The organism is Spirosoma utsteinense, assembly GCF_014282275.1.
Taxonomy (GTDB): Bacteria; Bacteroidota; Bacteroidia; order Cytophagales; family Spirosomataceae; genus Spirosoma; species Spirosoma utsteinense.
Genome location: NZ_VFIA01000001.1, coordinates 1 through 230686, shown reverse-complemented (window position 1 = coordinate 230686; position 230686 = coordinate 1). Strand labels below are relative to the sequence as shown.

Here is a 230686-nt window from a genome sequence, read left to right as displayed (position 1 = left end):
TCTACTTCTTCTGGAATGCGTTGCTAACTCGCTATCCAGCAACGCGTCCTATTGGCAACTCATTTTCAGACCTTAGCACAAATAAAAGTTGCCTTTCGCTTCACTATGACCAGAAGTCACTCTGAAACGAAAGGCAATTATTAGGTAAGGCCAGGCCCAATCGGTGGATGGCAACTAGTCCAGCGCATACACATCCCGATAGATGCGTAGCTTCCCGGATGCGTCGACGTCGGCCGTGTTATAGGCGATAAACACCGGAACAGGCTTGGGGATAGCCAGCGTTTTAGGTTTCTGATCGATCAGGCAGCGATCCATAAAACCGGCATCGAACGTTTGCTTGCCCAGTACGAGATTAGCCAGTTCAACAGGTTTCTGTACCCGAACACATCCGTGACTCCGCCAGCGGTCGGTGGTTAGGGTGAACAGATCACGGCTGTTGGTATCGTGCAGGTAGATTGCCAGTGGGTTTTCCAATTCAAACTTGATCAAACCAAGCGAGTTCTCACAACCTGAGGCCTGCCGTACACGGTAAGGGAAGTTTGTAGCTGACAGGTTCTCCCAATCGATTTCTTCGGGGTCTACCTCTTTATCTTTCTCGTCCAGTATCTGGAGGTTCTGGTTGTAGATATAGGAAAGGTCACGTTTCATTCGGGGAAGCATTTCCTCCAGTGCAATTCCCCGTGGTACGTTCCAGTACGGATAGGCTACAATTCCCTTGATATAGGTGGTCATACAGGGCGTACGCTTGTCGGCTTTCCCGGCAATAACCTGCATCGGTAGCAACCGTTTGCCATCCCGGTCAAATACATTCAGTTCGCCAGCCGGTATGTTGACCAGAACAAATTTATCTGCTTCAAACCGATTCGTGTATCGGTAGAAATTGAGCGTCTGCCGGATCAGTCGCAGTGTATCGGCAACGGCCGGACTAGCGTTAGCCCGGTTGCGCAGCCGGTTATAATGGCCAACCAGCTGGTTGTAGGGCCCAAAAGTAGCGGTTTGCTGAAGCTGTACGGGCGAGAAGGCACTAGCTGCCTGTTTGCCCCAGGTGGAATCGATCGTTTCTTTAAGGCCGCTGTACGCTACCCGGGATGGCTTCTTACCGTACCGGATTTCGACTAACAAGCGCGAAAGCTTATCGGATATAACTGCTTTAGAATCGGTTGTGATTGTAGCAAAACGGGTGGTGTCTATCCCGACAGAATCGGCATACCGGCATACCTGGTGTAGTGTAAGTTGTTCCTGTCTTGTTCCCTCTTCGGCCTGTTCCTGTTCACGGGCAGGCGGAAGGGTATCTTTGGCGAAAAAAGTACGACCAACAAAAAAGACAAGCAGTAATCCAGCCACTACGGCCACGCCAATCCACACATTCCGGTTATTCATGTTCATTCGTTAAGTAAATACTATTCTATAACACCGACTGGGATAAATTAATTTGATCACCGGGTGTCAGCATCTAACAACAAAGGCATTTCGTTAGGAAATGCCTTTGTTGTTAGATGCTGACTAACTGTATGACGGTTTGTCGATATCGACTTTCCCATCCTGGTTTCGATTGGGATGGGTTGTCGCTTCATCTTCCACCTCATCGTCTGAAGGTGACGTATCCAGCCCACTTAAAGGCGTGTCCTCGGGCGAGTCGTTACCGGGAAGCCGGGTTGCTTTATCGGAGCGGTCACCCAATCCTGCGGGTGAGATAGCCTGCTTGGCACGTAAGATATCCTCTTTGTCCTGATCCTGATTTTCCATAGCGTTTTCTGCGTTGAGGTTTGTGGTTTGTTTATACCCTGTTCTGGATTAACTGTAGGTCATATGGATTGTTTACGGGTATTACTCCTTCCTGTTAGTTCCAGTTCTGATAGCAGACTCAGCTACTGCTTATGCAAAAAGCCGGATACGGTCCGGCTTTTTGCATCAATTCGTTATTTGTCAACGGTTTACTTTCCGCCAGCCGGCATCAGTACCGAGTCCACTGAATGGACAACCCCATTTGTAGCTTCTATATCTGCCTGATTGATGGTAGCACTATTACCGGCCCCATCTACTATAGTTACGGTCTCACCTTCCTTATTCACGGTCAATGTACCGCCTGTCAACGTCTTGAGTTTCTGACCATCCTGTAAATCAGCGGCTTTGAGTTTACCCTTTACAACGTGGTATGCCAGCACTTTGACCAGCTTAGACTTGGCAGCGGGTTTCATCAACTCATCGAATGTGCCGGTGGGAAGTTTATCGAATGCATCGTTTGTTGGCGCAAATACGGTATATGGTCCTTTTCCGCTAGCCTGATCCGTTAAACCCGAGACACGCAGAGCCCGAAATAACATCGTATGACTGGCCGACTTTGCGGCACTGATAGTCAGGTCTTTGCCGGTTACCCCCCCTGGTTTCATGGTATTTTGGGGTGCGGTAGTAGTTGACCCGCCGGTAGCCTGAGCCGTAGCATTCTGATCCTGGGCCAGTACTGTTACCTGAGTTCCAGCTAGAAGGGCAATAGAAAGCGCCCATCCGAAACGTGTTTGTTTGGTCATGTTGGGTATAGTTTTAGCGAATAACGTGAGACCCGCTCGCTGAGCTGGCGTAGGGCAATATACCCCACTTTGTTGACTAAACGGTAGGTATAGGGGAGTACATTGTGTAGGGGGTGAAAAAAATGAGCGAAAGGCCAAATACAAAAATCGTATTTGGCCTTTCGCTCATTTTTTTCACCCCCTACCGGTTCCTCTTAAAAAGAGATAATTCCTTTGGCAATCAAATATGGAATCAGTAACCAGAGGAGACCTTTGATCAGAAAGAAGAAGAAGCCTAACCAGCCTACGCGTTTAAGCCATAATTTAAAGCGCTCGTTCATATACCAAAAATAACAGGTCCAACAACCTATCCCTCTTCAGGGAGAATGATGTGAAGGAGTTACGTCTGTCTTTACCTTATACTTTCTCGAAAACCAGCCGGAAGTGATCCATAGTCTCCCGCTCGAAACAAACCCGGTTTGGACTTACCCGGAATACCGGAATCATTTCCTGGAATGCCTTATTCGTCAACAGCCGGGGAAGCAGCGACGCATATAACGCATATTTTTTCAGACTGAACGCCCGAAACCGTTTGCGCCACTGGCCAATGGTTTCAATATAATCCAGACGACCGCTACTTTGAGATACTAGCTTGAAATAAGGCTGAGCGTTCCGAATAACCTGCTCGGCCCCATACGGTAACCAAGAGCCCGGAAACTGGGCAATCATCAGCGCCAACGCATAGGAATCCGAGTTCTTGTCAGCGTGTAAACTTATATCCTTGTAATCGATCATGTTTTTACCAAACACCATCGTTTGCATATAGAACCGGCCACCAGAAGGTAGTAGCTCGGCGAGATTCCTGAAAAAGGTAGCATAGACAGCATCCTGCTGACCAGCCTGCCATTGCTCGATAGAACAGAAATGCTCCAGACCACCGATGCAGGTTACCGCATCAAAGATACCATAATCGGCGGGTGTGATCTGACGGCAGTCCTTTACCTCCACCGTTAGTCCATTCTGCACGCAGGCAGCTGCCTGAGCGGAAGACAGCGTTACCCCACGGCCCTGAGCCCCCTTACCTTTTATATAGGTAAGGAATGGCCCCCAGCCACATCCCATGTCCAGCACTTTCGTACCGTTCCCAATCCGCAGACTGTTGACAATAAACTGGTGTTTTTGCCGCTGTGCCTCTTCGAGCGTCAGCGAAAAATCGCCATTATACATAGCTCCACTATAATCGCCGGTTTCGCCTATGCTTAAACGAAACACTTTGTCGATAGTAGAGTAGGTAAACTCTAAATCTTGCTGGGAGGCCATAGAAAAGGGTGGTTTATGAGACGCTTACCGGCTCATCCACCAAATCGGTATAGGCTAGCTGACGGGAGACAGCAGGCTTTGTTCGACCCATGATCTTCAGGATCTTGTAATGTGATTTGAGAGCCGTTGCGAAGGTAGGGTTTTCCAGGTAAGGTAAGTTAAATTCATGAGCCGTTTGTTCGACAATGGCGGCAATAGCAGGATAATGAATATGACAGACCTTCGGAAACAGGTGGTGTTCGATCTGGCGGTTAAGGCCACCACAGAAAAAGGAGGCTAGCCAACTGCGGGGAGAGAAATTAGCGGTCGTCCGCACCTGGTGAATAGCCCAGGCCTCTTCGATGGTGTTTTGCTCTGTTGGCACGGGGAAATCGGTTCCTTCAACAACGTGCGCCAACTGAAAAACAAGACCCAGTACCAAGCCTTCAACAAAGTGCATGATAAAAAAACCAAGTGCCAACTGCCATAAGGTTATGTCCAGCACTAAATAGGGTAAAACCAGAAACAACCCGTAATAGGCCAGTTTAGTAACAAAGAGCGTAACATACTCTTTCATGGGGTGGCCCGAATTCTGGGTCTGGCCGATCTTGTTCTTAAATATTTTGACATAATCTTTTCGCAGTACCCACGATAGCGAAGCCAACCCATACAATGGAAATGCATACCATTGCTGATAGCGCTGCCAGGGCCGCAGGGCTTCATCCTGGTCGAGACGAATCAGACCGGGAGCCACCTCGATATCTTCGTCGTGACCGGGTATGTTGGTGTATGTATGGTGAACTACGTTATGGGTAATTTTCCAGACATAGGGACTGGCACCCAACAGGTAAAAGCTGTTACTGAATAATTCATTGACCCAGCTGCGACGTGAGAGCGCCCCGTGCATCGCATCGTGTGACACGTTGAAACCGATGAACGCAGCAAACATACCCAGTAGCATGGCCATACCGAGCATTGCCCATAAACTAAACTGATTGGATAAGATCAAGCCGTAAAGAACCGCGTAGCCCGTCATAAAGAAGACGACTTTGCCCCACATGGCCCCATTAGCGTTGGGGGAAAGGTTATTATCTTTAAAATAAGCATCTACGCGCTTACGGGTAGTACTAAAAAACAAGGAGCGACTGGTATTCGTAAATTTCAATGTAGTCTGCATAGGTAATCCATTTGTTAAACATGTGCCCGGTTTCTTAATAAATAAGATTCGAGCGGGCTAATTTCCGATCCAGGAGGAGAATTCACGCTTTGATTAGGAGCGAGTACCCGGGATGAAGTGGGTAAATCTGTAACGGATTAAAAATTGATTAGTTCGAGGTACTCGTAGCCAACCAGTCAATAAATACCCACAATGATAACGGTTTGTAAAGGCCATTCGTCTTTTTTTAATTGATTTAGTTGTGTTAACTTATTGCTAAAAACTGGTTTTTCAGTAAAAAAAGCAACCACTATGCCCAATTTATGTGTTTAGTTATTTTGGTAAAGCATAGCACAAAATTGAAACAAAGTCATGAACATTACGAAACACAAAGTAGCGGCTATCCACTATACCCTGCGCGACAGTAGCGGGACTGTGCTCGACTCCAGCGAAGGACAGGATCCCCTTTATTACCTGCACGGTGAAAACAACCTGATTCCGGGCATGGAAGAAGGACTGGAAGGTCATACGGTTGGTGATAAATTACACCTGGACATTACGCCCGAGAAAGGATATGGCTTGCGTGATCCACAACTGATTGAGGAGGTACCACGTCGGTCGTTCGGTAGCCAGACAATTGATATTGGCATGCAGTTCGAAGCAAACGATGGCCAGATTATCACCGTTACCGATGTCAAGCCAGATACAATTACGGTAGACGGTAATCATCCACTGGCCGATCAGCACCTGCATTTTGATATTGAAGTGCTCGAAGTTCGTGACGCTACGGCCGACGAACTAGCCCATGGTCATGTTCACGGACCCGGTGGGGCTCATTAATTAGTTGATGAGTTTATGAGTTGGTCGATAACTTACGCCTGATCGACCAACTCATAAACTCATCGGTTACTGCTTATCTTTGTGCCTGTAATATGGCACAGATTGGTACAGATATTCACCTTGCGAAGACTTACCTGGAAGCAGGCAATGTAGTAGGCATCCCTACCGAAACCGTTTATGGGCTAGCGGCCAATGCCCTGAACCCCGACGCTGTTTTAACCATCTTCAAGGTTAAGAACCGGCCCTCTTTCGACCCACTTATTGTTCATACTGACTCGATCCTAAAAGTTGAGCAATTCGTGTCGGCCATTCCTGATGCGGCCCGGATACTTGCCGAAACGTGCTGGCCCGGCCCGTTAACGCTACTCCTGCCCAAACGGGATCTGATCCCCGACCTGGTTACGTCAGGTTTATCAACGGTTGCCGTCCGTATTCCGAATCATCCATTAACGCTGGCCCTGCTTCGGTCACTGCCCTATCCGCTGGCGGCTCCAAGCGCCAATCCCTTCGGCTACATAAGCCCGACCACCGCTCAGCATGTTGCGGATCAACTGGGCGACCAAATACCGTATATACTGGATGGCGGACCGGCCCTGGTTGGTCTCGAATCGACCATTATTGGTTTTGAGAACCCTATTCCCACGATATACCGGCTTGGTGGTATGGATCCTGCACAGATCGAACGGCTTATAGGGCCGGTTGACATACGGACTCACTCGACTTCCAACCCGCAGGCACCTGGCATGCTTAGCAGTCACTATGCCCCGCGAAAACCGCTGCGTTTACTGCGACCCGGCTTTAGCCCGCCACCCGGCGAACGAACGGGTACGCTGGCCTTTCGCCAATCATTTGGGGGCATCACAGAACACCACCAGCGTGTACTCTCCCCCACCGGGGACCTCGCAGAGGCTGCTAAAAATCTGTTTGCTTACTTGCGGGCCCTCGATACCCTCGACGTTAACGTGATTTATGCTGAATTGCTACCTAGTGAGGGGCTTGGCCAGGCCATGAACGACCGGCTCCGACGGGCTAGCGTCCCTGATGGATCAGCGATTAATGACTCACAGTAGCTGGCTGCGTCCCTGCAAGCCGCCCGTGTGGACGGCCATTATATTGGCACCAGCAGGAAAGAAGCCCTGACGGGCAAGGTCATAAATACCATAAAGCATCTTACCTGTGTAAACCTGCTCGATGAGAATACCCGTTTTTTGCTCGAAGGCCCGAATAAACCCGAGTAGTACCGGACTGACTTTAGCGTAACCGCCAAAGTGGTACTCCGTCCTGATCTGGCAGTTGACCCGTTGCGGTAATTGAAAATCAGGCGCTTTCAGAACCAGAAATCCAAGTACCCTGGTGTCGGATGGGGCCGATGCAGCTAAGCCCATAACGGTACCGCCTGTTCCTACTGCACAGCTTACATAATCAGGGGTATACCCCATCTGGCTGATGATCTCTGGCATAATTTCGGCGGTACCGCGTATGGCCAGTGCATTTGTTCCCCCTTCGGGTACCACATAGCAAGGACCAAACAGACCGGTCAACTGGTCTAAAAATGCGGGTTCTTCCTTTCGCCGGTAGCTGGCCCGGTCAACGAAGTGCAGCTGCATCCCCTGCTGCTGGCAGAACTGCAATGTCGAATTCAAAGGAGCGCTGGCCAGTTCTTCTCCCCGAACTATACCAATGGTTCTGAAACCAAACACCCGGCCAGCGGCCGCCGTCGCATACAGGTGATTGGAATAAGCCCCGCCGAAGGTCATGATCGTTGCCTGTCCCTGCTCGCCAGCCGCCAGTAGGTTGTACTTCAGTTTACGCCATTTATTACCCGAAACCAGGGGGTGCAGCAGGTCATCGCGTTTCATGTATACCCGAATCGAAACCGGTTCAGGGAAGGGGTCGGAAAGAAACTGTACCGGCGAACTGGCCGCAAACTGGGCTAATTGCTGCGTTATGTCAGGCATGTCGTATCTTCGTGGCTGGATTGACGGCTTAAATCTGCGTTAATCGAAGCAATCTGTGACAGACCAGCGAGACGAAATTTTAGAAGAGGACGACGAATTATACGAACACCACCGTATTGTGGTTGATAAGGGGCAAAGCCCGCTGCGGGTCGATCGGTTTTTGATGGACCGGTTGCAGAACGCTACGCGGACCAAAATTCAGGCGGGTATTGATTCCGAATCAGTACAGGTAAACGATAAACCTACCAAAGCCAGTTATAAAATCAGGCCGCTGGATGTCATTTCGGTATCCCTGCCACACCCACCCCGCGATACGGATATCAAGCCGGAGAATATTCCACTCGATATCGTTTTCGAAGATGCCGACCTGCTGGTTATCAACAAACCGCCCGGCATGGTTGTCCACCCTGCACATGGCAACTGGGACGGGACATTGCTCAATGCACTGGTTTACCATTTCCAGAACTTGCCAACAGGCCGTAACGGGGAAGCACGGCCGGGACTGGTTCACCGGATCGACAAAGACACGTCGGGATTGATGGTCATTGCCAAAACCGAGTTTGCCATGACCCATCTGGCCCGTCAGTTTTTCGACCATAGCATCGAGCGGACCTATAACGCGCTGATATGGGGCGTTCCCGAACCCGCAGATGGCACCATAACCGGATACATTGGCCGTGCACTGAAAGACCGGAAAGTGCAGGCTATCTACGACGACGAAACAAAAGGCAAATGGGCCGTCACCCATTACAAAACGTTGAAACCCCTGCGCTATGTATCGCTGGTGCAGTGTAACCTGGAAACGGGTCGAACACACCAGATTCGGGCTCATTTCAAGCACATTGGCCACCCCCTGTTCAACGATGCTATGTATGGCGGTGATCGCGTCGTGCGCGGTATGCCGAACGGCACCTACAAAACCTTTGTCGAGAATGCGTTCAAACTCATTCCCCGGCAGGCATTGCACGCCAAATCACTGGGGTTCGTTCATCCACGCTCCCGCGAATGGCTCCAGTTCGAACTGCCTTTACCCGACGATTTTCAGGCCGCCCTGACAAAATGGGAACGTTTGATTGCAACAAGTGATAATAGAGAGCAGTAAATCAAGGGTATTTGCTCCATTTGCATCTATACTTTTAAGTCCCGCGTAAACCCTCACTCATAACCTCTCACTAACGAATGATTTCTATCCGCCCCGGCACCCGCGACGATATCCCGCAGGCATTTGCCCTGGTAAGTGAACTAGCTGTCTACGAAAAAGCTGCCGATCAGGTTTCCAATACCGCCGATCAGATGGCTGAAGAGGGCTTTGGCCCGAACCCATTATTTGGTATGCTCGTTGCCGAGGACTCCGACAACGCGAAAATCGTAGGTATGGCCTTGTATTACTTTCGCTATTCGACCTGGAAAGGCAAGCGGCTTTATCTGGAAGATATTATTGTTACTGAGGCTTTTCGGGGCTATGGTATTGGCAAACTGCTCCTGGACGCCACCATCGACATGGCTCGTGAAACAGGTTGTACAGGAATGATGTGGCAGGTATTGGACTGGAATGAACCAGCCATCGGGTTTTATCAGCAGTTTGGTACTCGCTTCGACAACGGCTGGACAAACTGTCACTTAGATTTCTGAGAAAATCTGGCGGAGGGTAAGCGGGCAGAAAAGGAAGACAGCGGACTGCTCCTTTTCTGCCCGCTTACCCTCCGCCTTTGTTACCCTTTTCTCTATCTTTGCGCTTCCTGGAATTGTAATCAAGCATGACGTATCGTCAACGTAAGGCCATCCGTATAACGGGATGGGTATTTTTGAGCCTCTTCATTATCGTGGGCGTTGGTGGGGGAATTGCGTATTCAAAGCGCGAGAACCTACTCAAAACAGCTCTCGACCGGGCTGTTCGCAAAGCGAAACGAGACTATAACCTTGACGTACACATTGGGTCAGCGGGGTTTACGGGCCTTAACTCAGTAGCATTTACAGACGTTTCGGTGGTACCACAGGACCGCGACAGTCTGGCCCGTATCGACCGGGTGGAAGTAGGCGTTCGGTTCTGGCCGCTGCTAACCGGTACCATTGCGCTGTCGGGCATGACGTTGGAGAATGGCTTCATTCAGGTGGTTAAACGCGACTCTCTAACAAACATCGACTTCCTGATTCGCCGTAAACAGCGCGATTCAACCGCCCTGAACGACCAGCCCGCCGAAACAACCCGGCGTGCCAACCTCTCCAGAGTGGCCCAAAACCTGATCGAAAATATCCTGTCTAAAATTCCCGATGATCTGAATATCCGTAATCTGGAATTTAAAGGAATTGACAATGAGGAAAGCATAAGCCTGCTTACTCAAACGGCTTATATAAAAGACGAAGTCGTTACCTCAACGCTAAAGCTTAACGGGAATGAAGCTACCTGGCACATTACCGGGACAGCCGACCCGGCCGACCGTGAGTACAACCTGGCGTTCTACGCCGATGGCCAGAATGGTCGCCCCAAACCACTGGAGCTAACTTATATCCAGAAAAAATTCAACCTGAAACTTCAGGCCGACACACTCCGGGCCGAACTTCATGATGTTGATCGGTCGGGCGGTGAGTTCAGACTCGAAGGGGCCGGGTCAGTACGGAATCTTCGTATCAACCACCCGGCCATTGCGCGCACCGATGTGCTGGTTCAACGGGCGTCGCTGGACGCAAACGTCTTTGTGGGTGAAAATTATCTGGGCGTCGACAGTACCTCGGTCCTGCGGCTGGGCGAAATCACGGCCCGGCCCTTCATCAAATACACGCTGTCAACGCCAAACTTACCTGAGCCGGAGAAACCTGCGGCTGGTAAGGTGTATGAAGTGCAGCTCCATACCGACCTCCTCGATGCTCAGGCACTCTTTAACTCTTTTCCTCAAGGGTTATTCGAATCCCTGGAAGGGATGCAGGTGGCTGGAAAACTAAAATATGACCTGGCTTTCCAGCTTGACACCGCCCTTCCTGATTCTGTCAAATTCAACTCCGGCCTAACCCAGGACAACTTCCGGATCGTGAAGATGGGCCATACTGATTTTGCCGCCATCAACAAACCATTCGTTTATACGCCCTACGAAAAAGGAAAACCCGTCCGAGCCATTGAGGTCGGCCCAAAAAATCCCGACTTTACGCCCCTCAACCAAATTTCGCCTGACCTTCGGAACGCCCTGCTGACATCTGAAGACTATAATTTCTTTACGCACAACGGTTTCAACGAAAAGGCATTTCGGGTATCGATAGCGACGAACTTCAAGGAGAAATCATTCAAGCGTGGAGCCAGCACCGTTTCGATGCAGTTGGTTAAAAACGCCTTTTTGAACCGGAATAAAACTATTTCGCGCAAGATCGAGGAAATACTCATTGTCTGGCTGATCGAGAACGAACGCATCATTCCCAAGGACCGGATGTATGAGGTGTATCTTAACATCATCGAATGGGGCCGCAACATCTACGGAATCGGCGAAGCAGCCCGTTACTACTTCGGCAAGCGTCCGGCCGATCTTAACCTTGGCGAAAGTATATTTCTGGCGTTCGTTGTACCAAGGCCCAAAGCAGCCTTGAACTGGTTTGTGCCCGACGGAACGCTTCAGGTACGTAATGTACGCGGGTATTTCCGGCTTATCGGCCGGATTATGGCTCGGCGGGGTCTGACAACGCCCGATTCTGGTGCCTACGGATTTTATGACGTTCGGCTGCGGGAGGGACTACGCAGACAAGTAGCGCCCGTCGACACCCTGTTTCAGACCGATAGTCTGATCGTTGACCCGCTGGATGGCGATCTGGATGAAGGGGAAACAGGCGATGGACTTGGCAACTTCTTCCGGCGGCTTTTAAAGGGAAATAAAACCGACGAAAACCGACCTGAAGGTACGCAGCCATCGGTCAACACGACACGTCCCGATGCGATCCCCGGCGAATCAGCCCCGGCCGATACCGTTAAAACCCGGAAACAACTTCGCCAGGAACGACGCGACCGTAAACGCCGGGAACGCGAAGCACAGGATCAGCAGACAGGAGACCCTAACTAAGATTGAGCTGATTACCCTTTAGCACCCGTAATGGTTAATGCCCTGCCCAGGTACCGGTCATTCGTGAGTTGATCGAGCAGGAACGTGGCTACATCAGCGCGACTGATGCGGGGCATGGAAAACGCCGGTAACTTCACATGTTCCGCTACCCGGTACTGGCCTGTGGCCGCATCATCCGTCAGTCGGGTTGGCCGGGCAACGATCCAATCCAGCCCGCTTTCCCGAACAGCTTGCTCCTGCACTTCTTTTTCAGCAATAGGACCGCTCAAAAACGTTTTCAGAAATAGTTTGCTGAACAGCGGTGCGTCAACATAACTTGTTCCTACCCCGAAGGACGACACCACGAGCAGTCGGCGGATGTCCAGCTGCTGCATAACGGCAATCAGGTTTTTGGTCCCATCGGCTACCGATCTGTCTGGCTGCCCCGGCTTCCCGCCAAGTGAGCAAATGACAACATCCTGGCGACGAACGGCGGGCAACAGTGTTTCTGGTTTCAACACGTCACCCTCAAGCACGGTAAGATTGTCATGCTGAATGGTGAGTTTGCCCGGATCACGCACAAGAGCAGTGACGTAATGACCACGATTGAGCGCCTGCGAGACAGCCTGTCGGCCGGTACCGCCTGTAGCTCCAATTACCAATAACTGCATACGAAAAATGGCTGATTTAGTTACAGCTATAACTAAAAATCAGCCATCTGGTTCGACAGAGCTGGTTACTACGGCTCAAGTAGGTCTGGTCTTCGGGTTCTTGTCCGCTCCAGAGCCTGTTCATAGCGCCACTCGTCGATCTTCGCTTCGTGTCCCGACAGTAGAATGGCTGGAACCGAATTACCCTCAAATTCGGCGGGACGGGTATACACCGGCGGGGCCAGCAGGTTATCCTGAAAGGAGTCGGTCAATGCCGATGTCTCGTCATTGAGCACCCCAGGCAGCAACCGGATAATCGCGTCGGACAGGACGCAGGCCGCCAGTTCTCCCCCACTCAGTACATAATCGCCGATGCTTATTTCTTTGGTGATGAACAGCGTCCGTACACGCTCATCGACACCTTTGTAGTGTCCACAAAGGATGATCAGGTTTTGCTTTAGCGACAGCGTATTCGTCGTTTGCTGGTTGAGCCGCTCGCCATCGGGCGTCATATAAATAACTTCGTCATAGGCCCGGTCGGCCTGCAACGCACGAATACAGCGGGCGATGGGTTCGATCTGCATGACCATACCTGCTCCGCCACCAAACGCATAGTCATCTACCCGCCGGTGTTTATCGGCGGTGTAGTCGCGCAGGTCATGCACAACTACCTCCACATAGCCACCCTGCTGGGCCCGTTGCAAAATCGAATGGGCAAAGAAACTATCCAGCAGGCGGGGCAGGCAGGTGATAATATCAATCCTCATCGGTGTTGTCTTCGTCATCGGCTACGTCACCGTTCGCCACATCGGGCTTACTCTCATCGGCCATGTAGATGTCCAGTAATCCGTCAGGCAGGGCTACATTCAATTTTTGATTGGCCCGATCAACGGTCCGTACAATGTCGCTGTTGATCGGAATCAGCACTTCCTTGCCTTGGTAGTCCATAGCAATCAAATCCTGAGCGTTCATCGCATAAACACCCCGAACTGTACCCAGTTCGCCGGCTTCGGCATCGATCACCTGGTACCCTACAATTTCGTGAAAGTAGAACCGGGTTTCGTCCGTGATGGGTTCAAGTTCATCCAGGGGCAGGTAAGCCGCGCAGTTGATGAGCCGTTCGGCCTGTTCGATGGTATCGATATCTTCAAAGGCTACGATGGCGCGGCTCCCCTTGACGATGGCGATGGACTCAATGAAATACGGAATCAACTCCCCTTTCACTTCCAGCAGCACCGATTCCAGGTCAGCGTACTCTTTTGGATCGTCGACGTCCAGATAGAGTACCAGCTCACCACTGACGGCATGCGTTTTGGTGATATGGCCTAATTGGTAACAATCGTCTTTAGTCATGGTATTGTCGGATCACCGACTGTCGGCCTCAGCCGGGTTAATAGTAATAAAAAGAGCCTGTCCAGATACGAACAGGCTCTTCTATAACAATGTAAGAAGGAAAATTATTCCGCAGCCTTCGTTTCATCGGTATCCGCAGCGGCCGGAGCTACTTCTTCAGCAGCTGGTGCTGCTTCTGCAACAGGCTCTTCAGCTACTGGCGCAGCCTCTGCTTCAGCAACAGGAGCTGCTTCAGCTACAGGCGCAGTTTCTTCAACAGGCGCGGCTTCTGCAACAGGAGCTACTTCTTCAACGGCTGGTGTCTCTGCAACGGGAGCTGCTTCTGCCACCGGCGCAGCTTCTTCAACGGCTGGTGCTTCAGCAACGGGAGCCACTTCTTCAACCACAGGGGCTGCTGCTACTGGCTCTTCAGCTACTTCAACGACAGGCTCTTCTACCTTGTTTTTCTTAACAATGGCTTCTGCCCGAGCGTCATTCACTTTCTTCTCCGCTTCCAGACGAACGGCACGAGCCTGCTCTTTAGTCTGCGTTTTGGTATCGGCAGCGCTGTCTTTACGATTTTGCTTGTCGTCCTTCCAGGTCGTGTATTTCTCATCGGCCTGATCCTGTGTGATAGCGCCCTTGTTAACGCCTACCTGCAGGTGTTTGCGGTACATGATGCCTTCGTGCGATAATACCGAACGCGCGGTATCTGTCGGCGTAGCACCAACCATAAGCCAGTAAACGGCCCGTTCCGACTTTAATACGACCGTCGAAGGGTCGGTGTTGGGGTTGTATGAACCGATCTTTTCAATAAACCGGCCATCGCGGGGCGAAGTTGATTCTGCCACTACGATGTCATACATCGCCATTTTTTTGCGTCCACGACGCGCTAAACGAATTTTAACAGCCATTTGTGCTTGTTTGGTTTTGATGGGAGACGAACTCCCTCGTAAAACGTGGCCGCAAAGGTAGGAAAAATTATTGAGGTTAGCCGCTCAAAGTTTATCATTTATAAGCCGGCTCCCTTTTTCACTCTTCTATGCTTCTCGTATAGAAACCTGTAAGGGTTTATGGCGTCTAAATAAGATGGCTGGTTTCTGTTGTCTATTCCGGGTTGACCGGAACAGGGCCAATGCTCAAACAAAGAATAACTAGCTGATAACTAGCTAGTTATTCACGAGTATTAGTTTCCATCGTAACGCTTATTTGCTTTAGTATCTTTTTGACTTAATCGTACTTGTATGAAGCTGTTTAATCTATTATTTTCATTTTTTCTGATTGCCACTTCTGTTTTAGCCCAGTCTCCTACGCCTGCGCTATTGCCTTATCCACAGTCTGTTGTCTTAAGGTCAGGCTTTTTTCGGTTAACCAACACGTTCAGCATCGGCGTAGTGAGTCCCACGCCGGACACACTGTTGCTCGGAGCAGCCAATCGGATGCAACAACGGCTAAACCAACGTACGTCCCTTTATTTTAACCAGGAACAGGTATTGGCTGGAAAATCTTCCGGTACCGAATCGCTGGTGATTACAGTAGCAAAATCAACGCTACCCGAAATTAAAACGGTGGAATCCTATACACTAACCGTTGGCGATAAAGCGATATTGCTGAATGCACCAACTACGCTGGGTGCTCTGCACGGTCTGGAAACCTTGCTTCAACTTGTTCAGGCAGACACCAGCGGATTTTATCTGCCTCAGGTACAAATTATCGATGCCCCCCGTTTTGTATGGCGTGGTTTCATGATGGATGTAGCCCGCCACTTTATTTCTATCGACGCCCTGAAACGAACAATCGATGCGATGTCGGCGGTCAAAATGAACGTACTCCACCTTCACCTGTCCGATGATGAAGGATTCCGGGTTGAGTCCCTGATTTTCCCCAGGCTGCATAAGGCTGGCTCCAACGGCCAGTATTATACCCAGCCCCAGATTCATGAACTCGTAGCCTATGCCCACGACCGGGGTATCATCATAGTACCGGAGTTCGATCTGCCGGGACATAGCCGAAGCTGGTTTGCCGGGTATCCTGAACTGGCGAGTGCTCCCGGGCCTTATAAGCCTGGCCCGCGTTTCGATATTGACCGTAGCAAGCCAGTTAACATGATGGCGATGATGCAACTGATAAATACGGCAGCTACGCCAACCATCGATCCGACCAAAGAACAGACATATCAGTTTCTGGATAAACTACTGGCCGAGATGGTATCCCTGTTCCCGGCTCCTTATTTACATATAGGAGCGGACGAAAACAATGGGGTAGCCTGGAAACAGAACCCCACCATCGAGGCTTTTATGGTGCAAAACAACCTGAAAGACACCCACGCCCTTCAGAATTATTTCATTCGGCGGATTTATGCACTGGCTAAAAAATACAATCGAACGATGCTGGCCTGGGAGGAAGCCTTTGGGCCGGAGTTACCACCCGATGTTGGCGTACAAATCTGGAAACCAGCCCTGGCAGGACCCGTAGTATCAGCGCAGACAATTACTGACAAAGGCAACCCGGTCATTATATCACGTGGCTTTTACCTGGATTATTTTCTACCCGCTCATGTGCATTACTCCAACGACGCGATTCCGTCGGCAACCTTACCGGCCCTTTGGGGTGGCGAAGCAGCCCTCTGGAGTGAACTGGTCGATGAAACAACCGTCGATGGCCGCGCATGGCCAAGGGCCGCTGCCATTGCTGAACGATTCTGGTCGCCCGCATCGTTCACCGATGTCGATGATTTGTATCGTCGCCTGTTTGTGATCAGTAACCAGCTCGAAGGCAACGGCCTCAATCATCGCCTGAACAGTGACCGGCTGCTGCGGCAACTTGCCAACGGACAGGCAATCGACAGGCTGAAAGCCGTTTCCGACGTACTGACACCCGTAAAAGGCTACAAACGGCTTATGGTCCAAATGGGCAAGCCGGTTGGCGCTACCTATCAACGGTCACCGTTTAACCAGTTAGCCGACCTGCTTAATCCCGACTCCGAAGCTGCTTACGAATTCCGGCAACTGGTAAAAAGCTATCTTCAACAAAAAAATGGGGATACAGAAATCAGGTTGCGTCAGCAGTTACGTATCTGGCAGCAAGCACCAAGTGCCATTCGTCCGCTACTCACGCAGGCACCTGCCCTTAAACCACTAGTAACGCACGCTATACGCTTATCAAGTGCCGCTCAGGCGTTACTACTCGTCCTGGACAACCCAACGGAAGCCAATAAAGCGAGTGCTCTAGATACTATAAAAAAGGCCCGAACGGCATCCGACGAGGTAGAAATCGCCATTGCGGATGAACTGGAAGCCGTCGTTAGTGGCACGTTGAAAGCCCGACCGGTAAGCTATTCAATGTTTTAGCTACTCAATTAATAAAAAACCCATACAACCCAAGCCTATAAGCCGGGTTCTGTCCTCCAGCTTGCGCCGAATGGCTTATCATTTATCTGGGATGCCGGTCACCCGACACCTCATTCGACCTACCCGCGTCGGTGTTGGCCCTTGCGGGCCGCTGGCGACGAGCAGCCGCGCGTCCGACGCTTATTTGGTCTTTCAGCCCCTAAGGTTTATCTGGCCCCGTCGGTCACCCGACGGGCGGTGGGCTCTTACCCCACCATTTCACCCTTACCCATTTTTCAATGAGTGAATGGTAAAATGGGAGAATGATAGAAAGAGTAAACAGGAGTCCTGCACCTTATTCATTCATTGACACCTTTACTCATTCACCCATTGAAAGTGGGCGGTATATTTTCTGTGACACTGGCTGTCGAACGGCCGTCACCAGCCGTCCGCCTTCCCGTTAGGAAGTAGGGTGCCCTATGCTGCCCGGACTTTCCTCGCCCCGCCAGGGCGGAACGCGATAAGCTGGCCTGAGTTGTTTGGGAAATACAAAGGTACGCCGTTTGATCGGGTTTTCGACCAAACGGCGTGAATCGAGATCCTGATGGCCATGTTACAACGGGTTTATAACCCTTCCACTTTTACATCGATGCGGCCCCGTGCATTGACTACGGCGAGGAGAGCGGTGGGTGTCAGGTAGACCTGGTCGGGGCGAATTTCATCGATACGACCATTCATGGTCACTCCCTTAACGACCTGGTTGTTTTTGAGCCGCTCCTGGATCAGCTTCTGCATATCGGTAATGTATGAACCAACGGGAAATGTCAGCTGCTTTTCAAGCGTTCGGGCAAACGTACCCTGCAATAACCAGCTCGCCGACCGCTGAAGCACGTTCCGTGTATCAAGATCGTATGTAAGGTCTTTGAGCGAAATTGTTTGTGACTGAGCATCGTAATAGGGTCGGCCACGCAGGTAGATATCACCCGTAATAGTACCCTTCAGGCCCGCTTTAATAATCAGGGTTTCGTTCTGGCCGTACAAGTCTATGCTCATGACCGTGACATTATAGCGATCATCACTAAACTTGAAATTCTTGCCAACCAGCTCTTCAGCTGCCAGTTTAGCGGCTTCAGGGTAGCTAACTTCACTCAGCAAACCAATCTGAAAGTCGTCTTTCACCCGGGTAACGACAGTCAGGTCGGGTAACGAAATGACGGGGATGACCGCCGGTTTTGCGCCGGTCGTAGTCAGGGTAAAGCCTTCGATACCGATGGTAGCCCGGACGGTTCGTCCCTCAAATCGTAACGGTGTGATAAGTATTCGTTTGGGTACTACCTGTAAGTAGGTCCGGTATTGCTCGGAGAGCAAATAGGGGTCGCGCAAGGTATTCCATACCTTAAGCACAGGCGTCCGAAGATCTACGTTCCGCCGGATCTGCTGATCCAGCGTTTTCGTAATGGTCCCCAGGTTCTTGTCGATCATCCGGCTGACCAGGTTCGTAATGGGAACATTGAAACCGACAACACTGACCGTTGGGCGTCGCACCCAACCGTATCCATCGGCCTGTGTCTGGGTATTTACCGACCAATCCTGATCAAGGTCGAATTTTGTTTTGAACCGCAGATCAATGTCGAACTCCGTCTCTTTGTACTGGGTAAAGCCCAACACCGACACGCCCGCTTTTGCCCATATCCGTAAGGGAACTGTAAAATGGAACAGGCTGTCTTCCGCGTTTACGATGATTGTGCCCCGTTTCCAGACTTTAGTCATGAACTGGTCCTTGTTATTATCGTCCAGACTATTGTCTTCGTAGATCAGCCCCGTCACCTGCGCATTGATCTGCCGTTCGATATCGGCCATAGCAATTGAAACAGGAATGTGAACAGTCGATAAAAAACGGTCATTTCTAACTTCCATCCGGGTAGTGTTGTAGGCTTCTTTGGGCGCTTTAGGACTCAGGCGACTCGATTTGGTGGGCTGGCAACTGGTAAAAAATACGCCTATGCACAGGAACAGGCAGCAAAGAGCAGGCGGCAAAAAACGGGTCATGGTGTGAAGCCTAATAGATTACGGTGGTTAAAACCCTGCCAGTGCGGTCCGGCGTTCCGGTCGTAGACCCTGGTAATGGTTGAAGTTAAAACCCTGCCAGTGGTCGTAGACCCTGGTAGTGGTTGAAGTTAAACCTACACAAAACTCAACCACTACCAGGGTCTACGACCACTGGCAGGGTTTACTTACTTGATCGTAACCTTCGTGGCACCGTAACCAAACTTCTGTTTCTGGGCGTCCTCAAAAAATTTAACGTTGGAATGCTGGCCCAGCCGGCGGTGTAACTCGCTCCGTAGGGCACCGCTTCCAAGGCCATGGATAAAGGTGATATCGCTCATTCCACTGGCGATGGCGTTTTCCAGGTTCTTTTCAAAGATATGCAGTTGCAGCGTCAGCAGATCGGACGGCGTACGGTTACCCGTGCCGTTAGGCAGCAGTGCCTCGATATGCAGATCAACTACCGACGTTGGCCGCTCAATCGAAACGTCGCCCGGATCGGATTTGGATTTCAGCATTTCGGCCTTCAGCTCATCAGGCCGTATCGTTACGGGTTTAGGGCGATTACTGGCTGGTGCCTGGGGTGCTGCTTCGCTTGTTTCGGCATCCAGCTGGGTCAGAAAACCAGGTTGGCCCAGGACGGGAACAGTTGCTTTCTTGTTGAAAAATGTAGCCGCCCGACCTTTGAACCGTTTGATCAGCGGAGGCCGCAACGACGATTTTCCGGCCCGGAACCAGAGTCCCTGTACCACAAACGTTGGCCATTCTTCAAATTTGGCATGTTCATAGTGGTCGTTCATCTTCTGCTGCGATTTTGGCTTGAGCACACCACTCCCGATCCCCCGGAACTGCGCGCCACCTCCAGGAGCCGCCGACTCCTCCCCCAATACGTACGGAAAGTCCCAGTCGGTATTATTGATCAGGTGCAGCGTATACTCCCGATCATTGACCGCCACAAAAGCCAGGTAGATACCCTGATTCGACAGGATCGTCGGTGCCGTGGCAGCAACCGTTTTTTGTGGGGCAAAAGTGCTGGTCTTCAATAGCCGCTCGGCCTCCAGGGGTGAAACCGCCACCAGTTCGGAACGCATGACCGGAATCCGAAAGCCATCTTCAATCTCTATTTCAATCATGTCGCCGGGCAGGAAACGCGAGATGACTCCCTGTTCTTTCGCCCGCAACAGCCGGACTTTATCACCAATATTCATAAGCAGTCAATAAATTAATCAGATCATCGGATGGGTCTGCTAAAGGAAACCCAATAGAGGCCGTCAATTGTTCAAAAGTACAATGGATTGAACAGAGCCACACCGTAAACGTGTACTTGATACGCATCAATGTTTCTGTACTGCCAGTCAATGGCCCGATCAGCGGTATCGACCGGACCAGCCAAAATCGTTAAATTTGTCTGACACTTACGCGCTATCCAATGCCTGCCCCCGTAAACGAAAAACTTGACTTGGCCACCAATTTTGTCCTGCATACCAACCGGCATATTTTCCTGACGGGCAAGGCCGGCACCGGAAAAACCACGTTTCTGCATCAGATTAAGCAGTCGAATGCAAAACGGCTGGCGGTAGTAGCGCCAACGGGTGTGGCTGCCATCAACGCCGGGGGCGTCACGATACACTCCCTGTTTCAGCTGCCCTTCGGACCCATAATACCCGGATCGACCCAGAAAGACGCACGTCGATTCAGCCGCGAAAAAATAAATCTGCTCCGCACCCTCGACCTCCTTGTCATCGACGAAATCAGTATGGTTCGCGCCGACGTGCTTGATGGGATCGACGATGTGCTGCGCCGGTACCGAAGCAGCACACAGCCCTTTGGCGGGGTGCAGCTGCTGCTCATCGGCGATATGCAGCAGTTGCCGCCGGTAATTCGGGAAGACGACTGGGCCGTGCTCAGCCCCTATTACGACACGGGCTATTTTTTCGGTAGCCGCGCGCTGGGCCAGACGCCGTATGTATCCATCGAACTGACGCACATCTACCGGCAATCCGACAAACAATTTATCGATTTGCTGAACGGCGTACGGGAGAAGACCATCACGCGGGAGCAGTTTACGCAACTCAACCAACGGTATATTCCCGATTTTACGCCCGGTGATGAGGAAGGCTATATCACGCTGTCGACGCATAATAACACCGCTCAGCAAATCAACAGCCAGAAGCTTCAATCGCTGAAAGCTAAGCTCCATACGTTTACGTCCACCACCGAAGGGGAGTTTCCCGAGCATATGTATCCTACAGAGGCTAAACTGGAGCTGAAAGTAGGGTCGCAGGTGATGTTTATCAAAAACGACATTTCCCGCGACAAGCTGTATTACAATGGCAAGATTGGCCGGATTACGGCCATTGACGATGACGTGATCCACGTAAAGAGCGCGTCTGACGGGCAGATGATCTACGCTACCCCCGTTGACTGGGAGAACATCCGGTATACGATCGATACCGACACCAAAGAAATCAAAAGTGACGTTATCGGTCGATTCACGCAGTACCCGCTGAGACTGGCCTGGGCCATTACGATCCATAAAAGCCAGGGCCTTACCTTCGAAAAAGCCATTATCGATGCCTCCGCGGCTTTTGCGCATGGTCAGGTATATGTGGCACTCAGCCGCTGCAAAACCCTCGGCGGGCTGGTTCTTCGAACTCCTATTCCATCGAGCAGCATCAAAACGGAGCGTACCCTGGAGGATTTCCACGAACAGGTTCAGCAGCAGACGCCCACCCAACAGCACCTGCACGACTCCAAGCGCACCAATCAGGAAATGCTGTTGCAGGAACTGTTCTCATTCGAAGAAGCGAGTTCAATGGCCTACCGTTGCCGCCGGGTTGCCAACGAACATGCCGGTAGTTTGCCGGAAGAACTAATGCCGCTACTGACCCAGCTTACCGACATGCTGCAAACCAAAGCCCGCGATGTGTCACGCCGGTTTGTGCACCAGCTTCCCGGCTATTTTTCTGCCGATGCGTTGCCCGAAGCCAACGAGCCGTTACAGGATCGAATCCGTAAAGCGGGACTCTATTTTCAGTCTTTACTGACCGACGAGCTTTTGCCTCTGCTACAGCGTTGCCCCACAGACTCCGACAACAAACAGGTACGGGATTCGCTGCTCGAAGCGCTGGATGAACTGGAGAAACAGCTGTTCAGTAAATCCCGCTGTTTTGCCGGTCTTGACACCGGGTTCGATGCGCTGCTGTATCTACAGACCCGCAACCTGGCTGAACTCGATTTCCGGCCGGAGCGCCGGAAGAACGAGGTGGCCGCGCCGGGCAGCGACGCCCGAGGCAATGGGTTATATGGTGCCCTGATGAAATGGCGGAACGATACGGCCGGTGAGCACGGCGCATCGGCCTACATGGTTCTACCCCAGAAAACAATTGTCGAACTGGCGCGTATCCGTCCAACCAACAAGGCCGAACTACTGGCGATCAAGGGATTTGGCAAGACGAAAGTGAAACAGATTGGCGACGAGGTACTGCGAATCATTCAGGAATATACAGGAGGGCCATCCGGCAAAGCGGATACATCGGCGGGTACGCTGGCTATCCCGAAAGTCAAAAAGGAGAAAGACCCCAAAGGTTTCTCCCCAGTGGTTACACTCGCTTTCTTTCGGTCGGGCAAGTCTATCTCCGAAATCGCTGAAGAACGAAGCCTGGCCATTTCGACGGTCGAGGCCCATCTGGCACAGGCCGTCAGCTCCGGCGAACTCACCATCGATGCGCTGCTGCCCCCGGCCAAAATTTCAGCCATTCGCTCCTACCTGGTTGAGAATAAGTCTCAGACGCTGGGAGAGGCCAAAAACGCGTTGGGTAACGATGTGACGTATAGCGAAATTCGGTTTGTCTACAACGCCATGCGGGCAGAGGAAGTATAGCAGCCAGACAGGCGCTCGCCTAATACCCGCCGTAGAATTTCCGCAATCCCCATTCCGCCGTTACCAGTATCAGGACGACGAAAAACAGCCAGCGCCAGTTGATGATTTCGTTCATTTCTTCGGTACTCGTCAGCCGGGAGGGATGCGGTCGTGCCGCTATCGTGCGAACCAGCTCATTGACACCAGCAGCGGTATAAAACTGACCACCCGTCTGCTGAGCTAACTGCCGGAGAAGACCGTGATCGGCGGTGGTATTCAGAGCTTCGAGCTGGAGATCCCGTACTACAAACTGACCGGCCGATTGCTCCGTCTTTCCATTAACCGCAACACTGGCCCGAAACCGGTAGGCTCCCTGAGGCAGCCGGCTAATCTCGAACCGGCTGTTGCTGGCCGTTGGTGTGTAAGTATACGAGCGTGTTATGCCTTTTTCGTCGCTGATTTCCAGCCGAACGGGTTTATCATACAGCCGCTCATAGATATCATTGTAGAGTTCTGTTACGAAAATGACTTTCTCTCCTGCTACGAACTCATCGCGGATCGGGTAAACGCGGAGCTTCCGACGGTCTTCTTTCACCGAAATCAGTTGAATGACTTTCTGCATCAACTCATCGACGACCTCCTGTTTATCGGTCAGGGCATATTCTTCCAGTCGCCACGCCCACAGACCTTCGCCCGCCAGCACAGCGGTTTTACGTGGGGCCGTCACATTGATAGCCAGCAGTGGCTTGGTGGTGCGTACGCTGCCAACCTGTTGCCATAATACAACCTCACTGCCCGGCTGTAATCGAAAATCGCCGTAGGGAACGGCCATAGGAGGCAGTTTGCTTAACAGTTCCAGCCGGGCCGGGTCGAGATTGAGCTGTTTGAAATTAGGGTTAAAAACCCCGGTCACTTTATCGCTCTGATTCGCCTGAGCACTAACCTGCATGACAGGATTCGAGGTGTTGAACGGCCCCAGCGCCGACTGATTACCCAGTACAAACAGGACGGGGGTATTTTTGGTCAGGTATTTCCGAAGCAGCTCGCTTCCAAATCCATTGTTGTCGGGAATCTGGTGGAGAATAAGGAGATCGTAGGTTTTGTCGGCGGGAGGATTAGGGTCGGCAGAACCGGTTATGATCCGCACATCGACTTCGTAATTCTGATTTTTCTCCAGCAAATTCCGGATGGCCTTCACGTCGGGGTGGGGCGTCAGGGCCAGCAATAGTACTTTTTCTTTACCGTCGATCACATCCAGGTAAACATCCTGCCGGTTGTTACGGGTACTGAATTCGCCGGCTTGCGGCAACACCTCCACCACATAATGCTGAACCCCCTTCTGCGTTGCCGTGGCTTGAAACGTCAATTGGTTGAAGCTATCATTGCTCGTGAAGTTGACCGACTGCCGGCCCAGTTCCCGCCCGTTCTGTCGGAGTACGACCGTAGCACTCCGTCCCTGAAACCCGTTGCTGACCACTTCGGCCTGAACGGGAAACTGATTGCCCAGGTAAGCAATCCGGTTAGCCACGATACCTTTCAGTTGAATATCGCGTTTCGGAATGGTATCACCCAGGCCTACTGTCTGCACGGCAAACGGGTATTTGCCAAAAGTAGGTGAAACCCCCTGATTGAAAATCCCGTCCGATACCAGGATGACATCAGTCAGGTTGCGGCCTTCGTAGTCAGATCGAATACCCGACAGCAGCCCCGACAGGTCGGTTGTTCGTCCGGTAAATGAAATCTGTGTTAGATCCGGTGCCTGCGCTCCGTCGGCGGGTAACGTGTCGCCAAACGTACGGATCGACACATCCAGTCCTTTTTCGGTCAGTTGCTGACGAATGGCCTGCAATCCCGACAGCGCCTGGTTGAGCGCCGGACGCCCGGCGGCTGCTACCGACTCGGAGTTGTCGATGGCAAGTACAACTTTAGGCTTCTCGGTTAGCGTCTGGAGGCTGCGGATGAGCGGATTAAGCAGCAGAAAGCATAGCAGGCTCACGAGTACAAACCGCAGGGCAGCCAGCCCGTAGGTTGTCCGTTTATCAAATCCACCAACGGCAGTACCACTACCTACCAACTGCGGAAGCGGTTGATACATAGCAAATGCATAGACCGCTCCAACGAGCAAACATACCAGAATCCACCAGGGGGAGGATTGAAAGACAACGTCAGAACGCATGGATAAAGTCGAAAGTCGTAAAAGTCGAAAGAGTAAGTCGTATGAGTCGTAATTAGCTGACGCATAGTCGTTACGACTCATACGACTTACTCTTTCGACTTTATTAGGTTAGCATTCCTCCATCCACCTGCAACACCTGACCGGTGATGTAGCGGGAGAGGTCAGACGCCAGGAAGACAGCGCAGTCGGCAACCTCTTCGGGCTGGCCACCGCGTTTCAGCGGGATCTGCTGTTTCCATTCCTCGACGGCTTTTTCATTGATTTCACCGGTCATTTCGGTCTCGATGAAGCCCGGTGCGATCGCATTGGACCGAATATTACGCGAGCCCAGTTCGAGCGCTACCGACTTCGTAAACCCAATTATACCTGCTTTTGAGGCCGCGTAGTTGGCCTGCCCGGCATTACCACGGATGCCTACTACCGATGTCAGGTTGATGATTGAACCTGACTTAGCCTTCATCATTGGTTTGATAACCGCCTTTGTCAGGTTAAAGACCGACTTTAGATTAACGGTAATCACGGTATCCCATTGTTCTTCGGTCATTCGCATGAGCAGACCGTCTTTGGTAATGCCTGCGTTGTTGACCAACACGTCGATTCTTCCAAAATCGGCAACAACCTGACCTATGAGTTCCTCAGCCGCTTTGTAGTCCGACGCATCCGACCGGTAGCCTTTCACCTGCCCGCCAAATGCCCGAAGCTCCTCTTCCAGTGCCTGTCCTTTTTCAACACTCGACAGATAGGTGAAGGCCAGCGATGCGCCTTCCTGTACAAATTTTTGTGCCATTGCCCGGCCAATTCCGCGCGATGCGCCGGTGATCAGTACTACTTTTCCTTTCAGTAAATCCATTCGTCAATTTCCGTGAATCATAAAAGCGGGATGCGCTATAAAGGGTTATCTGTTGTTCCCGTACTCATCATCCGTTCTCTATGATCCATTTACATAAAGTTTGGCCAAAAATAGCCATTTAGGCGCAAACGACAAGGTCAGTCAGGCCGCGTAAGTACATAACGAACAGTGAAGTTTCCCCGTAACCCAGCCAACAGATTGACGTTCCATGATTGGGCATTTGTGTCCGCTTCGTTAAACGGCGTGTAGGCAACCGACGCGCTGCCCAGCGATGTTTCTATAAGGAAGCGCTTTCCTGCCATGTAGGCAAGTCCCATGCCAAACGTTGCGCTTGCTGTATAGGTTGTATTCGTGTTTACCCCAGACTTTAATAGGGTATAAGACGCTCCAACGCGGGTATAGGGTGTTAATCGGGTCGATGTCCAGTAGTGCTGAAAATAGGGGGCAATCCCCACCGACCAGTAATTGCTCGTATACGTGGGTAAATTCTGGTTAAAGCTTTCTCCCGACCCGAAAAACAACGGTACACTAACCCCAAGGAGGTTGTTCTTGCCAATAAAATACCCGACCGACGGCGAAAGGGTGTAACTACTCGTTGTTTGATTGCGCTGCGTGTTGCTCTCATACTCCGAGGAGGAGCGCTCGACGGAAAAACCCCCTTCGATTACCCAGTTACCGCGGTTCGTCTGCTCGTTGTCGCGTGGCTGCTCAGCATCCGATTTCCGATCCGAGCCTGTCCAGTATACGAGGCCGGTGTTTACACTGGCCACTGAAAACGGTAATGAGCGTGTTGCTGCCGATAGCTGGAGAGCCAGCCGTTTTGTCACGAAATAATTCACACCCGCTTCCAGATACGGACCGATCGTTACACCATTGACCCACTGGTTCGTTGGGACATCCTGTGGATTCGTACTAATAGGCTCACCGTTGTTCAGCCGTTCGCTATTGACCTGCGCTGATAATCCAACACCAGCAAAAACCTGAACCGGTGCAAACTGCCAGTACCGACGCACAAACGGCACGAATTCGACCGCTACCTGATTAATGCTCGTAGTTCGGACAGGCTGCCCGTTATACAGTCCATTCTGTATTTTCTGACTGGTGGCTGTACCAGATACTGATGCCCCTACCAGCCAGTTATCGGCAACAAATCGTCCGGCTGTTAAATCGATTGAAGGCTGCCAGTAATCCAGACGGGAAATTGATTGCTGATAGGCTGCCTTATTGTAATTAACCGAGAAACCTCCACTAATGAGGCCGTTTCCTTTTTGCGTCTGCGCCCCGGCAACACCTACCAGCAGCAACCCGGCCAGCGTACATAGCGGTATTTTCATTTTTATTTTATGTTACATTGTGTGGAGCAAAGTAGGGCATTTAGTCATCTGTTCATAAAACGGTCAGTATAAATTTTGTTAAAACTCGTCTCCTGCCAAAGCTAACTACCGGATGCAGTTGCTTAACTTTCCGCCTGATCACCACCCGACCGATTTTCTGCCCATGATACGCTCTATTCTTCTGTTCGGTAGCTGGCTGTTAACGACCAATCTGTTTGCTCAGAAAATTCTTTCACATAACGATTACGCCCAATCTCGCCCGTTCACTGCGGCCTACGAACAGCGAGCCGATTATATTGAAGCCGATGTATGGGTACAGAATGGTAAACTCGTTGTAACACACGATAAACCGGAGGTCCTCGCTCCTACGCTGGATTCGCTCTACCTGACTCCCATAGCTGCTCTGTTCAGCCAATATACCGACAAGGTGAGCCCGGTCAGGGATTATACCTTTAGTCTGGTCATCGACGTGAAGGATGTAGCTTCAGACGTGTTGCCGAAACTGATTACAGCTTTACAGGAGCGTCTACCGTGTTTTAACCGGTCGGCAAATGCCAAAGCCGTCCAGATTATAATCAGTGGCAACCGCCCCAAAATCGACACCTTTCTGGACTACCCGCTGCTTATTCAGTTCGATGGTCGTCCGAGCGAGGTGTATGACGAAGAGACCCTCAAACGCGTCGCCCTCATCAGCGACAATTTCCAGTCCTACTCCCGGTGGGACGGCAACGGCGACCTGCCCGATGCTGACCGCGATAAACTCAAACGGGTTATAAAACGGGCTCATAGCGATAATAAACCCTTCCGTTTCTGGGGTACCCCGGATACTCCCAATGCCTGGAAACAGCTCAGGAAATTAGGTATCGACATTATCAGTACGGACAAAGTGGCGGAGGCAGTGCAGGCCATACGGTAGTGTATGAACTGGCTTACGAGTAAACCACACAGCTATAGGGCTTTTGGAGTTATCGACGCTTGTTGAACACCCTTACCCCTTTTTCTGTCAGATGGACATTCCACAACTTAAAAAAGCCCCGCTCGTTTATGATGTTGCCATCGTCGGCTCAGGGGCCGGTGGCGGTATGGCCGCTTATATGTTGGCTAAAGCCGGGGCTAAAGTCGTCTTGCTCGAAGCGGGCGGCTACTACGACCCGGCTGATCCAAAGTACATCACTCAGCTGAAATGGCCCTGGGAGTCGCCCCGGCGCGGAGCCAGTACGGCAGCCCGGTCCGGTGGAGATTTCGATGCTGCGTGGGGTGGCTGGGACATTGAAGGTGAACCCTATTCGGCTAAAGACGGTACCGAGTTCGGCTGGTTCAGATCCAGAATGCTGGGTGGTCGAACGAACCACTGGGGACGTATCTCCATGCGTTTCGGCCCCGACGATTTTCGTCGTCGTTCCCTGTCAGGCGTTGGTGACGACTGGCCTATCGGCTACGACGACATGAAGCCTTTCTATGACCGGGTAGACAAATTGATTGGGGTCTTTGGCTCTGTCGAAAATTTCCCGAACGAACCCGATGGTATTTTCCTGCCTCCCCCCAAACCCCGCCTGCATGAGTTGATGATCCGGAAGGGTGCCCGCAGTATTGGCATTCCGGTCATTCCGTCGCGCCTGAGTATTTTAACAAAGCCCATCAATAAAGACCGGGGTTCCTGTTTCTATTGCCACCAGTGTAACCGGGGCTGTCAGGCTTATGCCGACTTCTCAGCGTCGTCCGTGCTATGTATTCCAGCCGTTAAAACCGGGAACGTGACCCTTATTAATGGAGCTATGGTTCGGGAGGTATTAACAGACCCTCAAACCGGACTGGCTACGGGGGTGAGCTATGTCAATAACCAAACCCTGGAAGAAGTAACCGTTCGGGCAAAAGCTGTTATGCTGGGTGCCAGTACCTGCGAGTCGGCCCGGATTCTGCTCAACTCCAAATCATCCCGCTTTCCCAATGGACTGGCCAACAGCAGTGGCGTAGTTGGTAAGTACCTGAATGATTCTACGGGTGCCAGCCGTTCGGGCTTTATTCCGGCCCTGATGGATCGCAAACGATATAATGAAGATGGCGTTGGCGGCATGCACGTGTTTACTCCCTGGTGGCTCGATAACAAAAAGCTGGACTTCCCAAGGGGCTACCACATCGAGTACGGAGGTGGCATGGGCATGCCGGGCTACGGGTTCGGCAGTGGCGTTGAAGCAATGCACAGTCTCATTCCCGGCCGCGATGGCAAGATGAAGCCAGGCGGTGGATACGGTGCCGGACTCAAAGACGACTTCCGCCGTTTTTACGGCGCTTATATCAGCATGTCGGGTCGGGGCGAACCTGTGCCGCTGGAAAGCAATTACTGCGAGATCGACCCCAATGCCGTTGACAAGTACGGTATACCCGTGCTGCGCTTCCATTATAAGTGGTCCGATTACGAAGTGAAACAAGCCAAACACATGCAGGATACCTTCGAAGAAATTATCCATGCAATGGGTGGTATTGCCCTTGGCCCTAAACCCGGCCCTACTACGGCTCATGGGTACGGACTGGCCGCGCCGGGCCGTATTATCCACGAGGTAGGAACGGTTCGTATGGGTAATGATCCTCAAACGTCAGCGCTGAACAAGTACCAGCAAGCCCACGACGTAAAAAATCTATTCGTCGTAGATGCCGCACCGTTTGTTTCGCAGGGCGACAAAAACGTCACCTGGACCATCCTGGCTGCTTCCATGCGTACGTCTGAATACCTGATCGATCAGGTTAAGAGCAAAAGTATCTAGCGCTTATAGGTACCTGTAAAGCAAGAAAGGCCGAACGTTTCCGTCCGGCCTTTCTTATTTATCATCTGGGTGGCAGTTGCCTGTAACCCTGTAATTGCTTATTCAGCTACTGTTTCGGGCTTTTTGACGGTGATCGTCAGTAGTTCACCTTCGCCACTGTAGTCGGCCTGGATCACATCGCCTTCCTTCAGCTCCCCTTTCAGAATTTCTTCCGCAACGGGGTCTTCAAGATAACGCTGGATGGCGCGGCTCAATGGACGGGCACCGTACTGAGGATCATATCCTTTTTCGGCCAGGAAGTCTTTCGCCTTCTCCGTCAGTTCGACATGATAGCCCAGGTTGGTCACACGGCCCAGCAGTTTGCCCAGCATCAGGTCAATGATTTTGTGGATGTCTTCACGCAACAGCGAGTTAAACACAATCACATCGTCGAGACGGTTAAGGAATTCCGGCGAGAACGCTTTCCGCAGTGCACTTTGAATAGTGCTCTTCATCAAGTCATCCTGGTTCTCCGTTTTCTTGGTGGCAAAACCAATACCAGCACCGAAATCTTTAAGGTCACGCACCCCAATGTTCGACGTCATGATGATGATCGTGTTCCGGAAATCGACCCGGCGACCCAATCCGTCAGTCAGAATACCATCGTCAAGCACCTGCAACAGGATGTTGAATACATCCGGGTGGGCTTTCTCGATTTCGTCAAGCAGGACAACACTGTACGGCTTGCGACGTATTTTCTCAGTCAACTGACCACCTTCTTCGTAACCAACATAGCCCGGAGGAGCGCCAACTAAACGGCTAACGCTGAATTTCTCCATGTACTCCGACATATCGATCCGAACCAGTGCGTCATCTTTATCGAAGAGGTATGTAGCCAGTACTTTTGCCAGCTCCGTTTTACCAACACCCGTTGGCCCGAGGAAGATGAAAGAACCAATTGGTTTCTTGGGATCTTTCAGACCGACGCGCGTCCGTTGAATGGCTTTCACCAGTTTCTCAATAGCCGTCGCCTGTCCTATTACTTTCCCCTTCAGCTCCTCGCCCATGTTGACGAGTTTCTTGCCTTCGTCATTCGATACGCTGGTGACCGGAATACCCGTCATCATTGCTACGACTTCGGCTACACTTTCTTCGTTAACCGTGTAACGACGCTTCTTGGTATCCTCTTCCCAAGCCTGCTTGGCCCGATCGAGCTGGTCGATCAAACGCTTCTCCTTATCGCGGAGTTGAGCAGCCTCTTCGTACTTCTGACTCTTGACAACCTGATTTTTCTCCTTCTTGATATTCTCTATTTGCTCTTCGAGCTTCAGGATATCTTCGGGCACCGTGATGTTCGATATGTGAACCCGGGCACCCACTTCATCCATCACATCGATAGCTTTGTCAGGCAGGAACCGGTCCGAAATATACCGTTCCGACAACTTCACAGCGGCTTCGATAGCCTCCTGCGTGTAATTGACGTGGTGGTGTTCTTCGTACTTGTCTTTGATATTGTTCAGGATTTCGATCGTCTCATCGATAGACGTGGCGTCAACCATGACCATCTGGAAACGACGGGCCAGCGCGCCATCTTTCTCGATGTACTGACGGTACTCATCCAGCGTGGTAGCACCGATACATTGAATGTCACCCCGTGCCAGCGCTGGTTTGAACATGTTCGAGGCATCGAGCGAACCTGAGGCACCGCCTGCTCCAACAATCGTGTGCAGCTCATCGATGAACAGGATCACCTCCGGTGATTTCTCCAGTTCGTTCATGACCGCCTTCATTCGCTCTTCAAACTGGCCCCGGTATTTGGTACCAGCTACGAGAGAGGCAAGGTCCAGCGTAACGACGCGTTTGCCGAACAACACCCGCGATACTTTCTTCTGAACGATCCGCAACGCCAGTCCTTCGGCAATGGCCGTTTTACCAACGCCCGGCTCACCAATAAGAATTGGGTTGTTTTTCTTCCGGCGGCTCAGAATCTGGGCCACCCGTTCGATCTCTTTCTCCCGACCCACGATGGGATCGAGTTTGCCGATTTCGGCAAATTTGGTTAGATCCCGACCGAAATTGTCGAGTACCGGTGTCCTTGACTTTTCAGACCCTTTGGTATCCTTTCCAGCACCAGCGCTGCCGCTGCCACCGAACATACCCCGGTCATTATCGTCATCGTCGGTCTCGCTCGCCATCGTCGGGCGACTTCCCGTTGATTGATATTCCAGCATCTCCTTAATGACTTCGTAGTTGACATTAAATTTGTTTAGAATCTGCGTGGCGACATTGTCTTCATCGCGCAGAATCGACAGCAGCAGGTGCTCGGTCCCGATAAGCGGGCTTTTGAATATCTTGGCTTCCAGATACGTGATCTTGAGCGTTTTTTCCGACTGACGGGTCAGCGGAATATTCGCCAGGTTTTTCACATTATTGGTAGCCGTTCCTTTCGTGGCCTGTTCAATAGTGACCCGGAGTTCATCAAGTGATATACCGAGTTTTTTTAACAGCCCGACCGCTACACCCTCGCCCTCACGGATCATGCCGAGCAGCAGGTGCTCCGTTCCGATGTAGTCGTGGCCTAAGCGCAAGGCTTCTTCCCGGCTCAGCGAGATAACTTCCTTAACGCGGTTTGAGAATTTTGCTTCCATTCGCTTTGGGTCTCCTTAGGTAAGCGTAATACTGGTTTAACGCAGCGTTAACGTGATTTGTTCACTCTATGCCAGGGTTGATTTTACGGCCCTCAACTAAGTGCTAACTGGCCAAACCCAAGCTTGAACTAGTAACGACCTGTTGGTTTAAAACTTGTTTCGCAGCCGGTCCCTGGCAGAACAACAAATCGATTATACTTAGATTCGGTACAAAATCGGGGCCAAAGTTCTGTTGGTAAGATACCGCCTGATGGAATACATACGATTCCGGACCGTTTCGCGGATTCACCATCGACCGGGCGTCAAATCGACCGGCATCCGGGCTTTTCTCATACCATTCTGTCAGGTCAACGGGCGTCTTCACCCCTACCAGTCTCAGACAAATTGTCAGCAGTTCATAGTTCAAATCGAACAGATACGACCAGGTCTTCCCATAAACCGGTTCAAACTCGGGTGCGTAGTGTTCGTAAAACGGCGCCTTACGGTAAGCTGCCTGTAAGCACCGCCAGTGATGCTGTTGCCAGGGCTGCCCGGTATCGATCCTGAGATCGCGAATGGGACGGTGGTGCGTTCCCTGTATGACCGGTACCGTTAACACGTCTACTTTATTTGCCGTCAGGACATAGCACCTATTTCTGTAACTTTGCTTCTGGTAATGCTCGTTTGCTTCAAGCCACACCCGCTCAAACTGCATGAACCCCGACATATAATCCAGACAGGGCAAGTAATGCAGGTCGATTAACAATTCGGCCGGGTAAGGCTTTAGTTGGTACTTTTCCAATAATAACAATCGTATCTGTTCACAAGTAAGGTAAAAAATCAATACCTCCTACAGATTTTATAAATTTTTAATTTCAGGTATCCATCGGGTAAAACAATCGTTTTATTCCACGATACGCCCCACTTGCCGAATGATCTTTTTTCGTTTGTTGTCCCGATTACCACTTGGTGTGCTCTACCTCTTTTCCGATTTCTTGTACTATTTGTTGCTGTACGGTATCCGGTATCGCCGGAAAGTGGTACTGGAGAACATGAAATTATCGTTTCCCGAAAAGTCAGACGCTGAAATACAGGCAGTTGCCCGGGGGTTTTACCGCAACCTGACCGACCTCATCGTTGAAACGATAAAAATGCCCGCACTTTCGCCCGATGAGTTACGCCGGCGGGTCCGGTTCACCAATGCCGAGTTGGTACAGAGCCGGCTGCGGGCTGGTCAGACAGTTATCGGTATGGCTTCTCACCAGGGCAACTGGGAATGGATACCGTCGGCATCGGTACTCAATAGCATGCCTGTCGACAGTGTCTATAAGCCCCTGAACAATGCGTTCTTCGAAGAGATGATGCGAACGGTACGGTCAAGCTTCGGCGCAGTACCCACCTCGATGAGAAATTTGCCCCGCCAGTTGGTCGCCCGAAAAGATGTACCCCGCATCATTGCACTGGTGGCCGATCAAATGCCCGATGTGCCCGAACACGCTTACTGGACTACCTTTCTGCACCGCAATACCCCCTTTACGCCTGGTACCGAACGACTGGCCCGCAGTCGGAAATTCGCCGTGTTCTACCTACAATTGGTTCGGTTACGGCGGGGTTATTATGAAGCAACGTTTACACTGATCGCTGAGCCACCCTACGAGGCTGTGCCACCCGGCGCTATTCTGGAGCGATACCGCGACCTACTGGAAGAAACCATTCGAAATCACCCATCCGACTGGCTCTGGTCACACAGGCGCTGGAAACACTGGCGGGAGAAGTATAGTAAAGTGATTACGAAGTTATCGTAATTGCAGTAGCCCTGCCAGTGGTCTGAAAGACCCTGGTAGTGGCTGAGAACAAAGCAGGATTAGCCGAGCCACTACCAGGGTCTTTCAGACCAGGAAGATCATCTTTTTGTTAGTGCCGGCCAACTTGCCGCCGAGCCACTACCAGGGTCTTTCAGACCACTGGCAGGGCTGTATACTTTCACTGGCGAACAATCTTCACCGTCCTGTGCGCTGCACCATCATTAACCTGTAGCAAATAAATACCAGGCGAACGTCCTAGTGAAATATAACGGCGCAACGCCGTTCCGGTCGTTTCAACGGTTTGTTCACTGATCGGCTCACCCCGGCTATTACTAACCCGTACCTGTAGCGACTTCCCGGTGGCACCCAGCACATTGATCTCAACCTGCTCATCCCGGGCCGGGTTGCCAAGTACCATTACCTGCAAGCCACGGTGTATCTCTTCGGTTGCCAGACGGGCATTGGGTAAGCACGGCAGGGGGCGAATCCATTCCAGCGTCACCTCCGAGCCCGGTTCGCCTGTATAACGGGCCCGCAGCGTGAATGGCTTCACATCACCCGCAGTCCGAAGGTCATTGTTGAACTGATGGGTGGGGTTAACAGACCAGTCGGTGATACCCGGTACCGAATAGTATTCGACCGTTTTACCTGCCTTGACGCCTGTTACCTGAAAAGAAAATTGGCCGCTGGCGCAATCGTAGGTCGGAGCAAGCAAAGCGAGCGTTCCGGTAACAGGGGGTGTGGGAGCGCCCTCTCCTCTACAGAAAGCAGCAAAATCGAAGGTGTAGCTAACGGTTACTCCGCTCTGCGTTGCCGAGATCACAATCGGTTTGGGGTCGCCCCGCAACTCGGCTTCTACCATACCCGATGCTTCTGTTGGGGCATTCCGCTGTACACCGATGGCCGTATACGTTATAGGCGTGCCGTCACCCTCTACGGTGCGAAACGTAATGGCCCCCGTTGAGCAGTCATACAAGGGAGCGATCAGGGCCAGCGGCTGCGTACTGCCGGTTGGCGAAACAAGGAGTGTAAACATGACCTGCGCCGATAGCCCCCCAGCGTCCACTGCGGTAATCGTTATCGGAAACGTACCCGCCTGGGTAGGTATGCCCTCGATCCGTCGGTTTACCGCGTCGAAAGTCAGTCCAGTGGGCAGACCCGTTGCCGAATAAGTGAGTGGATCGTTATCAGGGTCGGAGAAGGTATTACCTGGAAGCTGAAACGCGAAGTACGTATCCCGCTGAGCCAATTGAGTTCCGATGGGATTATCGAGTATCGGTGGCTGGTTACCGTTACTACCCTCACAGTAGGCCCGGAAATTGAACGCATAGGTCGTAGCCTCGAATCCGTGCTGACGTGCCTGCAAATACACCGTTGTCGAATTTTTATCGGCCCTCACCGGCGCATCTATAAACTGCACCGGCTGTAAGGTCCAGTCGGTAATTCCCACACTCCGGTATTCGACTGGCGAACCATCGCCCCCGGTAGTCTGAAACGTAAGCTGCCCCGTTGCACAGGTATACATGGGCTGTACCAGCGCCAGCGGCTGAATAGTGGCCTGAATGGCCCGGTCAGCCTGGATGAACCCATAGCCGGTCCGGTAGTCGAACCCGCTATCGAAATCCGGGGTAAGCGGATCGTCCATATCCATCGCCGTTGTTTTCAGAGCCGTTGCTATACTACTCGGTGCCAATCCGTTAGTAGCCTTTTGCTGCATAAGAGCCGCTACCGCTGCAGCATGCGGGGCGGCCGCCGATGTGCCGAAGAAGTTGGGGAAACCATCTGACTCGGCATCCTGACCGGGGTAAAAAAAGGTCGTATTACCACCGTCGACAGACGTGATATCCGGTTTTTGACGGGTAATACCTACGGCCCCATTGATGCGCTCACCGGTCGTGGTGAACAGTGTGGGTGTGCCGCCTGCCGACGAAAAGTCTTCGACAATGGCCGTCTCCAGATTCCCGTTGAACGCTTTTGTATAGAAGTACGGAGCCGCAGCAACGCTGATGGCGCGGGACGCGTTGGCGTGCCCGTATGAGGTCGAGCTTTTTGTATCGTACTCAATAGCAATGTTCTGGCTTCCGAAGTTGATCCATTTGACCAGACCCGGGTCCGGACCGGCAAACTTAACAATAACAATATCGACGGAAATAGGCCCATTGGAGGAGTTACTCAGGCTGATGATCTCAAAGGGATCGCCAAGCATGTTATCACCAAACGAGCCGTTGATCAGCGCGCCCTCCGTTGAGTATACAAGCACATCCAGGTCTGACCGGGCACCGACCCCACTGGCTGAGAAGAACGAATCGTCCCACTGAAAGGCCAGACGAATAGTTCCACCAGCGGGCAGGGTTATACGCTGCCGGATATCGCCACCCCCGAAGTCATGGGCCTGACCATAGTTAGGAATGTTTATACCTGAGTCTTTGAATCCAGCCTGATACGATGACCGGGCCTGGTTACCGGCGGCCGAGAAGAAAGTGGCATTGTGCATTGTTACCACTTCGTCGGCTGCCTGCGCCACAATTCCATCCTGAAAAAATGGCTCAGCAAAGTAGATAATGTCGTCTACAATGATGTTGCAGCCAGCCGCTGCCAGGTCTCTGATCGCTTTGGCAAAAACGGCTTGTCCACCCTGAGCTGTATGAAAGGCAATCGCGGCACCAGGGGCCACGTCATGGACCAGCTCAGCCATGGCACGGCCTTCATCGGAGGCATCGGGCTGTAGGTAATCCAGGAGCACCTCAACCCCCGATGGCAAATCGCCCGATCTTACGCCCGCAGCTGCTCCACCAAGTTTATCGTATGAATCGGAGATAATACCAATTTTAGAACCGACGCCCGTTACGCCATATGTCTGACGGGCCACATCGGCCCGCATTGCCTTATCACCCTGTGACGTTACCGACCCGGCATTGTGTTGCGGCTGGTAGGCAGGCCGCGCAAACTTCAGGCCGGGCACCTCTTTTAACTCGTCGATCTTGTCAATGGGTAAGTAACCCGATACCATTCGCTTGACAGATACACCGTTCAGTAAGCCCAGCCTTCGAAGACTCTCTAACAACGCCTGGCTGTTCTCCTCTATCGACACCGCTTCGATGGCCACGGTATTACCCGTCAGGATGGCGAGGTTCTGCACCTGTAGTCCCCGGACGGGTAAGGGTGTTGGCGCACCGTTATTGGTCTGGACGGCGAGCAGATCAGGTGAGACTTTTGCCGCTCTGGCAGCTTCTTTTATCGGATTCTGGGCATTGCCGATTCTTGGCTGACAGAGCAGAAATGGCGCAATCAACGCAAAGGCACTCCATTTTCGTAATTGTTTACGCATAAAAACTAGTTGAGGAAATCGTCTTGTTATCCGTCCATCGATTAATAAACGGAGCTACCAGGGCAGCAAGCTAACACAGAAACTGTAATCAGCTATAGCCAGATAGCAGAGCCAAAAATGTGCTCAAAAAGACAATTTACAATACTAATATTTTATTTATTCATAAAATTATAGCTAATTATTAACCGGAAAGAAAATTATCCAGAAATAGAGTTACATATTATTCTATATACAGTTGTACTCTTTCAATGAATCAACTTTTCTGGAAGTGCTCCGATACTGGTTGGCTATTTTCCAGTAATTCATCCAGATTGAGATCAGTTGACGGGGTTGTGTTTGCTTTCAGAACCCGTTTCATATAGGCCAGCGCGTCTTTCGTATAGGTTGGCAGGGCAGCAACTACACAGTCCTGTGGTATATATAGGTTATAGTCCCGCACGTAAGCGTCATTAGCCGTGAACAATACACACGCATCAGCGCTGATACCTGTGATTATTAATGTTTTGGCATTCAGGTAATTCAGCAGCGTTTCCAGGGTCGTCGCAAAAAAAGCCGAACTTTTAGGTTTCAGTACCCAGTAATCATCGGCATCAGGACGGAGCCGCTCGGCCAGGGGTTGCCCCCGTACCCCGTCGTTTAAACAATGCTCAAGTACCTCGTTGAAATCGGATCTCCATCGACCAAAATTATCGTTGGCATAAATAACCGGAATGTCGAGAGATTTGGCGCGCCGTTTCAGGTCGGCAATCCGCTCTGCGGCATCGAGTGTAGGGGCGAAAAAGTCTGGTCCCTCCGGAAATTCAAGGTCATTGATCATGTCAATGATGAGGAGCGCCACCGGAGCGGAGTCGGGCGCATTACCGTGTAAATCGTTACTTGCGTTAGTCATAGATGAATGATGAAAAACATGTTCAGCTACGTAGTAGCGTATATTTAATTACCTGCCGACTGACGGTATGGTTTGAAAAATTGATCGGGATCTCACCTTCTATTTTTGAGTCAGGCTACCGTATCTTTGACCAGTTTTTAACTATACGTCTGTGCGAATTAGTCTACTCATTTTCTCTCTTTGCTCAACGGTCTCGTTTGCTCAGTCGACTTCACCTACAGCTTCGTCGCTCGACGATACGCTTCAGCTCAACGAAGTTGTCGTACGGGGCTATGCTACCAATCGACGCCTGCTGGAAACCCCGGCCTCTATTGGTTTACTAACACGCCGGGACCTGAATCAGCGGTTTGGTACGCCCACACTTGTACCCGCTCTCAATACGCTACCGGGTGTCCGGGCCGATGAACGGTCGCCGGGCAGCTACCGGCTCGCTATCCGGGGTAGTGCCATTCGGTCGCCTTTTGGGGTACGTAATGTCAAGGCCTACTGGAATGAACTTCCCCTCACCGACGCCGGCGGCAATACCCCGCTCAACGCGCTCGATGTACGGGCATTGGGGCGTATCGAAGTGATCAAAGGCCCGTCCGGAAGCCTGTATGGGGCAGGAACGGGTGGAACGATCCTCTTCAGCGGCTTATCGGTTCCTGCTAATCAAACGAATGTAGAGGTGTCAGGGTTGGCTGGTAGTTACGGACTGTTAGGCAACGGGGTAGCGGTTCAGACCGGAAAGAACAATTCGGCCATTGCCATCAACTACAACCACCTGCGATCGGACGGCTATCGCGATCAAAGCGCCCTGGTGCGGGATAACGTAAGCCTGATCGGTTCGTTTGGTGTCACTGAAAAACGGACCATCTCGGTGCTGGGCCTTTACTCCGACCTGCACTACCAGACACCCGGCGGTCTGACGGAAGCCCAGTATCAGGCCGATCCGCGAGCCTCACGACCCGCTACCCGTACGCTGCCCGGCAGTGCCGAGCAACAGGCGGGCATCTATCAAAAACTTGGTTACCTCGGCCTCTCGCATGAGTACCGCTGGAATGACCGGATTCAGAATACCACCGTTCTCTACGGCTCCACTACTGACTTTGCCAATCCATTTATCACCAACTACGAGAAGCGGGCCGACCAGGGTATAGGTGGACGTACGATTACACAGATCCGGTTGCCAAACGGGCCGCTCCCAACGACGTTCACGGTGGGTGCCGAACTGCTCCGCAACTTCACCGTTGACCGCAACTTCGGGAACCGGCGCGGTGTTGCCGATACGATCCAGACCGACGAGGAACTAACCGCTCGTCAGTCGACCCTTTTCGTGCAGGCCGAAACCCAGTTACCGGCTCACTTCCGGCTAACGGCGGGCCTGAGCCGCAACGACGTCCGGTATGGTTTCCAGCGTTTTCCAACGCGCGCCCTCAACGCGCAACCCGCCCAGATACTTACCCGGAATTTCACGCCTGTCTGGTTACCAAGAGTAGCGCTATTACGTACGTTCGGACAAAATGTGTCGGGGTTTGCCAGCATCAGCACCGGTTATTCAGCGCCATCGAGTCAGGAGATCCGGCCATCGGCGGGGGGCTTCAACAACACCCTCAATCCTGAACGCGGCACAAACTATGAGGTGGGGCTGCGAGGGTCGGCGCTGCGAAGCCGACTCCGGTTCGACATAACGGCCTATCAGTTTCAGCTGCGCGAAACCATCGTCCGGCGGTCTGACGCAGCCGGAGCCGAGTTCTTTGTCAACGCAGGCCGCACCAACCAGCGGGGGTTGGAAGCGCAGCTATCCTATGACCTGCTTTCTCCGTCATCTCTTTCAGCGCAACCCTCCCTGGTTTCCCTGCTTCGTTTCTGGAATAGCCTGACGTTGACCAACTACCGCTTCCGCGACTATCAGCAGGGCACTGCCGATCTGTCGAACAAGCGGCTGCCGGGGGTGGCCCCCGCTACCTACGTAACGGGGCTGGATGCTGAAACCCGTGTTGGCCTGTATGCTCACGTAACCTACCAGTTCCTGAATCCCTTCCCGCTCAACGATGCCAACACCATCCAGTCGGCCCCTATCCAGTTGTTGCAGGCGACGCTCGGATTTCGGCGGTCACTGGGCAAGCACTGGCTGCTCGACCTCTACGCCAGTGGCGACAACCTCCTCAACCGGACCTACTCGCTGGGGTATGACCTGAACGCGTTGGGAAATCGATACTACAATGCGGCACCGCTGCGGAATGGTATTGCGGGGGCTCGGGTAAGTGTGAAATGGTAAACAAACCGTTGCTGGTTGCCAACCCGGCTATTCCAGGCGATCCTGCTGAAACTATGGCTATGTTTGTTCCTTTGTAATCACCCTCCTTTTGCTTACCGTTGCTAACCTCACTAAAGCTTACAGCGGACGGACGGTCCTGACCGTACCCGCTCTGTTACTATCACCGGGCATCCACTACTTTCAGGGAGGTAACGGTTCCGGGAAAACCACATTTTTCCGGACGGTGGCGGGCCTGCTGCCGTTTGCGGGTCAGATCACACTCGATGATCGGTATGAGATCAGCCGTGATCCGGTGGCCTATCGGATGCGGGTCAACTACGCCGAAGCTGAACCCCTCTACCCTGATTTTCTGACCGCCCGCGACCTGGCCGGTTTTGTTGGCCGGGCCAAGCTAGCCCCAGCGGGTCAGGTCGATACACTGGCCGAAATTCTCGGCGTCTCGACGTTCTGGACGCAGCCAACCGGTACGTTTTCGAGCGGTATGCTCAAAAAGCTGTCGCTGCTGCTGGCGCTGCTCGGCAAACCCCGGCTGGTACTGCTGGATGAACCACTTACGACGCTGGATGTAGCTACTGCTGCCCGTCTCTTCGACCTGATACGGAAACTACGGGATGAGCAGGAGGTATCGTTTATGCTCACCTCCCACCAGGACGTTAGCCTGACGGGGCTTACCCTGACGGGTTCCTGGCAGGTGGGCGACGGCATCATCACCCCCCTACCCTGATACCCGTATGCTGACCGTCCTCTACCGGGTCCTCGTTCTGCCTTTTTACATCCGCAACGCCGGCACGTTCGGGCTTGTGTTTTATTTCGCATTTGGGTTTATGCGCCCTATGGATCATGAAGCGCTGATTGCGTCGGCGCTGGGTTCATTTTTCCTGTTGATCCTGTTCGCGCTGGCATGGGTACTGTACACCGCCAGAACCGTCAGCTTTATCCGCGGGCAACTGGCCATTCCCGAACACCTGTTCTTGCAAACATTTCGGCTTGTGCCCATCCGCAGGCGCTGTTTCTACTGGTTCGTGCTGTTCACCCAACTGCTATTGCCCATAATTGGCTATGCGGCCTGGATGCTGGCACGGGCTGTTCATTACCAATCCTGGGCATCGCTCTTGTTCATTATACTGGCCGTGCTTTGTCTGCTTATTGGCAGTGTGCTGGCTGTCGACTACCGGCTGCTGCGACCCGCTCCCGATACGGTCAGGCTCCCCAGCCTGCGGTTTCGTCTGCCTTATGAGCTGTTTTTCCCAACCTACTGGCTGCGTCACGAACCGCTGTCGCTGGTATTTACCAAGCTTATTTCCTGCGGCATACTGGTTGGTATCTGCCGACTGTACCCGACAGACGATTACGACCAGCGACTATTACTCATTGGGCTGATGTTAGCCATCATCACCCATTCGCAGGTGGGCCGTCAACTCCATCAGTTCGAGCAACGCTACCTGCTGCTACTGGCCAATCTGCCCCTGTCGGTAGCCCGGCGTTTCGGACAATACGCACTCATCTATGGCCTGATCTGGTTTCCCGAACTTCTCATCGTGCTACACAACGGCCCCATCAGCGTTCCCGTTTACTACCTCATTGGTTTATGGCTGACGGGCTGGGGCTGGATTATGCTGTTGCACAGTCTGGGCTACAGCCGCAGTATCAACCCCGACCGCTGGCAAATAGCCATTTTCTGGGGTTTCATCGGCGGTTTACTGGCCATCATGTTCGGCTGGCCGCTACTGGCGTGGGGGGTGGTCGGCTGGCTGGTTGCGGTAGGCTACTGGTATCGATCGTCTCGACGAAGGGTCCAGCTATAAACGCAGTTACCGCGCCGTTATCTGATCCAGAATAGCACTGGCCCGTGCGCCGGTTTCGCCAGTGCTGGGGCATTTCCCATTACCCCGTAGTTCATTCACGATCTGCTCAATCAACGGCTGTTGAACATGCGCCGGGAAGGGAATAGTGTATTCTTCTGAACCCGTTTCCGTTTCTACCCGGATCAAAAAATTTTCGAAGAACGAAAACGTGATTTTCCCTTTGGAACCGATCAACTGCGTCTCTTCGATCCGTTGCTCTTTATTCACGGTAAAGCACCAGCTACCGGTTCCCAGGACACCGGACTCGAATTCGAAATTCGCCACAACCATGTCGTCGGCCTGATAGAGCCCCGCCTGGTTCCGGGCAATACCGCTGGCGGTCTTGATTGGACCAAGTGCAAATTCCAGAAAATCGAACTGGTGGGATGCCAGATCGTGAAGAAGCCCACCCCCCGAAATCTCAGGCGATACCCGCCAGCCGGGTTGGCTACCCACTTCCCGGTCATCCGGCTGCCAGTTCAGTACAACGCGAACGTATCGGATGTTGCCAATGACTTGCTGATCGATCAGCTCTTTCACGGCCGAAAAGTACGCTAGAGCCCGGCGATAAAAAGCCACGAACAGGGGCACGCCCGTTTCCCGACTTACCTGGTTCATGGCTTCACACTCAGCCGCGTTCAGCGCCATAGGCTTCTCCACATAAACGGGTTTGCCCGCCCGCATCGCCCGGATGGCATACTCAGCATGGCTACCGGGGGGCGTAGCAATGTAGATGGCGTTCACAGCCGGGTCGTTGATCAGGGCGTCGGCATCATCATACCAGGTGCTAACCTGGTGTCTCCGGGCATAGTCGGCGGCCTTTACGGCGTCTCTCCGCATAACCGCCACCAGTGTTGAATTTGGTACCTTACTGAAAGCGGGTCCACTCTTCACTTCGGTGACGTCTCCGCAACCGATAATACCCCATTTTACCTGATCCATAGTGTGACTGACCGGCTAAACCGGTCCTGTTAGCGCGCATCGGTGCGTAGCAGACAAAGTCCGGCAAAGGCGGTTCCTATCCGCCTTTCGACGAACATCGTCTTTTACTGTCGCAAAACGTCACGATGGATCAACTTTTCTTGGACGTACCGGCTACAGCCTGCTTCGCCGACAGGGCCGTAATGGCGGCAACAAGCCGGTCGAGGTCTTTGGGAGTATGGTAGATATGGGGCGTTACCCGAACACCGTGTATATTCTCCCAATCGATGGGCGAGGTATGGATTTTATACTTACCCAGCAGCTGGCTTTCCACCTCACCGGACTTCATGCCATCAATGGAGAACAAGGCTACCGCACCGGCGAACTCGGGCTTGAACGAGGTATGGATCTTTACGCCGGGCAGTTCCCGAACACGCTCCATCCAGTAATTTTTGAGGTAATGAGCACGGGCAAACTTACGGGCAATTCCAATGCTGTTGTGGAAGTCGACAGCCGTACCAATCGCCATTTCCGAGGCAAACGAACGGGTACCCAGGCTCTCGAACTTACGAATATCCGGCCCATCAGGTTCCGTGTTGGACAACAAAGCCCAGACGTTCTTTATTTTTTTCTGACGGATATACAGCATCCCGCTTCCAAAGGGCGCGCAAAGCCATTTGTGCAGACTGGTGGCGTAATAATCACAACCCAGGTCTGGGATTTTGAAGTCGAAAAGGGCAAAGGAGTGTGCGCCATCGGCAATGACTTCGATACCGCGTTTGTGCGCTTCGTCGGCAATCTTCCGGACGGGTAACACCTGCCCAACCCAATTGATGAGGTGCGTAATATGAACCACCTTCGTTCGGGGCGTAAATGCTTTTACAAATTGCTCAACGATGGCGTCGTCGTTTTCGCTCGGGAGGTCGAGGTTCAGGTAGACCAGCTTGACCCCATCGCGTTTCTCCCGCTGTTTCCAGGCGTTGAGCATGTTCGGGTAATCCTGTTTGGTCAGGACCACTTCGTCACCTGCTTTCATGTTCAGCCCGAAAATTACGGTATTCAACCCCTCCGTCGCGTTGCGGTTGATAGCGATTTCTTCCGACGAGCAACCGGCCAGATCGGCCAGTTTATCACGCAGCGCTTCACGACCCTGATCCAGAATTCGCCACATATAGTAGGATGGCGCTTCGTTGCAGTACTGATAAAACCGGATATGAGCGTCCTGCACCACTTTCGGCTGCGGACAAACACCCCCATTGTTCAGGTTAAGCAGGTTGGGCGATACAGTATATTCGGACTTCACCCACGCCCAGAAATCTTCATCCTGCGCCCATTCGCCCGGCGACTTTACGGCGCTATCGCCTACCGAAACAGGCAGCGTGTACGTTTCAGGGAGAAAGCTGGGCAGCGTTAGTGCACCAGCTGCTTGCCGGAAGAAGGTTCTGCGGGTAGCCATGACGTATGATCAGGAAGTTTGAAGGAGCGATACAGCGTAAAAATACATTGCACAAACCAAAGAGCAAACGATAATACTGATAATAAGCAGGCTTACCTATATAAAATTCGTTTAAGACCTTGACCAACCAGCGTTCTTCTCGATTGAATGAGCCGTCTGGTCAATAGGTGTTCTTGCGTAGGACGGTTTTGACCGAGAGGGAATCAGTATGTACGGTCAGACTTATTTGCTGGTCAATGGGATAGCCATTGGTGTAATAACCGAAGGTTTTTGTCAGGGTATCAGCAGAGCCTGCAAACCTGTATCTAACCTGGTATAACCCGTCTGTTTTGGCGACGTCGGTAAAGTCGAAGGTAACGTTTACTTTCTGCTGCGGTTTCAGGGCAAACGTCTCTAGCCTGCCCTGCCCGATATGGTTGGAGAAAGCCAGGTAGTCGACAGGAGCGTTGGTTCGGTTCTCGACGTCCACAGCAAGCGTATACGCAGGGCCTATCTGTTGACAGCCCACAACCAGAATAACCACAAACAGGAAACAGATCTTGCTCATAACCAGCGATAAAAAAAGGCCAGCAAATTCGCTGGCCGGTTGACTCATGGAAATTTCTGAAATTTACTAAAATCGGGTTTTCGTTTTTCCAGAAATGCGTCTTTTCCTTCTTTTGCTTCTTCGGAGAGGTAATAGAGCAGCGTGGCATCACCTGCCAGTTGCTGGATACCAGCCTGCCCGTCGAGTTCGGCATTTAACGATGCTTTCAGCATACGAAGGGCAATGGGACTCTTATCGAGAATCTTGCGGCACCACGCAATAGTTGTTTCCTCCAGCTGGTCGAGCGGCACGACTTTATTGACCAGACCCATATCCAGGGCTTCCTGTGCATCGTACTGATCGCACAGAAACCAGATCTCGCGGGCTTTCTTCTGCCCTACGACCCGTGCCAGATAGCTGGCACCGAAACCACCATCGAAGGAGCCAACTTTAGGGCCGGTCTGTCCAAAGCGGGCGTTATCGGCCGCAATGCTGAGGTCACAGACAACGTGCAGAACATGGCCACCCCCAATGGCATAACCCGCTACCATAGCGATGACAGGTTTCGGTATACGCCGGATCTGCATTTGCAGGTCCAGCACATTCAGGCGAGGCACCTGATCTTCGCCGACGTAACCGCCATGTCCCCGCACCGACTGATCGCCACCTGAGCAGAAGGCTTCACCCCCTTCGCCCGTTAGAATGACGACCCCGATCTTCGGGTCCTGCCGGGCGATTTCCATCGCTTCCGACATTTCCTTGACCGTTTGTGGCGTAAAGGCGTTGCGTTTATGGGGCCGGTTGATGCTTATCTTGGCGATTCCTTCGTAATAACTAAACAGAATCTCCTCGTATTCTTTAATGGATTCCCAGGGGTAATTGCTTTGCATACGTAAAAGAGAGAATTAGCGAATGAGTAAACGGCGATCGGGTAGATAGGTGAAGGGCGGGCATCACCTTTTCACTCCTTTGCCCGTTCACTCATCAAATGAAACTTCGTGATAGTGTACATCCCAGGTGTGATCGGCCATCATCCGGACAGTTGCCAGGCAACGTTCGAAGGGAAATTTACGGCCCCACTCGGTTGGCCCGATCATCGACAGCACATCGGTACTGTTGGTGCCCTTACGCTGGTAAAAATAATACGTGTGGCCTACAACGGGCTCAAAATTCATCTGGGCTGAGTAAATCCGCTCCGACACTTCAACCCGGTTGCGGATAGCGGTGGCCTGCTCGGCCAGTAGCTGCATCTGCTTGTACAACTGCGTCAACTGCATGTCGGTTTGTTCGCGCATGGCCGACACAGCCCTACCGGTAATTTTCCCTTTGTCTTCAGGCCGGATAACGGCCCCTCCCGCTGTATGTGCGTAAGCCAACAATCCCGGCGACTCAGCAACTTTCTCCGGCGAGATCGGATTGATGATAACCTTTGCTTCTTCCATAATAAGTTAGGCCACCTGCCCGAAACGAACCGTCCACCTCTAACCAACCGATGAACTTCTTTGTTCGGTACTGTAGACTGTCAAAAAAAGGTACATTTACGGTAGAAAATAAGTTTTCAACCCCAAAAGTACGCTAAAACCACTATGGAAACCACCTTCCCGACAACAGACCAGCGCCCTATGGACCGGCAGGAATTTTTTCGGCTGGTCGGAATCGGTGTCGGCGCTATACTGCTAACGCGCTGTGTGTCGGGCTGTTCCGGAGCCAATACCCCGGACCCTACCCCTAACCCGGCTCGTAAAATAGATTTCAGTATCAACCTCGACGATAAAACGAGCGAAAACCTGAAAGCAAAGGGCGGTTATATTATCATCAACGACGTCATTGTCGCTCAAACCAAAGATGGGCGTTTTATAGCCGTATCGGCCAACTGTACTCATCAAGGCACGCAACTGGTGTTCAAGCCGTCCGAAAACCAGTTTTATTGCCCGCTACATCTGTCGCGCTTTGACACCAAAGGTAACGTCATAACCGGTCCCGCTACCCAGGCACTACAACAGTACACGGTTGTAACAAACCCAACATCGGGCCTGCTCCGGGTTAGTAATTGATCTCCGTTTGCCTTTTCCGGCAAGGGGCGTAACACCTATGTTTATCGATCCTGCTACGCCACAAGACTGGCCACGGCCACAAACGCCGTACGAGGCCGAAGCCCTGGCCTTTTGCCAGTCCTGGCTCAACGGTCAGGCCGACTTCGTGCTCCAAACGTCCGGCTCGACGGGTATACCTAAACTCATCACGCTGACACGAGCGCAGATGCAGGCCAGCGCCCGCCTGACCGGGCAAACCCTGGGCCTGAAGGCAGGCGATCATGCCCTGGTATGCCTGAATATACGGTATGTAGCGGGAGTGATGATGCTTGTCCGGGGCCTGGAACTAGGCCTGCCCATGACCGTCGTCGAACCGGTCGGGAACCCGCTTGCCCCGTTCGATTTTGAGCGGACACGGTTTGATTTTACCGCCTTCGTGCCGCTACAACTACAGACTATTCTGGAACAGGACACCAGCAGGCTCCCTATGCTGAACAGCGCAAAAGCTATTCTGGTTGGGGGCGCGGCTACCAGTCCGGCACTGGAGCAGGCTCTACAGGTTATCGAAGCCCCTGTTTTTGCTACCTATGGCATGACCGAAACGGTTTCACACATTGCGCTCCGGCGATTAAACGGAGCGGAACGATCCGAACGGTTCACGGCCCTCAGGGGCGTCGACCTTGGCACCGATGAGCGAGCCTGTCTTCACATCACCTCGGCCGCAACCAACTTTATACGTGTCCAAACCAACGATGTTGTCGTCATGACTGTCTCGGCCAGCCCCGGCCAGACTCAGTTTCAACTGCTTGGCCGCGCCGACCGGATCATCAACAGCGGAGGGGTAAAGGTGCAACCCGAACAGATCGAACGAATTATTGAGGACGAACTGGCGGCACTGGGCAGCACGGCCCGTTTATTCGTGGCGGGTTTACCCGATGAACGTCTGGGCCAGCGTATTGTAGTTTTCTGCGAGGATTATTGGGTGGATGCCCCCCAGTGGAATCGCATACAGCAGGCTATCAGGCAACAGATTGGGCCCTATGCCGTCCCCAAAGAAATTATCCGCGTGACCGAATTTGCTCAAACGCCCACCGGAAAAGTCGATCGTGCACAGACAATCGACCGATACCGTTAATTTTGCGCTACAGCTAACCAAGCCCAGATGTCTTTTACCCGTCTTCAGATTCGTTACCAGACCGCCCGGTCGCTACCGGCGCCCTATGCCTACTTCTATACCCTCGCGGTTAATCCGGCTGGCAACGAAGTCCAACTTGATCTTGCGATCACCTATCCTGACCGCGACGATATCGACGACGATGAACTGATCGCCGAGGGATTCACCCGCGATGATGATTTTAGTTGGTCGGGGCGGCTGCCCGCTGTATGGCACGAAGCCTTTGCGGCCGTAGCCGGCAAAACCCGTCTACAGCCAATCGATGAGGAAAATCTAAAAGAAGATGACGACTTCTGGGAAATAACGCTGGTCAGCAAAGGCGTTGACCAGACCGGAAAACCAGGCAATGCCGACGACTGGCAGTACCTGATTCAGGAGCTGATTCAGGCAACGTACGAAGCCGACAAACGCGAACGCCCATTCGAACTCACGTATCTGGACATCGACAGCCGCAGGCCCGGCCGCGCTATAACCCTGACAGCGTCGTTCGCCAATCGGTCGGTTGCTGTTCGCGATGAACGCAACACCGATGGCGCACGCATGCTCCCCTGGTCTACCCTGCAAAGGGTAATGAGCACGGTTTACAGCGTGGACTTCGATCCGGAAACGACCCTGGACCGACGTCCCAAAACCACAGGCCAATGGCTTAACCTCGGTACAGAAGAGTGGTATGACATCAGCAAAGAACCAAAGCTGTCCCGAACGCTGAATGAGTTGATCAATTAGTTGATCAACTGACTAACGGATCCACCCAAATTTCGGCCGACACCATGCCGCCTACCTGTGGTTGCCGCTCCTGAAGCCGCAGACCGGTTTCAGCCATGAGCGACTGCCAGTCTACCAGTTGACGGGTTTCTATACTGGCCGTGAGCCGGAAGAACCAGATCATCAATTGGATCAGGCGTTTTTGCCACTTGCCCGCACCAACCACAAAATCGGTGATGATCCATTGCCCACCCGGCTTAAGCGCCTGCCGGAGCAAGGGTATCATCTGGGTACGCAGGCTTTGCGCGGTGAACATATCCAGGACGAAGGGCGTAATGACCACATCGACGTTCATACCCGTCGGTAAGGTGCGTTCGTCGCCCAGTTGAAACGCAACAACCCCTAACAACTGGCGGTCGAGTACCCGTTGGCTAGCGCGGGCCAGCATTCTGGCTGACGTTTCCAGGTACAGGATGTGGCTGGTACGCCCCCCCCTCAGCAGTGGTTCGAGTAGCCAGCCCGTTCCGCCCCCCACGATCAGGACCGATGCCCCTGCCGGAATACGGTCCAGAAATACAGATTGCGCCCGATTCAGCGACTGCCCGAATACAGCCCGGGCGAGCGTATCGTAGACGGGTGTTATCCAGTTGAAATTGGACGCCATCGAGACCAGACGGTAAGTGAGTTTATGGGTTAAGGCATGAAAAATACGCTGTACTCAACAAAGAATCTTTATCAACCAACTCGTTTTTACTGCTATTTTAGAAGCACTAGTATAACTATTTTAATAACATAGAATCTTTTAGATGCGTCATCGGGTTATATAACTGTAACTGGTAGGGCTACGATATATTTTCACCCTGCTGATTGTTAACTAATTATATTCGTTATGCAACTATCCAACTATCGCCATATAGGAAATACGACATCTACTCAGCCGATTAGCAATTGGACTTTTTTCCGAAAGACGGTTCGTCAATTTATCATCAATCATGCCGAAGCGTTCAAGGGTTTAAGCCGTATGGCGGCTCCTCACGGCGGCAGTATCGGAACCCGATGATCGTAGTATAAAAAGGTTGTGGCTGGTTGGCAGGAACGTTGACAACGTTCCTGCCAACCAGCCACAACCGGTATAGGCGCTGCTTTTCTATTGGGGCACAAATGCTACCAACTCCTCCCCTTCGCCCGCAACCGTAATCACTTTACCCAATACGGATAAACGAATTGGTGTCGACGAGAAATTGGTTACCGCTACGTTCTGCTGGGTTGTCGTTACCTGCAACAGACTTCCCTGGAACCGGATTTTAAACGCCAGCGACTGCCAGTTCGACGGAAAGTAGGGACTAAAAGAGAGTTGTCCATCTGCACCAACCCGCATTCCCCCAAATCCTTTCACCACCGCCAGCCACGTACCGGCCATGCTTGTGATGTGGCAACCATCTTCAGTATCGTTATTATAATCGTCGAGGTCGAGCCGGGCCGTACGCAGGTACATTTCGTAGGCTTTGTCGTGCATGCCCAGTTTTGACGCCTGTATGGAGTGAACGCAGGGCGATAGCGACGACTCATGCACCGTCATGGGCTCGTAGAAGTCGAAGTTGCGCCGAAGCGTTTCCGTATCGAACTCCTCTTCAAAAAAGTACAACCCCTGCAACACATCGGCCTGTTTGATGAAACATGACCGCAGAATCCGATCCCACGACCAGTTCTGGTTAATAGGCCGCTGCCCTTTTGGAATATCGGAAACAGGCATCAGGTCTTTGTCGAGGAAGCCTTCCTGTTGCAGATAAACACCCCGCTCCCTGTCCTCCGGCAGGTACATTTTTTCAACGATCTGCTGGGCCGTGGCTAACTCTTTCTCTTCCCGAAAGTGGATACGGTCGATCAGCTCCGCGTATTTGGTCGGGTCCAGTGACTTAACTTTAGCAACAGCCTCTATGGTGTATCGAAGCGTCCAGGCGGCAATGTAGTTGGTGTACCAGTTGTTGTTGACGTTGTTCTCATACTCATTCGGTCCCGTTACGCCCAGCATCACATACTGCTGCTTGGCCGCCGACCAGTTGACGCGCTGGCTCCAGAAGCGGCTGATGGCAATAAGCACTTCCAGGCCGTAGTCAGCCAGGTATTGTTCGTCGCCGGAATAGCGGACATAATCGAAGATGGCGTAGGCAATGGCCCCATTACGGTGTATTTCCTCGAACGTTATCTCCCACTCGTTATGGCATTCTTCCCCGTTCATGGTCACCATCGGATAAAGCGCAGCCCCAGCCCGGAAGCCCAGCTTCTGTGCATTCTCAATAGCTTTACCCAGCTGACGGTAGCGGTAAACGAGCAGGTTTCTGGCAACTTTCTGATCGGCTGTCGACAGGTAGAAAGGCAGACAGTAGGCTTCGGTATCCCAGTAAGTCGACCCGCCGTATTTTTCACCGGTGAACCCTTTCGGGCCAATGTTCAACCGCTCATCTTCGCCGGTATATGTCTGGTTCAGTTGAAAGATATTGAACCGGATACCCTGTTGTGCTGCCACGTCGCCATCGATGACGATGTCGTTGGTTTTCCACTTATCGGCCCAGGCCTGCTTCTGCTCAAGCAGCATCTTCTCAAATCCCTTGCGTGTAATATGCTGCATGGATTTGTGCGCTTCCTTGATGATCGTATCCGGATCGTAATTGAGCGACGAGAGATTGACCGCATACTTATAAACCGCCGTTTCCTGCCCCTGCCGACAATCGAGTGAGATACGATTGGCCACGTACTTCTCGTATTTGATCGGTTGCGACTGGTAATCGACCTTTACGCCATCCTGCTCGATTTCGACGCACATACCCGTAGCGACATGGAATCCGGTTTTGCGGGTACGCAGTTCAATGAAGGCTTCACCATATCCGGTTTCTTTGCGTACTTCGTCCCAGAATGTCTCGTCGTAGTTGGCATCGCGGTTTCGGATGGCCCCGTCGATATAGGGCGTAACGGTAATTTTGGCGTCGAAATTAAGGGGCGTAATAGCGTAGCGAATAACCCCGGCCTCATCGTCGACAATGGAACAAAACCGCTTGGCATTCACTTTCAGCTCCTTTCCGCTCTTGAGAACCGCCACAAATTCGCGTTCCAGAAAGCCTTCCTGCATGTTCAGCACCCGTCGGAAGTCACGCACCTCGCAGGTATTGAGATCCAGCGATTCATAGTCGATGTCGATATCGATGCCAATCCAGTTGGCTGCGTTCAGCACTTTGGCAAAGTATTCAGGATAGCCATTTTTCCACCAGCCGACCCGGGTTTTATCGGGGTAATAAACGCCGGCTACATAGTTACCCTGTAAGGTCTTACCCGAATATTTTTCTTCAAATGAACCGCGTCCTCCATGTCGGCCGTTGCCGAGGGACATGACGCTTTCAGTGACTTCATTGAATTCGCGGTGAAAGTCGGTTTCGACAATACACCACGGGTCGTGTTGCAAATAATGTTTCATTCAGTGGCTTTGATCGTTGCGCGAATTTAAGCTGAACGTTGGGTAATTATACTTTTTCTTTGTCAGGTTGGCAGAAGCGGGGCGGCTGTTGACCCGCTTATTTGTCCGCTTCACCGTATTATTTCACCGCCAGGCCTATGACAAATCCTACCTTTAACCTATTCCGTCGATTCGGTTGGCGGACGGTCAATCATCGACTTATGCGTGTAATTCAACCGATTGACGATCATTCCAGCGAACAGCTGCACCGGGAAGTGGATAAAATCCTGGTACGGGCTTCGGTGGTCACCGGCCTATTCATGGGGTTGATCTCCCTGTTGTTTTACGAGGTGATCGACGCGCGGCCTGAGCCGAAAGTGGCGCTGTTCTCGTTTGGAATGGCCTTCTCGTTTACGATGCTGATCTGGATGTTCAATATCTATATCAACACCAATCGGGGGTTACCCCTCGTGTATCGGTTTATCCCGCCCAGGTATGAATTCAGCGGTCGGGTTGTGATCTGTTTACTCATTAGTGAGGGATTGCTCCGGGTGTGGACCGGGGTCGATGTGTTTTACCACATGGAAAGCACCAGCACCAGCAATATTGCGGGCGTACTACAGGTTCGTGGCCTGCTGATCGTTGCCTTTTCCCTGATCACGACCTGGGGTGTCGAAAAAGCGTTAGCACAGCAACAAGCAATGGGACTGATATCCAAGTTGAAAGAAGAGAACTTTCAGGCTAAATACGAAGTGCTCAAACAGCAGATAAACCCGCATTTTCTCTTCAACTCCCTTAACATTCTGAAAGGTATGATCAGAACCGGCAACGAAGATGCCGAAGAATACCTGATCAAACTGGCCGAAGTGTACCGGTATATCCTGCAAAGCAACGCCAAAGAAGACGTAGTCCTGGCCGATGAGTTGCTCATGCTCGAATCCTACCATTATATGCTGAAAAACCGGTTCCGCGATGCTATCGACCTCACCATTGACCTATCGCCCGAAACCCGCCGGTCGGTACTCCCGCCCCTGACGTTCCAGATGCTGATGGAGAATTGTGTGAAACACAATGTGCTTACCCAAAGCCGTAAACTGTTCGTGACCGTAACCGAACGGGATGGAACGGTGTTATTCCGAAATAACGTGCAACCCAAGCAATCCCTGGCATCAGCCAGCCACATTGGCCTCGAAAACCTGACCCGGCGTTACGAACACCTGTGCGGGTCGCCCCTGATGGTTGAGCAGGACGACCGTTTTTTTACTGTTTTACTACCCATAATACCACCCGGCCATGACCGTTCTTATCCTGGAAGATGAAGCCATTACGGCCGAGGAACTGCGCCATTACGTGTGTGACATCGACCCTACCATAGAGGTCGTGGCCTTGCTGGAAACGATTGACGATGCCGTTCACTTTCTGACCACGAAGCCGGGTCCCGACCTGATTTTTTCCGACATACAGCTGGCCGACGGCCTGAGCTTCGACGTGTTCGATCAGGTGCCGGTTCGCTGCCCGGTTATTTTCTGCACCGCCTTCGATGAATATGCCATGCAGGCGTTTGCGGCCAATGGCATCGACTATGTACTCAAGCCGTTTGACCGGAAGGCTATAGCCAACAGCCTCACCAAGTTCAAAACCCTGCAAACCTATTTTCAGCGCGACACGCCTATCCCGCAGCCGGTACTGAACGAACCCCTCCAGCGGCTGATCGACCAGCTCCGGCCAACCCGTCGTTCCAGCTTTCTGGTCAACTACAAAGGCAAATATTATCCTATCCCGGTTAGCGAGATTGCGTTTTTTTATACCGAAAATGAAATCGTCTGGCTGTTTAAATCGTCCGGCGAGAAGTATGCGCTCGACCATACACTTGATGAACTGGAGACGATGCTGGACCCCACGCAGTTTTACCGGGCCAATCGCCAGTTTGTTCTCCGCTATGAAGCCATTCTGGAGTTCGAACCCTACTTTAACCGCAAACTTGCCGTTCGGCTCAACCTCCCTACCCCGGAGCCAATCATTGTGAGCAAAGCCAAAGCAGGCGATTTTATGCGCTGGCTGGAGCAGCGTTGAGCCTGGCAGGCAAACTAACCGGCTGTTCTGGCCCGTTTAGCCGGGCACATTGTCCGCTTCACCCGATTATCCCACCTCACCCGTTGAGGCACCCCCTACTTTTGAGTCATCGGTAACACACCAATGACACACAGGTATGAAACGAGTATTGACGGGGCTAATTTGTATGCTCCTAAGCTGGCCCGGATTTGGCCAGACCCCAACCACCCCCACCGATTCGCTCCGGCTTACGCTCCCGCAGGCCGAAGACCAATTTCGCCGACACAACCTCTCCCTGCTGGCCACCCGCCTGGGTATTGATGAATACCGGGCCTATCAGGCGCAGGCTAAGCTGTTCAGCAATCCAACGGTCTATATTGAGCAAATGCCGTACAACCGGCAAACGCGGGATTTCATGCCCGTTAAGCAAAGCAACTCCGAGCAGGTCATTCAGGTACAGCAGCTTTTACTGCTGGCGGGGAAACGCAACAAGCAGCTTGCCCTGGCCGCCACCAACACCAAGATCGCTGCCGACCGGTTTGAGGACCTGGCACGGACCCTCTCGTTTCAACTGCATTCGGCTTTTTACGATCTGCATTACCAGCAGCAGGCAATGAGCGTGTACGATCAAGTGATGAACACACTCAGCCAGACCGTAACGCTCTATCAACAACAATATGACAAAGGCAACGTCCCGCTGAAAGACCTGGCCCGGCTGAAAGCCTACCTCTTCAACCTATCGAACGAACGGCAGCAGCGACTGGCTCAGATAGCCGATGATCAGGCTACGCTGTCGGTATTGCTCAACACGATGCCCGACCAGCCGATCCGACCTGAGGTAACGGCCATGGATCCCGATCCCCGGCGTAATCCGGCCGTGTTGTCGCTCGATAGCCTGGTCGCCCTGGCCGAACGCAACCGGCCCGACCTGCGCGCCTACCGCGATCAGGTTACAGCCGAGCGGCAGAACCTCACGCTGCAAAAGGCCAATGCGGTTCCGGATCTGACCGTACAGGGAACCTACGACCGTAACGCGGGCTACATCCCAAATTACTTCGGCGTCGGGGTGGGCATGGCGCTTCCGTTCTTCAATCGGAATCAGGGTAATATTCAGGCGGCCCGTATCCGCACCCAGAGTAGCCAGCAGCTGGAATCCGGCTACCGGCTTCAGGTGGAGAACGAACTACAGCAATCGCTGACGAAGGCCCGGCAAGCTGACCAGTTGTACCGCACCTTCGACCGGCGCTTCAACAGTGACTTCAGCCGGCTCATCGAAGGGGTTACGCTCAATTACCGCAAGCAGAACATCGACGTGGTTGAATTCCTGGACTTTTTCGACTCCTACAAGACCAGCCAGCTCCAGTTCATCCAACTACAGAATGACCGCATGCAACGCCTGGAAGAACTTGATCTTGCCGTTGGCAGCAACCCATTCATCCGCTAATCCGACCAACCCAAACAATCGTTTCAACCGACTATGAAAACAAATCAATTCCCCCGAACATACTGGCTGATGCTACCGGCTATCGCCCTGCTCGGTACTCTGCTAACCGGCTGCCAGTCTTCTGATGCGACGGCAACCGATAACACAGACCAGAAGCCGGTCAACCTGCTGGCATCGGCTCAATTCGATACGGCCCGCATGATACCCGTCACCAACGAACTCAACCTGACCGGCAAGATCACCTTCAACCAGGACAAAGTCGTTAAAGTATTCCCCCTGGTAGGTGGCCACATTGAAGCGGTTAAGGCAGACCTCGGCGACTATGTCCAGAAAGGCCAGACGCTGGCCGTTATCCGGTCTGGCGAAATGGCCGATGTCGAACAGCAGGCTATTGCAGCCAAAGGTCAACTGGCCGTTGCGCAGAAAAATAGTCAGGTGACTGAAGACATGGCGAAAGGAGGGTTATCCTCTCAGCGCGATGTGGTAGCCGCCCGCGAACAGCTACAGGCCGCCAAAGGGGAGCTGAACCGGGTTAACGAACGCCGGAGTATCCTGGGCGGGCGCGGCTCGTCGGTCTACCTGGTGAAGGCACCCGTTAGCGGCTATGTGGTGGAGAAGACGGCCTCGCCGGGGATGGAACTTCGCTCCGATGATCCGGAGAACCTGTTCACGATCTCCAACCTCGACTACGTCTGGGTTATGGCCAATGTGTATGAGTCGGACTTAGCCAACGTTCACGAAGGCGATCCCGCCCGCATAACGACGCTGTCCTATCCTGATCGGGTATACCAGGGCAAAATCGACAAGGTCTTCAATGTCCTCGATCCCGAAAGCAAAACGGAAAAAGTGCGGATCACCCTGCTTAATCGACGTGATGGCATGTCGGGGAATACCCTCAAGCCTGAGATGTTTGCCAACGTAAGTGTACAGTATCCGGGCAACGACCGCCGGGTTGCCATTCCGGCCAAAGCTATTGTTTTTGCCGACAGCCGCAACTTCGTCGTCGTTGCCAACGCTCAAAATCAGCCGGTTATACGGGAAGTGGATCCGTTCAAAACGATCGGTGCCACCACCTACCTCAACGGCGGGGTGAAAGCCGGAGAGCGCGTAGTGACACAAAATCAGCTCCTGATTTATACCGCATTAGGGAAATAATGAATGAGAAAGTGAAAGAGTGATTGAGTGATTCAATAAACCCTGATCAGTCATTCACTCAATCAATCACTCTTTCAGTCATTCAACTTCTCACTGACTCAATAGGCAACATGAACAAGTTCATAAAAAGTATTCTTACCTTTTCGCTGAAGAATCGGTTCTTCGTCTTCTTTCTGACGGGGCTCACGATCGTGGCGGGCTACATCAGTTACCAGAATACACCGATCGAAGCCTTTCCCGACGTCACCAACACCCGGATTACGATCATCACACAGTGGCCAGGCCGCTCGGCCGAAGAAGTCGAGAAATTCGTGACCATCCCTGTAGAGATCGGGCTGAACTCGGTTCAGAAAAAAACGGATGTACGCTCCACTACCCTCTTCGGTCTGTCGGTGGTAAACGTGATGTTCGACGATGGTGTCGATGACATCTTCGCCCGCCAGCAGATCAATAACCTCCTGCCCGGCGTCGAACTCCCCGACGGGGCCAAACCCGACGTACAGCCCCCCTACGGCCCTACAGGTGAGATATTTCGTTACACCCTGGCGTCGCCCACCCGCACCGTGCGGGAACTGAAAACCATGCAGGACTGGGTGCTGGACCGCCAGCTCAAAAGCGTTCCCGGTGTGGCCGACGTGGTGAGCTTTGGTGGGGAAGCCAAGACCTACGAGATCTCTGTCGATCCGCGTCGTCTGACAGATTATAACATCACCCCCCTTCAATTGTATCAGGCGGTTGCTAACTCGAACGTGAATGTAGGGGGCGATGTGATCGAGAAAAACTCGGAAGCTTACGTCGTGCGCGGCATTGGCCTGCTCCGCAACCAGCGTGACATCGAGAATATCGTAGTCAAAAACGTGAACGGTACGCCCATCATGGTCCGGAATGTGGCGCAGGTAGCCGAGTCGGCTCTGCCCCGGCTAGGGCAGGCGGGCCGCGACAAACAGAACGATGTCGTAGAGGGCGTTGTGGTGATGCGTAAAGGGGAGAACCCAACGGAGGTCATCGAGCTGGTGAAAGCCAAGATCCAGGAATTGAACACCAGTATCCTGCCATCGGATGTCAAGATCAACACCTTCTACAACCGGGAGACGCTGGTCAACTTCGCCACCCATACCGTCACGCATAACCTCCTCGAAGGGATCGTTTTTGTAACGGTCATCGTGTTCCTGTTCATGGCCGACTGGCGCACTACGCTGACCGTCTCCATCATCATACCACTGGCCCTGTTGTTTGCCTTTATCTGCCTGCGGTTCAAAGGCATGTCGGCCAACCTGCTGTCGATGGGCGCTATCGACTTCGGGATCATCGTTGACGGAGCCGTGGTGATGGTGGAGGGCATATTTGTAACGCTCGATGCCAAAGCACACCGGGAAGGGATGGTCCGGTTCAACAAAGCCGCCAAAATGGGTTTGCTGCGGGCAACCGGTACGGAGATGGGTAAGGCGATTTTCTTCTCCAAAGCCATCATCATCACCTGCCTGATCCCCATTTTCGCTTTTCAGAAAGTAGAAGGCAAAATGTTCTCGCCACTGGCCTGGACGCTGGGGTTTGCGCTGCTCGGCGCGTTGATCTTCACCCTGACGCTGGTACCGGTTCTGGCCAGTATCCTGCTCAATAAAAACGTACGGGAAAAGCATAACCCGTTCGTCGAATTTATCACCCGTCTGGCGACGCGGGCATTCTCCTTCACTTTTGCTCACAAGCGGATGAGCCTGTTGCTAACCGGACTGCTTGTGGTAGTTGGCCTGGCCGGGTTCAACCTGCTGGGTACCGAATTTCTGCCCGAATTGAACGAAGGGTCGATCTACGTGCGGGCTTCAATGCCCATGAGCATTTCACTGCCCGAATCGGTCCGCCTAACGACGCAGATGCGAAAGGTGTTTGACCAGTTTCCGGAAGTAAAGGGAGTCATTTCACAAACCGGCCGACCCAACGACGGCACCGACCCAACCGGCTTTTATAATGTCGAGTTTCTGGTCGATATCTATCCAAAAGACGACGGAGCCACTAACCGATGGAAAAATGGCCTGACCAAACAGCAATTGATTGCGCAGATGCAGGACAAACTCAAGGTATTTCCGGGTATCGACTTTGGGTTCTCCCAACCCATTATGGACAACGTAGCCGAAGCCGTCTCGGGGGTGAAGGGATCGATTGCGGTCAAGATCTACGGCAATGATCTGGCCACGCTGGCCGACAAAGCCAGCCAGATCCAGAAACAGCTGGCTACCGTGCAGGGAATCGAGGACCTTGGCGTAATCAAGAACATTGGCCAGCCTGAGATGCGCATAGAGTTGGACGAGTACAAACTGGCCCTCTACGGCGTCAACAAAGCCGACGCGCAGGCCGTGATCGAAATGGCCATCGGCGGTAAAGCGGCTACGCAGATCTATGAGGGTGAACGCAAATTTGACCTCCGGATTCGGTACGAGCAGAACTTCCGCAAAACCGAAGCCGAGATCGCCGATCTGATGGTACCCACCCAGAACGGGTCGCAGATACCCATCAAGGAAATTGCGAAGGTATATACGCAAACCGGGCCGGTTTTAATTTTCAGGGAGGGCAGCAGCCGGTTCACCGCCGTGAAGTTTTCCGTCCGGGGCCGCGATATGGGCAGCGCCATTGCCGAAGCCCAGCACAAAGTAGCCTCGGCAGTTACGTTTCCTCCGGGTTATACAGCCAAGTGGGCGGGCGATTTTGAGAACCAGCAGCGAGCAACCAAACGACTGGGCCAGATGGTACCGGTGAGTCTTATCATGATCTTTGTGATCTTGTTCGTTCTCTTCGGAAACGCCAAAGATGCCGGGCTGGTGCTGGTCAATGTTCCCTTTGCCATAATTGGCGGTATTGCGGCCCTGCTGATCACGCATGTCAACTTCAGCATTTCGGCGGGCATCGGCTTTATCGCGCTCTTTGGTATCTGTATCCAGAACGGCGTCATTCTGATTTCGGTCTTCAAGAAAAACCTGAAGAATAATCTGTCGCTGCCCGAAGCCATTTTTGAAGGGGTACTGTCGCGGGTACGGCCGGTGGTAATGACCGCCATGATGGCCGCTATTGGTCTGATTCCGGCCGCTATCTCGACGGGCATCGGCTCAGAAACGTCAAAACCACTGGCAATCGTCGTGATTGGTGGGCTGATCACAGCCACCTTACTGACGCTGTTGATTTTTCCGCTGATCTTCTATGTTTTCTACCGGGGTGGTGCTCAAAAGCCTGCATCCAGTCAGAGGGTACTACTGGAAGCTTAGTCCAGCGCTGACTCAGGCCCGTTAATGGGCCTGAGTCAGTGTACTCATTTCAGCCCGCACCCGCATGGCCTGGTTCATGTGCCGCTCGGTATGGGCAACCAGCATGTACAGCGCATCGCCCAGTCTTATTTTTAGCCAGTTGCCGAACAGAGTGGAAACTTTCTCCTGATTCCAGTCGAGGTACACCGCTTTATCGAGCAGATCGTGTAGTGTCCGCTGTAAGTCAACAAATTGATTGATCACATCAAGAGGACTCATATCTTCGGGTCGGCGGGGACGGATCATGCCGGGGGCCGGAAATTTGATCTTCGTTTCGGGATCGACGATGTAGAGCAGGGTCTTACCCACCCAGTCCGATTCGAGAAGCTGATCAACGGGGCTGTGCTGCACAATACCCAGCGCATCGACTTTATGCTGGATGTTACGGATGTAAAAACGCTCGGCCAGGTTCAGGTGCTGGAGACATTCCACAATACTCCAGCGGTCGGGCGACGGTTTCCAGCGCAGTTGAGCATCGGTATGAGGCCTGAATTCACGCTCGACCGTATCGAGCGCAGCCGAAAGGCGAGTTTGAAGTTGATGAGCGGTAGCCAGTTTCTTCATGAGTTGATCAGTAGCTTATGCATACTCTAGTCACTACGTACGTAAATGTGTGGTTGGCGGATGCTAACTAAACCACCCGGCCTAATCGGCTCAGACGAAGGCCTGGGCCTGCGCAAACAACTCAACGTCGCGTTTGGAATCCAGATCGATGGCACCCGCTTCAAACGGTACTTCGACACAGTCATTCCGGTGTTTACCGATAACCCACTTCACCCCTTTGTCTCCTTCCAGTTGTAAAAGCTGAGCAATATAGTCACGGGAAAACAACGCCGGCACACTCAGCTGCGTATCATAACGACAGGCAACGATACCCTTGTCTTCTTCTTTCCAAACATCCAGCATATGCACCAGCAAACCGACCGACACCAGTGGCTGATCGGTATGAAGCACCAGCACGGCGTCAACGTCCTTATGGGTCAGGTACAAACCGGCCAGCCCCGTTTTAAGCGACGATGCCTGACCCGACGACCATCTTGAATTGTCGACCATCGTTATAGGCAGGCCTGCCAGCTCAGGGACAACCTGTTCACGGTTAGCACCCAGCACAACAACAATCGGTCCACGCTGTAGGGCCAGTGCCGTTTCGGTTACCCGACGCATAAGCGACTGCCCTTTATAAATCAAAAGCTGCTTTGGTTCTCCTCCCATTCGCGAGGAGTCACCAGCCGCTAAAATAATCGTTCCTATTTTCAAAAGATGAGGTACTGTTTTGGATTAGTTAACAATCTGGTCTGACGTCAGGTTCTACCGTTTACTAAACAAACTTGTGGGATAACCCACCTCCACCAGCGATAACCCCGCTGCCGGTGCCGACCGCCCGGCCCGTTTACGATCTCTGGCATCAATTATCTGCTCAAACTCCGGCACACTTAAACGGCCCTGGCCTACGTCCAGCAGCGTTCCAACGATAGCCCGCACCATGCCCCGCAGAAACCGATCGGCCCGAACATGAAAGGTTAGCGTCTGACCATCCGTCTGCTCCCAATAAGCCATATCGATCTGGCAGTTAAAGGTTTTAACATCGGTTTTGACTTTACTGAAGCTTTCAAAGTCACAATGGTGCAGCAGTCTTTCGGCCGCAGCATTCATCGCCGGTATATCCAGTGGCAGCGTAAATACATAAGCCAGACCGTCACGAAAAGGATCTCTCCGGGAAATCAGCTGATACTGGTAGTACCGGAAGGTAGCGGTAAAACGGGCATGGTCTTCTGCCTGAACGGGAAAACAGTCATAGATAGCGATGTCGCCCGGAATCAGGCTATTCAGCGATCGAAGCAAAGCCGTCGGCAGGGGTCTATCGGTTTCGAAGTGAGCAAACTGCTGCCCGGCATGAACACCGGTATCGGTTCGTCCACTGCCAACGATAGCGACCGGTTCACGCAACACCGTTGACAGGGCGGTTTCCAACACTTCCTGCACACTTAGGCCATTCGGTTGCCGTTGCCAGCCATGATAACGGGTGCCCCGATAGGCCAGTTCAAGAAAGTAACGCATAATGAGGCAAAAGTACGCATACAAGTCGAAAACCCCTGAACAGGTAAGGGGCCTTGGCATCGGGAAATAGCCCCAACACCAAAGCCCCCTTTTCAAAAGAGAAAGGAACGAAAACGCACTGCTCAAAATCGTCAAAAATAGCAGCAATGATAACCGCGTATTTTATCGCGGCTCATCGCCAAATTTCTCATTACGGCCTGTCTTGTCGGTATCACCCGTAATGGCTCCTTTAGCCATTTCAAACAGCTTCACCATCTTACCACCCGGCCGATCCCAGAATTCACCCGCGTGGATGGATACTTTAAGCAAAGCGATGGTCGGATCATCTTTGCCATTGGGAAACCAGGTTTTCAGGAAATCGGACCATAGCTCGTTGATTTTAGCCTGATCCTTTACAATTTCTGCCGTACCCGTTGTCGACACGTAGGTTTCAGAACCGGTGTCGGCAAACGCAAGACTCACCCGATTGTATTTACGGACTTCGTCAACCTTGTTCGAATTATCGTAGGTGAAAAACCACATGGTACCATCGGCATCTATATCATGAGTGGCCATGGGACGGGTATGAAAATCGCCATCAGCTTCCATTGTGGTCAGCATGGCGATGCGAATATCTTTGATTTTATCTTTAAGCTTCTCCAGCTCGATAGCATTCAATGTAGGTTGGGCTTGCATAGTTGGGTATAGCCAGTTATGCAGGAATTAACTCCATTAGATCAATAGAGTTTTATAGGATCACTAAAAAAAATGCAAAGATTGATATAGCGGCCTGTAAAAAAGCCGGGTCGACACGATAGGTCGACCCAGCCAGGCAATGGATACCACTTAAATTCGCTCAACCTCAAAGCGCAGTTCATCAACCAGTTGGCGCAGACGGTCGGTATTGGGCGCAGGCGGAGGCAACTGCTGGCTTACAAAGGCGCTCACTTCCCAAACTTCCAGCACGTCTTTAAGGGATACTTCCCGGTTTGGGATATCGGCCCGATCGGCGGTGAGTAACAGCGTACCTTTTATTTTGACCTGGTTGTAGATCCGTCGACAGCAGATTCCTGTATTATGGAGTAACAGTACGTACAATTTCCCGTCGGCAATGTCGAACCAGTTGCGTACAAACTGACCAATCAGCAACGCACCCGGAAACGAAAAATCGTCACCTGCTTCAAAAGCCCGGTAGTGTCCATGGGGTAGCAGAGGCAGTTGCATGGCCGGGAGTCGGTGCAGAAATTCGGCCTGTTGGTGGCGTTGGCTATACTCACCGAACTGAGTCTCCATAACCACCGGAATCGCCGGGGCCATCGACTGCGCGGGTGTGTTCGTGTGAGCCACCTCGCTCCTGCCTTCATACACGTTATTGAATGTCATCGGCGCTACACCCCTCGGTCCGGCCGGTCGGTTATCAGCGGGTCGGCTTACCGCTGGTGAGGCCCTGTTCTCCCGCTCCGGTTGCTGACCAAACAGCCGGTCGACGGGCGAGTTCGACTGAACAGCCTGAAAGGCCGTGTTGCCAGGTCGCTCCGGCGACCGAATAACGGGTGGAACGGGAACAGACCGGGGAGCGCTGGGCGGAGCCTCCTGCATTTCATCCTGTGTCCGGTAGTATTTGTTCAGTACCGACGCCAGCGGTTGCGGCTCCGGCTGAGGAGCCTTCGGCTGAGCAAATATATCGGGGAAGTCAGGGTGCTGAAACGGGTCGTCCTGATCATCGTCATCCATAACAATTTTACCATCGGACCGGATAGTTGGTCCATCGGCGTGCTCATGCCGGATTCGGACGTCAGGGGCTTTGGCTGGCTGCCCCAGCGGAATACTAAGATTGGGCGTTTCGCGCAGTTTTCGTAGATCCTGGCGGGTCAGCAGCTCAATTGTGGTGTTGAACGCTTTAGCAATTGCTTGTATATTTTGCTGATTCGGATTGGCACGACCTTCTTCGTAGGCTCCTAACAACGAACGCTTTATGTTTATTTTTCGGGAGAACTGCTCCTGCGTCAACCCATTGAGTTTGCGTAGGTAGCGGATGTTTTCGCTGACGAGTGTCATCCGGTTTAGGTTTACTAAAGTTTCAGCTAATATAGCCGAATCCTGTTTTAAATGCCAACCTCAGCCTTTAAGCCCTTTTTTTTGTACTTTTAACCGATGCGTTTGTTCGAATCGAATCTCAGTTACCCACCTATGCATACGACCCTTACCGAAACCGACCTTAACAGCGATTTGAAGGCAGTCTTCACGAAACAGCGTCAGTTTGCCCCTTTGATGGCACTGACGACGGCCAGCCAGCGGATCGAGCGGATCCGCCGTATTCAAACCTGGATGCTGAGCCACCAGTCTGACCTGGAAAAAGCCATGTTCGATGACTTTCGCAAACCCACAGCCGAGGTTGGTTTGGGGGAGCTGATGGCTGTCAACGCGGAAATCAAGCACATCATCAAAAACCTGAAACGATGGATGCGCCCGCAGAAGCTGCCCACCCCACTGAGTATGGTAGGTATGCGCTCGTCTATCCGGCATGAGCCTAAAGGCAACGTGCTTATATTCTCAGCCTGGAATTACCCATTCGCCCTGATCATGAAGCCCCTGGTATCGGCTATCGCGGCTGGCAACGTGTGTGTAGTCAAGCCCTCGGAGATGGCTCCCAACACAGCACGGTTCATGAGCCGGATGATCGGAGAGTTATTTCCCATTGAGGAGGTTGCCATTTTTGAAGGCGACGCGGTCTTATCGCAGGCACTGCTCGAATTGCCCTTTAATCATGTTTTTTTCACGGGGAGCCCCGCCGTCGGTAAGCTTGTCATGGCCGCAGCCGCAAAGCATCTGACATCGGTGACGCTCGAACTGGGCGGCAAGTCGCCTTCCATCGTCGATGAAACGGCTAACCTCAAAACGGCCGCCGAACAGATCGCCTGGGGAAAATACCTCAACAATGGTCAGACCTGCATAGCACCCGATTATGTACTCATTCACCAGTCGGTGAAAGAACCGTTTCTGGCCGAGTTCCGGCGGGTGGTAACGCGCATGTACAATGCAGACGGACAGGGCGTAGAAGCCTCTGACAGTTACGCCCGGATCGTGAACAACCGGCACTTCGAGCGTGTCCGGTCTCTGCTCGACAACGCGGTGGAGCAAGGTGCCCGTATAACCATGGGCGGAACCCTGAACGACAGCCAGAACTTCATCGAGCCAACCGTCCTGGAGGGAGTTACCGACGGCATGCGCATCATGCAGGAAGAGATTTTTGGCCCGGTGTTACCTGTGGTTACCTTTTCAACGCCCGACGAAGCGCTGGCACTCATCAATGGAAAAGAGAAACCACTCGCGCTGTATATTCATAGCCGCAACCGCCAGAACATCGATTACATCCTGGCCCGTACTTCTGCCGGGGACACGATCATTAACGATGTGATGCTTCAGTTCGGCAATGTCGAGCTACCCTTCGGTGGGGTCAACAACAGCGGCATCGGCAAGTCGAATGGCTTTTTCAGCTTTCAGGAGTTATCCAACCAGCGGGGCGTCATGGAGCGTAGCTTCGGCACCATGAAATTCCTCTATCCGCCCTATACCGACCGGGTGAAGCAGCTGATCAACTTCGTAATCAAACGGCTGTAAGTGGGAAGAAGTCGTAGAAGTCATAAGTCGTAGAAGTCATAAGTCGTAGAAGTCGTAAGTCGTAGAAGTCGTAAGTGGCTGACGCAGGCTCGTTGCTTTCGCGTCAGCCACTTACGACTTCTACGACTTATGACTTCTACGACTTACGACTCCTACTTATACGCCGGTATACCCGTGATTTCTGCTCCCAGAATCAGTAGATGAATATCGTGCGTACCCTCATAGGTACTCACCGATTCGAGGTTCATCAGGTGACGCATCACAGGATAGTCGCCTGTAATGCCCATTGCGCCTAAAATCTGACGAGCCTCGCGGGCAATGCGTAACGCCATCTCAATGTTGTTCCGCTTGGCCAGGGATATTTGCGCGGTGGTGGCTTTATCTTCGTTTTTGATCATTCCGAGCCGCCAGCACAGTAGTTGGGCCTGCGTAATATCAGTGAGCATTTCGGCCAGCTTTTTCTGGACCAGTTGAAAACTGGCAATCGGTTTACTGAACTGAACACGCTCCAGCGCATAGCGTCGGGCCACATCATAACATTCCATGGCGGCTCCCAGCGCACCCCAGGCGATGCCATAACGGGCCTGGTCGAGACACTTCAGCGCACTCTTCAGCCCAAAAGCTTCGGGCAGCAGGTTCTCTTTGGGAACCCGAACATCCTGAAACACCAATTCACCGGTAGTACTGACCCGCAGCGACCATTTATTCTCGATCACGTTGGTGGTGAAGCCCTCCATACCCCGTTCAACAATCAGACCACGTATTTTACCTTGGTCATTCTTTGCCCATACAATAGCGATGTCGGCGATAGGGCCATTCGTGATCCAGAGTTTGGAGCCGTTCAGCAGGAAGTAGTCACTTCGTTCGATGAAGTTGGTTTCCATCGATCCGGGGTCAGACCCGTGACTGGCTTCCGTGAGGCCAAAACAGCCCAGTAATTCCCCTTTAGCTAAACGGGGCAAAAACCGTTGCTTCTGCTCTTCCGACCCAAACGTATAGATTGGGTACATGACCAGCGAGTTCTGGACCGACACGCACGATCGCATCCCCGAATCGCCCCGTTCAATTTCCTGGGTCATCAGTCCATAACTGATCTGATCAAGGCCCCCACCACCGTAGTCCACCGGTATCGTTGAGCCAAATGCACCAATCTGTCCGAACTTAGCCACAAGGTGCGCCGGGAAAGCTGCCCGCTGGGCATACTCTTCCACGATGGGCGTAATCTCGCGCTTCACAAAATCGCGCACCGCCGACCGCACGAGCTTGTGTTCGGCAGTAAGCAGATCGTCGAGGCAGTAAAAATCAGGTGACTCAAAGGTGTCGACCTTTACACGGGGCGGAGTTGTGGTTACGGCTTGCATATCAGGTTAACCCAAAACCGGGTGCGTTGTTGGCAGGATTCGTTCTTTTGACGGGTCGGTTGGTAAATACGATCATAGGACGCCTGTAGACAGCTTCCGCTGCGAACCCAAACCAAGGTCCGCCTGTTACTCAACCAGCAGGCTTTTTTAGTAATTTCGCGCTACGTTGCCAGGATAAATACCCGGCCATCAACTGACTATGATCCATCAACTTTCGGTAACCCTACCCCCCGAACTGGCGTATGACGACGCAGCTTTTCGGGAACAGGCGTTACGCTCGCTGCACCTCCCCACCGACAGCACCGCCGTTGTGCGCAAACGTCGGCAATCGGTCGATGCGCGGGGACGACAAATTCGCGTCCATGTCGACGCCGACGTGTTTGTGGGCGAACAACCGCCAGCACTTCTTCAGTATAAAAAACCACAGGTTGATGTCAGCCGGGCACCACAGGCCATTATCGTCGGTGCCGGACCGGCGGGCATGTTTGCCGCCCTTCGGCTGATCGAACTGGGCATCAAACCCATCATTCTGGAACGCGGTTCCGACGTGCGGGCCCGTCGGCGGGATTTGGCGGCTATCAACAAAGACCATATCGTTAACCCTGAATCGAACTACTGTTTTGGCGAAGGCGGGGCAGGGACCTACTCCGACGGGAAGCTCTATACGCGATCAACCAAACGGGGCGATGTCCGGCGGATTCTGGAGATATTCGTAGCGCACGGAGCGACCGATGAGATCCTGGTCGACGCCCACCCGCACATCGGCACCAATAAACTTCCTCAGGTCGTAGCCGACATGCGGGCCAGTATTCTGGAGGCCGGCGGTGAAGTCCGGTTCAATACTAAGGTGATCGATCTCATCCTGGAAAAGAAAGAAATCCGGGGCGTTATCACCAGCGCCGGCCCGGATGCGCAGCCCGAGGAAGTGGCCGGTATCGGCGTTATTCTGGCGACGGGACACTCGGCCCGGGATATTTTTCATCTGCTCCACGACCGCAATGTGACCATCGAAGCCAAGCCGTTTGCCATGGGCGTTCGCATTGAGCATCAGCAGTCTCTGATCGATCAGTTCCAGTATCACCGCCCTGATCGCGGAGACTACTTGCCGGCTGCGTCCTACAGTTTGGTAACACAAACACGTTTTAACGGGGTAGAACGGGGGGTGTTTTCGTTTTGTATGTGTCCGGGCGGCTTCATCGTTCCGGCCGCCACGTCGCCCGGCGAGTTGGTTGTCAACGGAATGTCGCCCTCGCGCCGGGACTCGAAATATGCCAACTCGGGGCTGGTCGTTGCCATTACCGATAACGACCTCCGCCCATATGCCGACGAAGGTCCACTGGCGGGGTTAGCCCTCCAGCAGGAACTCGAACGCTGGGCTTGCCGGGCTGGTGGCGGAACCGATACCCTTTCGTCGCAAACAGCACCGGCCCAGCGTGTGGCCGACTTTGTCGACGGGCGTATTTCGGATACGTTGCTGCCAACATCCTACCAGCCGGGCCTGGCTTCGGTAGACATGTATGACGTGTTGCCCGATCACATTGCACAGCCATTACGGCAGGGTTTGCGTGACTTTGGCAAAAAAATGCGGGGCTACCTGAGTAACGACGGACAGTTGATTGGTATCGAAAGCCGAACCTCCTCGCCCGTTCGGATTCCGCGGCACCGCGACACCTGCGAACATGTGGAGGTACAGCGGCTGTTTCCGTGTGGGGAAGGCGCGGGGTACGCGGGAGGCATCGTCTCGGCCGCAATGGATGGGGAGCGTTGCGCTGATGAATTGGCGAAATTATACAAGGCAGGAGGCCGGGGGCTTCGGTAAACCAGCCTGATGAGCCGGTTAAACGCGCAGTCGACCGCCACTTACTTACAAAGGATGTTATTTATGATCGACACTTCGTTCCATACATTCACCGAAGACCTGCGTCGCCGGTTACAGCAACCCCTACCGGGCGAGGTGGCCCATAGCAAAATGGCGGCTGCGTCGCGCTACCGGCTTGGCATCAAACCCAACGAGCGAACACGCCGGAGTGCTGTGCTGATCTGCTTTTACCCCTACCAGAACTCCATATACCTGCCGCTCATTCTCAGGCCGCAGTACGATGGGGTTCATGCAGGACAGATGGCCTTTCCGGGTGGACGTATGGAACGCATCGACGAAAACCTGACCCGAACCGCCCTGCGCGAAACGCAGGAAGAAGTAGGCATTCGGGTCTCGGACGTGAAGGTGCTGGGCCTACTGACAGAGCTGTTCATCCCACCCAGTAATTTCTACGTACAACCGGTAGTTGGCATTCTCCCTTACCGACCGGATTTTTACCCCGACCCACGCGAGGTAGAAGCCGTTGTTGAAGTTGAACTCAATACACTGCTGGACGAAACCATCGTGGGCGACAGTCAGGTAGAAGTTCGCGGCACCTTGGTAGACGCCCCCTATTACCAGATTCAGGAATACCGTGTCTGGGGGGCTACAGCTATGATGATCAGCGAATTGCTGGTAGTACTGGAATCGTAACCAGCTTAACGATCAGCCTGCCCGTTCGTTCCGGCAACGAAGTAAAGCTCAGCTATCGCTTTCTGGTATTTTGTTTTCAACTCCTCCCCTTTCACCTGCAAATCGATCAGTTTCGTCTCGCGGGCATTGATCAGGAATAAAGAGCTTTCGCCCAACTCGAATTTCTGTTGCTCAGCCTGTAGCAGCAGCTGTTGATTCTGAATCGTCTGCTGCTGAACGGCCACTTGCCGGGCCAGGGTCTGGAGCTGGTTATAGGCCGACTGCACCGTGTTGGTGATGTCGCGGCCCGTTTGCAGCTGCTCCAGCTGCACCTGCTGATTTTTGACCTGCACTTCCCGCAACTTGCCCCGCTCCTTTCGCAGAAACAGCGGAAATACCAGGTCCATACTGACCTTGTAGTTCTGCGGGCGAAATGAATAATAGCTATTCCAGCTGTAACGGATATCCGGGTTGGGGGTTTCGCTGAGCAAACTGGCATTGAGCATCACCTGCGGCTGAATCATAGCCCGCCGGAAGCGTTCTTCGAGCGTAAGCTGCTGGGTTTTGACCGCCAGTTTAAGCAGGTCGGGATGCTGCTGGTTTGCCCAATCGAGCAGACGCTGTAGCAGGGTATCGCCGGGTGCGGTGAGCGAGGGTTGCTGGGGCAGTGCCGTTGCCGGCAGTTCTACCGGCTGGCTGGCGGTGTTCCATAAAAAGGTGTTGACGCGAAGTCGGGCGTTTTGCTCATCAACTTCGGCTTGCTGGCGCTGAACAAGCCGGTCCTGCACCGTAATGAGGGCTTCGGTTGTGTCGATGGTAGCCGCATCACCCAGCAAGGCACGTTCGCGCAGCGCCTGAAAGCGCCGGTCGGCCAGGTCATAGCCTTCGGTAATGAGTCGCCGTTGCTGGTGGGCAAAGAACCACTCCCAATACGTTTTTGCTGCGTCGAACAGGGTTTTGTTAACCAGCTTCATACGGTCAGCTTCTGCCAGATTCTGCGACAGCCGGGCTTGCCGAACTGCATTCCGCCGGGCATCGATCAGCAATCCCTGCCCAACGGGTACACTCAGCCCAACACCGGTCAGGCCCGACTCAGGCGTCCGTTCTTCGGGGTTAATATACCGACCACGGGTGCTGTTCCGGTCATACGAAACGTTCAGGTCAATACCCCCCAGCCAGATCGGCACCGCCAGTTTGTTCTGCCAGTGATCGAAATACAGATCCCGACCGAACTCCTTTCGATCGTAATAGGATACCAGTTTAGGGTCGAAAGCACCCCGCGCCTGCACCAGCACCTGCCGGGCCTCTTCGCCGAAGAGATTTGCCTGTTTTACCAGGGGATGATGCTGACGAATCAGCTCAAAAAACACCGATGCCGGAAATACGGTGGTGTCAGGAACCTGAGCGGCTTCTACCCTGATCGATACGTCGGTTGCCGATTCCTGAAAAGCCGGAACTGCGCGAATCGGAGTACTCAGCATCAGACACCAGGTACCAAAAATCAATCCTTTCATTTTTTTGCTCCTTTTTCATCCGATGGCTCCTGTTGCAGGCTCGGTGGGAAGCCATTCAACTGCCGCCAGAGTTCATACCAGATTGGTACATTATCAAGCATTACCCAACCATAGGCACGTGACCCTACCCGTAGTTGTTTTGGCCAGGGTTGGTCACCTTTGGTTGGCTTGGGCGTCACCAGCAGGCGATAGCTACCGTTGGTATTACTTACCGCATCAATCACGGCTACCTCGCCCCCAAAGGTACCAACCGCTACCAGCGGCCAGCCGGAGAACTGCACGGCAGGCCACCCATCGAATTCAATTCGTACCGTGCGACCCCGCTGAATCAGCGGTACGTCCATGGCCCGGACAGCCAGATCGACGGCTATCTGCGGACTTTCGGGTTGCAGTGTCACAATGGATTCGCCCTCTTTGATCGTCTCCCCTATCCCCGCCTTTAACGACCGAACAACATAACCGGACTGCGGGGCGCGTACTACATAAAGACCCTGACGTACAGTGACGCTGCTGATTTTATTACGAAGCTTTGCAATTTCACCATCGGCTTCGGTCCGGTACGACACCGCCGAACTGCGGTCGGAAAACGTTTTAGCTGCTTTCTCCTCGTAGTCGGCCTGGATCGAGCCCAGATCGAGCCGGGAGTTGATAAGCTCTTGGCGGGACACATTGAGTTTGTTCTCCTGAGCCACCACTTTAGCCACATCCTCCTGCAATTTGAGTCGGCGGGTTTCAAGATCGGTCAGCGAGAACAGCCCGTTTTTGTACCCCTTCTCGAAGCGCTCCAGCCGATCGACAGCAATCCGGTAGTTCCGCTGAACAGCTACCAGATCGGCACTGTCGCTGAGTACCTTGAATTGACTTTGACGAACTTTATTGCGCGCCGACTCCAGTTTTACGCGGACGCCTGTTTCCAGCGCCCTCAGTTGGTTGTCGAGGGCTTTCAGCTTGGCGTCGGTAGCCGTCAGACTTCCCTGCTTGGCTGTCAGTTGTTCGCCCAGCCGCTGTTGCAGCTTCGGGTCGAAATACTCGTCTTTAATATCGGAGATAACCAGCAGCGTATCGCCTTTTTGCACCAGCTGCCCTTCGCGCACGTTCCAGCGCTCGATCCGGCCGGGAATGGCGTTCTGTACCGTTTGTGGGCGGTCCTGTGGGGTAAGCGCCGTTACGGTACCCTCGCCGTTTATATTCTGCTGCCACGGTAAAAACAGAATACTAATACAGAAAAGTAACAGAAAGAGCATCCAACGGCCCATTTTTTGGCCGTTATTCGGTTGCTTCAGCGTCCGTAATGTCCGGAGCGGGTATTTATCAAACAGCGCTTCATCTACACGCTGATTGGACAGGTTAAGCATAAGGTATAATGATGAGTGGTGAATACTGTGCGATACATGCTTAACGCAAAGTATGGCTAATCATTCACCATGGGTAAGTCGGTAACAGTCCCAATTTTTTCAACAGCTGTCAGCAGGTCAAATACGGTATCGATGCCTGACATAAGCTTATCAACTGAGCTCGTTATCAGAACTATTACGAGTTCAGCCGCCACAAATTGCCCTAGTGTCATATCGCGTCCGACAACCAGCACCGTCCCGATAATGAGCAGCCCCCCGGTGACGGCCATTTTAAACGCCACCCCGTAGTACAGAATCTGTTTCAGCACACCAAAATGCTGCTGCCGATGCTCCAGATAGGTAGCCACCAGCCCGTCCATATGATCGATAGTCTCGACCTGATCGTCGCGATGCCGGAACGAGGGCAGGTCCCGGGCAATATCTTCCAGCCAGGCTACTACCTTGTATTTATCTTTCGACTCACTCAGGCTGGTACGCAGTCCCTTCGGACCGCTTATCAAAACCAGTGCAACAATGGCTATCAGTGTAAACAAGCCAAACGCCAGAAAAACCGGGTGGTAAAACGACAGCAGGATGATCCCTAAAATAATCTGTACCGAAGCGGCTGTCAGATCGATCAGCAACTTGGGTAACCCTTTCTGAAGCGTCAGCACGTCGAAGAACCGGTTCATCAATTCGGGCGGGTAATAATTGCCAAAGCTCTCGGGCTGTATACGGGGCAGGCGGTAAGCAAATTCAAAAGCAGCTTTCGCAAAGATCCGCTGCTGTAATACTTCAACCAGAACTGTCTGTCCGACAAGGAGCAAACCCGCGATCAACACACCCGCTATGACCAACCCGATCATCACATAAATAGAACTGAATACAAGCCCGCCCGACACCAGATTAAATACAGCCTGGATACCCAGGGGTAGCGACAGGCTTATCAGGCCAGTCATGATAGCATACAGGTAAATATAACCGATATCCTTTTTCTCGTTGCCCAAAAGTCGAATCAACCGCCGTAACGGCGATGGTGGTGGTGCTTCAACTGCTACTGTAGCCATAATAAGTACTAGTATATTCGATAGCTTTACTATCTTTAATGCAAACTTAACTTTTATATCTGAAAGTGTTTTTACCTTGCAGAAAATTTTACCCGAACGGTTAGCACACAGGATTAATGGAATACTCCGTACACGTCCGCATGAATGAGCGGCTTTTTCTTCGCGACCCGGATGGATCTGACTTAGGCCGACGGATCATTCGCCAAAGCATCCTGCTATTCGATGAGGTTGGTTTTGAAGATGCCACCTTTAGAAAACTAGCCGAACGCATGGGGACGAAAGAAGCCAGCATCTACCGGTATTTCGAAAACAAACACCGACTACTGGTGTATTTGGTGGCCTGGTATTGGCAATGGATTGATTTTCAGCTTGTCTTCAGAACCAATAACCTCACCGATCCACATGAAAAGCTGGAACGACTGCTGAATCTGCTGTTGCTGAAGGATCTGGATCAATCCATGACCGACGATCTGGACCTGAAGGCGCTACACAGCATTGTGATTCGGGAGTCCAGCAAGGCTTATTTAACCCACCACGTTACCGAAGACAACCGACAGCATCTTTTTAAGCCTTATAAAGATTTGTGTGCGCGCATTGCAGGAATCATTCTGGAGCTTCGGCCTGATTATCCCTACGCCCGGTCGCTGGCCAGTTCTCTGATCGAGACGATCCATTACCAAACGTTCTTCATGCAGAATCTGCCCTCGCTTACTGACTTCGGGCCAATTCCTGCCGGACAACATACACACCCCGGCAAACTCATTGGGTTTGTCCGGCATCTTTTATATGCATCACTTGGCGCTCCTATACATAATCAGGATTAACGCTTCCTGCCAATAAGTCCGTATGGCATTTTTGCCCGGCGATCCAACACGCCGGATACGGGCTGACTTAGCTAGTTTGCGGTCCTGGTTTTCTGGCAAACCCGCCTGGTTGCGCCATTCGGTGCTATCGACAAACGTCAGGTTCGTGGCTAGCGGCTCCGTGCGGACTGTATGCAAGTAGAGCCGTTACCTTTCTTTATACTGCCAAAAGGAATCTTCCAGTTAATTTATACCTGCAAATCAGTATCCGATTGCAGAATCATTTTGCGCAACCCGCGTAAAATTAGTCGATGATTGGTCCTTTGTTGATTGATATACGCGGTAACGGTCATAGCTTTGCGGGTTAACAAACAATAACGGGCGTCATGCCGTTAAAATCAAGTTCCTCCCTGCAAAACGTTACACTGTGAAAAGATGGATTGCTATCGGCCTCGTCGTCCTGGTACTCGGCGGGATTATTGTGTATAATAAGGTATTACATCCGGCTCCCGGCGCTGGTCCCGGTGGTGGAGAAAAAGGGGGCGGTGGCAAAGGTGGCCCTCCCGGTGCAACGAAAGGACAAACCCTTTCGGTTAACGGCTTCGTTGTGGAAACCCAGCGGCTTAGAGAAGACATTGTGTCCAGCGGTTCGCTGTTGGCCGCCGAACAGGTAGATATCTACCCCGAGATATCGGCGCGTATTACGCAACTCAACATCCAGGAAGGGCAACCCGTAACGAAAGGTGCGTTACTGGTCAAACTGTTCGACGCCGACCTGCGGGCTCAGTTGCAGAAATTACAGGCCCAGGCCGATAATGCCCGGCGCACAGAAGATCGGAATAAGCAACTGCTGGAACGTGGTGGTATCAGTCAACAGGAGTATGACATTGTAACAACGAACCTGCGCTCATCGCTGGCCGACATTGAACTGGTGAAAGCCAACCTCCAACGAACCGAAATTCGGGCTCCCTTCTCCGGTGTTATCGGGCTGCGCAACGTCAGCAACGGAGCTGTTGTATCGCCGAGTACGCTGATTGCTCGTCTACAGCAGATTACGTCACTGAAGCTCGATTTCTCAATACCCGAAAAGTACGGGCAATCGGTACGAAACGGCAGCAAAATTTCGTTTTTAGTCGATGGCTCCAGTCAACCGAGTCAAGGCGTTGTTTACGCCATTGAGCCGGGTGTGGAAGAGCAAACCCGTAACCTGCGCATCCGGGCGCGCATCAATAACACAACGGCCAAGTTCAGACCGGGTACGTTTGCCCGGGTAACGCTGACCATTCAAAACGAACAAAGTCTGGTGGTGCCTACGCAGGCGGTTATTCCGCAAACCCGTACGAATCAGGTCATCCTCGTTAAAAATGGAAAAGCTGTTTTCAAGGATGTGAAGACCGGCCTCCGCACAGCAGGTTCCATTCAAATTCTTTCGGGTGTAGCCGAAGGAGATACTGTGGCAACAACGGGATTGTTATTTCTCAAACCTGACGCAGCGGTAAAAATAGGGCGCGTTATAACACTGCCTAACAGCAATCCTAAAGTAGCCACGGCCAACTAAAACGTAGCCCTGTTCCAGTCGCTTGGTGAATACTACAACGAGCTGGAGTGTACCTGAACGCTATAATTCTACAACGTTACCTTTTTACAATCCGTCAACACAATGAGCCTACCCGAATTAAGTCTCAACCGGCCCGTTTTTGCGATGGTGATGTCGATCGTCATCGTTCTCTTCGGGATCATCGGTTTCACCTTCCTCGGTGTTCGTGAGTACCCGGCCATTGACCCACCGGTTATTTCGGTGCGGACCAACTACACGGGTGCTAACCCCGACATTATCGAGTCGCAGATTACCGAACCCATCGAGAAATCGCTGAACAGCATCGAGGGTATCCGGACGATTACGTCGAACAGTTCGCTGGGCGCGAGCACGATTACCGTCGAGTTCAACCTCGATGCCAATCTGGAGCAGGCGGCCAACGACGTGCGGGATAAGGTAGCTCAGGCGCAGCGGCAACTTCCGCAGGATATCGACGCTCCTCCGGTCGTGACCAAAGCGGATGCCAACTCCGAACCGATCATTTTCATGACCGTCCAGAGCACGACCCGTAACCCTACGCAGTTGTCGGACTATGCGGAGAACGTTTTGCAGGAGCGTCTCCAGACGATTCCAGGGGTAAGCCAGGCAACGATCTATGGGTTGAAACGGCAGGCCATGCGTCTCTGGATCGACCCGATCAAACTGTCGGCCTACCGCCTGACAACCCAGGATATTCAAACCGCTCTGACGGCACAAAACGTCGAGCTGCCGGGCGGTAAAGTATACGGTAATACGACCGAGCTAACGGTTAAGGCGGTAGGACGTTTAACAACAGAAGAAGATTTTAACAACCTGATTCTACGTCAGACCAATAGCCAGATCATCCGATTTAAGGACATTGGCTACGCAACCCTGGGTGCTGAAAACGAAGAAACGATCTCGAAACAGAATGGGGCGGTGGGCGTTATTCTGGTCCTGATACCGCAGCCCGGAGCCAACTATGTCAGCATAGCCGATGAATTTTACAAACGGTTCGATCAGCTCAAGAAAGACCTGCCAAAGGATATTATCGTCAGTATTGGTATCGACCGCAGTATCTTTATTCGCCGGGCGATTGAAGAAGTAGGCGAAACCCTGCTGATATCGTTCGTACTGGTCGTTCTGGTGATCTATTTCTTCTTCCGAAACTGGCTGATCGCCTTCCGACCGCTGATCGATATTCCGGTATCGCTCATTGGCGGGTTCTTTATCATGTATGTGGCCGACTTCAGCATCAATGTGCTGACCCTGTTGGCCATCGTACTGGCCACGGGTCTGGTTGTGGATGATGGTATTGTCGTTACCGAAAACATCTTCAAGAAGGTTGAAGCAGGTATGGAGCCTACACAGGCAGCTAAAGAAGGCTCCAACGAGATTTTCTTTGCTGTGCTGGCTACCAGTATTACGCTGGCGGTCGTGTTCCTGCCCATTATTTTTCTGGAAGGGTTTGTTGGTCGTCTGTTCCGGGAGTTCGGCATTGTCGTTGCAGGAGCCGTATTGATATCGGCTTTCGTTTCACTGACCTTGACACCCGTATTGAGCGTTAAGATGACGAGTAAGGACCCGCACAAAAAATCGTGGTTCTACAAGAAAACGGAGCCCTTCTTTCAATGGCTCGATGATTCGTACCGAAGCTCGCTCAATAAGTTTGTGGCCAAACGAGGTTGGGCACTCGTCATGATCGTTGCCTGTCTGGCAATGATTTTCGGGCTGGGGTCGTTGCTAAAATCTGAGTTGGCTCCACTCGAAGACCGGGGCCGTACCCGGATCGTGATCACCTCGCCGGAGGGTACCAGCTTCGAATCGCAGGCGAACACAACCGACCGGGTGATGCAGATGATTCTTGATTCTGTTCCTGAAACGCGTCTGGCCTTTAGTGTGGTAGCCCCCGGCTTTTCGGGTGCCGGTGCCGTAAACTCCTCCTTCGTTATCGTCAACATGAGCGACCCCTCCGAACGGAAACGGTCGCAGCAGGAAATCGTCGACTACCTGACCAAAAACCTGAAGAAGTTTACTGAGGCCCGGATGTTTCCTACCCAGGATCAGACGATTCAGGTTGGCCGGGGTGGTGGCTTACCTGTACAGTTCGTTATTCAGAACCTGAACTTTGAGAAACTTCGGGAGAAACTACCTGCCTTCCTGGATGAAGTACAGAAAGACCCCACCTTCCAGAACTCGGATGTCGATCTGAAATTTAACAAACCGGAACTGAACATCAGTATCGACCGGGAGAAGGCAACCAACCTCGGCGTGTCGGTGCAGGATGTCGCGCAGACGCTGCAGCTGGCGCTCAGTAACCGACGGCTGGCTTACTTCCTGATGAATGGCAAGCAGTATCAGGTGATTGGGCAGGTTGACCGGGATGACCGGGATGCACCGGTAGACCTCGGTTCGTTCTACGTGCGCAGCAGCGAGGGAGAACTGATTCAGTTAGACAATCTGGTGAATTTCCAGGAAGTAAGCAGCCCCCCGCAGGTCTACCACTACAACCGGTTTAAGTCGGCGACGGTGTCGGCGGGTCTGGCTCCAGGAAAAACGGTTGGCGACGGTGTTGCCGCCATGCAGGCCATTGCTCAACGTACGCTCGACCAGACTTTCCAGACGGCACTCTCCGGGCCTTCCCGTGACTATGCCGAGAGTTCATCGAACACCCTTTTTGCGTTTGGTCTGGCACTGATACTGGTTTACCTGATTCTGGCTGCCCAGTTCGACTCGTTCATCGACCCGTTAATCATCATGATAACGGTTCCTCTGGCGCTGGCGGGTGCAGTATTCTCCCTCTGGATGTTTAACCAGACGCTGAACATTTTCAGCCAAATCGGCATCATTATGCTGGTTGGACTGGTCACCAAGAACGGTATCCTGATTGTTGAGTTCGCGAATGAACAGCGGCTGACAGGTAAGAACAAGTTCGAAGCGGCCACCGAATCGGCCGCCCTTCGCCTGCGCCCGATTCTGATGACAACGCTGGTGGCTGCCTTTGGTGCCCTCCCCCTCGCTTTGGCCCTGGGTTCAGCGTCGAAGAGCCGGGTTCCGCTGGGTATCGTGATCGTAGGTGGTTTGCTGTTCTCGCTCGTCCTGACGCTCTATGTAGTGCCAGTCATTTACACGTATATGACGCGCCGGAAAGACGTTGAGCCGGGTGATGAAGGGCAACACCAGCGCCCCCTGCCACAGCCCGAAGGCAGACCGACAGGTGATACCACAAAGCCTGAGGAGATGGAAGTTCGGGTTTAATAGCCTTTGCCTGTCATGCTCCCTACGCCTATTTACCTGACGGAGCTTTTCCCGTTGCTCGATCAACGCCTGATCGAGTTGTTGCGTAGTCTGTCGGCCGCTGATTGGCAGCGTCCGACAGTTTGCCGGGGCTGGTCCGTAAAGGACATTACGGCTCACCTGCTGGACGGAAACTTTCGCCGGATTGCCATCAACCGGGATGGCTATGAGTCACCCGAGAAGCCGGTCATCGAATCCTACCAGGATTTGGTGAACCATTTGAATCAACTGAATGCAGAGTGGGTCAAAGCCACCAGACGCTTAAGCCCGAACCTGCTGATCGACCTGCTGGAACAAAGCGGGCGGCAGGTTTACGAAGCATTCTGCCAGCTTCCACCGCATGAAACCGCAACTTTCTCCGTAGGCTGGGCGGGTGACGAAACGTCCGAGAACTGGTTCGACATAGCCCGTGAATACACAGAGCGGTGGCACCACCAGCAACAGATCCGGCTGGCGGTCGATCGGCCGGGCGACTTATTGAGTCAGCCTTTCCATTACCCGCTACTCGATACGTTCATGCGCGCCTTACCCCACACCTACCGCCATACTGCCGCCCCGACGGGTTCCGTTGTTCAGGTTACCGTTTCAGGCGAAGGGGGTGGCGTCTGGCAGTTACTTCGCCAATTCGATGCCTGGCTATTGACGGGTCAGTCCCGTGAAATAGTCCCAACGGCATCGGTTAGTATCGATGAAAAAATTGCCTGGCGCCTGTTCACAAAGGGAATTGGTCGTTTGGACGCACTACCCTACCTGCATTTTGGCGGTGATCGTCGGTTAGCCGAAAAAATACTGGATATGATCGCCGTGATGGGCTAAGGTCGGCCCCAGAACAAAAAACAACAATGGTCCGACTGCTTGCGCTGTCGGACCATTGTTCATTATTTACTACCCTACTTCTTGGTTCGAACGCTGACGAAGGCCCCGTTGGCATCGAACAAAAGGAAATAAGGAGTGTCGCCCTGCGTGATCAAAACGGCATAGATGGTCACTGCGTCGCGGGTTGTAACCTGTTCAGCCCGCACGAAGGTATACCCGGCATAATTGGCAGTCAGGTAATCGCGTGTGGGTTGCAGTAACTTATCCTGCGTAATGGAGGTAGCCGCCCCCTTAGGACCATGCCCACCCGGACCGCCCTTGCCCCCTTTACGCTCCAGCAATTTACCCGTTGCGTCAAAATTAAGGTGAATTATGGTAGCGTTCTGGGTGATCGTCACTTCATAATACAGCACGACTCCTGCCGAATCGGCCCCTTGCTCGGCCATGCCAAAGGTGTACCCCGAATAGGTAGTGGTCAGGTAGTCCAGAATAGTCTGTGGCAGTTTATCCTGCGTAATCGTTGTTTCATTGGCTTCTTTATGACCAGGGCCACCCTTACCGCCCCGACCCGGTTGAAGAACACCACTGGCGTCGAAATGCAGGTGGTACCGAACCCCGCCCTGTTCAATCACAACCGCGTAAAATGTAGCCCCAGCCCGATCCGTTCCCTGTACACCCTGTACGAACGTGTAACCGGCGTAGGTTTTGGTCAGGTAATCGAGTACCGTCTGCGGCAATTTGTCCTGGGTGATTATAGTGCCCTTGCCAAATCCATCGACTGCAGCACCCCGCGCCGAAGCCGTGGTTTGATCGTCTGGCTGCACTGTACTGTTCTTGTCACAGGCCGTCAGCAAAGTCGCTGCCAGCAAACCCATCATAAGTTGTTTCTTCATGGCAAATCAATTGAAAAAGTTAAAAATTTTGACCGGTACAAGTAAATGATTTAGTCGATATAAGGTCAGTTTCGGTTAGTGGTCTGGACAGTAACGATAGTAGGTGCCGATTGATAGAAGTCGAACAGAGCCCTGCCTAAAAGCTCATGGCTGACAGCGTTGAGGTGATCCGGGTCGCCCGTTAGAAAATACTCGTCCCTTGGCTCAACAATGGCCTGTGTATCGAACACACTGAACGTCTGGCTTATCTCTCTTCTCCGCAACACCGAACGAGCGCGAAGGCTTGACCATTGGCCCAGCAGGGTACGGCGGGGAAATGGGCTCATGAGCAACACATTATGGCGAAAGGGCCGCAGCATCGCCAACAATTTTGTCAATCCCCGGGGACCGCCAAGTCCGGGCATAACTGAAAGTGCGATGTCTGCAAGTGTGCGGACCGTCTGTTTGATCCGGTGTAGCTGCACCGTACGCCCAAGGTTGCGACTCAACCCGGGTCCTTTCAGGATTGACGGTCTTGTTGCCATACCGTTGTGGGATAGCCCGGCACCCAGATACTTCCGGGCCATCAGATCAGGACCCAGTTGCAGCACGATCAGGTCATAGCGGCTTAAGGGTAGTCGGGCCAGCAGGGCGGCTGTCTCCCATACGGTTAGATGGGCATACGCGTCAACTGTAACAGATCGGCCCGTACGGCATAAGTGTTTTATAAAATGGCCCGCATAACTAAGTTGCCGTCCTGGCAACCCATATCCACAGCTGTGTTCATCACCTAATAACAGTACATTCATCACACGCTATAAACGGCGCTTATACATCCGTTTTTCGACCATACGTCCAGGATCCGGCAAACGTGGCAACGGCAAATAATTTAGTTTGTAAACCCTCGTGCAACACTACCCGGCTCTTATGCGTACTACCTTTATATCACGGGCTTTATCCTATAGGCGATCCTATAAATCTGACTGAACCTTGTTCTTCAAAAAGACGTCTACCTTCACCGACAATGATCTCCCGAGCATCATAAGGGCTTGTCGTGTCAATGATCCACGTGCGCAACGGACATTGTTCAAGCAGTTTTTTGGCTATGCTAAAAGTATTTGCCTGCGCTACACGTCCAGTGTCGAAGAAGCCGAAGATGTGCTGAATGAGGGGTTTCTGAAGGCTTTTCAGCATATGGAAAAGTACGATGAATCGTTACCCTTCAAAGCCTGGTTACGCACGATCCTGGTCAATACAGCCATTAGCCACTACCGTCGAAACAGCCGGTTCGATCAGCATGCCAGTCTGGATGCGGGCGAACAGGTTGCCTTTAACGATGACATCGTCGATAAAATGGCTGCCGAAGAAATCCTCGCGCTGGTTCAACAACTGACTCCCACCTTCCGAACGGTATTTATGATGCATGTGGTGGATGGCTACAGCCTGCACGAAATAGCGGGCCTGCTCGAACACAACGAAGCCACCGTTCGCTCTAACTTTGCCCGCGCCCGGCAGAAGTTACAGGTACTCATCAAACAGGCGTATCCGCTCCATCCTCAAACCGGCTCAGCCGCTCCTATCCAACATTATGAAAACTGACCGATTTAGCGATAGTATCCGGCGGAAACTGGAAAGTATCCGGCCAGATTTCAGCGAGAAAGACTGGGCACGCATGCAGGCTTCGCTTCAGCAGGCAACCCCGCCCCCATCGTCTAGCTCGCCCACGGCTCACCAGCCGTTTTCAGGTAGCGCCTGGTCGACTCAGCCGTGGCTGATGGCCGCAGCCGCCGTTAGTACAGTGGTGTTGATCAGTGTGGCGGTATGGCAGCGGTCACAGATCGCGCAGTTGCGGCAGACGGTTAGTCAGCTGACCCGGCCACAAACGACGCAGCCTCTCCCAACGTCACCCGACGCTCTTCCTTTTCCAGGGAGCCAGGCAACGAATGGCCAGCCGGAAGCAGTAGCCGGGCCTCTCAAGGAGTCGGCTAGCCGCAGCCAGAATACACCCAACCAACCCGATACAGTCTATGTGACGCGGTATGTAACGGTGCCCGACCGTTTACCCCAAACAGCGGCAGGTGAGCGATCCCTGAACAGGCGCGACGAGCGCGACATGCCCGTTCCTGAGCAGAACCGGTCACTAGCTGACCAACAACAGAAAAGGGCTACCCGATCAACACGACCCGATCAGGATACAGACGTAGCCAGCACAGAATTACCTGATAAAGAAAATACGGCGACCGAACCGGCAGCTAAACCCGACGTGGCACGTGTACCAAACCGCCGGTCAGAAACGGCCGAAACGGTCAGCGATGAGGCCGGGAAGCTCTCCACCCCTTCGGAGCCTGTAACGAACGAGACTAGCCGTATGCCGGTCAGTAAAAGTCGCTCAGCGCGTCGACTGAATGAAAAAGAGGGCAGACCACTCAAAAGTACACCGCTGGACGGCGTAGCCAGTCGTAGAAAACGGGGGCCGACGGCTGGTTCTGACCTGAATCTGGATGGACAAGTTACCAGCGGTACAACCACTAACCCCAACAGGGCAACGGACGAACCAGCACCGGAAGTCCCGTCAGACGCCACAACGGGCCTGCCAGCAGCTACGTATGAACTTACAACGAGCCGGCCGGTAACGATGGGACGGGTAGACTGGGACCGGGCGCTGGCTGTTCGGGCCAGGCGTATGCGGCCTGCCCGAACCGCTGTAGTAAGTGGCATAGCACCAACCGTAACCAGGGTCGAGCCGGAAAGTCAGCCAGCCAGCAAGGTAGCGCTTGGCTTTCGGCTGGGTGCCGGTATGGAAGTCACAAAAGCGGTCCTGAGTGGCGACATTCGGGGTGAACTGCTCATTGGCAGTCACTTTACCCTGGGGGCAGGCCTGGGGATGGCCCGCTATGAAGGCGGTACCTTCCGCAACGAAATTGAGTTCAACCACGACAACCGTCGGGACTTCAGACGTGATTTCGCGTCTGTTCTCGACCGAAGGCCTATTAAGAACATCAAGGACATTAGCACGCATACAGAACGGTTACAGGTACCCTTGACACTGGGTTACCGGATTCCGGTCAGCAAGACGCTTAGCGTATTGCCTTCCATTGGTACTACGCTCAATTTACAAAGCAGAGAAATGATCGCGTTCACCCACTTCGAGCCATTCCTTGGCTTCGCAGAAACTACCGGTTTGATTTCCCGACCCGTTGCGCTACTCAACAGCTTTACGCTGGGAGCCGGGATCGAATGGCACCATCGGCACTGGGTTGCGCAGGCAGGACCGATGCTGGCTATTGCGGCTACACGAGACTTTCATTGGCAGCAGGGTAAATCAGCCGGGCTGCGTGCCCGCCTATTCTACCAGTTTTAAGCGTTAGTTGAAACGAGCGATGGTCACGATGGAGAGAGGCTTAACCCTTCTTCATCGTGACCATCGCTCGTTTCAACTCCTTATGTTAGTTGGCTGCAATCCGCCAGATACGCCCGGCCGCATCGTCGGCTACCAGCATCGAGCCATCAGGCAGAACCGTTACGCCCACCGGCCGACCATATACATCTTTGTCTTTACCCGCCACAAAACCTGTCAGGAAATCCTCAGGTTTGCCGGGCTTCCCGTTTTCAAATGGGACGAAGACTACTTTATAACCCGAGAACTCGGAACGGTTCCATGAACCATGCTGACCAATAAATGCTCCGTTGCGGTATTTAGCCGGGAACGCGGTTCCGTCGTAGAAAGCCAGACCCAGCGAGGCTGTATGTGATCCCAGGGGAACGTCGGGCGTGACCGTCTTTTTAACGAGATCCAGACGCTCACCTTTCCGGCGAGGGTCTTCATGCTGACCAAAATACGCATAGGGCCACCCGTAAAAAGCGCCTTCTTTTACACTCGTCAGGTAATCCGGCACCAGGTCGTCGCCCAGTTCGTCGCGTTCGTTAACGGCGGCATACAGCGTATTCGTGGTAGGTTGCCAATCCATACCCACGGGGTTACGCAACCCACTGGCGTAGACGCGTTCTCCGGTACCATCGGGATTGACTTCGAGGATATTGGCCCGGCGTACTTCGTTTTCCATTCCATTTTCGCCGACGTTACTCCCCGACCCTACCGATATATAAATTTTCTTACCGTCGGGACCAGCCAGCAAATTACGTGTCCAGTGGTTATTGTAGCCACCTGCGGGCAGTTCAAGTATTTTTTTACCGGGGGCCGTGATCTTCGTCTGCCCCGCCTGGTAGGGGTATTGCATCAACCCATCGGTATTGGCCGCATAGAAGCTATTACCCAGCACCAGCATGCCAAAAGGCTGATTAAGCCCTGTAATAAACGTTTCCCGCACATCCGGCTTACCATCTTTGTTGGTGTCACGCAACAGGGTGATCCGATTGGCACTTTCGCCGGAAGGTTGTGATTTATTTTGACCCGATACCGCCGAAACTACCTTTTTCTTGACGGTTTTAGGTTCCGTATTGGCTTCAGCGACGAAAACATCGCCGTTAGGAGCAGCATACATCCAACGCGGGCTGGTCAGATCCCGGGCATATTCAGTTACCGTAAACCCCTCGGGGGCCTGGGGCGTCTTACCCTCGCTCCAGCCTACGACATTACTGTACCGAACGGATGATTTTGTCGTGTACGGAGCTGGCAGATTTACCGCTTCACTGGTTGTCGCTACGGTCGTCCCTGTCTGTCCTTCTTCTTTTTTCGGCCCACAGGCCGCCATCATCGCGATCAGAGCGACGACTACTATTGGTTTCGTTTTCATTGTTGAGTATGATCTATAAAAAAATGGGTATTGTAAATTGAATTCAGCTGTTACGCAGTCGTCCATGCTACAATAACCATTATTTACAGGATCAGGTTACGGATTCTCCTTATTAGCTACTAATTCGGAACCCTGTGCGGCCAGGGTAAGCCCCGTCACTGTCTTTTTGGCTGTATCCCGCACAAACGTAATGATTGAGCCATACGAACTGGTCGACTGATACGTGTCCGTCTTAGCCTGTTTAACAAGCTTGTTTTTACCAAAGGTGTCGGCTTCGCCGTATAATTCGCCTTTGTCGGCAGAGACCGTAAACTTCTGGATCGGGCTGCCCGATGGGAACGTGTAGGTACCGGAATAGTCATTCAGGTTGGCCGAATCAGCAGATACCACCGGAACAGCCGTTGCGGGCTGCGTTTGGGCGTTCGACTGAACGACGGAGGCCATACTCAGCAGGCTGATTAGCAGACCCGCATACAGAAAAGAGTTCATACGCTTCAACGGTTTAGTTTCAGGTCAAGGTTAACGAAAATTTGGCATACGGTATCGGCCCTTTATAGAATACCTCGCTAACGGGCTCCATGCCAAACCGTTTGTAGAAATCGGCGGCATCGAGCCGTGCGTCGCACCAGAGCCGGGTGGCGTTCATCCGGCGGGCTTCTGCTATGACGTGGCTGAGCAGGCGGGTGCCGATCCCCGTCCGCTGACAATCGGAGCGCGTGGCAAATTTCCGAAAACGTGCCTCTGTCGGCCTGGTGTCTCTCTGATCGACGAACAGGGAAATGACCGCCACCAGCTCATCTTCCCGGAACGCACCATAATGATGGCCTTCGTCGTCAGTATCGATTTTTACGTAGTCGAGCGGTTTGTCGGGCCAAAGTACGGCATGACGAAGCGGGTAGGTCTGTACCGGCGTAATCGGCTGAATAGTGATCATGGGTAGTATGTATCAGAACGGAAGTTTCCCCAGATCGACGTTGCCACCGGTCAGGATGATACCAATTTTCTGGTTGGCAAACTGGTCGGGGTGTTTCAGCACCACTGCCAGCGGCACAGCACAGGACGGCTCTATAATGATTTTCATCCGCTCCCAGATCAGCCGCATAGCCGCAATGATCTCTTCGTCCGATACGGTCAGTATATCGGTCACGTGCGTTCGGATGATACCCAGCGTCCGGTCGCTGAGCGAGGTCATGAGCCCATCGGCGATGGTGTCGATAAAAGGCGCTTTCTCCACGCGCCCGCTCCGGAAAGACAGTATGGCATCGGCCGCTCCTGCCGGCTCCCCGGCAATAACCCGGGTAGCCGGCGACAGGTAATGCGTGATCAGGGCTGTACCGCTCAGCAGGCCACCCCCGCCAACAGGAGCCAGTATCAGGTCGAACCCAGACTCCTGGCCGAAATCTTCGATCAGTTCTTTGGCCGACGTGGCCTGTCCGGCAATAACACGATCGTCGTCAAACGGGTGAACCAGTACAGCCCCGGTGCGCTCGATCACCGCCCGTACCCCGGCTTCACGGGCTTCGAGCGTTGGCTCACACTCGATGACCTCAGCTCCATAGCCCCGAACGGCCGCTTTCTTAACCTCGGGAGCGGTACGGGGCATAACAATATAAGCGGGCATACCTACCTGCCGGGCCGCAAAAGCAACTGCCTGCGCGTGGTTACCCGACGAATGGGTCGTTATGGCTGTTCCCTCCCGGTTAGCAGCCACCTGCAAAACGGCGTTCAAACCACCCCGTGCCTTGAAGGCCCCGATTTTCTGAAAGTTTTCACATTTGAAATACAAACTGGCATTGGCTTTTTCATTAATCGTCCGGTTTGTCAGAACAGCTGTACGATGAATATGGGGCCGGATTCGGTCGTGGGCCTGCTGGATGGTGTCGAGTGAAATCATTGGTTATGGTATATACGATTTTGAGTTCGTAGTTTAGCACTCCAAAGTCATAAACTCAAAACCTACTCCTTATTCCCCATGAAAACTGATCGCCGTTCCTTTATTAAACAGGCTACCGGAGCTGCTGCCGGTCTGGCGCTTATGCCCGCAGCTTTCGCTGAAATAACCAAGAAAAAAATGTTCTTCGATATCTCGCTCGCCGAATGGTCGCTGCATAAAGCCTTGTTCGCCAAAAAAATCACGAACCTCGACTTCCCCGCTATTGCCAAGAAAGAGTTCGATATCAGTATTGTGGAGTATGTAAACCAGTTTTTCAAGGATAAAGCCAACGACACGGCTTACCTGAACGATTTGCTGGCCCGCTGCAAAGACAATGGCGTTTCGAATCACCTGATCATGATCGATGGCGAAGGCGGACTAGGTGACCTCGACGCAGCGAAACGCCAGAAAGCGGTCGACAACCACAAGAAATGGGTCGAGTGTGCTAAATATCTGGGCTGCAAAACCATCCGGGTCAATGCCCACGGCGTTGGCGCATCGGCCGATGTGATGAAGAGCGCGATCGATGGTCTGGGAAAGCTGGGCGAATTTGCGAAATCCTCGAACATCAACGTGATCGTTGAAAACCACGGGGGTTACTCGTCCAACGGCGAGTGGCTGGCGAGTGTGATGAAGCAGGTAAACATGAAAAACGTGGGCACCTTACCTGACTTCGGCAATTTCTGCCTGCGCCGGGCCGATAATGGCACCGAGTGGGGGGGCGATTGTGTTGAAGATTATGACCGCTACAAGGGCACAAAGGAAATGTTGCCCTATGCTAAAGGCATATCTGCTAAAACGCACGACTTCGATGAACAGGGAAATGACAAGCTCGTCGATTACATGAAGATGATGAAAATTGTCAAGGACGGTGGTTTCCGGGGTATTGTCGGGATTGAATATGAAGGCCAGACAACCGATGAGTACGAAGGAATTCGCAAGACGAAAGCGCTCCTGGAACGTACCGGCGCTATGGTATAATGGCTTTTAGAAACACCGGGCAGGCTGCGACGTGGACTATGTCGCAGCCTGCCCGGTGTTTACCTATAAAAACGACTCAATTACATGCAAGCAACTTATTTCACCGCCAGTTTCATCGGTAACGAACCGGTTTCAGGTGATGGCGACCTTTTTCAGGCCCTGGCACCCGCCCAGGCCCAAGTTCTGGAAGACGAATTTACCAACGTTTCTAATGAGCAGGCCAATAGAGCCGTCGAGAAAGCGGCAGCCGCTTTCTCAGCCTATTCAAACTTACACCCCCACCGGCGCGCCGATTTCCTGGACGCCATAGCCGTTGAAATTGACGCCATCGGCCAGGAGCTCATTGACCGGGCCGTCCTCGAAAGCGGCCTGCCTACAGGCCGTATTACGGGCGAACGGGGACGCACCACGGGTCAGTTACGGATGTTTGCCAACCTGCTCCGCGAGGGGTCATGGGTAGATGCCCGCATCAACACCGCCCTTCCCGACCGAACACCGGTACCACGCGTAGACTTACGGCGGATGCTGGTTCCGCTGGGGCCTGTAGTGGTCTTTGGAGCCAGTAACTTTCCCCTCGCTTTTTCGGTGGCTGGTGGCGATACAGCCTCGGCACTGGCGGCAGGCTGTCCGGTAGTTGTCAAGGCCCATCCCTCCCACCCCGGCACGTCGTCGCTGGTGGGGCAGGCCATCGTAGCCGCTGCGGAGAAAACCGGCATGCCGGACGGCGTCTTTTCGCTGGTCCATGCCGATAACGACGTAGCACAGGCTCTGGTCGCACACCCTGCCGTAAAAGCCGTTGGTTTCACAGGCTCACGGGCTGGCGGGCTGGCTATACAGCGGGTAGCCAACGAGCGCCCCGAGCCTATTCCCGTTTATGCCGAAATGAGTTCCGTAAATCCGGTGGTGATATTACCGGGGGCGCTGGCGCAACAGGCAGAAACGGTGGCGGCTGGCTTAGCGGCCTCCGTAACGCTGGGTGTCGGTCAGTTCTGTACCAACCCCGGCCTTACTTTCCTGCTCGACTCAACCGAACCTGATGAACAGACAGGTACGTCAGCCCCGTCGCGTCAAACCGAACAATTTCTGAGTACGGTGGCTGAAAAGATAAAGGCATCGTCACCGGCTACGATGCTTAATGCAGGAATCCATAAAGCGTTTCAGAAGGGTATCCAGCAGATTCGGGTGATTCCCGGCGTGCATCTGCTGGCCGAGAGCGAAAGCGAACCCAGCGATGACCGAACCGAAGGGCGTCCGGCCGTACTGACCACTACGGCTCAACTCTTTCTACTGAGTCCCGATATGAGTCATGAAGTATTCGGACCGAGTTCGCTGATTGTCGTCTGCCATACGGAGGCTGAACTAGCCGAGTGTCTGAACATGCTGGAAGGCCAGCTAACGGCGACACTCTATGCATCGGAGGCAGAATTAAACCAGTCGGCCTATAACTGGATCGAATTGCTGCAACGTAATGTTGGCCGGATATTGTTCGGGGGCTTCCCGACGGGCGTAGAGGTGAGCGAAGCCATGACACACGGGGGACCATTCCCGGCCACAACAGACGGAGGGCGCAGCACCTCTGTCGGGACCGGAGCCATCCTGCGTTTCGTTAGACCTGTCACCTACCAGAGCTTCCCCAACACGCTGCTGCCGCTGGCGCTACAGAACGAAAATCCGTTGGCGATCTGGCGAAACATCGATGGTGAACTAACCAGGAAGAGCCTTTGAGTTGACGACTGTGTCAGGTAAGGACCGGTGGGCCGATTTATAGCTGTCTCACCCGCTCTTACCTGGCTCAGTTGTTAGTTTGCCTCGCTAAGCAGCCGAACAGGCCCCAACAAACCGGAAGGTGCCGGTTTCCATTTGGTGGCATCGAATGGTTTGTATCGAATATCGACGAGGTTGATATCGTAGAACTTCTTCCAATCGGGCAACTGCCCATCCCGCAATCGCATGTAATTGGCCGACAGGTTGACTACCTCGATGGTTAATTTATTCTTGCCATGTTTGAGCAGTGCAACAGGAATGGTCATCTCAAAGGGCAATGACCACGCCAAACCTACTTCCTGCCCATTTAGCCAGACACGAGCGGTTTCCCACACGTCGCCGAGCGACAGCCGGTAGGTTGCCGACGGAGTTGGCGATGCCGACAGGGTAAAGGATGTTTCATAGCGGACGGTTCCGGAGAAATAGCTCGCCGAGTCAGACAGAGTTGTCCAGCTGGTTAACTGTTCCAGCCTGGCAGGCGGCAATCCGGCTGGCTTTCCAGCCAGAAACGACAGTGACCACGGCTCGGTCAGTTCCTCAACCACGGGCTGACCGTAGGGTATTGTCTTCTGCTCACGAACCGACTGTGAGGTTGACGAAGACGTCAGGAAGCACGATTGCCCCGGCAACAGCCGTAACCACAGTTCTGTCCCGCCAATAGCCGTTCGGCGCGTAGGAACTTCCGTTGTCTGGTCAGTAAGCGGATCGTACCGATACCAGTGGGTGTCTCCGGTCGACAGTGATACCCAGCCTGACCCGAACTGATTTGCCAGATTCGCGATAAAATACACCGCCTTGCCTGCTACCCGCTTCCGAATGAATGTCAACCCCTGCGTGGCCAGTTGTTCGGCAGGAACATGAAGTTCTTGTAGTGTCTGTACCACATCTGCGGCTACGTGGATCGTTTCCTGCCGCCCCATTTCCAGGCCCAGCGTCTGGATCAACGCATTTCGATTGACATAGTTAGCAAAGCCGGGTGCCTGCTGCGGCAATGCCTTTTCAAAAACAATAGTCGCCCCCTGTTTCGCCAACGCCTTCAATCGACGTAAGGTCGTCTCGGGCATATACTGACAGGCCGGAATCAGAATAACCCGGTAGCGCCCACCAGGTGCCGTTATCCGACCCGCCGATACCGCAAGCTGATTCAGTTGTTTATCCGACACATAGTCGAATGAGTATCCCCGTTGCCGGAGCGTATCGCACAACTGGCCAAAGGGTAATGGCAACAGCCAGCGGTCAACATGGTGAACCTCCAGTTGATGAACACCGCCCGCCGATTTCGCCCGGGTGGCCCACAAATCGTGAATAGGAAAATAAACCAACACATCATTGTCGGGTTTGCTGGCCTGCAACCGGGTCTGGCAGTGTTCAATATACTGGTTCAGCGCCGGTAGCTCCTTCCAGAAATGAGCGGTGGGTCCGTAATTGGTCGAAGCATAAAACAGCCAGCCGGGCCAGCTCTCGGTGGTGGGTGAATACGTAATTCCGTGGTAAAATATGTGGTTGATACCCGCCGTGAATAACTCATCCATCTGCGGTTTCAACTGCGTGAGCGACACATTGAAATGATTCGCCAGCCACGTTCCCGTTTCGGAACTGACCAGGCGCTTCCCCGTCAGGTTTGCCGCCGAGGAAGCAAACTTCATAGCCAATGGATGAGGTGTACCAAAGTTGTCGACCTCATACCCTTCGTCCACCCGTAAGCCCGGAATGGCAAACCGGCTGCTACCAAACGATTCTGTCTCTGGTATATCGGCCAGCGCATACAGGTCGAGCAGATTCCCGGGCGACCCATGCGCCTGGTTCCGGGTTGCATAGTGCTGGCGGGTAGCCCAGCCGGTCCAGGTTTTGGTAAATCCATCCGCCAGCAGATCGGACAGGGTTTCGTGGTAATCCTGCCGAACCCGGATCGACATGTCGGTCTGATTTGTATCCAGAAAAGCAGGGAGTTGGCTGTCCAGGGCATACCCCCTTCGTTTTCTGAACTCACTGAGAAAGTTACCGGTCCAGTTCGCGCCGAACAATTCGTAGGAGTCGTTATAAACGGCCCTTGGCCGTTCAGGGAGGGTTGCCAGCGTTGAATCGAACCAGCGCAGGTACCGGCCGGTAGCCTGTGCGTCGAAGTAGTTCAGCGCCGGCCCTGCCCCGCCCGGTGCCGGGCGTTTTACCTGTTGATTCGTCAGCGAAGCCGTCAGTTGGCTACCGGTTAGCTGCCATTTCTGAGCGGCCATATAGGGCGTGACGGTGGGGCCCCCAAACGGCCAGCCGGTACCGTTTGTCAGATCGACTCCCAAGCCCAGCCGACTGGCCTCCCGAACCGTGTGGGCAAAGACAGCCAGCCACCGCTTGCTTAAAAACGGGATAGCCTGATTTTCATATCCTTTTACGCCGTAAATGGGTATGATATGAACGCCCCCGATGCCTGCTTCGGCCAGTTGCTCCAGCTGAAGCGTAAGTTCTGTTTCGTTGACGGTACTACCCATCCACCACCAGAATGTCCAGGGGCGGGCTGTATTGACCGGTTTCGCAAGGGATGTGGGTTCTCGGTCAGCCGTTTGAGCAGCGGCTAGCCCAATCGTAAACAGGCCCGCAATCGTGAAGCAGCGAATGAAGCGAAAAATGTGCATGGGGGTTCAACGTGAAGTAACGATGGCCAGTGTTGGTAGCTACACCATAAAGGCATTCAGCGGTGCCTGATACCCGTACTATCCTTGGGGCGGACGCTACCGGCTGGCTACGATAAACTTGCGTTCCTTGCGCAAAGGCATAAACGCACGGGGTTGCGGTGTAGTCGTCTGAATGAAAAAAGCCCGTTCTACAAAAGAAGCAGAAAACTTTTTACAATATATGAGCCATAAACAACTAATTTCAGTTACCAATGGTTCTCTAAATGAAGGACTGTTTTAACTAGATTTTTTACAGCCCTATCGATCTTACCAGGGTATCATTCTCGAATTAAACCCATGACGTTTACCATGGTTCGCCCGCGAGATTAGACACAAACTATGGAATCATTTAGTAAGAAGGAAAAAGAGAAATTAAGACAGAAAAAGAGAAAAGATAAGCAGGAAAAGAAGGAGGACCGGAAAGCAACCGCGCAGAAGGGTCAGCCTCTTGACCAGATGATGGCGTATGTCGACGAGAACGGCAACATCTCCTCTACCCCGCCCGATCCGCGAAGAAAGCGGCAAATTAACGAGGAGGATATCCAGATTGGCGTGGCCAAACAGGATGATGAAGCCCCGCAGGAAGTGACGCGTCAGGGGGTAGTAACCTTCTTTAACGCTTCCAAGGGCTACGGTTTCATCAAAGACCAGCAAAACCAGGCCAGCATTTTCGTGCACATCAACGCACTGACAGAGCCAATCAATGAAATGGACAAGGTAACGTTTGCCATTACCATGACGCCTAAAGGCCCTAACGCCGTCGACGTAAAAAAAATCGTTTAGGGTGATCCGTTCGATCACCTTCTAAACGTGCGTCTTCCCTTTCCCCATTCGTAGGCAGTTGAGCAAATTGCCTACACCCTTTTTTTACCATTCGTATCGTACTGTTTTAACCCACCGTATATAGCATGAGCAAACCTGTTTACACGTCTATTCCGCCTACTACCGACAATGTATACTGGCTACTCAAGTCCTGGGACGGTAAGACCAGTATTTATGTACCCCGCGACAAAGAACTGGATCGTCAATTGAAAATTAAATTTCAGGCCGAAGTAGCCAGTCGGACATCGGTCAAGCGGAGAAGAGATAACCGGTAGTCTGGCATTCTGCCCAGGCATGTTTCAACCCTAAGCAGACAGTTTTATACACAACAGGCCCGGCGAAATCGCCGGGCCTGTTGTGTATAAAACTGTCTGCTTACTTGATAAATAGCCATTTAGCGTAAAGTGATTTTTGCGCTGCTGTCTGGTTGGCTGTGGGCTCCAGCCGGTAACTGACCAGCGGATTTTGGGTTAGCTTAACGGGCAATTCCCGGAGCTGACCCGACCGGTTAACGACGAGTTGCAAAACGTCGCCCACGCGCCGACCGCTAACGAATCGCAGCAGGTCATCGCCCACCCGCAGGCCGTTGACGGAAATTAGTTCATCGCCTACATTCAGCCCATCCGTGTAAGCCGCCGAACCACGCCGAACGCTGGTAACCGTTGACTTTCCGTTAACCACGCTCGTAGTCGCACCCAGGAAGCCATCCTGCGTCTTACCAGCCACATTGACCAGTTGAAGACCGACCGGCTCGAAATACGCATTGTACTGAATAGGATCGGCTGTTGTAAGCGCTGTTGTAAAGAAGTCGTCGAGTTTACGGCCGGCAATCTGTTCTGCTGCACGTCGGAATTCGTCATCGGTAAATCCGCGCTTCTGTTTTTTGTAGTATTCAGCATACAGGTAACGCATCAGGTCGTCCATGCTGCGTTCGCCGTTGCTGCCGGCCAGAATAGACAGGTTGAGTAACGTTCCCAGCACACTTCCCTTGCTATAATAGGAGATTGTCGTATTCGACGAATTTTCATTTGGACGGTATCCCTTGATCCATGCATCCCAACTCGACTCTGTAGCCGACTGAACGCGGTTGCCGGGCTGGTTCTCGATTTGTGTGATGTCGTTGGCTACAATACCAAGGTAAGCCTCCGGCGTGTGGAAACCCGCCCGGCGGAGGATGTTATCTTCGTAAAACGAGGTGCAGCCTTCCGACAGCCATAACATGTGTGTGTAATTCTCATTCTCGTAGTCGAATGGTCCCAACGCAATGGGACGTATACGCTTCACGTTCCAGAGGTGAAAATATTCGTGGGCGACCAGGGTCAAAAATCCCTTGTAGTTCGCTTCGGTACTGTAGGCGTACCGGTTTGTTTCGAGGGTTGTTGAATTCAGGTGTTCAAGCCCTCCACCACCCGGCGGAATGTGATGAACAATAAAGGTGTAGTCTGTACAGGGATGCTCACCTACCACCGTCGCAGCCGCTTCGCAAACGCGTTTGTAGTCGGCCGTCAGCCGTTGCTCATTGTACTCGGCGTCGCCGTACATGGCTACGGTATGGGGCACATTGGAAGCCGTGAAGCTAAACGTTTTGTGGTTACCAATCTCGATAGGCGAATCGACCAGTATATCAAAATCAGCTGCTTCATAGGTGAAGGTGGCTCCAGCAACAGGTTTTAGCCCCGTTGCTACCTGCTTCCAGGCTTTATAAGGCTGCACAACCACCCGGTGTGGATTACCTTTGAGGGCATCAAGGTACATGAATACCCCCGCCGGGGTCACGTAGCCATGATCGATATCCACGAAACTCGTCCGGACAGTGAGTTCATTGGCATACACACGATAGCGAATCGTCAGGTCATTGTCGGCGGAGTAAACGCGCCAGGCATTTTTGCGGATTTTGTCGCTGGCGACGGCTTTGCCACCAGCGGTAGCGGTAAACGCTTCTACATTCTTCGCATACTCCCGAATCAGGTAGGAGCCCGGTGTCCAGACCGGCATTTTAATATCGACGTAACCGTTCTTTTTGGCATTGGTAGCCGCAGCGCTGTTTTTAAGCTGCATCTCCACTTCGAAGTAGTGCGTTTGCGGCTCCGGCATCGAGAGTACGTAGGTGATGCTGGGTATGGGGGCCGGGGGCGTTTCGTCGTCCGTTAGGGGAGTTGCTGCGGACGGGCTATTGGGTGCAAAAAATATCCAGACAGTAAGTAAATACAGGAGCCGGGCGTTTTTTTTCATACGGAAACGGGAATACCTTCGTTTTTTGTCCAGATTTGACGTGAAATTTGCCATTCAAATGGCGAAACTACAATGCATTCCAAGCATTCACAACCGCTGATTTCGTTTATGCCCTATCTTCAACACCAACCAGGTCAGTACCAGTTGCTACCGCTTTTAGCCAACCGGTCACTGTATGTACTGGTCCTTGGGTTGCTTACTGCGCTGGCCGCTTCGGCGCAGCGAACGCAGAGTTACGCTGAACCCGATTACCATTACCGTAATGGCCTTGAACTTTTCGAAAAAGCCAACTATGCCGCTGCCCGCTATGAATTCCGGCAATACCTCGAACCACGCCTGGGCGACGGTCCCCGTACACTGCTCAACACCGCTGACCAGAACGCAGTAGAGGCCGAATACTATGTGGCCCTGACGAGCTTATATGTCGACGAGCCGGGCGCTGAGCTACTGGTCGACCGGTTTGTCAAAAACCATAGCCAGCATCCAAAAGCCGGGCAGTTATATGGCGACCTGGGCACGTATTATTATACCCGTCAGGATTATCCGAAAGCCATCGACTTTCTGGAGAAAGCCGTAGCCCAGGGCGGCAGCAACACCGCTCAGACTGCCTACACCTATCAGCTGGCCTTATCTTATTATAATACACAGGACTTACAAAAGGCATTACCCCTGCTTAACCGGATAAAAACGGATGCCAACTCTCCGGACGCACCGGCGGCTTCGTATTATGCAGGCGTCATTAACTTCCGCAATAAGAATTACAACGAAGCCGTAGCCGATTTCCGGCGGGTAGAATCCAACCCGATCTACCAGAATCAGGTGCCGAACTGGATTGCGCAGGCCTTATACCGGCAGCGTCGGTATGACGAACTGCTAACGTACACGGAACCGCTGCTGCGACGCAACAATGGTGCGGGGCTGAATGAAGTAGCCTTGTTTACGGCCGAGGTATTTTACCAGCAGAATCAGTTTGCGAAAGCGATACCCTACTACAAACAATACATCAACGCCACGGGGACCAAAGCACCGGGCGCTGTAAAGTTCCGTTACGGGCAGTCGCTGTTTCGTACCGGCGCTTACGCTGACGCCATTACTCAGTTGAAGCCTTTGGCAGGCGGAAAGGATACAACGGCTCAGTATGCCGCTTACACCCTTGGTGTCAGCTACCTCCAGACCCAAAACCCGGCCTATGCCCTGACGGCCTTCGATCAGGCAGGACGGCTGTCGTTTAACCGCGACATACAGGAAGAAGCGCTGTTCAACCATGCCAAACTTCAGGTAGACCAGAACAAAGGGGCTGACGCCGTTCGTGAGCTGACCGCATTTTTAAAGCAATATCCCGACAGTAAGTTTGAGAATGAAGCTAACGAACTGGTGGGAGAAGCTTATTTTGCCTCAAACAATTACCCGACAGCCATTGCCTACATCGAAGGGTTAAAACGCCGGACGCCGAAAATCAACGCGACCTACCAGCGGCTGACCTATAATCAGGGTGTAAGTGATTTCAATGCCGAACGCTATCCACAGGCCGTTGCCAATCTGGACAAATCATTGCGGTACCCGGTCGACAACACGCTCCAGCAGGCCGCTCAGTTCTGGAAAGCCGAGTCCTATTCAGCAGGTAAGCAGTATGACACGGCCATCCCGCTCTATGCCAGTATTTCAAAAGGTGGGTCAGGCGAATATGCCACCAAAAGCCTGTATGCGCTTGGCTATTCCTATTATAATAAGAAAGACTACACCCGGGCCCTCCCCTATTTCCGCGACTTTATAGCCCGCGGGGCATCGTCCGATGATCAGGCACAGGTACAGGACGCCACGCTCCGGCTCGCCGATTCTTATTTTGCTGGTAAGCAATATGACAACGCCATGCGTTACTACGATCAGGCAATCGCTCAGAACACACCAGATAAAGATTATGCCTCGTATCAGAAAGCAGTTATTCTGAGTTACGTCGGTCGTGACGCCGAAGCCAAGGCGCAGTTCGATCAGGTACAACGTCAGTATCCGAACTCCCGATTTGTCGATGAGTCGCTGTTCCAGACCGCCAATGTCGATTTTGAGAAAGGCGCTTATCAGGTAGCCATCCGGGGTTTCACGAAATTGATTCAGGATAAACCGAACAGTTCGCTGGTTCCGGCGGCCCTGCTGAAACGAGCCATCGCTTACGGAAACCTTCAGCAGTACGATCCGGCAGTGGCCGACTACAAACGGATCCTGAGTGATTATGGTGATTCCGATCAGGCCAAGAGTGCGTTGCTCGGTATTCAGAATACGCTGAATGATGCCGGGCGACCCGAGGAGTTTTCGCAGGTGCTGGGTCAGTATAAAAAGGGCAATCCTGGCAGCACCGATGTGGAACGCGTTCAGTTCGACAATGCCAAGAATATATATTTCAACGAGAAGTATCCTCAGGCAATTCAGTCATTGCTGGCCTTCATGCAGGAGTACCCAGCCAGCCCCGGCACCAATGAGGCCCGCTATTACCTGGCTGAATCCTACCGGCAAACGAACGACCCTGCTAATGCGCTGCGCTATTACAACCTGATCGTAGCCGACAACCGGTCTGAATTCCTGGTTCGGGCCGCTACCCGGGCCGCTGAACTGGAAACGAAGCAAAAGAATTACCCGCAGGCCGTTCGGAACTACCGGGCTATCTTGAGCAAAGCCGATGGAAAAGCCGAACAGGTAGCCGCTCAACTGGGGCTTATGGATACCTATTTTGTTTACCCAAAGCTCGACTCGGCAGCCATTCTTGCGCGTGAGGTTCTTACCGTAGGCAACGTGGTGGCTGGGGCGCAGAACCGGGCGCAGTTGATGCTTGGTAAAGTGGCCTTCGGCAAAAACGACTACAAAACAGCGCAAACCGAATTTGAGAAGACCATTGCATTAGCGAAGGACGTAAATGGAGCTGAAGCGCAGTACTACCTCGGCGACATCCTGTTCAGGCAAAAAAAGTACAAAGAGTCGGTGGCCTCCCTGTTGAAATTCAATGAACTCTTCGCCGATTTCGAGTACTGGAAAGGGAAAGCGTTTATTCTTGTTTCTGACAATAACGTAGCCCTGGAAGAGTTTGCCCAGGCCAAAGCCGTGCTAAACTCGATTATCGAAAACTCATCTGACGAGACCATCATTGCCGAAGCAAAACAGAAGCTGGCTGGACTGGAATCTAAAAATTAATGATGAACGAAGAGTGATGAAATTGGTAGGTGATGAGTGGTGAATTTATTGGGTTATTTACTCAACTGCTCATCACCCATCGCTCATCACTCTGTAGTTCGTCGTACATCCACTATGATCGTGCGTCCCTTACTTACGCTTACCCTTTTATCGATTTCTACCACGCTCTTCGCCCAGCAGCAGCCTCGCCCTACGCGGCCCGTGAAAGAAGGTGAAGTAGACAATCAGGAAATCACCGTTGAGAAAAGCCGGAAAATCGAGCTTCCTCCGGCCAATCGGCTCTTTAACAAAATACCCTCGGTCAAACCATCGGCTGAGCAACGTAAACTCACCTACGAATTTGAAGATCGTAAACTCACCGTTGGCGATCCGAAGATAAATACGACGGTGCTGTCGCCCGCTACGACCCAGCCTGACGAAACGCCTGCCTACACCAACTACGTAAAGGTTGGCGCTGGTAACTACAGCTCATTTCTCGGGGAAGGCTTCGTGGGCGTCAATGCCCTGTCGAATCTGGCGTTAGAGGGTTCGTTGCGGCATCTGTCGTCGGCCATTGGCCCCGTCGATGGCAAGAACTCGGCCCAGAGCGATACCCGCGCCCGGGTAACGGGCAAATTCCTGACCGATGCGTTCAAATTTCAGGCCGATCTGGGCTTCGACCGAAACGCGTACCGGTTTTATGGCTACAGCCGTGAATATGCCGCCCAGCCAACATTCAACCCCGAATCGATCCGGCAACGGCTGAATACCGTCAATTTCAAGCTCGGTATCGAGAATGCCAACAGCGATAACGCTATCGATTATTCACTCCGGACCGGCATCACCAACCTGCGCGATCTTTACAACGCGTCGGAAACCGATTGGGGTACAAATTTTACAGCGTCGCTCGGTATTACCGACAAGGTGTTCGCCCTGTTGGCAGCCGATGCGTATGTGACACAGCGGACGGATGGCCCACTGGTAGACAATCGTAACCTGTTCCGGGTCAAGCCAACGTTCAAATATGTCTCCCCGGTATTGACAATTACGGCTGGGCTGAACGCGGTCAATGAAACAGACAAACGGGCGGGGGTGAACAGCACAAGAGCCTTCCCGGTAGTCGACATCGATGTTTCACCGGTGGGTAACATCCACTTCTTTGCCGGGGTCGATGGCGATATCAATCGGAACACGCTGCGCTCCTTTTTATCAGAGAACAAGTGGCTTGCTCCTGAAATAACACTGGCCAACACAGTTAAATCGCTGGATCTATACGGGGGCTCGAAGGGCGCACTGGGTGGTGGCTTTTCCTACGAAGGCAAGGTTTCCTATGCCAGCTATCGCAACTTTTCAACCTTCAACAACACCATTCCTGACACGACAAAATTCTTCGTTCTGTACGATGGCGGGACATCCCGCGTGCTGACGATCTCGGCGCAGCTCGCCTACGCGCAAAAAGACAAGTTCCGGTCGGCGATCAAGGCCGATTTCTTCCGGTACAACCTCGACCGGCTGGCCGAAGCCTGGGGCCGTCCGCGGCTGGCCGGTACCTGGACAAACTCCTACATCCTGAACAAAAAGTTGTTCGTCACGGCCGATTTATATTTTTACGAGGGTATAAAAAACAGGAATCTAGTCTCTAATGTCACCTATACCCTGAAGCCAATTTATGACGCCAACATAAAAATTGACTATTTCCTGGGAAAACAGGTATCTGCTTTTGTGTCGTTAAATAATATCTTCGGCCAGAACTACCAGCGTTATTTGTATTATCAACAGCAGGGTCTTAACTTTCTTGGAGGAATCAGTTATTCATTCTGACCATCCTGCTTAAACGCCCTCAACAATGGCTGCCGTTAACGACTACCTCAAAAAATTGCTGTATCAATATGACTGCGTAGTCGTACCGGAACTGGGCGCTTTTCTGACCCATTACCAGCCAGCATCCTTTACGGAATCGAGCGGCTTGTTTTTGCCCCCCCGCAAACGGGTTGCGTTTAACGAAGCTCTTCGTCTCGACGATGGCATTCTCGCTAATTATATCATGCTCCATGAGCCCGTCACCCGCGATGGCGCTCAGCGACATATTAGCTTATTCGTTAACGAACTACGCCGACAGGTTGCGGAATCGGGCCGGTTCGAAATCGATGGCATTGGCACCTTTACCGTTAACGAAGAGGAAAAATTACAGTTTGATCCAAGCCTCCGCCATAACTTTTATGGTGAAGCCTATGGCATGAGTGCTATTTCGGCACAGTCCCTGACGAAACAGGCTATCGAAGCGGTTGTTGTGGAGTCCCCCTCAACTGCGGTCGGACCTGTTCTTACTCAGGACGAAGAAACCTCGCTGATGCCTATGCCCCGCTCGCGTCCATACTGGCGTATAGCAGCGGCTGCCTTACTGGTCGGGTCGTTGGGGTTCATCAGCTATTTTACGGTAGTGAAACCGGGTCAGCCTTTACAAAGTAGTCTGGACCCAGCCATGCTGTTGCGTATACCAGCTGCGCTGTTTGAAAAAGCGGGCCCGGCAAACGAAGTGGTTAAGCCAGTAACAGCCGTTACCAGGCCTGCACCAATAGTACCTGCAAAGGCTGTGCCGGTTGAGAAAACGACTGTACCGGTTACCAATGCACCTGTTCCTGAACTGGCAAAAGCCAATATTCCCGCTGCTGTACCCGTCGTTGTTAAACCGGTTGAGGTAGCTACTGCCCTGAAGACGGCACGTACCACGCCTTACTTTACTGTTATCGCCGGTAGTTTTTCGAGTAAACGCAATGCCCTGCGATTGAAACGCCAGTTACGTAAAGCGGGGTATACGGATGCATTTGTTATCATGCCATCACGGCGTGGTCAGCTATACAAAGTAGCCGCTGCCGGTTCAGACAATCGGGACGAAGCCATTGCTGGTGTTGGTTCAATCAGTAAACTTGCTGGCACAGCAGCCTGGATTTACAAGAATTAGATAAGCAATATCTCGCTCAGCGAAAAGGTCAACCCAAACGGTTGACCTTTTCTGTTTTAAGTACCGGCACTAGAATCCAGATCTTATGTCGTTCAGTAAGTTGTAAACACAAAGAAGGCCCCCACTTTCGCGGGAGCCTTCTCAAGCAGAAACAAACAGGAGCCTTACCCCAAGTACGTCTTCAACGCTTTTGACCGTGAGGTATGGCGCAGCCGACGAATGGCTTTTTCTTTTATCTGCCGAACCCGTTCGCGCGTTAAGTTGAACTTCTCACCAATTTCTTCAAGCGTCATGGCGTGTTCGCCGTTCAGTCCGAAATAAAGGGTGATCACATCGGCCTCGCGCTGGGTCAGCGTCGACAGCGCCCGTTGGACTTCCTTCCGTAGCGAATCGTTGATGAGTCCTGAATCGGGCTTGTCTTCGCCATCGTTTTCAAGTACGTCGAGCAGGCTGTTTTCTTCACCCTGTACGAACGGTGCATCCATCGATACGTGACGTCCCGAAATTTTCAGTGTGTCGACAACTTCGGCGGCTGAAATTTCCAGTACAGCTGCCAGTTCTTCCGGCGACGGCTCACGCTCGAATTTTTGCTCCAGATCAGAAAACGTCTTGGAGATTTTGTTCAGCGAGCCAACGCGGTTCAGCGGCAGACGCACAATACGGGATTGCTCGGCCAAGGCCTGCAAAATCGATTGACGAATCCACCATACAGCATACGAAATAAACTTGAATCCCCGGGTTTCGTCGAAACGCTGCGCGGCTTTGATCAAACCAAGATTTCCTTCATTGATCAAATCGCCCAGTGACAAACCCTGGTTCTGATATTGTTTGGCAACCGACACCACGAAACGCAGGTTAGCTTTCGTCAGGCGTTCCAGTGAGAGTTGGTCGCCCTCGCGTATTTTCTGGGCCAGCGTTACCTCCTCATCGGGGGTAAGCAAGTCTACTTTACCAATTTCCTGCAAGTACTTGTCTAACGACTGGCTCTCGCGGTTGGTAATTTGTTTTGAAATCTTTAGCTGTCTCATGATACATTTCCCCCGGTGGGGTTACTATATAACGCTAACTTAGGACGTTGCATTACACGAAAAAGTAACAATGCCTTAGGCAGTTTTGTTCTCCGGCTTGGGTAGCAGAACCTTGCGCGAAAGCCGATATTTTCCTGTCTTTTTATCCACGTCTACTAACTTAACGGTTATTTCCTCTCCCACCTGTAGTACACCGTCCATCGTTTCCAGACGTTCCCACTTGATCTCGGAAATGTGCAATAGCCCATCTTTGCCAGGCATGAATTCAACGAAGGCCCCGAATGGCTGAATCGTTTTGACTTTACCTACGTAGACTTCGCCTACTTCGGGTACAGCCACGATCCCTTTCACACGCGACACCGCTTTGTCCATGCTTTCTTTGCTGGTAGCGAAAATACTTACCCAGCCAGCATTATCATGTTCATCGATGTTGACTACAGCACCAGAATCTTTCTGGATATCCTGAACGACCTTACCACCGGGTCCGATGACAGCGCCGATCTGGTTCGTCTCAATCTTGATCACTACAGCCCGGGGCGCGTGTGGTTTCAGATCGGAACGAACTTCGTCAATCCCTTTCTTCATCTCCCCAAGAATATGCAACCGACCCGCACGAGCCTGTTCCAATGCCTGAGTCAATACTTCATAAGACAGACCTTCAACCTTCAGGTCCATCTGGCAGGCAACAATGCCTTTCTCGGTACCCGTTACTTTGAAGTCCATATCACCCAGGTGATCTTCATCGCCAAGGATGTCAGACAGAACGGCGTACTTGTCACCATCTGAAATCAGACCCATAGCAATGCCGGCAACTGGCGCTTTGATTTTGATACCGGCATCCATCAGGGCCATCGTACCAGCACAAACCGTTGCCATTGAAGACGAACCGTTCGACTCCAGAATGTCGGACACGATCCGGATGGTATAGGGATTGTCTTCACCCGAAGGCAGCACTTTTTTCAGCGACCGATGGGCCAGGTTACCATGACCCACTTCGCGTCGGCCCACACCCCGGTTCGGTTTCACCTCGCCCGTTGAGAAACCAGGGAAGTTGTAATGAAGCAGGAATTTGCTATAGCCCTGGTACATCGCCTGATCGACGATCTGCTCATCGGTTTTGGTACCGAGCGTAACAGTCGTCAGCGACTGGGTTTCACCCCGCGTGAACAGAGCCGATCCGTGAGGACCAGGCAGGTAACCCGCTTCAGCCGAAATAGGACGGATCTGGTCGAGTGCACGGCCATCTAAACGGGCACGCTCATCGAGTACCAACCGGCGCGACGCTTCCCATTCCAAATCATGGAAATACGTTTTCACCAGGGATACGTTTACGTCTGCTCCTTCGGGGAACGTAGCTAAATATTCCTCACGAACAGCCTTGAATCCTTCTGAACGCCCTTTTTTACTGGGGTTCTGAAGACGGGCTACTTCGTATATTTTATCGTAGCAGTAGGCACGAACGGCCGCACGTAGTTCTTCATCATGCGTTTCGTGACTGTACTGACGCTTTTCGGTCTTGCCAACCTTGGCTTCGAGTTCTTTTTGCGCCTGGCATTGTACTTTGATGGCTTCGTGAGCAACCTTGATGGCTTCCACGACTTCGGCTTCTGAACATTCGCTCATTTCACCTTCCACCATACAAACGTCTTTTTCGGTAGCAGCAACGATCAGGTCGATGGTAGCGCGTTCAAGTTCCGACGTTTTTGGGTTGATTTTATACTGCCCGTCGATTTTGGCAACGCGCACTTCAGATATTGGCCCGTTGAAGGGAATATTCGATACAGCCAGTGCCGACGAAGCGGCCAGTGCTGCCAATGCATCGGGCTCTACTTCCGGATCGGACGAGATGAGCGTGATCATTACCTGCGTATCGGCATGGTAATCGTCGGGGAAAATAGGCCGCAGTGCGCGGTCTACTAGGCGGCTGATCAATATTTCATGATCGCCCAGGCGACCTTCACGCCGTTGGAAGCTACCTGGAATACGACCCGCCGAAGCGAATTTCTCCTGGTAATCGACAGAAAGTGGCAGAAAGTCGATGCCCTCTTTGGCATCTTTACTAGATACAACGGTAGCCAGCAACATAGCGTCGCCTAACCGTACAACCACCGCTCCGTCGGCCTGGCGAGCCAGTTTTCCGGTTTCGATGGTGATTTCCCGCCCGTCAGGCAGCGCAACGGATTGCGTGGTAATTTCAAACATACATCAATTTTTAGATACGCCCTCGTACAGCTTTAAAACAGCATTTTATCCTCTCTTCCACCGCTTTCACCGCAGCAATTACCGTTTCAGTAAGGAAACAACAAAAAGGAGGGAATCTACTGATTGGCAGATTCCCTTCTTATAATTAATCGACTATTTCCGTAGACCAAGCGCGGCAAGAATCGCGCGATATCGCATGATATCAGTTTTGTAGAGGTAGTTCAGCAGACGCCGACGCTTACCCACTAACTTCAACAAACCCAGTTGCGTGCCGTAGTCGTGCTTGTGAACTTTCAGGTGGGCAGTCAGGTGACTGATCCGGTAAGTAAACAGCGCGATCTGGGATTCGGCCGACCCGGTGTCAGTTGCACTTTTGGCAAAACCCGAGGTGGAGAATATCTCCTGCTTTTTTTCGGTCGTTAGATACATCTTCAGACAGCTAATTATAATTGAAAAAATGAATTTGGGTGCAAAGATAGCAAAAAAGCTGATATTCTTGACGAAAAAGGTAACTGAATAGTCAGCCTTGACCCCTACGCCGGGCTGCCGGCCGAAGCGCGTTTACTCCGGTAGGCGATCCATCTCCGTCTTAGTTTCTCCCACGCTATTATATATACGTCTTTATCGAACAGACGCGAATCGTGACGGGCACGCTGCATAAGAAAGAGGCCAACAGGGAACAACACAATATTGGCCAGCCACGCGCCCAACGGCACCCATAGCAAGCCATCTTTAGCATACTTGTCGCCTGCAATGGTCAGGATATACAGAAAGATAAAAAACACAATGGCGATCAGAACCGGTAATCCAAATCCGCCCTTCTTGATAATTGCTCCCATAGATGCCCCGATCAGAAACATAACGAAGATAGCAATGGCCTGAGTGAACTTATGGTGGGTTTCCAACTGGTACTTCCACACGTTTTTCTCCTTCTCGGTCAGATAGGATACGTTGGAGCTGGCATAGGAAAGAATGGTTTGTGCCTGGGTCAATGCCGACTGGGTCAAATCAGGCCGGTTCAGTTCCTGCTTTTTCAAGAGCGTGTCTACCCATTTCCCGTCTTTTATTTTCTTCTGAGGGACAGCCACATCGGCCTTGAACTGATAGCTGTAGTACTGCCTTGATGTACTGGCTATATTCAGACTGGTCGATTTGTAATCGTTCCGCAGGGAGTCGGTCAGCGTCGACAGTTCATTCAGATTTTTCATGTACTCGTGGTACTCAAACTGGTTCTCGTCGGTGCGTTTAATACCGAACGACTCCAGACTAATTACCAGACGGTAATCTTTAAACCCGTTTCGCATGAACTGTGAGCCTTTTCGCTGGGATGCGGTGCTGGCATAGCTTACACTATTGTTATCGGCGTACTCCTGATAATCGTTTCCATTGAAAAGCTCGAAAACAAGATAACTGCGGTCTTTGCTGGTATACATACGCCCGGAATCAGCGAGGATAATTTCGCGGTTTCCCGTTTCGACACCACTCATCGGGTGCTTGTAAATAACCAGTCCCTTGAGCAGATCGCCGGTTGTGCTTCCTTCAGCCGCTTTTACCTTCGTATCGACTTTGATACTATACCCTGGCAGGTCACTGTAAAAAATACCTTCTTTCAGGTTCAGTGTAGCTTTAGCCGTTTTTATGTCATAAAGCAGACTATATCCCTTCAGGTTTGCCCAGGGGGATACGCTGTTGTTAAACCAAAAGGAGAAGGCACTGATAAATACCGCAACGATCAGCAGCGGGCGCATGGCACGGGTAAGGGAAATGCCGGCACTTTTGAGCGCGGTCAGTTCAAAAAACTCGCCGAGGTTACCAAACGTCATCAGCGACGACAGTAGCACGGCCAGCGGCAGTGCCGTTGGGATGGTAAGTAGAGCGAAGTAAAAAAGAAGCCGGCCAAAGGTAGCAATATCGAGGTCCTTTGAAACGAACTCATCAATGTAGAACATCAGCAGCCTCATCAGGAAGATAAAGATGACGACGCCAAGCGTAAGAAAGAACGGCCCCCAAAATGAGCCGAGTACTAATTTATCAATCTTCTTCATGGATGAACAAAGCAACGGGCGTTCCCGACAGTATAATCGGCTTACTTAATAACGAGCCATTGGTCAGTATCCACTAGTCATTATACTTTTTTAACTTCCAACGATCTCCTTCAGCTTATCCATTAAACCGTCCCATAAGTCTTTGAGTTCGTCTTCGTCATTGGTGGAGGAGTAGTCGGTGACCCGCAGATAAGTAGACTGCGTAAGCTCTGACTGGTCGACGCGGAACTCGACGTAATTATTGTCAGCTCCGTTTTCTGCTGTATCTAAAAACTCAAACCGAACGCCTTTATTCTGCCTCAGCGATACCTGCCGGGCAATGTGACTTTCGTTGTCCCATTGGAAATCGAACCGCTGCTCAGGCATGGTATTGACTTTACTGGCAAACCATTGCGATAAACCAGAAGCAGTACTGATATACGGGAAAAGCATTTTGGGAGATGCCCGAAGTTCGTATTCGGCAACAAATTTCAATTTCTCCATAGTGTTTATGATGGCAAGGGGACCTTGGCAAAGGTAAACGAAAATTTTTGCGAATGTCAACGCACTTCTTTGCGTTAGCACAAATTTTACCTACTTTTGTGGCATCAAAACGGCGGGGTAGCTCAGATGGTTAGAGCGTAGGATTCATAACCCTAAGGTCGGCAGTTCGATCCTGCTCCCCGCTACTTATATCACGTCTAAATAACTGTTCACCAGTCATTTAGACGTTTTTTTATGCCCCTACTCATAGGCATTCGGAAACGAATGTGAGGGCCTGAAAGTCGGCCGCTGCCAGCTGCACCTCTTCTTTAAAACGGCTCGCTTCCCTTAAAAACTCATCCAATTACCATCCTGCCGTTAGCCTGATTCGCTCTTGGTTTGCACGCGACGAACAGGTTGCTTCCCATTCATTGCAATCGGTCATCACCGTAGATTCTGCTCACTCTCAGTCCTTGGCAATCAATTGGTCTTAGCTGATCGAAGAAAGAGTAGTTAACCGGATGATAATCTCGTGATGATAACCATAAAATCGTCCATCTTTTCCCCAATTAACACTATGGTTTATCCTGGAATGAACTAGGTTATTTGTAGAAAAAACGAGCAAACCCATGAAGCAGGCAACGGTGTTGATCTGGATTAAAACACAGCTGAACTGGTTTATAGTACCCCTTCTGTTTAGTTATATCTGGCTTGGCAGCCCAATTCAATCCTTCAGTCAGCACCGGCTTTCGTTAGCGGGGGACTGGCAGCTTCGATTAGACCGGGACGACAAAGGCATACGTGAACACTGGTGGCTGTTTCCCTTTCCCGATCGGGTAAAACTGCCTGGCTCCCTGACAGAGAACGGCAAGGGGGATAAGGTTACCCTGCAAACGCCCTGGGTCGGTGATATCGTCGACAGCACGTATTTCGTCGAGGCCAAATACGGAAAATACCGGGAAGGTGACATCAAAATACCTTTCTGGCTTAAACCCCTCCACTACTTTGCCGGACCCGCCTGGTACAAGCGGCAAATTGACCTGCCAGACAACTGGACCAACCAGCGGATTACGCTGAACCTGGAGCGATGCCACTGGGAGACGATGGTCTACGTGAACGGCCAGTTCTGTGGCACGCGCAACAGCCTGGTCGCTCCCCATCAGTTCGACGTGACGCCCTATCTCAAGCCCGGTCGAAACACCCTTGTCGTGCGGGTCGATAACCGCGTCAAAACCCACCTGGGACCCAATTCGCATAGTATCAGTGACCATACGCAAACCAACTGGAACGGGCTGGTGGGTGATTTATCGCTCCTGAGCAGCTCCAAAACGTATATAGACAACGTTCAGCTGTTTCCGAACCTGGCTGCCAAAGCCGTTTCCGTTCGTTTTTCGTTGAACCAGCCCCGTCGCCAAACATTTAAGGGAACGGTTCGCCTACAGGCCAGGAGCCTTCAGGCGGACGCGAAGCCCTTGCCGGCAGTTGAGTTACCAGTCAGTTCATCAACCGAAGCGTCGTCCCTAACCACATCTTACCAGCTAGCGAATCCTCTGCTTTGGGATGAGTTTACACCTAATTTATATAGCCTGGCTGTTCAGTTAATCGATGAGCAGGGGAAGCCGCTTTCGGAGCAGGACGTGACATTTGGTATGCGCGAGATCAGTACGCAGGGTACACGGTTCACCATGAACGGACGGCCTATTTTTCTGCGGGGCGATGTTGAATGTGCTACCTTTCCCCTGACCGGTTATCCACCTACGACGGAGCCATACTGGGAAAAAATCATGAAAACTGCCCAGCAATACGGTCTGAATCACCTTCGATTCCACTCCTGGTGTCCACCCGAGGCCGCTTTCCGCGTGGCCGATCGGCTTGGCCTCTACCTGTACGTCGAAAGTCCGCTCTGGGCGAATCAGAGCAGCGCCGTTGGTACGGGCGGTGTTGTCGATGCGTTCATTTATCAGGAGTCAGAAGAGATTCTCAAAACATACGGAAATCATCCATCATTTTGTATGATGTCGTACGGGAATGAACCCGGTGGTGCTGGCCAGAACGACTTTCTGGGGCGGTGGGTCGATCACTTCAAACACAAGGATTCACGCCGACTATACACCAGTGGCGCAGGCTGGCCGATCTTACCCGAAAACCAGTTCAATATCGACTCCAAGGCGCGGGTTCAGCAATGGGGCGAAGGCGTAAACAGCATCATCAATAAAGGAATCCCACGAACCAGCTACGATTGGCGGGAAACGACCCAGGCCTTGACGGTACCATATGTAAGTCATGAGATCGGGCAATGGTGCGCTTACCCTAACTTCAAAGAAATAAAGAAATACACGGGTGTTGTGAAAGCAACCAACTTCGAAATTTTCAACGAGACGCTCAACGAAGCGGGCATGGGCGATCAGGCAGAGGCTTTTTTGAACGCATCGGGTCGGCTACAAACCCTCTGCTACAAAGCGGATATTGAAGCGGCCCTGCGAACACCCGGCTTTGGCGGGTTTCAGCTGCTGGGCCTGCACGATTTCCCGGGTCAGGGTACGGCCCTGGTCGGCGCGCTGGACGTGTTCTGGGAATCGAAAGGATATACGACGCCGGAAGAATACCGAACCTTTACCAACGCAACCGTGCTGCTGGCGCGGATGGACAAGCTCATCTACGAAAATACCGAAACGCTGCGGGCAGCTCTGGAGATTGCTCATTTCGGTGCCAGCGAGCTGCACGATCAGACGATTGGCTGGCAGGTAGTGGATACGAACGGGAAAGTATACCAGTCCGGCAGTCTGAAGAAGGAGCATGTGACATTCGACAATGGGCAGCCGGTCGGTATGGTTCAGGTGCCGCTGTCTTCGTTCAAAAAGCCAACAATGCTCACCCTGAAGGTATCCCTGAAAGGAACGCGGATTACCAATTCCTGGAACCTGTGGGTGTATCCCGCAGGCCTTGATGCCGATGCTGCAACGGGTAAAGTAGTCGTAGCGCAACGCCTTACCCCCGACGTGATAAAGCAGTTACAACAGGGGGCCAACGTGCTGCTGCTCCCGTTTGGACGCGTCAAACCCGGCAAAGGCGCTGAAGTGGCCATTGGTTTTTCGAGCGTATTCTGGAACACGTCGTGGACAAAAAATCAGGCACCACATACCCTCGGCCTGCTGTGCGATCCGGCCCATCCGTTGTTTGCCACCTTCCCCACCGAGGCCAGCAGTAACTACCAGTGGCAGGATATTGTCAGCCATTCACAGGTCGTTCTTTTAACCGATTTCCCCAAACAGCTCCGCCCCCTGATACAGCCCATTGATAACTGGTTTGAAAACCGGCGGCTGTCGCTGGCTTTCGAAGGCAAAGTGGGTAAAGGAAAGCTGATGGTCTGTAGCGTCGATCTGGAATCTGACCTGGCCCGGCGCCCATCGGCCCGCCAGCTGAAGTATAGTCTGCTCCGTTACATGAACAGTGCCCGCTTTAATCCGACCTTAGCGTTAGACCCCCAACAGGTAAGCGCCCTGTTCAACGAGGAATTATCCTCATCGTTACCGGGCCAGAAAAACTAGAAACGTATCCGACACGCTTGTCAATCCGTACCAGGAACATATCATGAAGGAACAGGCAGTAACCGTTTGGGAAGAGCAGGTGATCCTACCGACTTACGGCGTCGGTTCACCCGAAAAGAACCCGATGTTTCTTGAGAAACGGGTGTATCAGGGCAGCAGCGGGGTCGTTTACCCGCATGCCGTGATCGAGACAATCAGCGATCATAAAGAGGATCGTGCCTATCAGGCCGTATTCATCGAAAATGACTATCTGAAGATCATGATCCTCCCGCAGTTGGGGGGGCGCATTCAGATGGCCTACGATAAAATCAAAGACCGGCATTTCATTTACTACAACCAGGTCATCAAACCGGCCCTGGTTGGGTTGACAGGCCCCTGGATCTCCGGCGGTATTGAGTTCAACTGGCCCCAGCATCACCGGCCCAGCACTTTCGAACCGGTCGACTACACCACCGAATCCCACGCCGACGGCTCTAAAACGGTGTGGGTAAGTGAAGTAGAACGGATGTTTCGAACCAAAGGTATGGCCGGTTTCAGGCTGTACCCTGACAAAGCGTACTTCGAAATAAATGGCGTTTTATACAACCGCACTTCCCTTCCGCAAACATTTTTGTGGTGGGCCAACCCAGCGGTGAAAGTAAATGAGCACTATCAATCTATTTTCCCTCCCGACATATACGCAGTCTTCGACCATGGCAAACGCGACGTATCGGCCTTCCCCATCGCTACCGGCACCTACTACAAAGTCGACTACGCGCCCGGAACGGATATCTCCTGGTATAAAAACATACCCGTACCCACGTCTTACATGGCCATTTCGTCCACCTACGATTTCATGGGCGGCTATGAACACGACACCCGGGCTGGATTACTTCATGTGGCCGATCATCACGTGTCGCCGGGCAAAAAACAATGGACCTGGGGCAATGGTGAATTTGGGTATGCCTGGGACCGCAACCTGACCGACGAAGATGGACCCTACATCGAATTGATGACCGGCGTTTTCACCGATAATCAACCCGACTTTTCGTGGATCATGCCGAACGAAGAACGTCGGTTCGTCCAGTATTTCATGCCCTTCAGCGAAATAGGTATCGTTAAAAACGCCACCAAAGAAGCTGCGGTCAATCTGGAACTTTCGGATGGCAACATTTACGTTGGGGTTTACGTCACTACAGCTTATCCTAATGTAAGTATTCAGCTTACCCTGGCGGACAAACTTATTTTCGACCAGCGGGTGAACATAACTCCTGCTACGCCTTTTCAACATACAGTTGTGCAGGCCGTTACGGACCCTACCCGGCTGCGGTTATCGGTTAAAACCGCCGACGGTCTCGAACTGGTTGCCTATCAGCCAGCCACAGCCACTGCGCAGCCGATTCCGGAACCGGCGCAGGCGGCCAAAGAGCCAGCAGCCGTCGAGTCCAACGAGCAGCTGTATCTGACCGGGTTACATATTGAGCAGTACCGCCATGCTACCTATGTGGCAACCGCCTATTACGAGGAAGCCCTGCGTCGCGATCCACGCGACAGCCGTTGCGCCAATGCGTTAGGGTTATGGTATTACAGACGGGGACAGTTTGCCAAAGCCGAGCCCTATTTCCGGCAGGCCACGGGCACGCTGACCCAACGTAATCCGAACCCGTACGATGGGGAAGCTCACTACAACCTGGGCTTGTGTCTGAGCCAGCAAACCCGCTTCGATGAGGCATTCGATTCATTTTACAAGGCGACCTGGAATGCTGCCTGGCAGGATACGGGTTTTCTGGAATTAGCGCGGATCAGCACCCGACGCAAGAACTTCACACAGGCGCTGGAACTGATCGACCGGTCGCTGGTCCGGAACTGGCACGGGCACTCGGCACGGCACTTAAAAACTGTGCTGCTCCGGAAACTGGGTCGACTATCTGAAGCGCTACAGCTTATTGACGACACACTGGCTATTGACCCGCTTCAGGTTGGCTGTTTATTCGAAAAGCAGTTCATCGAGCAGGACACCCAGCCAGAGGCTGCTCAGCAAACCGCCCGGCACCGGACCCGGCTGATGCGGCATTCCGTTCATAATTACCTTGAATATGCCCTGGATTACAGTCAGGCGGGTTTGTATGACGAAGCCGTCCGTGTTCTGCTGGACTGGCAACAGTCGGCAACGACGGCTTACCCCCTGGTCTATTACTTTCTGGCGTTCTTCGACGCGCAACGGGGGACGCCTGAATTGGGTGGGGGTTGGCTTCAAAAAGCAACCACCGCCAGCCCCGACTTCGTCTTCCCCAATCGCCTGGAGGAGTTAGCGGTATTGCAGTGGGCGTTGACACATACTCCCGCTGGCCAGTCCTTTAACCATGCTACTACCTGGTACTTCCTCGGCAATTTCTGGTATGCCAACCGGCAGTATACCGAGGCTATCGACGCCTGGGAGCGGTCGGCTCAGCTAAACGATACCTTCCCGACTGTTTTTCGGAACCTGGCGCTGGCTTATTACAACAAGCAGCAGCAGCCCCAAAAAGCCCGCCAAGCCCTCGAACGGGCGTTTGCGCTCGACACGCACGATGCGCGGGTGCTTATGGAACTGGATCAGCTATACAAAAAGCTGAACCAGCCCCATCGGGAGCGGCTGAACCGGCTGGAGCAGTATGTATCCGCCACAGAGCAGCGCGACGATCTATACCTCGAACGCCTGACGCTCTATAATCAGCTCGGCGATTATGAAACGGCCCGGGCACTCCTGTCTACCCGCCAATTCCACCCCTGGGAAGGGGGCGAAGGCAAGGTGGTCACCCAATACCTGATCTGCCATATCGAACTGGCAAAGCAGGCCCTGCTCGATGGGCACTACCCCGAAGCGCTCACCTTGCTGACTGCCGCCGAAACGTATCCGGTTACGCTGGGGGAAGGTAAGTTATACGGCGTTCAGGAAAACGACATACTTTACCTGAAAGGGCTAGCCCTTGAAGCCATGGGGCAAACGCAGACCGCTCACACTTACTATGAGAAGGCAACAGTTGGCCTGAATACGCCGGTGCAGGCGGTTTTCTACAATGACCAGCAGCCGGACAAGGTTTTCTACCAGGGCCTGGCCTGGAAAAAACTGGGTCAGCAGCAACGGGCAGAAACGCTGTTCACCCGCCTGATCCAGTTTGGCGAAACACACCTGAACGATGCCGTCGAAATCGACTACTTCGCCGTATCGCTTCCCGATATGCTCGTTTTCGATACAGACCTCGATACCCGTAATCGTATCCATTGTTACTACCTCATGGGCCTGGGGTACCTGGGGCTGGGCAATGGAAACAGCCACAAAGCCGAAACCTATTTCGACAATATCCTACAGCTGGATAGCAGTCATCAGGGGGCCGCTCTGCACCGCAGGATGATCGGTTTCTTAAGTATGCACGAAGTAACGGGTTAGCCTTTGCGAAGCTTCCGGAAGTCGCGGGGAGAGACCCCCATCATGTTGGTGAAGACCCGGCTGAAGTGGTACGGGTCGCTGTAGCCAATCTGATAAGCCACTTCTTTGATCCGAAGTTGTGTGTTTTCGAGTTGGCGGCAGGCCTCCTGAATCTTCAGGAACGTGAAAAAGTTAATGGGCGCACTTTGAACTTTCGACCGGAAAACAGCGGAATAATGCGACGCCGACATACCCGCTACCTGAGCCAGTTCATCCAGATCGAGCGGGCGGCTCAGGTTGGCTTTCATGAACGCGATCGACCGGCTGATGGGGTCGGCGGTGGGCTGGATAACCGGGTTTGGGTTATAAACGGCATTGTTGAACGTGGCCAGAAAACGAGCCAGACTCGTATTGGCATACACTATATTATCCATGTTGAACGACATCTCGACGTGAGAAAAAATATCATCGAAAAGAAGAAAACGTTCGTTCTGGGGGGATACGGTAACCGGCGATGGGTCGGCCTCCTGCTGGAGAAAACGCAGAAAATGGTGGGCGCGCGAACCGGCGAAGTGCAGCCAGTAAATTGTCCATGGGTTTTGGGCGTCGGTGCCGTAGCGATGCGCTGAGTCGGCGGGCAGGATAAAGGCCTGATTAGGCTTCACCCGGTATTTTTTGTCGTTCAGGTAATACCAGCCTTCCCCCTGAACGCAATAAATCAGGATGTGTTGCGGGCATCCTTTACGGCGCTCACGGTCGTGAAAGGCAGCTTTCGGGTAATACCCGATATTGGTGATGTACAATGATTCGCATAAGGGATGAGCGGTAATCTGTTTTTTCAGCTCAGCTGGCAGCACGTAGCTGCGCTGGCCTGCGAAGCCCTCCTTCTTCCTGTACATACCGTAATTTTATCTAGTTTTTTCCTGAAAAGAGCTATGTAAAGCTACTATACCATCCTCTATTTTTACTAAAAATTGTAAGAATATTATAAAGTTTCAGGCATGAGTAAATCAGGGGTAAATACGGGGTATATTTTCGGTATCGCGTTCATTTCAGCGATGGGTGGGTATCTGTTCGGTTTCGACTTTGCCGTTATCTCCGGGGCGCTTCCGTTCCTGCGAACCGTTTTCGGTTTGAATGCCTGGTGGGAAGGATTTCTGACCGGTTCGCTGGCCCTGGGCTGTATGGCAGGATGCCTGCTGGCGGGAAATATGGCCGACCGCTATGGCCGACGACCTGGCCTTATGGTTGCCGCGCTCATATTCGCGATTTCCTCCCTGGGCTTAGCCTTTTCTACGAATCTATCGATGTTCATTGCCATGCGTTTCGCGGCTGGTATCGGTGTAGGCATGGCTTCTACCCTAAGCCCGCTGTACATTGCCGAGATCTCACCGGCCAACGTACGGGGCAGAAACGTCTCTATCAATCAATTGACAATAGTCGTTGGTATCCTGATTACCAACCTGATAAACTATACCCTGGCCGACAATGGCCCCGATGCCTGGCGGTGGATGTTCGGCCTCGGGGTCGTACCCTCCATCGCCTTTTTCGTCGGTGTTATCTGGCTTCCCGAGAGCCCCCGGTGGCTCGTCCAAAGCGGACGGGTTAGCGAAGGGGAAGCCATCTTACTGCGCATTGGCGGGCAGGACTTTGTTACCAGCACGGTCAGAGCGGTGCAGCAATCCATGACCCAGACAGAGAAATCATCTTACGCCACACTGCTGGAAAAGAGCGTACGTCCAGCGGTGATGGTGGGTATCGGCCTGGCGGTACTGCAACAGCTTTGCGGCATCAACGTCGTATTTAATTATACGTCTACGATTTTCGAAACGACGGGGGCTAACCTGGACCGGCAACTATTTGAAACAGTGGCTATCGGTGTCGTTAACCTGGTCTTTACGCTCGTGGCGATGTGGCAGGTGGACCGACTGGGACGAAAACCGCTCATGCTGATTGGTACTTTAAGCCTGTCATTTCTGTACATCATAATTGCCCTGCTACTCAAAAACGAAGCGTCCTCCGGCCTTCTCTCCATCTTCGTGCTGCTGGCTATCAGCGTATACGCAACCTCGCTGGCACCTATTACCTGGGTACTGATTTCGGAGATTTTCCCCAATCGGGTCCGGGGTGTTGCGTCGTCGGTTGCTATCCTGGCGCTCTGGGGGTCTTATTTCATACTGGTGTTCACCTTTCCCGTTCTGGCTGAGCAACTTGGCACCTATGGCCCGTTCTGGCTTTACTCGGCCATTTGCCTGCTTGGCTTCTGGTTCGTTTACCGTCACGTACGCGAAACAAAGGGCAAAACGCTGGAAGAACTGGAAGGCACATTTCTGGCGCACTAGTTCATAATATTATCCATCTAAATCGATATTCTCTCTATTGATTTGGGCCACAAAGCCATTGATATTTGTATAGATTAGAACTTATCAAATATTGTTTTGCACTTTGTTACACTAAACTTCTTTCACTGACTACCTTCATTTTTTGTATCAAACCCTCTAACTCCCTTCGACTATGCACTTTTATTTACGGTGTTTACGTGTGACCTGCCTGCTGGTCTGCCTGGCGCTGCCTGCCTTATCCCAAACGTTAGTCTCGGGACGGGTTACGGGCGAGCAGAACGACGGCATTCCCGGTGTTACCATTACGATAAAAGGGACCAACCGGGGAACCACAACCGATGCAGGCGGCCTGTTTCAGGTCAACGCGGCTACGGCTGAGACGCTGGTATTTAGTTACGTTGGCTATGTTACGCAGGAGGCTGTGGTTAACAACCGGACCACCTTTGCCATTAAGCTGGCCCCCGATACCCGCAGTCTCGATGAGATTGTGGTAGTGGGCTACGGCACGGTCAAAAAGAGCGATCTGACAGGGTCTGTCTCAACCATCAAGGCCGAAGCCATCAAGGAAATGCCAGTCGTTTCGGTCGACCAGGCGATTCAGTCGAGGGCACCGGGGGTGCAGGTTACGCAAAGCTCAGCCGCTCCCGGTGGCGGTATTTCTATTCGGGTTCGGGGAGCCAACTCCATCAACAGCGGGAGTGAGCCGCTCTATGTCATCGATGGCTTCCCCATGTATCCCGACAATGCGGCTATTGGCACGTCGGGAAACCGGCAGGCTACCAACGCCATGGCCACCATCAACCCCAATGAGATCGAGTCGATCGAAATTCTGAAAGATGCCTCGGCAACTTCTATTTATGGGTCGCGCGGCTCCAACGGCGTCGTGCTGATCACGACCAAACGCGGCAAGGAGGGCCAAAGCCGGGTCGACTACGAAGGGTCCTACTCGGCCCAGACTATTGCCCGGAATATCGATGTGCTCAACGGAGGTGACTACGCCCGCTATCTGAACATTCTGGAACGAAGTCAGGGCGGAAGCCCCCGCTTTACCGACGCGCAGATCAGCCAGATTGGCGCGGGTACCAACTGGATGGATGCGATTTCGCAAACGGGTGGCTTGTCGAGTCATCAACTTTCGTTCACGGGCGGAAACAAAGCCATGCGATATGCTTTCGTAGGCAATTACCTGGATAATAAAGGCGTCATAAAAAATACGTTCTTCAACCGGTACGGATTCCGGCTGAACCTCGACAATGACTTCCTGAACGGGCGGGCTACCCTGAGCAACAGCTGGTCGTTTAACCGGACAGGCAGCAGCAACGTACCCACCGACCGCGGTGGGCCGGGCGGCATCATCATCACAGCCCTGGGTCTCGACCCCACGGTTCCGGTCTATAATCAGAATGGAAACTATAACTACCCAAGCTACGACCAGCGTTTTAACATCAACCCCCTGGCCGAAGCTCAGGAAGGGTATGACCGGGACAACATCAACCGCCTGTTCGGCACTACGGCCCTCACGATCAATATCGTGGAAGGATTGAAATTCCGGACCAGCCTGGGTGCCGACCTTGTCAATGCCAACCGGACGACCTTCTACAATTCCTCTACCTTCACCGGACGGCAGTACAGCCGTCAGCTGGAAAAAGCCAACCGGAATGTCAATAGCCTGCTGAACGAAAATATCCTGAGCTATAACCGTCAGGTAGCCCCTGGTCATAACCTGGATGTTACCCTGGGTTATACCTACCAGGTGGAAAGCAACCTGTTTACGGCAGCCGCCACGCGGGACCTTCCCTCCGATGATCCCCTGTCGGTCAATATGCAGAATGGCAGTAAGCCGCAGATCCCAACCTCGGGGCGGCAGGACTGGTCGCTACAGTCCCTGCTGGGCCGGGTAAATTACAACCTGAAGGATCGGTATTTATTCACGGTAACCTTCCGGCGGGATGGATCCTCGAAGTTCGGCCCTAACAACAAATGGGCTACGTTCCCGTCCGGAGCCATTGGCTGGCGGCTGGCCAACGAACCCTTCTTCGTAAATTCAGGCCTGGGTAAGGTCTTCAACGATGTCAAGTTCCGGGCCAGCTACGGCCTTACGGGTAATTCGCAAATCCCCGTATACCGGTCGCTGGGTGGGCTGGTTCCCTTCAACTACGTGCTCGGCAGTGGGCTCGTGGCGGGCTACGGCCCCGACCGGATTGCCAACCCCGACCTCAAATGGGAAAGTACGACCATGCTCAACCTCGGCCTGGACGTAGCACTGCTCAACAACCGCCTGTCGATGACGTTCGACGTCTTCAGTAACAAAACCACCGATCTGTTACTCGATGTTTCCATCCCGCAGAGTACGGGGTTCAGCACCATTATGCTCAACTCCGGCTCGCTCTCGAACAAAGGGATTGAGTTCTCGACCAATTATAAGATCATCAATAACAAGTCGTTCAAGTGGGACATCAGCGGAAACATATCGCTGCTGCGCAATAAGATTCTGGATTTGGGCACCAGCACCCCGTTCTTCGCCAACAGCACCAGCGGCCACCTGGGCGTATTCGGAAGCTGGGTCGAAGCGGGTAACTCAATTGGCGTATGGAAGGGCTATAAATACGTAGGTCAGTTTCAGACCGACGAAGAAGGGAAAAGCTTTGCTGCCCTGGCCGGTTATCCAAAGTACGAAGACGTGAATGGCGACGGTAAGTACTCGGCCGATGACTACGTGATCATCGGCAACCCGAACCCTAAATTCACCTGGGGATTCAATTCAAGTGTGAAGTTCCAGAACTTCGATTTCTCGATCTTCTTCCGGGGTGTTCATGGGAACGATGTCCGAAACCTGCAGCAGTCGGAGATGGGCGATGGCGTTCAGAAGATCAATCAGGTAGCCAATATCCTGTCCGACTCCTGGACCCCGACCAACACCGGAGCCAGCCGCCCCATCATCGATGGCCGCCGGGATTTCATTTCTTTTCGCCGGTCTTCGTTCTTCATCCAGGATGGCTCCTTCGTTCGGCTCCAGAACATAGCGCTGGGCTATACGCTGCCGGTTGTAAGCAAATACATCCGAAACGCCCGCCTTTATGTCAGCGGTCAGAATCTGTTCCTGATCACGAAATACAAAGGCTTTGACCCCGAAGTGAATAACCAGGGGCAGAACAACCTCAACCGGGGTGACGATTACGACGCCTATCCACGCGCCCGGATGATGACAGTCGGTGTAAATCTTGGTATATAATCCGGTCCATTTTTCAATTCTCAAGACACACATGAATCGTATCTTATCTCCACGAATCAAGTACCTGCTTACCCTATCGATGGTAGTTGTTGGTATCAGCTGTTCCGACTTAAAAGAAAATCCGGATTTCATTAACCCGGACACATTTTATAAGTCGGCAACAGAGCTACAGCTCGGTGTTAACGGCATTTACGACGATATCAACTCCGGCTTCTCCGGTTACTTTTATGACCGGTACGTATTCGAATGCCTGACAGGCGAACAGATCGGATGGGAAAAAGGCCCTTTGCAATACAACCTAGGCAACGTGAACCCCGCCGATGAATACATCGAAGCGTACTGGTCGATCAGCTACCGGTCTATTAACCGGGCCAATGCCGTTATCGAAATAGCCGATGGCATGAAAGACCCCAGCAACGATGCGCTGGTGAAACGGCTCAAGGGGGAAGCCCAGTTCTTACGGGCCTTCTATTATTATGGTCTGCTCAGTTACTTCGACAATCCGCCACTGACCATCAAATCTACCAAAGGAATCAGCGAACTGCCCACCAATGCGGGCGGCAAACGGGCGGTCATCGACCAGATTTACGCCGATGCCAAAGCCGCAGCGGAGGTGCTGCCCGCTTCCTACAGCGGTCCCGATATTGGGCGGGCTACAAAATGGGCGGCCAAAGCCATTCTGATGAAAGCCCAGTTGTGGGACGAAAAATGGGCTGACGCCAAAACCACTGCCGACGATATCATCGCCAACAGCGGCATTCAGCTGTTCGACAACTTCGGATATAATTTTGATCTGGCCCACGAAAATCAGGGTGAACGCATGTTCGAAGGGCAGGTTTCGGCTGTTGCCAACGCCAACGAATACAACGTTCACTCGGCCCACTTCAACCCCGAAGATTATCCGAGCGACCTGGGTGGCGCGGGCTGGAGCTGGCTGAGTGCTACCCAGGAGTTTCGCAGTGCATACGATCCCAAAGACAAGCGCATCGATGCTACCTTCATCGAGTCGTACCCAACGGGGCGGCTGGGGAAAGTGAACGGCCAGTACCCGATGGTGAAATGGAGCCCCACCGCCGACTTTAACCTGTCGCGGTTTGGGGGAATTGTCAAGGCCGACGCCAACCCAACCGATCCGAAGCAACTGGTTTTCGGGAAAGCCTGGTCAGGGAAGCTCGTTGAGCTGGGCACCAACTGGACCAACACCGAGAAGAATACGATTTACCTGCGGCTGGCCGATGTGCTGCTGGGGCATTCGGAAGCCTGTAACGAAAGCGGCCAGGGCGACAAGTTCATGGGCGTCAACAAAGTACGGGCCCGGGCCGGACTAACCCCGCTGGCCGGTCTCAGCCAGTCGGCCCTGCGCGATGCCATCATTAAAGAACGGATGCAGGAGTTCATCTTCGAACAGGTGATGTATCCGGAATTACGCCGAAAAAGCAAACCCGGCGGGCAGCCCGACTACCTGGGCGAGCGGATTAACCACTACATTACGAAGTATACCGTTGGCCGGACCCTCAAACCCCGCGATTATGTCCTGCCCCTCCCGCTTAAAGAATTACAGGGTAATCCGAATGTGACCCAAAACGAAGCGTGGAAGTAAAAGTAAACGGATCAAAAAAGGGCTTTTGTAAGCCCTTTTTTGATCCGTTTACTTTTTGCTACATTCCCACTATGAAATACGCGCTATGCCTGTTGGTGCTGCTCCCGTTACTTGCCTGCGAACAACAACCGAAGACGCTGTTTACGGCCCTGCCCGCGTCGAAAACAGGGGTTCGTTTTACCAACACCATCGCCGAAAACGACTCCTTTAACCTGGTCGATTATTACTATGTCTACAACGGTGGCGGGGTAGCCGTAGGCGACCTTAACAATGACAATCTGCCCGATTTGTATTTCACGGGCAATCAGGTACCCGACCGGCTTTATCTAAATACCACCAGACCCGGCTCAGACGCCCCCGAGTTTAAAGACGTTACCGAAGCAGCTGGCATTACCAAAGGCGGCTGGTCGACGGGCGTAACGATGGCCGACGTGAACGCCGATGGGCTGCTCGATATCTACGTCTGTAAATCGGGCAACTACCCGGGAAGCGGGCGCAAAAACCAACTGTATATCAACACCAGCAACGGAACCGCTGGGTCGCTGCGTTTCGAGGAACAGGCCGAACGCTATGGCCTGGCCGATACCAGCTACACAAATCAGGCTACATTTTTCGATTACGACAAGGATGGCGACCTCGACCTGTATCTGCTGACCAGTACTAACCTCATCCGCAATCCAAATCAAGTCACACCTGTTATCGCCGATGGGTCAGGGCTGGCCAACGACAAACTGCTGCGCAACGATTCCAGTACCGCCGGGCCCCGCTTTACCGACGTTACGATGGCCGCCGGTATCGTTCACGACGGGTTCGGGCTTGGGCTTGCCGTGACCGATTTCAACCAGGATGGCTGGGAAGATGTGTATGTGGCCAACGACTTCCTGGCCAATGACTTTCTGTATGTCAACAATAAGAATGGCACATTCACTGAAGTCGGCAAATCGTATTTTAAACACCACAGCCAGTTCTCTATGGGTTGCGATGCCGCCGACATCAACAACGACGGCCTGACCGATCTGGTGGTTGCCGATATGCTCCCCGCCGACAATGTACAGCGCAAGAAGATGGCCGGTCCGGCTAACTACCAGCAGTTCGAGAGTACCATTCGGCAAGGCTACCATCCGCAGTTCATGCGAAATATGCTGCAGTTCAATGGCGGCAAAGCCCCCGACGGACGGATGGTCTTTTCGGAGATCGGGCAGTTTGCCGGTGTCCACAGCACCGACTGGAGCTGGTCGCCCCTGCTGGCCGATCTGGACAACGACGGCTGGCGCGACCTGTTTATCACGAACGGGTATCTGCGCGACATCACAGACCTGGACTTTGTCTCGTTCAACGACACCTTCGCGCAGGGGGCGAACCGAACGCCCGAGGCCGTAAATCAATACCTGCGGCAGGGCGCTCCGAAGATGCCCACGATCAGCAAGGTGAACCGTTTTTTCCGGAATCGGCAGGATCTGACCTTCGAGGATGTAACGGCGGCCTGGTTCGGCACCGAGCCATCCCTGTCGAACGGCTCCGCCTACGCCGACCTCGACCGGGATGGTGACCTGGATCTGGTCGTGAACAACATCAACCAGGATGCGTATATTCTACAGAACAACACGCCCAAAAAACACTACCTGCAACTCCGTCTGGAGGGGCCATCCCAAAATCGGTTCGGGTTGGGTGCCGAGGTGGCTGTCTTCACAAAGGGATTGACGCAAACCTACCACCAGGCCGTTACCCGCGGTTATCAGTCGTCGGGCGATTACATCATCCATTTCGGACTCGGCTCCGCAACGACCATCGATTCGGTCAGGGTTGTATGGCCCGATGGCAGGACCCAGCGCATAACGAACCCACCCGCCGACCGACTCCTGCCCATGAACTACCGGCAGGCAAGCCGCCCGGCCGCCCCCAAACCGGCAAACGAGCCGTCGCCCAGGCTGCTGACCGACGTGACACGCTCCGCCGGAATAACGTTTACGCAGCAGGAGGAATCCTATCTGGACTACAATCAGGAGCCCCTGCTACCACATAAATTTTCCCAGCAGGGACCTAAGCTAGCCGTTGGCGATGTCAATGGTGATGGGCTGGACGACGTATTTGTCGGCGGATCGTTCCGGCATTATGGCCGCTTGCTGATACAGACCGCAACCGGTCGGTTTACCGAAAAAGCCTATACCGACGAGTCACAGCCAAAGGATGAAGAAGATGTTGGGGCGCTCCTGTTCGATGCCGACAAGGATGGTGATGCCGACCTGTACATTGTCAGTGGCTCGAATGAGTACTATGATGGATCGGTCTATTACCAGGACCGGCTTTATCTGAATAATGGCAAAGGAACGTTCACAGCTGCTTCCGACCGGTTGCCGCCGATTCGACACAGCGGCTCGTGCGTCACCGCCGTAGATTTCGACAACGATGGCGACCTGGATATTTTCCGGGGCGGGCGGCTCCGCGCCTTGCAGTACCCGCTGCCGGGGGAGAGCTACCTGCTCCTCAACGAGGGAGGCCATTTCCGGGATGCCACCGATGCGTTGGCCCCTACCCTGCGTCATACCGGCATGGTGACGGATGCTGTCTGGGCCGATATCGACCGGGACAGCTGGCCCGACCTGGTGGTAGTTGGCGAACTGATGCCCGTCACCCTCTTCAAAAACAACCGGGGCCGTCTGGCACGCTGGCCGGTCGACGCCCTCACCGACTCTGAAGGTTTCTGGAACTGCATCCGAGCCGGTGATTTCAACCGCGACGGCCGTATCGACTTTATCCTTGGAAACCTCGGCTTGAACAGCCGCTATCGGGTATCACCCGCACAGCCCATGCGCGTTTACGCAGGTGATTACGATGGCAATGGACGGCTCGATGCCATCATGGCCTACTACCTGAATGGGATCGAGTACCCCGTTGCATCCCGCGATGAGCTGGGCCGGCAGCTACCCGCCATTAAAAAGCAGTTCACCAATTACGCCCGGTATGCCAGCGCACAGCTTTCCGATCTGCTGTCGCCTGAGCAGCAAAAAGCCAGTACTATTTTTCGCGCCTGTCGGCAGCAGAGTACGTTACTGCTGAATACCGGCACCGGTTTCCAGTTAACCTCACTCCCTGCCCTGGCGCAGTGGGGGCCCATTCAAAGCCTGCTGGTCGAAGACATCGATAAGGACGGCAATCTCGACGTGCTGGCGGCTGGCAATGCTTATGACACCGAATCGGTAGCCGGGCAATATGATGCGCTGACGGGGCTGGTGCTCAAAGGCGACGGACGAGGCCGGTTCAGGCCGTTGCTGTTCCCGGAAAGCGGTTTCCTGGCCGATAGCGATTGTAAAAGTATGGCTGGCGTAACAATGGCCGGAGGCAAACGGCGTATTTTAGTCGGCTCCAACCGGGGGGCATTGACCGTCTTCGAGGTAAAAAAACGGTGACCTTCAGCCGACTGGCGCGTAGGCCAGCCAACACCCCGCAGACCAACCAATAACCTAAGTTAGTCTATGATCAAAGGTTGATACTATTAACTTATTACTTTTTTCTGTCTGTTTTTACGCGGAAAAAGTCACAAATTGATCACAATTCTATAACACCCTATTAATTTACTTACACTCTCTTTGCAGCGTAAAAATCTACTTATTCTGCTGCATGAAAAAACACCTATTTACTTTACTGCTACTGATAGTCTTTGCTTGTATTGGCATGAACAAAACAGTAGCGCAAACCACTCAGGCCTCTATTTTAGGGGTTATTTCCGACAAACAGAAAACAGCGCTTCCGGGCGCTACGGTCCAGGTTCGAAATGAATCGACCGGCTTTACAACAGGCACTGTTACCAACGTACAGGGTGAATACTCCTTTAAGGAATTACCATTAGGCGGACCTTATACTGTTACCGTTAGCTTCATCGGTTTTGGTGAGCAGAAACGGACAGGCTATTTCCTCAACCAGGGCGATGCGATCCGGTTAAACCTCGGCATGGAGGAAAACGGGCAAACGCTGGAGGTGGTGCAGGTAGCTGCGTCGGGTCTGAAGAACAAAGTAGACAACCTGGGAGCCGCCACGGCTATTTCGGCCAAATCCATTGCGGCCCTTCCGGTCAACGGGCGGAACTTCACATCGCTCATCGACCTGTCGCCCCTGAGCAGAGGGGGCAGCATTTCAGGCCAGCTTGGCTCATCGACCAATTACACCATCGACGGTATGACGGCCAAGAACCCAACTTCGGCGGGGTCGACTACGAGCCGGAGCGGGGCACCGTACTCGATTTCGATCGAGGCTGTGCGGGAATTCAAAGTAGTTACCAACCAGTATGACGTGATTTATGGCCGCAGTGGTGGCGGTATCGTCAGCGCGGTAACCAAGGCCGGTACCAACAAACTAAGCGGCAGTGCCTTTAACTACACCCGCGCCAACTGGCTGTCGAGTCAATTTGACATTCGGGGTAACAAACGTATCGCCAAGTTCGCCACCAACCAGTTTGGGTTTTCCCTCGGCGGGCCGATCATAAAAGACAAGCTGCACTTCTTTGTCGTGTGGGATCACCAGCAGGACTCACGCCCGCTGATCATTGCCGACGTACAGTCCCCGGCCGACGAAACCCGGTTCAACGTGACCCGGACCACCCTCGACCGGTTCGTCAATATAGCCCGCAGCCAGTATGGTGTGGCCAATACCCCACAGTACGGATCGTTTAATAAAACCCGCGGATCGGATGCCGCTTTTGCGCGGATCGACTGGCAGATCAACGCCAAGAACTTACTTACGATCCGGGATAACTACACCAACGACCGCAACAAACTCGGCTTGCAGGATAACACGGCGGTGAATCTCTATGAGTCGTACGGCAACGACTACAACATCGATAACAGCCTGCTGGCAACGCTGCGTACCTCGGTCAATCCCCGGTTTACGAATGAGCTGAAGCTTCAGCACCTGTATACTTACCAGAAAAGCAGCCCCGGCGATCAGCTTCCGGCCGCTAACATTCCCCGGAACATCGTCGAGAACATAAACTCGTCCATCGATAACGTCACCCGATCGACTAACATTCAAACCGGTGGACATCGCTTTGCGCAGGAAGGCTTCGACAATAACGTAGTGCAGCTGGTCGATAACGTGTACTATAATACCGACCGAATCCAGTACACCTTCGGCCTTGACCTGATGTATACCCGGGCTCATTCATTATACGGCAGCGAGGTAAACGGGCGCTTCCACTACACCGTCGATGCGGCAGCAGGGCTGACGGCACTGGATAAATTCGAGAAGTTACAGCCGTATCGCTACTACCGGGAGGTGCCCCTGGTGGCCGACCCGAGCGTAACGGGAACGACGCTGAATGCCGGTCTGTATGGCCAGATGACTACCAAATTGACGCCGGGGCTGGAAATGACCGCCGGTTTGCGGTTCGATGTGGCCCGTTACCCATCGTCGCCCCTGAACCAGGTGGTGTTTGACGAACTCAAGCTGAGGACCGATAATAAGCTCAAGTCGTTCGTTGTGCAGCCCCGCCTGCAGCTGACCTGGGATATCAACGATAACCACACCGATTTTGTCCGCTTCGGCGGGGGGGTGTTTGCCTCTGATATCAACAACTACGCCATCATCAACAACCTGACCTTCGATGGCAAGCACCTGGCAACGGTAGATGTCCGGGGAGCCAACGTGCCAACGCCTGACTTCGCAGCTTACCGGGCCAATTACGGCAGCATCCCTTCCCTGGCGGCTTTTCAGCTTCCTACCATTAACATGACCGGCCCCGATGCGCAGGTTCCGGTTCTTTACAAAGCCAACGTGTCGTACAGCCGTTACCTGACCGACAAATTGAAAGTAGGCATTGCGGGTTATGCGTCACTGGGCCGCCATAATTACATGTACGTCGACCGCAATATGGCAACCGATCCTTATTTCCGACTGGCGAACGAGGATAACCGGGGCGTTTATGTACCGCTCAACACCATGCCGGCCAATGGCTCAGGCGACTGGCTCCAGGGCCGTATCAGCCAGAAGCTAGGGCGTGTGCTCGAATTGAACAGCCAGGGAAAAGTGAACCAGTTTGCCGTAGTGGCTGACGCGACCTACCAGTATTTCAGGGACGGCGAGTTTACGGTAAGCTACACCTGGAACGACACCCGCGACAACACGTCCTACAACGGAAACGTAGCCAATACGGCGACGCTTGTTCTACCGGTGAAAGATGATCCGCGCGATCTACGGAAGATGTCGTACTCCGATAACCAGTTCCGTCATAAAGTGGTGGTGTATGGCACGTTACCAACCTTTTTGGGCGTTACCGTCGGGGTTCGTTTTTCGGGCATAGGCGGCACACGGTATTCCCTGTTGTCGGGCGTGAACAGCAATGCTGATTTTGTGGCGGGCACTAATGATCTGGCGTATGTTTTCGACAGAAACAATGAAAGTGTTCCGGCCAATGTACGGACGGGTTTACAGGCGATACTGGATAACCCCAACGCGAGCCAGAGCATTAAAAATTATATCAATCAGTATTCGGGCCAGATTGCCGAGCGAAACGGCGGTATCAACGGGTTCTACGGTGTTTTCGACCTGAGAGCCAGCAAACGGGTACGGCTCTATAAAAACCATACCATTGATCTGTCGGTCGATGTGTTCAACTTCGCCAACTTGCTGAGCCGCAGCAAAGGCGTGAACCAGTCACTCGGCACCCAGGCCCTGTATGCGCTGGGCATACCGGCTACGGCTACGACACCGGCTGTCGCCGGATTCAGCCAGGCCAACCAGCGGTTCGTATACCGGGTAAATACCGCCGGTGTTGTTACCCCATCGGGCGACCCGTTCCAGCTTCAGGTGGGTCTACGGTACGGTTTCTAATTAATAAAGTGGGGTCAGATACAACGCTCTGACCCCATGATCAACCGAAAAACAGCGTACAAAAGACGATGAAAACGATAGTACTGGCCAGCCTGATGCTGTGTTCCCACGTAATGTTGGCTCAGGCCAAATTTGACCGGCAGGGCCACCGGGGATGCCGGGGCCTGATGCCGGAGAATACCGTTGGTGCCATGAAAAAAGCGCTTGATCTGGGGGTTCAGACGCTGGAACTGGACGTGGTTATTTCGAAAGACAGGCAGGTTGTTGTCTCGCACGATACCTACATGTCGTCGGCAATAGCGCTGAAGCCGGATGGCAAACCGGTTACGGCGGCCGAAGAAAAGCAGATCAACTTATACGAGCTGACCTATGCCGAACTGAAAAAGTACGACGTAGGCAGTAAGCCGCATGCCGAGTTCGCGCAGCAGCAGCACTATGTGGCCTATAAACCCCTCCTGAGTGAGCTGATCGATTCGGTAGAAACCTATGCAAAAATTAAGGGACTACCGATGCCGGTGTACAACATCGAGATCAAGTCATCACCCAAAACCGACGGTGTATACCATCCCGAACCACAGGCATTTGTCGACCTGATTATGGCGGTTTTACAGAAACGGAACCTGGGCAATCGGCTCACCATTCAATCCTTCGATGTGCGGCCGTTGCAGTTACTCCACAAGCAGTTTCCGGCTATAGCGCTGTCCTTCCTGACGGCAAACACAAAATCACCCGCCGACAATCTGGCTACGCTGGGCTTCACGCCAAAAACGTATAGCCCCTACTTTAAAACAGTAACGGCTGAAACCGTACAGGCCTGCCACCAGCAGAACATGCGCATCATTCCCTGGACGGTAAATACGAAACCCGAAATAGATACGCTGGTACAGCTGGGCGTTGATGGCATCATTACCGATTACCCCAACCTGTTCTGACAACCTTCATCCGATTAGTTTGTCGTTAACAAAAACAGCAGCCCATTCGGGCTGCTGTTTTTGTTAACGACAAACATGAGTCATCCCGAATTTTAACGATTCGTTATACCGGATGACCTTACCCACAAAGCTGCCTGGTTACGGCACATCTGCGGGGGCGTGGCATTGGGTCAGGGGACGTATTGTCGGTGTAGATCTCCAGCCTTGGTCAGTTAGCCCGGTAAGGGCGACCTGTCACTAGTTGGTAGCGCTCCTTTCTTGTCTAAAGCGCCGTAGGTGCGACCTAACTGAACTGGATTAGGTCGCACCTACGGTGCTTTACGGGGCTAGCCCTCCTTTCTTTTCTATTGACAGGTCGCCCCTACCGGGCTTTTCTGTAAGAAAAAAACGTAGGTCAACGTACCTGACACCACGCCTAATACCCTTGTTTTCATGCTGGACCTTAAAAAGATAGCGACTTTTAAAATTCAGGATGACTCATGTTAGTGACGTAGACGTTGTCTAGTGCAGACCGGCTTTCGGGTAAGGCTTATTTCCCCGCGCCCAGAACCACAAAATCCGATTCATGAGGTCGTCCTCGCCCGTATCGATGCCTTCATCAGACTGCTCCACCGACTCCCGGGCGTACTCTAAGGCCCGTCCGCGCAGCACCGACAGCGGTTTATTCATTTCGTCTAACGGAACCCGGTTGGGCAGGGCGGTATAGGGTGCCTGGTCCGGTTTGTTGACGAAGCAGTCGAACATAGGCAGGGCGGTTGCATCGATGACATTCATAGGCGGCAGGCCCAGAATCTGCTCAATGGTCCGGACCATCGACGTCTGGTTGTAGTTGGTTCGTACCGTCCGCCGAAGCCGCGAGTAGGGACTGATCACGAACCCCGTTGTTCGGTAGGCCGAGATATGGTCCCAGCCCGCCTGCGAGTCGTCTTCGGTGATAAAAATAACCGTGCTAGCCGCAAAGCGGCTGCGACTGACAGCCTCTACGATCCGCCCAACGGCCAGGTCGTTGTCAGCGACCATGGCCCGGGGCGTCGGAAAAGCGGGACTCATGCCGGCCGTATGATCGTTGGGCAGCGACATGACCATCAGGTTCGGCCACTCATCGCCGGGGCGGGCGGCTGTTTCGTTCAACTCCCGGATGAAGGCATCGGCCCGCATCTGGTCGTTGATCACTTCATCGTTACAGCCCGGAAAATCCATCGCCAGAATCGGGCGCACCCGCGATATGGTTGTGGTGTTGGTATACGAAAATGGCTGACCCGCCTGCCGCATGCGGTATAGCTTCTGCCAGTCATACTGTTTTTTATCGAACTGGCAGGTGCAGGCTTCCCCGTAGATACGCACGGTTTTGCCGTGGTCGAGGGCGTTGTTCCAGATCATGCCCTTCTTGTTATAAACCAGCGCATCGTAGAGGACATGGGGATAAGACCGGAACCAGCCGCGCACACTCTTTTCTGTATAATCGGTAACCATGGCGGCATCGACCCAGTGGTGCCCTTCGGCCGATGACTTGCCCGATGCATAGTAATTGTCCATCAGCAGATACTCCCGCGCCAGCCGATGCTGATTGGGCGTTATACTGTCGCCAAAAACACATAGCGACGCCATCCCCCGCCCTTCTGGCATGTCGCCCAGTACCTGATCGTAGGTGCGGTTTTCCTTGATGATATACAGGACGTGTTTAAATACCGATGGTTCGCCGATGCGCTCCGGAAGGGGTACCGGTTTGGCGTTGGGGCGCGGCAGGCGCTCGGCCAGTGCGAGCCGGAATTGCTGACTCAGCCGGCGTACGCGCTGGGTATAGTCGGCCAGCGTCCGATCGTCGGGTACGGGAATGATGGATAAGGTGGCCAGCTGCCGATGGGGCGTAAAGGCTTTCTGGTCGGGGTTAAGGCCCGGCCCGCGACTACCCGACTCTACCAGTGTGGCGATGCGGGCTCCGGTGCCTTCAAGGTTGGCGACGTACAGGTCGCGGCCGAGTAGCAGGATGCCAGCCGGGTAGGCCTGAGTGGGAATATAGCCCCGCACCCGGCTGCGCGGCCCGGTGGAGGTCCCATCTGTAACCAGCGACACGACTGCCAGGGCATTGTCCAGGCCGTTGGCTACGTAGAGCGTGGTACCCGCCGAATCAAGGGCCAGAGCGTTGGGCGTACTGCCAATATAGGGATTGTCACGACCAAACAGACCCACGGCAATAGAGTCGGTCACCTGCTTCGTCTGCACATCGATGACCGATACATAATCACTATTCCCGTTGGCTACGTAAAGAAGTCGCTCGTCCGGGCTGCTGATGATTGCGTTCGGATGCAGTCCTACCGCTACTTCTGCGTCGACAGAGCCCTGGGCCAGATCGATAACCGAGACAGAGCCGCGCGAAATGGCTCCCGTGCGGGGATCGACATAGGCACTCCCCCAGGGAACACCCGCCGTTTCGGCTTGGGCACGCTGCGTTGTATCCATGCCGGACGTATCCACGCCGGGCACATCCATGCGGGGCACATCCATGCCGGGAACTGGTCCGGCCCAGTTCGTGACGAAGGCGCGGTTACCGGCGAAGGCGACACTGTAGGGAGCAACGCCGGTTGGTACCGTCCAGAGGATCTGGCGGTCGGCAAATCGAACTTTGGCGAGTTGGTTATTCCCGTTTAATACCACATACAAAAAATAGGCGCTCCCCTCCTTCCGAACCGCCACATCGTTGGGCAGCGACAGGGGCGACGGAGCCACCGGCGCAAAGGTCAACAGCTCGACCCGGCTGATTTTACCCTTCGCAAGCGTGGCAATTACGACCCCGGACTTACCCTTCTCCCGCTCCGAAGCACCCCAGACGAGGTAGGTCTGCCCATTGTCGACGAAGGCTTCGATACCCGAAAAAGTGCTCATCAGGGACTTGGTTTCGGGCGCATCGCGCAGGCTCCAGCGGTACGTAATTTTCCGGCTGGCGCGGTCGAGAATGGCAATACCATACCGGTCTTCGATAACGACCTGATTTCCGCCGGGTAGGGGTATCAGGTCGAGTGCGTGGTTCTCCAGTGTGTTATCGCCGTAGAGCAGGCTGGTTCCGGCCCCATCGATCAGCCGATTATAGGGCATGGCCAGCGGCAGACTATCGGCCAGTGTGCGCTTATCGGCACGGGTCCGGTAGGCTTTTTTCTGGGCCGACGCTGCCAGCGTCAGCGCCATGAACAGGGCAAGGAGAAAAAGTCGATTTACCATCGTCAACGAAGCATAGCGTTTGGACGAAGGTAACAGCCATCGGTAAACCAACCGATATGAGTCGACGGAAAAATGGGGGTTTGCCGCTTCAGAACCCGGCAGAGAAATGGAATAAAGAGGAAGGGCAATCGATCGGGCTTACCGGCCGGTCTTTACGTAGCTGACAATTGAAGTAAATACGATATCTACTATACAAAAGGCGGTATAAAGATTAAAAACAGGGAGAATAGCTATTATCTGAACATCGGTCTTCGTTACGCCCTCCATATCGTCAAGCTTCCCGAAGGCAAGTGCGCCGGGGAGCAACACGACAATCATTGGCAATAAATATAACCACAGAATAAAAGTTAGAACGTCCATTGTCAGGTATGTATGGGTAAACATCTGTGTTTTGGACTAACTATTCGGAAGGGGTCACATGACTCTGTTCAATTTTCCCCGTTGATTTCTTATAAACGAAGAAGCCCGACTTAGTATAGATCGGGCTTCTTCGTTACAGAATCAGTTCTGATACTTACCAAACAGCGGAATTAATTGATCAGCACATTGAATTCGGTATCCAGGTCTGACGTACCGGGGGCTGCGGTACCATTTTTCGCGTTGGGCTGGTGACGTAGGACAAGTCTTAGCTTGCCACTTCCGGCGGCTCCCGTACGTACCTGCGTCGTTAAGCCGATGGGATATGGACCGGGCGCGGGATTTGTATCGGTATCCGTTGACATCACAGTCAGGGAAGCCGGCGAACCGGTGGCTGGCGTGAACGTATACACCAGCAAGTGTTCATTGCCTTCTGTCTTCACCTCGGCCGACACATCGAGTGTGGGCGTTTTGGTCTTATCCAGCAGCGTAACGGCACCCGTGTACGTTGTGTTGACCCTCAGATTCAGCGTGGCGTTGGTAAGATCCGCACTTGTGTTCAGATTTTCGATCGTAGCGGTCACCGTTTGTACGGGCGTTGTCTGACTGGTAAGCGTCAGTGTGGCTGTTGTGATGGCTTCGTTATCGTCTGTGGGGGTCACATTTTCCTCATCGGTAGTATTACAGGCTCCAGCCAGCATAGCTACCGGAATAAGCAGGAGAAACGACTTTGTCAATAAATTCATAGCGTCAACAGGTTATATAGGTGAATAAAAAAAGAAACAAAAAGCAATTACAACCCAAGTGGCAGTTTAAGTTTTAGTATCAGGTTCCGACCGGGCTCATCGGCGAAATACCGGAACCGGTCCAGGTAATCGCGGTAGGCGCGGTTGAACAGGTTCGTACCGGTCAGGATAACCGTCAGTGGCCGATGAATGACCCGCCACGCAAATCCAACCTCGGCACCCACCAGTGAATAAGCTGCCGGTGGCGGAGCAAAATCACCGGTGAAAATTACCTGCCCGTTCTCCTGCCGCTGGGTAACGGCCGGTACCCGGTTCTGCCGGGCCACGTAATTATGAGTGAGACTTACATACAGGCCGGATAGGCGTTTCCGGGCAGATGCTTCCATCTGACCCACCGCGTAACGCAGGCTGTTATCGGTCCGGTTGGGCGGAATATAGACCAGGTAGCTGTGGTTGGTTCGATCGTAGGCAAACAGGATCGACGTTCTGGAACTGAGCGTAAGCCGATCGGTGAGTTTATACCGGATCGTGGCGTCGACTCCCCGGAAGCTGGCCAGCACCTGGCTGTAGGAGTAGGCCGGAAAAGTACCCCGTTGCCGCACGATCGGCACTGAATCCGGCTTGAGGTAGATATAATTATCGATCTGGTTCGTATACAGGCCGATGTCGGCATAGAAGCGCTGACCGGTGTACTCAAGGGAAAGATTTGTATTTAGCGCCTGTTCGGGCTTTAAGTCTGGATTGCCCCGTTCGTAGGCCACGGCGCTCTGGTGTAGCCCATCGGAATATAAATCGCTGACGTTTGGGGCTCGCCAGGCCGTGCTCAAATTGCCCGACACCGTCAGGTGTTGATTGGCCTGGTACGTAACTCCCAGCGAACCGGTCGTATTGCGCCAGTCTCGGGTACGGGCCGTGACGGCATTCGTCGACTCATCGAGGAAGAAAGCCCGCAGCCACCGATAATCATACCGGATGCCCGCTTCGACAGTCCAGCGGGCAGTGGCATACCGCTCCATAGCGAAGACCCCCAGGCCATAGTTACGGTAGTTGGGAATCAGAAACAGAAACCGCCGGACGTTGCCCTGGGTGATGCCGCTCAGGCCCACACTACCCGATAGTTGCCCCCTACCCGCCAGTTTAACCGGCTCCTGTTCCCAAACCAGGTCAGCCGTTTGGGTCACCAGTTTCAGGTACAGCTCCGGGTCCGTCGATCGGCTGAAAGCCAGCACGTCGTACTCCCGCCGAACATTCTGCTGCCGGGCTATGGTAACCGTCACCGTTCCCCACCGTTCTGAACGCAGAAACGCCCGGAATTTGAGCAGGTCATGCTGTACATGCTGATAAGGTCGTCCCAGATCATAGGAAAACCCCGGTTGGCTCAGTGGCTCGGGCCGGGCAATAGCCGCGTAAAAGTCGGCCAGACTTCCTACCTGCGCACCCGTAAACAACCCAACGTGGGTATTGAACTGAGAATAGAAAACCTCCGCCCCCCCCCGACGCCGGTTGTAGGCAACGGTGCCCGAAAGATTATTTTCCCGGTAGCTGCTGTTTTCCAGGTAATAGTCCGGTGTTCGGGCGTAGCCAACCCGTTTCAGCGTACCCTGCAAGCGCCAGCTTAAGCCGGCTATCTGCTTCAATGCCTGCTCGATATAACCCGATACAACGCCCTGACCACCGTTTGTGCCAGCCACCACGTTCACTTCGCCCCCAAAACCAGGCGACGAAGGCATTGCTTTGGGCTCCACCAGAATTACTCCTCCAATAGCATCGGAACCGTAGCGGATACTGGCGGCTCCTTTTATGACTGTCAGCCGGGTGGCCAGAAAGGGATCGATCTGCGGAGCGTGTTCGCTACCCCATTGCTGGTCTTCCTGCCGCACACCATTGTTGAGCGTTACGATCCGGTTGCTGTACAAGCCATGAATCACCGGCTTTGAAATAGACGGGCCTGTTTGAACAGCGTATAGACCGGGCAGTCCTTTCAGGCTTTCGCCCAGCGACTGTCCGCGGGTAGCATCAAGGGCACTGCCGCTCAGCGCCGTCTGCACCTGAAGCAGCTTCTGGGCTTCTGAGCGCCGGTCTGTTACAATAACTTCCTGTAAGGTCTGGTTGTCGACGGGCAGCGCAACAGCCGCCATCGTCACGACCGAATCGGAGCCAACGGTAACCGGTTGTGACAGGCTCTTGTAGCCCAGGAACTGATACTCCACGGTGTAGTTGCCGGGGCAAACACCCGATAGCCGAAAGTAGCCGGCCGTATCGGCAACCGCCCCGGTCGTTAGTTGTCGGATGGTTACGGTAGCCCCGGTAAGCGGTTTATAGGTATCTGCCGATAGAATCCGGCCGGCCAGCACGGTTGTACAGGCCGTTTGGGCCCGGCACATCGGCCTACTACCAGCCAGCAGTCCAACTATCACTCCTATTTTCCAACTACCCCGCATGACTCTTTGTGTGCCTTAACGTATCCGTTTCTACAACTTCCTTTATGCAACTAAGTTGCAATAATAGCAAAAAGTTTGGACTTTACGGATAGGCAGACGGGAAGCCGTTCGGGAATCTGATCAATGGAGCACTTCGAATACCAGTTCGCGGAGGATATCGCCTTCGGTCATGGTCGGCGCATCGATGCCTTTACTGCGGGCATCGGCCACCCGGATGGCGTGTAAAATAGCGGCAACTTTAGCCAGCGGGAAAGTACGGGCTGCCGACAGGTAATCTTTCACGAAGAACGGGTTTACCCCCAGAAGCGGGGCCAGTCCTTTGTCGGTCTGGTCCTTGCTTGCCTGCACCTGCAATACCTTACTGAAATAGCCGAACAGCTGCGACAGAATTACTACCAGCGGGTTATCCTTGGGATTGCGGGCGAAATAATCGATGATACGGTTAGCCTTTAGCACATCTCGCTGAACGAGGGCTTTCTGCAACTCAAAGACGTTATATTCTTTACTGATCCCCACCAGACGTTCGACCGTAGCGGCCGAAATTTCCTCGCCAACGTGCAGGTTGATCAGGACTTTATCGATCTCGCTGGCCAGCCGTTTAAGATCATTGCCAATATGATCGGACAGTAGCTGGCAGGCTTTGGGGCTGATTTTAGCCCCCTGCTCGCGACAGTACTCGCCTACCCAGTCGGGTATCTTATTGTCATACAGCTTTTTAACCCCCAGCAGTTTACCTTTCGCGCCAAACGCCTTTACCCATGCTTTACGCTCATCGAGGCCGGGCTTACCATCTTCTTTGGTGTAGCACAACATCAGAATGGTGCTCGACAGCGGGTTGAGTGCATAATCTTCGAGCAGTGTCTGCGCCGATTTGTCGTTAAGGCCAGTTAGTTGCTGGGCTTCTTTAACGAGTACCAGTTGCCGCTCGGCCATGAACGGGTAACGCCGGGCGTAGTTCATGACCGCCCCGATGTCGGTATCTTTCCCGAACAGCACGAACTGGTTGAAGCCGCGCTCTGCAACGGGAACAGCTACTTTTTCCAGTTCGTCGGCGATACGGTCGAGGTAAAATGGCTCATCGCCATGGATAAGGTAAACGGGAGCGATCCGCTTGTTGCGGATGTCTTTAAGCAGGGCGTCGACAGCGGGGATCAAAACGGAACGAACAGGTTGACGTGATTAAACTAAGGTCTGCCTCCTTATCAGAAGAACCGCAAACCCTGTATTCGGTACCCACAAAACTACAATTTTTATCTCAGTTGGAGGCTTCCGGCGCATCACCAAACCAGCCTGCTGCTGTTTACACGCAGGAAAAAGGCTTACCTCCCCAACTCCAGCCGCACCCGTTCGACTTCGGCCACCAGCGCTGGCCAGAACCGGGAGAAGGACTGGCTAATTTCGGCATAATAGCGTTCCAGGTCGATGACTGCCGTATCCAGGCCCGAGGGGAACGCCGTTCGGCGCGAGACGCCTTTCAGCGACCGGTCAATCCCGTCGATCGTTGGGTAATGCCGTATCCAGTCATACTGCACCAGAGCGCCCAGCATCTGCATGGCCGGGTCAGGAAAATGGGTGCTGTTCCGCTGAAGGGTTCCATAATAATACTGCGTGAACGACGCGAGGGACTCCCCGGTGAGTTCAGTAAAATTGGCCGCCAGAAAATGATCGAAGAAAATATCGACCGCTGGCCCCGCGTATTTGTGGCAGCGCGGCCGCAACAGGTCACGCACGGCCGCCACCTCATCGTGATCGTCGGTAAAACTATCGATGGCCCGATGCAGGCGAACACCCGCCACCTCGCCCGGTGTCAGTTCGTGGCGTGGATGGTCTGGGGCACCCTTTACAAAATCGCCCAGAAAATTACCCGCCAGCAAACTATCGTTCCGCCCGGAGAGCCAGCCATGTGCCAGTATATTCATCGGCCCGACTTGTTGACGTTCGCATCCAGGCGTTTGGAAATGGGCGGCTCCGAGAGTAGCGTAACCCCGTTGCCCGGCGCATACCGTTCGACCGTTACCCCAAACCGACGCAGGAAATCAACACCTTCGTCGGACCCGATCCCTTTGTATTCGGCATAGGAGTGAAGGAAAATGACCCGCGCAATTTTCATACTGTAGATAATACGGGCACAGGCGATACAGGGCGACAGGGTTACATAGATGGTGGCACCTTCTACCTCCGACCCATTCTTGGTAGCGTACAGAATGGCATTTTCCTCGGCATGCAAGGCCAGTGAGCACGATCCTTTGGAGTCGCGCGGACAACCGACACCGGGAAATTCTTCGTCGCAGTTGTGCGTACCGGCAGGCGGGCCGTTGTAGCCAATGGATATGATCCGGGTGTCGCGGGTAAGCACCGCCCCCACCTGCGCCTTGATGCAGTGCGACCGTTTGGCCAGGTTTACGGCCAGCTCCATAAAAATGTCGTCGAAGCGGGGGCGCGTATGCGTTACGGGAGTATCTGTGGTGAGTAACATAGCGTAAAGATACAGCGTGAATTGAGCAAAATACTTTGTAGCGGGGAATTGCCACAGCGAACGCAGGCCATGTCCGGGTCATTGACAAGCACCTGGCGGTACCTATTTTTCAGGCGTCGTCCCCTGAAACCTATCTCGTTTACAAGTTTTTACAGCGAACTACCGGCTGTTGCTTACCCCGGGCGATCATCATATAATAAGAAGGTTTGGGTAAACCCGTACCGTGCCCCTATATTCGGTGACTGAATTGTATCCGAAATGAAAGTAAGAAAAGCAGTTATTACCGCAGCCGCTCGTGGAGAGCGGTTATATCCGGTCGCCGACACCATACAGAAAGCCATGCTTCCGGTTATCGATATCGATGGCTTGCACAAACCCGTTATCCAGGCTATTGCCGAAGAAGCTTTTCTGAGCGGTATCGAGGAAATCTGCGTCGTTTGCGCTCCCGGCGATGGCGAACGCTACATCAATGCGTTCACCTCCCTGCGCGACAACCTGGTCAAATCGTACAAGAGTGTCGATTGGGCGCGCGAGGAGGCCGAGAAAATAGACCACCTCATCAGCCGGGTTCAGTTTACTGAGCAGCTTGAGCCGCTTGGGTATGGACATGCGGTCTATTGCGCCAGGGATTTTGTCAATAACGAACCCTTTCTGCTCCTGCTGGGCGACTACCTGTACGTGTCCAACCTGATGACGAAACGGTGTGCGGCCCAGCTGATCGAACTGGCCACCCAGGAGAACTGTTCGGTATCGGCCGTCAACCCAACGATTGAGCACCAGATAGGCCGCTACGGCACGCTTACGGGTAAACATCTGCCCAACATGTCCGGGGTCTACCAGATCGAGAAGATCATTGAAAAACCATCCCTGAGCGTGGCCGAGCTGGAGCTACAGACCTCCGGCCTGCGCGTTGGCTATTACCTGTGTTTCTTTGGTATGCACGTGTTTACGCCCACGGTTTTCGACCTGCTCGAAAAACAGATGGCGCAGCAAACCACGAACATCCTGCTTACCCCTACCCTACAGGCACTGGCCGATAGCGAGAAATACCTGGCGCTGGAAGTAAAAGGAAACCGCTACGACCTGAGTGGGCGGCAGGGCCTGCTGCGGGCACAGGTAGCCCTGGGTCTGGCCGGCGTTGCCCATGACGAAACACTGACCTCTATGGTAGAACTGCTGGCCGAAGCCAATACCCGAAAAGCACAGCTAACGCAGTAAGTACCCACAGGCAGACCTTTCCATAACCAACCAGCGAAGGCTACTCACAGCGCGTCATTAGAAACAGGCAACATGAATATCTTTATAGACACTATTACTTCTGCCGATCCTGCCAAGCGTAATCGATCCTTTTTTGACTTAAGCCGCCAGTTATCTACGCCTACCTTAGTCACCGCTTTACGTGAGCTGGACGATTTCAGAAAGTCGGCACCCAACCTCTACGATAAAGTCAGGGCCATTCTCTTTTTATCGGCGGGTTTTCGCTTCTTCCTGATGGAGTCCCGCGAGATACCGGCTATCGGCAAAATCCCGTACGCTGGTTTTGAGGATCTGCTGGCCCGCCGGTTCGAACAGGCGATCGCTACGTTCCTGCAGGACCTGGACAGGAACGGCCCCAACGCCACCCTGTTTAGTGCCCTGGCCGATAGCTACCACCAGTTGTCGTTTCAGATCCTGGCCGATCAGGTTCGAAAAAGCGTTCGATCCAGCAAAGGCAACCAGTGGATGTTCCGCGTGGGTCATCAGTCCGAACACCCCATTCGCATTCACCCCAAACTGCTTCAGCGCCCGGACAACTCACTTTTCTATCCGATTTTGCACGAACAGACGTCTGTTCGGATGGACCTGACCCATAGCGGCTGGTCTGATATATTCTTCCTGGGGATGGATTATCCCGAAGGGGCGCGCGTGGTCAATATCTCCATCGACCTCGGCGTTTTCGGGCGCGACAAAGATATCCGGCCACCCCTTCATGCCTACGTGCGGGTTATTTCGGAGCCGGTACTCCGCCTGACCAGTGTTGACCTGAACACGACCAAAGATATACATGACCTGGCCGACCTGTTCAACTTCGGGAATGATTACCTGAGCCTGGTCAAAGCCGGGGTTATCGCGTCGGGGTTGATTCCTCCCTCGTTCGAAGGTACGAACCAGTCGCTGGCCGAAATTCTGGCCCGGATCGTAGCGCCCGGTATGGGTATTGAACTCGTCACGAAAGTCAACGATATTCCAAAGGGCTCCCGCTTTGCGGTGTCGACCAACCTGCTGGGCTGTATGATCAGTTTGTTGATGCGGGCTACGGGACAAACGCAAACGCTGGAAGGCGGCCTGCAGGAAAGCGAACGGCGACTGGTGGCTTCCCGGGCAATTTTAGGCGAGTGGATTGGCGGTTCCGGCGGTGGCTGGCAGGACTCCGGGGGCGTTTGGCCCGGCATTAAAGCTATTCAGGGGACATTTGCTCAGGAAGGCGACCCGGAACATGGGATTAGCCGGGGCACGCTCCTGCCCCGCCACCGGGTGTTGCAGGGCGACGAGGTTCACCCCGACATTCAAGAAAAAATCATGAACTCGCTGGTGCTGATGCACGGCGGCATGGCGTCCAACGTCGGCCCGATCCTGGAAATGGTGACCGAGAAGTACCTGCTTCGCGGCAACAACGAATGGGTGGCCCGCCAGCAGACGAATCAGATCTTCGATAATATTCTGGGAGCCATTCAGGAAGGCGACATCAAAAAGCTGGGAGCCAACACGGCCCGCAACTGGGAAGGTCCAATCAAAACGATCATCCCCTGGGCGTCGACCTACTTTACCGAACAGATCATTGCGAAAGCGAAAAAACGCTTTGGCGACGACTACTATGGCTTCCTGATGCTGGGCGGCATGTCGGGCGGGGGTATGGGCATGTTCGTGAACCCCGACCAGTATGAGGCCTACAAAATGCAGGTGCTGGACCTCCTCCGCGAAACGAAAAAGGAGCTTTCCGACTCGCTGCCTTTTGCGATGGAGCCCGTTGTGTATAATTGGAGTATCAACCCCAGAGGCACCTGGGCTAACCTGCAGGAAGGCAACGAGGCACTGATGCCTGAACCGTATTACGGTATCCACGTATCGGAACTGGTACGCAAGGACCCTACGGCCATTCCCTATAACCGGCGGGCCGAAATCGATTATTTCACAACCTACTGCGAACAGAACAACCAGGCCTATCCCCTGCTCCGAACCATCGTCAGCAACCTCTTTAAGGTGTCTGACCCTACGTCGCAGGGCAACCGAAGCACCGAGAATGACAAGGCGGACCAGATCAAGAAAGAGAATGGATTCGATTATATCCAGCACGGCGAAATCCGGGACGAGTTACAAAAGGGCCGCATAGGTCTGTTTCGTAACCGGCTGTCGGCCGAAACAACCATCGAAGACGTTCAGCCAGCCGATATTGTCCAGCTGGAAACACTGGAAAACGCAGCTGAAACCGGGGCAGCCGCCATGCGTCTGGGTAAAGTCGGCGTTATGAGTCTGGCAGCCGGCGTAGGCAGCCGCTGGACCAAAGGGGCAGGTGTGATCAAAGCCATCAATCCGTTTGTCGAACTGGATGGTGAACACCGGAGTTTTCTGGAAATTCACCTTGCCAAAACGCGAAAAGTAGCCGAAACCTACGGGGCTTCTCTCCCACACCTGGTCGCGACGAGTTACCTGACCCATGAGCCGATCCGGCGAAAGCTGGCGCAAACCAACAACTTCGGCTATCAGGGCCCGGCCCTTCTCTCGCCGGGTCGCTCCATTGGCCAGCGGTTTGTGCCGATGGAGCGCGACCTGCGGTTCATGTGGGAAGAAATGCCGCAGGAAACGCTCGACGAGAATAAACAGAAAGTTCGGGATGCGGTGCGCCAGTCGATGATCGCCTGGGCTAAATCGAAAGGGGAAGGTACCGACTATGTCGATAATATTGCGGCCCAGCGGTTCTCACCCCTGGGGCACTGGTATGAAGTATCTAACCTGCTCCGGAATGGCACCCTGGCACAGCTGCTGGCAGCGCATCCAGCGGTAGAAACCATCATGCTTCACAACATCGATACGCTCGGTGCCGATGTCGACCCGGCCGTTCTGGGACACCATCTTGAATCAGGCAATGTGCTCACCTTCGAGGTTGTCCCCCGTCGTATCGAGGATCGTGGGGGTGGACTGGCACGGGTAAATGGCCAGATTCGCCTGCTCGAAGGGTTAGCCCAACCCCGGGAAGAAGACGAACTGAACCTGAGCTATTACAACACGAACACGACCTGGATTCAGATCGATCCGCTGCTCCAGCTATTTGGCCTGACACGCGCCGATCTGCAAACCGGCGACGAAGCGCAACTGGCCAAAGCCGTACGCAGCGTAGCACACCGGATTCCTACCTATGTTACCATCAAAGATGTAAAATACCGCTGGGGACACGGTCAGGAAGACATTTACCCGGTGGCGCAAATTGAAAAATTATGGAGTGATATGTCGGCACTAACCGATATCCAGTGCGGCTACGTTGTGGTACCCCGCTACCGGGGTCAGCAAATGAAAGACCCGGCCCAGTTAGATGCCTGGGTCACCGACGGAAGCAAGGACTACGTAGCATCGTTATGTACGTTTGCAGCCGCCCCGCAACAGGCGATAGATACCCTGTAATTTTTCATATTGGACGGTCTCATCCCGCCCGGAGCAGCCCCATCCTTACCAGATGGGGCTGCTTTTTTACCAGCCATATTCGGGGGCATCGGGGCAGAAATTTAACTCAGGTAACAGCCGACCCCATTCCTGAAGACAGTAATAACCATCCGTCAGACTGATCAAATATCCACAGCTAATGATTGTACCTGCTCCGGTAAGTGAGTAAGTTGGCAACGAATTAACAGCATAGCCAACGGATCACCCATGCCTTTATTGAAAGCAGTCCTTATCGGTGCCGGTCATATTGCCGACAGCAACCATATTCCCGCCCTTAAACAGTTGTCGGACCGAGTCGATGTCGTAGCCGTTTGCAGCCGCGATTTAATCAAGGCCCGCGCCCTGGCCGACAAGCACGGCATACCCAGCGCGTTTGACAACACAACCGATATGTACCGTCAGTGTGCGCCCGATCTGGTCGTCATCTGTACGCCCAACAACTTGCACTTCCCGCAGGCAATGGAAGCCATGGAACACGGCTGCCACGTTTTCTGTGAAAAGCCCCCAGCGATATCCGCTCAGAATGCCCGCGATATGGCAAACCTGGCGGCTCAGAAGGGCCTCACGCTGGCCTATAATTTCCAGCTTCGCCAAACCAGCGAGTGGAGCCTCCTGACGCGTTGCCAAACCGACGGGCTGATGGGCGACATTTACCACATCAAAGCTCATTTCCTGCGTCGGCGGGGCATTCCGGGCTGGGGTTATTTCACCGATAAATCCATGCAGGGCGGGGGAGCGCTCATGGACCTCGGCGTTCACGTACTGGATCTGGCCTTGTGTGCCCTGGGCTATCCTGTCCCCGACCAGGTCGTGGGTAGTACCTACGATTTTATCGGCAGAGCCGGTGGAAAGGGACTTATGGGCACCTGGGACCCGGCAACATTTGGCGTTGAAGATGCCGCCATGGCCTACCTGACGTTTCCCGATAAAACATCCATCATGCTGTCGGCCTCGTTTGCGCTGAATACCCAGGCGGATATAGACCGGAATCTGGAGATTTTCGGGCGTAAGGGCGGGGCCAACCTGTTTCCGTTTGCCCTGCACACGGAGCTGGCGGGCGAGTTGGCCGACGTTCACTTTCCTTATCTGGAAGAGGTGGATATCCAATTGAAGAACACAGCCGCTTTTCTGGATGCCTGCGCGGGTAAGCCATCCAATGTCTGTACCGCTGAGCAGGGGGCTATCTTGCAGGAAGTCGTTGAACGAATCTATCAATCAGCAGCCAGCTGAACGAGTTGGGGTGGCGGAGTCGTGAGCGACAGGTCTCTAACCTGCTCCTACGATTCCGCCACCCCAACTCGTTTCTTTGACTTTAGGCTAATACTTTCTTCGACCGCAGCCATTCGGGCTTGGTCGTTACTACCGTTGCCTTGAGTTCGTTCAGCATGGCATAGAGGCCATAATACGTACGGTTGACATACAATCCATCCTGCGACCCACGGGCTACTTTGGAGCTTTTCAGTTCATCGACTTTCGTAAGCCCTTCGGCAAAGGCGTAGACCTCGTTGAAATAGCGGTCGTCGCCGAAGTTGAACTCATCGACAGCGAAGGGTTCGCCCAGCATCCGAATCATTTGTTTGAACAGGCCCGAGAAGAAAGCCCGGTCCTTGGGCGAATCGGCGGAGGTTAAAAACTCCAGATTCTCGAAAATCTGCTCCGTCAGCGCATCGTCCTCGATGGTATCGGGGTTGACGAGCCGGAAGTAGTTGTCATAATAAAACTCCGGGATCACCTTCACACAGCCGAAATCGATGACACCCATCGTTCCGTCAGCCCGCATCAGGAAGTTGCCGGGGTGCGGGTCGGCATGAACCTGCCGGAGGGTATGAATCTGGTAGTCGTAGAAATCCCACAGCGCCTGACCAATCTGGTTGCGTACTTCCTGAGAGGGATTCGTTTTCAGAAATTCTTTCAGGTGCATCCCATCGAGCCAGTCCATCGTCAGAATACGCTTGGACGATAGCTCAGGATAGTACCTGGGGAACACCAGGTCCTTGATATGGCTGCAGGCTTCCGATATTTCGATGGAGCGCTTCAGTTCCAGGTCGTAATCGGTTTCTTCGAGCAGTTTGGCCTCGACTTCACCCATGTAGCGGTCAATATCGCGCTCGTTGAGGTTGAGCAACGTTACGGCCAGGGGTTTGGCAATACGCAGATCCGAAGTCACCGCGTCGGCCACGCCGGGGTACTGCACTTTTACGGCTAGCTTCTTCCCGTCTTTCCAGGCCTGGTGTACCTGACCGATACTGGCCGCATTGACCGCTTCGATCTCAAATTTATCGAACAGCTGCGAGGGCGACTTCCCAAAATACGTTTTAAAAGTTTTCACCACCAGCGGACCCGATAACGGGGGTGCTGAGTACTGCGCCATCGTGAACTTATCGGAATAGGCAACGGGCAACAGCCCCCGGTCCATACTCAACATCTGCGCCATTTTCAGGGCCGAACCTTTCAGTTCGCTGAGCGCATCGTAAATATCGGCAGCGTTGTCTTTATGTAATTCATCTTTGGAGCGACTGGGATCAAGCAGTTTTTTACTGTAGTGCTTGATGTAATTCCCGCCAACCTTCACTCCGGCCTTCATGAACTGGCTGGCACGGGCAACTTTGGTCGTGGGGACGGAGTTTTGGGTCTTCATAAACTAGTCGGGCAGTCAGTGAGTCGATGCGTGTATCAGTGATTGACCAGCGCATCGATTAACCAGCTCACTGCCAGTTATTTGTTTTGGTAGATGAATTTGGCAAAGTCGAACAGCGTATCGAGGGGCGACCGGCCAATCAAATCGAAGGACGTGTTAACGGCTTTTTCGATGGCGGTATCAGTCTTCTCAAAGTTTTTACTCACATCCTTCACCCAGAAATCGAGCAGGAACTGTGTTTGGCGCCAGAGCGCATTGGGGTACCGATCGGTGACGAAGGGGCGTGGCTCCACTTCTTTACTCTCCCGACCTTCGGCCAGCAGATCGCGGGCGTAGTCGAAGAAAGCATCTTTAAACGGATACAGAACGCGGCTTTGTGCCGCCATGCCGGCCCGGCGTGCCTGCAAACCAGCCCGCGAGGTAGGACTCGTCATAGCCCCTTCCTTCAACCGGCCGAAGCTGTAGACGACAAAGCTGCGCTGTCCTTTGAGCAACTCGATCCAGGTGTAATAAAAGGCCAGTAACTTTTCGCGAACAGAGTAACCCTGATAGGTGTCATCGGCTTCGACGGTAGCCCGGGCTTCGGTAAAGAAGGCCAGCCAGATGTCAGCTTCAATAGCGTCGAACGATGCGTAGTGCGTGTAAAATTCGGCTTCGGCCAGTTTCAGTTTTTTAGCAAACTGGAAGACGGAGGTGGGTTGTTGTCCGTGTTCAAGAACGTATTCGGTGTACGTCTTACGGATTTTTTCGAGCGTTTCCATATACTTAGCTAACGGACTGTTTGCTGGAAAAGTTTGAGTAAACGAAAGGCATTTCGCAGCCGTCCGTCACAAAAAACACAACCCGGATTTAATTCAGTTCGGCTACATAGGCACCCATCTGCCGGACCGAAAAACACGCGATTCCGCGCTGCCGGGCGTCGGCCAGCAGCTTATCGGTCAAGGGAGTTTTGTTGGAATCATCGAAGATAACATGCCGGGCCACTACCCTGCCTGTTAGTTGGTCCCATTCGCGCAGGGCGTTCCGGCGAATAATAAGGTAGTCGACTACCGCAGGCAGTTTCCAGCGTTCCCGGTCTGTCAGTTTATTGACCAGCAGCACTGTTTTACCCCGCCAGACACATAACCTGTATGCATTGGTATGGTAATAGGCTACTTTCTGTTTCCGTGACTCATCGGCCTGTTTGACCGTCATCCTGGTCAGATCCGTAACGCCCCACTGGCCGAAGGTATTCTTCAGGTAGAAGTCATACGAGCGGGTATCGGCAGCGTCGAGATCAGTCAGCAGAAGGCTGGTATGTCCGTCGGTAAGGCTTACGGCGGTACGGTGGGGCAGAAAATGCACCGCCAGCTTTTGCTGATGCCGTTGGGCGTAATCATCCCACAGGGTCAGGCCCGCCAGGAGCAGAGCCGCCACACAACTGGCCCATAGATACCCTGGATTCCGGGTCAGCAGACAGGCAACGCCACACAAAATAACGGCATAAATCAACAGCATAGCCCCCGGTGTCAGCCATAACCCATCCCAGGCGGCACCGGGCAACAGACTGGTTTGCGTCACGGCGGCATTGAGCAGCCAGGCCGTTTTCTGCAAACACCAGCCAAGGCAATCGTTCAGATACGGTATCCAGCTTCCCGCCAGCGTTGCCATGGAGAGCGGCAGGAGAACGAACGACAGCGCCATTACGACCGGGTTGGCTACCAGAAAATACGTAGGAAACTGATGGAAGTAATACACACCCAGCGGAAATGTAATTAGCTGAGCTACCACAGCTACAGCGGTCAGTTCCCATAGTTTATTAACAGGTTTGTAACGAAACGTCACCGCCTGAACAAGTGGTGACTGCCAGGCACCAATGCCGGCAACGGCCAGATACGATAACTGAAACCCGGCCGAGAACAGCGCATACGGGTCGTAACAAAGAATGAAAAAAGCCGACGCACCCAGCGTGTTGATCAACTGCTGTTGCCGCCCCGATGCGTTCGCCAGGATCAGGATGGTAAACATCCCCGCCGACCGGAGAACGGGCGGTGAGAATCCGGTTGCCAAGGCATAAAACCATAAGATAAGCAGTTGCAGGCCGGCCATTAGTAGTTTACCACGGGGACGCCGGATCAGAAACCCGAGCAGAAACGTCAGCACGGCAAACAAAATACCCACGTGCATACCCGATACCGACAAAATATGGATGGCACCCGCTACGGAATAGGTTCGATACGTTTCGGCATCCAGGTCATCCCGAACACCGAGGATCATGGCGTTCACAATGCCGTATTCGGCGCGGCTACCCACCTGTCGCGTGAAAACACTGTCGGCCCAGCGGTTCACCGTAGCGGCAAGATGCGTAATCGGGTTGGGCGGATCGCTCCCCAGCGCCCGGCGGTGAAAGGGTCTCAGGTACTGTTGGTGATAGATGTTGCGGTAGCTGAGGTATTGCCGGTAATCGAATTCGCCGGGGTTCAGCGGGGGGTCGATGGGGCGGGGCGAACCCGTCACCAGCCAAACCTCTCCATAGCGTGGCAGGGTTCCACCCGTCTTATCGAGGTATACGATCACCCGCCCACTGACGGGATGCCAGCCCGGCGGGGAGGCTACTGAGGGTTGGGCTTCGGGTGATCGGGTATACAGGCCCCGGCGTATCTCCAATTCGATACGGTACGTTCTGGCCCGCTCTTCGGGCTGTGCTGCTATGACTCCCTCATAGGCCCGTAACGTATCGGTCAGGTGAACGATATTGTCGGGGCGGTTACTGGCCGTACGCTGGTAGGTAATGGCCCAGCCCAGAGATAGCAAAACCAGCAACCCGCCCAACCCCTGTGTCGCCTGAATGGGTTTAACCGGTTGATCACGGTACCGTACATATCCCCACAACAGCAGGCCACTGCCCACGGCCAGAGCCGCCTGCGGTACCAGTAAAGCATCTGGCAGGAGAACGTACAGCAGGATTCCTGCCACCAACCCGGCCGCATACCGGACGAACGGGTGGCCTTTCACCGAATGGTATAGGAAGAGCCAGGCAGGACCATCTTCTGGTGCTGGATACCAGCCTCGTCGAATATGGGGCCAACGGGTACAAAGCCAAAGGCTGCGTAGAGCGGCATAGCCGTTAACTGGGCATGCAGGTAAATCCGTTCGATGGGTTCAGGTTGCTGGCTGAACACATCGTTCAGCACTGCCTGCACCAGGGCTTTACCAACACCCATACCCCTAAACTCTTTCAGCACCGCAAAGCGCTCCAGCTTAACCCCGTTAGAGGTACGTCGCCAGCGGGCCGTACCACCGGGCACCGTGTCGATACGGGCCAGAAAATGGGCACTGGTGGTTTCGAATTCATCGTATTCCTCTTCGGCCGATACACATTGCTCCTCAACAAAAACCTGCCTGCGAATGGCGAAAGCGGTGTCAAGGTCGGCGGGACTGGAAATTTGTAAGACGTCGATCATAGACTGAGAATTTTTCCGGCGGGGCGGCAAGGCTACTGAACCAGCAGCCGGCTACTAACCGACTCGGTTGCCGTTTTTACCCGAACGATATACAGGCCGGTGGCTAATTGATTGGTTGACACAAGAACCCGGGTACTCGGCGAGTCGGCGTAGAACGACGTCCGAACGATGCGCCCGGACAAATCGACCAGCTCAACCGTAAACGACTGAAATCCTTTCAACTGAACGTCGATGGTCAGGTCGGCCACAGCCGGGTTAGGATAAGCATTGATGGTCAAATTTTCTGTTTCTTCCAGGGGCGTCATCGACGATTGAACCAGCCGGAACCGCCGGGGACTCAGCGCCAGCACGGTTCGCATCCGGTTCACCTGCCCCTGCGTAAACACGTTCATACACTGGTCCGGCGAATAATCCATAAAATTCTCGATCATATTCCGGGTTCGAACCCCTGAGCAGGTCGAGAACAGTTCGCGGCAGTTGACGGTCTGGTTAGCGGCCTCAGCCGTCGGCGTGTCGGCAACATAGTCGTTCCCGCAAACGGCATCACCCCAGGTATGAATAAGACCCAGCCAGTGCCCGATTTCATGCGTTGCTGTTCGGCCGCAGCAGTAGGTAGGGCTGCGCACTGTACCCAGTTGTCGACCAAAATACCGGTAGTCGATAATCGACCCATCGACAAACTCATTAGTCGTTGCGGGCAGGCCGTTCAGGGTGTCTGCCATTGTCGGGAATTGGGTAAAACCCAGGTAGCCGTCGACTTTAGTGACCCAGATATTCAGGTAACGATCGCTGGGCCAGTAAGCAATCTGCGACAGTAACACATCATCGTTGAATACATCGAACGAGGCCTTCTCTGCATAATAGTGTCGGGTGATACCGGTCGTTGGTTCACCGCTCGGATCCCGGCTAGCCAGAAAAAACTCGATGCGGGCATCGGCACCAACCGGATTCGTGTTGAAGCCATTGGTACCGGGCTGCCGCCGGTAATCTTCATTCAATACCTGGATCTGCGACGCAATCTGCTCATCAGAGATGTTGCCATTGGTGGTTCCGCCGATCTCTCCGGATGCCGTATTATGAACGACATGGACGACAACGGGGATGCGGTAGATCGTCTCATCATCGGCGGCCTGCCGAAGAAAAATACGGCTTGCTTCGACCTGCTGAAGCCGGCTGTTGAGTTCATTGATTTGCCGGAGCCGGTTGGGATTACGCTGTTGCAGAACGCGTTCATACTCGACCGTCCCGCAGCGTTGCACCGCTTCGTCAGCGGGGGATTGCGCCAAAACGGAAACGGCAAACAAGCTCAAAAAAGAACCGGCCAGCCAACGCCAGCCGGTTCCTCCCTTACTGCTATTCAAGTTACTGACCTGCATCTTCATACGCCGTAATAATCTCCCGCACGAGCCGGTGCCGCACAACGTCCCGTCCATCGAGTTCGACAAACGATATGCCTTTTATATTCTTCAATATCTCGACCGATTCGACAAGGCCCGACTTCTGCTTATTCGGCAAATCGATCTGCGAGCGGTCGCCGGTGATGATCGCCTTCGACGTAGGGCCCATACGGGTCAGAAACATCTTCATCTGCATGGGCGTCGTATTCTGGGCTTCATCGAGCAGGATAAACGCGTTGTTCAGCGTCCTACCGCGCATGTAAGCCAGCGGGGCAATTTCAATAATGCGGTTCTCGGTGTAGAACTTCAGCTTTTCAGCCGGGATCATATCATCGAGGGCATCGTAGATAGGGCGAAGGTAGGGGTCGATTTTCTCCTTCAGATCGCCCGGCAGGAAGCCCAGGTTTTCGCCTGCTTCCACCGCAGGCCGGGTAATAATGATTTTTTTTACCTCCTTGTTTTTCAGTGCCCGCACAGCAATGGCCACGGCGGTATAGGTTTTACCCGTACCAGCTGGCCCAACAGCGAACACCAGATCATACTTCTCAGCGGCTTCGACCAACCGTTTCTGGTTATCGGTCTTGGCACGCACCACTACGCCACGGGTGCCGTATACAAGCACTTCGTTGTCGTTGGGGGGTACAGGCGGGGTAGAACCACTGGTTGTAAAACCACCATTACTCAGGTAGCTCTGTACATTTTCGTGGGTAACTTTCCCATACCGCTGGTAGTGTTCCATCAGCGAATCAAGGATGTCACTGATCCGGCTGATTTCGGGGGTAGTCCCTTTTATGCGTATCTCATTCCCCCGTGAAATGATTTTACTCATGGGAAATGCAGCCGCCACTTCTTTGATATTGTGGTTTTCTACGCCCAGAAAATCAATGAGCGAGACATTGTCGAGGGTGATGACTTTTTCGACCAAACGATGAATTGCGTTAAAGTGTGATTCCGAAAAGTAAGCGATTTCTTTGCTTCTACAACACATACTAGCGAAAATTTATTCGCTTCCGCAGAATTCTTATCGACGAAAAAACTTTAGTACAAAACCGTCGTTTTATGTTGACAAATCAGTATCTTGCTGACGTACAGACATCTATATCTCTCCAGCGTATGTACGCGAACCCACTGCCCGTTCGTTGCTTAAAAAAAGCGATTTATTTTCTGAGCCCTAGGCATAACATTACCAGAATGTTACGGCCAGACAGAGCGCTTTACAAACAAAGGTCAACGGGTAGCGGCTTGCCTTATGGGGCAGGGAATGCGTAAACTTGCAGTAAGTTAAGACATGGAGAACAACGCACGCCCCAATCAACATCTTCGTAAACCGTCGGCTTTTGCCGGTGGTCGTCAGCAGGCAGGTAACCATTGGCTCGATACGGGCCTGGGTAAACTGCCCCCCCAGGCACTTGACCTCGAAGAAGCGGTATTGGGTGCGTTGATGATCGAAAAAGATGCCCTCTCGTCGGTTGTCGATATCCTCAAACCCGAAACGTTTTACAAAGAAGCTCACCAGCGTATATACAATGCTATTCTGACGCTTTTTGGTAATTCTGACCCCATCGACCTGCTCACCGTAACGCAGCAGCTGCGCAAGACAGGTGAAATCGAACTCGTTGGGGGCGGTGGTTTCGTGTCTGAACTGACCTTCCGCGTCAACTCGGCGGCCAATATTGAGTACCACGCCCGGATCGTTTCGGAGCAGGCCCTCAAACGGGCACTCATCGCCATGTCGTCTACGATCCTGCGCGATGCCTACGAGGATACAACCGACGTATTCGAACTCCTCGACCGCACCGAACAATCGCTCTTCAAGATTTCAGAATCGAACATCAAGAAGAATTATGCCGATATGAGCACCATCGTCCGGATGGCGCTGAATGAACTAGAGACCAAGAAAAATCAGGAAGGTCTGACGGGCGTACCATCGGGATTCACCAATCTCGACCGGGTAACATCGGGCTGGCAGCCTACCGAACTGATTATCCTCGCTGCCCGACCCGCCATGGGTAAAACAGCATTTGTCGTTAGTGCCCTGCGCAATGCGGCTGTTGACCATGGCAAGGCGGTCGCTATTTTCTCGCTGGAGATGTCGTCCGTGCAGCTGGTTAACCGACTTATATCGGCCGAAGCGGAGATCGATTCCGAGAAAATCCGGAAAGGAACGCTGGCCCCGCATGAATGGACCCAGTTACACCACAAGATTCAGCGGCTGACGGAAGCACCTATTTTCATCGACGATACCCCTGCCCTATCCATTCTGGAACTACGGGCCAAGTGTCGTCGCCTGAAAGCCCAGCACGATATTCAGATGGTCGTGATCGACTACCTCCAGCTGATGTCGGGTGATACGTCGGGTGGACGGGCCGGCGGCAACCGCGAACAGGAAATTGCGTCCATTTCGCGGGCGCTGAAGAACCTGGCCAAGGAATTGAACGTACCGGTCATTGCCCTGTCGCAGTTGAGCCGGGCCGTTGAAACACGGGGTGGCGACAAGAAACCGCAACTTTCCGACTTACGTGAATCGGGATCTATCGAGCAGGATGCCGACATGGTCTGCTTTCTCTACCGCCCTGAATACTACAACATTACGCAGGATGAAAACGGCAACTCGACGCTGGGTGTCGGTGAGGTGATTATAGCCAAAAACCGGAGTGGTGCGCTTGATACGATCCAACTCCGGTTTATCAACAAATTCACCAAGTTCTGCGACCTGGATTCTTACTTCGAGCCTGTAGCTACGCAGGGATTTTCCCCTGACGTGAACGGACTCAGCAGCTTCGACCGGCCCGGCGACGCGGGTGGCCCGCCATCGGCTGGCAGCGTCTTTAAGAGCAAAGCCAACAACCTCTCCAACTTCGGCAACGCCGATCCAAGTCAGGAAACGCCGTTTTGACCTACCAACGAACCAGCGGTTCAGTCGTACATCAAAAATTGGGCTTCAGTAAATACTTGCTGTAGAAATCATCGATCACTTTAACCGCATCGGTTGGGGTATCGACAATACTGATGAGCTTCATGTCCTCAGGATTGATGTTGTGCTCCTGACCCAGCATCACGTCGGTAATCCAGTCAATGAGCCCCTGCCAGTAACTACGACCGACAAGTACGATCGGGAAGCGGGCAATTTTCCGGGTTTGAATCAGGGTTATGGCTTCGAACAACTCATCGAGTGTTCCCATACCACCGGGCATCACAACGAAACCCTGGGCGTACTTGACGAACATCACCTTCCGCACAAAGAAAAAGTCGAAGTTGATGCTCTTATCCGGGTCTATGTAGATGTTGCTATGCTGCTCGAACGGCAGGGTGATGTTTAGCCCAACCGATTTACCGCCCTGTTCGAACGCCCCTTTATTACCGGCTTCCATGATGCCCGGTCCGCCACCCGTAATAACACCGTAACCGTGCCGGACCAGTTTGGCCGCTATCTCTTCGGTCATTGTATAGTAGGGATTGTCGGGTTTGGTACGGGCCGACCCGAAAATAGACACGCAGGGACCAATTTTAGCCAGTTTGTCGAAGCCTTCCACAAACTCGGCCATAACCTTGAATATCACCCACGAATCGGCGGTTTTGATTTCATTCCAGTTGTGATCCTGAAACGCGTCTTTTATGCGCTGTTCGTCGGGGGTCAGCAGTAACTCGTCGCGCTTAGATAAATCCTGGGCAATCCGTTCGGTGCTCTGCGTATCAGAGCGTTGAACATTTTCTTTTGTTGCTTCCATGTAACTGATTCTAATAAAAAAGGCAGTGGGTGCGATGTGTACTCACTTTGTTGATGAAAAAATGTTCCGCCTGGTGGGAGGTATAGTTACGAAAATCAGCCATAACAATCAGAAGTTTTCTCCGGGCGGAATACAATAACGAATAATTTTGCAAAAACGTTTTTGATTTTTTTCAATCCATCATGCCCCACCCTATCGCCATCGGCGCAGACCATGCCGGCTTTGCTTACAAAGAACACATCAAAAATTGGTTAGAAGCAAACGGCTATCCGGTCACTGATTTTGGCACATACTCGCCCGATTCAGCTGATTATGCTGATTTTGCGCACCCGGTTGCGCTGGCCGTAGAGAGCGGCCAGGCCAGCCGGGGCATCCTGGTTTGTGGTAGTGGGGAAGGCGTCTCCATGACCGCCAATAAGCACCAGGGCATCCGGGCCGCCCTGGTGTGGCAACCCGCCGTTGCCGAACTAACCCGGCAACATAACGACGCCAACGTGTTGTGCCTGCCCGAACGGTTTATTTCTCTCGAAGACGCCCTACAGGCCGTCCACCTGTTTCTAACAACAGCCTTCGAAGGTGGACGGCATCAGCGCCGGGTCGACAAAATGATGTGCTGATATCGTTTACTGGGTTGAAACAGCCAGTTCAGGATGGTGAATACGCCGACTTTCCAGAAACGCTTCGATTCGGTCCAGGGCTACCGTCAGTTCGTCGACATTAGGAAGGCAAACGATACGGAAATGGTCATTGGTGGTGTAATTAAATCCACTACCGGCTACGACCAGTACTTTTTGCTCGATCAGGAGGTTGAGAACAAAGTCGTCGTCGTCCTCGAATCGAAACTGGTTGAGATCAATTTTCGGGAAGATGTACAACGCCCCTTTCGGTTTATTGCAGGTAACGCCCGGAATAGCCACCATGCGTTCGTAGGCCAGCATGATCTGTTTATGGAGACGGCCCGTTGGAATAACCAGGTCGTTGATACTTTGATAACCGCCCAGCGCCGTTTGAATGGCATACTGCGTTGGCACGTTAGCACAGAGCCGCATGGATGCCAGCAGGGTCAGCCCTTCGATATAGGACTTGGCCCGGTGCCGTGCACCACTCAGTACCAGCCAGCCACCCCGAAAACCAGCCGCCCGGTAGTTCTTTGACAAGCCACCCATCGTAATACAAAGCGTATCGTTGACCAGTTTCGCGATAGGATAGTGAACGGCCCCGTCATACAGGATCCGGTCATAGATCTCGTCGGAGAACACGATCAGTTTATGGCGTTCGGCCAGCTGAGCGATGCCTTCCAGTACTGATTTTTTGTACACCGCACCGGTTGGGTTGTTTGGGTTTATGACAACGATAGCGCGGGTACGGGGGGTAATCTTTCGCTCCATGTCAGCCAGATCGGGGTTCCAGTCGTCGGCTTCGTTGCACGCATAATGTACCGGCTTACCTCCGCAAAACGCGACCGAAGCGGTCCATAGCGGGTAGTCGGGCGATGGGATAAGCACTTCGTCGCCTTCGTTGAGCAAGGCCTGCATCGACAGCATGATCAGCTCACTCACGCCATTGCCAATGTAAATGTCGTTGATGGCTACACCCGGCAGGCCGATGTTCTGCGTGTAATGCATCACCGCTTTGCGGGCCGCAAACAGACCCCGCGAGTCGGCATAGCCCTGCGCATTGCGGATGTTCAGGATGATGTCGTGGACAATCTCATCGGGCGCGTCGAAGCCAAATGTGGCTGGGTTTCCAATGTTAAGGCTAATGATTTTGTAGCCCTGGCTTTCGAGTTCGAGGGCTTTTTCGTAGACCGGCCCCCGGATATCGTATTTTAGATGTGTAAGCCGATCACTTTTCAGTATTTCCATACCGGGTTTTTCCATACCGCAAAAGTAAGTAATAGGCTGGGATTGTGGCTCATGAAGCCCGTAAGTTGTAGCAATCGAGCCGCTGTATTTTATTGCCGGATCAGTGTAGCAGGCAACAAAAAATCAATTTATAAGGGACACCAGCCGTGCTCGTCTGACACCGTTTCATTTTGTGGAACCCCCATCGACGTAAGCCAGAATAGCGCTTATGTCGGCCTCTGTGAAGTTGGGGAAGCTTGACATCGAGATTTTATTGAACTTGTTATACAGGGCTACCCCGTACGCATCACCCGATGACACTACAGCCTGCGAATTACGTATCCACGTTACCAGCCAGGCCTTATTAGGTACCCGGCTGCTAACGCCTTGTAGCCCTGGCCCAACAATGACCTCTTCTGTTTTAGCGTGGCATTGGGCACAGTTATTCTCAAACAACTGCTTGCCATGTACCTGCTGTTCTGTCATCTTAACGGCTTGACCTGGCATGACCGGCAAACCAGCTCCCTCTTCCTGACTGGCTAGGATCGGTTTCTGATTAGTATACAAAAATGAAGACGTAACGAGCAGCAGTAAACTCAGGCAAACCAGCGCTATCAACGCAGTGAGCGCATTGGTCAGCGAACGTATCAACACGGAAGGAAGCATAGCGATAGCCGTTTTTATAGGAGCAACAGCAAGGTAGAAATCCAGCTACAAGAAAACAAGATTCGATCATTTAAATACCATTGGCCGTCCTTCTTCAGGCACCAGAAAGCGATTTGGTGATACGGCCTGGATGTCCAGTGCCTTTCGCAAATCCCGGGCGGGCTCCAGCAAACCATCATCACCCTGCTGGAAGGTACCAAAATGGATACCCAGCGCCTGCGCTGCTTTCAGGTCTGTCAGCGCCCGTACCGCACTCGCCGGCGATACGTGAATGGGGGCCATAAACCACTCGGGGCGGTAGGAACCGATTGGCAGCAGCGCCAGTTTGATCGGCCCCGCGACTGACCGGTTGGCCTGCTCCCCTATCCGTTTGAAATGCGGCCCGTAGCCGCTGTCGCCACAGAAATAAATGGTGCCATACGTTGTTTGAAGCAGATAACCCGCCCAGAGGGTTCGATCTCTGTCGCCAAGTCCCCGGTTGCTGAAATGCTGAGCCTCGGTACAGATCAGGCTTAACTTCTCACTGATCCGCAAGGTGTCGTTCCAGTCGAGTTCCCGGGCTACGCGGGCACCCACCCGACGCGGCAGGTAGGATACGCCAAGTGGCGTTACAACCAGCGGATTGTGGGCTTTTACCAGGTTGCGTATTGTTGGCAGATCCAGGTGATCGTAATGGGAATGGCTCAACAACACGACATCGATAGGTGGCAGTTCATCGAAGCGAAGTCCGGGTGGACGACGTCGCTTAATACCCAGCCAGGAGGTTGGCCCGACACGATCGGACCAAACGGGGTCGGTCAGGATATTGAGCCCATTCGTTTGCAGCAGGAAGGAAGAATGGTTGATAAAGGTCACGACCAGGCTGTCGCCCTCAACGCGGGTTGCCGGCCGGGGACCCACGAAGGCATCGGGTTGTTCGGCCCACGGCCCTTTGTCGCGGTGTAACAGCCACTCCAGCACACTGCCCGACGGCCGTTCGGTTATGGCGGGGTTACTAAATTTTTTACCATTAAAATGATCCGTAACCGGTCCCCGGTACCGTGGGGCACAGGCGGCAAGACTGCCGACCGCTAATAAAAATAAAAAGGTGTTTTTCACAGATGCGTTCGGGGTTTATGGATGCCTGACCATCCTCAGGGTTCCACGAATAACGAGCAGGATCATGATTGGTCAAAATAAGCTCATCTGGCCAGTTTTCGCACCCGGCAGCGCACCTTCATGTTCCAATAGCCATTGTTTGCGCCATAGACCACCCGCATAACCCGTCAGCGAGCCGTTGGAACCGATGATGCGGTGGCAGGGAATTACGATAGCGAGGGGGTTACGGCCATTGGCCGCAGCCACCGCCCGGATTGCTTTTTCATCCCCTAACTGCCTCGACAGGGCCAGGTACGAGACCGTTGCGCCAAATGGAACGGTCAGCAGCGCCTGCCAGACCCGTTGTTGAAAGACGGTACCAACGGGAGTCATGGGAAAGTCGAACCGCTGACAGCTACCGTCAAAATAGGCCGTAAGCTGACGGAGTGCGAGCTGAACCGGGCCGGGTAATGGGCTGGTGGGTAATGGCTGATGGTCTGGTTCGTTCAGGCACGTAATGGCCGACACCCCAGCCTCATCCCCGGTGATGCGTACCAACCCGACCGGCGACGAAAAACAAGTAGTCATTGGGTGTTCATACAAAATATTGGTTCACCAGTTCCTGAAGCATAGCCTTCGTTAATGGCTTTGTATAATAGCCACTGACTTCTCCTGAGGCAGCCGCCTTTTCCTGATCGCCCGGGTTAAGCGACGTAGTCAGCATCAGTAGCAACAGTCGGCTTTTCTGTTCACCAGGCAGAGTATGGTACTGCTTGAGAAATTCGAAACCATTCATGCCCGGCATGTTGATATCCAGAAAAATAATATCGGGACGGTCGTAGTCGGGCTGATCCGTTCGAACCAGATAGCGAAGTGCATCAGGACCGTTCTCAGCGATACGAACTTCGCTGCATAAGCCAGATTCCTCGATGACGAACTGGTGGAAAAAGTTGTCGTCCGGGTCATCATCTACTAACAGAATGCAGCGAATCGGTTTGTGCATAGTGCTGAACGGTTTTGATTTTCTTGGGAATTGTCAGGTAAAAGGTGGTCCCCGCTCCAGGCATACTATCGAGCCATATCTTACCGCCGTAAATATCGATTACTTTTTTACACGTGGCCAGCCCGATACCCGTGCCGGGATAGGTGGACCGGCCATGTAACCGCTGAAAGATCTGAAAGATGCGGTCGTAATGCTGAGGTTCGATACCAATACCATTGTCGGCAATAACAAAGCGGTGGGCGCTCCCCTCGTCGACAGCCTGAATGCTGAGCCGGACGGCTACGTCAGTCCGGCGGTATTTAAGCCCATTGGTGATCAGGTTCTGAAATACCTGCTTGAGGTCGGTACGGTGGGCCATAAGGGTAGGCAGCGGCCCCAGCTCGATGGTGGCGTCAGACAGCCGGATATCCTCCTGATGTTCATTCAGTATTTCGGCAACTAGTTCATTCAGATCAACGGGTTTGTACTCGACAACAGACCCCACGCGTGAGAAATCGAGCAGATCGTTGATCAGCGTTCGCATGCGGTCCGCAGCCGCCGTCGAGGTATCGATCATTCGGCGGGCGTCGGTATCCAGTTGTTCTCCGTATTTGCTTTCGAAGAGCGTCAGGTAGTTGACAATTGTTTTCAAGGGCGACTGCAGATCATGTGAGGCAACGTAGGCAAACTGCTGAAGCTCCTGGTTGGAGCGGCTCAGTTCCTGAACAGCCTGCTGCCGGAATAACAATTCACGTTCGAACTCGCGGGAAGTCCTCAGGCCAATAGCTTCGTTAAAATAGCGTACCAGGGCAATGACGGTAGCTACCGAGACCACCCCTGTCAAAAGCTTAACCAGGGCCGCAAGCCGGTAGGCAGGCCACCAGAACATCAGCGCATCGAGTAGGTGTGTGGCCCCGCACAGCATAATAAAAGTCCCGAAGAGCAGGAAAACACTCGGCAGGGGAATTCCTTTTTTAAGGATGATAAATCGAATCAGGATAAGCGGTATGGCCATATAAGCCAGCCATATAGTCAGGTCGGAAACGATATACAGCCATCCGTGAAAATCGGACCATCGGCCACAAAACCAGCGGGCGGGCCAGTCGCTGGTATCGGTTAGCCGCCTGAAAAAATCCAAAATCTGATCCATATGCCATAAAAAGGGGAAGGAGGCTGCCATTGGCAACATCTGAGGGGCACCCAAAATTAGTCAGAAAAATACAATACATAGAACGTCCTGATGGGTTTACTTAAGTATATCCCTAGAATGACTTACCAAACAGGCTCTTCCAGAAGTAGGCTCTTTTCCGCTTAAGGCTGCCTCCACCTACAGGCCCCGCCCGTACAAACGCCTTGCTCGTAGCCCAGGTGTCCGGCGCTTCCCGATCCAGGTTTTCAATCAACCGTTCATCGGCTTCGCCCCCAATAGAAAGCGGTCAGGTTGACCCGTTTAAAGACATTGACTTCCGTCTTGTCCAGCATCAGCCAATAGAACGCGACGTCGTCAGGCAACCCGATCTGAAGGTTCAGGAGAGAAAGCGGAGCGAGCTTGTTGATCTGATCAGCCATGGCCCGGCAAAGCCGGTAGGGTTACGATGGCATTATTGCCCGCTATGTCCGTACCGATAGCGGGCAATCGCCGGGGTGATGAGCACATCTTTCTCCCGGAAGGGTATGTTCAGAAAAGCCAGCGGGCTGTGTCACCTCGGCCACCTGGAATGCTATCGGTGAGGTCGGCAGAGAGAAAGAGGAAAGGAATGAGAACGGTTTGGCTATTGAGCCAGCTAGTCAGGGCAATACTGGTCTGGTCGTCACTCAGGCAACTATTCAGCAGCACGATATCCGGCGCTCCCCGACCAGCAGTTCTGCTGGTCGGGGAGCGCCACTCATTTATCGGTTACCGGCGTCATCATTCCGGATCTTACGGCTTTCCTTGCCGCCGGCACTCATCTGACCAAACCGCCACTCGAAGGCAAGCCGGACCGAGCGGCTTACGAAGAATGAACGCGTGTCGGATTCAAAGGTGGGAGCTGCCTGACGAAAGGTCTGGGACACCCCCCGGTTGAACGGGTTATTGACGCCCAGGGTAAGGCTCGCCTTCTTGTCGAGCATCTCCCGTTTTAGTGCCAGCCCATACCAGTAAAAGGGGGTTCCGGAACCCTGCAAATTGATCCAGCCCGAGTTGACGTTCGCGTTCGACTGGAACGTGTAATTATGGGGCAGTTTATACGTACTGCTGATGTTGAGGTTGCCTACCAGCCCGTTATTGCGCTGGTTCAGAGCGGGGCTGTTTAAATCGACATACCGCAGGTCCATCCCCCCGTTCAAGGTCCAGGTTTTGGTAGCCTGTCCCGACAGGTTCATGTTCAGGCCATAGGCAATGCGCCGGGCAATATTCTGGGGCCTGCTCAGCGAAACGCCCGCTTCGTCGACGGTTCGTACATACTCGATGGCGTTGTTGGTCATGCGCCAGTAGAGGGCTGTATTGACCGACAAGCCCGCTTTCGTCGTTACACTATGCCCCAGTTCGACGGCGTGGTTCAACTCCGGGTTCAGGTATGGGTTCCCGGTTTGCAGGTTGCGCGGATCACTGGCGTTTACCCAGGGGTTCAGGAACCAGAGCTGTGGCCGCTGAATCCGTTGTGTATAGCTGATTTTCAGGGTATGGGATTTAATGCCTTTCGATACGGTGACGCTCGGAATCAGGTTCGTGTACTGGTTGGCCAGTGTGGTCCCGGTGGTCATGAAGTTGCCGTCGATAACCGTCCGCTCGAACCGGGCCCCCAGGTTCATGTTCCATTTTCGGCGGGCTTCGATCCGAAGGGCTGTATAGCCCGAATAGATCTGCTGCCTGTAATCAAAATCATTCGACTGAGCCGGGTCGGTAACCAGGGGCGGCTGCCCATCGAGGGACTGCTCTACGCGGTATTCACTACCGATGTCGCGACCAATGGCTTTCAGCCCCATTTCCAGTTTCAGCTGGGTCGTATCCTGCCCTGTCCTGACCAGAAACGGATGCGTATAATCGGCCTGGAGGGTATACTCTTTGTTGCGGCTGTAATTCGTACTGCGCTGTTGAAAACTGAGTTGGTCGACTTCTCCCAGGGTGTAGCGGTTGGTGGTATAAAAATAATTGTCAGGCATCCGGCTAAACTGCGTCAGCAACGTGAACTCACGCTCCGAGGTGACCCCGGCTGGTTTGCGGAAGGTTTTGGTGTACCCCAGATCGAACTGGCTGTTTCCGTACGGATTTCTCAGCTGGATATCATTCCGAAAATACTGTAGTGTATTGCCCGCCGGATCGGTCAGGCGGTTGATCACCGCGCTATTGTTCGGGTACGAGCCCCCCCAGGCATTTGCCGAAAAATTGATGCGGCTCGTCGAGTCCGGGTCATAATCCAGACTAAACTCGCCATAACCACCGGTACCCGTATTGTCACTGGTGCTGCGTTGAGACAGGTAGTTTAACGGACGCCCTTCAAACAGGGTCGTCCGCAGGGTCTGCGCTTCACGTATCTGCCGGAACTGGTAGCCGTTGGCCGAGAAAGAAAGTCCGATTTTTTTGGTTTTTACCGACAGCTTCGTGTTGGCACTCCGGTTCAGATTTCCCAGTGACCCCATTACTGACCCGTTGAACCCCTGTAGTGCCTTTTTGGTGATGATATTGATCACCCCCGCAGCCCCTTCGGCGTCGTATTTGGCCCCCGGACTGGTAATAACCTCCACCGACTTGATATTGTCGGCGGGCATTTGCCGGAGAGCGTCGGCGAGGTTGCGGGCCATCATCGCCGAGGGCTTACCGTTGATGAGTATACGAATGTTGCTGTTGCCCCGCATCTGGATGTTTCCGTCCAGATCCAAACTCAGCGACGGTATTTTTCGCAGCACATCGGCCGCCGAGCCCCCTACATTGGAAACATCTTTTTCGGCGTTATAAACCAGCTTATCCCCCTTCTCTTCGATCAATGCTTTCTGAGCCGCCACGGTAACCTCCCCCAGCGTCCGGCTTTCTGACCGCAGCGGAACCGCCCCCACCACCGCTGCGGGCTGGTCGGTTGTCAGGTTTACAGACTGGTTTCGGGAGACATACCTGACCGACGATAGCGTGAGGGTATACGGGCCTAAAGCGAGCGACGGCAGCCGGAACGTACCGGCACTGTCGGTGGTGGTACCGGCAATCAATGTCGTAGCATTCCGAACGGCGACCGTTGCAAACGGGACCGGCTGCCGGGTGGCTGAGTCGACGAGCGACCCGGAAATACTGCCTGGATTGACGGATTGGGCAAAAGCGGTCCCAACCCATAGCCCCAGAGCGGCTAAGGAGAAAAACAATTTCATGGCAAGGCTGACAAATGGTTGGTAAACGGGCTGAAAATGAAGAGACCAGTGCCAGCCTTAGCTGAGCAGGAAGGCTGTATACAGGGGCTTTTCAGCTGTTCTAGTCAAAGAGACGATAAAACCGAAACTGTTGCAGCATCCCTGTCGTATTACCAGATTATTTTTCTTTTCGCAGGTAAATGTGGTTACTGATCGACTCCAGCCGCACTTCCGGGCCGCCCCGGAGCACAGTCCCGTTGAGCTGGTACCCCACCAGCGGATTCCTTTCACGCTGGTCGTTGAAATCGATTGCCAGATCGGAATACACTTCGCCCGTGATTGTTTTCATGGCTACGTTAGCGCCCTGCGTACCCGGCCAGCTCATGTCTACATAGCCACTGATGGATTTGGCCCAGACGGGGCCGTTCGCCCCCTGAATGTCGATGTTACCGCTGATCGTCTCGACGCGCAGGGCTGCCTTCCGGGGCAGAAAAACCTCGTAGTTGATCGTACTGCAAACCGAGTGGGTCTCTCCATTTCGATCCGTTCGCCAGGTCGATTTACTACCGGGGCAGTCTTCCAATTTTCCCTGCTTAAGCATTTCGAAATCAAAATCGGTGTTTACGCTGACGGCCCGGGCATCCGATGTCGTTTCGACTTTTAAGGCATCGTTGAGCTTGCCGCTGTTGATCGTCGCTGAAATCCGGACCGAAACGTCGGACTTATCCCAGTAGCGCACCCGGATGTCGTCGCCGAATTTCAGGTTCAGCTGTACCGCCTGACCAGCCGAAAGCGGTAGGGTTTTGGTAATGATCTTTTGAGAAAAAGCCGGGTTTACCAGAAACAAAGCCAATGCCAGGAGCAGGATATTTTTCATGGAAAGGAAAAAAAAGAGTGGAACAAAACGCCTTATTTCTGTTTGCGGATGTAGATATCGCTGCTGATGGTCTTGAGTTGCAGGTCTACCCCTCCGCCGTTTGTTGCCCCGTTTATAACGTGGCCACCGCCCATGCGGGTCAAGCCTTCCTTTTTGTTGAGCCCCAGGTCAAAATCGGTATACATTTCCCCGTTAATGGAGCTTAGTTTCAAATTGGCTTTGGTTGTCGCGGGCATCGTCACGTCAATGGCTCCGCTAATGGTCGAGATCGCGGTCGGCTTGCTTTGGTTGAGGGTCGAATACACGATTTTCACTTCACCATTGGTCGTGTTGGCCACCACCGGACCCGTTACGTTCAGCAGGCTGATACCGCCGTTCTTTGTCCGTATTTCCAGATCGCCCTCTACGTTCTGGACCGTCACATCGCCACTCCCCCAGTTGGTCTGTTCATACAGAATGGCCACTTTCTGGGGCACTCGAATTGTGTAAGGCATATTCTTGCGCGAGGCTTTCTCAATCCGTAGACCACCATTTTCAGCCGTTACGGCCAGCCCGATCCCGGTGTTGTCGACGGCAGCGTTGTAGAGGGGCCGAAGCCCTTTGGCCCGCTCGGGAACCGGCTCCAGTTTTGCCGACGTCTGGATGATCACCTCGTTGCCATTGTACCCCTCTATCTTCAGGTTCGTGGCATCGATCATAATCGTCAGTTTCTGATCTCTGTTGTTGGCCAGTTTCGTTTTGTACTCCTGGGCATACAGCACAGTCCATTGGCATAGGCAACCGATGCCTAGTAACAGCATTTTTCTCATGGCAGTAAGGAATTGATAAGTCTGTTTTACGAAAACGAGCCGGACACGCGGGTCAGGGCAACCGCCCCTTCCTGAGCTTTAAGCCGGACTATTTCCAGCACCTGCTGGTTACGGGCCAGCCATTGCATTTCGGTGGCGGCTCTTTTTTCTTTAATCGCAACCAGCGCTTCGATCAGCGTGAGTTGCACGTTGGGGTCTTTCTGAATCCGCAGCGACTGGATCAGCGCGTCCCGCACGCCCTCCTCCCCCTCGAAGCGCAGCAGGGCCTGACAGGCCGCCAGCCGCACGTTGACGTTGGCGTCGAAGTTGAGCGTGTTTATGAGCAGTTGGGTGATCTCCCGATCGGCCTCATCAAGGTCATAGCTCTGGTTGACAGCCTGAATCCGGTCGCTGGCCGACGTCTGCGACATTCTGCCGAAGGCCAGCGCTTTTTTCATCGATGCCGTTTCCGGCCGATCGTTCGTGGCCAGCACAGCGGGCTTCGCTGCGTCCGGCTGCCAGCGGTTGTAGAATCGTCCCCCCACGAAACCAATCAGCAGCAGGGCTACCCCGGCCGCCAGGCGCATGCCCCAGCTCGTCAGCTGCCGGATCTGGCCGGTTGGGCGCGGGTCCATCCCCCCGACGAAATTGGTCGATGGCTGTTGCTGCTGCGCGTCGCTTACGTATTGAAACAGCGCAGCATGTTGCAGCAGATGGGTTGGCACCTGCCCGGGATGACGGAAGAAATCGCGCAGTTGCTTTTCGTCATCGAGCGTCGTTTCGCCCTCGTAATAGCGGGTCAGCAGTTCGTCAATGGTCGGCTTCATAATCGTTTAGTTTCAGGTACCCGTTCCGCAGGCGTTGCCGTGCCCGCGACAGCGTGACCCGGATGGTGTTAATGGAAAGCCCGGTCAGCTGTTCGATTTCCTCGAAGGAGCACTCCTCCACATCGCGCAGATGAAGCACCAGTTTCTGAGCATCGGGCAACTCGTCGATCAACCGCCGGATCTGGTCTGCGCTGTCGGCCAGTTCGGTTTGCCGATGGGGCGACAGTTGCGGGGAGGCCAGGCTACCCAGATCGGCCTGATCAACGGACTTCTGCCGGGCGTGGGCTTTCAACCGATCCATACACAGGTTCCTGGTCATCTGTACCGCTAGGGCTTCCACACTCTGATAAGTATCCAGCTGTTGACGATTAGACCAGAGCCGCATCAGCACATCCTGCAAGGCATCCTCCGCGTCTTCGCGGTTGCGAAGAAACATCGTAGCCAGGCGGAAGAGTCGATTCTGAACGGGCAGAATCCGTTGCTTAAACGCGAGTAGGTCCATGTCAATGGCAAAGACGACTGAGACGGTAAAACATTACAGAACGAATCTCTTTTTTTTAACTCGCCGGTTTTTGCGCCCAAATTCATGAAAAGATATTGTAGTAAATCAATGCGCTGTCTTCACAGGCTATCCCTCCCGATGACCACTGCATTCGATAGACCATCAGTAGTGAAGCGAAGTGTACACCTGTTTATAAAGCAGATCCACAGGAAGGCAAATGAAAACGCCAAATAGCCGTCCCGATCTTCGGGGCGGCTTTATTGAAAAAACCATTCTACAAAAATTTAGCTGGAGACGAAAGAGACTGGATGCTGTAGCCAATCGCTTAAAAATCTGTTCTGAGGGGGATTACCCGATACGCCACAGAGTACCCTCATCGAATTATAGGGTGTGACGTATGGGCAGAAAACAATCGATATAAACGGCTAATCGAACACGGCCGTGGCCGGATCAGTACGTGTCGGCCCTAATTAATGGAAGTCACCCCCTTACGCTGGTGGTTTCCTGCCGGGTCATGATGAATTTCCGATGAAACAGCTTGATGCCTTTGTATACCGTCACACTGATGGCATGCGGCTCGAGCATATGAATCTCGACGCTCAGGGAAATGCCTGTTTTAGGATGAGTCAACTGCCCGCCTGACCAGACCTGGCCGTTATACCGAAGATTACGAATGAGCAGGGTATCTTTTACCAGGCCAAAGTTCGCTTCACCCGCCTTGTCGACTTCAGCCACACGGGCAAAATAGAAGCTCCCCCGCCGGTAGATATCGACGCTGGACCCCCTGGAGGGAAATAGCCACCGGCCAATGAGCTGGTCTGCCTGTTGGTCGGCGATAGCACCCGTCATCAGAAAAAACAAGAGGGACCATACGCACCATCGATGGATAAACCCGGGCATGAGTTCACGAAGATTCTTCACCATACATCAAGCGTACATCAAGCAAATTAGGGATGTCCAATGGGACTGTCAGGGATATAACGGCTTCAGAGGCTTCTAAGTTTGATCGGGCCCGGCTGGCACTTACCGGAAGAATAGCCCCATCTATTGCCTGTAACCTGCTTTTACCGGCTACGCCTACTATCGAAAACCAACCGTTTGAGCCGTCTACGCCCAATACCAGCCCCTGTTGCACAAAAAAAAGCAAAGCTGGCCATTGGTCAGCTATAATGTGATTTTTTTACCTGACTTTTTTTTGAACGGATAGTCTCCTACCCTTTCAGGAAGCTTGTCGGGCTGGCGACAGATTGCCCCTGCCGCGCTTTTTCAACGTACACTTCCGCTGTTGTCAAGTACGAATGCGCTGCCTCTTAGTAAGCACAGATGCGAACCCGGGCCAGACGAATGCCCGGTTGATTGAAATGACGCTGCATTTCGGCGAACACCCAGTCAATGGCTTCGTCGGGATCCCGGGCGGAAACAGACAGGTCTTCATTCTGCCGGATATGGTGATTCATTTCATCGAGTACGTCAAATACGACCCGGATTTGCTGTTTCCTGTTGGTTGCCATAGTATTCTGAATAAAAGCTACTGGAACAGCTGCCGTGCCGATCACCCACAGCGCACCGTCTTTATGGCTGTCGATGCAGGTAGCTGCACGTTCACGGGTAAAAGTAACAACTTTCTACTATACTTGTATTATATACCAATACAATATTACATGGAACTAGACGTGTCCAGACGCTGAATGGTACAACAGCGCTCGACGTTTGGGTTGAACGCTCATGATTCAGCGTATTGATCGGGAGCCATTGGCGCGTCTGCCGGTCCGTTGAGTACGGGTCCTGAACATCCTGTTTGAAGAGCGGTTAGGTTAAAAACGGTCTGACAACCTGGTGAACAAACGACGCATATACCCCGACGATCTCGACAGTACACCCTATAAAGAATTGATTCAGACGCTCGCCTATCAATGGGTACAGGCTGAACTACCAGCCTTGGGGTTGAGCTATGCCGATTACATAACGGACTTAAGGACTTTGCTGCTGACGACTCAAAACCCGGATCGGACAACGGCTATCGTCCAGGCCGTACTCACCCAGGCGATAGCGCTCCGCAAAACGTCGGCCTGGGTAGACGAGGAACTTAAATTCGAGGGGATGATCCACGGGGCCGACCGGACCGACTTTTTACGACTCGATCTCCAACAGGCTGATTCGGTCGATGATCTATTGCTGGATCGGTACAACGAACGAATCAACCGGTTTGACCCTACCAATGAATAGCGTCATTCCGTAATGGCCTGAGGGGTAAGCGGACTGAACGATACCCCGATTTTCACCCCGCCCCAGCGATGAGGCCGACCCGTCACAAATTCCCGGCTCAGCGTCGACTGATCGTATTCCAGATACAGGTTTTTGTAACGAAACACCGCACCCAGGTTCACCTGGACGGTTGTACGCGCCAGCTGATTGGCCTGGATCACGTAGGGGCTGCTTCGATTGAACAGCCCTCCTTGCAGGCTGGCATCATACGCAACCAGACCGATCAAAGGCTGGGCGAATACATATACCTGCATTGGTAACCGCCGACGGGTCCGGGCCGCGAACGGCGAATCGAACCGACCCGCCATGACCACAATGCCCGTTTGTAACCGATTGGCGAACGTACCAGCCTGGGCCTGAACCGACGCACTGACCAGCACCAGCCGACGATAGGCATAGAGCTGTTGGTCGTAGGCGAGCGTATAATTCACGATCACGTCGTTGCGAATCTGGTGCTGCCAGCCGTGGGGTTCAACTCCGTTTGTGAGCCGGTGCAGGGCCGTTTGAATGGGCCCACCCAACGCGACCGGCCCGATCATACCCGTACTCAGCACCGACGATACCCTGACCCGGCGTAGCGTATCGACCGACATACTGAATGTTTTGACTAGTATACAGCCCGCAAAAGGACGGTCACCAACGGGGATCGCATCGCGCTGGATCGACGTCGGCGTAAACCCGAAATGCTCGAAGGCCAGACCGTACTGGTTCTGGCCAACTCTGCTTTTGACAAGCAGCCTGGTCAGTGGATTTTTTTGAAGCCCTGCCCTGACTGCCTCAATAGAATAGCCCTGGGTATAGTAATAGTCAGTGCCCGTGAATAAATCGTTGTGGTAATGCAGGCGGATGAAGCTGGCCTGACCCATTTGCCGAAACAAGGCTGTATTGTCGATCCGTTGCGCTGAACCGAAGCCGGAGACCAGACACCCTACCAGCGCCAAACAGCGTGTTATGGTTTGCATCATATATAAGTAAATTCCAGTCAGTCTTTAAGTTACCTATAAGGAATGTGACCGAGTTTGCCAGTATAGCCGTGACCAATCAACCTCACACATAGCGCTTGATCCAGTTGCTGCATCATACGATTGACTTGTTCACGGGGCAAACCAGGTAAGGGGTCTCTCCGACTCTAAGTTAATTCTAAGCTCACTCTAAGCAGGCTCTTATAGGAGCGATGTAAATTGTGGTTACTTCCCGGACGGACATTTCTTCCCGGGAATCCAAACCCCAACGATCCATGAAAACGCACATAAATTGCTTACTACTGACCGCGTTGGTTGGGACGGCTCTGGCCCAAACGCCCGCCCCCGATGCCGCAACACTCATGAATTTAGGCCGTTTTGACGAGGCTACCCAACTACTGACGCACAATGCCCGGCAAAACCCATCCATGCAGGCCTATTTCGATGCCGGCTACGGTTACCTGCGGGCAGGCCAACCGGATTCGGCCCGTATCTGGTTTACGAAAGGGGTACCTATGGATGAAAAGCGCGTACCCCTTAATCAAACAGGTGTCGCCATCAGCTATCTCGTGGAGAACAATACCGCCAGCGCTGAGCCTGAACTGGCAGCGGTTAGTAAGAAAAGCAAAGGTAAAAATGCGACTATTCTCTATCGCATTGGTGAGGCCTACACCGGTTATCTGACTCCGGATAGCGGCTCCATAAAACCCCGCTTCCCCAACGCAGTCAATGCAACCAAAGCCATCGACTACCTCAACCAGGCTGCTGGACGGGACAAGAAAAACCCGGCCATTCAACTCATCCTTGGCGATGCCCATTATCTGAACAGAGATGCCGGAACAGCCGTTACCCGGTACGAAAGCGCCATTGAACAGGGTATGGATCCCGCCCGCGCCTATCAACGTATCGGCGACATCTACTGGCAGGGACGCAACCTGAATCTGGCGGTGGAAAATTACAGGAAGGCTATTGAAGCTAACCCCAGTTACGCACCGGCTTACCGACAATTATCGGAATTGTATTTCCTGGTAAATCGCTACAAAGAGGCCGCAACCTACAGCGATCAATATGTACGTGTGTCCAGCGACCGTCGGCCCGAGACGCTGCTCCGGCAGGCCCAGTTTCATTTTCTGGCTAAAGAATACCAACGGGCCGTTAATCTGATCGATAGTAACCGGACCGTGTTGGCACAGAATCCAATTGTATACCGGATTCAGGGGTGGGCGTATTCGGGCCTGAAACAACCCCAAAAGGCAATAGAAAATATCAGTACGTTTCTCGATAAAGCGCCGGACAAAGTAATGTATGATGACTATAAGTACCTGGGGCAGGCTTATCTGGCTATCGAAAATCCCGGCAGCGACTCATTGAAAGCCATCAGTGATTCATTGGGGATTACCTATCTCGAAAAAGCGGCTCCCTTCGACACTACGGAGAATCTCTATGGCGACATTGCCAAATATTATTACCGGTCGAAAAAGCACGAACAGGCCGTAGCGACGCTCGATTCAGCCGCCAGTCACGGCCATAAAGCAGATGTACAGGATTTGTTCCGGTATGGCATGAGTAACTATACCCTTGGCTTCCAGCGCGATAGCCTCGGCAAGCTGGTTCGGGATACGACTCGCTTTGCCCTGGCTGACTCGGCCCTGGCGCTGGCCCAGCAAGCCTCTCCCGACTATGCACCAACCATACTCTACCGGGCTAAGGCCAATTATTACGCCTACCCGCCGGAAGAAGCTGTTCGTAAGGGGGAGGCAAAACCTTACTTCGAACAATTCATCGGTCTGGTCGAAGGAAAAGAAGAGGAGAGAAACCGCTATAAGAAAGACTTGATCCTGGCCTTCAAGTATTTGATTTCTTACCACGAGCTGGTCAGTAAAGATATGGCGGCCCGGGCGGAGTGGCTCAAGAAAGGCCTGGCCTTGTTTCCCCAAAACAAGGATCTGGCAAAAATTGCTACCTCGGAAGACGATGAACAGCAATAAGGCACCTGACTGATCGTAATGGCACCGCTACCCGTTACTCGCCTTACCAACACCCCTATTCAACCCAAATCGGTAGCTACCGATTAACCGGGACGTTTTGCCAGACTCCCTAAAATGTTTTTATGAACAACCGGTCAGGTCACTATTGGCAGCAGCTTCGGGAATCACTTTGGTTTGTGCCGGGGGTATTGGTATTACTTTCGTTTGGGCTGGCCTACGGGCTGGTTGAATTTGATACAAACACTGCCTGGAAAGGCAAAAAACAGTTCCCCTTGCTGTTTGGCAACGGAGCCGAGGGAGCACGTGGCATGTTGACGGCTATTGCCGGTTCGATGCTAACGGTGGCTGCCCTGATCTTTTCGCTTACCTTGTCCACCATTACCCAGGTCAGTAGCCAGTACTCCCCCCGGGTGCTACGTAATTTCATGAGTGACCGGCTTAACCAGTTTATCATGGGTTATTTCGTGAGCGTGTTTGCTTACTGCCTGATTGTACTGGGTACGATCAGGGGCAGCGATGAGGGGCAGTTTGTTCCGGCCACGGCGGTAGTCGTTGGCCTGCTATTGGCGCTGGGCGGAGTGGCTGCGCTGATCGTTTTTATTCATCACATCGCCGAGTCACTCCAGACCGGGACCATTGTGTCGCATATTTTTCGTGAAACGGGCAAAGCCATCGACAATCTGTTTCCCGCTACTGTAGGCGAACCCCTGACTGATTCGTACTATGATGAAAACGACCTTCGCCTGGCCGACGAGCCAACGGGCTGGTGGGCCGTGAAGGCCGGGCAGGTGGGGTATTTACAGCGCATCGATACGCACGGACTGTTGCAGTGGGCAACACGCCATGAGCTTATCGTACGGCAGGAAAAAGAGGTGGGCTCGTTTCTGGGGGAAGGAACGGTCGTGTTCAGCGTACGAGGTGACAATAAGCGCCCTGAACCCATAAAGGCCGATTGGCCTGCCGACCTTATGACCTATATCACAATCGGGAAGCATCGTAGCATTGAACAGGACGTGAGCTTTGGTATCCAGCAACTGGTCGACATCGTTTTGAAAGCACTTTCTCCCGGCATCAATGACACCACCACCGCTATCATGACGGTTGATTTTCTGGGTGCCATTGGGGAACGGCTGGCCGGGCGCGTGTTTCCCTCCCGACTGCGCTCCGATGGAACCTGTCTTCGCCTGATCGTAGCAACCCGCAGTTTCGATCAGTTTATCCGGCTGGCTTTTGACCTGCCCCGTATTAATGCGAAAGGCAACCACGCTGTTTTGCTGCGGTTGATACAAGCGCTGGCCCTTACGGCTCGGGCGACCTCTTCAGCAGATCGCCAGCCTGTTCTCCGGGAGCAGGCTACCCTGTTGCTGGCCTGGGCTAACCAGACCTTAGCGTCGGATTATGAAAAGAAGACCGTACGCGACTCGTATGCCGCGCTGCTAGGCTTTCAGAACAAGGTTGGCTATACTGGTTAAACACACTTAATCGCGTTGACAATAGTTAAAATAAACCGTCACTATTACTTTGGTAGATAAACAACCGGTAATGGCATCATTACTATTTATTGGCAACGCATGTTTAAGATTTCGCTAAGCTTCCTGACTGCTTTTCTATTGAGTTTTGGACTACCTGAAAACCTGAGGCTACTCCATAAACCAGCCGTTTCGGGGACTGTTGTCCAGGCACCGGACTACCCGCCTGATCTGCAGGTAACCAACTTCACGGGACCTGATCTGACACCCAGCCCGGCCTGTCTGGCAGTGGCTCCCACCGGCGAGGTGTTCGTTGGCGTCGACAAGCAGGGGTCGCTGGGGAAGAAGCCGGACATGGGTGCTGTCGTCCGGCTGGTAGACAGCGATAACGACGGAAAAGTAGACCAGCATACAACCTTTGCCAAAGTCAATAACCCGCGGGGTATCATTGCCCTGGGCGATCAGGTGTTTGTGCTGCACGCGGCCTTCTCGTCTGAAACCGGAAAAGCAACGGGCATGGATCTGGTCGTGTTCGACGATAAAAACGGGGATGGCGTGGCAGACGGCCCTTCCAGACCGCTGGTAGAGCATATCAGCAACGTTAAGTTCATTCAGGAGCGGGGGGTCGATCATGCGACCAACGGTATCCGAATGGGTATCGATGGCTGGATCTATATTGCGGTAGGCGACTTTGGTTTCCACGATGCCGTCGATCGTTCGGGTAACAAGCTGACCATGCTGGGGGGCGGCATTGTGCGGGTAAGGCCCGATGGGACCGAAATGGAGATCTTCTCTCATGGCACACGAAATATTTACGATGTAGCCATTGACCCTTACATGAACATTTTCACGCGCGATAACACCAACGATGGCGGGGGCTGGAACATCCGGTTCAGCCATCAGCTCCAGTCGGCTGAGTATGGCTACCCGGTATTGTTCAAGCACTTCACCGACGAGATCATACCGGCGCTGGTCGATGTAGGGGGCGGGTCGGGTACGGGTGCCCTGTTCATGGATGAACCCAGCTGGCCGAAAAAATACAACCAGGTGCCGATGATGGCCGACTGGGGCCGCAATCAGTTGTATATCCACCGGGTAACGCCCGACAAAGGCACCTTTACCCAGCAGGAGGAAGCCTTTATCAAACTACCGCAAATTACCGATGTGGATGTGGATGGATCGGGACGTCTGTATCTGGCGGCCTGGAATGGGGCGGGTTATTCCGGCAATCCCGATAAAGGCTATGTCGTACGGGCGGTACCGCAAAACTGGACCTACCAGGCCTTCCCGAACCTTAAAAAAGCCTCAGTCAAAAACCTGGGCGTATGGCTTGCATCGAAGAGCGCCGTAGCGCGTTTGTGTGCGTCTCAGGAATTGCTCACCCGTCCCGGAAAGCAGGCGGCTAAAGTGGCCTGGAAGGTTGCCTCAGATCAAACGATGCCGTTGGCAAACCGGGTGGCGGGCATCTTTACCTACGCCCAGGCTGCCGGCGACAAAGGCATCGACAAATTGGTACAGCTCACGCAGGATGCTGCCGTCCGGGAGTTTGCCCTTCGCGCACTGGCCGACCGAAAGCCGTTTATCAAAAACGTACCGCTGGCACCTTTCCTGGAGGGAGTGAAGGACCCGTCGGAGCGGGTGCAGGTAGCGGCCCTGATCGGTCTGGGCCGTCTGGAACGTAGCGAAGCGGCCGCAGCCCTGCTACAGGTCAGCGTACCCAACACACTGGCTGCCCCGGCCAACGGTGTAGAAGGCCCGCATGCCGCCCCCCATGCCTCGGTCGTGCCGGCCCATCTGGCGGTTCGGTCGCTGGTGAAGCTAAACGCTGTGACAGCCTGTGTGCAGGCCATCACTTCACCCAACCCTACCCTGGCGCTGTGGGCACTGCGGTACATGCATACGCCCGAAGCGGTTGACGGGCTGATACGCGCCTACAGCCAGACCAGCGATGCGAACCTCAAAAGCCAGCTGCTGACCACCCTCGGACGCCTGTATAAGCAGGAGGCACCTTATGATGCGTCCTGGTGGTGGAGCACCCGCCCGGACACCCATGGCCCCTATTACAAATCGATCGTTTGGGCATCCTCCCCGGCCATCAAAACCCTCCTGCTGGCCGAATGGCAGCAGGCAAAAGACAAGCAGTTTTTCACCGACCTGAACAGTCGGCTTCGGCTGGACATTGCCGAATTTGGGGTGGAAGAGCCGGTAGCGGTTCAGGTGGAGAATAAAGTAGATCTGGAGAAGATACGGAGTAAAAAGGGTCAGGTAGGCGAAGCATCCATCGAAGATGTCATGCTGGCGATGGCCAAACTACCGGGCGATGCAGCCCTGGGCAAAACCCTGTTTACCCAGCAAGGCTGCGTCGCCTGCCATAGCCTGGCCAGAAACGAACCGATGAAAGGTCCTTTTATGGGACAAATTGGATCGATCATGAACCGGGAACAGATTGCCGAATCCATTCTCAAGCCAAACGCGTCCATATCGCAGGGCTTTGCTTCCGTTTCGGTTACCGCAAAAGGGAATAAAAGCTACACCGGATTTATTACCGAGGAATCGGCAACCCGGCTGGTCATGCGGGATATCACGGGTCAGGTGTACACCATCAAAAAAGCGGACCTGCTGAGCCGCAAGGAACTGGATTCGTCCATGATGCCAACGGGCCTGGCCAATGCGTTGTCCTACGACGAGTTTGCTTCGCTGATCACGTTCCTGTCCCAACAAAAATAAACCAGTCCTGGCAGTCTGCGGCTACTCTTCGGCACCTATTGAAACGGTTCCGAAGGGTAGCCGTTTCTGTTTCATCTACCCGCTTAGCGGGTCAGTTACTATAGTCGCCTACCAGCGTCGTGATACTTTTCGCGGCAACGGTAAAGCTTCCTGCTGCATTCGCCTGGATGGGCATAAGGGCCTTGTCGGCAGCTGTTTGGTAGAGTCGGATATGACGAAGTGTGCCCGTCGTGAGGGTCGACTCAATAGTTACCGCGTTGTTCGACCGGTTCACAATGACCGTAATCAGCTTCTGATCGTTGTTCCTGAACGAAGAAACCAGTACATCGTCGGAATCGGAATCCAGCGTTGCCGCCACCCGTACAGCCCCGGGGCGGATAAACTGGCTGTAGTTTCCCAGCGCCCATAGCATTCTGGCGGGCTGGTAGCTGCCACCCGTTTTGTTCTTGTCTACGTAGATCAGTCCATCTTTGTAATTATAGGGCGAGAGGGCGATCCACCAGTGCCAGGCCGACGCATTGGCGTGGGTCAGGTCGTTATGAATAACCGAGGCCACATACAGCGCCGGATCGATGCCCAGATCCCGGCCTTCACCCCGTATCTCACCCTCATTGTCGCCCAGGATGCAGTACTCCGACATCCAGTATTTCAGACCGCTAGCTGCCAGATCGGTTGCCAGTTGCCTACGCCGGGCAGCTGCCGCTTTGTAAGGCGACGTGGTAAAGTAGCTATGCCCCGAAATGGCCCGGGTTACGTTGGGCAGATCACCCAGGTAATCGGGAGATGTTTTCTGGAAGAAAGCCTTGATCTGGCTGCTGCGGCCCGGCCGGTTATGATCCGAATAGAGGTAATCGATCTGGCCCGCTTCGGCAATGTTGATCTGCGTTGGCAGCTTTTCTGTCAACAGAGCGGCACTGAGCGACCGTGTCAAACCGGCAATCTGGTTGTTAAAGAACGGTGTTCCTTCCTGACCGCCATCGCTCCAGTCCCACTGGGGTTCGTTAACGGGGCTGACATACTGAAAGGTGATACCCGTCTTATCGCGAACACCGGCGACGACCCTGGCCAGAAAGCGGGTATACGAGTCAAACTGGTCGGGGTTAAGATTGGGAAGCCCCTTGTTGGCATATCCTTTATGGTTGGTGGTGAACTGAACCGGTGGGCTGTTGGGAAAGGCCAGAAACTCGGCAACGCCACGGTCTCTGGCGGCCTGTAGAAACCACACCTGGCCGCTCTGCTTAGTCCAGTCATAGGTACCATCCTCCTTGAGGAACGATTCGGCCCGTCGCCATTCGTCTTTGATGCCGCTTTTATCGCCTTGTTCAGCCGTTCCGGCACCGATGTTGAAGCGCCAGAGTGAGAGACCAATGCCTTTTAGCTGCCCGGTTGGCAGGGTATCGCGGCTGAAAAGAAGGTCGGCGATACCTGACCTGGTAGCCGTGGGCCAGTTGCCCACAAACTGGCAGGCCCAGGCATCGGACGCCCCGAAATGGTCGATGGTCTGAAAGGTTGCTTTCGGATCGATCGTCAATTTCAGGACTTTAGTATCGGCAGCTTGACGGGAAACGGGAGCAGGTTTGTCTGCTTTACAGGAGCCAATGATCAATAAGCTGTTGACCAGTAGCCAGGGCAGGAAGGCGCGGCTTAGTACGTGCATAAGATAAGGGGTGAATTAACTGACAAATAAGTTGGGGGGCCTCACCTACTGAGTTACCACTTAACTTATTTTCCTGGACAGGCCGGGTTAGTAGCCCGGGTTTTGCTTAAGCCGGTTGGTTCTGCTATGGACGTCAACATCGAACTCGGACTGCGTCAGAAACGGGAACCGGCGCTGTAACCCACTGCCAATAGACCGTCGGCAGCTTACAAATAGGCTGCTCTACACCTACCTCATGGGGAGTACCCAGGTGAAATAAATAGGCACCCCCTCGGTGCTTAGCCCCTGTACGACTACGCGCAGCCGCCGGGCCGTATCGCTAAGCGGGAAATTCAGGCGGGCCTGTCCGTCGAGGTCACTTCGTCCCAGGGGTTGCCAGTACAGCACGTCGCGCCGGTCGATGCGCTCGCCCCCCTGGAGCAGCTCATAGCGCGGTACGTAGTACTCGCGGGGTGTAACAAATCCCACCAGCGTAACGGCCGGGCTGGTAAATTCAGGAAGGGTAACGTTCTTACCCTTACGGGTGAAGATGGCAATGACCCCTGCGGCCGCCCGCACCCCATAGATGCCTGCTGTTGTTGAATTTTTGAGAATCTCGATCCGGCTAACCATCCGAGGCTCAAGTAAATCTACAACATTGCCATCAGCATATATGCCATCAATAATGTACAGGGGAGTATTATCCCCGTTGATAGGCCCTCGTTTAAGCATTCCAATACCAGGAACCATTTCAAGTAGGGACCAAATGTTAGTAGCATTCAGCGTTGAATTGTTTCCTTCCACCACTAATGTTCCATCAGCTTCATTGTGCAAACTGGCTCGTTCTACGTCTACCGGTCGCTTATCCCGATCCACATACTTTGTTGCCCGTACCACCACTTCGGCCAGTTGGCGGGCCGTCGAGTCGCGGTACAGGGCAGGCCACTCGCTCTGGCGTACGGATGCATCGGCTGTCCAGCGGACCAGTGCGCCCCAGTCGGGAGCGGGCAGCGCTTCGGCTGAAAACGATCCCCCAGGCTGATCGATACGGACTACGGCACTACTGGTTTTGGGCGTACGAGCCCGTACCTGCACGGTATCGGTCAGCAAGAGATTCGACAGCCGGAAGCGTCCGCCCCTATCGGTGGTCAGGCTGCGCAGGAGTTTTAACCCTTTGTTTTCCAGCTGCAACGTAACGGTTTCGTTCGCCAGCGGGCGACCCCGGCTGTCCTGCACCTGCCCGCTCAGCGCCCAGCCGCCCGTCGAGTCGGCAGGTGTTGGGGCCGGCAGTCGTCGCCAGCCCCGCGTTAGCAGCAGCAGGTCCAGGTCAGCCCCGTTTTCAGCCAGCAGGTAATGCGCCGGTGATTCGATACGTCCGTCCCCAAGCCCACTCGTCAGTAGCAGGTGTGTGCGCAGATCCACCTGGTTGGTATCGGCGGGCAGTTGGTCGGCGTCGGTTACAGCGGCCGACCAGATAGCGGCTATGGGGTAATTTTCCTGGTCGCGGAACTGTAAGCCGATAGCGACTTGCTCACGGGGGGCATAGCGTATTTTGGCGGTGACGACCCGCATTTGCATCGGGCCACGCTGTTCGGCCACAAACACCAGCCGCTCGGCTCTGGCCCGGCCCGCCGTATCCCAAAGTGTCAGCCGACATACGCCCGGGGGCAAGTTACCGGTGGGCAATGCAAACTGTGCTTCCCCTTTGGTCAGTTGCCACTTTTGCCGGTAGACCAATTGCTCGCGACTTTGCAGGGTAATGTACACCGGCTGCTGCTGGTAGCGGCCAGTAGCGTGAACCGTCACCAACAACCGCGCACTGTCCGACAGCGCATCGGCCGACAGCGCCCAGCCTTCCGGCTCTGCTTCGGGCAACGCCATAGGGGGAACTACTGCGTTGGCGGATTCGTCGAGCCGGGCTACGTACCGCTGGCCGGTTTGCGGAGTCAGCCTAACCTGACCCAGCCCCAGCACGTTGGTTGAGAAGCGCGCTATGTCCTGCCCGGCCCCATCCACAATACGCCCGCTGACGGCCCGCCCCCGCCCGCCCGGCTGCACTACCCGAATACCCAACCGAGCGGGCACCCCCGCTAGCCAGCGCCCTCCCTCGGGCAGAAACTGCACATCCAGCGAATCCATTGCGATACCAGCCCCACCACCCGCCAGGGCAGCCACTTCCCGGCGGCTTCCATCATTACGTCCCGGCAGCCGTATGTTCTGTACCGTTAGCGGAGTCTCGAAAGCGGGTCCGCTCGGGGTTTGATCCATAACGGTGTAGGCCCGCAACCGGTAGGTACCAGCCAGTAGCGTATCGCTCAGTCGTAGCTGGCTCACCGCCCGCCCGTCGTTGATCTGTAGCCACTGGTGACTGATGAGCCGACCCTCCGGTGCCAGCAATTCTACGTGCAGAGACTGGTCGGCCAGACCCTCCGGCGGCAACTGCCGGAGGGCATCCACTACGTAGGCGCTGAACCAAACGACATCACCCGTGCTGTAAAGGGCTTTGTCGGTATGCACAAATACCAGCGGTGCCGTATGGCGGGCCTGCCGTTGGCGGTAGCTCAGCAGGGAGTCGAGCCGGGCATCGGGCCGCAGTGTTCGGCCACCGGCAATGTCGATAGGTTCAAGGAGTTGCTTGTTGGTGGGTATCCAGTCGGCAGGCAGCAGCGTAGCCAGCCGGTCATCGCCGAGGTAGCCCCGCACATCCAGCCCCTTTCCCTCGGTTACCCAGCCGTTGGTGGTCAGGCTGATCGACTGATGGGGAAACAGAAGCATGGAGTAAGCATAGGGCGAGTCGTTATAGGGAGAGTTACGGGTGTAAACCCGGTTGTAATAGACCTCCAGCGGCTGAGCCGACATCAGGTGGCGCTCAAATGGCGCACCGCCCGGCTGGAAGAGGGCCAGCGCCTGCTGTGCATCCAGCCGTTGTCGTTCTACGGTACGCACCAGTGGCATAGCCTGCGCTGCTGCCGGAGAGCCATCGGCCAGCAGGGGCGTTCGATAAACGGTGAAGCCCTCCTGCTCGTGGGTGCCTGTCAGCAAACTGGCCAGCAGATGCTGTAGCGAGCTGTGATAGGCTTTGAGCCGGTTGGCCTGCCAGGTTGCCTGCTGGCGGGCATTGGCCGGTTTTAGCTCCTCGAAGCGGCAGTCGCCGGCAAAGTCCATGCGCCCCCGGTAGAGATCGAAGTGCAGCAGGGTATAGTGCAGCCGGTAGCCTAAGGCATTGTTTTCGATCACTAATGGCTCATCGGCCCTGGCCAGCAGGTGGCCTTTCTCTTCGGAAAAGCGCAGTACACTGGCGTTGACGATGCTGGTTTGGCGGGCGGGGGGCCGGTTGCCCAGCAACTCGCGGCTGAACTGGCGATACTGCCGCTGCCAGGCCCCACTACGCCGGGCAGACACCGTGACAGCAGCGAGGTCGCTACCGGATGCCTTTAGGTCGAGGTCGATGGTATAGGTGCGGGCTTCGTTCAGGCGCAGGGTTTGGCGGGTGGTGGTGTAGCCCAGCATCGAGCCAACCAGTTCGTAAGTACCCAGCGGCAGGCCGGTCAGGCGGTAGATGCCGTTCTCATCGGCGGTACTGCCCCGGGTAGAGTTGTTGATGTAAACGCTGGCAAAAGGCAGCACTTGACCCGTTTTAGGGTCGAGTACCCGACCGGTCAACGTAGCAGAAGGCGTTTGGGCTTGCACGGCACCCTGTACTATCACGAGTAATAAACAAACCGTAATAAGAAGGAGTGTCTTCATAAATACAGGGGCTCTGGCTGGCCATTAAGACTTGGTGGGATTGATACTTGGCATCGTACTGTAAAAAAAGCTCTCTAACCGTACGAGGCTACCTAGTTTCGGTTACGCCAAATAGGGCATTTAAAGTTATTAGTGAACATACACATTTGTCCCGCCACATTGAGAAGGACTTCGACCTAAAAAAGCTAATGTAAACACTATTTTAAAGCGCTGATCCCGTCTTTATCGTCATAGTCGAATGGCAGCTCGTCGGCCATCAATTCCCAGGCCCAATACCCCTGATGACGAATACCCCGAGGAGGCCAGAACTGCCCATTTGCTTCCACTGTGACACTGGAATCCAGCATACGCATAATTGACTTCTGGAAAGCGTCATTCGTGTCGTAAGCCGATGAACGCTGCGTTCGCTGGTACTCGTACGGTTCCTTCTCTTTCGTATAGATCACCTGAATCAGGTCAGCAAAGGCAATAACCGGCTGAAGAGCCGTTGACCGAACTGTGTCCAGCAGGTGTTTATAAGCAGCCATGGGCAGGGACACCAATCGCTTCGGGTTAGTTAAGGAGTTGACTGATACGATTGTATCACCGGGTACGCCCATTAATCGTACCTCCCCCTGCCTGTTCTTTCGCTCGATCACTTTCTGAATCGTAAAACCTTCCCGGGCTAACTGGCGCTGATACAAAGCGCGTCCAAAATGCATAACTGATCCTAAGTAAGCATAGTGGCGATTCCTGCGCCAACGCTCTGCTTCTTTCGCATTGGCGGGCCTTAATGGCTCAAAAACAGGATCGCCCTGATAAGCGATCAAATTAGAGGCATCGGTGTAAGAGAAGTACTCCAACTGAAATTTAATCCGATAACCCAACGCTCGATTCTCGATCAGTAAAGGTTCCTGTGCAGAAGCCCGGAGCGTATCTCCTTTCTGGGTAAACGACAAGACCTGCGGATTAACCAGTCGGCATTGACGAGCGTTTTGATTCTTACCAATAAACAGTTCGGTAAACAGACTGAGCTGTCTAGCCCGGTCGGAATCCCATCGCCGACGAGCTGTAACGGTAACAGCATCCAGCTGATTATCAAGGGGTTTTAGCAGAAACCGGTATACTTTTTGATCCTGCGTTTGGATCGTTGTTTTCAGTGTAGCGAAACCAATGTAGGAGACAATCAGGTCAAACCTGCCAGCGGGAACGTTGAGCAAGGTGAATGAACCGTTTTGATCGGTCACTGTACCTTTGGTGGTTCCAGATAGAAAAACGTTGGCAAACGGTAGTGACTCCAGATTCTTGCCGTTCTGTACCTGCCCCTGAATGGTGGACTGCGCCCAGGTTACTTGAGCCACCAGGAAGGCAAGAGAAACACACCAAACTAGTCTAAAGAGGCTGTTTTGACAGACAGGGTGGTATAATTGCCTGCGTTTATGGCTCATGGAATAAATTAGTTTGTCTCATGAAAGTAGCTTCAGCCGAACCGAAAACCGGATACATGTTCTTTTTGAGAAAGCACTAATCCGCAGGGCTTCGTAACAATTCACCCCCCCTTGATTGGTTTGTTACTGAATGAAAACCTGTTTGGGCCCCGGAGGTCGCCCGCCAACATCTTTACAGAATTTTGCGGAACCGCCCACTGCCTGCCCGATGCCGAATGATCAGTAAGCAACGGTGCAGGCAAGGTATGGACGTCAGGGGACAAGACGAGCGTTTATAACCGCCGGAGGTCGCGCCGGAACCGCTTAATCATTGCCTGCTCCTTGATGGAGGTATCATCATGGGCTTCGGCAATTCGGATCAGGATGTTCACAAATTGTTTTTTTATCAAGTCTGTCAGAATTTTTCGGTTGTTGACGAACCGGCGCATCCCGAAGTCATAGGCTTCTTCCACACCCTCATCGCAGTTCTCCCGCAGGAAAAACGCGTACAGAGCCAGCTCGCCGTGGGGTAGTCCCGCCAGGAGTTCCTTGACGATTTGCATTTCAGCTAATTGAATCCGGCCGTCTACTTTGGCCAGCGCGTAGGCCACGCTACCTAAGCCCAGGTACAGTTGAGCTAGTTCAGGGTTCGACTCTGCGGGCGTGATTGGTAAGTTATCAGGGTTCATACGAATTGATTAGATTGACGGATGTGTGATGTGTAGGCTGGTGAATGACAGCAGTCGGTTTTGCGGGCGGCCTTCAGTCGCTGGTCGACAAACCCTTAGGGTTCGTTAACCGGATTCACGACAGCTACGGTGGCCCGGCGTACAGCCGGGGTGGGCACGGCCAATTTCAGGTTGATGATGTTGACAATCCGCTCGTTATCACTCGATACGATGATGCGGTAGTCGCCGTCGGCTAGTTCCTGTACGTTAAGCCGGGTACCAAATGCCGACTGTTGCTTCGGAACGGGAACGAAGGCAATCTCCTCCCCCCGCATCGTCTGCATCTGAATGGTCAGTACACGGAGCGAACGGTTGTTGACCTGTATGACTAGATCGCCATTATCGGCCTGGTAGGTGCGGGCATTGAACGATGCGTCCGGGGCAGATACCCAGCCTGTTATGGGAAGATTACGGTCGGTCTTCGATGTGGTATCCATTGCGGATAAGGGCGCGGTTATCAGCAGGCTCAGCAGACCCGCGCAAATCAGGATATTCGGGAACGTTTTCATGGCTCTGAATGGGGAAATATGTTGACAACGTATCCAAATCAGATAGGCCGGAGTGGGTCTGTGGGCAACCGGTAGCCCAGTCCTTTTTCCGCTTTCGTTGTTACAAAATTGTTCCTGCGTCTTTAGAGCCGGATTAATACCCAATTAGAAACAGATTAGAATAAGGTGATCTCAGCGGAGCGGCCCGAGTCGGTCTGCTGATTGGTCGGGTCTTTCGGTGTGGTAAGGGCCTCAACCGGGAAGCGCACATTATCTGCTCAAACGGGTCAGTCGAAGGCCATAAAAAAGAATATCGCACCGGAGGTTTCCGTTACACTACTGTCTCTATGCATCTAACCGTATTTCCCGCCCCTGTTTCACTGGCCCTGCTGAGTCTTTCTCTTCTTACCTCCTGCGCCAGTCCCAAACCTTTTTCCCGGAAAGGCATCGTTCAACAAATAAAACCGGGCAAGGATGGCTACACAGCCAGCCTGCGCGACAGACACGGAATCGGCTTCGACGCCCTGGTGAGCCGGGTGCGGCTGCAGCAGGCTTACCGCGTTTTAAAGGTGGGTGATCAGGTAAAGGTAGTGGGTGATACCATCCACCTGAACCAGCGGGTACGGGTGCTGGTGACCCAAATCCGGTAGTTATTTAGCTCGTCCCTGAACCAGCCCTCCATACGGGCTTTAACAGGAAATCGCTTCCTTTTTCAGGTATAGGTTCACTTGTCCGTCCTGAAGGGGGATGCGGGTAGTTTTTCTTTGTTGTAGAGATTCGGGTGAACGGGGTTATCGGCCCAGGCGTATCGTACATAAAGGGGGGCGGGCACCTCATCACTCCATACCACCACGTTGTCACCGTCTATTTTTGCATGCGCCCAAACGAATTTTTTGTCGCTGCCAGCAATAGCAAACTCACCTACTTCTTCGCCGTCATTGGTCATTAACCCCCCACCGATATGGGTAAAGCGAATGACCAGTTTACCGCCGTTTACGGTAGATGACTGATACAACGGGCCTGACGAAACGACGTTTTCGCGGTAAGCCGTTTTCAGGGCGGCCAGCGCCAGCCGTTCGCCCACGTCTTTTTTGTTATCGGGATGGATATCGTTCCATTCCCCCAGGTCAATAGCCACAGCCATAGCGGTGTTGGGCACGGTCAACGCATTGAGTTGGGCCTCTCTCAGTAGGGCCCAGTTACTTTCTGAAGGCAGGTAATTGTAATCCATGAAACCGGGGAGCTGTACATACAGAAAAGGCAGATCGCCCTGTTCCCACTGCCGTCGCCAGTCAGCCAGTAAAGCCCGCAACAACGTTTCATATTCCTGTGGCTTACCGGCATTGCTTTCACCCTGATACCAGCAAAAGCCTTTGATGGCGTAGGAAGTTTCCGGGGCTACCATGGCATTGTACAAAGCCGTAGGTTGATTCTGTGCGTTGATGCCCCCTCCCAAGCCGCCCCCCGTCGATGGCGGGAAGGTAGTCCCCACTTTATACTGCCAGGTTCCTTTCAGATCCAGCGTATCGGCTCCCGCGAAAAGACAATAGGGTTTGTCGGGCACGAAGCCTCCTTTACCCGCTGTATTGGTAACCCGTACGACAAGCAGGTTCTTGCCCGCTTTCAGTACGTCGTCCGGCACGGAATACCGTCGCTGCGGATACTGGTAGGTGGTCTTGCCTACCTGCCTGCCGTTGATATAAAACTCATCGGCATCCGTCACACGGCCCAGAAAAACCTTGGCGGGTTTGCCCGTCATCGATGCGGGCACGTCAATTTCTCGGCGGTACCAGACCACTCCGTTCAGGTCTTTCACCCCCTGGTCTTCCCAGTAGCCCGGCACGTTGATGGTCCGCCAGCCGCTGGGCCTATACGTCATATCATACCATTTGGTCGTGCCGGCCAGGCCCGCGTCAACGGGTGGGGCGGGTCTGGCTGGCTGGCTGCGGGTAAGCCGGTTGACGTAGGCCGTATCTTTATTCGTATCGATGGTGGTTTTCAAGGCCGAAAAATCACGTAGCCCTTCTTCACTGATCCAGGCTTCGATTGGTGTGCCGCCCACGCTGGCATTGATTATACCAACAGGTACGTTATATTTCTGGTGAATCTTTTTCGCAAAAAAGTAAGCTACTGCCGAAAAAGGCCGGACATCTTCGCCCACAGCGGCTTTCCACTGGCCACTAGGAAGGTCACGTTGCGGGGATTGCAGCTGCGTGAGGGTAGGCACCCAGAACTGCCGTATCTGCGGAAAGTTGGCCTCCCTGATTTCTTTGGCGTAAGTGATATCGTGAATAGTCAGCTGGTGGACCATGTTGCTTTGCCCGCTGCAAAACCACACATCCCCAATCAGTATATCCTTCAGCGTGAGCCGCGAACTGCCGCCTATTTCCATGATGAACGGGCCTCCCGCTGCCATTGGAGGCAACTCAACCTGCCATTTACCCTCGGTATCGGTTACCGTCTTATAGTTCTTACGCTTGAATTGTACCGTGATCTTCTCCCCGGATTTCGCCCAGCCCCATATCCTCAGCGGTACCTCCCGCTGCAGCACCATCCCATCGCTGATCAATTTAGGTAACCGGATCTGGGCCTGTGCAACCACGCTGGTCGCCACCAGCCAACAAACTAAGACGAAGCGATTCATTGTATACGGGTTAATGGGCTTTTCAGCGTCGTTAGTACCCAGGTCGGTGTGTCCTCGATACGCTAGTTTTCAAGCTCAGTCTAGTTGCACTCGCCCCAGTACTTACACGCCCAGGCTATCCAGGTGCTCCAGTTTGGGCCGGTACTGTGCCCTCCCGCGTGTTGCCGGAAGGCAATATCGCCCTCGACCAAAGGCGTACCGAGTTTAGGAAACTCCATGGTTCCCAGGTCTTTTTTTCCAAGCAACCGATAGACTGGCCCCGCATGGGCGGCTCCCAGAAACATGCCTTTAGCATCCACCCATTGCCCCTCTACCTGTGGCGAACCCGAGCTTATGAATACCGGCCTGGGCGCACACAACGCGACCAGTTCGTGGGCATCGACGGGCATGTCGTCGGGTTTGAGTTTACTGCCGTACTTTATAAAATTGCCTGCAAACCAATGATACTCACCCGATGAAGTCAGATTTTCGATCTGTTCACCAAAAACGCGTCGCAGTATTTTCACCCCGCCGGCACCGGATGAACCAATAAAGCCCAGAGAAAAACGGGGCTCGAAGACCATCGCAACAACCGCTGCTTTTCCGTAACGGGACAGGCCCTCGATAGCCACTCGCTTTACGTCCACGTCCTTGTCGGTCGCTAAGTAGTCCAGGGCCCGGCTGGCTCCCCAGGCCCAGGCTCTGAGTCCACCCCATTCGTCGGGTTTACGATAGCCGCCTTTGTTGGTCAACCCGATGATGCCTCGGGTCAGTCCGGCACCGTTATCGGCCTGAATACTGGATGGCTCCAGGATAGCATACCCCCAGCCCCGTGAAATCAGTTGCTCCTGCCAGGCGGGCTCGCCTGATGATCCTAACCCGATCGCTTTGATAGGACCCGGATTGAACGGGGAACGGATGAACCCAAACTCCATGACAAGGGGAACGGCATTGGTGGCTTTGGCAGGCGTGGCCACAACCATATTTATCTCTACCCTGATGGATGGATAGGCCGAATTGTCTACGATACCTTTCAGGATTTTTTCCCGGATAGGCTGGTTGCCTACCATCGTGTCTCTGACGGAGACCACGTTCCAGCGTACGGCAGGAATTGCCCTGGGCAATCGCCCGTAGATTTCGCGTTCAAACCCGTCAATCAGTTCGGGTCGTTTTTTCTCAACCCAGTCTTTGGCACTGTTCACTTTCTGGCCGTTCTTCAGTAGCAGCGCGTTGGGAAGGGTGTACTGATTTACGTTCGCTTCTGTACTATTGGCTGCATTGGCATCCTTCGGGTTTCCGGAAGGGCCGGGACGAAGTTCAGAACGCTGAATACGCAGTTGCCCCAGCATCTGGTCGTAATCGATCTGGGTATACCTGGAAATACTGTCCTGATATGCTTTTGAAAACTGACCGAAAACCGGCAGGTTTAGTAGTAGTGCGACCGGAATAGAGAGTACTAGTTTATTCTTCATTGACCTGACTAAATTTTTCAACTAGTAACTGCCTGGTATTGCCAGTTTCGCTGACTCCAAATAGGAGATACTACCTTAAGTTCACAGACCGGCTATTTTACTTCATCATGCCGAAGACGGTACGCAAATTCTACTCTCTTTTGGCGTAGCGATTGACCGGTTGACAACCGGTGGGCTTCGTCGCCTGATGCGATCCCAACAACAAGTTGACCTTCCCACTGTTTGTATCATTCTCCGTGCGGAGAATGATACAAACAGTGGGAAGGTCAACTTTCCAGCGGGACTCAATACACGGAAAAGCGGTCTTTCTTAGAGCCAGCAGTGGATCAAATCTGTAGCATCCCCGCTTTTACGATGGTCGTTCTGGTGGCTTCTTCAATCATGATTTTCACCTGATCATACGTCTCAAGGAATTGGGCGGGTAGCTCGTCGGCAGCCCAGCGGATGTTGGCTACAGCGCGGGTTGAGTCCCTTTTAGATACACCGGGGGAAACGCCGGCAATTTGAGTTACATTCAGTATCTGCTTCTCTCCGTTCTCTTTGGTTAGTTCGATAAACATGGCGCTGTCGTATTTATGCAAGGTAATCATTCTACAGGTCAGTCGGTAGGTCGCCCTGGCTGACTATCGCTAAACTCACAAGTTCGAAGCCGGGCTACTACACAAACGATGGGTCACTTCTTTCTCCACAGATAGGTCAACGAAACAAATGACCGAACGGTATGAGTCATATTTTATTATAATCCATAACACCATCAGGGCCCGCATCGGCACGGGTTCAGCTATGGCTAACCCCCGTGTCGATGCGGGCCCTGATGGTGTAAGGAATAAATCTTATCGGTCTACTTGGCCGAAAGTTTTAGTATCTGTCCGCCACCAAGATCGCAGAGATACATTTCGTTTTTCTGATCTTCACCAAAAGCTGAAATGCTTCCGGCACCTGTCACTACCTCCTGGTTTGTAGCGCGGCTGGTACCGTTCTGGGTAAGCGCCCAGACACGGCCACTGGCAAAGTCGGCATAGATGTACTTTCCGCGTAAGGCTGGTGTAGCCTGACCCCGGTAAACGACACCACCCGTAACCGACACGTCGCCGTTATCGTGTGTATACTGCCAGATAGGGTCAACGAGCTTATCAGTGACGGTGTTGTCCTTCGCGTTGAAAGGCTGATCTGCTTCTTTCACGCGCCAGCCATAGTTACCTCCTTTGGTGACGATGTCGATCTCCTCAATTTTGTTCTGACCTACGTCACCTGCCCATAACTGGCCTTTTTCATCGAAACTTATCCGCCATGGGTTACGAAGACCATAGGCAAAAATTTCTTCTCGTGCGCCACCCCGACCCCCTTTAAATGGATTGTCGGCGGGGATACTGTAATTACCCTTCTCTTTCCCGTTCACGTCGACGCGCAGAATTTTGCCAAGCCAGCTCGACCGGTTCTGTCCATTGTTCTGTGGATCGCCCCCACTCCCCCCGTCGCCGGTAGACACGTACAGATAGCCATCAGGTCCGAACAGGACTTTACCGCCATTGTGGTTCGAATAAGGCTGACTGAATTTGAAAAGGACCACCTCTGACCCCGGCTCCACCGTCGACGCGTTGGCCGACGACGCTTTAAACCGACTCACTACTGTTTCGCGTGGATTTCCTTTGGTATAGTTAACGTAGAAAAAGCCGTTATCCTTGAACTTTGGATGGAACGCAAGGCCCAGCAAACCCATTTCGCCACCGTACTCAACTTTTTTACGTATATCGAGGTATACGCCAGCCGATGAGGCAGCTTCGTTATTATCGAATACCCGAATCCGGCCAACCTGTTCCACAACGAATACCCGGTTGGTACCGTCGTTGGCATGGGTGTACTCGACAGGGGATTCGAATTTTAGCTTTGGATAGGCGTTCACGGCTTTCAGCGTGGGCGCAACCGCTCCGGTTGCGGCAGAATCAAGTACCGACACCGATACCGATGAGCGGTCGGCGGGCCGACAGGCGAACGACAGCAATAAGGCTACCCCCGATGTGGCCGCCAGCGAAATAGCAAATGTCGTAATTGCTTTACCAAACATGTTGAGTTTTTTCATTAGTATACTGATTTACGTTACAAATAAGGTTCCAGTTAAGGCCCCCGAACTTTGTGGCCCGCAATTTGTTTCAAAATCAACGATGTGAGGTCGTTAGCTTGCACCTCCGTCTGTGTAACGAATCAACGGTTGGTGTCGTGCTTCCACAGAACGGGGTATGCATTCCACTACCCTACTCACAAAACTTTTCAGTTGTTAAGGTTTCGTATGACCACAACCAACACTACTTTCCTCGACCACCTGCTGGCACAACGGGCTCAGTACCGGTACAAACTGCCCTCCCGACCCGATGCGGGTCGATTTATTGATCAATTGATGCGGTTACTTTTTCCCGTAACGCAAGACTGTCAGTCGGCTTCCCAGCATGTGGGAGAGACATACCAGAAACTGAATGACCAGTTGGTTTGCCTCTTCCGTCCCCTGGAGACCAATATGGCCGAATCGCCGGAGGTAGTAGCTGAGCGTTTTTTCGAGCGCTTACCCGCTATCTACGATAACCTGCTGCTCGACGCACACGCCATTGCCGACAATGACCCGGCGGCCGTTGGTATGGAAGAAGTCATTGCTGTTTATCCGGGATTCTACGCCATCGCCGTCTACCGCATCGCCCATGAACTGCTTCGGCTGAACGTGCCGTTGCTGCCCCGCATGCTGACGGAGTATGCCCACGGCCAAACCGGGATCGATATTCACCCTGGTGCTGTAATTGGCGGCTCTTTCTTTATCGATCACGGTACAGGTGTCGTTATCGGCGAAACGACTATCATTGGCGAAAATGTAAAGATTTATCAGGGCGTAACCCTGGGCGCTACCTATGTAGCCAAGTCCATGGCGCAGAAAAAACGGCATCCGACTATTGAGAATAACGTCGTTATTTACGCCAATGCCACCATCCTGGGTGGTCATACCGTCGTTGGCCACGATTCGGTCATTGGCGGTAACGTGTGGCTAACGGGCAGTGTCGAGGCTCACTCCCTTGTATTCAACCAGCACAAAACCGATGTTCGGCTCAAATCGCTGGACGAAAGCGAACCTATTAATTTTGTTATCTAGTTGACCAGCTGATCAACTGTTTCCCTACCTCCTAATGAAAGCCAACACCATTCTGGATACCATCGGCCGCACGCCCCTTGTGCGGATCAATCGCCTTTTTCCTGGCTACGAAGTCTGGAGCAAACTGGAGAAAGCAAACCCGGGTGCCAGCATTAAGGACCGTATTGCTCTGGCAATGGTCGAAGCGGCCGAAGCCGATGGGTCTCTGAAACCCGGCAGTACCATCATCGAACCTACCTCCGGCAATACCGGCATTGGTCTGGCCATGGTTGCCGCCGTAAAAGGGTACGCCATTACGCTCGTCATGCCTGAGTCGATGAGTATCGAACGGCGTAAGATCATGGCTGCCTACGGTGCCAACTTCGACCTCACGGCCCGCGAGAAAGGCATGAAAGGAGCCATTGAACGCGCCCATGAGTTAGTTGCTCAAACGCCCGGTGCCTGGATGCCGCAGCAATTTGAGAACGCGGCCAATATCGATATTCATGCCCGTACGACAGCACAGGAGATTCTGGACGATTACCCGGAAGGTTTTGATTTCCTGATTACGGGAGTTGGCACCGGGGGGCACATCACCGCGGTAGGCGAAGTACTGAAGCGGCATTTCCCTGCGTTGAAAGTCTACGCCGTAGAACCGGAGTTATCGCCCGTCATTGGCGGTGGAGCGCCGGGTCCGCACCCGATTCAGGGTATTGGTGCCGGGTTTATACCCAAAAATCTCCACACCGACGTGCTCGACGGAACGATTCAGGTCAGCAAAGACGAAGCATATGACATGGCTCGTCGGTCTGCCCGCGAAGAAGGAACCTTCATCGGTGTATCATCAGGGGCGTCACTGGCGGCTATCGAAAAGAAACTTCCCGAACTACCCAAAGGCAGTCGTATTCTAACGTTCTGTTATGATACCGGCGAGCGGTATCTGTCCATTGAAGGCTTGTTTTAAACCTGTTCGGGCGACCAGGTGTATTCTGGCGGGTTGTATTCTGGACGGCCGCGTCCGGGCGTAAACGGGTTTTATTCTCGCCCGGACGTGGCCGTCCAGGATACAACCCGATGAGCAACGGCATTTATCCCTTTGCGAAGGCCTCAAGCGTGGTTGCCGGTTTGCCTAGCTCAGCCCAGGTTCTGTCGGCTTCGAAACGTTCAGGATAGTGATTAAGCGCATGGGTGATGTGCCAGCCATAATCGGCCTGAGCCGAAAAATGGCCACCAAGTTTCATCAGGAACGGGGGTGCGGTCACTACCGATAGCGGCTCTGCTTTGTAAGCTGCCGCAAAGCGATGAGCAGCTTCATGCTGCGATAGGGCTTCCGGACCCTTGATTATATATTCCTGATTTTCCCCTGCCGCCTGACTCAGTGCTCTCGCAACCTGCTTACCATAATCAGCTGCTGCGATGTAAAAGGGTCGTACGCTGGAGCGCCCTACCAGCAGAATATACCACCCCATTCGCTGGGTACCGTTCAGGGAATCCATAAAGTTGGACGGGTAGAAAATACTGTAGGGAATACCGGACTCCTTTATCAACCTTACCGCATGCTGCTTCACGCGGAAGACCCACCAGGTAAAGCCGTTCATACCCTGGTAGCGCATGACCAGGGAGGATAGATACGCTACTCGATGGACGCCTGTCAGACGGGCGGCTTCAATCAGGTTTATGAGGCCTTGTTCTTCCGTGTGGAAATCCGTTTCCCGTTCAGTTTGTTTGACCGACAGGTTGAGGTAAACAATGCCAATACCCTGTAATGCTGCAACCAGACTGCTTTTATCGTTCATGTTGCCGGGCACTACCGATGCATTGGGAAAAAGCTGCTTCGTCTGTGCTGCGTCGCGTGCAATCAATTGTACCGTGTTACCGGCACAGATCAGTTCACGCGTTACAGCGCGACCCAGCATTCCGGTAGCACCAATAATGGCAATACGCATGATTCGTAGGTAGGAAGCCTGCCTTACCGGAGCCCGCGCACAAACCGACGCATTGTTTCGCGGTAGATTTGCTCTGATTTGTCCAGCGGCTGCTGATCTTTCAGTAACATCGACAGCATGATCATGCCATGCGACACAGCCCACCACTCAAAATACAGACGCTGGATACTTTCTTTTGATTTGGGGATAAACGAGAAAATCGTTTCACAGACAATATCACTCACCGCCTGCATCTCATCGGACTGGTAGACAGGCATGGTGCAGTAGGCTCCATCCAGATTGTACATAACCTGATAGATTTCAGGTTGCAGCCGCGAAAACTCCCATTGAATCAACGAGATTTCGTAAAGTCGCTTTTCAGGATCCCGGTATAGTTTGAGGATACGGTCGTACTCCGTGTGCAGGTATTGAAACCCTTCGTCGCGAATCTCCTTCAGCAGTATGTCTTTACTGTCGAAATATTCGTAAACAATGGGGGCACTGTAGTCAATTGCATCGGCAATCTTACGAATCGAAACCGACTGCCAGCCTTCCCGGCGGGCAATATCTTTCGCCGTAAGCATTATTCCGGTGCGTGTATGCTCGCGGGAACGAGGCTTACGCTCGATTGTTTCCATGAATAAAGGTTTTCAGTCGTCAGTTAACGGTGTTAAATCGCCTGAAAACTACGGATTTACCTCGTAATATTCTAGATATGATAAAAGATTTATAAGAATATTTACATAAAATCGTTTATCGATCCCGTCTTGACTTGTTTGACGGTTTGTAAAAACGTCTCAATGTCTATTAAACGGTTTAATTAGCTAGTACCTAATATCCTGGGAGTGCCTATTCTTTTTCAGCCAGTATCCAGACCGCTTCATCGCCCAGTGTATACGAATCGCCTTCTATTGATCCGTAACAGTCCACGACCCGCATACCTGCATCGTTGTACATCCGTTTCAATTCAGCCAGTGTAAATACATAGTGCTGCGCCAGGCGGGTTTGGGTTACGCCCGCCCGGATGTAGGTCAGGTGCGAATCGATCCGGCTTTCGAGCGGGTCATACACATTGTCGACCAGAAACAGAATAGGGTCCTGATCGTCGTCTCCAATGGGTTGCCAGTTCCGGGACTGATAATCGGGCAGCACCGATTCGGCGATCATCTCCGAGTGAGCCAGAAAGCGGCCACCGGGCTTTAGCAACGAAGCAATACGCGTCAGAAAGGCCAACATGGCTGGCTGTGGAAAGAAACTAAAGCTGTTTCCCAGACAGTAGGCAGCATCGAAGGGCGCACCTGTCGCCAGTTCGTCGGACAACTGCATAAAATCGCCCTCCATTATTGTCAGGGGTAATTTGTCGGCCTCGGCATGCAGACTGGCTATGTAGTCTGCCGAAATATCGACGCCGGTTACGCGAGCCCCCATGCGGGCCAGCGGCACCGCATGACGCCCATAACCGCAAAAGACATCGAGCAGGCGGTCACCAGGCCCAAACTCCAGGGTTTCCACCAGCAGTTCGAGATCAAGGTGAGTCTGCTCATCCGTTTGGGCCGCCTTCCAGGCATCCTGCGGCAACCCATGAAAAAAATCGTGATACCAGGCCATATTGATGAGTGATGAAGGGGAATGATGAATGACGAATGACGAATGATGAATGCGTTCATCGTTCATCATTCATCATTCCCTTTCAGCGTTATTTAATCGACGTTAGTGTTTCCTGAATGGCGGTGAAGCTGGGCACTTCGCCCGCATTATCGAGCACCTCGGCGTATTGAACAATCCCGTTCCGGTCGATAACAAAAGCGGATCGTTTGCTGACACCCCGCATGTTCATGACAAATGTCTCATAAAGCGTATCGTAGGCCTCTGACGTTTCTTTGTTAAAATCCGATAGCAGGTCGAATGGCAGGTTCTCCTGCTCTTTGAATTTAGCGAGGGTAAAGGGCGAGTCCACCGAAATGCCCAAAATAGCCGTATTTAGGGCCGCATAGGTGCTGATGTTGTCACGCATTTCACACAACTCAGCGGTGCATACGCTGGTAAAAGCCATTGGGAAAAACAGGATGACCACATTCCTTCCGTTAAAATCCTGTAACGATACTTCCTTCTTCTCGCTGTTGAAAAGGGTAAACTCGGGTGCTTTTTGACCGGCTTGTAACATACTAAATTTTTGATTTACGTTTTATGCGTGTTGATTTGAAACTTAATCTGGATTGGAGGAGCGAAATTCCGAAAAAGACGCGTCAATCCAAGCCTTTATTCTCTATAACGGGGCCAATGCATGGTCCGAATCGCGTATGCAAACGTACTGGGGCGTCGACTTAGGCGGCACCAAAATTGAAGGCGTCGTCTTGTCGGCCGAAACGGGCACTACTCCCTCTCCCGATGCCGTACTCATCCGTAAACGGATCGATACCGAAGCGCATAAAGGGTATGACCATATTTTAGGCCAGATCGTCAAACTTATCGACCTGCTCAAAACCGAAACCAGCCTGACACCCGAACGGATTGGCTTCGGTACGCCGGGGACCAACAACCCGGCCACGCAGACCATGAAAAACTGCAACACCACGGTGCTCAACGGTAAGCCGATGAAGCAGGACCTGGCCCGTCTGCTGGGTGTGCCTGTCGAGGTAGCCAACGACGCCAACTGTTTCGCGCTGGCGGAGGCCACGCTCGGTATCGTGCCGGGCGAAGTACCAAACTACCAAACCGTTTTTGGCGTCATCATGGGAACGGGGGTTGGCGGTGGCGTTGTGGTCCGAAACCGCGACAAAGCCGACAGCCAGGCCTTCGTCCTCAACGGCCTCCAGGGCATTGGCGGAGAGTGGGGCCATAACATCCTCGAAGAAGACGGTTACCCCTGCTACTGCGGCAAACGGGGCTGTGTAGAGCAGGTCATCTCCGGACCAGCCCTGCAACGCTATTACCAGCAGATCAGTGGTGAAGAACGCACGATGAAGGATATCATGAAGCGCTATGAGGAAGGCAGAGATCCGTATGCCAGCCAGACCGTCGATCGGATGCTGGAGTATTTCGGTAAAGCCATTTCGGTTATAATCAACATTCTCGATCCCGACGCTATTGTGCTGGGCGGGGGCGTCGGTAATGTTGATCTGCTCTATACCGAAGGGGTTGAACGGGTGAAGAAATACGTATTTAACAGTGGCGAGGTAAAGACCCGGTTTCTGAAACCCAAACTAGGCGATAGCGCCGGGGTATTCGGAGCGGCTATGTTATAAAGTCTACCCCTGTTTGGTATCGGACCATTGGTCTGGAAGAACATAAGTCATCCCGAATTTTAACGAATCGTAACACTTCGGAAAAATCTTACCCAAAAAGCGGCCTGCTTCCGGCACATCTGCGGGGGCGTGGCATTGGGTCGGGGGGACGTATTGTCTGGGTAGATCTCCAGCCTTGGTCAGCTAGCCCCGTAAGGGCGACCTGTCAATAGCTGTTAGCGCTCCTATCCTGTCTAAAGCGCCGTAGGTGCGACCTAACTGAACTGGATTAGGTCGCACCTACGGCGCTTTACGGGCCTACCCCTTCTTTATTTCTATTGACATGTCGCCCCTACAGGGCTTTTCTGAAGGAAAAAAGAGAAGTGTATACCCGGTAGGTCAAGGGCCTTAACACCACACGCAATACCCTTGTTTTCACTCCGAACTTTAAACAGGTAGCGACTTTTAAAATTCGGGATGACTCATGTTTATTAACTACCACCCTATAAACGACAGTCCATAACGCCCAGTCCGGGGCCATAGGGTTTAGCGGGGCTATAGAACTTAACATTTAAGGCCGTGGCAGGTTAAGAATAGAGCAAAAGCAGCCTTGAATCTGCTCCACCCTGTGTATCAAACCAGCCTACGTTATGAAAAACGCTCAGTTTTCGCGCCGTCATTTCATCCATCAAATGGGTACCGCGGCCATAGTCATACCCGGTCTGACATCACTCGGGCTACAGAGCTGCGGCAGTAAAAAAGACGAGTCCACGTCCGAATCGCCCAGTTCGACCACGACTACGACTGGCTCCGAACGTAAGTTAGGGATTGCACTGGTTGGCCTGGGAAAGTACAGCGAGGGCGAACTGGCGCCAGCGCTGGAAAAAACCACAAACTGTCGGCTGGCAGGTATCGTTACGGGCTCCCCCGATAAAGCCGACACCTGGAAGAAAAAATATGACCTGCCAGACAAAAACGTTTACGACTACAAAAACTTCGATAAAATCGTCGATAACCCGGATATCGACATCGTTTATGTCGTACTGCCCAATTCTATGCATGCCGAATACACGATTCGGGCGGCTAAGGCAGGCAAACACGTCATCTGCGAAAAACCGATGGCGATGAATCCGGAGGAATGCCAGCAGATGATCGATGCCTGTAAGAAAGCAAACCGGCAGCTTTCGATTGGCTATCGGCTGCATTTCGAACCCCACAACCGGGAGATGATGCGGCTGGGCCAACAAGAGGTTTTTGGTAAAGTGAATCGCATCATCGCCGAAGATGGGCAGGTTCAGGATGACAGCACACCCTGGCGGCTGGGGGGCGGTATCGGTGGAGGGGGTCCACTCCGTGATGTTGGCGTTTACTGTTTGCAGGGCGCCATTTATACTAAAGGCCAGATACCCATTGCCGTTTCTGCGAAGCTGCACCCGGTTACCGATCCGAAGAAATTCAGCAAGGTAGAAGAGGGCGTTGACTTTCAGTTGTTCTTTGCCGATGGTACAACCGCCGACTGTAAAGCCAGTTTCAACGAAAAGTTTAACAAGCTGCGGGCCGAAGCCGCAAAAGGCTGGTTTGAGCTGGCCCCCGCCTATGCCTATTCGGGTCTGAAAGGAAAAACGAGCCAGGGTAAGATGGAGATCGAGAACGTACCGCAACAGGCTCACCAGATGGATGCGTTTGCCGAGTGTATCCTGAAGAACCAGCCCACAACGGTACCCGGTGAACTCGGTATGCGGGATGTTCAGTTGATCGAGGCTATTTTCGAGGCAGCCCGAACCGGCCGGAAAGTATCGACCAAAGATGTGCTTCAGGTAATGGACAAATCAGCCCTGGCTTAAACTTACCCCTGAGCGGTCTGTTCAAAGCCGGTATGTATAGGCATTGCCAATCACCCCAGCTGTCGACAGGACAGTGGGGTGATCGGCAGCTGGTTTCGATACCCAGTTTAGCTGATTAGCACCGATCCATACATTTCCATATTTTTGATTACTTCACCCGTTCCTTTCACCACCGCTCGCAGTGGATCTTCGGCTACATGGATGGGTAGTTTGGTTTTCAGCGCCAGGCGTTTGTCGAGCCCATGCAGCAGCGCTCCTCCCCCGGTCAAGTGAATCCCATTGGTGTATATATCGGCAGACAATTCGGGCGGGGCCATTTCCAGCGCCTTCATGGTAGCCTCTTCAATTTTCGAGACCGACTTGTCGAGGGCATAGGCGATCTCGCTGTAGGTCACTTTGATTTCTTTGGGAATACCCGTCATCAGGTCGCGCCCGCGTACTTCATAATCGGCGGGTGGATTATCCAGCTCGGCCAGCGCCGAACCCACTACCATTTTGATCTGCTCAGCCGAACGCTCACCAATAAACAGGTTGTGTTCCCGACGAATATAATCCACGATGTCGCGGGTAAATACATCGCCGGCAATCCGGATGGACTGCTCACAGACGATGCCAGACAAGGCAATAACCGCAATCTCGGTCGTGCCGCCCCCAATATCGACGATCATAGTGCCATTGGGTTGTGTGATATCGATCCCAATACCTATGGCTGCCGCTATCGGTTCATGAACCATATATACTTCTTTGGCCCCGGCATGTTCGCAGGAGTCCTTAACAGCTCGTTTTTCTACTTCTGTGATGCCCGACGGAATGGAAACCACCATCCGGTGTGAAGGCGATAACATGCGATTGGGACGATCGAGTAATTTTATCAACCCCCGTATCATTAGTTCGGCAGCCGTAAAATCGGCGATCACGCCATCTTTCAATGGTCGGATCGTTTTGATGTTCTCATTAGTCTTTTCATGCATCTGCATGGCTTTATGACCAATGGCGAGCACCTTCCCGCTAATTTTATCCATGGCAATTATGGACGGCTCATCAACCACAATCCGATCCTTATGAATGATTAAGGTATTTGCCGTGCCCAGATCAATGGCAATGTCACTCGAAAAAAAGTTAAATAAATTCATACAGGGGTAACGATGAATTGGCGGTTACAAGTACAGTTTATCTATAGCTTAAACAAAGCTTATCTGTACGTTGCTGATCATCAGTTTGGTTAAGGTACCGTAAAAAATAGCAGGAATTACTAAAATAATGGTTGGGGCCCATCGCTCGGCCAACTGGTTACATCGGTATCAAGCTACTTATTCATGCTTTTTTCGCGCCTGGTAGCCAGGCTATTCACGTTCACCTCACCTGGACCAGCTATAAAACAGGTGAAATCGGTTAAATTTGCCCCTTGTTTTTTCTGACTTTCGGCCAAAAGCAGGCAGTCAGGTCCACGAGTTAATACCCGATAGGGCCATTCCAACTCTTTCCAATCGTGTCTGCCGACGCCGAAAGATCCTGGCCTGCTATACTTTGTGACCGATACGAATGACAAAAATTTCTTGCGGAATCGACTTTGGTACATCGAATTCGAGCGTAGCCATCGATAAAAATGGCCATATAAGCCTGGTGCCGGTAGAACAGTCCCATGTTACGATTCCCAGCGCTATTTTCTTCCGGCCCGTCGACAACAAAGCCTTTTTTGGCCGAACAGCCATCGACCTGTTCTTCGACCGTCAGGAAGGACGCTTTATGCGGAGCCTGAAGCGGGTGCTGGGCACGTCGCTCATGAAACACGGCACCGTCGTAAATGGGGCCACGATGAACTTCGCGTCCATCATTACTTCGTTTCTCCGGCATATAAAGGAAAAGGCCGATGCCGTGGCGGGTCAGGAAATCGATAGTGTGGTGATGGGTCGACCGGTTCATTTTGTCGATAACGATCCGGATGCCGATGCGCGGGCGCAGGCCGAATTGACCTCAATTGCACAGCGGATAGGCTTCAAACACATCGACTTTCAGTTCGAACCCATAGCTGCGGCTTTTGCCCACGAAGTGCATATTCAGGGTGAAAAGCTGGCCATTGTTGTTGATCTGGGCGGGGGCACATCCGACTTCACGGTCATAAAGCTATCCAACCAATACCTGAATAAAGCGGATCGGACGTCGGATATTCTGGCGAATACGGGTGTTCGTATTGGAGGCAATGATTTTGATAAACAGCTGAGTCTGTCGGCTATTATGCCGGAACTGGGCTACCGGAGTACCTACGGGGCCAAACACCTGGAAGTTCCGTTGAAGCCGTTTCACGACCTGGCCGAATGGAGCAAGGTCAACTTTCTGTACACCCCTAAACTGATCATGCAGACCCGGCAGCTGCTCCATGAGTCACATGATAAAAAGCGGTACAACCGGCTATTGCAGGTACTCGTTCATGAAACCGGCCATACGCTGCTGGCCGCTGCCGAAAAAGCCAAAATCGCCCTGAGCGCTCAGGAGAAGCATCAGGCCCTGTTCGATTTTATTGAAGACGGCTTTTCCATTACCATCGGGCGCGAGCGTTTTGAAGAGGCTATTCAGGATGATGTTGAAAAAATAGCCGCTTCTGCCAAAGAGTGTCTTCAACAGGCTGGTGTTACAAATGAAGCGATCGACCTAGTCATCTTAACCGGCGGTTCAACCGAAGTGCATTCCGTGCAGGTCGAATTCAAACGACTCTTTCCGAACGCAGCCATCGCCGACGAGAACAAACTTTCCAGCGTTGGTCTGGGCCTGGCCTACGATAGCCAGCATAAATTTGGTAGCCCCGCCATTACCGGGGTAGCCAGGTAATTAGTAAGGCAAGGTGAGGGTCAGCACAAACCCATCATCGAGCTTTGTTGCTAACAGCCTGGTCCAGCCAAACTCATCGGCCTGTCGGCTTCCGCTATCCTGCCGGAACGGTTCGCCGGTTTCAACAACCAGGCTATACTGGTCGAATAGCCTGCCTATCCCGCGTTGAGCCAGTCGCCCCGCGTCAGGATTACTCAGTAACTGGCTTTCACTGAAACCCACCCACTTATGTCCCGCTTCATTGCTGAGCACACACCGAAAATCGACCACCTCGCTATTGTCGTCCCGAACAGCCTTGAACGCCAGGACCGCGTCGGGCAAGCCAACGACTAGCGAACGAAGCCATTCAACCTGACGATGATCGGCCAGTTGGGCGCGCCTGCTCTCCGTAACGTCGATCATTGTTAATAGCAGCTGATCGCCCTGGGGAGCTGCTGTAACGGCGTAGGTACCGGATCGATGTGGGCTTTGGTACGGCATCTCAACCGATTGCGGTTTACCCAGCTCAACGCTTACAATGCAAGTACTTAGCAAGCCACAATCATGGGCATCGCTAAAGACCTTCGTTACTAACTGACCTGTCAGCTGGTGCGCCGACTGTCCGATGATCTCTTCCATCATCGAGTTGACCGTTACGATACGAAAGTCGGTAACGCAGGTATCCAGGCCCTGGCTGCTTTGAAGGGGTACCAGGACGGCTACGGCCGTGGGTGAACCGAGCATAACAGTTTTCAGGAGCCGGGACTGCTGGCGGGCAATTTCTTCCGCGTTTTTAATAAGTGTAATATCGGTGTAGGTAAGCATAAGCCCCCGCTCCACCCGCCGGATTTTGACCGCACGCCAGACACCGTACTCAGGATAGTAATTCTCTGTCGCTACGGCTTTGCCTGTATTAAACACCTGGACGTATTGGTTGAAAAGCCCATTGATACCGGTAGCCGGATAAATTTCCCACAGCGTTCGACCCAGCAGTTCATTTGGTTTGTAGCCGCTCATTTGTAAACCTGCCTTTTTGATCAATACAAACCGAAAGTCTTCTACCTGGCCCTGCTCGTCCTGCATGGCTTCCAGCACCGTAACGCCACTGGACGACTCTTCCAAAGCCAAGGATTCTATATTGGCTAACCAGGCCGTGGGGATACTGGCGGGAGTACCGGTAACAAATGAAATAAGCAGGTAATTTCCCAGGGCCACTACCGATACATCGAGCCACCCCGGTACCAACTGGCCCGGTAACTGGCAATGAAGGGCGAAATGGGCAGACTCTCCCGTACTAACCGCCTGCTGATAGTGGTTTATACTATCTTCCTGATACAGAGTTGGCCAGAGGTTGACGAACGACTGGCCTGCCACCGCATCGGAAGGAACCCCCAGTTCCCGCTCAGCTACCGTATTAAGCAACTTCAGGTGAAGATCGATCAACAAACCGTGTAGATCACGAACGATACGAACAACGATTACGCTTTGCTGCGAAACAGCCAGTAAGCGCTGTACCAGAGATAATGAGGCTGCGTCTGTTAACATAACTACCTGTGATGAAGGTTATAGACGAAAATAAGCCAATCTGTTTACCCGGTTCTGGCTGTTTGCGGATCAGTACACGAAGCGAGCAATCGGGGATAACTCTTTTTAACGTGCTGACCCGTAAACAGATTACAACCGCGCAGGCAAATATAAGTATATATACCTAGTTGACTAATTTGAGGAAATAAATTAAAGGGCTACTCGACCAAAAAAAACGTCGGCCTTTCTCGACCTGTTTTGCAATCAAAATGCCCATCTCTGATTTATAAGAGATGGGCATAGAGACGTTTCCGTACGATTAACAGCAATAGGCCGTCCACCTAGTTATTCGTAAAATTACTCAAGAAACAGGCTCCAGTTCGACGGCTTTAAGGTCTTGCTTCGGGGCATCGCAGGTTGCGCAGGCGTAATCCATTGGTAACTGATCGAAACGGGTGCCTGCCGGAATACCACGCCGTTCATCACCATATTGTTCGTCGTAGACGGTAAAGCAGTGCGGGCATTGATGCACTGTAGCAACCGCCAGCAAAAGCGATTCGTTTTTTTCGGTGTCAGCCCGCACCGTTTCTATGCGCTCCTGCGACCGGCGTGCGTTAAACTGCCGGCACAGTCGAACAAGCTGATGGGGAACGTGCATCTTAAGCAGGCCTTTTTCCGCCAGGTGATACGTCCGGCTGTTGGGGTTAAAATTCTCTGTAAAATACAAATCGTAAACACTGAACAGGGCCAACTGGCCAATCCGGATCAGTGGGCGTTTTCGTATCAATACTGATCCAAAAACTTCTGATTTAGCGCGTGTTTGCACCCCGAAACAAAGTCCGAATGTGCGGGTATCGTTCTTCTCGAAGTTGCGGATTACATAATTCTTAAGCTCCGTTCCTTCGTCGGTATTGTCCTCTGTTTGCCAGGCTAATTCGTTGGCGGCATGGCGTACATTGATGTTATGCTTGCCTAGTATGAACGACCAGGCCCCTCTACCTTTTTCTTCAATACCCTTAATAATCAATGACTTCCATGGGGTTATGCACAATTCCCCAATGCGGGTTTTCAGGCATAATGCACACACATCAAGCAGAAAAGCAACCGAGAACTGCTCGTCTCGGCGGTAAAGTCCCAGCCACGACCGTTCCCCATAGCGATTGAAGCCTTCGTAATAGGGAAGCGAAAATTCGGGCAATTCAACTTCCTGCGTAGCCGGCTGCGTGATAAAGTGCTGGTTTGCCGTAACGGCTTTGTACAGGGCGTCTTCTCCCTGAAAATCCTGCGCCAGCATAGCCTCTTCAACAGCTTTGGCCAGGCGGCCAATGTCGTTGGTGTAGATCAGTTCCGGCCACCGAAACAAGCTGTTTGTCTGTTTGGGGCGGACATACAGATACCAGAAGTGCGGCTCAGGGGAAGCAATGAAATTGAGATTTCCGGTAAAGAACGGCGTAAAACTCTGGTTGGAATCAGACAGGTTAACTTTCAGCTGAGGCTGATAATCGAGCTGATCCAGCACGGTATGATACTCACTTTCCCGCAGCCAGGCACCGGTACGAAAAACATCTTCACCACAATAGGAGCTGATGATGTTCGGGTATCGTTCCGAATTCAGTTCGTATGAGATCTGATGTTGTTTCAGATCTTTTTCCAGAAAACGCATGTCCTCATAATGCACCGTCATGAGCAACTGCTGACGGGCACCAAAGCGTACCTTCCGAACTTTTGCTTCGTAAGCCAGCCGCAACACGGTTTGCAGCGTACCGGGCGAAACAATCCCGGCGGGCATGTTGACTTTCAGGGTATAGTAATCGCGCATGAGATTTAATTTGAATGATGAATGAGCCAATGATGAATTATGAATGGGCGAATAGCTGGTGTTCTGGTGCGTCAGCTATTCAATCAATCGCTCATTCACTCAATCACTAATTCGCTCATTGATAAAAGAATGCTCCTAACCTCCGGTCGACACGAGCCGCAGCCGGTTCCGGCACCGGTTTTCTGGCATAATTGCTGAAAATCGGTGCAGCCTGCCTGTATCGCCCGCTCCAGGTTTCCCTGCCCGACCGTGTTGCAGGAACAGACCAGCTTGCCTTCGACAGGGTCAACCTGTTTGCTGGCGCGCAGAAGTTGGAGCCGTTTCTCGGAAAGCTCGGTGCCGTTGGCAATCAACTCGCGGAATTCAGCAAACTCGTTCTTATCACCAACTAAAATAGCTCCTACGAGCTTGTCGCCCTGCACAATACATTTCTTGTAATATCGCTTCGACTTGTCGATAAAAATGATCTCTTCAAATTCAGGACCGGCATTGGGCGGTACTTCGGTCATGCCCATGCTGCACAGGTGCAGGCCTTCCATTTTCAGAATGCTGATCGACAGACTGCCTTTGTAGGGCTGCGACACATCCCCGGCTATGAAACGAGCGGCTGTTTCGGCCTGTTGTTCGGCGGCCAGCGTAATGCCCCACATCTGGCCGTTCCATTGGGCCACTTCGCCAGCGGCAAAAATGCTGGGGTCGGAGGTTTGCAGGTAATCATTCACCACCACGCCCCGGTTGCATATCAAACCGGCCTCGCGGGCAAGTTCGATATTGGGAACCGTTCCAATAGCAACGACAACGACCTGACAATCAATCTTCTTACCTGATTTCAACTGAACGCCCTCAACCTGATCCGTTCCCATGAAGGTCTGGACTTCTTCATTAAAATAGACATCGATGCCCCGATCAAGGAGTTCCAGATAGAGCAGTTCGCTGGATAGCGGGTCGAGCTGGCGCTCCATAAATCGGCCCACCCGCTGAATAACCGTTACCCGAACGTCAATTTGCCGAAGGGAAGCCGCCAGTTCCAGCCCCAGCAATCCACCCCCAACAATGACGGCATGAGGATTCTCTTGATTGAGAAATGGCATGAGCGAATCGGCATCGAGCCGCGAGCGCATATTGAAAATACCCGGCAAACGGGGTATTCCTTTGGGCATAAATGCCCGGCTTCCCGTACCGAGTAAAATTTTGTCGTAGGTATGTTCAACGCCATCCGTATCGACGACCACCTTCGCATTCCGGTCAATATGGGCAATACCAACGCCTTTGTGAACGATGATACGGGCTTCTTCAAACTGGTCTTCGCGCAGCTTGACGAGTTGATCCCACGACTGCGCCCCACTTATATAATCGGGCAACAGAACGCGGTTGTAGAAAGGGAAAATCTCTTTGGAGAACACATGCATTTCATCATTAACCGGCGTCGTGGGACTGTCGACGCGACCCGATTTCAACGCGCGATACGCATTGATAAAGCCCAATCCAGCCGAACCGGCACCGATAATGATGATCTTTTCAACCGGCTTGCTAAAGGGTACAACTTCCACCGCCGAGAACTTGAAATCCGGCTCTTTGGAGCGTGGGTCAACGAGCGCGTTTGTCAGGTTGTTGGCCCGGTTCAGGTTGCTTTCACCCGATTTACCAGACAAAACCTTTCCCCAGTGCATCGGCAGAAAACACAATCCCGGCCGTACATCATCCGTCAGTTGCGCTTTCACACGCACTTCGCCCCGGCGTCCGCGCACCTCAATTAATTGGCCCTCTTCGATGTTCCGGGCCCTGGCATCGTCGGGGTGGATTTGCAGGAAGGGTTGCGGACTATGCTGGTTCAGTTTGGCCACCCGCCCGGTCTTGGTCATGGTGTGCCACTGGTCGCGAATACGACCAGTGGTTAAGACAAGCGGAAAGTCAGCATCGGTAGGCTCTGAGGTATTTTCGTCGGGCACCGCGTGGATTTGTGCGCGGCCATTGGGTGTATAGAAGGTATGATCGGTGAATAGTCTTTTTGTCCCCTCTTCCCTTCCCTCCTTTCTCCCTTCTCCCTTTCTATACGGCCATTGTATGGTGCGTTTCTCCTTGAGCAACGCGTAATTTACACCCGTAATATCGACGTTCGTGCCAGCAGTGAGTTGGGCATATTCGTCGTAAACTTCCGATGTATTTTCGTACGGGAAGGCATCGCCGAAACCCATTTTCCGGGCAAACCGCCAGATAATCTCTGAGTCAGGCAAAGCTTCGCCGGGTGCGTCGAGCACTTTAGGGAGATGCGCAATCCGACGTTCAGCGTTGGTCATGGTGCCCTCTTTTTCGAGCCAGGCCGCAGCGGGAAGCACCACATCGGCAAACTGTACCGTATCGGCCCGGCTCGATACGTCCTGAACGACAACAAAACGGGCATTTTTCAGGGCTTTTTCGACGGCATTGACATCGGGCATGCTTACCAATGGATTCGTATTGATAATCCAGATGGCTTTTAACGAAGTGTTGCCCAGGGCCTCGAACATTTCGGTAGCGGTCAGGCCGGGTTTGGACGCGATTTTGACCGGGCTGTTCCAGAACGCTTCCACTTCGGCGCGGTGAGCCGCATTTGTTACGTCGCGGTGCGCGGGCAACACGTTGGCTAATCCTCCCGTCTCGCGACCGCCCATTGCGTTGGGCTGGCCCGTGAGCGAAAAGGGGCCATTGCCGGGTTTGCCAATGCGACCCGTAATCAGATGCAGGTTAATAAGGGCGAGATTTTTATTTACCCCGATAACCGACTGATTTAGCCCCATTGTCCACAACGACAGAAAACCCTTCGAGCGACCAATCCAGTCGGCGGCCTGCCGAATACCATCGGCGTTAATCCCACAAATCTCAGCGGCTTCGTCGAGCGTGCGCTGCATGACCTGCTCGCTGTAGGCCGTGAAGCCGTCGGCATGATTGGTTATGAAGTCAACGTCGATGTCGCCGTTCTCAATCAGCAACCGGCCAATGGCGTTGTTCAGCACAATGTCTGTACCGGGCCGGATGGGTAAATGAAGGTCTGAAGACCGGGCCGTATCGGTTTTACGCGGGTCGACGCAAATGATTTTGACGTTCGGATTAGCCGCCTTGTGCGCTTCAATCCGACGCCAGATAATGGGGTGGCACCAGGCCGGATTGGCGCCCTGAACCAGAAAAACGTCGGCTTCTTCGATGTCGTCGTAACAGACCGGCACCGAATCTTCGCCGAGGGATAGCTTATAGCCTACCACCGCCGAACTCATACACAGCCGGGAATTGGTATCTATGTTGTTCGACCCGATAAACCCTTTTATGAGCTTATTAACCAGGTAATATTCTTCGGTAAGGCACTGCCCCGACACATAAAACGCGACCGAGTCGGGGCCGTATTTCTGAATAAACGTCCTGAAAACGGCGGCTGTGCGCTCCAGTGCGGCATCCCAACTTACCCGCTGCATGGGCATGTTGCGGTTGAGCCGCATTTGCGGATACAGCAACCGATCCGACTGATCCATGACGGTATAATGCAGATTCATGCCCTTCGAGCAAAGCATCCCCTTATTCGACGGGTGCTGCTTATCGCCCTCAACGGTCAATCGTCCGTTCGCTTCCTGTTTGACGACAATGCCACAGCCAACACCACAATAACAACAGGTCGTTTGATGAGTCATGATTTTTGGGGAGAAAGGAGGAGAGGAAAGAAAAGGGAGGAGAGGGAGGAGAGGGAGGAAGGGAGGAAAGGAGGAAGGGAGGAAGGGAGGAAGGGAGGAAAGGAGGAAAGGGAGGAAAGGGAGGAAAGGGAGGAAAGGGAGGAAAGGGAGGAAAGGAGGAAGGGAATAGAATGTGTACAAGTTTACTTTCTCCTTTTTTCCCTTCTCCCTCCTCCCTTAATTCAATTGCAATTCCGTCTCTACGGGTTCTACAACCACTTCTTTACCGAAATTCACTAAGAACAAGAGTGCGCCAACGGCAACCACGATGCAGCCAATGTACATAAAGGCCTGTCCGTAACTGATTGACTGAGATTTGAACAGGAAGGCCATCAGCATACCGCCGAGATTGCCACCGGCACCAACAACGCCAGAGATAACACCCACGGCTTTGGGGTTCACGAAGGGAACAATGGCGTAGGTGCTGCCATTGGACATTTTCAGAAATAACGCGAACGTAATCATCGACAGAATAGCCATCGGCAGGCTACCCGCCTGGGCAAATAACATAATACCGGCCCCTTCCAGCACCAGCATACCGGCCAGCAAAACGCCTTTGCCGCGCATGCCGTATTTGTTTCCCACTTTGTCGGCAACAATGCCTCCCAGAGCGCGGGCAAAAATATTCATCCCGCCGAAGAGCATGGCCCAGAAACCGGCCTGTGTTTCTTCGAGTTTGAAATTATCGAAGAAGTAAAGCGCGGCCACGCCATCGAAGGTAATTTCCATACCGAAGCAGCAGGCATAGGCCAGCGCCAGCGCCCCAACCCGGATATCGGAACAGGCTTTCCAGAAACTCACTTTTTCGCCCGTTGCTACCGACCGTTCGACCTCACTATAGTTACCCGCCGGTGTGTCTTTGGTGAAACGGTAATAAACGAACGCCATGATAAGCATCAAAACGCCCGGAAAAATCATAGCCAGCCGCCACGCTTCGGGCTTTGTGTAGCCGAAACCAACAATAGCGGCCATGATAAGCGGCATCGCCAGTTGGGTGATTCCCCCTCCGAGGTTGCCCCAGCCACCCGCTACGGCATTAGCGGTGCCTTTGATTTTGGGGGCAAACATGATCGACGTATGAAACTGCGTGATGACGAACGATGCGCCAATGACGCCAATTGCCAGCCGGAACAACAGGAATGTGGTGTAATCATGCGCCAGGCCAACGAACATGACCGGCAAAGAACCCAGTACAAGCAAGGCGGTATAGGTTTTACGCGGTCCCCAGGTATCGCACAACCGGCCAATAACCAGACGGGCCAGAATGGTAGCCGATACGGCCGCAATGATGGTATTACCCACCTCTGGTTTTGTCAGGCCCAGATCGGCCCGAATGGCGGGCATCAGCGGGGCCAGCCCGAACCAACCGAAGAAACAGACAAAGAAAGTAAGCCACGTAATGTGGAAAGTCCGCATCTGTACACCATTGAAACTGAGTACATTCAGCGATTCGAGGGGTTTGTTCGTTTGCATAGTTTGATTGAGTAAGAGCGGTAATGCTTAATCTTCAATGGAGAATTTGTCAAACAAGAGGTTCAGCAGACGGTCGTGGATATCCATGTAAACCGGGTCGTGGGCGATGGCTTTTTTGTTGCGGGGGCGATCCAGCGGCACATCCACAATCTCACGGATGGTCGCTTCGGGGCCGTTGTTCATAACCACGACGCGGTCGCTGAGGAAGATGGCTTCTTCGATGTCGTGGGTCACCATGACGATGGTCTTGTTGCGGTTGTCCAGATTCCAGAGTTTCAGCAACTCAATGTGCATGGAGCCTTTCGTAAGCGCGTCCAACGCCCCAAATGGCTCATCCAGCAACAAAATACTGGGGTTGATGGCAAAGGCCCGAGCAATGGCGACGCGCTGTTTCATCCCGCCCGACAACTGACCCGGCAGTTTGTCTTTATGCTCCCACAGATTCACCATCTTGAGGTTATCCTCAACGATGGTGAGTTTTTCGGCGCGGGTTTTACCGGTCATCACCGAATCCACGGCTTCGAAAATATTCTTATACACCGACAGCCAGGGCAACAGCGAGTAGTTCTGAAACACGATACCGCGATCAGGACCAGGCCCCTTTACTACCTTTCCGTTGGCAATGACTTCGCCCTTGCTGGGCTTCACCATACCCGAAATGGCGTTCATCAGGGTCGACTTGCCACAGCCCGAATGCCCGATGATGCTGACAATTTCACCTTTGGCAACCTGGAGGTTGATGTCTTTGACAGCCGTATAAACGCCTTTCGGGGTTTTGAACGAGATTGTCAGGTCGCGTATGTCAATGTTTGTTTGGCGCGACAGTTTATGGAACTCGTTGGCCGAATCAACGAGTGTGGTTTGAATTTGTGTGTTCATGGTTCGTTAAATGGTTGTATCAGGATGAAAACTGTAAGCGCTCAACAGGTCTAACTATACGCAAACTGCTTCTGCAACGCATCGAACCCCTTGTCGAGCAGCAGCCCTACGGTGCCGATAATCAGGATGGCGCAGAGAATTTTTTCCAGACTCAGCGCATTCCAGCTATCCCAAACGAAGAAGCCAATGCCCATACCTCCTGATAGCATTTCGCCCGCTACAATCACCAGCCACGCGACGCCCATACTCAGGCGAAGGCCCGTAATGATGTGTGGCAACGCATACGGAATCACCACCCGTCGCACATAGCGCCAGGTCGAAAAACCAAAGGCTTTAGCTACGTTCTTATGATCCTGCGGAATGCTCGATACCCCGAAGGCCGTATTGATGAGCGTGGGCCACAGGCTTGTAATGAAAATGATAAAGATCGTTGCACCGGCAGCGGCTTTGAACGCCAGCAGCCCAAGGGGAAACCAGGCCAATGGTGAAACGGGGCGCAAAATCTGCACTATTGGATTCAGTAAACGCATACCAACCGGCGATGCACCCATGATCAAGCCCAACGGAACCGCTACCACCGTGCCCAACGCAAAACCAGTGAACACACGACCTAATGAGCTAACCAGTTGGTTACCGATACCTTTATCGTTTGAGCCGTAGTCGTAAAAAGGCGTGGCGATCATCTCTTTGAACACCACCCACGTCATGCCGGGGGTTGGAATGTCGTTGTTGGTCACGACGGAGATTAAGGCCCAGATGCCAATCAGTATGCTCATGCTCGCCAGAAAATACAGCACCGGCAAGTAGGTTTGGTAATTCAGTAATCGGTTCATGGTTGTTCGATTTGGCTGTGATCAATACTTATTTCTTAGCACTTGCCAGATACGCGCCGACGTTGTTCGGGTCGAACGCCACATCGTAAGTCGTCTTGAACGACTTCATCTCGTCGGTTGGCAGGGGAATGTTCATTGATTTGGCCACTTCGGCGTAGAGGTCGTCGAGGACAAGTTTTTCGGCGATGCCTTTGTAGTCAGGCGCGTTTTTGATCAGCCCGAAGCGCATGTACTGCGCCATAAACCACATAGCGTGCGATTTGCGGGGCATGTTCACAAAGCCTTTGTTGTAAAAGGTCATGTAATCGTCCTTGTATTTCTGCACGCCCAACTCACAGCCCAGATCGTTGGAACCCATCAAACGGGATTCGATTGCGGCCAGTGGTGCGTTGACATAATAGGGCTTGGTGAGCCAGGCAGCGGCCTTTTTACGGTTTCCCATGTTGTCGAGCCATTGGCAGGCTTCCAGCACAGCGGCCATCACTTTCTTGAGGTCTTCGCGACGGGCGGTCGAAAACTGACTGTTTACGACAAGGGCTTTTTCGGGGTGGTGTTTCCAGATATCCTGGCTGGCAATCTGCGTAAAACCGATGTTCTGAGCAGCCGCGACGCTATTCCAGGGTTCGCCCACCGAAAAGCCTTCCATGTTGTCGACGCGCATGTTGGCAACCATTTGCGGGGGTGGAATGGTGATGATGCCAACCGATTTCTGATTTATACCGGCCGCAGCCATCCAGTTACGGAGCCACATATCGTGCGTTCCACCCGGGAATGTCATGGCGAAGGTTACTTCTTTGCGGCCTTGAACCGCTTTGACAGCGCCGGCTACTTTACCCATTTCCTTGAAGCCAACCAGCCCGCAGAAATCTTTTGAAAGGGTGATGGCCTGCCCGTTATTGTTGAGCACCATCGCGATCTTCATCTCCGAACCCGCTTTACCGCCAATGCCCGTATAAACCGAGAAAGGCATGGAGAACAGGCAGTGTGCCCCATCCAGTTCGCCGTTCAGGACTTTATCGCGGATGTTAGCCCAGGATGATTCTTTGGTCAGCACCACATCGACGCCGTGTTTCGCAAAAAAGCCCATCTCTTTGGCCACTACCAGTGGTGCACAGTCTGTCAGCGGGATAAAGCCAAGCCGAATAGGCTCTGGTGCCGGTTTGAGCGCCATCATCGTAGCGACAACAGCAGTAGAAATCAGGGCAAAAAGTAAGATGTATGTCTTTTTCATGTGTTTGTTCAGTTGTGGTGTCGGGTTCTGGAGCGCCAGCCCGGTCAGACCCGCCATCAAATTGCACTACTGCTTGATCGCTACGGGTTTGGCGTAGAAGAAATCCGGGCGAATGTTGATCATCAGGTAAGACCAGGTACCGATATGATCTTTCTGGCCCATCGTCCCTTGCTTGGCATATTCCAGACTGTTCGTGCCATTCATGACCGAATAGCCAAATTCCAGATTGGTGAATTTATTGAGGGCGTAGTTCGCCACGAAGTCATATTCTATACCCAGCTTATTCGACAATAGCGAACCGGCGGGCGCATCGGCCATTTTGTTGTAGGTGGGGGCGGCCAGGGCAAAGTAGTGAATATCGAAGGTGGTAGTCAGTCGGGTTGCTGTGTATTTGAACTTCAGAAACGCATCTTTCAACCCACCAGCGGGCGAACCGGTGCCCACATAGAAGTAGTCCATATACCCCCAGTGACGGTGTGGCGTACCATACAGCGGATCGAATCGGCTGGTTTGGCCCGACCGAATCGTGGTCGCATCGTTACCCGACAGCACTTCGTAGCCGGGGCCAACACTTAACAGCCCTTTCTGGAACATGACGTTACCGCCATAGTGATACGCTTTTTTGATTGTCAAACCATCGCGGTCTTTCCCGCCCTGCCCATAGGCAAACGCCTGCCATTGAACTTTGCCCAATTTTGAGGATGTGTTGCCCAACTGGCCTGTGAGCATGGCCCCGTATGTCTTGCGCGAATTTGTGCCCGCAACGTCATAACGTCTCCCATATACGTAACCAGCCGTGGCGGTACCAAGTGAGTCGGCCCGGTACTTTTGAAAGTCGTCTTTAAAGAACAGTGCCGAGAATTTCGTTTGATTGAATTTGCGCGTCAGGTACGCCATTTGAAACGACTTGAACTGCTGGTTCTGGCCGTTCGTGCTCAGTGGCGTTGCCAGTACCGGAGCACCCCCTTTTCCGGCGGTTGGAATAAAACCCGCCGGAATCGCCAGCGTCACATTTTTGTTCGACAGCGCCGACTGAGGTACGTTGCCCGGTGTGTAATTATCGCCTACCGTACCAAATGCATCCGTATTCTGGTTGAAGCCAACGCCTAGGTCAAGTGCCCACCCCATGTGCTGTCCTTTCAGAAGAGCCGCATCGAACCGGCGTCCCTGTTGCAGCCAGTCGAGGTTACCCAGTAGCCGCACATCGTCATAAACAAGCTCCTGACGGCCTATTTTGAGGGAAAGATTCTGAAGTGCTTTAAATTTTATCGTCGTGTCGGCACTGTTTGCCAGCGTTACCTCGGCCCAGGCTTCGTGAACCATCAGGCGATTCCCATCGGCATTATTAATAGTAGCCGCATCCTGACCCCATACGCGAACATCCTGAACAGACGTCTGAAATTGTACACGATCCCATTTGTAGCCGAACGTAAGGCGAGTGCGCTGGGAGGTAAAAAAAGCCGCCGGGGCATCTTTCGGGGCCAGGTTACCCAGCCCGTTGCGCAGTTCAGTACGGGTGCGAACCTGACCAATGAGCGAGAACTGTGCGAATATCGTTGATTGGGTCAGCAGCAGGATAACACCTGCCAACGCCCCCAGTTTGCGTGTAGATTTCATAAAATAGGCAATCAGATCAAGAAGAAAGTGAACGGTAGAGACAATAGAGAGGTAGCTTACCCGAGAGGGAGTAAGAGCGTGAAGAACAGGCTGGAATGAAAGCGCGGAAGGCGCGACGGAGAAGACTGGCGGGCTATCGCGCGGCCAGTGGCAGGAAGATGCTGATTTGCTTTACCTGTTTTTTTTCATTTTCTTTGAAACGTTTGTGTTAAGCATAGACAAACCCTGTTTAGCCGATCCAAAGGTGCCCCCACACCGGATCGGCTTTTTTTTGCCCTAACCCCTAAAGGGGCCGGGTCTGAGCCATGGATACATTCTGCATACAGGCCGCCAGATACGACGGGTGTAGCGAAACGACTTCACCGATAACCAGCACAGCAGGCGCCCCCACGCCTTGTTCTGCTGCCAGCATCGGCATATTCCAGACCTGACCAATTACGCACTGTTCATCAGCACGTGTTCCGTTCTGTACGATTGCCATGGGCAAATGGCCACGCCCGGCCTGGCAATACATCGCACAGAGTTCATCCAGTTTACCCATGCCCATCAATACAATGACCGTTGCTTTGGATTGAACGGCCAGCCGTAAATCGTCCGAAAGTTCGCCTTTCCGGGTCGTGCCGGTGATCACCCAAAAGCTCTCGCTTACACCCCGGCTGGTTACGGGTATGCCCTGCGATGCGGGTACGGCTATACAACTCGATACCCCCGACACTACCTCGCACTGTATACCATACTGACGGGCATACTCCTGCTCTTCAAAACCACGTCCGAATACATACGGGTCGCCCCCTTTAAGCCGAACCACGTGGCCGTATTCCTGAGCGCACCGAACGATCAACTCATTAATTTCCTGCTGCGTAAACGACGCTTTCCCTGCCCGTTTACCTACATAAATCGTAGACGCGGCTTCGGGTGCAAAGTCCAGTAAAGTGTGATTGGCCAGATCGTCGTATAAAACAACGTCGGCTTGTCGAAGCGCCCTGATCCCTTTTAAGGTGATCAATTCGCCGTCGCCGGGACCCGCCCCCACGAGTGTTAGCTTTGGCTTCATCTGACTTAACGAGTAAGAGTTTGATAGTGGTATTGTACTATTCATAGCTATACACCACTATCTCCGATTGATGGATCAAAAGTAGAGATGAAATTCGCATAAACAAGCGTTTAACAAAAAAATATGCTTCATTATTAACTATTAACAAAATAATACATTAGGTTTTCAACAAAACACCTCTTACTTTTGACTAGCCTATTTTGGGAGGAAAAAGGCTATTTTCTTAGATTAATGCAATAATAAAACAGGGTTTTCACAATGTTATAGTTACAATTAACTATGAGCACAAACACAAATAGACGTGTCGTCGTCATTGGCAACGGCATGGTGGGCTACAAGTTCTGCGAGAAATTAGTAGCCAAAGAGAAAAACGAACAACGGTTTACACTAACGGTTTTTGGGGAAGAGCCTCGTGTAGCCTACGACCGGGTCCATTTAAGTGCGTATTTCGATGGCAAAACCGCCGACGATCTGACGCTTGCGCCCCAGAGCTGGTATGCCGATAACGGCATTACGCTTTATCTCACCGATCCCGTTGTCGACATCGACCGGGAACGCAAAGAGGTTCGTTCCCATCATGGCGTCGTAGTTGCCTATGACTATCTGGTACTGGCCACCGGCTCGGGGGCCTTTGTCCCCGCCGTGGCTGGCGTCGAAAAGGACGGCGTCTTTGTATACCGTACCATAGAAGACCTCGACCTTATCCAGTCCTACGCACGAAAAGCCCGGCCTGGGTCGGCCCGGAAGGGGGCCGTATTGGGTGGTGGCCTGCTTGGTCTGGAAGCCGCGAAAGCCCTGCTCGACCTGGGCATGGACGAAGCACACGTAGTAGAGTTTGCTCCCCGCCTGATGCCACGTCAGATTGACGCCGCCGGTTCAGGTGTTCTGCAACGGCAGCTGGAATCGCTGGGGCTGACGATTCACCTGTCGAAAAGCACCCAGGAAATTACCGGCGACGAGGCTATTACAGGCATGCTGTTTGCCGATGGCTCGCGCATAGACGTTGATATGCTGGTTATCTCGGCGGGTATCCGGCCACGTGATGAACTGGCCAAAGCATCGGGTATAGAAACCCACCCGCGTGGGGGAATCCTTGTCGATAACTTCCTGCAAACATCCGACCCGGCTATTTTCGCTATTGGCGAATGTGCCGTAGCCCACCACATGATTTATGGACTGGTAGCACCGGGCAATGAGATGGCCGACGTAGTAGCGTCACGTTTGATGGGCCACGAAAAAGAGTTCAAGCCCTACGACATGTCCACGAAGCTAAAGTTGATTGGTACCGACGTAGGTTCGTTTGGCGAGCCATTTGCCGGCGAATCGGACGGCTGCACGTCCATCGTTTACGAAAACAAGGCAAAGGGTGTTTATAAGCGGATCAATATATCGGCCGATGGCAAAGAATTGTTGGGCGGCATTCTGGTAGGCGATGCAGAACAATACAATATGCTGCTGCAAACCTGCAAGAACAAAACCGTGCTTCCTCCCAATCCCGAAGACCTGATTCTGGGCTCCAGAGGGGGTGAAGAAGCGGGAGCGGGAGTCATGAGCCTTCCCGACGATGCGCTGATCTGCTCCTGCGAAGCGGTTACGAAAGCCATGCTTTGCCACGAAATCGGGGAGAACGGTCATAATACGGTCGATGCGCTCAAGAAAGCAACGAAAGCCTGTACCGGTTGCGGAGGCTGTACGCCTATGGTGAAAGACATCATTCAGGGTGTCATGAAGCAAAAGGGCGTCTATGTTCGTAATATCCTTTGCGAACACTTCGACTTCACCCGGCAGGAATTGCTGGATCTGGTAAAAATCAACAGCCTGAAAACCTTCGACGCCGTGATCGATCAGGTTGGTCATGGGGATGGTTGTGAGGTGTGCAAACCGGCTGTGGCGTCTATCCTGGCGAGCCTGTGGAACGAGAACATTCTGGAGAAAGGCCGGGCCACGATTCAGGATTCGAACGACCGGTATCTGGCCAATATCCAGAAAGGTGGTACATATTCGGTCGTTCCCCGCATTCCGGGTGGCGAAATCACCCCCGATAAGCTGATCGTGATTGGACAGGTAGCCAAAAAATATGGTCTCTACACCAAAATTACCGGCGGCCAGCGGATTGACCTGTTCGGGGCACACGTTGGCGACTTACCGATCATCTGGGAAGAGCTTATAGCCGCCGGTTTCGAGAGTGGTCATGCCTATGGCAAATCGCTGCGTACCGTAAAAAGTTGCGTGGGCAGCACCTGGTGCCGATTTGGCGTGCAGGATTCCGTCTCGTTCGCGATTGAGGTTGAAGAACGCTACAAAGGCATTCGGTCGCCACACAAAATCAAATCGGGGGTGTCGGGCTGCATTCGCGAATGCGCCGAAGCCCAGAGCAAGGACTTTGGTATCATCGCCACCGAAAAAGGGTGGAATCTGTACATAGGCGGCAACGGCGGCTCGAAACCGCAACACGCCCAGTTGCTGGCCTCTGACGTGGACAAAGAAACGTGTATCCGCTACATCGACCGGTTCCTGATGTTCTACATCAAAACCGCCGACCCGCTCACGCGCACGGCCACCTGGCTCAATAAACTGGAAGGCGGCATGACCTACCTGCGGGCTGTCATTATCGACGATGTGCTGGGTATCACCAGTGATCTGGAACGTGAGATGCAGTTACTGGTGGATACCTTCAAATGCGAGTGGAAAGAGGTCGTGGATAGCCCGGCACTTCGCGCCCGTTTCTCCCACTTTGTCAACATGCCCGAACAGAAAGACCCTACGGTTCAGTTTGACGCGCTGCGCGATCAGAAGCGGGCCAAAGAGTGGGCTTGACCGGCACAAACAACCTGAACCTGTTTCGTGCATCCACGGTGTCGGGCCTTAGTTGGGGTGTGTATGTGGGGAGAATACGTGGGTGTCGGGTCTGACCGGGCTGGCGCTCCAGGACCCGACACCACGTATTCTCCCCACATACACACTGGTTACAGCCCGTAAATCTCTCAACATTTCCAGCCAAAATCATTTTAACCACATGGAAACACTCACAATCAATAAAGACGAAATTACCTGGTATCCTGCCTGTTCAGTCGATCACGTTCCCGAAGATGGCGGGGCGTGTGTACTCATCGACGGGCGGCAGATCGCGATCTTTAACTTTGCCCGGCGGGGCGAGTGGTATGCTACCGATAACGAATGTCCGCACCGTCAGCAAATGGCACTTTCGCGGGGTATGATCGGTAGCCAGAACGATGAGCCCAAAGTGGCCTGTCCGTTCCATAAAAAGACGTTTTCGCTACAGACCGGCCAGTGTCTTACTGACGACGGCTACCAGATCAGCACCTATCCCGTCAGGGTCACCGAGGGCATCGTATACCTTGGCTTCGAGTAAGTATGTCGCAACTCGATCAGCAGGTAGCCCGCCGACTAACACGCTTTTACGTGATGGCCCTCACGATACTGGCCGTATTGACTGTCAGCGGGCTCCTGTTCATCAAAGACACCATTAACAACCACTATGACGACAGCCGGGTACTGAATGTGGCAGGGCGGCAACGGATGCTGAGCCAGCGGCTTACCAAGCTGTCGCTATTAAAGACCGGGGGGGTAACGGCAATGGATAATGTCCACTTCGACTCGTTGTTAACCACCTGGAGCACGAGCCACATGCAGTTGCGCCAGGGCATGCTACGGATGGAGAAAACCTATGCGGTACGCAAGAGTGCCGTGATCGACAGCATGTTTACCCGGATCGACCCTGCTTTTGAATCCCTCCGGCAAAGCTTCGTCCGCATCAATGAGGCTGGCTCCAGCCCGGCTCAGAAACAGCAGGCCCTCCAGGTGGTGCTGCGGGATGAACCCGCCTACCTCCGGCAGATGAATGACATCGTCTTCCGGTTCGATGCCGAAAGTTTTGCGCGGGTTCGGTACCTCGAACGGGTCGAGTGGATACTGGGGCTAACGACGCTGCTGGTGGTCTTGATCGAAGGGCTGTTCATTTTCCGGCCCGTTGTCCGCCACACCCGGAACACGGTTCGCATGCTGTCTGAGTCCGAAGAAGCCCTCCGGCTGGTAAACGAGCAACTGGAAACAGCCAACCGCACACTGGCCGTGACGAACCGCAAACTCACCGATACGCAAACGGAGCTTCTTCGGATCGAAGACGAAAAATACCAGTTGCAGCGGGCAGAAGACACGGTTCGGTCGGCGGCCCTGCTGGAAGGGCAGGAAGAGGAGCGACGGCGGTTTGCCCGCGAGCTTCACGACGGTATCGGCCAGATGCTAACGGGGCTGAAGCTACAGGCGGGCAGCATTAAAAAGGGGCCGTTTACGGACGAAAAGCAGCGCACACGCTTCGACGAGCTGACGGCGCTGATCCAGGACACCATTCAGGCCACCCGGCAGATTTCCCACAACCTGATGCCCTCGGTACTGGGTGACTTCGGACTGGGTGCGGCTCTCAAGCTCCTGGCCGACCAGTCGACCCAGACGTCAGGCATTCCCGTGTTCTACGAGGGCGACGACCGAAACATACGCTTAAGCCCGGCTACAGCCATAAGCCTGTATCGAATTGGGCAGGAAGCCCTCAATAATGCCGTTAAACATGCTGACCCTAAAGCCATCTGGATGACGTTGAACCACACCCGAAACAATGTCATTCTGACGGTGGCCGACGATGGCAACGGGTTTACTGCCCCGGCGGCTGAGAACGTACCCTTGTATAGTTCTTCCTCCAAAGGACTCGATAACATAAGCACCCGGGTTCGCCTGCTGAACGGTGAGCTCAAGATCAGTTCGAAGTTAAAAAAGGGAACCAAAATATGGGTTAAATTGACCCTCACCGATCCGTTACTTCACTAGCTATGTCCATACGACTTCTCATTGCCGATGACCACGCCGTAGTCAGAAAAGGAATCCGGACCTTACTGGAAGACGAAACAGATATTGACGTTGTTGGCGAAGCTACCGACGGCGATTATGCCATTGACATGATTCCGGAGGTTAAGCCAGACGTTCTGTTACTCGATATTACCATGCCCCGCATGTCGGGCATCGACGTAACGAAGGTAGTGAGCAAGCAGTATCCCAACGTCAGGATACTCATCTTCAGCATGCACCACAATCCGGATTATATCCTGAAGGCGGTTCAGCACGGAGCGGCTGGCTATCTGCTGAAAGACACCAACGAGGAAGAGATTCTGCGGGCTGTCCGCTCAGTGGCTACCGGAGAATTCTACTATCCTCCCAGTGCCTCTTCTATTATTATCAAGCAATTCATGGCAGACTCAGCGTACCAGACCAGCGAGCCCGATCCGGAGCCGGAACGGGTACGACCGGGCTCGGTATGGCAGAAAATAACGGCCCGCGAAGCCCAGATACTTACCTGCCTGACGCAGGGCATGAGCAACCGGCAGATCGCCGAGCGGTTCACGATCAGCCCCAATACGGTTGCCAACCAACGGGCCAGTATCATCCGCAAAGCGGGCGTCACCAGCAGCTTTGAGCTGGTACAATTGGCCCTGAAAGATGAGAAATAGTGTACCTGGTAATCGCTGGAATTGAATTAATAAGGCAGCTGTTCGTGAACTGGGGGCCTTAATTTCGTCATTCAACGGACAGAAATCCCGCTTCCACCTGCTTCTTTTGGTGCAGCAGGCACAGGTGAGGAACTTTACTTCATTACACTGCCTCAACTGAAATGAGTTTCTACTGCTACGTTTATCTCCGCCCCCTTCGCATAACCATTCACCGCGCGGCCTGCCCCTACTGCCGCCAGGGTCAGGGTATGCAACGTAAGGTTACCCAAAACAAAACCGGCTTCTGGGATGGGCCGTATCCAGACTACGAGCGGGTGCTCGACCGTGCGTTGACGCATGGAAAAGTCATTCAGACCACCCCCCTCGACTGCAGGCATTGTCAACCGGCAAAGGCAGGTTACGAAGCACCACTTCCCGAAAAAGAGAACATCCAGCCTGTAACGGACCAACAGGAACCGGTTGCCGAAGAACTGAAGTCCGAATTCCGGATCAAACAACTCGACAGAAAGCACCTGATTGAACAGCAGAGCTTACTGACCTTCCAGAACAGCATTCATCGCCTTATGAAAACCCGCCACCAAACCGAACGACTGGCACTGGAAGCGTTAGCGAATAAGGAGGAAGCGCTTCTGGCGTTAGCTGACCAGCAGAAGCACCAGGCAGAAGAACTGCTGCAGGCGCGGGCGGCCAGCTACAATGAATTGCTGAATGAGCAGGCCCGGGAAAAGAGCCTCCTCCTCGACCTGGTTTAATGGTTAACGTGAATTGAGGATTAAGCTGCCCTTGTTTTGGCCCGTTAGGGCCTTTACAGCGCAGCGTTGGTAGGTCGCCGGAGCGGTAGGACAATTTGATTTCAGCAGCGTCCATGTGCCGTCAGGTACATAACGGTTATGTACCTGACGGCACATGTTTCCTAAAAATGGCTCCTTTTTCTACCGCACTGGCGACGCTACGCTGTGAAGGCCCTACAGGCCAAATCTAAACCCGAATTCACATCAGTTAACGAGCGCACTATCGGTTGCCCCTGATGCAGAACGGGTTCTCAGCAGTAAAAAATAGCTGACAGACCTGCCAGGTTGGCCTCATGAGGTGATTTAGCAGGTTTCAGGGCTATAACAAATGGCAAAGCGGCCGCAAAACAGGTTTAACCCAGTTTTGCGGCCGCTTTGCCGTTTCTTGTGATGTGTCTGGGCTATTTGGGGCGACGGCCACCGCCACCCTGTGCGGGCTGGGCGGCAGGTTGCTGACCGCCACCTTCTCCTCCCTCACCCCCTTTCACATCGTCATTTTCAACCGAGCGACCCCGCTTGCGTTGCGGCTGGTCGAAGCTCAGCTTCCCAAACTTATAGCTGAAGTTTGCCCGTATGCCTGCATTGTACAAACTCGTCGTACTGTTCTGAGCGAAGATGGGCGACGATGATTCGGAGCGCACCGTGAAGGGGTGATTGAAGAAATTTTCGGCCGCAATACCAAAGCTGCCCCGTTTGTTCTTCATGTCTTTCTTCATGCCAAGGCTATAGAACGCAAACCCGCCCTGATACCCCTGTAGTTGGATCTGCTTGCCCCGGATAAAGCCGAATCCCTGAAGACCCCAGCCATTTTTGATGTTCAGGCTCGTAAAAAACCGTCCCGTAACGACCCAGCCAGCATTCGAAGCGCGGTAAATTGCCTGTGTGCTGTTGTTGGTCAGCGAAGCGTAATAGGCATCGAAGCCCCCACCAATCTGCCACTTCGAAAACAGGGTTGCATTACCGAACAGGTTGATACCATAGGCTTCCTGCCGACCAATATTCAGGTAGGTTGTCCGGATAGGCTGGGGTAAGGTAGGGTTAGCTACTTCGCCGAGACTCGTTGTATTCGTATCGCGTACACTGGTGATTTCGTTGTTCGTGCGCCGGTAGAAAAGAGTAGCGTTCAGGTACACATTTTTGATATAAGCGCTGTTGCTTAGCTCGAAATTGTCGGTCAACTCAGGCGACAGCAACGGGTTGCCCTGGGTGATATTAGTAGGGTTCGAGTTGTTGATGTTCGGGTTCAGGAACTGAATCCCCGGCCGCTGCAACCGGCGGTTATAGGCCAGCTTAATGGTTTTGCCTCCTTTCAGCGCCTTCGAAATATTGATGCTCGGCACCAGGTTACTGTAGCTTGGGATACCTAAATCCTCGCCAGCTGCCGCACCCTGCTCACCGGCCTGCGTACGCGAATAATTGGCGTTGATACTGGTAAATTCATACCGCGTACCAGCCTTGATGGTAAACTTGCTTTTGGTCGTAATCGTATACGATACATACCCCGCCCCGATCGTCTGATCGTAGTTCAGCGTATTCCCCGGCCGGTTTTCATCCATCTGAAATCCAGCGTTGGGGCCGGTGGCGAAGTTGTAGCGGAAACTGCTTTCCACCTGACGGTAGATTCCTTTACCACCAAATTCGATCAGCTGGTTCTTACCAATCGGCGTCTGATAATCGGCCTGGAACGTCGACTCCTGGTTGTAGCTGTCGTTCAGGTTCTGCTGACGGGAAGCAATGGTCGAGAAATCAGTCGCGCTGAGAATGTCGGCAATAAAATTATTGTTCCGGTTGTTCCGGCTGTATTGCGCCGAGATGCTCATCTCCTGCTGCGGCTTGGCGAACGTGCGGGTATAGTCGACGTTGGCATCGACCGTGCCCGACAGATCATCCGTTTTTACATTACGGGCGTTGTAGACCGGGAAATAAAGCCCACTCGTTTTTGTCAGGAAGTTATCCTGAAAGACGGTGTTGTTACGGGCACCGTAGCGGAGGCTCGCGGTAATGGCGCTGTTCTTCGAAATGTCGTAATCCCAGCCGAGTGTATACTGACCGAATACGCCCTGATTGCGGGTACTGGCCGACTGCTCGGTCGTTGTCGTACCATTGCTGCCAAAAATCTGCTGGGTGTTGGCGAAGGCACCCCGGACATTGTAATTGGCCCGTCCGTAACCACTGAGGCTGAAGCCCATTTTCCCCGTCCGGAGGTTACCATTCAGGCCGAGGTTACTGCCCCGGTTACCCACACCCGAATCAACGTTGAGGGTGAAACCCTGCAAGGTGGTTTTCTTGGTGATGATGTTGATGATGCCCGCCGATCCTTCTGCGTCGTACTTGGCCGAAGGCGAGGTGATCACCTCCACCGTTTTGATCATGTCGGCAGGAATCTGCTTCAACGCATCGGCAACGCTGCTGGCCACAATCGTACTCGGTTTGTTGTTGATCAGCACCCGCACGTTGCTACTGCCACGCAGGCTGACGTTCCCATCCAGATCGACCGACAACAGGGGTACCTTCCGCATGATATCAGTGGCGTCGCCCCCTTTGGCCGTCACATCTTTATCGGCGTTATACACAATGCGGTCTACTTTTTCTTCAACCAGCGCCTGCTGACCAACAACCTGAACTTCGTTGAGGGTGCGCACGTCGGGCGCGAGCTTGACGGTACCCAGCGCTACGTCGCCCCGCCGGTCGAGTTTAACGCTTGACACCGTTTTATTCCGGTAACCAACGAAGGAGATCAGCACCTGAAATTCACCCTGCGGTAATTTATTCAGCGTAAACTGGCCTTTATCATCGGCCACGGTTCCATCGATCGGTTTTTTAGTTTGTGCGTTGATGAGCGCAATACTGGCAAACTCGACCGGCTTCCCGGTGGTCGAATCGACGACGACACCGGTGAGTTTGGCGTTGCCGCGTGGAGTGTCATCGGTAGCTGTGCCGGGTATTGCTACAGCTGGCCGTTGGTTGTCTCCAGCAGGCACAGCGGGAACCTGCGCAAGGGCCAGGTCGCAGGCAGTCAGCATGAATGTACCGGCTAGCAAAAAGGGTAACGTATTTTTCATAAATCAGGATGCAGAGCGACACCAATGTCGCCCGTTGTAAACAGGCAATGAAGCAGTTTGTTCGCGGAAAAAGACAATTGAGAGCACCAAAAATCCGCTTAAAATGGGCTCCAACTTCGAATTCTACACAAACGGCGTGCCTGTATGACAAACGGGAGCCATTACTTAAGCAAATAACTGAGGATTTTTGCTTAGCTCTGGATAGGTAGCGGGGGCCAGCACTTCCGGTACGTCACTAGGGTCTGTTCTCGACGTGATGCGTTTGCTGATACTATAGCTGTGCATTCGGTCGGCGGGATATGACTCAGCCAACAGCGCCAGCGCGTCGGTTTCGCTCAGTTCGTCATGCAGCCAGGCGTGCTCAGCATCGGCAGTAAGCACACAGGGCATGCGTTTTTTGGTGTTATGAATAGCGGCCACCAGCGGATTGGCCTCGGTCGTCAGCAGCGTATAGGTCGTGATGAGTTCACCTGTGTCAGGGTCGGGCCACTCGTCCCATAAGCCAGCGATAGAGACGATCTTCTGGTCGGTGGTATTGATGTAAAAAGGAAATTTCTTACTTCCCAGCGTATGCCACTCATAAAAACCCGTTACCGGAATGAGGCAACGCTGCCCTTTCTGAGCGGCTGTACGATACGATGGTTTTTCGTAGATCGTTTCGGAGCGGGCGTTGATCGTTTTGGACCGAATATCGACTGCACTCTCCCGGGTTTTAGCCCAACGCGGAATAAGGCCCCAGTGAAGCAGTTGCAGCTTGCCCGGTTCCTGCCGGGTTACAATAGGCCATGCCGGGTAATTGTAGGCATTCGCGTGATAAACAGGCTGGTACGCTTCATCCGGTGGCAAAGCTGCTTCATAGCGGGCTTCGAGTTCAACGGCGGGTACATCGAGTGATTTATGGTAGCACATAGCGGCTGAAAGTAAGGGCGAAAGGAAGTGAAACCTATGAATACTGAACAATTGAATTAACCATCCGGTTATCCAAAGCGACCTTCTTTCGCCCATTTTTTCTTGTTTATTCATGAGTCAGCCTCCAACACCAGCCATTCAGGCAACTAGTACATCGCCAAATTTATCTGATCTTGAACATGATAACTGGCGACAACTTGTTCTGGCCACGAAGCAGGAGAAAGAGCAGACAGAACGATCCGGATTCAAGACCATGACCGTTGCGACCAACACTGCCAGTGGGGCCGATGCCCGTATGGTCGTACTCCGGCAAGTCGATGAGGTCCGTCGCTATATCTGGTTCCATACCGATGTGCGCGCGGAGAAAGTGATGCAGCTCGAAGCCTTTCCTACGGTGATGCTGGTCTTCTGGGATGAAAACAGCCAGGTCCAGCTTCGCCTGACGGCCGAAACCCGGCTTCACACAGACGATCATACCGCCGATGAGCATTGGCAGAAATTATGGGTGGGTAGCCGCAAGACCTACCTCTCCGAGCAAACACCCGGCAGTGAGCAGCCTACCCCCTATCCGGGATTCCCGGTCGCTCTGGGCGAAGACCTGCCTACTGAGGCCGACAGCGAAGCAGGTCGCAAGAACTTTGCCGTTATCGAGTGCCGGGTATTGGCAATGGACTACCTACACCTGGGTCGGGGCGGACAGAGACGGGCTTTGTTTCAATATGAGCCGGACCGCAAGGTAACCTGGCTGGCCCCCTAGCCTGCCTCCCTTAGCACTCAGGGTACTTTGGTAGCCACTTTTGGCTGAAAACCACCCGTACTTTTCCGCATACTCTCTTTTTTGCTCTTGTACAGCTTCCACTGCTCAGGAGTCAGGATCGGCTTTAGATTATCTTCCTTCTCTTCATTGATCATCAGCATCGTTTCCCGAATTTGATCCATCGTTTGGGGCGAAGGGCGCTCGGTGCTTGTGCCAACGATGTCCTTGATGGCCTCCTGCTGCTGCTTAGCAAACTCATTATTAACTTTTTTGACAGATTTCGTCTGTTCTTTTGTCAGCGACAGGCTGTCGCGGAGCCATTTGGTTTCGCGCTCGGCCAGTACGCCGGGCATGTTACTGAACGCCGATGACCGGCTTCCGCCTGATGGCTGGCTGAACTGACCTCCGCCCATACCCTGCCTGCCACCCATACCCCCACCGTATTGACCGCCATACTGACCATAGCTGGTAACACTTGCCAACAAACTAAAAACAAAAATCAGGTGTGCCCTTTTCATGGAATAAATCGATTTGGTCAACAAAGACAGCTACTACATAGTAAACGGCAAAAATGGGAAATCTTTTACATACCTATTGCCTTCAGGTACAGTTCTTCCACTTTTTGACGGGCCCAGGGAGTCTTCCGCAAAAATACCAGACTCGATTTGATACTGGGATCGTGGCGAAAGCAGTTGACAGGAATGCGATCCCCCAGTTCGTCCCAGCCGTAATTATCCACTAAATACAGCAGGATCGTTTCCAGCTTTTTGCCATGCAGGGGATTGTTTGGCTGTTCGGTATTCATAATCTGATTCTACTTGATGGATACAGGCTGGTTCAGCAATCGGCCAGTATTGTCCAGGTATTGCTTTCACAAATATCGACATCTTCTAGCACACATGCCGAATCGGTCGGTGCTACGACCCGGACATCCCAGCGACCACATTCGATGGCCACCTCAACCTGTTCGCCCGGCTTCAGTACCTCTTCGTCGTCAAGGATATTCTCTCCCCACAACTCCGCATCTACGTCAGACAGGTAGATGGCGTCGATATCGAAATCGGTTTTGTTGACCACACTGATGGTCTTGTCTTCCTGCCGGATGGCCAGGGGCTGGGTACCGGCAGCCGACATAATAAGCGTAGCTACGACTACGCCAGAAATAAGGGAACGGACCATAGGTTGAATGCTACAGGCAGCCTTCTGTTTTACTGCCCGACAAACCTACCAATCAAGGGGGTAAATACTTGTTTTAATCTACCCGACAGTCCACTTTTTTGACCGGCAACCGCAGGCGATCAGGCCCCGTTCTGCAATGAACGGTCGCCAAAAATACCGTTATTCTCTCACTAACAATTACTTACCACTCAATCCCCTACAATAAGTTAAGACTTTAGCGTAAGTTATTGAGACTATTTCGCTACAGTCTGTCTATCGATTCGCCAACCTTTGTACCGTCGGCCCTAAACCACCGACGTTATGAAAATGGGAATTACGCTGGAACAAGCAGAAACAGCCGTTAAAGCAGCAAAACAAAAGGCACAGGAACTGGGCCTTAAAATGAACATAGCCGTAGTCGACGCCGGGGCTAACTTAACCGCTTTCGCCCGCATGGACGGGGCATGGCTGGGATCGCTCGACATCTCTATCCGGAAAGCCAAAACCGCCCGTTTCTTCGATATGCCCACCGGTGAACTGGGGAAGCTTTCGCAGCCCGGTGGCCCATTGTTCAACATCGAGCATTCGAACAATGGCCTGATAACGTTTCCGGGTGGTATTCCCATCCTGAGCGGTGGCGAAGTCATTGGTGCCATCGGTGTATCGGGCAGCACCGTAGAAGATGACCATACCGTAGCGCAGGCAGGCATCGACGCCGTAGCCTGATAGTCGTCCTGTGTCAACAGTCAACCCTCTAAACTAAATATCGATATGGCCAGCAATCGTGGTGTCGTCTACATTAAGCCGGGAAAAGTGGAGGTGCAAAGCATCGACTTTCCCGAACTGGTTAATCCAAAAGGAAAAAAAATTAATCATGGCGTGTTACTGAAAGTCGTTTCAACCAACATCTGTGGTTCGGACCAGCACATGGTACGTGGCCGGACAACGGCCGAAGCAGGCTTGGTACTGGGCCATGAAATAACGGGTGAGGTTATCGAGAAGGGTTCCGATGTAGAGTTCCTTAATGTAGGGGACCTGGTCTCGGTACCGTTCAACGTAGCCTGTGGCCGGTGCCGTACCTGTAAAGAACAGCAAACCGGTATCTGCCTGAATGTGAACGACTCACGGGCGGGTGGTGCTTATGGCTATGTCGATATGGGCGGCTGGATTGGCGGGCAGGCCGAGTACGTTATGGTGCCCTACGCCGATTTTAACCTGCTGCGCTTTCCCGATAAGGCCCAGGCTATGGAAAAAATCCGTGACCTGACCATGCTCAGCGATATATTCCCGACGGGTTTCCATGGTGCCGTAAAAGCTGGCGTTGGTCCCGGCACAACCGTATATGTCGCGGGGGCGGGTCCGGTAGGTATGGCGGCTGCCGCTTCGTCACAACTGCTGGGCGCGGCTGTCGTCATCGTTGGCGACATGAACAAGGCGCGTCTGGCACATGCCCGCTCAATCGGCTGCGAAACGGTCGACCTGAACGAAGACGCTTCTCTGGCCGATCAGATCGCTCAGATACTCGGCGTTCCGGAAGTAGACTGCGCCGTCGACTGTGTGGGTTTTGAAGCACGTGGCCACGGGGGCGAAGTACAGAAAGAAGTACCGGCAGCCGTACTTAACTCACTCATGGAGATCGCCCGTGCCGGTGGTGCCATCGGGATTCCGGGTCTGTATGTAACGGCCGATCCGGGTGCCGAAGAGAAGACTGCCCAGACGGGTAACCTGTCTATCCGGTTTGGCCTGGGCTGGGCCAAAAGTCACTCGTTCTTTACGGGCCAGACGCCGGTCATCAAATACAACCGGCAACTGATGATGTCGATCCTGTACGACAAAATTCAGATTGCCAAAGCGGTCAACGTTGAAGTAATCTCTCTCGACGATGCCCCAGAAGGCTACGCCGAGTTCGACAGTGGTGTTGCCAAAAAATTTGTCATCAACCCACACAATATGATCCCGGCGTAGAGACGCGACCCTTCGCGTCTGTCACGCGTCAGCCCCTGTTCGCGTCTGATATGAGTTAGCCCCGGCTGACGCCGTAATAGACGTGAACAGGGGCTGACGCATACCAAACGCAACCAAGGGCTGACGCATACCAGACGCGAAGGGTCGCCGGTCCGCCCTTTAGGTTTGTGGGCTGGTAATATTCCGGGATTTTGTCTTTTGCCAGTAGTCAACCAGAGAGGGCTACCCTACCGGTCCGCCGAGGAAGAAGACCTATGC

176 protein-coding genes, 1 tRNA gene and 1 other RNA gene are annotated in these 230686 nt (G+C 53.1%); 70 read left to right on the top strand and 108 right to left on the bottom strand.

The genetic code is table 11. From position 1 onward, the window contains the following. Positions 1 to 174: 174 nt before the first annotated feature. The 6 genes from FH603_RS00885 to FH603_RS00865 form a co-directional block, all read right to left on the bottom strand. Positions 175 to 1386 (bottom strand): L,D-transpeptidase family protein, encoded by a 1212-nt coding sequence (locus tag FH603_RS00885; protein WP_235985299.1) that lies wholly within the window; start codon positions 1384 to 1386, stop codon positions 175 to 177. Positions 1387 to 1503: 117 nt separating this feature from the next. Next, positions 1504 to 1746 (bottom strand): hypothetical protein, encoded by a 243-nt coding sequence (locus FH603_RS00880; RefSeq protein ID WP_186735087.1) that lies wholly within the window; start codon positions 1744 to 1746, stop codon positions 1504 to 1506. Between the two features lie 188 nt (positions 1747 to 1934). Continuing rightward, on the bottom strand, positions 1935 to 2528 hold the full coding sequence (locus tag FH603_RS00875) for a fasciclin domain-containing protein (RefSeq protein ID WP_186735085.1): 594 nt from the start codon (positions 2526 to 2528) through the stop codon (positions 1935 to 1937). A 194-nt stretch (positions 2529 to 2722) separates the two neighbouring features. Continuing rightward, a complete protein-coding gene (locus FH603_RS28880; protein ID WP_280529197.1) occupies positions 2723 to 2848 on the bottom strand; it encodes a hypothetical protein in 126 nt (41 codons plus the stop codon). Positions 2849 to 2924: 76 nt separating this feature from the next. Beyond that, positions 2925 to 3827: an SAM-dependent methyltransferase gene (locus FH603_RS00870; RefSeq protein ID WP_186735083.1), complete on the bottom strand. Its 903-nt coding sequence runs from the start codon at positions 3825 to 3827 to the stop codon at positions 2925 to 2927. A gap of 13 nt (positions 3828 to 3840) precedes the next feature. Further along, positions 3841 to 4983, bottom strand: coding sequence for a fatty acid desaturase family protein (locus FH603_RS00865; RefSeq protein WP_186735081.1), 1143 nt, complete (start codon positions 4981 to 4983; stop codon positions 3841 to 3843). Positions 4984 to 5334: 351 nt separating this feature from the next. Here FH603_RS00865 and FH603_RS00860 point away from each other — a divergent pair, with 351 nt between their 5' ends. Next, complete coding sequence (locus tag FH603_RS00860; protein WP_186735079.1) at positions 5335 to 5802, top strand: FKBP-type peptidyl-prolyl cis-trans isomerase; 468 nt, start codon at positions 5335 to 5337, stop codon at positions 5800 to 5802. A gap of 92 nt (positions 5803 to 5894) precedes the next feature. Further along, the gene (locus FH603_RS00855) at positions 5895 to 6872 is read left to right on the top strand and encodes an L-threonylcarbamoyladenylate synthase (RefSeq protein WP_186735077.1); all 978 of its coding nucleotides are present in this window, start codon (positions 5895 to 5897) and stop codon (positions 6870 to 6872) included. On the opposite strand, the gene FH603_RS00850 is transcribed toward FH603_RS00855, so the two are convergent. Further along, on the bottom strand, positions 6864 to 7760 hold the full coding sequence (locus FH603_RS00850; protein ID WP_186735075.1) for a 1-aminocyclopropane-1-carboxylate deaminase/D-cysteine desulfhydrase: 897 nt from the start codon (positions 7758 to 7760) through the stop codon (positions 6864 to 6866). The two genes, FH603_RS00855 and FH603_RS00850, sit on opposite strands and share 9 nt — an antisense overlap. Before the next feature lie 55 nt (positions 7761 to 7815). On the opposite strand from FH603_RS00850, the gene FH603_RS00845 reads away from it, so the two are divergent. The 3 genes from FH603_RS00845 to FH603_RS00835 all read left to right on the top strand — a co-directional run bounded on the left by FH603_RS00845 (position 7816) and on the right by FH603_RS00835 (position 11800). Beyond that, the gene (locus FH603_RS00845) at positions 7816 to 8862 is read left to right on the top strand and encodes an RluA family pseudouridine synthase (protein ID WP_186735073.1); all 1047 of its coding nucleotides are present in this window, start codon (positions 7816 to 7818) and stop codon (positions 8860 to 8862) included. Between the two features lie 77 nt (positions 8863 to 8939). Beyond that, positions 8940 to 9392, top strand: a complete 453-nt coding sequence (locus tag FH603_RS00840) for a GNAT family N-acetyltransferase (protein WP_186735071.1) — start codon at positions 8940 to 8942, stop codon at positions 9390 to 9392. Positions 9393 to 9517: 125 nt separating this feature from the next. After that, a complete protein-coding gene (locus FH603_RS00835; RefSeq protein ID WP_186735069.1) occupies positions 9518 to 11800 on the top strand; it encodes a transglycosylase domain-containing protein in 2283 nt (760 codons plus the stop codon). A gap of 11 nt (positions 11801 to 11811) precedes the next feature. On the opposite strand, the gene FH603_RS00830 is transcribed toward FH603_RS00835, so the two are convergent. The 4 genes from FH603_RS00830 to FH603_RS00815 form a co-directional block, all read right to left on the bottom strand. After that, a complete protein-coding gene (locus tag FH603_RS00830; protein ID WP_186735067.1) occupies positions 11812 to 12450 on the bottom strand; it encodes an NAD(P)-dependent oxidoreductase in 639 nt (212 codons plus the stop codon). Positions 12451 to 12518: 68 nt separating this feature from the next. Further along, complete coding sequence (trmD, locus tag FH603_RS00825; protein ID WP_186735065.1) at positions 12519 to 13196, bottom strand: tRNA (guanosine(37)-N1)-methyltransferase TrmD; 678 nt, start codon at positions 13194 to 13196, stop codon at positions 12519 to 12521. Next, entirely contained in the window at positions 13186 to 13782 is a 597-nt protein-coding gene (gene rimM, locus FH603_RS00820) for a ribosome maturation factor RimM (RefSeq protein ID WP_186735063.1), read from the bottom strand. Before rimM ends, trmD begins: the two co-directional genes overlap by 11 nt. A gap of 104 nt (positions 13783 to 13886) precedes the next feature. Beyond that, positions 13887 to 14675, bottom strand: a complete 789-nt coding sequence (locus FH603_RS00815; RefSeq protein WP_186735061.1) for a 30S ribosomal protein S16 — start codon at positions 14673 to 14675, stop codon at positions 13887 to 13889. A 330-nt stretch (positions 14676 to 15005) separates the two neighbouring features. Between FH603_RS00815 and FH603_RS00810 the strand changes: the two genes are divergently transcribed. Continuing rightward, complete coding sequence (locus tag FH603_RS00810; protein WP_186735060.1) at positions 15006 to 17111, top strand: beta-N-acetylhexosaminidase; 2106 nt, start codon at positions 15006 to 15008, stop codon at positions 17109 to 17111. Positions 17112 to 17133: 22 nt separating this feature from the next. Here the strand turns inward: FH603_RS00810 and rnpB are convergent. From rnpB to FH603_RS00795, 3 genes are all read right to left on the bottom strand, one after another. Next, an RNA gene (gene rnpB / locus FH603_RS00805) (RNase P RNA component class A) lies at positions 17134 to 17627 on the bottom strand. 87 nt (positions 17628 to 17714) lie between these two features. After that, positions 17715 to 19139, bottom strand: coding sequence for a DUF4403 family protein (locus tag FH603_RS00800; RefSeq protein ID WP_186735058.1), 1425 nt, complete (start codon positions 19137 to 19139; stop codon positions 17715 to 17717). A 185-nt stretch (positions 19140 to 19324) separates the two neighbouring features. After that, on the bottom strand, positions 19325 to 20344 hold the full coding sequence (locus FH603_RS00795; RefSeq protein WP_186735056.1) for a Smr/MutS family protein: 1020 nt from the start codon (positions 20342 to 20344) through the stop codon (positions 19325 to 19327). Positions 20345 to 20565: 221 nt separating this feature from the next. Here FH603_RS00795 and FH603_RS00790 point away from each other — a divergent pair, with 221 nt between their 5' ends. Next, complete coding sequence (locus tag FH603_RS00790; protein ID WP_186735054.1) at positions 20566 to 23019, top strand: helix-turn-helix domain-containing protein; 2454 nt, start codon at positions 20566 to 20568, stop codon at positions 23017 to 23019. Positions 23020 to 23038: 19 nt separating this feature from the next. Here FH603_RS00790 and FH603_RS00785 read toward each other — a convergent pair whose 3' ends face one another. The 3 genes from FH603_RS00785 to FH603_RS00775 form a co-directional block, all read right to left on the bottom strand. Continuing rightward, positions 23039 to 25174: a VWA domain-containing protein gene (locus FH603_RS00785; RefSeq protein ID WP_186735052.1), complete on the bottom strand. Its 2136-nt coding sequence runs from the start codon at positions 25172 to 25174 to the stop codon at positions 23039 to 23041. 103 nt (positions 25175 to 25277) lie between these two features. Then, positions 25278 to 26024 (bottom strand): 3-oxoacyl-[acyl-carrier-protein] reductase, encoded by a 747-nt coding sequence (fabG, locus tag FH603_RS00780; RefSeq protein ID WP_186735050.1) that lies wholly within the window; start codon positions 26022 to 26024, stop codon positions 25278 to 25280. 137 nt (positions 26025 to 26161) lie between these two features. Continuing rightward, positions 26162 to 27358 (bottom strand): hypothetical protein, encoded by a 1197-nt coding sequence (locus FH603_RS00775; RefSeq protein WP_186735048.1) that lies wholly within the window; start codon positions 27356 to 27358, stop codon positions 26162 to 26164. Positions 27359 to 27470: 112 nt separating this feature from the next. On the opposite strand from FH603_RS00775, the gene FH603_RS00770 reads away from it, so the two are divergent. Both FH603_RS00770 and FH603_RS00765 read left to right on the top strand, forming a co-directional pair. Next, complete coding sequence (locus FH603_RS00770) at positions 27471 to 28274, top strand: phosphatidylinositol-specific phospholipase C/glycerophosphodiester phosphodiesterase family protein (protein WP_342355204.1); 804 nt, start codon at positions 27471 to 27473, stop codon at positions 28272 to 28274. 91 nt (positions 28275 to 28365) lie between these two features. Further along, positions 28366 to 30120 carry a GMC oxidoreductase gene (locus FH603_RS00765; RefSeq protein WP_186735046.1) on the top strand — a complete coding sequence of 585 codons (1755 nt, stop codon included), beginning with the start codon at positions 28366 to 28368 and terminating at the stop codon, positions 30118 to 30120. A gap of 98 nt (positions 30121 to 30218) precedes the next feature. On the opposite strand, the gene FH603_RS00760 is transcribed toward FH603_RS00765, so the two are convergent. Continuing rightward, positions 30219 to 32747, bottom strand: coding sequence for an ATP-dependent Clp protease ATP-binding subunit (locus tag FH603_RS00760; RefSeq protein ID WP_186735043.1), 2529 nt, complete (start codon positions 32745 to 32747; stop codon positions 30219 to 30221). 103 nt (positions 32748 to 32850) lie between these two features. Further along, positions 32851 to 33528 (bottom strand): WbqC family protein, encoded by a 678-nt coding sequence (locus tag FH603_RS00755; RefSeq protein ID WP_186735041.1) that lies wholly within the window; start codon positions 33526 to 33528, stop codon positions 32851 to 32853. A 130-nt stretch (positions 33529 to 33658) separates the two neighbouring features. Between FH603_RS00755 and FH603_RS00750 the strand changes: the two genes are divergently transcribed. Next, positions 33659 to 34531, top strand: a complete 873-nt coding sequence (locus FH603_RS00750) for a lysophospholipid acyltransferase family protein (RefSeq protein WP_186735039.1) — start codon at positions 33659 to 33661, stop codon at positions 34529 to 34531. 178 nt (positions 34532 to 34709) lie between these two features. Here the strand turns inward: FH603_RS00750 and FH603_RS28875 are convergent, their stop codons facing one another. Both FH603_RS28875 and FH603_RS00740 read right to left on the bottom strand, forming a co-directional pair. After that, positions 34710 to 37859: a putative Ig domain-containing protein gene (locus FH603_RS28875; protein ID WP_186735037.1), complete on the bottom strand. Its 3150-nt coding sequence runs from the start codon at positions 37857 to 37859 to the stop codon at positions 34710 to 34712. Between the two features lie 253 nt (positions 37860 to 38112). Then, the gene (locus FH603_RS00740; protein ID WP_186735034.1) at positions 38113 to 38748 is read right to left on the bottom strand and encodes a cysteine hydrolase family protein; all 636 of its coding nucleotides are present in this window, start codon (positions 38746 to 38748) and stop codon (positions 38113 to 38115) included. A gap of 151 nt (positions 38749 to 38899) precedes the next feature. Between FH603_RS00740 and FH603_RS00735 the strand changes: the two genes are divergently transcribed. From FH603_RS00735 to FH603_RS00725, 3 genes are all read left to right on the top strand, one after another. Beyond that, positions 38900 to 41008, top strand: coding sequence for a TonB-dependent receptor (locus tag FH603_RS00735; RefSeq protein WP_342355203.1), 2109 nt, complete (start codon positions 38900 to 38902; stop codon positions 41006 to 41008). Between the two features lie 88 nt (positions 41009 to 41096). Next, complete coding sequence (locus FH603_RS00730; protein WP_186735032.1) at positions 41097 to 41732, top strand: ABC transporter ATP-binding protein; 636 nt, start codon at positions 41097 to 41099, stop codon at positions 41730 to 41732. Between the two features lie 7 nt (positions 41733 to 41739). Further along, positions 41740 to 42813: a hypothetical protein gene (locus tag FH603_RS00725; protein ID WP_186735030.1), complete on the top strand. Its 1074-nt coding sequence runs from the start codon at positions 41740 to 41742 to the stop codon at positions 42811 to 42813. A gap of 6 nt (positions 42814 to 42819) precedes the next feature. Here the strand turns inward: FH603_RS00725 and FH603_RS00720 are convergent, their stop codons facing one another. The 5 genes from FH603_RS00720 to FH603_RS00700 form a co-directional block, all read right to left on the bottom strand. Beyond that, a complete protein-coding gene (locus FH603_RS00720; RefSeq protein WP_186735028.1) occupies positions 42820 to 43794 on the bottom strand; it encodes a Gfo/Idh/MocA family protein in 975 nt (324 codons plus the stop codon). A gap of 130 nt (positions 43795 to 43924) precedes the next feature. Then, on the bottom strand, positions 43925 to 45229 hold the full coding sequence (locus FH603_RS00715; RefSeq protein ID WP_186735026.1) for an aminotransferase class V-fold PLP-dependent enzyme: 1305 nt from the start codon (positions 45227 to 45229) through the stop codon (positions 43925 to 43927). Between the two features lie 160 nt (positions 45230 to 45389). Beyond that, positions 45390 to 45776, bottom strand: a complete 387-nt coding sequence (locus FH603_RS00710) for a hypothetical protein (RefSeq protein ID WP_186735024.1) — start codon at positions 45774 to 45776, stop codon at positions 45390 to 45392. A gap of 44 nt (positions 45777 to 45820) precedes the next feature. Continuing rightward, entirely contained in the window at positions 45821 to 46645 is an 825-nt protein-coding gene (gene menB / locus FH603_RS00705; protein ID WP_186735022.1) for a 1,4-dihydroxy-2-naphthoyl-CoA synthase, read from the bottom strand. Positions 46646 to 46732: 87 nt separating this feature from the next. Further along, on the bottom strand, positions 46733 to 47197 hold the full coding sequence (locus FH603_RS00700; protein WP_186735020.1) for a DUF2452 domain-containing protein: 465 nt from the start codon (positions 47195 to 47197) through the stop codon (positions 46733 to 46735). A gap of 144 nt (positions 47198 to 47341) precedes the next feature. On the opposite strand from FH603_RS00700, the gene FH603_RS00695 reads away from it, so the two are divergent. The 3 genes from FH603_RS00695 to FH603_RS00685 are packed head-to-tail and all read left to right on the top strand — an operon-like array spanning position 47342 to position 49688. Then, a complete protein-coding gene (locus tag FH603_RS00695) occupies positions 47342 to 47809 on the top strand; it encodes a QcrA and Rieske domain-containing protein (protein ID WP_186735018.1) in 468 nt (155 codons plus the stop codon). Between the two features lie 37 nt (positions 47810 to 47846). Continuing rightward, complete coding sequence (locus FH603_RS00690) at positions 47847 to 48923, top strand: AMP-binding protein (RefSeq protein WP_186735016.1); 1077 nt, start codon at positions 47847 to 47849, stop codon at positions 48921 to 48923. Positions 48924 to 48950: 27 nt separating this feature from the next. Further along, entirely contained in the window at positions 48951 to 49688 is a 738-nt protein-coding gene (locus FH603_RS00685) for a hypothetical protein (protein WP_186735014.1), read from the top strand. A 4-nt stretch (positions 49689 to 49692) separates the two neighbouring features. Here the strand turns inward: FH603_RS00685 and FH603_RS00680 are convergent, their stop codons facing one another. After that, the gene (locus FH603_RS00680) at positions 49693 to 50331 is read right to left on the bottom strand and encodes a class I SAM-dependent methyltransferase (RefSeq protein ID WP_186735012.1); all 639 of its coding nucleotides are present in this window, start codon (positions 50329 to 50331) and stop codon (positions 49693 to 49695) included. Between the two features lie 483 nt (positions 50332 to 50814). Beyond that, on the bottom strand, positions 50815 to 53136 hold the full coding sequence (locus FH603_RS00675; RefSeq protein ID WP_186735010.1) for a glycoside hydrolase family 65 protein: 2322 nt from the start codon (positions 53134 to 53136) through the stop codon (positions 50815 to 50817). A gap of 200 nt (positions 53137 to 53336) precedes the next feature. Between FH603_RS00675 and FH603_RS00670 the strand changes: the two genes are divergently transcribed. From FH603_RS00670 to FH603_RS00650, 5 genes are all read left to right on the top strand, one after another. Beyond that, a complete protein-coding gene (locus tag FH603_RS00670) occupies positions 53337 to 54434 on the top strand; it encodes a sensor histidine kinase (RefSeq protein ID WP_186735008.1) in 1098 nt (365 codons plus the stop codon). Then, positions 54409 to 55188 (top strand): LytR/AlgR family response regulator transcription factor, encoded by a 780-nt coding sequence (locus tag FH603_RS00665; RefSeq protein WP_186735006.1) that lies wholly within the window; start codon positions 54409 to 54411, stop codon positions 55186 to 55188. The genes FH603_RS00670 and FH603_RS00665 overlap by 26 nt, the downstream gene beginning before the upstream one ends. 136 nt (positions 55189 to 55324) lie before the next feature. Further along, positions 55325 to 56611 (top strand): TolC family protein, encoded by a 1287-nt coding sequence (locus FH603_RS00660; protein ID WP_186735004.1) that lies wholly within the window; start codon positions 55325 to 55327, stop codon positions 56609 to 56611. A 33-nt stretch (positions 56612 to 56644) separates the two neighbouring features. Further along, entirely contained in the window at positions 56645 to 57766 is a 1122-nt protein-coding gene (locus tag FH603_RS00655) for an efflux RND transporter periplasmic adaptor subunit (protein WP_186735003.1), read from the top strand. A 110-nt stretch (positions 57767 to 57876) separates the two neighbouring features. After that, positions 57877 to 61020, top strand: coding sequence for an efflux RND transporter permease subunit (locus tag FH603_RS00650; RefSeq protein WP_186735001.1), 3144 nt, complete (start codon positions 57877 to 57879; stop codon positions 61018 to 61020). Positions 61021 to 61041: 21 nt separating this feature from the next. Here FH603_RS00650 and FH603_RS00645 read toward each other — a convergent pair whose 3' ends face one another. The 5 genes from FH603_RS00645 to FH603_RS00625 form a co-directional block, all read right to left on the bottom strand. After that, positions 61042 to 61623: a DinB family protein gene (locus FH603_RS00645; protein WP_186734999.1), complete on the bottom strand. Its 582-nt coding sequence runs from the start codon at positions 61621 to 61623 to the stop codon at positions 61042 to 61044. 90 nt (positions 61624 to 61713) lie between these two features. Continuing rightward, entirely contained in the window at positions 61714 to 62316 is a 603-nt protein-coding gene (locus tag FH603_RS00640) for a nucleotidyltransferase family protein (RefSeq protein ID WP_186734997.1), read from the bottom strand. A gap of 51 nt (positions 62317 to 62367) precedes the next feature. Beyond that, positions 62368 to 63117: a tRNA pseudouridine(38-40) synthase TruA gene (truA, locus tag FH603_RS00635; protein ID WP_186734995.1), complete on the bottom strand. Its 750-nt coding sequence runs from the start codon at positions 63115 to 63117 to the stop codon at positions 62368 to 62370. A 162-nt stretch (positions 63118 to 63279) separates the two neighbouring features. Next, complete coding sequence (locus FH603_RS00630) at positions 63280 to 63792, bottom strand: pyridoxamine 5'-phosphate oxidase family protein (RefSeq protein ID WP_186734993.1); 513 nt, start codon at positions 63790 to 63792, stop codon at positions 63280 to 63282. A gap of 150 nt (positions 63793 to 63942) precedes the next feature. Further along, positions 63943 to 65154, bottom strand: a complete 1212-nt coding sequence (locus FH603_RS00625; protein ID WP_186734991.1) for a helix-turn-helix domain-containing protein — start codon at positions 65152 to 65154, stop codon at positions 63943 to 63945. Between the two features lie 132 nt (positions 65155 to 65286). Between FH603_RS00625 and FH603_RS00620 the strand changes: the two genes are divergently transcribed. Continuing rightward, positions 65287 to 66717: an aldehyde dehydrogenase family protein gene (locus FH603_RS00620; RefSeq protein ID WP_186734989.1), complete on the top strand. Its 1431-nt coding sequence runs from the start codon at positions 65287 to 65289 to the stop codon at positions 66715 to 66717. A gap of 152 nt (positions 66718 to 66869) precedes the next feature. Here FH603_RS00620 and FH603_RS00615 read toward each other — a convergent pair whose 3' ends face one another. Next, a complete protein-coding gene (locus FH603_RS00615; RefSeq protein ID WP_186734987.1) occupies positions 66870 to 68078 on the bottom strand; it encodes an acyl-CoA dehydrogenase family protein in 1209 nt (402 codons plus the stop codon). Between the two features lie 199 nt (positions 68079 to 68277). On the opposite strand from FH603_RS00615, the gene FH603_RS00610 reads away from it, so the two are divergent. Beyond that, positions 68278 to 69897 (top strand): NAD(P)/FAD-dependent oxidoreductase, encoded by a 1620-nt coding sequence (locus FH603_RS00610; protein ID WP_186734985.1) that lies wholly within the window; start codon positions 68278 to 68280, stop codon positions 69895 to 69897. Positions 69898 to 69960: 63 nt separating this feature from the next. Next, positions 69961 to 70590 carry an NUDIX hydrolase gene (locus FH603_RS00605; RefSeq protein ID WP_186734983.1) on the top strand — a complete coding sequence of 210 codons (630 nt, stop codon included), beginning with the start codon at positions 69961 to 69963 and terminating at the stop codon, positions 70588 to 70590. Positions 70591 to 70595: 5 nt separating this feature from the next. Here FH603_RS00605 and FH603_RS00600 read toward each other — a convergent pair whose 3' ends face one another. From FH603_RS00600 to FH603_RS00590, 3 genes are read right to left on the bottom strand one after another with little or no spacing between them, the layout of a single operon-like run. After that, the gene (locus FH603_RS00600; RefSeq protein WP_235985300.1) at positions 70596 to 72083 is read right to left on the bottom strand and encodes a TolC family protein; all 1488 of its coding nucleotides are present in this window, start codon (positions 72081 to 72083) and stop codon (positions 70596 to 70598) included. Next, positions 72080 to 73438: an HlyD family secretion protein gene (locus FH603_RS00595; protein ID WP_186734981.1), complete on the bottom strand. Its 1359-nt coding sequence runs from the start codon at positions 73436 to 73438 to the stop codon at positions 72080 to 72082. Before FH603_RS00595 ends, FH603_RS00600 begins: the two co-directional genes overlap by 4 nt. Before the next feature lie 56 nt (positions 73439 to 73494). Next, complete coding sequence (locus FH603_RS00590) at positions 73495 to 74484, bottom strand: ABC transporter transmembrane domain-containing protein (protein ID WP_186734979.1); 990 nt, start codon at positions 74482 to 74484, stop codon at positions 73495 to 73497. Positions 74485 to 74600: 116 nt separating this feature from the next. Between FH603_RS00590 and FH603_RS00585 the strand changes: the two genes are divergently transcribed. Next, positions 74601 to 75308 (top strand): TetR/AcrR family transcriptional regulator, encoded by a 708-nt coding sequence (locus FH603_RS00585; protein WP_186734977.1) that lies wholly within the window; start codon positions 74601 to 74603, stop codon positions 75306 to 75308. Here the strand turns inward: FH603_RS00585 and FH603_RS00580 are convergent. Continuing rightward, positions 75276 to 75485 carry a hypothetical protein gene (locus tag FH603_RS00580; RefSeq protein WP_186734975.1) on the bottom strand — a complete coding sequence of 70 codons (210 nt, stop codon included), beginning with the start codon at positions 75483 to 75485 and terminating at the stop codon, positions 75276 to 75278. The genes FH603_RS00585 and FH603_RS00580 overlap by 33 nt on opposite strands. Positions 75486 to 75714: 229 nt before the next feature. Between FH603_RS00580 and FH603_RS00575 the strand changes: the two genes are divergently transcribed. From FH603_RS00575 to FH603_RS00565, 3 genes are all read left to right on the top strand, one after another. Next, entirely contained in the window at positions 75715 to 76845 is a 1131-nt protein-coding gene (locus FH603_RS00575) for an efflux RND transporter periplasmic adaptor subunit (protein WP_186734973.1), read from the top strand. Positions 76846 to 76947: 102 nt separating this feature from the next. Beyond that, entirely contained in the window at positions 76948 to 80100 is a 3153-nt protein-coding gene (locus tag FH603_RS00570; RefSeq protein WP_186734971.1) for an efflux RND transporter permease subunit, read from the top strand. A gap of 15 nt (positions 80101 to 80115) precedes the next feature. After that, positions 80116 to 80955 carry a maleylpyruvate isomerase N-terminal domain-containing protein gene (locus tag FH603_RS00565; RefSeq protein WP_186734969.1) on the top strand — a complete coding sequence of 280 codons (840 nt, stop codon included), beginning with the start codon at positions 80116 to 80118 and terminating at the stop codon, positions 80953 to 80955. A 74-nt stretch (positions 80956 to 81029) separates the two neighbouring features. Here FH603_RS00565 and FH603_RS00560 read toward each other — a convergent pair whose 3' ends face one another. Both FH603_RS00560 and FH603_RS00555 read right to left on the bottom strand, forming a co-directional pair. Continuing rightward, positions 81030 to 81848 (bottom strand): PepSY-like domain-containing protein, encoded by an 819-nt coding sequence (locus FH603_RS00560; RefSeq protein ID WP_186734967.1) that lies wholly within the window; start codon positions 81846 to 81848, stop codon positions 81030 to 81032. Between the two features lie 65 nt (positions 81849 to 81913). Next, positions 81914 to 82636, bottom strand: a complete 723-nt coding sequence (locus FH603_RS00555) for an SGNH/GDSL hydrolase family protein (protein ID WP_186734965.1) — start codon at positions 82634 to 82636, stop codon at positions 81914 to 81916. 181 nt (positions 82637 to 82817) lie between these two features. Here FH603_RS00555 and FH603_RS00550 point away from each other — a divergent pair, with 181 nt between their 5' ends. Both FH603_RS00550 and FH603_RS00545 read left to right on the top strand, forming a co-directional pair. Then, a complete protein-coding gene (locus FH603_RS00550) occupies positions 82818 to 83426 on the top strand; it encodes an RNA polymerase sigma factor (RefSeq protein ID WP_186734963.1) in 609 nt (202 codons plus the stop codon). After that, positions 83416 to 85188, top strand: a complete 1773-nt coding sequence (locus FH603_RS00545) for a hypothetical protein (protein ID WP_186734961.1) — start codon at positions 83416 to 83418, stop codon at positions 85186 to 85188. Before FH603_RS00550 ends, FH603_RS00545 begins: the two co-directional genes overlap by 11 nt. Before the next feature lie 85 nt (positions 85189 to 85273). On the opposite strand, the gene FH603_RS00540 is transcribed toward FH603_RS00545, so the two are convergent. The 4 genes from FH603_RS00540 to FH603_RS00525 all read right to left on the bottom strand — a co-directional run bounded on the left by FH603_RS00540 (position 85274) and on the right by FH603_RS00525 (position 88475). Then, entirely contained in the window at positions 85274 to 86581 is a 1308-nt protein-coding gene (locus tag FH603_RS00540) for a PQQ-dependent sugar dehydrogenase (protein ID WP_186734959.1), read from the bottom strand. A 96-nt stretch (positions 86582 to 86677) separates the two neighbouring features. Further along, positions 86678 to 87070, bottom strand: a complete 393-nt coding sequence (locus tag FH603_RS00535; protein WP_186734957.1) for a DUF3471 domain-containing protein — start codon at positions 87068 to 87070, stop codon at positions 86678 to 86680. A 19-nt stretch (positions 87071 to 87089) separates the two neighbouring features. Further along, positions 87090 to 87515 carry a GNAT family N-acetyltransferase gene (locus FH603_RS00530; protein WP_186734955.1) on the bottom strand — a complete coding sequence of 142 codons (426 nt, stop codon included), beginning with the start codon at positions 87513 to 87515 and terminating at the stop codon, positions 87090 to 87092. A 12-nt stretch (positions 87516 to 87527) separates the two neighbouring features. Next, positions 87528 to 88475, bottom strand: coding sequence for a threonine ammonia-lyase (locus tag FH603_RS00525; protein ID WP_186734953.1), 948 nt, complete (start codon positions 88473 to 88475; stop codon positions 87528 to 87530). 78 nt (positions 88476 to 88553) lie between these two features. Between FH603_RS00525 and FH603_RS00520 the strand changes: the two genes are divergently transcribed. After that, the gene (locus FH603_RS00520; RefSeq protein ID WP_186734951.1) at positions 88554 to 89495 is read left to right on the top strand and encodes a sugar phosphate isomerase/epimerase family protein; all 942 of its coding nucleotides are present in this window, start codon (positions 88554 to 88556) and stop codon (positions 89493 to 89495) included. Positions 89496 to 89579: 84 nt separating this feature from the next. After that, positions 89580 to 91220, top strand: coding sequence for an aldehyde dehydrogenase (NADP(+)) (locus FH603_RS00515; RefSeq protein WP_186734949.1), 1641 nt, complete (start codon positions 89580 to 89582; stop codon positions 91218 to 91220). A gap of 74 nt (positions 91221 to 91294) precedes the next feature. Here the strand turns inward: FH603_RS00515 and FH603_RS00510 are convergent, their stop codons facing one another. Beyond that, positions 91295 to 93886 (bottom strand): glycosyl hydrolase, encoded by a 2592-nt coding sequence (locus tag FH603_RS00510; RefSeq protein ID WP_186734947.1) that lies wholly within the window; start codon positions 93884 to 93886, stop codon positions 91295 to 91297. Positions 93887 to 94264: 378 nt separating this feature from the next. Between FH603_RS00510 and FH603_RS00505 the strand changes: the two genes are divergently transcribed. Together FH603_RS00505 and FH603_RS00500 are read left to right on the top strand one after the other, a co-directional pair. Further along, positions 94265 to 94708, top strand: coding sequence for a cold-shock protein (locus tag FH603_RS00505; protein WP_186734945.1), 444 nt, complete (start codon positions 94265 to 94267; stop codon positions 94706 to 94708). A 125-nt stretch (positions 94709 to 94833) separates the two neighbouring features. Continuing rightward, entirely contained in the window at positions 94834 to 95022 is a 189-nt protein-coding gene (locus FH603_RS00500; RefSeq protein WP_186734943.1) for a hypothetical protein, read from the top strand. Positions 95023 to 95122: 100 nt separating this feature from the next. On the opposite strand, the gene FH603_RS00495 is transcribed toward FH603_RS00500, so the two are convergent. Further along, a complete protein-coding gene (locus tag FH603_RS00495; RefSeq protein ID WP_186734941.1) occupies positions 95123 to 96979 on the bottom strand; it encodes a M61 family metallopeptidase in 1857 nt (618 codons plus the stop codon). 108 nt (positions 96980 to 97087) lie between these two features. Between FH603_RS00495 and FH603_RS00490 the strand changes: the two genes are divergently transcribed. From FH603_RS00490 to FH603_RS00480, 3 genes are all read left to right on the top strand, one after another. Beyond that, a complete protein-coding gene (locus tag FH603_RS00490; RefSeq protein ID WP_186734939.1) occupies positions 97088 to 100159 on the top strand; it encodes a tetratricopeptide repeat protein in 3072 nt (1023 codons plus the stop codon). A gap of 114 nt (positions 100160 to 100273) precedes the next feature. Beyond that, positions 100274 to 101959 carry a TonB-dependent receptor gene (locus tag FH603_RS00485; protein WP_186734937.1) on the top strand — a complete coding sequence of 562 codons (1686 nt, stop codon included), beginning with the start codon at positions 100274 to 100276 and terminating at the stop codon, positions 101957 to 101959. 25 nt (positions 101960 to 101984) lie between these two features. Next, positions 101985 to 103100: an HU domain-containing protein gene (locus FH603_RS00480; protein WP_186734935.1), complete on the top strand. Its 1116-nt coding sequence runs from the start codon at positions 101985 to 101987 to the stop codon at positions 103098 to 103100. Between the two features lie 164 nt (positions 103101 to 103264). On the opposite strand, the gene FH603_RS00475 is transcribed toward FH603_RS00480, so the two are convergent. From FH603_RS00475 to FH603_RS00455, 5 genes are all read right to left on the bottom strand, one after another. After that, positions 103265 to 104128, bottom strand: a complete 864-nt coding sequence (locus FH603_RS00475) for a sigma-70 family RNA polymerase sigma factor (protein ID WP_009282104.1) — start codon at positions 104126 to 104128, stop codon at positions 103265 to 103267. A 75-nt stretch (positions 104129 to 104203) separates the two neighbouring features. Beyond that, a complete protein-coding gene (locus FH603_RS00470) occupies positions 104204 to 106330 on the bottom strand; it encodes a polyribonucleotide nucleotidyltransferase (protein WP_186734933.1) in 2127 nt (708 codons plus the stop codon). A gap of 153 nt (positions 106331 to 106483) precedes the next feature. Beyond that, positions 106484 to 106759 carry a 30S ribosomal protein S15 gene (gene rpsO / locus FH603_RS00465; protein WP_186734931.1) on the bottom strand — a complete coding sequence of 92 codons (276 nt, stop codon included), beginning with the start codon at positions 106757 to 106759 and terminating at the stop codon, positions 106484 to 106486. Positions 106760 to 106863: 104 nt separating this feature from the next. Continuing rightward, positions 106864 to 108375, bottom strand: a complete 1512-nt coding sequence (locus tag FH603_RS00460) for an LptF/LptG family permease (protein ID WP_186734929.1) — start codon at positions 108373 to 108375, stop codon at positions 106864 to 106866. Between the two features lie 90 nt (positions 108376 to 108465). Then, complete coding sequence (locus tag FH603_RS00455) at positions 108466 to 108858, bottom strand: START-like domain-containing protein (protein WP_186734927.1); 393 nt, start codon at positions 108856 to 108858, stop codon at positions 108466 to 108468. Positions 108859 to 108969: 111 nt separating this feature from the next. Between FH603_RS00455 and FH603_RS00450 the strand changes: the two genes are divergently transcribed. The 3 genes from FH603_RS00450 (at position 108970) to FH603_RS00440 (ending at position 115794) form a co-directional block, all read left to right on the top strand. Further along, positions 108970 to 109043 (top strand) — tRNA-Met (locus FH603_RS00450). A gap of 423 nt (positions 109044 to 109466) precedes the next feature. Continuing rightward, positions 109467 to 112385, top strand: a complete 2919-nt coding sequence (locus FH603_RS00445; protein WP_186734925.1) for a sugar-binding domain-containing protein — start codon at positions 109467 to 109469, stop codon at positions 112383 to 112385. A 43-nt stretch (positions 112386 to 112428) separates the two neighbouring features. Beyond that, positions 112429 to 115794: a DUF5107 domain-containing protein gene (locus tag FH603_RS00440; protein WP_186734923.1), complete on the top strand. Its 3366-nt coding sequence runs from the start codon at positions 112429 to 112431 to the stop codon at positions 115792 to 115794. Here FH603_RS00440 and FH603_RS00435 read toward each other — a convergent pair. After that, entirely contained in the window at positions 115791 to 116672 is an 882-nt protein-coding gene (locus FH603_RS00435; RefSeq protein WP_186734921.1) for an AraC family transcriptional regulator, read from the bottom strand. The genes FH603_RS00440 and FH603_RS00435 overlap by 4 nt on opposite strands. A 102-nt stretch (positions 116673 to 116774) precedes the next feature. Here FH603_RS00435 and FH603_RS00430 point away from each other — a divergent pair, with 102 nt between their 5' ends. From FH603_RS00430 to FH603_RS00405, 6 genes are all read left to right on the top strand, one after another. Further along, the gene (locus FH603_RS00430; RefSeq protein WP_186734919.1) at positions 116775 to 118115 is read left to right on the top strand and encodes a sugar porter family MFS transporter; all 1341 of its coding nucleotides are present in this window, start codon (positions 116775 to 116777) and stop codon (positions 118113 to 118115) included. A gap of 172 nt (positions 118116 to 118287) precedes the next feature. After that, a complete protein-coding gene (locus FH603_RS00425; protein ID WP_186734917.1) occupies positions 118288 to 121347 on the top strand; it encodes a SusC/RagA family TonB-linked outer membrane protein in 3060 nt (1019 codons plus the stop codon). 31 nt (positions 121348 to 121378) lie between these two features. Continuing rightward, positions 121379 to 122947: a RagB/SusD family nutrient uptake outer membrane protein gene (locus tag FH603_RS00420; protein WP_186734915.1), complete on the top strand. Its 1569-nt coding sequence runs from the start codon at positions 121379 to 121381 to the stop codon at positions 122945 to 122947. Between the two features lie 71 nt (positions 122948 to 123018). Next, a complete protein-coding gene (locus FH603_RS00415; RefSeq protein WP_186734913.1) occupies positions 123019 to 126354 on the top strand; it encodes a VCBS repeat-containing protein in 3336 nt (1111 codons plus the stop codon). Positions 126355 to 126565: 211 nt separating this feature from the next. Further along, positions 126566 to 129769, top strand: a complete 3204-nt coding sequence (locus FH603_RS00410; RefSeq protein ID WP_186734911.1) for a TonB-dependent receptor — start codon at positions 126566 to 126568, stop codon at positions 129767 to 129769. Between the two features lie 68 nt (positions 129770 to 129837). After that, positions 129838 to 130701 (top strand): glycerophosphodiester phosphodiesterase family protein, encoded by an 864-nt coding sequence (locus FH603_RS00405; RefSeq protein WP_186734909.1) that lies wholly within the window; start codon positions 129838 to 129840, stop codon positions 130699 to 130701. A 501-nt stretch (positions 130702 to 131202) separates the two neighbouring features. On the opposite strand, the gene FH603_RS00400 is transcribed toward FH603_RS00405, so the two are convergent. From FH603_RS00400 to FH603_RS00375, 6 genes are all read right to left on the bottom strand, one after another. Continuing rightward, positions 131203 to 133917, bottom strand: coding sequence for a bifunctional YncE family protein/alkaline phosphatase family protein (locus FH603_RS00400; protein WP_186734907.1), 2715 nt, complete (start codon positions 133915 to 133917; stop codon positions 131203 to 131205). Between the two features lie 530 nt (positions 133918 to 134447). After that, the gene (locus FH603_RS00395) at positions 134448 to 135020 is read right to left on the bottom strand and encodes a hypothetical protein (RefSeq protein WP_186734905.1); all 573 of its coding nucleotides are present in this window, start codon (positions 135018 to 135020) and stop codon (positions 134448 to 134450) included. Positions 135021 to 135067: 47 nt separating this feature from the next. Then, positions 135068 to 137437 (bottom strand): TonB-dependent receptor, encoded by a 2370-nt coding sequence (locus FH603_RS00390; protein WP_342355202.1) that lies wholly within the window; start codon positions 137435 to 137437, stop codon positions 135068 to 135070. Between the two features lie 144 nt (positions 137438 to 137581). Continuing rightward, positions 137582 to 138616, bottom strand: coding sequence for a DNA polymerase III subunit delta (gene holA, locus FH603_RS00385; protein WP_186734901.1), 1035 nt, complete (start codon positions 138614 to 138616; stop codon positions 137582 to 137584). 164 nt (positions 138617 to 138780) lie between these two features. Beyond that, the gene (locus tag FH603_RS00380; protein WP_186734899.1) at positions 138781 to 139380 is read right to left on the bottom strand and encodes an acyl carrier protein phosphodiesterase; all 600 of its coding nucleotides are present in this window, start codon (positions 139378 to 139380) and stop codon (positions 138781 to 138783) included. Further along, positions 139377 to 139937: a deoxycytidylate deaminase gene (locus FH603_RS00375; protein ID WP_186734897.1), complete on the bottom strand. Its 561-nt coding sequence runs from the start codon at positions 139935 to 139937 to the stop codon at positions 139377 to 139379. The genes FH603_RS00380 and FH603_RS00375 overlap by 4 nt, the downstream gene beginning before the upstream one ends. Positions 139938 to 140195: 258 nt before the next feature. Here FH603_RS00375 and FH603_RS00370 point away from each other — a divergent pair, with 258 nt between their 5' ends. From FH603_RS00370 to FH603_RS00360, 3 genes are all read left to right on the top strand, one after another. Then, complete coding sequence (locus tag FH603_RS00370; RefSeq protein ID WP_186734895.1) at positions 140196 to 141155, top strand: UTP--glucose-1-phosphate uridylyltransferase; 960 nt, start codon at positions 140196 to 140198, stop codon at positions 141153 to 141155. A gap of 72 nt (positions 141156 to 141227) precedes the next feature. After that, positions 141228 to 144593 (top strand): UTP--glucose-1-phosphate uridylyltransferase, encoded by a 3366-nt coding sequence (locus FH603_RS00365; protein WP_186734893.1) that lies wholly within the window; start codon positions 141228 to 141230, stop codon positions 144591 to 144593. A 246-nt stretch (positions 144594 to 144839) separates the two neighbouring features. After that, positions 144840 to 145862 (top strand): Gfo/Idh/MocA family protein, encoded by a 1023-nt coding sequence (locus FH603_RS00360; protein WP_186734891.1) that lies wholly within the window; start codon positions 144840 to 144842, stop codon positions 145860 to 145862. 82 nt (positions 145863 to 145944) lie between these two features. Here the strand turns inward: FH603_RS00360 and FH603_RS00355 are convergent, their stop codons facing one another. The 6 genes from FH603_RS00355 to FH603_RS00330 form a co-directional block, all read right to left on the bottom strand. Then, positions 145945 to 147270, bottom strand: coding sequence for an ABC1 kinase family protein (locus tag FH603_RS00355; RefSeq protein ID WP_186734889.1), 1326 nt, complete (start codon positions 147268 to 147270; stop codon positions 145945 to 145947). 77 nt (positions 147271 to 147347) lie between these two features. After that, positions 147348 to 148031: a TetR/AcrR family transcriptional regulator gene (locus FH603_RS00350; RefSeq protein WP_186734887.1), complete on the bottom strand. Its 684-nt coding sequence runs from the start codon at positions 148029 to 148031 to the stop codon at positions 147348 to 147350. Positions 148032 to 148119: 88 nt separating this feature from the next. Further along, on the bottom strand, positions 148120 to 150264 hold the full coding sequence (locus FH603_RS00345; RefSeq protein WP_186734885.1) for a ComEC/Rec2 family competence protein: 2145 nt from the start codon (positions 150262 to 150264) through the stop codon (positions 148120 to 148122). Next, on the bottom strand, positions 150261 to 150713 hold the full coding sequence (locus FH603_RS00340) for a GNAT family N-acetyltransferase (protein ID WP_186734883.1): 453 nt from the start codon (positions 150711 to 150713) through the stop codon (positions 150261 to 150263). The genes FH603_RS00345 and FH603_RS00340 overlap by 4 nt, the downstream gene beginning before the upstream one ends. A 32-nt stretch (positions 150714 to 150745) precedes the next feature. Then, positions 150746 to 152095 (bottom strand): M43 family zinc metalloprotease, encoded by a 1350-nt coding sequence (locus FH603_RS00335; protein ID WP_244967980.1) that lies wholly within the window; start codon positions 152093 to 152095, stop codon positions 150746 to 150748. After that, positions 152076 to 153035 (bottom strand): PhoH family protein, encoded by a 960-nt coding sequence (locus FH603_RS00330; protein WP_186734879.1) that lies wholly within the window; start codon positions 153033 to 153035, stop codon positions 152076 to 152078. Before FH603_RS00330 ends, FH603_RS00335 begins: the two co-directional genes overlap by 20 nt. A gap of 363 nt (positions 153036 to 153398) precedes the next feature. On the opposite strand from FH603_RS00330, the gene dnaB reads away from it, so the two are divergent. Beyond that, complete coding sequence (dnaB, locus tag FH603_RS00325; protein WP_186734877.1) at positions 153399 to 155006, top strand: replicative DNA helicase; 1608 nt, start codon at positions 153399 to 153401, stop codon at positions 155004 to 155006. 31 nt (positions 155007 to 155037) lie between these two features. On the opposite strand, the gene FH603_RS00320 is transcribed toward dnaB, so the two are convergent. After that, on the bottom strand, positions 155038 to 155838 hold the full coding sequence (locus tag FH603_RS00320; RefSeq protein WP_186734875.1) for an LOG family protein: 801 nt from the start codon (positions 155836 to 155838) through the stop codon (positions 155038 to 155040). A 182-nt stretch (positions 155839 to 156020) separates the two neighbouring features. Between FH603_RS00320 and rpiB the strand changes: the two genes are divergently transcribed. Continuing rightward, complete coding sequence (rpiB, locus tag FH603_RS00315) at positions 156021 to 156455, top strand: ribose 5-phosphate isomerase B (protein ID WP_186734873.1); 435 nt, start codon at positions 156021 to 156023, stop codon at positions 156453 to 156455. A 6-nt stretch (positions 156456 to 156461) separates the two neighbouring features. On the opposite strand, the gene FH603_RS00310 is transcribed toward rpiB, so the two are convergent. The 14 genes from FH603_RS00310 to FH603_RS00245 all read right to left on the bottom strand — a co-directional run bounded on the left by FH603_RS00310 (position 156462) and on the right by FH603_RS00245 (position 169229). Beyond that, positions 156462 to 157703: a pyridoxal phosphate-dependent aminotransferase gene (locus FH603_RS00310; RefSeq protein ID WP_186735259.1), complete on the bottom strand. Its 1242-nt coding sequence runs from the start codon at positions 157701 to 157703 to the stop codon at positions 156462 to 156464. A gap of 165 nt (positions 157704 to 157868) precedes the next feature. Next, positions 157869 to 158348, bottom strand: coding sequence for a c-type cytochrome (locus tag FH603_RS00305; protein ID WP_186734871.1), 480 nt, complete (start codon positions 158346 to 158348; stop codon positions 157869 to 157871). Positions 158349 to 158414: 66 nt separating this feature from the next. After that, positions 158415 to 159446 (bottom strand): MBL fold metallo-hydrolase, encoded by a 1032-nt coding sequence (locus tag FH603_RS00300; protein WP_186734869.1) that lies wholly within the window; start codon positions 159444 to 159446, stop codon positions 158415 to 158417. A 72-nt stretch (positions 159447 to 159518) separates the two neighbouring features. Further along, positions 159519 to 160013 (bottom strand): methylated-DNA--[protein]-cysteine S-methyltransferase, encoded by a 495-nt coding sequence (locus FH603_RS00295; RefSeq protein ID WP_186734867.1) that lies wholly within the window; start codon positions 160011 to 160013, stop codon positions 159519 to 159521. A 7-nt stretch (positions 160014 to 160020) separates the two neighbouring features. Further along, on the bottom strand, positions 160021 to 160428 hold the full coding sequence (locus tag FH603_RS00290; RefSeq protein WP_186734865.1) for a response regulator: 408 nt from the start codon (positions 160426 to 160428) through the stop codon (positions 160021 to 160023). After that, the gene (locus FH603_RS00285) at positions 160391 to 161587 is read right to left on the bottom strand and encodes a sensor histidine kinase (protein WP_244967979.1); all 1197 of its coding nucleotides are present in this window, start codon (positions 161585 to 161587) and stop codon (positions 160391 to 160393) included. The genes FH603_RS00290 and FH603_RS00285 overlap by 38 nt, the downstream gene beginning before the upstream one ends. Before the next feature lie 227 nt (positions 161588 to 161814). Continuing rightward, positions 161815 to 161976, bottom strand: a complete 162-nt coding sequence (locus FH603_RS00280; RefSeq protein WP_186734863.1) for a hypothetical protein — start codon at positions 161974 to 161976, stop codon at positions 161815 to 161817. A gap of 321 nt (positions 161977 to 162297) precedes the next feature. Then, on the bottom strand, positions 162298 to 164745 hold the full coding sequence (locus FH603_RS00275; RefSeq protein WP_186734861.1) for a TonB-dependent receptor: 2448 nt from the start codon (positions 164743 to 164745) through the stop codon (positions 162298 to 162300). Positions 164746 to 164902: 157 nt separating this feature from the next. After that, positions 164903 to 165601: a DUF4097 family beta strand repeat-containing protein gene (locus tag FH603_RS00270; RefSeq protein WP_186734859.1), complete on the bottom strand. Its 699-nt coding sequence runs from the start codon at positions 165599 to 165601 to the stop codon at positions 164903 to 164905. A gap of 32 nt (positions 165602 to 165633) precedes the next feature. Further along, positions 165634 to 166410, bottom strand: coding sequence for a DUF4097 family beta strand repeat-containing protein (locus FH603_RS00265; RefSeq protein WP_186734857.1), 777 nt, complete (start codon positions 166408 to 166410; stop codon positions 165634 to 165636). 26 nt (positions 166411 to 166436) lie between these two features. Next, complete coding sequence (locus tag FH603_RS00260; protein WP_186734855.1) at positions 166437 to 167216, bottom strand: HEAT repeat domain-containing protein; 780 nt, start codon at positions 167214 to 167216, stop codon at positions 166437 to 166439. After that, complete coding sequence (locus FH603_RS00255; protein ID WP_186734854.1) at positions 167200 to 167718, bottom strand: RNA polymerase sigma factor; 519 nt, start codon at positions 167716 to 167718, stop codon at positions 167200 to 167202. The genes FH603_RS00260 and FH603_RS00255 overlap by 17 nt, the downstream gene beginning before the upstream one ends. A 480-nt stretch (positions 167719 to 168198) precedes the next feature. Then, the gene (locus FH603_RS00250) at positions 168199 to 168642 is read right to left on the bottom strand and encodes a DUF2147 domain-containing protein (RefSeq protein ID WP_235985303.1); all 444 of its coding nucleotides are present in this window, start codon (positions 168640 to 168642) and stop codon (positions 168199 to 168201) included. A gap of 386 nt (positions 168643 to 169028) precedes the next feature. Further along, positions 169029 to 169229, bottom strand: a complete 201-nt coding sequence (locus FH603_RS00245; RefSeq protein ID WP_186734852.1) for a hypothetical protein — start codon at positions 169227 to 169229, stop codon at positions 169029 to 169031. A 325-nt stretch (positions 169230 to 169554) separates the two neighbouring features. On the opposite strand from FH603_RS00245, the gene FH603_RS00240 reads away from it, so the two are divergent. Beyond that, positions 169555 to 169944, top strand: a complete 390-nt coding sequence (locus FH603_RS00240; protein ID WP_186734850.1) for a hypothetical protein — start codon at positions 169555 to 169557, stop codon at positions 169942 to 169944. Between the two features lie 2 nt (positions 169945 to 169946). Here FH603_RS00240 and FH603_RS00235 read toward each other — a convergent pair whose 3' ends face one another. Next, positions 169947 to 170948: a lipid A deacylase LpxR family protein gene (locus FH603_RS00235; protein WP_244967978.1), complete on the bottom strand. Its 1002-nt coding sequence runs from the start codon at positions 170946 to 170948 to the stop codon at positions 169947 to 169949. Positions 170949 to 171220: 272 nt separating this feature from the next. Here FH603_RS00235 and FH603_RS00230 point away from each other — a divergent pair, with 272 nt between their 5' ends. The 3 genes from FH603_RS00230 to FH603_RS00220 all read left to right on the top strand — a co-directional run bounded on the left by FH603_RS00230 (position 171221) and on the right by FH603_RS00220 (position 177129). Beyond that, positions 171221 to 172933, top strand: coding sequence for a tetratricopeptide repeat protein (locus FH603_RS00230; protein WP_186734848.1), 1713 nt, complete (start codon positions 171221 to 171223; stop codon positions 172931 to 172933). 122 nt (positions 172934 to 173055) lie between these two features. Beyond that, a complete protein-coding gene (locus tag FH603_RS00225; RefSeq protein WP_186734846.1) occupies positions 173056 to 174405 on the top strand; it encodes a DUF2254 domain-containing protein in 1350 nt (449 codons plus the stop codon). A 99-nt stretch (positions 174406 to 174504) separates the two neighbouring features. Continuing rightward, on the top strand, positions 174505 to 177129 hold the full coding sequence (locus FH603_RS00220) for a DUF7133 domain-containing protein (protein ID WP_186734844.1): 2625 nt from the start codon (positions 174505 to 174507) through the stop codon (positions 177127 to 177129). Between the two features lie 91 nt (positions 177130 to 177220). On the opposite strand, the gene FH603_RS00215 is transcribed toward FH603_RS00220, so the two are convergent. The 5 genes from FH603_RS00215 to FH603_RS00195 all read right to left on the bottom strand — a co-directional run bounded on the left by FH603_RS00215 (position 177221) and on the right by FH603_RS00195 (position 185155). After that, a complete protein-coding gene (locus tag FH603_RS00215; protein ID WP_186734842.1) occupies positions 177221 to 178786 on the bottom strand; it encodes a glycoside hydrolase family 30 protein in 1566 nt (521 codons plus the stop codon). 228 nt (positions 178787 to 179014) lie between these two features. Continuing rightward, on the bottom strand, positions 179015 to 182512 hold the full coding sequence (locus FH603_RS00210) for a carboxypeptidase regulatory-like domain-containing protein (RefSeq protein WP_186734840.1): 3498 nt from the start codon (positions 182510 to 182512) through the stop codon (positions 179015 to 179017). Positions 182513 to 182709: 197 nt separating this feature from the next. Then, the gene (locus FH603_RS00205; protein ID WP_186734838.1) at positions 182710 to 183852 is read right to left on the bottom strand and encodes a carboxypeptidase-like regulatory domain-containing protein; all 1143 of its coding nucleotides are present in this window, start codon (positions 183850 to 183852) and stop codon (positions 182710 to 182712) included. Positions 183853 to 184211: 359 nt separating this feature from the next. Beyond that, positions 184212 to 184607 carry a tellurite resistance TerB family protein gene (locus tag FH603_RS00200; protein WP_186734837.1) on the bottom strand — a complete coding sequence of 132 codons (396 nt, stop codon included), beginning with the start codon at positions 184605 to 184607 and terminating at the stop codon, positions 184212 to 184214. 95 nt (positions 184608 to 184702) lie between these two features. After that, on the bottom strand, positions 184703 to 185155 hold the full coding sequence (locus tag FH603_RS00195; protein WP_186734835.1) for a hypothetical protein: 453 nt from the start codon (positions 185153 to 185155) through the stop codon (positions 184703 to 184705). A gap of 326 nt (positions 185156 to 185481) precedes the next feature. Here FH603_RS00195 and FH603_RS00190 point away from each other — a divergent pair, with 326 nt between their 5' ends. Next, a complete protein-coding gene (locus tag FH603_RS00190; RefSeq protein ID WP_186734833.1) occupies positions 185482 to 185784 on the top strand; it encodes a hypothetical protein in 303 nt (100 codons plus the stop codon). Between the two features lie 74 nt (positions 185785 to 185858). Here FH603_RS00190 and FH603_RS00185 read toward each other — a convergent pair whose 3' ends face one another. The 4 genes from FH603_RS00185 to FH603_RS00170 form a co-directional block, all read right to left on the bottom strand. Then, positions 185859 to 187778, bottom strand: a complete 1920-nt coding sequence (locus FH603_RS00185; RefSeq protein WP_186734831.1) for a sialate O-acetylesterase — start codon at positions 187776 to 187778, stop codon at positions 185859 to 185861. A gap of 80 nt (positions 187779 to 187858) precedes the next feature. After that, positions 187859 to 189229, bottom strand: a complete 1371-nt coding sequence (locus FH603_RS00180) for a glucuronyl esterase domain-containing protein (protein ID WP_186734830.1) — start codon at positions 189227 to 189229, stop codon at positions 187859 to 187861. A gap of 326 nt (positions 189230 to 189555) precedes the next feature. Beyond that, positions 189556 to 189819, bottom strand: a complete 264-nt coding sequence (locus FH603_RS00175; RefSeq protein WP_186734828.1) for a hypothetical protein — start codon at positions 189817 to 189819, stop codon at positions 189556 to 189558. 251 nt (positions 189820 to 190070) lie between these two features. Further along, positions 190071 to 191309, bottom strand: coding sequence for a PQQ-dependent sugar dehydrogenase (locus FH603_RS00170; RefSeq protein ID WP_186734826.1), 1239 nt, complete (start codon positions 191307 to 191309; stop codon positions 190071 to 190073). 207 nt (positions 191310 to 191516) lie between these two features. Between FH603_RS00170 and FH603_RS00165 the strand changes: the two genes are divergently transcribed. Together FH603_RS00165 and cysK are read left to right on the top strand one after the other, a co-directional pair. Further along, complete coding sequence (locus tag FH603_RS00165) at positions 191517 to 192362, top strand: serine O-acetyltransferase (RefSeq protein ID WP_186734824.1); 846 nt, start codon at positions 191517 to 191519, stop codon at positions 192360 to 192362. A 34-nt stretch (positions 192363 to 192396) separates the two neighbouring features. Beyond that, the gene (cysK, locus tag FH603_RS00160; RefSeq protein ID WP_186734822.1) at positions 192397 to 193305 is read left to right on the top strand and encodes a cysteine synthase A; all 909 of its coding nucleotides are present in this window, start codon (positions 192397 to 192399) and stop codon (positions 193303 to 193305) included. A 124-nt stretch (positions 193306 to 193429) separates the two neighbouring features. Here cysK and FH603_RS00155 read toward each other — a convergent pair whose 3' ends face one another. The 4 genes from FH603_RS00155 to FH603_RS00140 form a co-directional block, all read right to left on the bottom strand. Continuing rightward, complete coding sequence (locus FH603_RS00155) at positions 193430 to 194287, bottom strand: SDR family oxidoreductase (RefSeq protein ID WP_186734820.1); 858 nt, start codon at positions 194285 to 194287, stop codon at positions 193430 to 193432. 23 nt (positions 194288 to 194310) lie between these two features. Then, positions 194311 to 194904: a TetR/AcrR family transcriptional regulator gene (locus FH603_RS00150; protein ID WP_186734818.1), complete on the bottom strand. Its 594-nt coding sequence runs from the start codon at positions 194902 to 194904 to the stop codon at positions 194311 to 194313. Between the two features lie 211 nt (positions 194905 to 195115). Beyond that, positions 195116 to 195943 (bottom strand): class I SAM-dependent methyltransferase, encoded by an 828-nt coding sequence (locus tag FH603_RS00145; RefSeq protein WP_342355201.1) that lies wholly within the window; start codon positions 195941 to 195943, stop codon positions 195116 to 195118. A gap of 19 nt (positions 195944 to 195962) precedes the next feature. Next, a complete protein-coding gene (locus FH603_RS00140; RefSeq protein WP_186734816.1) occupies positions 195963 to 196430 on the bottom strand; it encodes a redoxin domain-containing protein in 468 nt (155 codons plus the stop codon). A 136-nt stretch (positions 196431 to 196566) separates the two neighbouring features. On the opposite strand from FH603_RS00140, the gene FH603_RS00135 reads away from it, so the two are divergent. Both FH603_RS00135 and FH603_RS00130 read left to right on the top strand, forming a co-directional pair. Further along, complete coding sequence (locus FH603_RS00135) at positions 196567 to 197511, top strand: ROK family protein (RefSeq protein WP_186734814.1); 945 nt, start codon at positions 196567 to 196569, stop codon at positions 197509 to 197511. A 629-nt stretch (positions 197512 to 198140) separates the two neighbouring features. Further along, the gene (locus tag FH603_RS00130) at positions 198141 to 199334 is read left to right on the top strand and encodes a Gfo/Idh/MocA family protein (RefSeq protein WP_186734812.1); all 1194 of its coding nucleotides are present in this window, start codon (positions 198141 to 198143) and stop codon (positions 199332 to 199334) included. A gap of 107 nt (positions 199335 to 199441) precedes the next feature. Here the strand turns inward: FH603_RS00130 and FH603_RS00125 are convergent, their stop codons facing one another. Then, positions 199442 to 200467 (bottom strand): rod shape-determining protein, encoded by a 1026-nt coding sequence (locus tag FH603_RS00125; RefSeq protein WP_186734810.1) that lies wholly within the window; start codon positions 200465 to 200467, stop codon positions 199442 to 199444. Positions 200468 to 200876: 409 nt separating this feature from the next. On the opposite strand from FH603_RS00125, the gene FH603_RS00120 reads away from it, so the two are divergent. Further along, a complete protein-coding gene (locus tag FH603_RS00120; RefSeq protein WP_186734808.1) occupies positions 200877 to 202160 on the top strand; it encodes an Hsp70 family protein in 1284 nt (427 codons plus the stop codon). Here the strand turns inward: FH603_RS00120 and FH603_RS00115 are convergent, their stop codons facing one another. From FH603_RS00115 to FH603_RS00105, 3 genes are all read right to left on the bottom strand, one after another. After that, positions 202161 to 203684, bottom strand: coding sequence for a PAS domain-containing protein (locus FH603_RS00115; RefSeq protein WP_186734806.1), 1524 nt, complete (start codon positions 203682 to 203684; stop codon positions 202161 to 202163). Positions 203685 to 204024: 340 nt separating this feature from the next. Next, positions 204025 to 205482 (bottom strand): rubredoxin domain-containing protein, encoded by a 1458-nt coding sequence (locus FH603_RS00110; RefSeq protein ID WP_186734804.1) that lies wholly within the window; start codon positions 205480 to 205482, stop codon positions 204025 to 204027. A 95-nt stretch (positions 205483 to 205577) separates the two neighbouring features. Next, complete coding sequence (locus tag FH603_RS00105; RefSeq protein WP_186734802.1) at positions 205578 to 209141, bottom strand: nitrate reductase; 3564 nt, start codon at positions 209139 to 209141, stop codon at positions 205578 to 205580. Between FH603_RS00105 and FH603_RS00100 the strand changes: the two genes are divergently transcribed. After that, a complete protein-coding gene (locus FH603_RS00100) occupies positions 209133 to 209420 on the top strand; it encodes a hypothetical protein (RefSeq protein WP_186734800.1) in 288 nt (95 codons plus the stop codon). The two genes, FH603_RS00105 and FH603_RS00100, sit on opposite strands and share 9 nt — an antisense overlap. On the opposite strand, the gene FH603_RS00095 is transcribed toward FH603_RS00100, so the two are convergent. From FH603_RS00095 to cobA, 6 genes are all read right to left on the bottom strand, one after another. Then, on the bottom strand, positions 209358 to 210653 hold the full coding sequence (locus FH603_RS00095) for an MFS transporter (protein WP_186734799.1): 1296 nt from the start codon (positions 210651 to 210653) through the stop codon (positions 209358 to 209360). The genes FH603_RS00100 and FH603_RS00095 overlap by 63 nt on opposite strands. A gap of 27 nt (positions 210654 to 210680) precedes the next feature. Next, positions 210681 to 211532: an ABC transporter ATP-binding protein gene (locus FH603_RS00090; RefSeq protein WP_186734797.1), complete on the bottom strand. Its 852-nt coding sequence runs from the start codon at positions 211530 to 211532 to the stop codon at positions 210681 to 210683. Between the two features lie 50 nt (positions 211533 to 211582). Further along, positions 211583 to 212365, bottom strand: a complete 783-nt coding sequence (gene ntrB, locus FH603_RS00085) for a nitrate ABC transporter permease (RefSeq protein WP_186734795.1) — start codon at positions 212363 to 212365, stop codon at positions 211583 to 211585. A 28-nt stretch (positions 212366 to 212393) separates the two neighbouring features. After that, positions 212394 to 213596: a CmpA/NrtA family ABC transporter substrate-binding protein gene (locus tag FH603_RS00080; RefSeq protein WP_186734793.1), complete on the bottom strand. Its 1203-nt coding sequence runs from the start codon at positions 213594 to 213596 to the stop codon at positions 212394 to 212396. Between the two features lie 66 nt (positions 213597 to 213662). After that, on the bottom strand, positions 213663 to 215213 hold the full coding sequence (locus tag FH603_RS00075) for an alginate export family protein (protein WP_186734791.1): 1551 nt from the start codon (positions 215211 to 215213) through the stop codon (positions 213663 to 213665). A gap of 283 nt (positions 215214 to 215496) precedes the next feature. After that, on the bottom strand, positions 215497 to 216267 hold the full coding sequence (gene cobA, locus FH603_RS00070) for a uroporphyrinogen-III C-methyltransferase (protein ID WP_186734789.1): 771 nt from the start codon (positions 216265 to 216267) through the stop codon (positions 215497 to 215499). 279 nt (positions 216268 to 216546) lie between these two features. On the opposite strand from cobA, the gene nirB reads away from it, so the two are divergent. The 5 genes from nirB to FH603_RS00045 all read left to right on the top strand — a co-directional run bounded on the left by nirB (position 216547) and on the right by FH603_RS00045 (position 222538). Further along, entirely contained in the window at positions 216547 to 219084 is a 2538-nt protein-coding gene (gene nirB / locus FH603_RS00065; protein WP_186734787.1) for a nitrite reductase large subunit NirB, read from the top strand. A gap of 199 nt (positions 219085 to 219283) precedes the next feature. Then, complete coding sequence (gene nirD / locus FH603_RS00060) at positions 219284 to 219640, top strand: nitrite reductase small subunit NirD (RefSeq protein WP_186734785.1); 357 nt, start codon at positions 219284 to 219286, stop codon at positions 219638 to 219640. Positions 219641 to 219642: 2 nt separating this feature from the next. Continuing rightward, entirely contained in the window at positions 219643 to 221109 is a 1467-nt protein-coding gene (locus FH603_RS00055) for an ATP-binding protein (protein WP_186734783.1), read from the top strand. Positions 221110 to 221111: 2 nt separating this feature from the next. Beyond that, a complete protein-coding gene (locus FH603_RS00050) occupies positions 221112 to 221786 on the top strand; it encodes a response regulator transcription factor (RefSeq protein ID WP_186734781.1) in 675 nt (224 codons plus the stop codon). A gap of 161 nt (positions 221787 to 221947) precedes the next feature. Beyond that, on the top strand, positions 221948 to 222538 hold the full coding sequence (locus FH603_RS00045) for a hypothetical protein (RefSeq protein WP_186734779.1): 591 nt from the start codon (positions 221948 to 221950) through the stop codon (positions 222536 to 222538). Between the two features lie 440 nt (positions 222539 to 222978). Here the strand turns inward: FH603_RS00045 and FH603_RS00040 are convergent, their stop codons facing one another. Then, positions 222979 to 225639, bottom strand: coding sequence for a TonB-dependent receptor (locus FH603_RS00040; protein WP_186734777.1), 2661 nt, complete (start codon positions 225637 to 225639; stop codon positions 222979 to 222981). A 165-nt stretch (positions 225640 to 225804) separates the two neighbouring features. Continuing rightward, positions 225805 to 226548: an SOS response-associated peptidase gene (locus tag FH603_RS00035; RefSeq protein ID WP_186734775.1), complete on the bottom strand. Its 744-nt coding sequence runs from the start codon at positions 226546 to 226548 to the stop codon at positions 225805 to 225807. 112 nt (positions 226549 to 226660) lie between these two features. On the opposite strand from FH603_RS00035, the gene FH603_RS00030 reads away from it, so the two are divergent. Next, complete coding sequence (locus tag FH603_RS00030) at positions 226661 to 227305, top strand: pyridoxamine 5'-phosphate oxidase family protein (RefSeq protein ID WP_186734773.1); 645 nt, start codon at positions 226661 to 226663, stop codon at positions 227303 to 227305. Between the two features lie 17 nt (positions 227306 to 227322). On the opposite strand, the gene FH603_RS00025 is transcribed toward FH603_RS00030, so the two are convergent. From FH603_RS00025 to FH603_RS00015, 3 genes are all read right to left on the bottom strand, one after another. Then, positions 227323 to 227823 (bottom strand): hypothetical protein, encoded by a 501-nt coding sequence (locus FH603_RS00025; protein WP_186734771.1) that lies wholly within the window; start codon positions 227821 to 227823, stop codon positions 227323 to 227325. Between the two features lie 65 nt (positions 227824 to 227888). Further along, positions 227889 to 228110 (bottom strand): VF530 family protein, encoded by a 222-nt coding sequence (locus FH603_RS00020; RefSeq protein ID WP_186734769.1) that lies wholly within the window; start codon positions 228108 to 228110, stop codon positions 227889 to 227891. A 32-nt stretch (positions 228111 to 228142) separates the two neighbouring features. Next, positions 228143 to 228484 (bottom strand): hypothetical protein, encoded by a 342-nt coding sequence (locus tag FH603_RS00015; protein ID WP_186734767.1) that lies wholly within the window; start codon positions 228482 to 228484, stop codon positions 228143 to 228145. Between the two features lie 306 nt (positions 228485 to 228790). On the opposite strand from FH603_RS00015, the gene FH603_RS00010 reads away from it, so the two are divergent. Continuing rightward, positions 228791 to 229189, top strand: a complete 399-nt coding sequence (locus tag FH603_RS00010) for a GlcG/HbpS family heme-binding protein (protein ID WP_186735249.1) — start codon at positions 228791 to 228793, stop codon at positions 229187 to 229189. Positions 229190 to 229234: 45 nt separating this feature from the next. Beyond that, positions 229235 to 230428, top strand: a complete 1194-nt coding sequence (fdhA, locus tag FH603_RS00005; RefSeq protein ID WP_186734765.1) for a formaldehyde dehydrogenase, glutathione-independent — start codon at positions 229235 to 229237, stop codon at positions 230426 to 230428. Positions 230429 to 230686: the final 258 nt, after the last annotated feature.

Coding starts and splice junctions, on each gene's coding strand:
- FH603_RS00885 (WP_235985299.1), bottom strand. CDS start 1,386: ATGAACATGAATAACCGGAATGTGTGGATTGGCGTGGCCGTAGTGGCT.
- FH603_RS00880 (WP_186735087.1), bottom strand. CDS start 1,746: ATGGAAAATCAGGATCAGGACAAAGAGGATATCTTACGTGCCAAGCAG.
- FH603_RS00875 (WP_186735085.1), bottom strand. CDS start 2,528: ATGACCAAACAAACACGTTTCGGATGGGCGCTTTCTATTGCCCTTCTA.
- FH603_RS28880 (WP_280529197.1), bottom strand. CDS start 2,848: ATGAACGAGCGCTTTAAATTATGGCTTAAACGCGTAGGCTGGTTAGGC.
- FH603_RS00870 (WP_186735083.1), bottom strand. CDS start 3,827: ATGGCCTCCCAGCAAGATTTAGAGTTTACCTACTCTACTATCGACAAA.
- FH603_RS00865 (WP_186735081.1), bottom strand. CDS start 4,983: ATGCAGACTACATTGAAATTTACGAATACCAGTCGCTCCTTGTTTTTT.
- FH603_RS00860 (WP_186735079.1), top strand. CDS start 5,335: ATGAACATTACGAAACACAAAGTAGCGGCTATCCACTATACCCTGCGC.
- FH603_RS00855 (WP_186735077.1), top strand. CDS start 5,895: ATGGCACAGATTGGTACAGATATTCACCTTGCGAAGACTTACCTGGAA.
- FH603_RS00850 (WP_186735075.1), bottom strand. CDS start 7,760: ATGCCTGACATAACGCAGCAATTAGCCCAGTTTGCGGCCAGTTCGCCG.
- FH603_RS00840 (WP_186735071.1), top strand. CDS start 8,940: ATGATTTCTATCCGCCCCGGCACCCGCGACGATATCCCGCAGGCATTT.
- FH603_RS00835 (WP_186735069.1), top strand. CDS start 9,518: ATGACGTATCGTCAACGTAAGGCCATCCGTATAACGGGATGGGTATTT.
- FH603_RS00830 (WP_186735067.1), bottom strand. CDS start 12,450: ATGCAGTTATTGGTAATTGGAGCTACAGGCGGTACCGGCCGACAGGCT.
- trmD (WP_186735065.1), bottom strand. CDS start 13,196: ATGAGGATTGATATTATCACCTGCCTGCCCCGCCTGCTGGATAGTTTC.
- rimM (WP_186735063.1), bottom strand. CDS start 13,782: ATGACTAAAGACGATTGTTACCAATTAGGCCATATCACCAAAACGCAT.
- FH603_RS00815 (WP_186735061.1), bottom strand. CDS start 14,675: ATGGCTGTTAAAATTCGTTTAGCGCGTCGTGGACGCAAAAAAATGGCG.
- FH603_RS00810 (WP_186735060.1), top strand. CDS start 15,006: ATGAAGCTGTTTAATCTATTATTTTCATTTTTTCTGATTGCCACTTCT.
- FH603_RS00800 (WP_186735058.1), bottom strand. CDS start 19,139: ATGACCCGTTTTTTGCCGCCTGCTCTTTGCTGCCTGTTCCTGTGCATA.
- FH603_RS00795 (WP_186735056.1), bottom strand. CDS start 20,344: ATGAATATTGGTGATAAAGTCCGGCTGTTGCGGGCGAAAGAACAGGGA.
- FH603_RS00790 (WP_186735054.1), top strand. CDS start 20,566: ATGCCTGCCCCCGTAAACGAAAAACTTGACTTGGCCACCAATTTTGTC.
- FH603_RS00785 (WP_186735052.1), bottom strand. CDS start 25,174: ATGCGTTCTGACGTTGTCTTTCAATCCTCCCCCTGGTGGATTCTGGTA.
- fabG (WP_186735050.1), bottom strand. CDS start 26,024: ATGGATTTACTGAAAGGAAAAGTAGTACTGATCACCGGCGCATCGCGC.
- FH603_RS00775 (WP_186735048.1), bottom strand. CDS start 27,358: ATGAAAATACCGCTATGTACGCTGGCCGGGTTGCTGCTGGTAGGTGTT.
- FH603_RS00770 (WP_342355204.1), top strand. CDS start 27,471: ATGCAGTTGCTTAACTTTCCGCCTGATCACCACCCGACCGATTTTCTG.
- FH603_RS00765 (WP_186735046.1), top strand. CDS start 28,366: ATGGACATTCCACAACTTAAAAAAGCCCCGCTCGTTTATGATGTTGCC.
- FH603_RS00760 (WP_186735043.1), bottom strand. CDS start 32,747: ATGGAAGCAAAATTCTCAAACCGCGTTAAGGAAGTTATCTCGCTGAGC.
- FH603_RS00750 (WP_186735039.1), top strand. CDS start 33,659: ATGATCTTTTTTCGTTTGTTGTCCCGATTACCACTTGGTGTGCTCTAC.
- FH603_RS28875 (WP_186735037.1), bottom strand. CDS start 37,859: ATGCGTAAACAATTACGAAAATGGAGTGCCTTTGCGTTGATTGCGCCA.
- FH603_RS00740 (WP_186735034.1), bottom strand. CDS start 38,748: ATGACTAACGCAAGTAACGATTTACACGGTAATGCGCCCGACTCCGCT.
- FH603_RS00725 (WP_186735030.1), top strand. CDS start 41,740: ATGCTGACCGTCCTCTACCGGGTCCTCGTTCTGCCTTTTTACATCCGC.
- FH603_RS00720 (WP_186735028.1), bottom strand. CDS start 43,794: ATGGATCAGGTAAAATGGGGTATTATCGGTTGCGGAGACGTCACCGAA.
- FH603_RS00715 (WP_186735026.1), bottom strand. CDS start 45,229: ATGGCTACCCGCAGAACCTTCTTCCGGCAAGCAGCTGGTGCACTAACG.
- FH603_RS00710 (WP_186735024.1), bottom strand. CDS start 45,776: ATGAGCAAGATCTGTTTCCTGTTTGTGGTTATTCTGGTTGTGGGCTGT.
- menB (WP_186735022.1), bottom strand. CDS start 46,645: ATGCAAAGCAATTACCCCTGGGAATCCATTAAAGAATACGAGGAGATT.
- FH603_RS00700 (WP_186735020.1), bottom strand. CDS start 47,197: ATGGAAGAAGCAAAGGTTATCATCAATCCGATCTCGCCGGAGAAAGTT.
- FH603_RS00695 (WP_186735018.1), top strand. CDS start 47,342: ATGGAAACCACCTTCCCGACAACAGACCAGCGCCCTATGGACCGGCAG.
- FH603_RS00690 (WP_186735016.1), top strand. CDS start 47,847: ATGTTTATCGATCCTGCTACGCCACAAGACTGGCCACGGCCACAAACG.
- FH603_RS00685 (WP_186735014.1), top strand. CDS start 48,951: ATGTCTTTTACCCGTCTTCAGATTCGTTACCAGACCGCCCGGTCGCTA.
- FH603_RS00680 (WP_186735012.1), bottom strand. CDS start 50,331: ATGGCGTCCAATTTCAACTGGATAACACCCGTCTACGATACGCTCGCC.
- FH603_RS00675 (WP_186735010.1), bottom strand. CDS start 53,136: ATGAAACATTATTTGCAACACGACCCGTGGTGTATTGTCGAAACCGAC.
- FH603_RS00670 (WP_186735008.1), top strand. CDS start 53,337: ATGCGTGTAATTCAACCGATTGACGATCATTCCAGCGAACAGCTGCAC.
- FH603_RS00665 (WP_186735006.1), top strand. CDS start 54,409: ATGACCGTTCTTATCCTGGAAGATGAAGCCATTACGGCCGAGGAACTG.
- FH603_RS00660 (WP_186735004.1), top strand. CDS start 55,325: ATGAAACGAGTATTGACGGGGCTAATTTGTATGCTCCTAAGCTGGCCC.
- FH603_RS00655 (WP_186735003.1), top strand. CDS start 56,645: ATGAAAACAAATCAATTCCCCCGAACATACTGGCTGATGCTACCGGCT.
- FH603_RS00650 (WP_186735001.1), top strand. CDS start 57,877: ATGAACAAGTTCATAAAAAGTATTCTTACCTTTTCGCTGAAGAATCGG.
- FH603_RS00645 (WP_186734999.1), bottom strand. CDS start 61,623: ATGAAGAAACTGGCTACCGCTCATCAACTTCAAACTCGCCTTTCGGCT.
- truA (WP_186734995.1), bottom strand. CDS start 63,117: ATGCGTTACTTTCTTGAACTGGCCTATCGGGGCACCCGTTATCATGGC.
- FH603_RS00630 (WP_186734993.1), bottom strand. CDS start 63,792: ATGCAAGCCCAACCTACATTGAATGCTATCGAGCTGGAGAAGCTTAAA.
- FH603_RS00625 (WP_186734991.1), bottom strand. CDS start 65,154: ATGACACTCGTCAGCGAAAACATCCGCTACCTACGCAAACTCAATGGG.
- FH603_RS00620 (WP_186734989.1), top strand. CDS start 65,287: ATGCATACGACCCTTACCGAAACCGACCTTAACAGCGATTTGAAGGCA.
- FH603_RS00615 (WP_186734987.1), bottom strand. CDS start 68,078: ATGCAAGCCGTAACCACAACTCCGCCCCGTGTAAAGGTCGACACCTTT.
- FH603_RS00610 (WP_186734985.1), top strand. CDS start 68,278: ATGATCCATCAACTTTCGGTAACCCTACCCCCCGAACTGGCGTATGAC.
- FH603_RS00605 (WP_186734983.1), top strand. CDS start 69,961: ATGATCGACACTTCGTTCCATACATTCACCGAAGACCTGCGTCGCCGG.
- FH603_RS00600 (WP_235985300.1), bottom strand. CDS start 72,083: ATGAAAGGATTGATTTTTGGTACCTGGTGTCTGATGCTGAGTACTCCG.
- FH603_RS00595 (WP_186734981.1), bottom strand. CDS start 73,438: ATGCTTAACCTGTCCAATCAGCGTGTAGATGAAGCGCTGTTTGATAAA.
- FH603_RS00590 (WP_186734979.1), bottom strand. CDS start 74,484: ATGGCTACAGTAGCAGTTGAAGCACCACCACCATCGCCGTTACGGCGG.
- FH603_RS00585 (WP_186734977.1), top strand. CDS start 74,601: ATGGAATACTCCGTACACGTCCGCATGAATGAGCGGCTTTTTCTTCGC.
- FH603_RS00570 (WP_186734971.1), top strand. CDS start 76,948: ATGAGCCTACCCGAATTAAGTCTCAACCGGCCCGTTTTTGCGATGGTG.
- FH603_RS00565 (WP_186734969.1), top strand. CDS start 80,116: ATGCTCCCTACGCCTATTTACCTGACGGAGCTTTTCCCGTTGCTCGAT.
- FH603_RS00560 (WP_186734967.1), bottom strand. CDS start 81,848: ATGAAGAAACAACTTATGATGGGTTTGCTGGCAGCGACTTTGCTGACG.
- FH603_RS00555 (WP_186734965.1), bottom strand. CDS start 82,636: ATGAATGTACTGTTATTAGGTGATGAACACAGCTGTGGATATGGGTTG.
- FH603_RS00545 (WP_186734961.1), top strand. CDS start 83,416: ATGAAAACTGACCGATTTAGCGATAGTATCCGGCGGAAACTGGAAAGT.
- FH603_RS00540 (WP_186734959.1), bottom strand. CDS start 86,581: ATGAAAACGAAACCAATAGTAGTCGTCGCTCTGATCGCGATGATGGCG.
- FH603_RS00535 (WP_186734957.1), bottom strand. CDS start 87,070: ATGAACTCTTTTCTGTATGCGGGTCTGCTAATCAGCCTGCTGAGTATG.
- FH603_RS00530 (WP_186734955.1), bottom strand. CDS start 87,515: ATGATCACTATTCAGCCGATTACGCCGGTACAGACCTACCCGCTTCGT.
- FH603_RS00525 (WP_186734953.1), bottom strand. CDS start 88,475: ATGATTTCACTCGACACCATCCAGCAGGCCCACGACCGAATCCGGCCC.
- FH603_RS00520 (WP_186734951.1), top strand. CDS start 88,554: ATGAAAACTGATCGCCGTTCCTTTATTAAACAGGCTACCGGAGCTGCT.
- FH603_RS00515 (WP_186734949.1), top strand. CDS start 89,580: ATGCAAGCAACTTATTTCACCGCCAGTTTCATCGGTAACGAACCGGTT.
- FH603_RS00510 (WP_186734947.1), bottom strand. CDS start 93,886: ATGCACATTTTTCGCTTCATTCGCTGCTTCACGATTGCGGGCCTGTTT.
- FH603_RS00505 (WP_186734945.1), top strand. CDS start 94,265: ATGGAATCATTTAGTAAGAAGGAAAAAGAGAAATTAAGACAGAAAAAG.
- FH603_RS00500 (WP_186734943.1), top strand. CDS start 94,834: ATGAGCAAACCTGTTTACACGTCTATTCCGCCTACTACCGACAATGTA.
- FH603_RS00495 (WP_186734941.1), bottom strand. CDS start 96,979: ATGAAAAAAAACGCCCGGCTCCTGTATTTACTTACTGTCTGGATATTT.
- FH603_RS00490 (WP_186734939.1), top strand. CDS start 97,088: ATGCCCTATCTTCAACACCAACCAGGTCAGTACCAGTTGCTACCGCTT.
- FH603_RS00485 (WP_186734937.1), top strand. CDS start 100,274: ATGATCGTGCGTCCCTTACTTACGCTTACCCTTTTATCGATTTCTACC.
- FH603_RS00480 (WP_186734935.1), top strand. CDS start 101,985: ATGGCTGCCGTTAACGACTACCTCAAAAAATTGCTGTATCAATATGAC.
- FH603_RS00475 (WP_009282104.1), bottom strand. CDS start 104,128: ATGAGACAGCTAAAGATTTCAAAACAAATTACCAACCGCGAGAGCCAG.
- FH603_RS00470 (WP_186734933.1), bottom strand. CDS start 106,330: ATGTTTGAAATTACCACGCAATCCGTTGCGCTGCCTGACGGGCGGGAA.
- rpsO (WP_186734931.1), bottom strand. CDS start 106,759: ATGTATCTAACGACCGAAAAAAAGCAGGAGATATTCTCCACCTCGGGT.
- FH603_RS00460 (WP_186734929.1), bottom strand. CDS start 108,375: ATGAAGAAGATTGATAAATTAGTACTCGGCTCATTTTGGGGGCCGTTC.
- FH603_RS00455 (WP_186734927.1), bottom strand. CDS start 108,858: ATGGAGAAATTGAAATTTGTTGCCGAATACGAACTTCGGGCATCTCCC.
- FH603_RS00445 (WP_186734925.1), top strand. CDS start 109,467: ATGAAGCAGGCAACGGTGTTGATCTGGATTAAAACACAGCTGAACTGG.
- FH603_RS00440 (WP_186734923.1), top strand. CDS start 112,429: ATGAAGGAACAGGCAGTAACCGTTTGGGAAGAGCAGGTGATCCTACCG.
- FH603_RS00435 (WP_186734921.1), bottom strand. CDS start 116,672: ATGTACAGGAAGAAGGAGGGCTTCGCAGGCCAGCGCAGCTACGTGCTG.
- FH603_RS00430 (WP_186734919.1), top strand. CDS start 116,775: ATGAGTAAATCAGGGGTAAATACGGGGTATATTTTCGGTATCGCGTTC.
- FH603_RS00425 (WP_186734917.1), top strand. CDS start 118,288: ATGCACTTTTATTTACGGTGTTTACGTGTGACCTGCCTGCTGGTCTGC.
- FH603_RS00420 (WP_186734915.1), top strand. CDS start 121,379: ATGAATCGTATCTTATCTCCACGAATCAAGTACCTGCTTACCCTATCG.
- FH603_RS00415 (WP_186734913.1), top strand. CDS start 123,019: ATGAAATACGCGCTATGCCTGTTGGTGCTGCTCCCGTTACTTGCCTGC.
- FH603_RS00410 (WP_186734911.1), top strand. CDS start 126,566: ATGAAAAAACACCTATTTACTTTACTGCTACTGATAGTCTTTGCTTGT.
- FH603_RS00405 (WP_186734909.1), top strand. CDS start 129,838: ATGAAAACGATAGTACTGGCCAGCCTGATGCTGTGTTCCCACGTAATG.
- FH603_RS00400 (WP_186734907.1), bottom strand. CDS start 133,917: ATGGTAAATCGACTTTTTCTCCTTGCCCTGTTCATGGCGCTGACGCTG.
- FH603_RS00395 (WP_186734905.1), bottom strand. CDS start 135,020: ATGAATTTATTGACAAAGTCGTTTCTCCTGCTTATTCCGGTAGCTATG.
- FH603_RS00380 (WP_186734899.1), bottom strand. CDS start 139,380: ATGAATATACTGGCACATGGCTGGCTCTCCGGGCGGAACGATAGTTTG.
- FH603_RS00375 (WP_186734897.1), bottom strand. CDS start 139,937: ATGTTACTCACCACAGATACTCCCGTAACGCATACGCGCCCCCGCTTC.
- FH603_RS00370 (WP_186734895.1), top strand. CDS start 140,196: ATGAAAGTAAGAAAAGCAGTTATTACCGCAGCCGCTCGTGGAGAGCGG.
- FH603_RS00365 (WP_186734893.1), top strand. CDS start 141,228: ATGAATATCTTTATAGACACTATTACTTCTGCCGATCCTGCCAAGCGT.
- FH603_RS00360 (WP_186734891.1), top strand. CDS start 144,840: ATGCCTTTATTGAAAGCAGTCCTTATCGGTGCCGGTCATATTGCCGAC.
- FH603_RS00355 (WP_186734889.1), bottom strand. CDS start 147,270: ATGAAGACCCAAAACTCCGTCCCCACGACCAAAGTTGCCCGTGCCAGC.
- FH603_RS00350 (WP_186734887.1), bottom strand. CDS start 148,031: ATGGAAACGCTCGAAAAAATCCGTAAGACGTACACCGAATACGTTCTT.
- FH603_RS00340 (WP_186734883.1), bottom strand. CDS start 150,713: ATGATCGACGTCTTACAAATTTCCAGTCCCGCCGACCTTGACACCGCT.
- FH603_RS00335 (WP_244967980.1), bottom strand. CDS start 152,095: ATGAAGATGCAGGTCAGTAACTTGAATAGCAGTAAGGGAGGAACCGGC.
- dnaB (WP_186734877.1), top strand. CDS start 153,399: ATGGAGAACAACGCACGCCCCAATCAACATCTTCGTAAACCGTCGGCT.
- FH603_RS00320 (WP_186734875.1), bottom strand. CDS start 155,838: ATGGAAGCAACAAAAGAAAATGTTCAACGCTCTGATACGCAGAGCACC.
- rpiB (WP_186734873.1), top strand. CDS start 156,021: ATGCCCCACCCTATCGCCATCGGCGCAGACCATGCCGGCTTTGCTTAC.
- FH603_RS00310 (WP_186735259.1), bottom strand. CDS start 157,703: ATGGAAATACTGAAAAGTGATCGGCTTACACATCTAAAATACGATATC.
- FH603_RS00305 (WP_186734871.1), bottom strand. CDS start 158,348: ATGCTTCCTTCCGTGTTGATACGTTCGCTGACCAATGCGCTCACTGCG.
- FH603_RS00295 (WP_186734867.1), bottom strand. CDS start 160,013: ATGACTACTTGTTTTTCGTCGCCGGTCGGGTTGGTACGCATCACCGGG.
- FH603_RS00290 (WP_186734865.1), bottom strand. CDS start 160,428: ATGCACAAACCGATTCGCTGCATTCTGTTAGTAGATGATGACCCGGAC.
- FH603_RS00285 (WP_244967979.1), bottom strand. CDS start 161,587: ATGGCAGCCTCCTTCCCCTTTTTATGGCATATGGATCAGATTTTGGAT.
- FH603_RS00280 (WP_186734863.1), bottom strand. CDS start 161,976: ATGGCTGATCAGATCAACAAGCTCGCTCCGCTTTCTCTCCTGAACCTT.
- FH603_RS00275 (WP_186734861.1), bottom strand. CDS start 164,745: ATGAAATTGTTTTTCTCCTTAGCCGCTCTGGGGCTATGGGTTGGGACC.
- FH603_RS00270 (WP_186734859.1), bottom strand. CDS start 165,601: ATGAAAAATATCCTGCTCCTGGCATTGGCTTTGTTTCTGGTAAACCCG.
- FH603_RS00265 (WP_186734857.1), bottom strand. CDS start 166,410: ATGAGAAAAATGCTGTTACTAGGCATCGGTTGCCTATGCCAATGGACT.
- FH603_RS00260 (WP_186734855.1), bottom strand. CDS start 167,216: ATGAAGCCGACCATTGACGAACTGCTGACCCGCTATTACGAGGGCGAA.
- FH603_RS00255 (WP_186734854.1), bottom strand. CDS start 167,718: ATGGACCTACTCGCGTTTAAGCAACGGATTCTGCCCGTTCAGAATCGA.
- FH603_RS00250 (WP_235985303.1), bottom strand. CDS start 168,642: ATGGTGAAGAATCTTCGTGAACTCATGCCCGGGTTTATCCATCGATGG.
- FH603_RS00245 (WP_186734852.1), bottom strand. CDS start 169,229: ATGGCAACCAACAGGAAACAGCAAATCCGGGTCGTATTTGACGTACTC.
- FH603_RS00235 (WP_244967978.1), bottom strand. CDS start 170,948: ATGATGCAAACCATAACACGCTGTTTGGCGCTGGTAGGGTGTCTGGTC.
- FH603_RS00230 (WP_186734848.1), top strand. CDS start 171,221: ATGAAAACGCACATAAATTGCTTACTACTGACCGCGTTGGTTGGGACG.
- FH603_RS00225 (WP_186734846.1), top strand. CDS start 173,056: ATGAACAACCGGTCAGGTCACTATTGGCAGCAGCTTCGGGAATCACTT.
- FH603_RS00220 (WP_186734844.1), top strand. CDS start 174,505: ATGTTTAAGATTTCGCTAAGCTTCCTGACTGCTTTTCTATTGAGTTTT.
- FH603_RS00215 (WP_186734842.1), bottom strand. CDS start 178,786: ATGCACGTACTAAGCCGCGCCTTCCTGCCCTGGCTACTGGTCAACAGC.
- FH603_RS00210 (WP_186734840.1), bottom strand. CDS start 182,512: ATGAAGACACTCCTTCTTATTACGGTTTGTTTATTACTCGTGATAGTA.
- FH603_RS00200 (WP_186734837.1), bottom strand. CDS start 184,607: ATGAACCCTGATAACTTACCAATCACGCCCGCAGAGTCGAACCCTGAA.
- FH603_RS00195 (WP_186734835.1), bottom strand. CDS start 185,155: ATGAAAACGTTCCCGAATATCCTGATTTGCGCGGGTCTGCTGAGCCTG.
- FH603_RS00190 (WP_186734833.1), top strand. CDS start 185,482: ATGCATCTAACCGTATTTCCCGCCCCTGTTTCACTGGCCCTGCTGAGT.
- FH603_RS00185 (WP_186734831.1), bottom strand. CDS start 187,778: ATGAATCGCTTCGTCTTAGTTTGTTGGCTGGTGGCGACCAGCGTGGTT.
- FH603_RS00180 (WP_186734830.1), bottom strand. CDS start 189,229: ATGAAGAATAAACTAGTACTCTCTATTCCGGTCGCACTACTACTAAAC.
- FH603_RS00175 (WP_186734828.1), bottom strand. CDS start 189,819: ATGATTACCTTGCATAAATACGACAGCGCCATGTTTATCGAACTAACC.
- FH603_RS00170 (WP_186734826.1), bottom strand. CDS start 191,309: ATGAAAAAACTCAACATGTTTGGTAAAGCAATTACGACATTTGCTATT.
- FH603_RS00165 (WP_186734824.1), top strand. CDS start 191,517: ATGACCACAACCAACACTACTTTCCTCGACCACCTGCTGGCACAACGG.
- cysK (WP_186734822.1), top strand. CDS start 192,397: ATGAAAGCCAACACCATTCTGGATACCATCGGCCGCACGCCCCTTGTG.
- FH603_RS00155 (WP_186734820.1), bottom strand. CDS start 194,287: ATGCGTATTGCCATTATTGGTGCTACCGGAATGCTGGGTCGCGCTGTA.
- FH603_RS00150 (WP_186734818.1), bottom strand. CDS start 194,904: ATGGAAACAATCGAGCGTAAGCCTCGTTCCCGCGAGCATACACGCACC.
- FH603_RS00145 (WP_342355201.1), bottom strand. CDS start 195,943: ATGATGAACGATGAACGCATTCATCATTCGTCATTCGTCATTCATCAT.
- FH603_RS00140 (WP_186734816.1), bottom strand. CDS start 196,430: ATGTTACAAGCCGGTCAAAAAGCACCCGAGTTTACCCTTTTCAACAGC.
- FH603_RS00135 (WP_186734814.1), top strand. CDS start 196,567: ATGCAAACGTACTGGGGCGTCGACTTAGGCGGCACCAAAATTGAAGGC.
- FH603_RS00130 (WP_186734812.1), top strand. CDS start 198,141: ATGAAAAACGCTCAGTTTTCGCGCCGTCATTTCATCCATCAAATGGGT.
- FH603_RS00125 (WP_186734810.1), bottom strand. CDS start 200,467: ATGAATTTATTTAACTTTTTTTCGAGTGACATTGCCATTGATCTGGGC.
- FH603_RS00120 (WP_186734808.1), top strand. CDS start 200,877: ATGACAAAAATTTCTTGCGGAATCGACTTTGGTACATCGAATTCGAGC.
- FH603_RS00115 (WP_186734806.1), bottom strand. CDS start 203,684: ATGTTAACAGACGCAGCCTCATTATCTCTGGTACAGCGCTTACTGGCT.
- FH603_RS00110 (WP_186734804.1), bottom strand. CDS start 205,482: ATGCGCGATTACTATACCCTGAAAGTCAACATGCCCGCCGGGATTGTT.
- FH603_RS00100 (WP_186734800.1), top strand. CDS start 209,133: ATGAGTCATGATTTTTGGGGAGAAAGGAGGAGAGGAAAGAAAAGGGAG.
- FH603_RS00105 (WP_186734802.1), bottom strand. CDS start 209,141: ATGACTCATCAAACGACCTGTTGTTATTGTGGTGTTGGCTGTGGCATT.
- FH603_RS00095 (WP_186734799.1), bottom strand. CDS start 210,653: ATGCAAACGAACAAACCCCTCGAATCGCTGAATGTACTCAGTTTCAAT.
- FH603_RS00090 (WP_186734797.1), bottom strand. CDS start 211,532: ATGAACACACAAATTCAAACCACACTCGTTGATTCGGCCAACGAGTTC.
- ntrB (WP_186734795.1), bottom strand. CDS start 212,365: ATGAACCGATTACTGAATTACCAAACCTACTTGCCGGTGCTGTATTTT.
- FH603_RS00080 (WP_186734793.1), bottom strand. CDS start 213,596: ATGAAAAAGACATACATCTTACTTTTTGCCCTGATTTCTACTGCTGTT.
- FH603_RS00075 (WP_186734791.1), bottom strand. CDS start 215,213: ATGAAATCTACACGCAAACTGGGGGCGTTGGCAGGTGTTATCCTGCTG.
- cobA (WP_186734789.1), bottom strand. CDS start 216,267: ATGAAGCCAAAGCTAACACTCGTGGGGGCGGGTCCCGGCGACGGCGAA.
- nirB (WP_186734787.1), top strand. CDS start 216,547: ATGAGCACAAACACAAATAGACGTGTCGTCGTCATTGGCAACGGCATG.
- nirD (WP_186734785.1), top strand. CDS start 219,284: ATGGAAACACTCACAATCAATAAAGACGAAATTACCTGGTATCCTGCC.
- FH603_RS00055 (WP_186734783.1), top strand. CDS start 219,643: ATGTCGCAACTCGATCAGCAGGTAGCCCGCCGACTAACACGCTTTTAC.
- FH603_RS00050 (WP_186734781.1), top strand. CDS start 221,112: ATGTCCATACGACTTCTCATTGCCGATGACCACGCCGTAGTCAGAAAA.
- FH603_RS00045 (WP_186734779.1), top strand. CDS start 221,948: ATGAGTTTCTACTGCTACGTTTATCTCCGCCCCCTTCGCATAACCATT.
- FH603_RS00040 (WP_186734777.1), bottom strand. CDS start 225,639: ATGAAAAATACGTTACCCTTTTTGCTAGCCGGTACATTCATGCTGACT.
- FH603_RS00035 (WP_186734775.1), bottom strand. CDS start 226,548: ATGTGCTACCATAAATCACTCGATGTACCCGCCGTTGAACTCGAAGCC.
- FH603_RS00030 (WP_186734773.1), top strand. CDS start 226,661: ATGAGTCAGCCTCCAACACCAGCCATTCAGGCAACTAGTACATCGCCA.
- FH603_RS00025 (WP_186734771.1), bottom strand. CDS start 227,823: ATGAAAAGGGCACACCTGATTTTTGTTTTTAGTTTGTTGGCAAGTGTT.
- FH603_RS00020 (WP_186734769.1), bottom strand. CDS start 228,110: ATGAATACCGAACAGCCAAACAATCCCCTGCATGGCAAAAAGCTGGAA.
- FH603_RS00015 (WP_186734767.1), bottom strand. CDS start 228,484: ATGGTCCGTTCCCTTATTTCTGGCGTAGTCGTAGCTACGCTTATTATG.
- FH603_RS00010 (WP_186735249.1), top strand. CDS start 228,791: ATGGGAATTACGCTGGAACAAGCAGAAACAGCCGTTAAAGCAGCAAAA.
- fdhA (WP_186734765.1), top strand. CDS start 229,235: ATGGCCAGCAATCGTGGTGTCGTCTACATTAAGCCGGGAAAAGTGGAG.